General features: G+C 66.0%; 240 protein-coding genes, 4 tRNA genes and 3 pseudogenes (1 of these 247 only partly in view). 137 read left to right on the top strand and 110 right to left on the bottom strand.

Translation table 11 applies throughout. The features are described from left to right. Positions 1 to 497: 497 nt before the first annotated feature. A complete protein-coding gene (locus tag BLS11_RS18960) occupies positions 498 to 944 on the top strand; it encodes a hypothetical protein (RefSeq protein ID WP_139172763.1) in 447 nt (148 codons plus the stop codon). A gap of 323 nt (positions 945 to 1,267) precedes the next feature. Here BLS11_RS18960 and BLS11_RS19675 read toward each other — a convergent pair whose 3' ends face one another. Beyond that, positions 1,268 to 1,420, bottom strand: coding sequence for a hypothetical protein (locus BLS11_RS19675; RefSeq protein ID WP_245698670.1), 153 nt, complete (start codon positions 1,418 to 1,420; stop codon positions 1,268 to 1,270). Positions 1,421 to 1,522: 102 nt separating this feature from the next. On the opposite strand from BLS11_RS19675, the gene BLS11_RS19670 reads away from it, so the two are divergent. Further along, complete coding sequence (locus tag BLS11_RS19670) at positions 1,523 to 1,870, top strand: hypothetical protein (RefSeq protein ID WP_245698668.1); 348 nt, start codon at positions 1,523 to 1,525, stop codon at positions 1,868 to 1,870. A 96-nt stretch (positions 1,871 to 1,966) separates the two neighbouring features. Here BLS11_RS19670 and BLS11_RS04050 read toward each other — a convergent pair whose 3' ends face one another. Together BLS11_RS04050 and BLS11_RS04045 are read right to left on the bottom strand one after the other, a co-directional pair. Further along, the gene (locus BLS11_RS04050) at positions 1,967 to 3,424 is read right to left on the bottom strand and encodes an AlbA family DNA-binding domain-containing protein (RefSeq protein WP_092533292.1); all 1,458 of its coding nucleotides are present in this window, start codon (positions 3,422 to 3,424) and stop codon (positions 1,967 to 1,969) included. Between the two features lie 371 nt (positions 3,425 to 3,795). Next, positions 3,796 to 5,484 (bottom strand): AlbA family DNA-binding domain-containing protein, encoded by a 1,689-nt coding sequence (locus BLS11_RS04045; RefSeq protein WP_139172762.1) that lies wholly within the window; start codon positions 5,482 to 5,484, stop codon positions 3,796 to 3,798. Positions 5,485 to 5,641: 157 nt separating this feature from the next. Here BLS11_RS04045 and BLS11_RS04040 point away from each other — a divergent pair, with 157 nt between their 5' ends. The 4 genes from BLS11_RS04040 to BLS11_RS04025 all read left to right on the top strand — a co-directional run bounded on the left by BLS11_RS04040 (position 5,642) and on the right by BLS11_RS04025 (position 9,760). Beyond that, positions 5,642 to 6,655, top strand: a complete 1,014-nt coding sequence (locus BLS11_RS04040; protein WP_092533287.1) for a Cdc6/Cdc18 family protein — start codon at positions 5,642 to 5,644, stop codon at positions 6,653 to 6,655. Positions 6,656 to 6,724: 69 nt separating this feature from the next. Beyond that, a complete protein-coding gene (locus BLS11_RS04035) occupies positions 6,725 to 7,405 on the top strand; it encodes a P-loop NTPase family protein (protein ID WP_114936177.1) in 681 nt (226 codons plus the stop codon). After that, complete coding sequence (locus tag BLS11_RS04030) at positions 7,392 to 7,664, top strand: DUF8156 family protein (RefSeq protein WP_092533281.1); 273 nt, start codon at positions 7,392 to 7,394, stop codon at positions 7,662 to 7,664. The genes BLS11_RS04035 and BLS11_RS04030 overlap by 14 nt, the downstream gene beginning before the upstream one ends. After that, on the top strand, positions 7,661 to 9,760 hold the full coding sequence (locus tag BLS11_RS04025) for a type B DNA-directed DNA polymerase (protein ID WP_092533278.1): 2,100 nt from the start codon (positions 7,661 to 7,663) through the stop codon (positions 9,758 to 9,760). The genes BLS11_RS04030 and BLS11_RS04025 overlap by 4 nt, the downstream gene beginning before the upstream one ends. A gap of 263 nt (positions 9,761 to 10,023) precedes the next feature. Here BLS11_RS04025 and BLS11_RS19985 read toward each other — a convergent pair whose 3' ends face one another. From BLS11_RS19985 to BLS11_RS03995, 6 genes are all read right to left on the bottom strand, one after another. After that, positions 10,024 to 10,371 (bottom strand): HNH endonuclease, encoded by a 348-nt coding sequence (locus BLS11_RS19985; protein ID WP_394327387.1) that lies wholly within the window; start codon positions 10,369 to 10,371, stop codon positions 10,024 to 10,026. Positions 10,372 to 11,273: 902 nt separating this feature from the next. Next, entirely contained in the window at positions 11,274 to 12,914 is a 1,641-nt protein-coding gene (locus BLS11_RS04015) for a DUF7845 domain-containing protein (protein WP_092533272.1), read from the bottom strand. A gap of 432 nt (positions 12,915 to 13,346) precedes the next feature. Further along, positions 13,347 to 13,421, bottom strand: a tRNA-Val gene (locus BLS11_RS04010). Positions 13,422 to 13,479: 58 nt separating this feature from the next. After that, complete coding sequence (locus BLS11_RS04005) at positions 13,480 to 13,746, bottom strand: DUF7553 family protein (RefSeq protein ID WP_092533269.1); 267 nt, start codon at positions 13,744 to 13,746, stop codon at positions 13,480 to 13,482. 111 nt (positions 13,747 to 13,857) lie between these two features. Further along, positions 13,858 to 14,391 (bottom strand): cob(I)yrinic acid a,c-diamide adenosyltransferase, encoded by a 534-nt coding sequence (locus BLS11_RS04000; protein WP_092533266.1) that lies wholly within the window; start codon positions 14,389 to 14,391, stop codon positions 13,858 to 13,860. Next, positions 14,388 to 14,633 carry a glutaredoxin family protein gene (locus BLS11_RS03995; RefSeq protein WP_092533263.1) on the bottom strand — a complete coding sequence of 82 codons (246 nt, stop codon included), beginning with the start codon at positions 14,631 to 14,633 and terminating at the stop codon, positions 14,388 to 14,390. Before BLS11_RS03995 ends, BLS11_RS04000 begins: the two co-directional genes overlap by 4 nt. Before the next feature lie 154 nt (positions 14,634 to 14,787). Between BLS11_RS03995 and BLS11_RS03990 the strand changes: the two genes are divergently transcribed. The 5 genes from BLS11_RS03990 (at position 14,788) to BLS11_RS19275 (ending at position 19,008) form a co-directional block, all read left to right on the top strand. Then, positions 14,788 to 15,246 carry an acyl-CoA thioesterase gene (locus BLS11_RS03990; protein ID WP_092533260.1) on the top strand — a complete coding sequence of 153 codons (459 nt, stop codon included), beginning with the start codon at positions 14,788 to 14,790 and terminating at the stop codon, positions 15,244 to 15,246. Positions 15,247 to 15,318: 72 nt separating this feature from the next. After that, a complete protein-coding gene (ddh, locus tag BLS11_RS03985; protein ID WP_092533257.1) occupies positions 15,319 to 16,233 on the top strand; it encodes a D-2-hydroxyacid dehydrogenase in 915 nt (304 codons plus the stop codon). Positions 16,234 to 16,386: 153 nt separating this feature from the next. Continuing rightward, complete coding sequence (locus tag BLS11_RS03980; protein WP_092533254.1) at positions 16,387 to 17,499, top strand: NAD(P)-dependent alcohol dehydrogenase; 1,113 nt, start codon at positions 16,387 to 16,389, stop codon at positions 17,497 to 17,499. Positions 17,500 to 17,732: 233 nt separating this feature from the next. Beyond that, positions 17,733 to 18,281: a hypothetical protein gene (locus BLS11_RS03975; RefSeq protein ID WP_139172761.1), complete on the top strand. Its 549-nt coding sequence runs from the start codon at positions 17,733 to 17,735 to the stop codon at positions 18,279 to 18,281. Positions 18,282 to 18,843: 562 nt separating this feature from the next. After that, positions 18,844 to 19,008 (top strand): DUF7838 family putative zinc beta-ribbon protein, encoded by a 165-nt coding sequence (locus tag BLS11_RS19275; RefSeq protein ID WP_175454369.1) that lies wholly within the window; start codon positions 18,844 to 18,846, stop codon positions 19,006 to 19,008. Between the two features lie 21 nt (positions 19,009 to 19,029). Here the strand turns inward: BLS11_RS19275 and gcvPB are convergent, their stop codons facing one another. Genes gcvPB through gcvT form a run of 4 tightly spaced genes read right to left on the bottom strand, consistent with a single transcriptional unit; the run spans position 19,030 to position 23,245 of the window. After that, entirely contained in the window at positions 19,030 to 20,457 is a 1,428-nt protein-coding gene (gene gcvPB / locus BLS11_RS03960; RefSeq protein WP_092533242.1) for an aminomethyl-transferring glycine dehydrogenase subunit GcvPB, read from the bottom strand. Continuing rightward, positions 20,457 to 21,779 (bottom strand): aminomethyl-transferring glycine dehydrogenase subunit GcvPA, encoded by a 1,323-nt coding sequence (gcvPA, locus tag BLS11_RS03955; RefSeq protein WP_092533239.1) that lies wholly within the window; start codon positions 21,777 to 21,779, stop codon positions 20,457 to 20,459. The genes gcvPB and gcvPA overlap by 1 nt, the downstream gene beginning before the upstream one ends. Further along, the gene (gene gcvH, locus BLS11_RS03950) at positions 21,776 to 22,156 is read right to left on the bottom strand and encodes a glycine cleavage system protein GcvH (RefSeq protein WP_092533236.1); all 381 of its coding nucleotides are present in this window, start codon (positions 22,154 to 22,156) and stop codon (positions 21,776 to 21,778) included. Before gcvH ends, gcvPA begins: the two co-directional genes overlap by 4 nt. After that, entirely contained in the window at positions 22,157 to 23,245 is a 1,089-nt protein-coding gene (gene gcvT / locus BLS11_RS03945; RefSeq protein ID WP_092533233.1) for a glycine cleavage system aminomethyltransferase GcvT, read from the bottom strand. A gap of 384 nt (positions 23,246 to 23,629) precedes the next feature. Here gcvT and BLS11_RS03940 point away from each other — a divergent pair, with 384 nt between their 5' ends. The 3 genes from BLS11_RS03940 (at position 23,630) to BLS11_RS03930 (ending at position 26,390) form a co-directional block, all read left to right on the top strand. After that, positions 23,630 to 24,316 (top strand): helix-turn-helix domain-containing protein, encoded by a 687-nt coding sequence (locus tag BLS11_RS03940; RefSeq protein ID WP_092533230.1) that lies wholly within the window; start codon positions 23,630 to 23,632, stop codon positions 24,314 to 24,316. 110 nt (positions 24,317 to 24,426) lie between these two features. Next, complete coding sequence (locus BLS11_RS03935; protein ID WP_175454368.1) at positions 24,427 to 25,476, top strand: ABC transporter ATP-binding protein; 1,050 nt, start codon at positions 24,427 to 24,429, stop codon at positions 25,474 to 25,476. After that, the gene (locus tag BLS11_RS03930) at positions 25,473 to 26,390 is read left to right on the top strand and encodes an ABC transporter permease (RefSeq protein ID WP_092533224.1); all 918 of its coding nucleotides are present in this window, start codon (positions 25,473 to 25,475) and stop codon (positions 26,388 to 26,390) included. Before BLS11_RS03935 ends, BLS11_RS03930 begins: the two co-directional genes overlap by 4 nt. A 249-nt stretch (positions 26,391 to 26,639) precedes the next feature. Here the strand turns inward: BLS11_RS03930 and ggt are convergent, their stop codons facing one another. Together ggt and BLS11_RS03920 are read right to left on the bottom strand one after the other, a co-directional pair. Continuing rightward, positions 26,640 to 28,544 (bottom strand): gamma-glutamyltransferase, encoded by a 1,905-nt coding sequence (gene ggt / locus BLS11_RS03925; protein ID WP_092533221.1) that lies wholly within the window; start codon positions 28,542 to 28,544, stop codon positions 26,640 to 26,642. A gap of 281 nt (positions 28,545 to 28,825) precedes the next feature. Next, a pseudogene (locus BLS11_RS03920) lies at positions 28,826 to 29,976 on the bottom strand (ABC transporter substrate-binding protein). 240 nt (positions 29,977 to 30,216) lie between these two features. On the opposite strand from BLS11_RS03920, the gene BLS11_RS03915 reads away from it, so the two are divergent. The 13 genes from BLS11_RS03915 to hmgB all read left to right on the top strand — a co-directional run bounded on the left by BLS11_RS03915 (position 30,217) and on the right by hmgB (position 41,813). Next, positions 30,217 to 30,567, top strand: coding sequence for a DUF7344 domain-containing protein (locus BLS11_RS03915; RefSeq protein WP_092533218.1), 351 nt, complete (start codon positions 30,217 to 30,219; stop codon positions 30,565 to 30,567). Between the two features lie 72 nt (positions 30,568 to 30,639). Beyond that, positions 30,640 to 31,284, top strand: a complete 645-nt coding sequence (locus tag BLS11_RS03910; RefSeq protein WP_092533215.1) for a helix-turn-helix domain-containing protein — start codon at positions 30,640 to 30,642, stop codon at positions 31,282 to 31,284. Positions 31,285 to 31,433: 149 nt separating this feature from the next. Further along, positions 31,434 to 31,691 (top strand): HalOD1 output domain-containing protein, encoded by a 258-nt coding sequence (locus BLS11_RS03905; protein WP_092533212.1) that lies wholly within the window; start codon positions 31,434 to 31,436, stop codon positions 31,689 to 31,691. Between the two features lie 197 nt (positions 31,692 to 31,888). Next, positions 31,889 to 32,083, top strand: coding sequence for a hypothetical protein (locus BLS11_RS03895; RefSeq protein WP_092533206.1), 195 nt, complete (start codon positions 31,889 to 31,891; stop codon positions 32,081 to 32,083). A 127-nt stretch (positions 32,084 to 32,210) separates the two neighbouring features. Continuing rightward, positions 32,211 to 32,894 (top strand): NUDIX hydrolase N-terminal domain-containing protein, encoded by a 684-nt coding sequence (locus BLS11_RS03890; protein WP_217628974.1) that lies wholly within the window; start codon positions 32,211 to 32,213, stop codon positions 32,892 to 32,894. 127 nt (positions 32,895 to 33,021) lie between these two features. Next, entirely contained in the window at positions 33,022 to 34,368 is a 1,347-nt protein-coding gene (locus BLS11_RS03885) for an FAD-dependent oxidoreductase (RefSeq protein WP_092533200.1), read from the top strand. A 306-nt stretch (positions 34,369 to 34,674) separates the two neighbouring features. Continuing rightward, a complete protein-coding gene (tuf, locus tag BLS11_RS03880) occupies positions 34,675 to 35,940 on the top strand; it encodes a translation elongation factor EF-1 subunit alpha (RefSeq protein ID WP_092533197.1) in 1,266 nt (421 codons plus the stop codon). 86 nt (positions 35,941 to 36,026) lie between these two features. Beyond that, positions 36,027 to 36,602 carry an NYN domain-containing protein gene (locus BLS11_RS03875; RefSeq protein WP_092533194.1) on the top strand — a complete coding sequence of 192 codons (576 nt, stop codon included), beginning with the start codon at positions 36,027 to 36,029 and terminating at the stop codon, positions 36,600 to 36,602. 70 nt (positions 36,603 to 36,672) lie between these two features. Beyond that, on the top strand, positions 36,673 to 37,521 hold the full coding sequence (locus BLS11_RS03870) for a TatD family hydrolase (protein WP_092533191.1): 849 nt from the start codon (positions 36,673 to 36,675) through the stop codon (positions 37,519 to 37,521). Between the two features lie 46 nt (positions 37,522 to 37,567). Beyond that, positions 37,568 to 38,167 carry a DUF2150 family protein gene (locus tag BLS11_RS03865; protein ID WP_092533188.1) on the top strand — a complete coding sequence of 200 codons (600 nt, stop codon included), beginning with the start codon at positions 37,568 to 37,570 and terminating at the stop codon, positions 38,165 to 38,167. A gap of 78 nt (positions 38,168 to 38,245) precedes the next feature. Next, entirely contained in the window at positions 38,246 to 39,829 is a 1,584-nt protein-coding gene (locus BLS11_RS03860; RefSeq protein ID WP_092533185.1) for a hypothetical protein, read from the top strand. Continuing rightward, positions 39,822 to 40,349 carry a type IV pilin domain-containing protein gene (locus BLS11_RS03855; RefSeq protein WP_092533182.1) on the top strand — a complete coding sequence of 176 codons (528 nt, stop codon included), beginning with the start codon at positions 39,822 to 39,824 and terminating at the stop codon, positions 40,347 to 40,349. Before BLS11_RS03860 ends, BLS11_RS03855 begins: the two co-directional genes overlap by 8 nt. A 126-nt stretch (positions 40,350 to 40,475) precedes the next feature. Then, a complete protein-coding gene (hmgB, locus tag BLS11_RS03850) occupies positions 40,476 to 41,813 on the top strand; it encodes a hydroxymethylglutaryl-CoA synthase (protein ID WP_092533179.1) in 1,338 nt (445 codons plus the stop codon). 34 nt (positions 41,814 to 41,847) lie between these two features. Here hmgB and BLS11_RS03845 read toward each other — a convergent pair whose 3' ends face one another. Genes BLS11_RS03845 through BLS11_RS03835 form a run of 3 tightly spaced genes read right to left on the bottom strand, consistent with a single transcriptional unit; the run spans position 41,848 to position 43,744 of the window. After that, positions 41,848 to 42,228 (bottom strand): ArsR/SmtB family transcription factor, encoded by a 381-nt coding sequence (locus BLS11_RS03845; RefSeq protein WP_092533176.1) that lies wholly within the window; start codon positions 42,226 to 42,228, stop codon positions 41,848 to 41,850. A gap of 8 nt (positions 42,229 to 42,236) precedes the next feature. Further along, entirely contained in the window at positions 42,237 to 42,998 is a 762-nt protein-coding gene (locus tag BLS11_RS03840; protein ID WP_139172760.1) for a hypothetical protein, read from the bottom strand. Positions 42,999 to 43,036: 38 nt separating this feature from the next. Next, on the bottom strand, positions 43,037 to 43,744 hold the full coding sequence (locus tag BLS11_RS03835; protein WP_092534478.1) for a helix-turn-helix domain-containing protein: 708 nt from the start codon (positions 43,742 to 43,744) through the stop codon (positions 43,037 to 43,039). A gap of 178 nt (positions 43,745 to 43,922) precedes the next feature. On the opposite strand from BLS11_RS03835, the gene BLS11_RS03830 reads away from it, so the two are divergent. After that, complete coding sequence (locus tag BLS11_RS03830; RefSeq protein ID WP_092533170.1) at positions 43,923 to 44,630, top strand: metal-dependent hydrolase; 708 nt, start codon at positions 43,923 to 43,925, stop codon at positions 44,628 to 44,630. A gap of 75 nt (positions 44,631 to 44,705) precedes the next feature. Here BLS11_RS03830 and BLS11_RS03825 read toward each other — a convergent pair whose 3' ends face one another. Beyond that, on the bottom strand, positions 44,706 to 45,404 hold the full coding sequence (locus BLS11_RS03825; protein ID WP_092533167.1) for a hypothetical protein: 699 nt from the start codon (positions 45,402 to 45,404) through the stop codon (positions 44,706 to 44,708). Between the two features lie 92 nt (positions 45,405 to 45,496). Between BLS11_RS03825 and BLS11_RS03820 the strand changes: the two genes are divergently transcribed. Further along, positions 45,497 to 46,075: a GNAT family N-acetyltransferase gene (locus BLS11_RS03820; protein ID WP_092533164.1), complete on the top strand. Its 579-nt coding sequence runs from the start codon at positions 45,497 to 45,499 to the stop codon at positions 46,073 to 46,075. 26 nt (positions 46,076 to 46,101) lie between these two features. Here BLS11_RS03820 and BLS11_RS03815 read toward each other — a convergent pair whose 3' ends face one another. Further along, on the bottom strand, positions 46,102 to 46,752 hold the full coding sequence (locus BLS11_RS03815) for a GNAT family N-acetyltransferase (protein ID WP_092534475.1): 651 nt from the start codon (positions 46,750 to 46,752) through the stop codon (positions 46,102 to 46,104). 167 nt (positions 46,753 to 46,919) lie between these two features. Here BLS11_RS03815 and BLS11_RS03810 point away from each other — a divergent pair, with 167 nt between their 5' ends. Then, the gene (locus BLS11_RS03810) at positions 46,920 to 48,116 is read left to right on the top strand and encodes an alpha/beta hydrolase family protein (protein WP_092533161.1); all 1,197 of its coding nucleotides are present in this window, start codon (positions 46,920 to 46,922) and stop codon (positions 48,114 to 48,116) included. 4 nt (positions 48,117 to 48,120) lie between these two features. Here BLS11_RS03810 and BLS11_RS03805 read toward each other — a convergent pair whose 3' ends face one another. Further along, complete coding sequence (locus tag BLS11_RS03805; protein WP_092533158.1) at positions 48,121 to 48,714, bottom strand: DUF2703 domain-containing protein; 594 nt, start codon at positions 48,712 to 48,714, stop codon at positions 48,121 to 48,123. 153 nt (positions 48,715 to 48,867) lie between these two features. Between BLS11_RS03805 and BLS11_RS03800 the strand changes: the two genes are divergently transcribed. The 3 genes from BLS11_RS03800 to BLS11_RS03785 all read left to right on the top strand — a co-directional run bounded on the left by BLS11_RS03800 (position 48,868) and on the right by BLS11_RS03785 (position 51,041). After that, on the top strand, positions 48,868 to 49,539 hold the full coding sequence (locus BLS11_RS03800; RefSeq protein WP_092533155.1) for an ABC transporter ATP-binding protein: 672 nt from the start codon (positions 48,868 to 48,870) through the stop codon (positions 49,537 to 49,539). After that, a complete protein-coding gene (locus BLS11_RS03795) occupies positions 49,536 to 50,366 on the top strand; it encodes an ABC transporter permease (protein ID WP_092533151.1) in 831 nt (276 codons plus the stop codon). Before BLS11_RS03800 ends, BLS11_RS03795 begins: the two co-directional genes overlap by 4 nt. 465 nt (positions 50,367 to 50,831) lie before the next feature. Beyond that, positions 50,832 to 51,041, top strand: coding sequence for a heavy-metal-associated domain-containing protein (locus BLS11_RS03785; protein ID WP_092533145.1), 210 nt, complete (start codon positions 50,832 to 50,834; stop codon positions 51,039 to 51,041). Positions 51,042 to 51,060: 19 nt separating this feature from the next. Here BLS11_RS03785 and BLS11_RS03780 read toward each other — a convergent pair whose 3' ends face one another. Beyond that, positions 51,061 to 53,364 (bottom strand): heavy metal translocating P-type ATPase, encoded by a 2,304-nt coding sequence (locus BLS11_RS03780; protein WP_092533142.1) that lies wholly within the window; start codon positions 53,362 to 53,364, stop codon positions 51,061 to 51,063. A gap of 46 nt (positions 53,365 to 53,410) precedes the next feature. Here BLS11_RS03780 and BLS11_RS19980 point away from each other — a divergent pair. Both BLS11_RS19980 and BLS11_RS03770 read left to right on the top strand, forming a co-directional pair. After that, positions 53,411 to 53,699 (top strand): annotated as a pseudogene (locus BLS11_RS19980) (transcriptional regulator); the annotation flags it as partial. A gap of 49 nt (positions 53,700 to 53,748) precedes the next feature. Next, a complete protein-coding gene (locus BLS11_RS03770) occupies positions 53,749 to 55,212 on the top strand; it encodes a replication factor C large subunit (RefSeq protein WP_092533139.1) in 1,464 nt (487 codons plus the stop codon). A gap of 102 nt (positions 55,213 to 55,314) precedes the next feature. Here BLS11_RS03770 and BLS11_RS03765 read toward each other — a convergent pair whose 3' ends face one another. The 5 genes from BLS11_RS03765 to BLS11_RS03745 form a co-directional block, all read right to left on the bottom strand. Next, positions 55,315 to 55,515 (bottom strand): DUF8106 domain-containing protein, encoded by a 201-nt coding sequence (locus tag BLS11_RS03765; protein WP_139172759.1) that lies wholly within the window; start codon positions 55,513 to 55,515, stop codon positions 55,315 to 55,317. Positions 55,516 to 55,601: 86 nt separating this feature from the next. After that, the gene (locus tag BLS11_RS03760) at positions 55,602 to 56,336 is read right to left on the bottom strand and encodes an amino acid ABC transporter ATP-binding protein (protein WP_092533133.1); all 735 of its coding nucleotides are present in this window, start codon (positions 56,334 to 56,336) and stop codon (positions 55,602 to 55,604) included. After that, on the bottom strand, positions 56,333 to 57,166 hold the full coding sequence (locus BLS11_RS03755; protein WP_092533130.1) for an amino acid ABC transporter permease: 834 nt from the start codon (positions 57,164 to 57,166) through the stop codon (positions 56,333 to 56,335). Before BLS11_RS03755 ends, BLS11_RS03760 begins: the two co-directional genes overlap by 4 nt. 47 nt (positions 57,167 to 57,213) lie before the next feature. After that, entirely contained in the window at positions 57,214 to 58,125 is a 912-nt protein-coding gene (locus BLS11_RS03750; protein WP_092533127.1) for a basic amino acid ABC transporter substrate-binding protein, read from the bottom strand. A gap of 156 nt (positions 58,126 to 58,281) precedes the next feature. Then, a complete protein-coding gene (locus tag BLS11_RS03745; protein ID WP_092533122.1) occupies positions 58,282 to 59,112 on the bottom strand; it encodes a COX15/CtaA family protein in 831 nt (276 codons plus the stop codon). A gap of 149 nt (positions 59,113 to 59,261) precedes the next feature. Here BLS11_RS03745 and BLS11_RS03740 point away from each other — a divergent pair, with 149 nt between their 5' ends. Together BLS11_RS03740 and BLS11_RS03735 are read left to right on the top strand one after the other, a co-directional pair. Next, a complete protein-coding gene (locus BLS11_RS03740; protein ID WP_092533117.1) occupies positions 59,262 to 60,389 on the top strand; it encodes a M24 family metallopeptidase in 1,128 nt (375 codons plus the stop codon). Between the two features lie 88 nt (positions 60,390 to 60,477). Continuing rightward, positions 60,478 to 62,724, top strand: a complete 2,247-nt coding sequence (locus BLS11_RS03735; protein WP_092533114.1) for an NADP-dependent malic enzyme — start codon at positions 60,478 to 60,480, stop codon at positions 62,722 to 62,724. Between the two features lie 460 nt (positions 62,725 to 63,184). On the opposite strand, the gene BLS11_RS03730 is transcribed toward BLS11_RS03735, so the two are convergent. Then, the gene (locus BLS11_RS03730) at positions 63,185 to 63,484 is read right to left on the bottom strand and encodes a DUF308 domain-containing protein (RefSeq protein WP_092533111.1); all 300 of its coding nucleotides are present in this window, start codon (positions 63,482 to 63,484) and stop codon (positions 63,185 to 63,187) included. A gap of 106 nt (positions 63,485 to 63,590) precedes the next feature. Here BLS11_RS03730 and BLS11_RS03725 point away from each other — a divergent pair, with 106 nt between their 5' ends. Then, positions 63,591 to 63,797, top strand: coding sequence for a hypothetical protein (locus BLS11_RS03725; RefSeq protein ID WP_092533108.1), 207 nt, complete (start codon positions 63,591 to 63,593; stop codon positions 63,795 to 63,797). Here BLS11_RS03725 and BLS11_RS03720 read toward each other — a convergent pair. Both BLS11_RS03720 and BLS11_RS03715 read right to left on the bottom strand, forming a co-directional pair. Then, entirely contained in the window at positions 63,782 to 64,528 is a 747-nt protein-coding gene (locus BLS11_RS03720) for a twin-arginine translocase subunit TatC (protein ID WP_092533105.1), read from the bottom strand. The two genes, BLS11_RS03725 and BLS11_RS03720, sit on opposite strands and share 16 nt — an antisense overlap. A gap of 45 nt (positions 64,529 to 64,573) precedes the next feature. Then, entirely contained in the window at positions 64,574 to 65,209 is a 636-nt protein-coding gene (locus tag BLS11_RS03715; RefSeq protein ID WP_092533102.1) for a ribonuclease H family protein, read from the bottom strand. Between the two features lie 236 nt (positions 65,210 to 65,445). On the opposite strand from BLS11_RS03715, the gene BLS11_RS03710 reads away from it, so the two are divergent. Further along, positions 65,446 to 66,393, top strand: a complete 948-nt coding sequence (locus tag BLS11_RS03710) for a DMT family transporter (protein WP_092533099.1) — start codon at positions 65,446 to 65,448, stop codon at positions 66,391 to 66,393. A 23-nt stretch (positions 66,394 to 66,416) separates the two neighbouring features. On the opposite strand, the gene BLS11_RS03705 is transcribed toward BLS11_RS03710, so the two are convergent. The 3 genes from BLS11_RS03705 to BLS11_RS03695 all read right to left on the bottom strand — a co-directional run bounded on the left by BLS11_RS03705 (position 66,417) and on the right by BLS11_RS03695 (position 68,442). Continuing rightward, positions 66,417 to 66,707: a DUF8072 family protein gene (locus BLS11_RS03705; protein WP_092533096.1), complete on the bottom strand. Its 291-nt coding sequence runs from the start codon at positions 66,705 to 66,707 to the stop codon at positions 66,417 to 66,419. A gap of 30 nt (positions 66,708 to 66,737) precedes the next feature. Beyond that, positions 66,738 to 67,352 carry a (d)CMP kinase gene (gene cmk, locus BLS11_RS03700; protein WP_092533094.1) on the bottom strand — a complete coding sequence of 205 codons (615 nt, stop codon included), beginning with the start codon at positions 67,350 to 67,352 and terminating at the stop codon, positions 66,738 to 66,740. Positions 67,353 to 67,419: 67 nt separating this feature from the next. Then, on the bottom strand, positions 67,420 to 68,442 hold the full coding sequence (locus BLS11_RS03695) for an asparaginase (RefSeq protein ID WP_092533091.1): 1,023 nt from the start codon (positions 68,440 to 68,442) through the stop codon (positions 67,420 to 67,422). Between the two features lie 310 nt (positions 68,443 to 68,752). Here BLS11_RS03695 and BLS11_RS03690 point away from each other — a divergent pair, with 310 nt between their 5' ends. From BLS11_RS03690 to BLS11_RS03675, 4 genes are all read left to right on the top strand, one after another. Then, positions 68,753 to 69,019, top strand: coding sequence for a DUF8028 family protein (locus BLS11_RS03690; protein ID WP_092533088.1), 267 nt, complete (start codon positions 68,753 to 68,755; stop codon positions 69,017 to 69,019). A 41-nt stretch (positions 69,020 to 69,060) separates the two neighbouring features. Beyond that, entirely contained in the window at positions 69,061 to 70,038 is a 978-nt protein-coding gene (locus BLS11_RS03685; RefSeq protein WP_092533085.1) for an aldo/keto reductase, read from the top strand. A 125-nt stretch (positions 70,039 to 70,163) separates the two neighbouring features. Next, positions 70,164 to 70,745, top strand: a complete 582-nt coding sequence (locus BLS11_RS03680) for a DUF1684 domain-containing protein (RefSeq protein ID WP_092533082.1) — start codon at positions 70,164 to 70,166, stop codon at positions 70,743 to 70,745. A gap of 50 nt (positions 70,746 to 70,795) precedes the next feature. Further along, complete coding sequence (locus BLS11_RS03675; protein ID WP_092533079.1) at positions 70,796 to 70,984, top strand: DUF8178 family membrane protein; 189 nt, start codon at positions 70,796 to 70,798, stop codon at positions 70,982 to 70,984. Between the two features lie 132 nt (positions 70,985 to 71,116). Here the strand turns inward: BLS11_RS03675 and BLS11_RS03670 are convergent, their stop codons facing one another. Further along, positions 71,117 to 71,611 (bottom strand): type IV pilin domain-containing protein, encoded by a 495-nt coding sequence (locus tag BLS11_RS03670; RefSeq protein WP_092533076.1) that lies wholly within the window; start codon positions 71,609 to 71,611, stop codon positions 71,117 to 71,119. A 3-nt stretch (positions 71,612 to 71,614) separates the two neighbouring features. Beyond that, positions 71,615 to 72,034, bottom strand: coding sequence for a type IV pilin domain-containing protein (locus BLS11_RS03665; protein WP_092533073.1), 420 nt, complete (start codon positions 72,032 to 72,034; stop codon positions 71,615 to 71,617). 798 nt (positions 72,035 to 72,832) lie between these two features. Between BLS11_RS03665 and BLS11_RS19975 the strand changes: the two are divergent. Both BLS11_RS19975 and BLS11_RS03660 read left to right on the top strand, forming a co-directional pair. Then, positions 72,833 to 72,928: pseudogene (locus BLS11_RS19975) on the top strand (surface glycoprotein); the annotation flags it as partial. Positions 72,929 to 73,099: 171 nt separating this feature from the next. Further along, positions 73,100 to 75,664 (top strand): DUF7827 domain-containing protein, encoded by a 2,565-nt coding sequence (locus BLS11_RS03660; RefSeq protein ID WP_175454330.1) that lies wholly within the window; start codon positions 73,100 to 73,102, stop codon positions 75,662 to 75,664. A gap of 309 nt (positions 75,665 to 75,973) precedes the next feature. Here BLS11_RS03660 and BLS11_RS19265 read toward each other — a convergent pair. Further along, positions 75,974 to 76,126, bottom strand: a tRNA-Met gene (locus BLS11_RS19265). 128 nt (positions 76,127 to 76,254) lie between these two features. Here BLS11_RS19265 and BLS11_RS03655 point away from each other — a divergent pair. Then, positions 76,255 to 77,487, top strand: coding sequence for a DUF7115 domain-containing protein (locus BLS11_RS03655; protein ID WP_092533067.1), 1,233 nt, complete (start codon positions 76,255 to 76,257; stop codon positions 77,485 to 77,487). A 30-nt stretch (positions 77,488 to 77,517) separates the two neighbouring features. On the opposite strand, the gene BLS11_RS03650 is transcribed toward BLS11_RS03655, so the two are convergent. Then, the gene (locus tag BLS11_RS03650) at positions 77,518 to 77,880 is read right to left on the bottom strand and encodes a DUF5830 family protein (protein WP_092534472.1); all 363 of its coding nucleotides are present in this window, start codon (positions 77,878 to 77,880) and stop codon (positions 77,518 to 77,520) included. A 327-nt stretch (positions 77,881 to 78,207) separates the two neighbouring features. Here BLS11_RS03650 and BLS11_RS03645 point away from each other — a divergent pair, with 327 nt between their 5' ends. Next, positions 78,208 to 78,867 carry a TVP38/TMEM64 family protein gene (locus tag BLS11_RS03645; protein ID WP_092533064.1) on the top strand — a complete coding sequence of 220 codons (660 nt, stop codon included), beginning with the start codon at positions 78,208 to 78,210 and terminating at the stop codon, positions 78,865 to 78,867. A gap of 29 nt (positions 78,868 to 78,896) precedes the next feature. Here the strand turns inward: BLS11_RS03645 and gpmI are convergent, their stop codons facing one another. Next, a complete protein-coding gene (gene gpmI / locus BLS11_RS03640; protein WP_092533061.1) occupies positions 78,897 to 80,414 on the bottom strand; it encodes a 2,3-bisphosphoglycerate-independent phosphoglycerate mutase in 1,518 nt (505 codons plus the stop codon). Positions 80,415 to 80,603: 189 nt separating this feature from the next. Here gpmI and BLS11_RS03635 point away from each other — a divergent pair, with 189 nt between their 5' ends. Next, a complete protein-coding gene (locus tag BLS11_RS03635) occupies positions 80,604 to 81,299 on the top strand; it encodes a DUF1405 domain-containing protein (protein WP_092533058.1) in 696 nt (231 codons plus the stop codon). Positions 81,300 to 81,429: 130 nt separating this feature from the next. Further along, positions 81,430 to 82,098, top strand: a complete 669-nt coding sequence (locus tag BLS11_RS03630) for an ArsR/SmtB family transcription factor (RefSeq protein ID WP_092533055.1) — start codon at positions 81,430 to 81,432, stop codon at positions 82,096 to 82,098. Positions 82,099 to 82,102: 4 nt separating this feature from the next. Here BLS11_RS03630 and BLS11_RS03625 read toward each other — a convergent pair whose 3' ends face one another. After that, complete coding sequence (locus BLS11_RS03625; RefSeq protein WP_092533052.1) at positions 82,103 to 82,624, bottom strand: hypothetical protein; 522 nt, start codon at positions 82,622 to 82,624, stop codon at positions 82,103 to 82,105. 101 nt (positions 82,625 to 82,725) lie between these two features. On the opposite strand from BLS11_RS03625, the gene gatD reads away from it, so the two are divergent. Together gatD and BLS11_RS03615 are read left to right on the top strand one after the other, a co-directional pair. Then, positions 82,726 to 83,982 carry a Glu-tRNA(Gln) amidotransferase subunit GatD gene (gene gatD / locus BLS11_RS03620; protein WP_092533049.1) on the top strand — a complete coding sequence of 419 codons (1,257 nt, stop codon included), beginning with the start codon at positions 82,726 to 82,728 and terminating at the stop codon, positions 83,980 to 83,982. Positions 83,983 to 83,991: 9 nt separating this feature from the next. Continuing rightward, entirely contained in the window at positions 83,992 to 84,969 is a 978-nt protein-coding gene (locus tag BLS11_RS03615) for a GNAT family N-acetyltransferase (RefSeq protein ID WP_092533046.1), read from the top strand. A 30-nt stretch (positions 84,970 to 84,999) separates the two neighbouring features. On the opposite strand, the gene BLS11_RS03610 is transcribed toward BLS11_RS03615, so the two are convergent. Further along, the gene (locus BLS11_RS03610) at positions 85,000 to 86,013 is read right to left on the bottom strand and encodes a PAS domain-containing protein (protein ID WP_092533043.1); all 1,014 of its coding nucleotides are present in this window, start codon (positions 86,011 to 86,013) and stop codon (positions 85,000 to 85,002) included. Between the two features lie 130 nt (positions 86,014 to 86,143). Beyond that, on the bottom strand, positions 86,144 to 87,217 hold the full coding sequence (gene carA, locus BLS11_RS03605) for a glutamine-hydrolyzing carbamoyl-phosphate synthase small subunit (protein WP_092533040.1): 1,074 nt from the start codon (positions 87,215 to 87,217) through the stop codon (positions 86,144 to 86,146). A 97-nt stretch (positions 87,218 to 87,314) separates the two neighbouring features. On the opposite strand from carA, the gene BLS11_RS03600 reads away from it, so the two are divergent. Continuing rightward, on the top strand, positions 87,315 to 87,737 hold the full coding sequence (locus BLS11_RS03600; protein WP_092533037.1) for an Lrp/AsnC family transcriptional regulator: 423 nt from the start codon (positions 87,315 to 87,317) through the stop codon (positions 87,735 to 87,737). Between the two features lie 20 nt (positions 87,738 to 87,757). On the opposite strand, the gene BLS11_RS03595 is transcribed toward BLS11_RS03600, so the two are convergent. Then, on the bottom strand, positions 87,758 to 88,414 hold the full coding sequence (locus BLS11_RS03595; protein ID WP_092533034.1) for a PHP domain-containing protein: 657 nt from the start codon (positions 88,412 to 88,414) through the stop codon (positions 87,758 to 87,760). 52 nt (positions 88,415 to 88,466) lie between these two features. Between BLS11_RS03595 and BLS11_RS03590 the strand changes: the two genes are divergently transcribed. The 5 genes from BLS11_RS03590 to BLS11_RS03570 all read left to right on the top strand — a co-directional run bounded on the left by BLS11_RS03590 (position 88,467) and on the right by BLS11_RS03570 (position 92,235). Further along, positions 88,467 to 89,411 carry a diacylglycerol/lipid kinase family protein gene (locus BLS11_RS03590; RefSeq protein ID WP_092533031.1) on the top strand — a complete coding sequence of 315 codons (945 nt, stop codon included), beginning with the start codon at positions 88,467 to 88,469 and terminating at the stop codon, positions 89,409 to 89,411. A 53-nt stretch (positions 89,412 to 89,464) separates the two neighbouring features. Continuing rightward, the gene (locus BLS11_RS03585; RefSeq protein WP_092533028.1) at positions 89,465 to 90,052 is read left to right on the top strand and encodes an NUDIX hydrolase; all 588 of its coding nucleotides are present in this window, start codon (positions 89,465 to 89,467) and stop codon (positions 90,050 to 90,052) included. Further along, complete coding sequence (locus BLS11_RS03580) at positions 90,053 to 90,484, top strand: desampylase (RefSeq protein ID WP_092533025.1); 432 nt, start codon at positions 90,053 to 90,055, stop codon at positions 90,482 to 90,484. Positions 90,485 to 90,539: 55 nt separating this feature from the next. Then, positions 90,540 to 91,247, top strand: a complete 708-nt coding sequence (locus tag BLS11_RS03575) for an SDR family NAD(P)-dependent oxidoreductase (RefSeq protein WP_092533021.1) — start codon at positions 90,540 to 90,542, stop codon at positions 91,245 to 91,247. 85 nt (positions 91,248 to 91,332) lie between these two features. Then, the gene (locus BLS11_RS03570; protein ID WP_092533018.1) at positions 91,333 to 92,235 is read left to right on the top strand and encodes a glycosyltransferase; all 903 of its coding nucleotides are present in this window, start codon (positions 91,333 to 91,335) and stop codon (positions 92,233 to 92,235) included. 6 nt (positions 92,236 to 92,241) lie between these two features. On the opposite strand, the gene BLS11_RS03565 is transcribed toward BLS11_RS03570, so the two are convergent. The 4 genes from BLS11_RS03565 to BLS11_RS03550 form a co-directional block, all read right to left on the bottom strand. Then, positions 92,242 to 93,261, bottom strand: a complete 1,020-nt coding sequence (locus BLS11_RS03565; protein WP_092533015.1) for an AIR synthase family protein — start codon at positions 93,259 to 93,261, stop codon at positions 92,242 to 92,244. 315 nt (positions 93,262 to 93,576) lie between these two features. Continuing rightward, entirely contained in the window at positions 93,577 to 94,491 is a 915-nt protein-coding gene (locus BLS11_RS03560; RefSeq protein ID WP_092533012.1) for an alpha/beta fold hydrolase, read from the bottom strand. Positions 94,492 to 94,555: 64 nt separating this feature from the next. Next, positions 94,556 to 94,999: a DUF7975 family protein gene (locus BLS11_RS03555; RefSeq protein ID WP_092533009.1), complete on the bottom strand. Its 444-nt coding sequence runs from the start codon at positions 94,997 to 94,999 to the stop codon at positions 94,556 to 94,558. Between the two features lie 63 nt (positions 95,000 to 95,062). Further along, positions 95,063 to 96,067 carry a YeiH family protein gene (locus BLS11_RS03550; protein WP_092533006.1) on the bottom strand — a complete coding sequence of 335 codons (1,005 nt, stop codon included), beginning with the start codon at positions 96,065 to 96,067 and terminating at the stop codon, positions 95,063 to 95,065. Positions 96,068 to 96,292: 225 nt separating this feature from the next. Here BLS11_RS03550 and BLS11_RS03545 point away from each other — a divergent pair, with 225 nt between their 5' ends. From BLS11_RS03545 to BLS11_RS03515, 7 genes are all read left to right on the top strand, one after another. Continuing rightward, a complete protein-coding gene (locus BLS11_RS03545; RefSeq protein ID WP_092533003.1) occupies positions 96,293 to 96,922 on the top strand; it encodes an adenylate kinase in 630 nt (209 codons plus the stop codon). Between the two features lie 313 nt (positions 96,923 to 97,235). Continuing rightward, complete coding sequence (gene gdhB, locus BLS11_RS03540; protein ID WP_092533001.1) at positions 97,236 to 98,543, top strand: glutamate dehydrogenase GdhB; 1,308 nt, start codon at positions 97,236 to 97,238, stop codon at positions 98,541 to 98,543. 100 nt (positions 98,544 to 98,643) lie between these two features. Continuing rightward, entirely contained in the window at positions 98,644 to 99,576 is a 933-nt protein-coding gene (locus tag BLS11_RS03535; RefSeq protein WP_092532998.1) for a DUF106 domain-containing protein, read from the top strand. Positions 99,577 to 99,664: 88 nt separating this feature from the next. Continuing rightward, a complete protein-coding gene (gene cmk / locus BLS11_RS03530; RefSeq protein ID WP_092532995.1) occupies positions 99,665 to 100,243 on the top strand; it encodes a (d)CMP kinase in 579 nt (192 codons plus the stop codon). A gap of 4 nt (positions 100,244 to 100,247) precedes the next feature. Further along, positions 100,248 to 101,120, top strand: a complete 873-nt coding sequence (locus BLS11_RS03525; RefSeq protein ID WP_092532992.1) for an RNA-guided pseudouridylation complex pseudouridine synthase subunit Cbf5 — start codon at positions 100,248 to 100,250, stop codon at positions 101,118 to 101,120. Positions 101,121 to 101,198: 78 nt separating this feature from the next. Next, a complete protein-coding gene (locus tag BLS11_RS03520; protein ID WP_092532988.1) occupies positions 101,199 to 102,290 on the top strand; it encodes a succinylglutamate desuccinylase/aspartoacylase family protein in 1,092 nt (363 codons plus the stop codon). A gap of 85 nt (positions 102,291 to 102,375) precedes the next feature. Next, positions 102,376 to 102,446: transfer RNA gene (locus BLS11_RS03515), tRNA-Pro, on the top strand. A gap of 244 nt (positions 102,447 to 102,690) precedes the next feature. Here BLS11_RS03515 and BLS11_RS03510 read toward each other — a convergent pair. From BLS11_RS03510 to BLS11_RS03485, 5 genes are all read right to left on the bottom strand, one after another. After that, on the bottom strand, positions 102,691 to 102,894 hold the full coding sequence (locus tag BLS11_RS03510) for a DUF8119 family protein (RefSeq protein WP_092532985.1): 204 nt from the start codon (positions 102,892 to 102,894) through the stop codon (positions 102,691 to 102,693). A 64-nt stretch (positions 102,895 to 102,958) separates the two neighbouring features. Beyond that, entirely contained in the window at positions 102,959 to 103,429 is a 471-nt protein-coding gene (locus tag BLS11_RS03505) for a universal stress protein (protein ID WP_092532982.1), read from the bottom strand. A 2-nt stretch (positions 103,430 to 103,431) separates the two neighbouring features. Next, positions 103,432 to 105,126 (bottom strand): sodium:solute symporter family transporter, encoded by a 1,695-nt coding sequence (locus BLS11_RS03500; protein WP_092532979.1) that lies wholly within the window; start codon positions 105,124 to 105,126, stop codon positions 103,432 to 103,434. Continuing rightward, entirely contained in the window at positions 105,123 to 105,572 is a 450-nt protein-coding gene (locus tag BLS11_RS03495; RefSeq protein WP_092532976.1) for a DUF4212 domain-containing protein, read from the bottom strand. Before BLS11_RS03495 ends, BLS11_RS03500 begins: the two co-directional genes overlap by 4 nt. A gap of 476 nt (positions 105,573 to 106,048) precedes the next feature. Further along, complete coding sequence (locus tag BLS11_RS03485) at positions 106,049 to 106,717, bottom strand: helix-turn-helix domain-containing protein (RefSeq protein ID WP_092532970.1); 669 nt, start codon at positions 106,715 to 106,717, stop codon at positions 106,049 to 106,051. Positions 106,718 to 106,923: 206 nt separating this feature from the next. Between BLS11_RS03485 and BLS11_RS03480 the strand changes: the two genes are divergently transcribed. Next, positions 106,924 to 107,163 (top strand): hypothetical protein, encoded by a 240-nt coding sequence (locus tag BLS11_RS03480; RefSeq protein WP_092532967.1) that lies wholly within the window; start codon positions 106,924 to 106,926, stop codon positions 107,161 to 107,163. A 108-nt stretch (positions 107,164 to 107,271) separates the two neighbouring features. Here BLS11_RS03480 and otsB read toward each other — a convergent pair whose 3' ends face one another. From otsB to ilvD, 4 genes are all read right to left on the bottom strand, one after another. Next, positions 107,272 to 108,102 carry a trehalose-phosphatase gene (gene otsB / locus BLS11_RS03475; protein ID WP_175454367.1) on the bottom strand — a complete coding sequence of 277 codons (831 nt, stop codon included), beginning with the start codon at positions 108,100 to 108,102 and terminating at the stop codon, positions 107,272 to 107,274. Continuing rightward, complete coding sequence (locus BLS11_RS03470; RefSeq protein ID WP_092532964.1) at positions 108,095 to 109,642, bottom strand: alpha,alpha-trehalose-phosphate synthase (UDP-forming); 1,548 nt, start codon at positions 109,640 to 109,642, stop codon at positions 108,095 to 108,097. Before BLS11_RS03470 ends, otsB begins: the two co-directional genes overlap by 8 nt. A 142-nt stretch (positions 109,643 to 109,784) precedes the next feature. After that, positions 109,785 to 110,120 (bottom strand): DUF5789 family protein, encoded by a 336-nt coding sequence (locus BLS11_RS03465; RefSeq protein WP_092532961.1) that lies wholly within the window; start codon positions 110,118 to 110,120, stop codon positions 109,785 to 109,787. 278 nt (positions 110,121 to 110,398) lie between these two features. After that, the gene (gene ilvD / locus BLS11_RS03460) at positions 110,399 to 112,153 is read right to left on the bottom strand and encodes a dihydroxy-acid dehydratase (RefSeq protein WP_092532958.1); all 1,755 of its coding nucleotides are present in this window, start codon (positions 112,151 to 112,153) and stop codon (positions 110,399 to 110,401) included. A 142-nt stretch (positions 112,154 to 112,295) separates the two neighbouring features. Here ilvD and BLS11_RS03455 point away from each other — a divergent pair, with 142 nt between their 5' ends. Next, the gene (locus tag BLS11_RS03455; protein WP_092532955.1) at positions 112,296 to 113,792 is read left to right on the top strand and encodes an alpha-amylase domain-containing protein; all 1,497 of its coding nucleotides are present in this window, start codon (positions 112,296 to 112,298) and stop codon (positions 113,790 to 113,792) included. A gap of 18 nt (positions 113,793 to 113,810) precedes the next feature. On the opposite strand, the gene BLS11_RS03450 is transcribed toward BLS11_RS03455, so the two are convergent. After that, a complete protein-coding gene (locus BLS11_RS03450; protein ID WP_092532952.1) occupies positions 113,811 to 114,425 on the bottom strand; it encodes a MogA/MoaB family molybdenum cofactor biosynthesis protein in 615 nt (204 codons plus the stop codon). Positions 114,426 to 114,505: 80 nt separating this feature from the next. Between BLS11_RS03450 and BLS11_RS03445 the strand changes: the two genes are divergently transcribed. The 3 genes from BLS11_RS03445 (at position 114,506) to BLS11_RS03435 (ending at position 116,262) form a co-directional block, all read left to right on the top strand. After that, entirely contained in the window at positions 114,506 to 115,546 is a 1,041-nt protein-coding gene (locus BLS11_RS03445) for a zinc-binding dehydrogenase (RefSeq protein WP_092532949.1), read from the top strand. Beyond that, the gene (locus tag BLS11_RS03440) at positions 115,536 to 115,829 is read left to right on the top strand and encodes a DUF7977 family protein (protein WP_092532946.1); all 294 of its coding nucleotides are present in this window, start codon (positions 115,536 to 115,538) and stop codon (positions 115,827 to 115,829) included. The genes BLS11_RS03445 and BLS11_RS03440 overlap by 11 nt, the downstream gene beginning before the upstream one ends. An 82-nt stretch (positions 115,830 to 115,911) precedes the next feature. Next, positions 115,912 to 116,262 carry a DUF5802 family protein gene (locus tag BLS11_RS03435; RefSeq protein ID WP_092532944.1) on the top strand — a complete coding sequence of 117 codons (351 nt, stop codon included), beginning with the start codon at positions 115,912 to 115,914 and terminating at the stop codon, positions 116,260 to 116,262. Between the two features lie 49 nt (positions 116,263 to 116,311). Here BLS11_RS03435 and gdhB (BLS11_RS03430) read toward each other — a convergent pair whose 3' ends face one another. Both gdhB (BLS11_RS03430) and BLS11_RS18955 read right to left on the bottom strand, forming a co-directional pair. Beyond that, positions 116,312 to 117,607: a glutamate dehydrogenase GdhB gene (gene gdhB, locus BLS11_RS03430; RefSeq protein ID WP_092532942.1), complete on the bottom strand. Its 1,296-nt coding sequence runs from the start codon at positions 117,605 to 117,607 to the stop codon at positions 116,312 to 116,314. 22 nt (positions 117,608 to 117,629) lie between these two features. Next, on the bottom strand, positions 117,630 to 117,785 hold the full coding sequence (locus BLS11_RS18955; protein WP_114936175.1) for a rubrerythrin-like domain-containing protein: 156 nt from the start codon (positions 117,783 to 117,785) through the stop codon (positions 117,630 to 117,632). A gap of 234 nt (positions 117,786 to 118,019) precedes the next feature. Here BLS11_RS18955 and BLS11_RS03425 point away from each other — a divergent pair, with 234 nt between their 5' ends. The 3 genes from BLS11_RS03425 to BLS11_RS03415 are packed head-to-tail and all read left to right on the top strand — an operon-like array spanning position 118,020 to position 121,077. Further along, positions 118,020 to 118,928 (top strand): Vms1/Ankzf1 family peptidyl-tRNA hydrolase, encoded by a 909-nt coding sequence (locus BLS11_RS03425; protein WP_092532939.1) that lies wholly within the window; start codon positions 118,020 to 118,022, stop codon positions 118,926 to 118,928. 52 nt (positions 118,929 to 118,980) lie between these two features. Further along, a complete protein-coding gene (locus tag BLS11_RS03420) occupies positions 118,981 to 120,033 on the top strand; it encodes an N-acetyltransferase DgcN family protein (RefSeq protein WP_092532936.1) in 1,053 nt (350 codons plus the stop codon). Continuing rightward, positions 120,034 to 121,077, top strand: a complete 1,044-nt coding sequence (locus BLS11_RS03415) for a dipeptide epimerase (protein ID WP_092532933.1) — start codon at positions 120,034 to 120,036, stop codon at positions 121,075 to 121,077. It begins immediately after the preceding gene. Positions 121,078 to 121,107: 30 nt separating this feature from the next. Here the strand turns inward: BLS11_RS03415 and BLS11_RS03410 are convergent, their stop codons facing one another. The 3 genes from BLS11_RS03410 to BLS11_RS03400 are packed head-to-tail and all read right to left on the bottom strand — an operon-like array spanning position 121,108 to position 124,700. Next, complete coding sequence (locus BLS11_RS03410; RefSeq protein WP_092532930.1) at positions 121,108 to 122,679, bottom strand: glutamate-cysteine ligase family protein; 1,572 nt, start codon at positions 122,677 to 122,679, stop codon at positions 121,108 to 121,110. A 50-nt stretch (positions 122,680 to 122,729) separates the two neighbouring features. Beyond that, positions 122,730 to 123,794, bottom strand: a complete 1,065-nt coding sequence (locus BLS11_RS03405) for a DUF7972 family membrane protein (RefSeq protein WP_092532927.1) — start codon at positions 123,792 to 123,794, stop codon at positions 122,730 to 122,732. 57 nt (positions 123,795 to 123,851) lie between these two features. Continuing rightward, complete coding sequence (locus BLS11_RS03400) at positions 123,852 to 124,700, bottom strand: PspA/IM30 family protein (RefSeq protein WP_092532924.1); 849 nt, start codon at positions 124,698 to 124,700, stop codon at positions 123,852 to 123,854. A 52-nt stretch (positions 124,701 to 124,752) separates the two neighbouring features. Here BLS11_RS03400 and BLS11_RS03395 point away from each other — a divergent pair, with 52 nt between their 5' ends. Beyond that, positions 124,753 to 125,415 carry an alpha/beta hydrolase gene (locus tag BLS11_RS03395; RefSeq protein ID WP_092532921.1) on the top strand — a complete coding sequence of 221 codons (663 nt, stop codon included), beginning with the start codon at positions 124,753 to 124,755 and terminating at the stop codon, positions 125,413 to 125,415. Here the strand turns inward: BLS11_RS03395 and BLS11_RS03390 are convergent. Further along, a complete protein-coding gene (locus BLS11_RS03390) occupies positions 125,394 to 125,810 on the bottom strand; it encodes a hypothetical protein (protein WP_092532918.1) in 417 nt (138 codons plus the stop codon). The two genes, BLS11_RS03395 and BLS11_RS03390, sit on opposite strands and share 22 nt — an antisense overlap. A gap of 89 nt (positions 125,811 to 125,899) precedes the next feature. Here BLS11_RS03390 and BLS11_RS03385 point away from each other — a divergent pair, with 89 nt between their 5' ends. Beyond that, positions 125,900 to 126,244, top strand: coding sequence for an EthD family reductase (locus BLS11_RS03385; protein ID WP_139172758.1), 345 nt, complete (start codon positions 125,900 to 125,902; stop codon positions 126,242 to 126,244). 15 nt (positions 126,245 to 126,259) lie between these two features. Here BLS11_RS03385 and BLS11_RS03380 read toward each other — a convergent pair whose 3' ends face one another. From BLS11_RS03380 to pyrG, 10 genes are all read right to left on the bottom strand, one after another. Further along, positions 126,260 to 126,589: a transcription factor S gene (locus BLS11_RS03380; RefSeq protein WP_092532912.1), complete on the bottom strand. Its 330-nt coding sequence runs from the start codon at positions 126,587 to 126,589 to the stop codon at positions 126,260 to 126,262. Positions 126,590 to 126,654: 65 nt separating this feature from the next. Beyond that, positions 126,655 to 127,074, bottom strand: coding sequence for a DUF8135 domain-containing protein (locus tag BLS11_RS03375; protein ID WP_175454366.1), 420 nt, complete (start codon positions 127,072 to 127,074; stop codon positions 126,655 to 126,657). Between the two features lie 3 nt (positions 127,075 to 127,077). After that, on the bottom strand, positions 127,078 to 127,887 hold the full coding sequence (locus BLS11_RS19260) for a CopG family transcriptional regulator (RefSeq protein ID WP_175454365.1): 810 nt from the start codon (positions 127,885 to 127,887) through the stop codon (positions 127,078 to 127,080). A gap of 49 nt (positions 127,888 to 127,936) precedes the next feature. Further along, positions 127,937 to 128,773, bottom strand: a complete 837-nt coding sequence (locus tag BLS11_RS03370; RefSeq protein ID WP_092532909.1) for an RAD55 family ATPase — start codon at positions 128,771 to 128,773, stop codon at positions 127,937 to 127,939. A gap of 24 nt (positions 128,774 to 128,797) precedes the next feature. Next, positions 128,798 to 129,796 (bottom strand): beta-ribofuranosylaminobenzene 5'-phosphate synthase family protein, encoded by a 999-nt coding sequence (locus tag BLS11_RS03365; protein WP_092532906.1) that lies wholly within the window; start codon positions 129,794 to 129,796, stop codon positions 128,798 to 128,800. 125 nt (positions 129,797 to 129,921) lie between these two features. After that, entirely contained in the window at positions 129,922 to 130,254 is a 333-nt protein-coding gene (locus BLS11_RS03360; RefSeq protein WP_092532903.1) for a cupin domain-containing protein, read from the bottom strand. 54 nt (positions 130,255 to 130,308) lie between these two features. Continuing rightward, entirely contained in the window at positions 130,309 to 131,451 is a 1,143-nt protein-coding gene (locus BLS11_RS03355) for a site-2 protease family protein (RefSeq protein ID WP_092532899.1), read from the bottom strand. Between the two features lie 812 nt (positions 131,452 to 132,263). After that, positions 132,264 to 132,587, bottom strand: a complete 324-nt coding sequence (locus tag BLS11_RS03350; protein ID WP_092532896.1) for a DUF7126 family protein — start codon at positions 132,585 to 132,587, stop codon at positions 132,264 to 132,266. Continuing rightward, complete coding sequence (gene guaA, locus BLS11_RS03345) at positions 132,584 to 133,501, bottom strand: glutamine-hydrolyzing GMP synthase (RefSeq protein WP_092532893.1); 918 nt, start codon at positions 133,499 to 133,501, stop codon at positions 132,584 to 132,586. The genes BLS11_RS03350 and guaA overlap by 4 nt, the downstream gene beginning before the upstream one ends. Continuing rightward, on the bottom strand, positions 133,501 to 135,162 hold the full coding sequence (pyrG, locus tag BLS11_RS03340; protein WP_092532890.1) for a glutamine hydrolyzing CTP synthase: 1,662 nt from the start codon (positions 135,160 to 135,162) through the stop codon (positions 133,501 to 133,503). Before pyrG ends, guaA begins: the two co-directional genes overlap by 1 nt. 150 nt (positions 135,163 to 135,312) lie before the next feature. On the opposite strand from pyrG, the gene BLS11_RS03335 reads away from it, so the two are divergent. Then, positions 135,313 to 136,083, top strand: a complete 771-nt coding sequence (locus BLS11_RS03335; protein ID WP_092534466.1) for a PHP domain-containing protein — start codon at positions 135,313 to 135,315, stop codon at positions 136,081 to 136,083. Positions 136,084 to 136,132: 49 nt separating this feature from the next. On the opposite strand, the gene BLS11_RS03330 is transcribed toward BLS11_RS03335, so the two are convergent. After that, positions 136,133 to 137,257 (bottom strand): saccharopine dehydrogenase family protein, encoded by a 1,125-nt coding sequence (locus tag BLS11_RS03330; RefSeq protein WP_092532887.1) that lies wholly within the window; start codon positions 137,255 to 137,257, stop codon positions 136,133 to 136,135. A gap of 125 nt (positions 137,258 to 137,382) precedes the next feature. Here BLS11_RS03330 and BLS11_RS03325 point away from each other — a divergent pair, with 125 nt between their 5' ends. Next, positions 137,383 to 138,183: an aldo/keto reductase gene (locus tag BLS11_RS03325; protein WP_092532885.1), complete on the top strand. Its 801-nt coding sequence runs from the start codon at positions 137,383 to 137,385 to the stop codon at positions 138,181 to 138,183. A 334-nt stretch (positions 138,184 to 138,517) separates the two neighbouring features. On the opposite strand, the gene ppc is transcribed toward BLS11_RS03325, so the two are convergent. Then, a complete protein-coding gene (gene ppc, locus BLS11_RS03320; protein WP_092532882.1) occupies positions 138,518 to 141,214 on the bottom strand; it encodes a phosphoenolpyruvate carboxylase in 2,697 nt (898 codons plus the stop codon). A 241-nt stretch (positions 141,215 to 141,455) separates the two neighbouring features. On the opposite strand from ppc, the gene BLS11_RS03315 reads away from it, so the two are divergent. Beyond that, positions 141,456 to 142,301: a cytochrome B gene (locus BLS11_RS03315; protein WP_092532879.1), complete on the top strand. Its 846-nt coding sequence runs from the start codon at positions 141,456 to 141,458 to the stop codon at positions 142,299 to 142,301. Between the two features lie 113 nt (positions 142,302 to 142,414). Then, positions 142,415 to 143,986 (top strand): succinic semialdehyde dehydrogenase, encoded by a 1,572-nt coding sequence (locus BLS11_RS03310; RefSeq protein WP_092532876.1) that lies wholly within the window; start codon positions 142,415 to 142,417, stop codon positions 143,984 to 143,986. On the opposite strand, the gene BLS11_RS03305 is transcribed toward BLS11_RS03310, so the two are convergent. From BLS11_RS03305 to BLS11_RS03295, 3 genes are all read right to left on the bottom strand, one after another. Next, positions 143,973 to 144,236, bottom strand: a complete 264-nt coding sequence (locus tag BLS11_RS03305) for a ubiquitin-like small modifier protein 1 (protein WP_175454383.1) — start codon at positions 144,234 to 144,236, stop codon at positions 143,973 to 143,975. The two genes, BLS11_RS03310 and BLS11_RS03305, sit on opposite strands and share 14 nt — an antisense overlap. Before the next feature lie 94 nt (positions 144,237 to 144,330). Continuing rightward, a complete protein-coding gene (locus BLS11_RS03300; protein WP_245698662.1) occupies positions 144,331 to 145,542 on the bottom strand; it encodes a TrkA C-terminal domain-containing protein in 1,212 nt (403 codons plus the stop codon). After that, the gene (locus BLS11_RS03295) at positions 145,539 to 146,789 is read right to left on the bottom strand and encodes a potassium channel family protein (RefSeq protein WP_092532870.1); all 1,251 of its coding nucleotides are present in this window, start codon (positions 146,787 to 146,789) and stop codon (positions 145,539 to 145,541) included. Before BLS11_RS03295 ends, BLS11_RS03300 begins: the two co-directional genes overlap by 4 nt. Before the next feature lie 102 nt (positions 146,790 to 146,891). Between BLS11_RS03295 and BLS11_RS03290 the strand changes: the two genes are divergently transcribed. Continuing rightward, positions 146,892 to 148,103, top strand: a complete 1,212-nt coding sequence (locus BLS11_RS03290) for an NAD-binding protein (RefSeq protein ID WP_092532866.1) — start codon at positions 146,892 to 146,894, stop codon at positions 148,101 to 148,103. A 21-nt stretch (positions 148,104 to 148,124) separates the two neighbouring features. Here the strand turns inward: BLS11_RS03290 and BLS11_RS03285 are convergent, their stop codons facing one another. The 5 genes from BLS11_RS03285 to BLS11_RS03265 all read right to left on the bottom strand — a co-directional run bounded on the left by BLS11_RS03285 (position 148,125) and on the right by BLS11_RS03265 (position 153,311). Further along, positions 148,125 to 149,585: a universal stress protein gene (locus tag BLS11_RS03285; RefSeq protein ID WP_092532863.1), complete on the bottom strand. Its 1,461-nt coding sequence runs from the start codon at positions 149,583 to 149,585 to the stop codon at positions 148,125 to 148,127. Further along, positions 149,586 to 150,314, bottom strand: coding sequence for a nucleoside phosphorylase (locus BLS11_RS03280; protein ID WP_092532860.1), 729 nt, complete (start codon positions 150,312 to 150,314; stop codon positions 149,586 to 149,588). It lies immediately after the preceding gene. A gap of 610 nt (positions 150,315 to 150,924) precedes the next feature. Beyond that, positions 150,925 to 151,437 (bottom strand): hypothetical protein, encoded by a 513-nt coding sequence (locus tag BLS11_RS03275; protein ID WP_092532857.1) that lies wholly within the window; start codon positions 151,435 to 151,437, stop codon positions 150,925 to 150,927. A gap of 61 nt (positions 151,438 to 151,498) precedes the next feature. Next, a complete protein-coding gene (locus tag BLS11_RS03270; protein WP_092532855.1) occupies positions 151,499 to 152,362 on the bottom strand; it encodes an ATP-dependent ribose-1-phosphate kinase in 864 nt (287 codons plus the stop codon). 115 nt (positions 152,363 to 152,477) lie between these two features. Further along, entirely contained in the window at positions 152,478 to 153,311 is an 834-nt protein-coding gene (locus BLS11_RS03265) for a DUF63 family protein (protein ID WP_092532852.1), read from the bottom strand. 58 nt (positions 153,312 to 153,369) lie between these two features. Here BLS11_RS03265 and BLS11_RS03260 point away from each other — a divergent pair, with 58 nt between their 5' ends. Beyond that, a complete protein-coding gene (locus BLS11_RS03260; protein ID WP_092532849.1) occupies positions 153,370 to 153,603 on the top strand; it encodes a hypothetical protein in 234 nt (77 codons plus the stop codon). Between the two features lie 629 nt (positions 153,604 to 154,232). Then, positions 154,233 to 154,871, top strand: coding sequence for a deoxyribose-phosphate aldolase (gene deoC, locus BLS11_RS03255; RefSeq protein ID WP_092532846.1), 639 nt, complete (start codon positions 154,233 to 154,235; stop codon positions 154,869 to 154,871). A 16-nt stretch (positions 154,872 to 154,887) separates the two neighbouring features. Here deoC and BLS11_RS03250 read toward each other — a convergent pair whose 3' ends face one another. Together BLS11_RS03250 and BLS11_RS03245 are read right to left on the bottom strand one after the other, a co-directional pair. Further along, positions 154,888 to 156,126, bottom strand: coding sequence for a PQQ-binding-like beta-propeller repeat protein (locus BLS11_RS03250; protein WP_175454364.1), 1,239 nt, complete (start codon positions 156,124 to 156,126; stop codon positions 154,888 to 154,890). A 52-nt stretch (positions 156,127 to 156,178) separates the two neighbouring features. Then, entirely contained in the window at positions 156,179 to 156,826 is a 648-nt protein-coding gene (locus BLS11_RS03245) for a PQQ-binding-like beta-propeller repeat protein (protein ID WP_139172757.1), read from the bottom strand. A 114-nt stretch (positions 156,827 to 156,940) separates the two neighbouring features. Here BLS11_RS03245 and BLS11_RS03240 point away from each other — a divergent pair, with 114 nt between their 5' ends. Further along, complete coding sequence (locus BLS11_RS03240) at positions 156,941 to 158,194, top strand: tRNA (N(6)-L-threonylcarbamoyladenosine(37)-C(2))-methylthiotransferase (protein WP_092534460.1); 1,254 nt, start codon at positions 156,941 to 156,943, stop codon at positions 158,192 to 158,194. Between the two features lie 16 nt (positions 158,195 to 158,210). Here BLS11_RS03240 and BLS11_RS03235 read toward each other — a convergent pair whose 3' ends face one another. From BLS11_RS03235 to BLS11_RS03225, 3 genes are all read right to left on the bottom strand, one after another. Next, a complete protein-coding gene (locus tag BLS11_RS03235) occupies positions 158,211 to 158,975 on the bottom strand; it encodes a ZIP family metal transporter (RefSeq protein ID WP_092532837.1) in 765 nt (254 codons plus the stop codon). A gap of 104 nt (positions 158,976 to 159,079) precedes the next feature. Next, the gene (locus tag BLS11_RS03230; RefSeq protein ID WP_092532834.1) at positions 159,080 to 160,024 is read right to left on the bottom strand and encodes a zinc-binding dehydrogenase; all 945 of its coding nucleotides are present in this window, start codon (positions 160,022 to 160,024) and stop codon (positions 159,080 to 159,082) included. A gap of 134 nt (positions 160,025 to 160,158) precedes the next feature. Further along, entirely contained in the window at positions 160,159 to 160,566 is a 408-nt protein-coding gene (locus BLS11_RS03225) for a GNAT family N-acetyltransferase (protein ID WP_092534458.1), read from the bottom strand. A gap of 96 nt (positions 160,567 to 160,662) precedes the next feature. Here BLS11_RS03225 and BLS11_RS03220 point away from each other — a divergent pair, with 96 nt between their 5' ends. From BLS11_RS03220 to BLS11_RS03205, 4 genes are all read left to right on the top strand, one after another. Further along, a complete protein-coding gene (locus tag BLS11_RS03220) occupies positions 160,663 to 161,265 on the top strand; it encodes a S26 family signal peptidase (protein ID WP_092532831.1) in 603 nt (200 codons plus the stop codon). 61 nt (positions 161,266 to 161,326) lie between these two features. Continuing rightward, on the top strand, positions 161,327 to 161,821 hold the full coding sequence (locus tag BLS11_RS03215; RefSeq protein ID WP_092532828.1) for an Lrp/AsnC family transcriptional regulator: 495 nt from the start codon (positions 161,327 to 161,329) through the stop codon (positions 161,819 to 161,821). Between the two features lie 175 nt (positions 161,822 to 161,996). Beyond that, positions 161,997 to 162,374, top strand: coding sequence for a DUF7344 domain-containing protein (locus tag BLS11_RS03210; RefSeq protein WP_139172756.1), 378 nt, complete (start codon positions 161,997 to 161,999; stop codon positions 162,372 to 162,374). Positions 162,375 to 162,376: 2 nt separating this feature from the next. Then, positions 162,377 to 162,592: a hypothetical protein gene (locus BLS11_RS03205; protein ID WP_092532822.1), complete on the top strand. Its 216-nt coding sequence runs from the start codon at positions 162,377 to 162,379 to the stop codon at positions 162,590 to 162,592. Between the two features lie 43 nt (positions 162,593 to 162,635). On the opposite strand, the gene BLS11_RS03200 is transcribed toward BLS11_RS03205, so the two are convergent. Together BLS11_RS03200 and BLS11_RS03195 are read right to left on the bottom strand one after the other, a co-directional pair. Then, a complete protein-coding gene (locus BLS11_RS03200; protein WP_175454363.1) occupies positions 162,636 to 163,616 on the bottom strand; it encodes a cation diffusion facilitator family transporter in 981 nt (326 codons plus the stop codon). A 66-nt stretch (positions 163,617 to 163,682) separates the two neighbouring features. Next, complete coding sequence (locus tag BLS11_RS03195) at positions 163,683 to 164,279, bottom strand: HIT family protein (RefSeq protein ID WP_092532819.1); 597 nt, start codon at positions 164,277 to 164,279, stop codon at positions 163,683 to 163,685. A 104-nt stretch (positions 164,280 to 164,383) separates the two neighbouring features. Between BLS11_RS03195 and BLS11_RS03190 the strand changes: the two genes are divergently transcribed. Beyond that, a complete protein-coding gene (locus BLS11_RS03190; RefSeq protein ID WP_092532815.1) occupies positions 164,384 to 164,581 on the top strand; it encodes a DUF7835 family putative zinc beta-ribbon protein in 198 nt (65 codons plus the stop codon). A 25-nt stretch (positions 164,582 to 164,606) separates the two neighbouring features. Here the strand turns inward: BLS11_RS03190 and map are convergent, their stop codons facing one another. Next, entirely contained in the window at positions 164,607 to 165,497 is an 891-nt protein-coding gene (gene map, locus BLS11_RS03185; RefSeq protein ID WP_092532812.1) for a type II methionyl aminopeptidase, read from the bottom strand. Positions 165,498 to 165,678: 181 nt separating this feature from the next. On the opposite strand from map, the gene BLS11_RS03180 reads away from it, so the two are divergent. Beyond that, positions 165,679 to 166,377 carry a metallophosphoesterase family protein gene (locus BLS11_RS03180; RefSeq protein ID WP_092532809.1) on the top strand — a complete coding sequence of 233 codons (699 nt, stop codon included), beginning with the start codon at positions 165,679 to 165,681 and terminating at the stop codon, positions 166,375 to 166,377. A 37-nt stretch (positions 166,378 to 166,414) separates the two neighbouring features. Here BLS11_RS03180 and BLS11_RS03175 read toward each other — a convergent pair whose 3' ends face one another. Continuing rightward, entirely contained in the window at positions 166,415 to 167,077 is a 663-nt protein-coding gene (locus BLS11_RS03175; RefSeq protein ID WP_092532806.1) for a metallophosphoesterase family protein, read from the bottom strand. A 70-nt stretch (positions 167,078 to 167,147) separates the two neighbouring features. Next, on the bottom strand, positions 167,148 to 167,963 hold the full coding sequence (locus BLS11_RS03170) for a hypothetical protein (protein WP_092532803.1): 816 nt from the start codon (positions 167,961 to 167,963) through the stop codon (positions 167,148 to 167,150). Positions 167,964 to 168,234: 271 nt separating this feature from the next. Here BLS11_RS03170 and BLS11_RS19255 point away from each other — a divergent pair, with 271 nt between their 5' ends. Continuing rightward, positions 168,235 to 168,390 (top strand): DUF7535 family protein, encoded by a 156-nt coding sequence (locus tag BLS11_RS19255; RefSeq protein WP_175454362.1) that lies wholly within the window; start codon positions 168,235 to 168,237, stop codon positions 168,388 to 168,390. A 7-nt stretch (positions 168,391 to 168,397) separates the two neighbouring features. Here BLS11_RS19255 and BLS11_RS03165 read toward each other — a convergent pair whose 3' ends face one another. The 3 genes from BLS11_RS03165 to BLS11_RS03155 are packed head-to-tail and all read right to left on the bottom strand — an operon-like array spanning position 168,398 to position 171,272. Beyond that, entirely contained in the window at positions 168,398 to 169,198 is an 801-nt protein-coding gene (locus BLS11_RS03165; protein ID WP_092532800.1) for a hypothetical protein, read from the bottom strand. 5 nt (positions 169,199 to 169,203) lie between these two features. Further along, positions 169,204 to 170,673, bottom strand: coding sequence for an MATE family efflux transporter (locus BLS11_RS03160; RefSeq protein WP_092532797.1), 1,470 nt, complete (start codon positions 170,671 to 170,673; stop codon positions 169,204 to 169,206). Beyond that, entirely contained in the window at positions 170,673 to 171,272 is a 600-nt protein-coding gene (locus BLS11_RS03155; RefSeq protein WP_092532794.1) for a TetR/AcrR family transcriptional regulator, read from the bottom strand. Before BLS11_RS03155 ends, BLS11_RS03160 begins: the two co-directional genes overlap by 1 nt. 184 nt (positions 171,273 to 171,456) lie before the next feature. On the opposite strand from BLS11_RS03155, the gene BLS11_RS03150 reads away from it, so the two are divergent. Continuing rightward, positions 171,457 to 172,068 carry a TetR/AcrR family transcriptional regulator gene (locus BLS11_RS03150; RefSeq protein ID WP_092532790.1) on the top strand — a complete coding sequence of 204 codons (612 nt, stop codon included), beginning with the start codon at positions 171,457 to 171,459 and terminating at the stop codon, positions 172,066 to 172,068. Positions 172,069 to 172,104: 36 nt separating this feature from the next. Here BLS11_RS03150 and BLS11_RS03145 read toward each other — a convergent pair whose 3' ends face one another. The 3 genes from BLS11_RS03145 to BLS11_RS03135 all read right to left on the bottom strand — a co-directional run bounded on the left by BLS11_RS03145 (position 172,105) and on the right by BLS11_RS03135 (position 174,304). Further along, a complete protein-coding gene (locus BLS11_RS03145; protein ID WP_092532787.1) occupies positions 172,105 to 172,554 on the bottom strand; it encodes a DUF7575 domain-containing protein in 450 nt (149 codons plus the stop codon). Positions 172,555 to 172,697: 143 nt separating this feature from the next. After that, the gene (locus BLS11_RS03140; RefSeq protein WP_092532784.1) at positions 172,698 to 173,366 is read right to left on the bottom strand and encodes an alpha/beta hydrolase; all 669 of its coding nucleotides are present in this window, start codon (positions 173,364 to 173,366) and stop codon (positions 172,698 to 172,700) included. Next, a complete protein-coding gene (locus BLS11_RS03135) occupies positions 173,366 to 174,304 on the bottom strand; it encodes a ring-cleaving dioxygenase (RefSeq protein ID WP_092532781.1) in 939 nt (312 codons plus the stop codon). Before BLS11_RS03135 ends, BLS11_RS03140 begins: the two co-directional genes overlap by 1 nt. Before the next feature lie 95 nt (positions 174,305 to 174,399). On the opposite strand from BLS11_RS03135, the gene BLS11_RS03130 reads away from it, so the two are divergent. Continuing rightward, on the top strand, positions 174,400 to 174,840 hold the full coding sequence (locus BLS11_RS03130; RefSeq protein WP_394327375.1) for a winged helix-turn-helix transcriptional regulator: 441 nt from the start codon (positions 174,400 to 174,402) through the stop codon (positions 174,838 to 174,840). Between the two features lie 19 nt (positions 174,841 to 174,859). Here the strand turns inward: BLS11_RS03130 and BLS11_RS03125 are convergent, their stop codons facing one another. Beyond that, the gene (locus tag BLS11_RS03125; protein ID WP_092532775.1) at positions 174,860 to 175,492 is read right to left on the bottom strand and encodes a DsbA family oxidoreductase; all 633 of its coding nucleotides are present in this window, start codon (positions 175,490 to 175,492) and stop codon (positions 174,860 to 174,862) included. A 156-nt stretch (positions 175,493 to 175,648) separates the two neighbouring features. On the opposite strand from BLS11_RS03125, the gene BLS11_RS03120 reads away from it, so the two are divergent. Beyond that, complete coding sequence (locus tag BLS11_RS03120) at positions 175,649 to 175,831, top strand: hypothetical protein (protein WP_092532772.1); 183 nt, start codon at positions 175,649 to 175,651, stop codon at positions 175,829 to 175,831. 65 nt (positions 175,832 to 175,896) lie between these two features. Here the strand turns inward: BLS11_RS03120 and BLS11_RS03115 are convergent, their stop codons facing one another. Next, positions 175,897 to 176,832: an oxidoreductase gene (locus BLS11_RS03115; protein WP_092532769.1), complete on the bottom strand. Its 936-nt coding sequence runs from the start codon at positions 176,830 to 176,832 to the stop codon at positions 175,897 to 175,899. A 60-nt stretch (positions 176,833 to 176,892) separates the two neighbouring features. Next, positions 176,893 to 177,780, bottom strand: coding sequence for an isoaspartyl peptidase/L-asparaginase (locus tag BLS11_RS03110; protein ID WP_092532767.1), 888 nt, complete (start codon positions 177,778 to 177,780; stop codon positions 176,893 to 176,895). A gap of 134 nt (positions 177,781 to 177,914) precedes the next feature. Between BLS11_RS03110 and BLS11_RS03105 the strand changes: the two genes are divergently transcribed. Both BLS11_RS03105 and icd read left to right on the top strand, forming a co-directional pair. Then, positions 177,915 to 178,622 carry an MBL fold metallo-hydrolase gene (locus BLS11_RS03105; RefSeq protein ID WP_092532764.1) on the top strand — a complete coding sequence of 236 codons (708 nt, stop codon included), beginning with the start codon at positions 177,915 to 177,917 and terminating at the stop codon, positions 178,620 to 178,622. Between the two features lie 208 nt (positions 178,623 to 178,830). Further along, entirely contained in the window at positions 178,831 to 180,093 is a 1,263-nt protein-coding gene (gene icd / locus BLS11_RS03095) for an isocitrate dehydrogenase (NADP(+)) (RefSeq protein ID WP_092532758.1), read from the top strand. 72 nt (positions 180,094 to 180,165) lie between these two features. Here the strand turns inward: icd and BLS11_RS03090 are convergent, their stop codons facing one another. Beyond that, positions 180,166 to 180,528 carry a cupin domain-containing protein gene (locus BLS11_RS03090; protein ID WP_092532755.1) on the bottom strand — a complete coding sequence of 121 codons (363 nt, stop codon included), beginning with the start codon at positions 180,526 to 180,528 and terminating at the stop codon, positions 180,166 to 180,168. 94 nt (positions 180,529 to 180,622) lie between these two features. Between BLS11_RS03090 and BLS11_RS03085 the strand changes: the two genes are divergently transcribed. Next, positions 180,623 to 181,156, top strand: a complete 534-nt coding sequence (locus tag BLS11_RS03085; protein WP_092532752.1) for a DUF5817 domain-containing protein — start codon at positions 180,623 to 180,625, stop codon at positions 181,154 to 181,156. A gap of 9 nt (positions 181,157 to 181,165) precedes the next feature. Here the strand turns inward: BLS11_RS03085 and BLS11_RS03080 are convergent, their stop codons facing one another. Continuing rightward, positions 181,166 to 181,393 carry a hypothetical protein gene (locus BLS11_RS03080; protein ID WP_139172755.1) on the bottom strand — a complete coding sequence of 76 codons (228 nt, stop codon included), beginning with the start codon at positions 181,391 to 181,393 and terminating at the stop codon, positions 181,166 to 181,168. A gap of 155 nt (positions 181,394 to 181,548) precedes the next feature. Between BLS11_RS03080 and BLS11_RS03075 the strand changes: the two genes are divergently transcribed. Next, complete coding sequence (locus tag BLS11_RS03075; protein ID WP_092532746.1) at positions 181,549 to 181,908, top strand: hypothetical protein; 360 nt, start codon at positions 181,549 to 181,551, stop codon at positions 181,906 to 181,908. A 66-nt stretch (positions 181,909 to 181,974) separates the two neighbouring features. Continuing rightward, positions 181,975 to 182,496, top strand: a complete 522-nt coding sequence (locus BLS11_RS03070) for an SHOCT domain-containing protein (protein ID WP_092532743.1) — start codon at positions 181,975 to 181,977, stop codon at positions 182,494 to 182,496. A 6-nt stretch (positions 182,497 to 182,502) separates the two neighbouring features. On the opposite strand, the gene hmgA is transcribed toward BLS11_RS03070, so the two are convergent. After that, the gene (gene hmgA / locus BLS11_RS03065; RefSeq protein ID WP_092532739.1) at positions 182,503 to 183,738 is read right to left on the bottom strand and encodes a hydroxymethylglutaryl-CoA reductase (NADPH); all 1,236 of its coding nucleotides are present in this window, start codon (positions 183,736 to 183,738) and stop codon (positions 182,503 to 182,505) included. 134 nt (positions 183,739 to 183,872) lie between these two features. On the opposite strand from hmgA, the gene BLS11_RS03060 reads away from it, so the two are divergent. From BLS11_RS03060 to pyrF, 3 genes are read left to right on the top strand one after another with little or no spacing between them, the layout of a single operon-like run. Next, a complete protein-coding gene (locus BLS11_RS03060) occupies positions 183,873 to 184,280 on the top strand; it encodes a hypothetical protein (RefSeq protein WP_092532736.1) in 408 nt (135 codons plus the stop codon). A 51-nt stretch (positions 184,281 to 184,331) separates the two neighbouring features. Next, entirely contained in the window at positions 184,332 to 185,894 is a 1,563-nt protein-coding gene (locus tag BLS11_RS03055; protein ID WP_092532733.1) for an amidohydrolase, read from the top strand. Between the two features lie 32 nt (positions 185,895 to 185,926). Further along, positions 185,927 to 186,742 (top strand): orotidine-5'-phosphate decarboxylase, encoded by an 816-nt coding sequence (gene pyrF, locus BLS11_RS03050; RefSeq protein ID WP_092532730.1) that lies wholly within the window; start codon positions 185,927 to 185,929, stop codon positions 186,740 to 186,742. A gap of 27 nt (positions 186,743 to 186,769) precedes the next feature. Here the strand turns inward: pyrF and BLS11_RS03045 are convergent, their stop codons facing one another. Continuing rightward, positions 186,770 to 186,967 carry a hypothetical protein gene (locus BLS11_RS03045; RefSeq protein WP_092532727.1) on the bottom strand — a complete coding sequence of 66 codons (198 nt, stop codon included), beginning with the start codon at positions 186,965 to 186,967 and terminating at the stop codon, positions 186,770 to 186,772. Positions 186,968 to 187,047: 80 nt separating this feature from the next. Here BLS11_RS03045 and BLS11_RS03040 point away from each other — a divergent pair, with 80 nt between their 5' ends. From BLS11_RS03040 to BLS11_RS03025, 4 genes are all read left to right on the top strand, one after another. Further along, positions 187,048 to 187,575 carry a J domain-containing protein gene (locus BLS11_RS03040; RefSeq protein WP_092532724.1) on the top strand — a complete coding sequence of 176 codons (528 nt, stop codon included), beginning with the start codon at positions 187,048 to 187,050 and terminating at the stop codon, positions 187,573 to 187,575. 206 nt (positions 187,576 to 187,781) lie between these two features. Continuing rightward, on the top strand, positions 187,782 to 189,398 hold the full coding sequence (locus tag BLS11_RS03035) for a GTPBP1 family GTP-binding protein (protein WP_092532721.1): 1,617 nt from the start codon (positions 187,782 to 187,784) through the stop codon (positions 189,396 to 189,398). Between the two features lie 79 nt (positions 189,399 to 189,477). Then, positions 189,478 to 190,455, top strand: coding sequence for a DUF7662 domain-containing protein (locus BLS11_RS03030; RefSeq protein ID WP_092532718.1), 978 nt, complete (start codon positions 189,478 to 189,480; stop codon positions 190,453 to 190,455). Positions 190,456 to 190,579: 124 nt separating this feature from the next. Beyond that, positions 190,580 to 191,869 (top strand): M48 family metallopeptidase, encoded by a 1,290-nt coding sequence (locus BLS11_RS03025; protein ID WP_092532715.1) that lies wholly within the window; start codon positions 190,580 to 190,582, stop codon positions 191,867 to 191,869. Between the two features lie 60 nt (positions 191,870 to 191,929). Here the strand turns inward: BLS11_RS03025 and BLS11_RS18950 are convergent, their stop codons facing one another. The 4 genes from BLS11_RS18950 to BLS11_RS03010 all read right to left on the bottom strand — a co-directional run bounded on the left by BLS11_RS18950 (position 191,930) and on the right by BLS11_RS03010 (position 194,239). Further along, the gene (locus tag BLS11_RS18950; RefSeq protein ID WP_139172754.1) at positions 191,930 to 192,322 is read right to left on the bottom strand and encodes a hypothetical protein; all 393 of its coding nucleotides are present in this window, start codon (positions 192,320 to 192,322) and stop codon (positions 191,930 to 191,932) included. 97 nt (positions 192,323 to 192,419) lie between these two features. Continuing rightward, on the bottom strand, positions 192,420 to 192,908 hold the full coding sequence (locus tag BLS11_RS03020) for a double winged helix-containing putative transcriptional regulator (protein ID WP_092532712.1): 489 nt from the start codon (positions 192,906 to 192,908) through the stop codon (positions 192,420 to 192,422). Beyond that, positions 192,905 to 193,852, bottom strand: a complete 948-nt coding sequence (gene mch, locus BLS11_RS03015) for a methenyltetrahydromethanopterin cyclohydrolase (protein WP_092532709.1) — start codon at positions 193,850 to 193,852, stop codon at positions 192,905 to 192,907. Before mch ends, BLS11_RS03020 begins: the two co-directional genes overlap by 4 nt. Before the next feature lie 69 nt (positions 193,853 to 193,921). After that, on the bottom strand, positions 193,922 to 194,239 hold the full coding sequence (locus BLS11_RS03010; RefSeq protein ID WP_092532706.1) for an MTH1187 family thiamine-binding protein: 318 nt from the start codon (positions 194,237 to 194,239) through the stop codon (positions 193,922 to 193,924). Between the two features lie 135 nt (positions 194,240 to 194,374). Between BLS11_RS03010 and BLS11_RS03005 the strand changes: the two genes are divergently transcribed. From BLS11_RS03005 to BLS11_RS02985, 5 genes are all read left to right on the top strand, one after another. Beyond that, positions 194,375 to 195,463: a YhjD/YihY/BrkB family envelope integrity protein gene (locus BLS11_RS03005; RefSeq protein WP_092532703.1), complete on the top strand. Its 1,089-nt coding sequence runs from the start codon at positions 194,375 to 194,377 to the stop codon at positions 195,461 to 195,463. A gap of 99 nt (positions 195,464 to 195,562) precedes the next feature. Then, complete coding sequence (locus BLS11_RS03000) at positions 195,563 to 195,874, top strand: DUF7130 family rubredoxin-like protein (RefSeq protein WP_092532700.1); 312 nt, start codon at positions 195,563 to 195,565, stop codon at positions 195,872 to 195,874. 43 nt (positions 195,875 to 195,917) lie between these two features. Then, positions 195,918 to 196,193, top strand: coding sequence for a hypothetical protein (locus BLS11_RS02995; protein ID WP_175454361.1), 276 nt, complete (start codon positions 195,918 to 195,920; stop codon positions 196,191 to 196,193). A gap of 217 nt (positions 196,194 to 196,410) precedes the next feature. Further along, positions 196,411 to 197,430, top strand: coding sequence for a sensor histidine kinase (locus BLS11_RS02990; RefSeq protein ID WP_175454360.1), 1,020 nt, complete (start codon positions 196,411 to 196,413; stop codon positions 197,428 to 197,430). A gap of 59 nt (positions 197,431 to 197,489) precedes the next feature. Then, a complete protein-coding gene (locus BLS11_RS02985) occupies positions 197,490 to 198,773 on the top strand; it encodes an L-lactate MFS transporter (protein WP_092532694.1) in 1,284 nt (427 codons plus the stop codon). 274 nt (positions 198,774 to 199,047) lie between these two features. Here the strand turns inward: BLS11_RS02985 and BLS11_RS02980 are convergent. After that, positions 199,048 to 199,118: transfer RNA gene (locus BLS11_RS02980), tRNA-Gly, on the bottom strand. 221 nt (positions 199,119 to 199,339) lie between these two features. Between BLS11_RS02980 and BLS11_RS02975 the strand changes: the two genes are divergently transcribed. From BLS11_RS02975 to BLS11_RS02835, 28 genes are all read left to right on the top strand, one after another. Beyond that, entirely contained in the window at positions 199,340 to 200,176 is an 837-nt protein-coding gene (locus BLS11_RS02975; RefSeq protein ID WP_092532691.1) for a putative RNA uridine N3 methyltransferase, read from the top strand. Between the two features lie 4 nt (positions 200,177 to 200,180). After that, complete coding sequence (locus tag BLS11_RS02970; protein WP_092532688.1) at positions 200,181 to 201,197, top strand: 50S ribosomal protein L3; 1,017 nt, start codon at positions 200,181 to 200,183, stop codon at positions 201,195 to 201,197. Between the two features lie 3 nt (positions 201,198 to 201,200). Continuing rightward, the gene (gene rpl4p / locus BLS11_RS02965) at positions 201,201 to 201,947 is read left to right on the top strand and encodes a 50S ribosomal protein L4 (protein WP_092532685.1); all 747 of its coding nucleotides are present in this window, start codon (positions 201,201 to 201,203) and stop codon (positions 201,945 to 201,947) included. Beyond that, positions 201,944 to 202,195, top strand: coding sequence for a 50S ribosomal protein L23 (locus BLS11_RS02960; RefSeq protein ID WP_092532682.1), 252 nt, complete (start codon positions 201,944 to 201,946; stop codon positions 202,193 to 202,195). The genes rpl4p and BLS11_RS02960 overlap by 4 nt, the downstream gene beginning before the upstream one ends. Positions 202,196 to 202,197: 2 nt before the next feature. Beyond that, on the top strand, positions 202,198 to 202,926 hold the full coding sequence (locus BLS11_RS02955) for a 50S ribosomal protein L2 (RefSeq protein ID WP_092532679.1): 729 nt from the start codon (positions 202,198 to 202,200) through the stop codon (positions 202,924 to 202,926). Positions 202,927 to 202,929: 3 nt separating this feature from the next. Further along, positions 202,930 to 203,355 carry a 30S ribosomal protein S19 gene (locus BLS11_RS02950; protein WP_092532676.1) on the top strand — a complete coding sequence of 142 codons (426 nt, stop codon included), beginning with the start codon at positions 202,930 to 202,932 and terminating at the stop codon, positions 203,353 to 203,355. 3 nt (positions 203,356 to 203,358) lie between these two features. Beyond that, positions 203,359 to 203,820: a 50S ribosomal protein L22 gene (locus BLS11_RS02945; RefSeq protein ID WP_092532673.1), complete on the top strand. Its 462-nt coding sequence runs from the start codon at positions 203,359 to 203,361 to the stop codon at positions 203,818 to 203,820. Beyond that, positions 203,820 to 204,755, top strand: coding sequence for a 30S ribosomal protein S3 (locus BLS11_RS02940; protein ID WP_092532670.1), 936 nt, complete (start codon positions 203,820 to 203,822; stop codon positions 204,753 to 204,755). The genes BLS11_RS02945 and BLS11_RS02940 overlap by 1 nt, the downstream gene beginning before the upstream one ends. A gap of 3 nt (positions 204,756 to 204,758) precedes the next feature. Further along, positions 204,759 to 204,974 carry a 50S ribosomal protein L29 gene (rpmC, locus tag BLS11_RS02935; protein WP_092532667.1) on the top strand — a complete coding sequence of 72 codons (216 nt, stop codon included), beginning with the start codon at positions 204,759 to 204,761 and terminating at the stop codon, positions 204,972 to 204,974. 7 nt (positions 204,975 to 204,981) lie between these two features. Then, a complete protein-coding gene (locus BLS11_RS02930; RefSeq protein ID WP_092532664.1) occupies positions 204,982 to 205,446 on the top strand; it encodes a ribonuclease P protein component 1 in 465 nt (154 codons plus the stop codon). Then, a complete protein-coding gene (locus BLS11_RS02925) occupies positions 205,437 to 205,763 on the top strand; it encodes a 30S ribosomal protein S17 (RefSeq protein ID WP_092532661.1) in 327 nt (108 codons plus the stop codon). Before BLS11_RS02930 ends, BLS11_RS02925 begins: the two co-directional genes overlap by 10 nt. Next, on the top strand, positions 205,763 to 206,161 hold the full coding sequence (locus tag BLS11_RS02920; RefSeq protein WP_092532658.1) for a 50S ribosomal protein L14: 399 nt from the start codon (positions 205,763 to 205,765) through the stop codon (positions 206,159 to 206,161). The genes BLS11_RS02925 and BLS11_RS02920 overlap by 1 nt, the downstream gene beginning before the upstream one ends. Before the next feature lie 3 nt (positions 206,162 to 206,164). Then, a complete protein-coding gene (gene rplX / locus BLS11_RS02915) occupies positions 206,165 to 206,524 on the top strand; it encodes a 50S ribosomal protein L24 (protein WP_092532655.1) in 360 nt (119 codons plus the stop codon). Then, the gene (locus tag BLS11_RS02910; RefSeq protein ID WP_092532652.1) at positions 206,521 to 207,237 is read left to right on the top strand and encodes a 30S ribosomal protein S4e; all 717 of its coding nucleotides are present in this window, start codon (positions 206,521 to 206,523) and stop codon (positions 207,235 to 207,237) included. Before rplX ends, BLS11_RS02910 begins: the two co-directional genes overlap by 4 nt. Beyond that, positions 207,234 to 207,755, top strand: a complete 522-nt coding sequence (locus tag BLS11_RS02905; protein ID WP_092532649.1) for a 50S ribosomal protein L5 — start codon at positions 207,234 to 207,236, stop codon at positions 207,753 to 207,755. The genes BLS11_RS02910 and BLS11_RS02905 overlap by 4 nt, the downstream gene beginning before the upstream one ends. Then, positions 207,752 to 207,928, top strand: coding sequence for a 30S ribosomal protein S14 (locus tag BLS11_RS02900; RefSeq protein ID WP_092532646.1), 177 nt, complete (start codon positions 207,752 to 207,754; stop codon positions 207,926 to 207,928). Before BLS11_RS02905 ends, BLS11_RS02900 begins: the two co-directional genes overlap by 4 nt. Positions 207,929 to 207,931: 3 nt before the next feature. Continuing rightward, positions 207,932 to 208,324: a 30S ribosomal protein S8 gene (locus BLS11_RS02895; protein ID WP_092532643.1), complete on the top strand. Its 393-nt coding sequence runs from the start codon at positions 207,932 to 207,934 to the stop codon at positions 208,322 to 208,324. A gap of 4 nt (positions 208,325 to 208,328) precedes the next feature. Next, on the top strand, positions 208,329 to 208,865 hold the full coding sequence (locus tag BLS11_RS02890; RefSeq protein ID WP_092532640.1) for a 50S ribosomal protein L6: 537 nt from the start codon (positions 208,329 to 208,331) through the stop codon (positions 208,863 to 208,865). Further along, positions 208,866 to 209,573, top strand: coding sequence for a 50S ribosomal protein L32e (locus BLS11_RS02885; protein WP_092532637.1), 708 nt, complete (start codon positions 208,866 to 208,868; stop codon positions 209,571 to 209,573). Further along, the gene (locus BLS11_RS02880) at positions 209,570 to 210,022 is read left to right on the top strand and encodes a 50S ribosomal protein L19e (protein ID WP_092532634.1); all 453 of its coding nucleotides are present in this window, start codon (positions 209,570 to 209,572) and stop codon (positions 210,020 to 210,022) included. Before BLS11_RS02885 ends, BLS11_RS02880 begins: the two co-directional genes overlap by 4 nt. 2 nt (positions 210,023 to 210,024) lie before the next feature. Next, positions 210,025 to 210,579 carry a 50S ribosomal protein L18 gene (locus tag BLS11_RS02875; protein ID WP_092532631.1) on the top strand — a complete coding sequence of 185 codons (555 nt, stop codon included), beginning with the start codon at positions 210,025 to 210,027 and terminating at the stop codon, positions 210,577 to 210,579. Continuing rightward, complete coding sequence (locus BLS11_RS02870) at positions 210,576 to 211,223, top strand: 30S ribosomal protein S5 (protein WP_092532628.1); 648 nt, start codon at positions 210,576 to 210,578, stop codon at positions 211,221 to 211,223. The genes BLS11_RS02875 and BLS11_RS02870 overlap by 4 nt, the downstream gene beginning before the upstream one ends. Further along, complete coding sequence (locus tag BLS11_RS02865; RefSeq protein WP_092532625.1) at positions 211,223 to 211,687, top strand: 50S ribosomal protein L30; 465 nt, start codon at positions 211,223 to 211,225, stop codon at positions 211,685 to 211,687. The genes BLS11_RS02870 and BLS11_RS02865 overlap by 1 nt, the downstream gene beginning before the upstream one ends. Beyond that, on the top strand, positions 211,684 to 212,190 hold the full coding sequence (locus BLS11_RS02860; protein ID WP_092532622.1) for an uL15m family ribosomal protein: 507 nt from the start codon (positions 211,684 to 211,686) through the stop codon (positions 212,188 to 212,190). Before BLS11_RS02865 ends, BLS11_RS02860 begins: the two co-directional genes overlap by 4 nt. A 1-nt stretch (position 212,191) precedes the next feature. Beyond that, complete coding sequence (gene secY / locus BLS11_RS02855; RefSeq protein WP_092532619.1) at positions 212,192 to 213,658, top strand: preprotein translocase subunit SecY; 1,467 nt, start codon at positions 212,192 to 212,194, stop codon at positions 213,656 to 213,658. 258 nt (positions 213,659 to 213,916) lie between these two features. Continuing rightward, positions 213,917 to 214,372, top strand: coding sequence for a hypothetical protein (locus BLS11_RS18945; RefSeq protein ID WP_139172753.1), 456 nt, complete (start codon positions 213,917 to 213,919; stop codon positions 214,370 to 214,372). 587 nt (positions 214,373 to 214,959) lie between these two features. Then, positions 214,960 to 215,790, top strand: a complete 831-nt coding sequence (locus BLS11_RS18940; protein ID WP_139172752.1) for a hypothetical protein — start codon at positions 214,960 to 214,962, stop codon at positions 215,788 to 215,790. A 583-nt stretch (positions 215,791 to 216,373) separates the two neighbouring features. After that, a protein-coding gene (locus BLS11_RS02835) for an MEDS domain-containing protein (protein ID WP_092532607.1) crosses the window boundary here: on the top strand, positions 216,374 to 217,793 show its start. It continues 1,763 nt past the right edge of the window; only the first 1,420 of its 3,183 coding nucleotides appear in the window; the start codon lies at positions 216,374 to 216,376; the stop codon falls past the right edge of the window.

Here is a 217,793-nt window from a genome sequence, read left to right as displayed (position 1 = left end):
TGTCCGCCGACTATCCTGGGGATCACGTTGGCGGTGTAGTCTCCTCACCTAGACGGCTCGCGGTTGTCTGAGACCACTGCAGCATCGTCGGTGTCGCGGACTCATGCAAGGGCATCGACTCCAGCGGCCGAACCAGCGACTCACGTACTCGCGCAACTAAATCGCAGACAGTTCCTGATCGCCAGTGGCATCGCCTCCGTCGGCGCTGGCGCGTTGTACGCGTCGCACCCAACGGTAGCACTGCACGTGCTACTTCGCAGTTAGTTCAGCGCCGAGAAGACGAAACAAACTGCATGACAGTATCAGGAGTCAACCTAGTTGGAACCGCTGCTTCCGAGAATGGCCCACTCTCGGATATCGTGCTGCCGAAATCACTGTCTCCTGACAGGCACTGGCAAGCATGCTGAATACCGGGCGCATATCGGTCACAGAATTCGCTCAGCTTCGGAGTAACATACAGAGAACAGATTTATCAAATATGCTCAAAAGTGTACGGCATGAGCACTCGGCAGATTACTGGTGAAATAGAGATCCGACAATCAATGGATGAATTGCGTAGAAACAATATGTACCCAGATATTCGACAACTCGCTATCGATTTGGGAGAAGCATCAGATTATGACGAACGTTTAGATGTTTTCGACCGTAACGGGTGGGATAAAAACCATATTGCATATATTCGAAGTAGCAAGCCACGATTCCATGGATACAATAATCGGGTGGCTGCTGAATATATTGGCAGCAAGAACCGAGCCCGAGTTCGGTCGGACATTCTTTGTTTAGAGAGTTATTCTAGAGATGATATGATTGACGCTGCTGTTATAGTAACTACGCGGGAGTCAGATGCAAATTTATCATGGCTTGATCAAGATCTAAATGACGGAATTTTAAATGACTATATATTTGACGTACCCCTATATATTATTGAAACCCGATCGATGTGATATCCACTTAACTAAATAATCACTCTTAATATTGACACAGACGCGCACTTACCAAACAGCTGTTTTACAATCAAGAGTGTGAAACGGATAGTAACCACCTGCTGAATACATCCTCTTTATTCCGGAGGACGGTAATGACAGTAACAAGAGTCAAAGTTGGTTGAACCGATGCTTCCGAGAATAACCTATTCTCGTAACCATCTGCTCCTTGATCCTGCCAAGTAGCGGGTTTACTCTCCATATCGGAGTCTCCGAACGGGCTAAGGTTCCGAGATTCGTAGCTACCTCTGTTTACCGGAAGTATGCAAGCTCGACCCTATCCTTCAAAGTCTGGTCGCCGACTCTGGCTGTCCCGGATCGAACAGCAACAGCTCCTCGACCTCGTCGACGAAGACTATCCTCGACGACGTATCGCTCTCGATCTCGCTCTTACTGGACTCCGGAGTGACGAAGTCCGAAACGTAGAGCCACGTCACTTCGAACGTCTCGATGGTAGCGACGATAAGTGGCGCCTCGTCATCCCCGACGGAAAGACCGGAACGCGCTCAACGCCAGTCGCTCGAGACCTCCGTGAGCGCGTGAAGTACCTAAAGTCGGCTGCTCGCCTCCGCGCCGACGAACCCATCATCGATGTCTCGACTAGGTCGCTCCGCGATTGGATTAGCGAGGCGCGGGAGGAACTCGCGGACGATCTTGGGGATGATCGATGGCACGACCTGGGAATGCACGACCTCCGGCGAACGTGGGCGACGGACACGTTCTATTCGCTCGCCTTTGAGGGTGTTCCGATCGCCGAGGAACTGACGATGGCATGGGGTGGCTGGGCAATGACGGACTCGGGACGCGAGACGTTCCGGCGGAACTACCTCGGGCCAGTCCCGGATCACGTCACCTCCCGAGCAATGGACCACCTACCGCTTCAATGAATAAAGGGAGAAAGGCACACCTTGTGCATCTAGGGGCGTTCTCTGGCATTGCATGACTCGGTGAGGTTGAATCCTGTTCTCTATGGCATCAGAGCTTCAGAGATTGAATTCAGATTTAATAGAGATCTCATCGGTGTCCAGGGCTCGCGTCGAAACGTCAACGAGGACAGTTGGATGGGTTCCGGAGACCTGGGTATAAGAAAGATAATTTAGTGAAAATCGCTCATCGTCATCAAGATATCCCCCAGAGACAAGTGAAGGAAGTCTTTCAACTGATGATATACCGTGCATCAACCATTCTGGAACTGGAGACTCTGCAGCCTCCTGAACCTCTTCTGGCCAATCGTATAGCGGATTATCTGTGATTAGATGGTTGTACGTTAATCCCTCATGCTCACCGATTTCCACAGGCACGGGATTATTTAGCGGTCCTAATCCATGTCCGTTAAGATGTATAAACCGTAAACCGTGCTGATGGTTGTAGTTTGGAGGTAAACTCGCATTCTCCGTAAGGAAGTCTCGTAAAGGCGAATCTTCAATCGGAATATCCGGTAGAATGAATCCGATATTTCCTCGAAGGAACGACGATGTTTCTTTTTGTAGTTCAAACCAGAAAATACCAACATCAGTTGACGTATACCCTGCAAGGACAGGGCCGTAATCCCATCCTTTTCTCGTATACTCCTCAAGGGTGTCCTGGATTTCAGCGATCCGTGAGAGATCCTCGCGGAGCCCGTTAATCGTCATCCCCATCAATTGCATATCTGCTATTCGGAACGTATAGCCTAGACTACGTCCCAAGTCTGCATTCAGACATTCATCGGCACTCTGAAGAAGAGAGATGATCTCACCGTATGAACCATGGGAGGAGACGTTAGTCTCTAGATGGTAACTGACTGATTTTCCCATTCTGTCTCCCATAACTGCATGCCCACAAACAGCTGTGTAGTTAGGATCAACTCGAGTGATAGCCCTCTCCAGAATTGTATCTGGATATTCCCGATCAAGATCTACTGGAGGGGTATAGTTTGCGTGGATAATTTGCTCAATCTTCGACTTATATGCAGAAGATTGCCGCTGTTTCCTCTTCTTGTAGAACTCTGATATCTCACCTGATGACATCTCTCGCATCCCATCTTCTTCACGGATAAAGACCCGCCACTCGCCTTCATAATCGAATTTAATTAGCTCGACAGTAGCCTTATCAATGTCAATTCGAAGTAAATTATTCCCCATATGTTCCTCGAATTTGATCTCCCAAAGGTCAGTAAGAGCAGGACTAGCATAGTTTTGGGCGATGTGGGTTAGCTCCTGTCGTATCTCACGATCAACTGAGACGTCCTGTAATCTAATATCGTCCCCTTCACGTCTTACTCCAATTATTACAGTCCCACCACCCCCGTTCGCAATAGCAGAGAGGACGCGAACCAGTTTCTTCTTTTGGCCCTTTGTATTCAAAATCTCAAGCGATTTGAATTCGAGATCTGAACTCTCTGCACCAGGACTTTTTCCAAAAATCTCTAGCAGGTCTTGTGTAGTTTCTCGTCGCTTCATTAGATAGGCCTCTGTGTTGAGGAATATAGAACCTCTGTAAGATTAGATTTGGTCTTGGATGTAACAACAGGTGTATAGCGCACGTCTCACCAACTTGTGTCTCTTCTCGAATAGGCCGTGGCCAAGTCGATGAGATGATTCGTAGTGATCTCTGACCGTACTTCTGTTCAACCCTCCCAATATAATGAACGCAATGTTCGATTCTATTCACAAAAACGAACATTCAGTCGATTGGCGCGAGGCATTGTTTATATGGTATCCATGGTCCGAACTGCGCAAAGTATGAACTCGAACATTCAGAAACTCCATTTTGATTGAGGACCTCTGTCGGGAGCCTCTAAACCGGGAGACGATAGCTGACAGTTGGTGTATTACCCAAACCGCCGTTTTAACTCCTGATACGTGAGCTTCCGAACGTTGGTCCCATTCCGGAAGTAGTAGGTGAAATTACAGGCAACGGGCTCATCTGCTTCGGGGATATCGACGATGACAATCGGTTCCCCTTCATAGGTGATTGGATAGAGATCGGCACTAAGCGGCGGTTCCATCATGTCCCACAGTATCCCCGAAATCTTGTTTTCGACTTCTTCTTGGTTCTCGACCCCCCGTACCGTTCCCTCGTCATCAACACCGAAGATCAGCACACCCCCTTTGTAGTTTGCAAGTGCTGCAATCTCCTTTCCGACTTCGATCATCGAGTCGAGAAATTCCTCTTTGAATTCCGTTCGAGTCCCCTCATCACCAGCAATGATCCGATCGAGACGCCGGTTATCGAATTCAAGCTCTTCTGATTGTGTGTACCGATCGTGAGACACCTGTTGCTCCTCCAAATACGTCCGGAGAACGTCCTCTGGAACTTCGAGCTCCTTTACTTCAATTACCTCTTGGTCAGTCAGTTGTTCAAGGAGCTCCTCCACGAGCTTGTACTGCCTTCCTCCAAATCCGGAGTAGTCGGTCGCTACCCGGACAAAAACAGCCCAGCCATGCAGGCTGCCCGTGTTGTCGAACGCCCAGCCGGCGTGTTCGACAGCATAGGAGTAGTTGTAGCCCGGCTCGTCGGGATGTTTCAGTCTCCGTATCTGGATCGGCTCGTCCGTATCAAGCTGATCGCGAATCGATTGGAGGCCTCGTAACACGAGAATGAAGCCTGCACTTCCAGACCCAACGAATACCTCGTCACCCCTATATGTGTCCTCCCAAAGAAAGATCCGATCGAGCGACTTCTCAATCCCGACTGCCGGATCAGGTGCGCCTTTTAGCAAATGGTCGACTTCGGTGGATGAGTCGGGTATATCGACTTCATAGGAGGCAGAATTGGAGTCAACGCGGTCTTCGATGGGCTGGAGAATCGTATCCCGTACCTCTCCGTACGTACGGTTTAATTCTCTCCAGTCGTCAGCGTCAAAGAGTGCCTCCTGCACCGTCAATAGCTCTGTCTCGTTCAAGGCCAGCTCCGCATAGAGCCAGCAGAGCGCCGCTGTATAACTCTCAAAATTGGCATCAAGCTCCGCTTGAGTGTAACGCCTATCAAGCCAGCCGTGTTGGTATGCCTCCGGGTAACCTCGGTTGGCATCGTTGACGGCAGGGAGAACTATTTTGATTGCCTGGTAGTCAAAGTATTCAGAGAGATCAAGTGTTGTCTTCGTTCGACCGTACTTCTCGAAGAGTTCATTGAACGGCTTGATGACATCGCTCCTAAGTGAAGCAAGCTCCCTATTGAGATACTCTCGATTGTGGGCACGGTATAGGCGCCGGTCGAACTCATTGAGATGTTTGAGTAGATGTGAAGCCTCACAATTGGCTTCCAACGAATCAATATCTGCTATCGACGATTCTGCACGGAAATATTCAAACGAAGACTCAATGTCCAGGCATTTCCTGTGAATGTTCAGCTCCTCCTGAAAAGTCCGGAAGAGTGCTCTGACCAAGATTTTGTATCCTTTAATGTGATCCTGGTCGTCACCCTCGAAGTTTTGAGTCACCCAAGATTCGAACTCGTCTAACCGAGTCACCTCATCAAGGGCGTGATGGGCACCAATTAATCGAGTAACCTTCTCCACGGTATTCAAAAGGGGGAAACGGACAGATAATGAAGTTGTCTCTATACATAAGAGATTCTTCTGTCCAGGATGGATGGCGGGAACAGCCTAGTATCGGAACTAACGGAAACCACACAATTCCGTTTATCTGTATTGCCGAGAAAACACCCGCCCAGCCATGATTACAGATGCTCGCGTCCTCCAACCGGAATTCACACCGAAGGAGGTTGAGCATCGAAACCAGGAGGTGAACGTCCTCTCGAACGCCCTCAAGCCCATTATGCACAAAGAGCCAGGCGAGACATCCCTGCTTCTCGGTCCATCGGGTGCAGGAAAGACGTGTATCGCCCGGTTTACGACCGAACGCCTTCGGGAGAACGTCCTCAACATCAACTCGCAGTACATCAACTGCTGGCAAGACTACACGCGATTCCGAGTCCTCTACCGCGTCCTGGACGGTATCGGAAAGACGGTCGACATCCACCGGCGGTCGACCCCGACAGATGAACTCCTGAATCGCCTCCGGAACTACGACGGTCCCCACTACGTCGTCATCCTTGACGAAGTCGACCAGCTCGAAGATAAGAGCGTCCTCTACGATCTATACGAAACGCGGGGCATCACGGCGATTCTTATCACGAATCGCGAGGAAGACCTATTCTCATATCTCGATGACCGACTAAGTAGCCGTTTCCAGAGTTGCGTCCGCATCAACTTCGACAAGTACCATCTCGATGAACTGGTTTCGATACTGGAGGCGCGAACCCGGTGGGGGTTAACGGAAGACGCTATCGGAAAGCCTCAATTGGCGCTTATCGCTGATGCCGCAGCAGGGGACGCACGCATTGCTATCGGAATACTTCGCAACGCTGCCCGGCAAGCACAACAGGCTGGGCAGGATCACATCACGAGCAATATCGTCGAGGATGCAGTCCCCGACGGACGGGCCGAGGTTCGTCGCAAGGCGGTCGAGAAATTACGGCAGCATCAGCGCGTCCTCTTCGAGATTCTGGAGGAAGAAGGGGAGACGAATCCGGGCGAACTCTACGACGAGTACTGCCGGCGCGTCGACAACCCGAAGACGAAGCGGACGGTCCGAAACTACTTGCAAAAGATGGAGCATTACCGCCTCGTCGTTGCCGACGGAGAGAAGCGCGCCCGGACGTACCGCCCTCGAACGGACCTCTCCTAACCCGATATCGGAAACAACGGAAACGACCCCGCGTCGCCTATTGACAGGGGTGATAGACTGTATAACGTGATGACGCGTCGAACGATACCAGAACTACCGACTCTCGACACAGGCGTGACGCTCCTCGAAATGGAAGACCGAGCATCGGGTGCGCTGCATTCGCTCGTCCTTGACCATATCCTATTAGAGAGCGGGTCGGCCGTTTGGATCGATTCGCGTGGAAACGGCACGACTCAGCCTATGGCCGAACTCGCGCCGAGCATGCGCGTTCTCAACCGAGTGCATATTGCGCGGGCGTTCACTCCGTGGCAGCACTACAGTCTGATCGATGATATCCCCGCTGAACTTCCTGACGACGTCGAACTCGTAGTCCTTCCTGATGTTGACGCGTTCTATCGTGCTGACGACCTCGGATCCCAGGAGGCCGACCAGATGCTAACGGCGGCACTTCGTCGCGTCGTCCGACTGGCCGTGGACTACGACCTCCCCGTACTGGTTACACGGACGACCGACGACGCCTTTTCGGAACCCGTCGCGGACGTGTCGACAACGGTCCTCCAATGTGAGCAGACAGCCTTCGGCCCGCGATTCAGCGGTGACGAGTTCGAGACACTAGTCTATCCGGTCGAGGATGGCCTCGTGCAGACGACGTTCGCGTTCTGGCGGCGTGTCCTCTCATCCCGCCATGCTGTCTTCGACGAGATCGAGACGCCGGCCCCGATGGAGGTGCAGATCGGTGGGCCGAACTAACCCGACGTTCCGAGACACGATTCGCGCTGTCGAAGACGACTGGAGCGACTTCCGGAGGGCGCTCCGTCGCCGTGACCAACCGCATTTCGACCGCCTGTTCGACCACGTGCGTGCCCACGCTGACGCGGCGGGCTACCTGAATCATCGCACCCCCGAGATACCGATGATCGTCTCGATCGTCCTGGAACAGGAACGCCGAATTGACGAACTTGAAGCTCACGTTGACCAAGACGATGTGGGCGACCAGAGCACCCGATGACCTACAAGATCGACTACCGAGATGGCACAGTACTCGAATGGTCGCTCACCGACGACGGAACGACGGTGACACGCAACGACTCGTACACGCCGACGATATACGTCTCCGTCCACGGTGGCGACCTCACAGAAGCCGCAGCATACCTTCGCAACCACCCTCAAGTTGAGGCGACGCAGCAGGTCGAAGAACAGGTTGGCTTTCGGCACGACCCGACGACGGTCTTGCGCGTCGATGTCGCGGACCTCGATGCTGTGACGAACGTCGCCAACGAGGTCAGAGGGTGGGGATCACCCGGCGACTACCGCCTCTACAACGTCGACTTCTCCCGAGAGTACCGATACTGTCTGGAGGCGGGCGTCGACCCGACGCCAACGCAGCGACCCTCGGTTCTCCGTCTCGCCGTAGACGAAGCCGAACTCGCCTCACCCCCGATAACGGAGATAAAAGTCGGAGATAAACTACTGTCGGGCGTCCCGGATGACGTGCTGACGGGGGTACGCGAGCAGATTCAGGAAGACGACCCTGATGTCCTGCAAGTATCGTCGAGTGAGCTGATACCCCGGCTGTTCGAACAGGCCGACCAGTACGATATCTCGGAGTTCGCACTCGGGAGGCTCCCCGGCTATCAGACGCTCGCCGGCGAGTCTACGTACGAGAGTTACGGACAGGTCGGTCACTCGCCTGCCCGCTACAATGTCCCGGGTCGGGTCATCATCGACGAGTCGAATACGTTCTTTTGGGACCAGACGAACTTGGACGGCTGTCTCGACCTCGTCTCTCGGTCGCACAAGCCGCTCCAAGAGTTGGCGTGGTCCTCGATCGGCAACGTTCTGACGGCCATCCAAATACGAGAGGCACGGTCTCGCGGCGTGCTCGTCCCGTGGCACTCGTGGCGGCACGAGCAGTTCAAGACGATGCGACAACTCCATGCGGCCGACCGAGGTGGGTTCACGTTCACTCCGGAGGTTGGGTTGCACGAGGATGTCCACGAACTGGACTTCTCCTCGCTCTTCCCGAATATCATCGTCACTCGAAACGTGAGCCCAGACAAGATTCGGTGTGACTGTCACGCCGACCGCGACGATGTCCCCGGACTGGGGTACTCCATCTGTGACGAACGAGGGTATCTCCCCGACGTTCTCGAACCGCTCATCGCCGATCGTGATGCTATCAAGGAGGAACTAGAGGACACTAAGGACCCCGACCGGCAGGCCGCCCTCGAAGGCCAGTCGAACGCCATCAAGTGGATACTCGTCTCGTGTTTCGGGTATCAGGGATTCTCCAACGCGAAGTTCGGCCGAATCGAGTGCCACGAGGCGATCAACGCCTTCGCGCGCGAAATCCTTCTCGATAGCAAGGCCGTCTTCGAGGCGAACGGGTGGCGTGTCGTCCACGGAATTGTCGACAGCATCTGGGTAACCCCCGTCGACGGCGCGGAACAGACGCCGCTTGACGAACTTGCAGCCCAGATCACTGAGGACGTGGGAATCCGCTTAGAGTACGAGGCCGAGTACGACTGGATTGCATTTGTTCCCCGTGCGGATTCCGACGCCGGTGCCCTCACGAAGTACTTCGGAAAGGTAGCCGGTGTTGATGAGTATAAGTATCGAGGTATCGAGTGCCGTCAACGAAGTACACCGACGTACATCGAGGATGCACAGCGGGAACTCATCGAGGCCCTAGACGAAACCCGCGACCCGGAAGCGGTGTGTGAGCGACTCCGCACGATGATCGATCGCCTCGAACGTGGGGCCATTGACCCGACGCGACTGGTCGTGAACAATCGTGTCTCGAAGTCGCTTGACGAGTACACGCAGAACACCCGGAACGTCGCCGCCTTGAAACGCGCCGACGGAAAGGGACTCACCCGACGCCCAGGCCAGAACGTGTCGTACGTCGTCGTCGACGACGAGAAGTCGTCTCGAGACCGTGTCGTCCTCAAGAGCGAAGAGCCCTCGGAGTACGACGGGCCGTTCTACCGCGATCAACTGATACAGGCAGCAGAAAGCATCCTATCGCCGATTGGATGGCACGAACGACGGATTGAGCGCTATCTGAGTTCACACACCGAGTGTAGTTTAGAGTCGTTCAGTTGAGGGTGATTAGGCTACGAGCAGCTCACTCCCTGAGGATCTGGACGAGTCTAAGTACCTTCTTTTACATCTATTCCTCAACCAACTCCCATCTGGGAATCATCTATCCTTGTGACCTTGTTATCATACGATGAGCGTACCGCATCAGTATGGGCTCCCAGGGACAACTAACTCCCGCTCGGAATCTAGATGTGTGGGTGGACGTAGATTGATGCTTTATCTGAGAAATATCGGTGTGGCCGAAGGCCAACTGCGGGTGCGTCTTCCTATCTACTCTGCTTACCGAAGGGCATCCGTTCCCTATCCTCTATGAGCGGTTCGTCAACGAACCGCCCAATGTCCCCTAAGGGGATATACCAGAATCGCCCTTCCTCATTGAAGCGTACCCAGTCGATCGTCTTCCACAGATGGCGGTAGGCCTCGAACTCAACGGAATCCATTTGACCATTGCTGTACCATCTAACCACGGGAGCCATCGCCTTGCCGTGCGCGGCATCGTGACACTGTCTGCAAAGCGCGACCAGATTCGAGAATCGATCTGATCCTCCCTGTCCACGAGGCACGATGTGGTGGACATCGAGGGTAGCATCAGTTCTCGGAATACGACAGTTCATGCACTGCTCTTGGTCGCGCTCAAGCACGCTTCGGCGGATGGCTTCCCAATCGCGTTCTTCCATTATGATTTTCTCACTCTCCTGGTAGGTCGTGCCGCACTCTGCTATTGCGCTGGATGGGTGTTATAAATGAAAGGCGCGGATTTTACAATCTGTAAAACCCTCTCTAATAGGTAATGGAGCTCACAGATGAGGAGCGCGAACACATTGAGCGGCATTTCACGGGTTCTCCCCCAGAGAGGTATTGGTACGACATCGATCGGACTATCGATTGGGAAGATGGCGAATTGACAGTCGCTGTTTTCCGGTTCAGTAAGGGGAGGGGAGGTGGCTTTGCTTGGGTTCGAACGCCTACTGGCGAAATGCGTTGTTTTGCTGATCAACACTTGCTTTTTCGCCGTAGTAGGCAACGTGCTCGGTTATTTGCAGAGCTTTGGTCACGGGTAGGTAAGTTCGACACCGTCTCTAAATCAAACTTCGTTCCCGTCTCTATTGCAGCTCTTGGAAAGCCCGCAATTGCTGCCTATCTACGTTCTATTCACTACTTGAGTGATGCAGAAATCGCTAATAATCTTGACATCAGTAAGTCTACTGTCCGACAGTATCTTTCTCACTTCCAGGAAGGGCGTCGGTGACTTCGTCATTCTCTTGCCCCCTCCTTTTCTCGTGCATCACTTAGAAATCGCCGCGGTGCGAGGGTATTTTCGGAGTCTGTCCCTCTTAGGGACACTCCCTAAGGGGATGTTCGCACCTAATGCGAACGACCCGAGTGGCTGCAGGCTCTTAGGACTCGAAAGAGACGACGACGACGAAAATCGAGTTCCAATAGAAACCGAGGTTCGGACGAGTTGTATATAAAAGAACGTCAGCCAGACGAGTGTTGCCACTCAGCCGTCACCGCGCTACCAGGTGATTTCTCGCCCCACAGTACCGTCGTCTCGGTTTCGTCCGATGATCTCCTTTGCGACGAACTCCAGCTCGGCGAAGACGCGCGGGTTACGCCCAGCACGCTTCCATGCGAGAAGTCCCTCCTCAAGGACTTCGTCGATGGTAGGTACTCCGTGCGACTTCAACTCCGACAGGACGGTGTCGAAGCGAATCTTCCCCTCACCGTCACCGATGTTCTCGAACGACGCCCCGTACCTCGACATCCAGCGTTGGATGGCGGAGTCGGCAGATGAACGCGTCTCAACGTTCGCGAGCCGCGCGACTGCGCCGATGCCGTCCTCGATGGAGGACTCGATTCGTTCGACGATGGCGGTGATCTCCTGACGGATCTTCTCCGAGAAGAACCGAACGAGCCCGTTTTCGTTCACGACCGCCTCGCCGATCTCCTCCAGAGCGCGGTAGACTTGAGAGACGGAGTATCCCGTCTCGTCTGCGACGTCCTTGTAGTGAGCTTCACCACCATCGGTGGCGAGCATCTCCATCACCGACCGTGCACTCGGAGAGATGTCCTGAAGTACCGTTATCACGAGATTCTCCTGTTCGGCCTCCAGTCGAGGCGTCGGGTCACCAAAGTGACCAATGGAGCGGTCGGACTTCTCAACCTGGAAGTGATAGTCCTCGACGAACGCAGTCGGATCGGCGTCGACTGGAATGCCCGCCCACCGAAGGACGTTGATCAACGTCTCCTCGAGTTCGCGGAGTAACTGCTTACGGTCACGCCACTTCACAGCAGAACCACCAGAACGGTACTCTCCAGTAATTCCCTCCGTTGTGTTGAGCGACTTGTGGAACGCAACGCCGAACTTCGGTGAGGAGAGTGGGTCGTCTCGACTCTCCTTCGAGCGGACGTACTTTGGGTGATAGCACTTCAGACGCTTCCCGAGCGAGTGATCGTCGACGAGTTTCGACGACGAGAACGGGTCAAGGGCGAATGCGTGGCGCTTGCCGACGACGTTGGTATTGTCGCCCTTGTAGATGAACTGTGAGTCCTTCTCCTCTGCGAGGAGGTGCATAATCCGATAGAAGATGCCCGTCGAACGGGTGAGCTTCTTCGCGTACTCACGCATGAGGCGGACGTACAGTTCGGTCGTGACGATGTTCGAGTCTCCTCGGGGGCGACCGAAGTATCGTCGAGAGAAGTCCGTCTCTGCTTCGTCAGCGAACGCTTGGAGCGTGGACTGCAGGACGAAGAGGTACTCGTCGTACGTGAGGTTCGAGCCCTGCACGTGGGCCTGAACGCCTTCGCCACCGCACCAAGGGCGTTTCATCTCGTCACCGTCGGGCTTCTTCTGGTCGTCCCACCGAGGCGAGAAGACGAAATCAGCCTTCTGCTCGTCCGGGCCTTCTGCGTGGATCTTGTACTCGTACGCTTTCTCCGACTCGATCGGGTCAGAGTCGCGGGGTGCAATTCCCGTCTCGGGGTTGTAGTTGATCCGAGCGGTCCACACTTCGTCTCCAATCTCGAAGGTGATCTTCCGGTAACCGTCGAACTCGCCAATACAGAGATTCGAGAGCGCCCAGTACGGCGAGAGACCGTTGTCGGTGAACCACAGGAACATGTCGACCTCGTGGAAGTGAGGTGCGATGTGGCTCACGCGTCACTACCTCCGAGGTTGGGCTCGAGATCCCAGTCTGCGGGTTGTTCAGTCGGGGGACTCGTTGACCACCTACCTGAAATCAGCTCTCGTCCTACGTAACGCTCAAATCGGTGGGACGGGTCGTCACACACGCCCGACCACCCCCATTGTGGTTGGTCGGTGTACTCCGGTTCTCCGGAGTCTTGCGCCGATGAGGGTCCAAGCCTTGGAACAGTAGACGGCCCTCCCGGCTCTCCTTCGCGTCACGGCTGACACCTCCCGTCCTTGAGTGCCGGACAGGATTGGTCATCGTCGAGAACGTAGCACCCGCAGTAGTCGCAAACGGGAGGCTCCAACTCGACCGTCCGACTCACCGCGACCACCTCTCAGAAATCAGATAGAACGGGTGAGAACGGTCCGCACGCTCACGGTGTAATCGCCTTAAGAGGATGGGTTGGGGCGGATTCGAACCGCCGGCCTGCTCCGTGTGAAGGAGCCGTCATAACCGGGCTAGACCACCAACCCGCGCACAAAATCGTATCCCGGGGCGAGACTTAAACGTTCTTCTTCGGGGCGATTCGGCTTACTCCGCGGACCCGCCGCGGTAGCGTCGGATACCGCTCTGGGCGCGGCGCATGGCCTTCTTCCCGCCGACTTCGACGCGTCGCGGCGCCCGGCGGCGGAGTTCGGCTTGCAGACGCTCCCGTCCGGACGGGGGCACCTCCTCCTCGCGCCCGAGCATCTTGCGAACGCGGCGTTCGACCGGTTCGGCTTCCTCTCGAATGCCCACGGAGAGGTGTTCGCCCGCGCGTCGGAGGTAGTACCAAGCGTCTTCGAAGTGCTTGTTCATATCTGACCGTAGGCAAGCAACAGATAAAAGGATTGTGTCGGTCGAGACAATGTTCTATCGAGGGTAGCGGAGCGCTATCGGGCGATGGACGGAAGAACGGAGGCGTGGTGTTCAGTACGTCGGGGCGTCCTCGCGGACGCCGTCGCGCTTGTTCACGAGGCGCGCGAGGGTGAACAGGGCGTCCGAGAGGCGGTTCAGGTAGGCGACGGTCTGCTCGTTCACCGGTTCCTCCGACGCCAGTTCGACGGTTCGGCGCTCCGCCCTGCGCGTCACCGCGCGCGCGTGGTGGAGTTTCGACCCGGCGTCGCTCCCACTCGGGAGGATGAAGGAGTTCAGTTGGTCCAGTTCCTCGTCGGCCTCGTCGATGAACGACTCCAGTTCCTCGACGTGGTCCGCCGTGGTGACCGGGTCGTCCTCGTCGGGGTCCGGGTTCGCGAGGTCCGCCTGCACGACGTGGAGGTGGTTCTGGACGCGTTCGAGTTTCTCGTCCACGTCGTCGTACCCCGTGGGGCGGACAGTTCCGATCAGCGCGTTCGCCTCGTCCACCGTCCCGTAGGCTTCGATGCGGGCGCTGGTCTTCGACACCCGGGACATGTCCCGGAGGTCGGTCATCCCCTCGTCGCCGCGGCCGGTGTATATCTTCATGTGGCCGCCAACGTCTCCTCGACGTACCGGAGGATGTTGTCGCTCTCGTTCATCGTCACGCCGCGTTCCTCGTCGACGAGTACCGGAACGGAGCGCTGACCGCTGACGCGCTTGACCTCGTTCCGTTCGGAGTGGAGCGCTTCGACCCACTCCGTCTCGTACTCGACGCCGCCGTCTTCGAGGGCGTCGTGGACCTTCTCGCAGTACGGGCACCCGTCGAGAGCGTACAGCGTGATGCTCATACCCGGCCGTTCGGGTCGCGGGGGCAAAGAGATTTGGCCGGCGGCGAGTCGAATCGGACCGGCGACGACCGCTCCGCCGAATCCCTCACAATCGACAGACAACGATACGACCGCATGACAGAAGCGTTATTCGGGGCGTCTCGGTAGCGAGTGTATGGTCGATCTGGAGGAGACGTACATCGAGAACCGGGTGCTGGTCCAACCTGACGACACGAACAACTACGACATGGCTCACGGGGGCAACGTCATGAAGTGGATGGACGAGGTGGGAGCGATGTCCGCGATGCGGTTCTCGGGGGAGACGTGCGTCACCGCCCGCATGGAGGGCGTCGACTTCCACCGACCGATTCCGCGCGGGGACACCGCACTCATCGAAGCGTACGTCTACGACTCCGGGACGACCAGCGTCAAGGTCCGTCTCCGCGTCTTCCGGGAGGACCCCCTCACGGGCGAGACGGAACTGACGACGGAGTCGTACTTCGTCTACGTCGCCATCGACGAGGACGGCGACCCGACGGAGGTGCCGAACCTGAGCGTCTCCTCCGAGCGGTCCCGGGAACTCCGCGAAGAAGCCCTGTCCGACGAACGAGAGGACGCCGCCCGGACGGCCTGAGACGGCGGCGCGTCCTCCGACGCTCTCGCCGCGTCACGAACCGTTTTTGTCCGTCCGGTGGAACTGGCCCCCATGCCTACGCGAGTCGCCATCCACTCGTCCGTCGAGCGAATCTTCCCGGCGGAGAAGTTGCGGTCGCTCCTCTCGGAGTACGATGCCGAGGTGAGCGACGACGTGGCCGGGTTCGACGCCGTCGTCTCGTTCGGTCACGAACCGGAGTTTCTGGAAGCCGACCTCGATTGGATTCACTGCGTCCGCGCCGGGTACGACGAATTTCCGCTCGACGCCCTCCGCGAACGCGGGATACGGCTGACGAACAGCACCGGCCTCCACGGCGACTCGGTCGGCGAGACTGCGCTGGGGTTCATGCTCCAGTTCGCGCGCCGCCTCCACCGCTACCGGAGCGACCAAGCCGACAAGGCGTGGGACCCGCCGGCGTGGGACGAGGCGTTCACCCTGAACGGCGAGTCCGTCTGCGTCGTCGGCCTCGGAACGCTCGGTCTGGGCGTCGCCCGCCGCGCGGACGCCCTCGGGATGGACGTCACCGGCGTCCGTCGGACGCCGACGCCCGTCGAACACGTCTCGGAGGTGTACACCCCCGACGCGTTGGTCGAGGCGATATCGGACGCGCGGTTCGTCGCCCTCACCGTCCCGTTGACCGACGAGACGGAGGGACTCCTCGGCGCGGCCGAATTCGACGCGATGCGGGAGGACGCCTACCTCGTCAACGTCGCCCGCGGCGGCGTCGTCGACCAGTCGGCCCTCGTCTCCGCCCTCCGGTCGGGCGACATCGCCGGCGCGGGCCTCGACGTGTTCGAGGAGGAACCCCTCCCGACGGACTCCCCGTTGTGGGAGATGGAGAACGTCGTCGTCACCCCGCACGCCGCCGCCGCGACGGTCGATTACGCCGACCGAATCGCGGCGCTCGTCCGCGAGAACGTCCGCCGGCGCGAGGCGGGCGACTCCCTGACCAACCTCGTCGTCTGAGGGAGGACCCGAAGGCGGGACGGCGACGGCCGAACGTGAGTAGGCGGGACGACGCTCGACCCGTGCTCGCGGTTCGCGGAGCGCTCTCGCGACGGACGAGTCCGTCCGTCGACCAAAATTCTAACCGAGAGCATACTGAAGGTTGATTGACACATGGAGATCGAAGCCGCGGTAGTCGAAGAAGAGGGGGGACCGTTCGACATCGAGACCGTAGAACTGGACGACCCGCAGGCGAACGAAGTCGTCGTCCGCGTCGTCGGGGCCGGCGTCTGCCACACGGACATGATCGTCCGCGACCAGTGGTATCCGACGCCGCTTCCGGCGGTCCTCGGGCACGAAGGCTCCGGCGTCGTCGAAGAGGTGGGAGCGAACGTCGCGTCGGTCGAACCGGGCGACCGCGTCGTCATGAGTTTCGACGCCGACGGACGCTGCCCCAGTTGCCGAGACGGACACCCCGCGTACTGCGAGCACTTCTACGAATACAACTTCGGCGGCGCGCGACCGGAGGACGGTACGTCCCCGATTTCGCGCGACGGCGAGGAGATAAGCGGCCGATTCTTCGGCCAGTCGTCGTTCGCCACCCACGCCGTCGCCACCGAGCGAAACGTCGTCCCCGTCGAAGACGACGTTCCCTTGGAACTGCTGGGGCCGTTGGGGTGCGGCATCCAAACCGGTGCGGGAGCGGTCATCAACTCGCTGGACCCGCAGGCGGGGTCGTCCATCGTCGTCTTCGGCGCGGGGTCGGTCGGTCTCTCGGCGGTCATGGCCGCGGATATCAAGGGCTGTACCGACGTCGTCGTCGTCGAACTCCGGGAGAACCGCCTCGAAAAGGCGGCCGCCCTCGGTGCGACCGAGACGGTGAACCCCGACGACGTAGACGACGTCGTCGAAACGGTCCGACAGGTGACCGACGGGGGAGTCGAGTACGCCCTCGAAACGACCGGCGTCACCGACGTCGCCGAACAGGCCGTCGAGACGCTCACCCAACGCGGGACGCTCGGAATCGCCGGTGCGCCGCCGTTGGGTGCCGAAGCGAGTTTCGACGTGAACGACCTCATCCTCAACGGTCGCTCCGTCACCGGAATCGTCGAGGGCGACTCCTCGCCGCGGGAGTTCATCCCGGACCTCGTCGAGTTGTACCGACAGGGGAAGTTCCCCTTCGACGAACTCGTGACGTACTACGACTTCGAGGAGATAGAGCAGGCCGTCGAAGACTCCGAGAACGGCGACGCCATCAAGCCGGTTCTCCGGGTCAGCGAACCGTAACGGAGGCGTCTCGGTACGCTCCGGGACGTTCGTCGTCGCGTTCTTCGGTACGGTCGGAGCGAGCTACCTCGGGACGAAGCTGGCCGTTCGCTCGTACCACGAAGGTATAGAACCGAATCCGTTCGAGTTCGCACCCGGCGTCGAGGACAGACGGAGAGACGACTGAGAGTGCGCTCCGTGTCCACGACGTGGCAGTAGAAAAGCACTTATCGAGAGTGCGTATTCACTGAGTGATGAGCCCTCCAGTATCCCGCCGCGAGGTGCTGGCCGTCAGTTCCATCGCCGGTATCGGCTGCCTCGCCGGCTGTCACGGGTGGACGAGTTCTGTGGCCCTTAGTAGGTCGGACGAGAGCGAAACCGACGAGGGCGACGACTCCCTCGGACTCGTCTACTCGAAGAGTCGTACATCGTTCCCGAGTGAGGGGGAGACTCACAGCGGGTGGGTTCACATCGTGAGCGACGGCGAGTCCGCGGATTTGACGTTCGACGTGAGGCTCTGTAGCGAGTTGGGAGACGTCGAACCTGAGTTGACCCGTTCTGTCGCGAACGAGTTCGTCTTGAGATTCACCGTTACGTCCGGATTCAGTAGCGAAACGTCGTCCGGCGGAAAGACCGGGGAATCGCGATGCGGTTCCGTCACTCACCTCGTCGGCGGAGCAGACGTACCGAGCGACTGGGAAACGCTCACCGTCGCGGTGAACGACGTCGAAATCCAGACGATCGAGCGGTCGGGAACGATGCCGGAACTTCGACCGCTTCCGGACCCAGTGCGCCCTCGATAGCGTCGACAAACAGCGTCAGAGCCGCCCTGCCGAGACCTGCTCGACTCTGCACACCCTCAGCGGATGGCTTCGATGCGAACCCCAACCAGAGATACATAGAGGAAGTAAGTACTTGCAGTGCGAGGACGGTGTTGGTGTATGACCACATCCTCGCTCGGCCCCGCCGATAAAGCGACTCGGACGGCCGGAGTGATGCGCCAACTTCTAGGTACGATCGTACTGTGGGGACTCTTCTGGTTCGTTTTAACGGCGAGGCTCCAGCCCCGATTCTCCGGGACTCTCAGCTACCTCCACGTTACGAGTCCACTCGCCCTCAGTGTCGGTAGCGTCTTCCTCTGGAGAGCCTTTCTTGCGTACAGAGAATCCGGCCGGTAACTTCGCTCGCTCTCCTGATCGGCCATTTCGAGCCAGCCTATACCGTAGACAGAGCACGCGCCGAACTCGTCCTCCGAGGTTGTATACGAAGCACCCTTTCATTCCGTATCGCAAAATGCGATATACGCTCCGGGAGGTCACCGTTCGAATCAGTATCTTCAACTTGGCGCGTCGCGGAACGTGCGATATGAGTCTCGAGATGGAGTACGACTGCCCCGAGTGCGACAACAGCCAGTTCTGGCGGACGGCCTACACGGAGCTTCACCTCGGAGAGAAGACGAAGTGGCGCTGTAGCGAGTGCGGCTACGGCTTCATCAACATCAACGACGGCATCTCCACCGCGGACGCGTAAGCCGCGAAAAAGTCGGGTTCTCTACTCTTCTTCGGCGTCGAGCGCGTGCCACGAGAGTCGCGGGTTCCGCGCGGCGCTGGCTTGGTCGATGCGGCGCGCCGCCGTCCGCGAGGGCGCGTCTTCGAGTTCCTCCTCGGAGTCGGCGAGCGATTCGTTGAACGCGCGCGCCAAGTCGTCCAGGGAGTCGCGGTTCTCGACTTCGGTCGGTTCGGTCAGCATCGCCTCGGGGACGAACTCGGGCCACTTCGTCGTCGGCGGGTGGACGCCGTAGTCGAGCATCCGCTTGGCCACGTCCGCGGCGTCTCTCTCGCCCGCCGTCGCGGCGAACTCGTGGTGGAACGGGCCGTACGGCACCTCCAAGTCCACCTGCTCTGCGAGGTAGTTCGCGTTGAGGACGGCCTTCGCGCTGGCGTCCGCCAACCCCTCGTCGCCGAGACGAGCGATGTAGGCGTACGCCTTCACGAGAACCAGCCAGTTGCCCGCGTAGCCGTGCACCTTGCCGACCGACCGCTCGGGTTCGTACAGTTCGTACGACCCGCCGCGTTCGCGGACGTGCGGACTCGGGAGGAACTCCGCCAGTTCCTCGACGACGCCGACCGGTCCCGCGCCGGGGCCGCCGCCGCCGTGCGGCGTCGCGAACGTCTTGTGGACGTTGTAGTGCATGATGTCGAACCCCATGTCGCCCGGGCGCCCCCGTCCCAACAGGGCGTTGAGGTTCGCGCCGTCGTAGTAGAGCAGTCCACCGGCGTCGTGGACCATCTCCGCGATTTCGACGATGTCTCGCTCGAACAGTCCCACCGTGTTCGGGTTGGTGAGCATCAGCGCGGCGGTGTCCTCGGAGACGGCGGCGTCGAGGGCCTCCACGTCCACGCGGCCGTCCTCCCCGGAGGGGAGTTCGACCACGTCGTACCCCGCCATCGCGGCGGTGGCGAAGTTCGTCCCGTGCGCGGAGGCGGGGACGATGACCTCGCTCCGGTCGTTGCCGTTGGCCTCGTGGTACGCTTTCGCGACGAGGATGCCCGCGAACTCGCCTGCCGCACCCGCGGGCGGTTGGAGCGTCACGGCGTCCATGCCGCCGATTCGACCGAGGTAGTCCTGTAAGTCGGACAGGAGTTCGAGCGTTCCCTGCGAACTCCGGGCCGACCGGTCGGGGTGAATCGCCGCGTTCGGGTCGGCGGCCACGTCCTCGGTGAACGAGGGGTTGTACTTCATCGTGCACGACCCCAAGGGGTACGGCCCCGTCTCGACGCTCCAGTTCATCTGCGAGAGGCGCGTGTAGTGGCGGGCCAGTTCGGGTTCGGACAGTTCGGGCAGTTCCACCGAGTCGCGCGTCAGGTCGTCGGGGAGGGGCGAGTCCTCCTCGTCTATCTCGACGCGCGTCGAGTTCTTCTCCGAGAGGAGCGGTTCGTACACGTCCTCGCGGGCGTAGCGTGCTTGGTCGAAATCCATCAGAGAACCTCCTCGAACGCCGAAACGAGGGCGTCCGTCTTCGAGGCGTTCAGGTCGGTGACGCAGACTTGCAGGCGGTGCTCGCCGACGACGTGGACGGCGAACCCCTCCGCTTCGAGGTCCGAGGCGATGGCCTTCGCGGGTTGGTCCACGTGGACGACGAACTCGCGGAAGTGGTGTCCGTCGTGGACGGGCGCGCGAACGCCCTTCAGGCCGTCTAACTCGGCGGCCAGCGACTCGGCGTCGGTGACGCACCGCTTCGCGAGGTCAACGAGGCCCGACGGGCCGAGGTACGCGGCGTGCATCGCCGTCCGCAGGGCCACCCACGCCTGATTCGTACAGATGTTCGAGGTGGCCCGCTCCTTGCGAATGTGCTGTTCGCGCGTCTGCAGCGTCAGGGTGTACGCGCGCTTATCTGCGGCGTCTTCGCTCGCGCCGACGAGGCGGCCCGGCACCTGCCGGAGGAACTCCTCGCGGGTGGCGAACAGGCCGAGTCCCATGCCGTAACTCGTCGGCATGCCGAGGGCGTCCGCCTCGCCGACGACCACGTCGGCGCCGACGGACGCGGGTTCTTCCAGCAGTGCGAGGGCCACGATATCCGTCCCGAGACAGAACAGCGCACCGCTGTCGTCGGAGATATCGCCGATCTCTGCGAGGCGCGGTTCGATGCTCCCGCGGACCGTCGGATTCTCGGCGTACACCATCGCAACGTCCTCGTCCACCTGCGCTTCGAGGGCGTCGATATCGACGGTGCCGTCGTCCATCGGGTACGTCTCGACGTCGAGGTCGGTTCCGGCGACGTAGTTGTCGAGGACGCGGCGTTTGCCCTCGCGGAGAATCTCGGGGACGAGGACGCGTTCGCCGGAGACGCGGCGGGCGCGCCCGGCGAGTCGCGCCGCCTCCGCGAGTGCGGTGGCGTCGTCGTACATCGAGCAGTTGGCCACCGGCAGGCCCGTCAGTTCGACGAGCATCGACTGGTATTCGAAGAGGACCTGCAGGAACCCCTGCGTTATCTCCGGTTGGTACTGCGTGTAGGAGGTGAGAAACTCCGACCGCCGCGAGAGATCGTCCACGAGGGACGGAACGTAGTGGGAGTGGTGGCCGCGGCCGAGGAACTCCGTCAGGTCGTCGTTCTTCGCCAGCGTGGTCGCTATCTCCCGTCGAACGTCACGCTCGCGGCGAGCCTCGATGCCGAACTCGCCGTCGAAGCGGACCGCCTCCGGGATGTCGAAGAGGTCCTCCTCGCTCTCTGCGCCGACGGCGGCGAGCATCTCCTTCGTCTCCGCGTCCGTGTGCGGCGCGTAGGGGCTTCCCCGCGTCATTCGGTCTGCTCGCGGTACTCCTCGGGCGAGAGCAACTCGTCGAACCCTTCCCCCTCGGTCACCTCGACCTTCAGCATCCACCCGTCGCCGTACGGGTCGTCGTTGACGTACTCGGGGTGGTCGAACAGGTCGTCGTTGACCTCCACGACGGTGCCCGAGACGGGCGAATACAGGTCGGAGACGGCTTTGATGCTCTCGACGACGCCGAACTCCTCGCCCCGCGCGACGTCGTCGCCCTCGTCGGGTAGTTCGACGTAGACGACGTCGCCCAGTTCGTCCTGCGCGAAGTCGGTGATGCCGACGGTCGCGGTATCGCCGTCGGTGGTCGCGTACTCGTGCGATTCAAGGTACTTTCTGTCTTCGGGAACTTCGAACATTTACTTATCCTCCAGGAAAGGTGGTGTGACGGTTTTCGCGCGCTTCTCTTCGCCGCGGACGACGACGCCGACCTTCGACCCGGGGGTCGCGCGTTCGACCGGAACGTATCCGAGGGCGATGGACTCGCCCAGCGTCGGACTCATCGTCCCGGAGGTGACGCGACCGATTACGTCGCCGTCCCCGTCGGTCACGTCGTACCCGTGGCGGGCGATGCCGCGGTCCAACAGCTTCACGCCGACGAACTTCTCCTCGACGCCCTCCGCCTCGACGCGTTCGAGGGCGTCTCTCCCGACGAACTCCGTGTCGAGTTTCACCGTGAAGCCGACGCCCGCCTCGTAGGGGTTCCGCGGTTCCTCCTCGGGGTCGAAATCCTGCCCCGAGAGGAGAAAGCCCATCTCGATGCGGAGGGTGTCGCGGGCCCCGAGGCCGCAGGGCTGGCAGTCGAACGCCTCCCAGACGGTCTCGGCGTCCTCCCACGGGCAGAGTATCTCGAACCCGTCTTCGCCCGTGTAGCCGGTTCGGGCGACCCACGACCGGACGCCCGCGACGTCGGCGTAGGCGGCCTCGAACTTCGAGAGGTCGGAGACGCCCCCGTCGGCCGCCTCCACCACGAGGCCCGGCGCGTCCGGGCCTTGGACGGCGAACATCGCCCACTCGTCGGTGACGTTGCGGACGGTCGCGTCGAGGTCCCACTCGTCGCGGTACTCCGTCCACCGCCCGTACATCTCCTCGTCGTGGCCCGCGTTCGGGACGAAGAGGTACGTCTCCTCCTCGGGGAGGCGGTAGACCACGGTGTCGTCGAGAATCGTCCCCTCGTCGTCGGTTATCATCGCGTACTGCGAGTCGCCCGGCGAGAGGTTCGTCACGTCGTTCGTCGTCAGCCGTTGCATCAGCGTCGTCGCGTCGGGGCCGGACACCTCTAACTCCCCCATGTGGGAGACGTCGAAGATGCCCGCCGACTCGCGAACCGACGCGTGTTCGTCTCTGATAGAGTCGAACTCCACCGGCATGTCCCACCCGCCGAACTCCGTGAACTTCGCGTCGCGCGCGGCGTGTACCTCGCGTAACGGCGGTTTGCGAAGGGCCATGGTATCAGGTTGGCACGCGACAAGTAATGCTTTGGTATGCCGGAGGCGGGACTCTCCGCCGGGCTGACAGTGTGGGTAAACTGAATAACGCGATATGAAATCCCCATCCTGCTGTTGCGGAGGTACCTCTCCGATGTACAGGCGTCACGGCGAAGAAGAGTGAAAGAAGGGCTATCGAGGATAAGCGGGATGTCGTGGTAGCGGGCGATGTCCACGCCGACCGCGGCGGCCTCCCGAACCGCGTCGCGGATGTCGGCGAGGCGGCCTTCCCACGCGCGGTAGAGTATGAAAACACGTCGCAAACCGTCGGCAGTAGTCGAGTGGGAGACGGTTATCTGGCCACCATTCCAAGTTGTATATCTGTAGTAGCGAGTGTTGAGAGACATGGGCCTCATCGCCGAATACGAGATCACTTGCGAGCATCTCCCGCTCGTGACGGTTGCAGGAGACGTTCCAGAAGCGACGCTGGATGTCGAACTCCAGCCCAATCACGGCAATCGTCCGCCGTTTATCGTTCACGCGACGCATGAAACGCCCGCGTTGATCGAGCGAGCCTTCGAATCGTCGTCGTTCGTGGCGGAGTACACTCTGGTCGGACAGGCAGGCGAAACGTCTCGGTACCAGGTCTTGCCAGCTCTCGGGATGGACGCCCAACTCGGCGAACAGATCGAGGATCTCTCGAAGCTCCGCGCGCTCGCCACCACCGACTCCATCATCGAGCAGATCCGCGTCACGCCGACCGGCTGGATTCAATCCGGGTGGTTCACCGACAGGACAGTGTTGGACGAGTTTCGTACGTTCTGGCAGCGAAACGGTGAATTCTCCCTCCGGCGACTCACTTACGATGGGGAAGCCGAAAAAGCGGGAGACGGACTCACCGACCACCAGCGTGAGGCGCTCCGGATCGCCTACGAGATGGGCTACTTCGACATTCCGCGAACGGCGACGCTCGACGAGGTAGCCACCGAACTCGGGATCACCGCGTCGTCGGTCTCCGAGCGTCTCCGTCGGGCACAGACCTACCTCATCGAGACGACTGTTGCCTCCACGTGGCCACCGCTACCCGAGTGAGACCACCGGTTCTTCGACGGGGTATATAAACTGCCGCACGAATGAGAGACAGTCTTAGCGGGCAACTCTCCGAAGTATGAAATCCCGCTATGGAGTCGCAACCTCCCCGAATGCAGGCCGATAACTCGTGCCAGTCGAACGAAGAGCAACTCGCAATTAATGCGACCGACGTACACGTTACATACGAAGATGGTACGGAAGCCGTCTGCGGTGTCAACCTCGCTGTCGAGAAAGGCGAGTTCTTCGGCTTTCTGGGCCCGAACGGTGCCGGAAAGACGACCACTATCAAGACCCTCGTGACACTGCTCCGTCCGAATCAGGGTTCGGTGAGTATCAACGGATACGACGTCGAAACGGAGCCACAGGCAGTGTCCGAATCCATCGGCTACATGGCTCAAGAGACCAGCGTCGACGAGGAACTCACCGCGCGTGAGAACATTCGGTTCGCTTGTGAGGTGTACGGTGTCCCCGACTCAGAGCAAGATAAACGTATCGAGAGACTGCTCGATTTAGTCGGTCTCACAGACGTTGCCGACGAGCGAGCGGAGAACTACTCCGGCGGGATGAAAAAGCGACTGGACGCTGCCACCGTTCTCGTGCATCGACCGCCGCTGGTGTTCCTCGACGAACCGACGACCGGTCTCGACCCCGAAGCCAGAATGCGCCTTTGGAACTACTTCGAGCGACTCAACGAACGCGGAACGACGGTGTTTCTCACGACACAGTATCTCGAAGAAGTGGACCGGCTGTGTGACCGCCTGTCCGTGATTCAGGACGGTAAAATCGTCGCAACTGACACCCCGAGGGCGCTCAAATCGGCTGTCGGCGGCGATATTCTCGATCTGACGCTGGCGGACTCGTCCGAACAGGCGACTGAACGTGCAATAGAAGTAGTGCGTGAATCGGATGCCCTCGACACCGCGACTATCGAAACAACGGACGATGGATTCACCATCACAGCCGAAGGCGCTCGGGAGGCTGTGAGTAAACTCTTCGTCGCGCTGCACGAGGCTGACGTTGTCGTCACGGGATTCGATGTCCGGTCGCCCACGCTCGACGACGTGTTCCTTGCGCTCACCGGTGAGAGTCCGGAGGCATCTAACCGAGATGGGACGAACGAACGGAGCGCTACTGTCTCCGGACGGGGGACGACCGAATGAGCAACATCACCGACGAGGGCGATGTCGCGGGAAGCGACATCGCGCAAAAAGCTCCAGGGAACGGTTTCGCGGCGGACGTGCAGATCAGCGTCAAGCGGTGGCTCGTCAAGACGTCCCGGAACCCCTTCGTGACGTTCTCATCGCTGATCCAGCCGGTCATCTTCTTCGTGCTGATGGCCGAAGTCCTCGGCGCTGTTGTCGGCGGCGCACTCGCTCAGACGCTCGGTAGTGGCGTCGACTACATTACGTACCTCACCCCGGCTATCGTGATTCAGTCCGCGCTCGCTGCGGCTGCGGTCTCCGGTATCGGATTAGTCGACGACATGGACACGGGAATGTTCGAGAAACTCCTCGCTTCACCGATGGACCGGGGTGCAATGTTCCTCGGCAAAGTCCTGTCAGAGGTGGTCCGAATTGCCGCCCAGACCGCGATTATCCTGTTGCTTGGCTACGTGATGCTGTACCTTCAGTCAGGCGCGTCGGTCGGGAGCTACCTTCGGACGGGGGTGCTGGGTTTCGTTGGCGTCGTAGCGATTGCGGTGATATTCGGTGGCGCGTTCATGGCGTTCTCGAACATCGTCGCGCTCGTAACGCACGATCAAGAGGCGACGACCATGATCGCCAACCTTCTGACGTTCCCGCTGTTGTTCGTCTCTAGCGCGTTTGTCCCGCTCGAGGTTCTTCCGGGATGGATCCAGTCGGTTGCGGTGGTCAATCCTATCACCTACGGCGTCGACGGTGTCCGAGCGTTCATGCTCGGCCAGAATGTGATGACGGTGTTGAACGTGACGGCCTTCTCGGGCCCCTGGAATACGGTGATTCCTGCTGTCGCCGTTCTCGTCGGTTTCAACGTCGTTCTCGGCGGGATTGCCGTCCACTTGCTCAACGGCGCTTCCAAAGCCAAAGTCCAGTGAATACAGTCATTTCCCCTCCTCTCAACTGCGGAATCTCGTTGGAATACAAAAGCGACGACCGAGGTGGACGCTGAGGCGATAGAATCCTTTCTGTTAGCGGTTGTGGAGGTCGAAGACGACGTGACGGAGACGGCGCTCGACGGTTCCGGCGATACCTGAGGTTCCGTCTCGATCGCTCGGTAGAGAGAGTGTGCTCGCCGGACGAAGCGGAATACCCCCACCGCGAAAAGTCCGAGTCGCCGACGCCGCCTACGGCGACTTTGCGCACCCGTTCCGGCGCTTGTCCGCGACGCCGACGTACTCGCCGTCGTCCTCGATGCGGATGGACTGCGCGTTACCGATGGTCTCGACGACGGAGACGTCGTGGCCGGCGGCGTTCAGTTCGTCGACGACGCCGTCGGGGACGCCGCCCTCGGCTTGGACCCACGTACCCGTGGCGGAGTAGACGCGCGGTTCCGCGACGGCCTCGTCGATGTCCATACCGAACTCCGCGACGTTGAGGAGAATCTGGGAGACGGTGTGGATGATGGACCACCCGCCGGGGGACCCGACCGTCAGGAAGGGGTCGCCGTCGCGCGTGACTATCGTCGGACTCGTACTGCTGAGGGGGCGCTTCTCGGGTTGAACCTCGTTCGGTCCGCCGGGTTCGGAGTCGAAGTCGGTGAGTTCGTTGTTGAGCATGAACCCCCGTCCGGGGACCATGATTCCCGACCCGAACAACTGCTCGATGGTGCTGGTCCACGAGACCAAGTTGCCGTCGGCGTCGGCCGTCGTGAAGTGCGTCGTCTGCCCGGACGGTTCCTCGGTGCCGGTCTTCTTCCCCTTGTTTCCGGAGGCGTTGCTGACGTTCTGGGCCTCCTCGACGTCTCTGGGACTCGTGTAGTACTGCCCGCCGGGTTGGTACGCGAACGGGTCGCCGGGTTCGCGCGTCGCCGCCGTCGCCTTCTTCGGGTCGATGATCTTTCGCCGTTCGTCGAGGTACTCCTCGTCGAGGAACCCCTGCCACGGGATGTCAACGAACTCCTCGTCGCCCAAGTACTCGTTTCGGTCGGCGAACGCGAGTTGGAACGCCTCTATCATCCGGTGGTAGACGTCGAACGACCGGCGGTCGTACTGCGCGAGGTCGAACGGTTCCAACAGCGAGAGAATCTGCCCGATGACGTACCCGCCGGAGGTCGGAGAGCGCATCGTCCGGACGGTGATGTCGTGCGCGTCGCCCTCGTAGGTGACGTGGACGGGGCGCGTAATCTCGACGTTGTACCGGCCGAGGTCGTCGACGGTCATGTTCCCGCCCGTCTTTCGGTACCGCGCCGCGCCTTGGACGGTCTCGGCGATGTCCTCCGCGATTTCGCCCTTGTAGAACGGGCCGATGCCCTCGTCGCGGATGGTGCGGAGAGTGTCGGCGAGGTCGGGTTGGGCGAGTTCGTCGCCCTCTTGGAGGGGGTCGCCGCCCGGCGCGAACACCTCCTTTGCGGTCGACGTGAACGACCCTTCCTCGACGTTGGCCGCGATCGAGTCCGCGAGGAACTCGTCGACGGTGACCGTCTCTCCGTCCGGCGCGGCCAGTTCGACGGCCGGTTCGATGAGTTCGCCGAGTTCCTTCGTTCCGAACCGCTTTACGGCCACGTCGGCGGCTTTCAGCGTTCCGGGGACGCCGACCGCCTTCCCGTTCGTGTGACGCTCTAAGAAGGGAACCTCCTCGCCCTGTTCGTTCAGGAACATGTCGGGCTGGGCCCCGAGGGGCGCACGCTCCCGGTTGTCGATGGCGATTATCTCGTCCTCCTCGGCGCTGTAGACGAGCATGAACCCGCCGCCGCCGATTCCCGAGGAGTGGGGCTGGACGACGTTGAGGGCGAACTGGACGGCGACCGCCGCGTCGACGGCGTTCCCGCCGTCCTTCAGAACCTCGACGCCCGCGTTCGTCGCCTGCCGGTGGACGCTCGAAACCATCCCGCCGCCTCCCTTCGCGACGGAGTTCGACTTCCCGCCGGTCGTTCCCACGGCGGTACCGGCCCCGGCCGGGAGCACGCCCGCCCCCAGTGCGACGCCCGAACCCCGCAGGAACGCCCGCTTCGTCGCCGTGAACCGCGCCGCCGTCTCGTCTGTCTCCGCGTCGTTCGATTCGTCCGCCGGACTCTCGTCGGATCGGTCCATGGCCCGTACCCTCGGCCAATTGTCATTAATATACCTCACAGTCCTCTGCGGTGGGAACTCCGTTCACGCGCAGAGTCCGACGACGGATTTATTGGGGAATTCGGAGCAGTCGAACGGCGACGGAGCTAAATCTGCCGAATCGGACGACAGTCTCTATTTCTACTATTTCCGGGCACGACATCCTCTCCGCGACGATCGTACGCTCGATTACGAGGGTCAGTTCCAATTTTTATATGAGTGTTCGCCCGCGACGCGGCGCTCTCAAGTCGACGCCGCGCCGGTCAGAACTCCCCGTTGACGATATCCGCGACTCGCTGTCGGTCGAACAGTCGCTCGTCGCCGAACTCCTCGGGGTAAAGGCCCTGCGCGGCCCGTTCGAGTTGGAACAGGTGGATGATCGGCCCCTGGTACGTGAGGCCGCCGTAGACGACGCGGTCGTTCTGCACCGCCGTGAGTTCGCTCGCCACGTCGTGGTTCCGGAGGTGCGAGGCGATGTTCTGCTCGAAGTACTCGTCGGTAATCTCGCCTTGGAGCCTGATGGCGAGGGCGTCGGGGTCTATCTCCAGAAGCGCCTCGTAGTCGATTGTGCCGCCGCCCGCCTGCGCGTCCGTGACGTCGTTCTCCGCGAGGGCGTCGCCGACGTTCAGGTCGTTCCACTGTTTCGATTGGGTGCCGTCGCCGACGAGGTACGGGTAGAACGACTCGGGCGGAACCTCGGCGGGGTAAAGCACCGCGATGTCGGGCGTCTCCTCGGGAAGCCGACTTTGGACGTCCGCGAGAACCTCGTCGTGGAGGGAGACGAACGCCTCGTAACGCTCCCGTTCCCGGAACACCGCCGCGACTTTCTCGAACGCCTCGTACAGCGTGTAGTCGGCGTAATCGTGCCACTCGTATACGCGCGAGAAGACGGTGTTCCCGAAGAACGGACCGACGTTCTCCGCGATTTCGTCGACGTCCTCCCGACTCCACCCGAGGCGGTTCACCATGAAGTTCGGGTCGGTGAGGTGGACGTCGGCGCCGAGTTCGTAGTACACCTCCTTGCCGGTGCCGTCCTGCCACAGTTGCGTGAGTTCGCTCTTGTCGACGGAGACGCCGGGGAGTTCCTCGTACAGGTGGGCGCCGTACCGGGCGCGGACGCCGACGGCGGCGAGGCCGTCGGCCCGCCCCAGTGCGACGCCCATGTCCGCGTAATCGCCGGTGTACGGAACCCACGTTTCGGGGACGGACTCGAACTCGACGGTGCCGACCGGTTCCATCGTCACCGAGTACGAGTCGTCCGCGGCCGTCGTCCCGTCTCGGCCGGCGTTTCGGACGGGTCGGCCCCGTTACCGCCGGTACACCCCGCGAGTAGGCCGCCACCGACGAGTGCGCCGCCGTACTTCACGTAGTCGCGCCGCGTCACCGTCTCGCGTCCGCGAGATTCAGGCCCCATACGATTTAGGCCAGCCTAAACGAACAAAGTCGTTTCGATTGTTAGGCCGGCCGAAAAAACCGACGCTGCCGGGCGAAAACGGTTCGTACCGGGCGCTCCGTCGGTCTCAGAGGTGGGGCGGAAGCCTCGAAACGGTCGCCGAGCGGCGGTGACGTGGTCGTTCTGGCGGTTCCGATTTCCCCGACTCCCTAAACAGTTTGGGCTCGCGCTCATTATCCTAGTACTACTACTACCGTGTAGATGAGCACCGAACCTACGTGGGGGCCTTCGACCTTCGTCGATTGCTCTACCGACTCTCTCTTCGACGTGCTGGCGGACGCTCGGCGGCGGTACGCGCTCGCGTACCTCCGCGAGAACGACGGGGAGGCGTCCTTCGACGAACTGGCGGACGCGGTTGCGACGCGGGAACGCGCCGAACGACCCGCCGCCGCCTCGGAGGACGTCGCTCTCTCGCTTCACCACCGTCACCTGCCGAAGCTCGAACAGGTCGGACTGACGGAGCGAACGGCGGACGTCGTCTCCCTGACCGAACGCGGCGGCTCCGCGCTCGAAACGTTACCCGGTGCCGCGGCCGACCCCGCCGACGACTGAAAACGTGCATGACTCAGCCCTCCACCACGGGAACGCGCTTCCGCAGAACGACCCCACCACAGCATAGATTCGATGACGATAGCAGAAGTTCACGTATCGCACCCGGACTTCGTGCTCGGACGCACGATAGAGGCCATGACGGAGGTGGAGATTCGACCGGAGACGCAGCCCGTTCAAGCGGGGGACGCGCTCGTGTTGTTCTTCAGCGTCGAGGGGAACTTCGAGGGGTTCGAGGAGGTGTTGGCCGCGGACCACACCGTGACCGACCCGCGCCTCGTCGCGGAACTGGAGGACCGGCGCATCTACCGGGTGCAGTTGACCGACCGGGCGAAGCTCGTCACGTACAAGCTGGCCGAACTCGGCATCTACCTGTCCGAGATTGCCCACGACGACGGGGGCTGGAGGTTCCGCGCACTCCTGCCCGATTTGGACTCGCTCACCGCGTTCCGGGAGTACTGCAAGGCGGAGAACATCACCTTCCGGGTGAAGGCGATGTACCAGAACGACCAAGCCGCGACGCGGGGCGGGTTCGGCCTGACGGACGGCCAGCGAGAGGCGCTGTTGCTGGCGTTCGACAGGGGGTACTTCAGCGACCCGCGCGAGATAACCCTGCAGGAACTCGCCGAGGAGATGGGTATCTCCTCGACCGCCTGCGGGAGACGCCTCAGACGGGCGTCGGAGCAGTTGATCGAGTCGACCGTGGTGTCCGAGAGATGACATAATTCGGTCGCGAGTTAGTTTTGCGGCCGGAGAGCGGCGGCACTATATAAATACGCAGGTGATGAACGCAATCTCTCAACCGCCTTCACTACTTCTACAGTAACATGGGTAACGGATTAGCCGTCAATGAGTCAGACGGGTATGCGATGGTGGAATTCGACGCTGAGGAGCCTGAATCGGTAATCGTCGGTATCGTCGATGCAGTTTCGGACGTGGTCGGCACGGACCCGGTCGAAATCGAACCGCTGTACTCCGTCGTCGATCCGGACGCCCTCTCGAGTCTCCTCCAAGCGCCGAGCGGCGGGCAGCCGCGACAGGGAGACGTCAGAGTGACTTTCGAGATGGCGGGTCTCGAAGTGACGGTGTGGAGTTACGGTCGTATCCACGTCTCGGAGCAGCAGTGAGCGGTACGAGCGAGAACAACGCGGGGAGTGCAAACGTCGTGAACAACGAGAACCAATCAACCGAGCAGATAGTGCGAGAAACGTACACAGAATACAAGAGCGGCTCCGGGACCATCGCCATGATAACGGACCCGGAGAACGACAGGGCGTGGATACAGTCTACTCACACCGTATCCGTCGACCGGTAACCGAAACCCATGACCGAAGAAAGCGGTGTGACGACCGCCGGGGGGTTCACGGACGAACTGCGGAGCCTATTGGCGGAGGCGCACCGAAACGGCGTCGATATCGAAGGGGGATGGTTGGTGCAATCGCCCTCGGAGGAGATGCCGGACTGGGACATCGAGATTTGGCAGGTCGAACACACCGACGAGGGGACGGACGAATCCTGACCGTCCCAAGGCACCGTCGCCTCGGTTCGAGGCGGCGATGAAACGGGGGAGACACTGTGACCAACTTTCGATACGAACCTCGACGCGAACAGACGAATCTAAATCCGTCCGTCGGAAACGACGGGTCGTGCAACGGGGACTCCGCAGAGAACCGGACGAGGCGAACGGAACCGAGAAGGGGGGTATCGCCATCCTCGAACTGTTAGACGAACTCCGCGTCATCGCCCAGAACGGGCTCGAATACAACGACGGGGCGGAGGACGCGTACGACCGACAGCGGTACGAACGCGTCCTCGAACTCGTCAGCGACTACTACGGGCGCGCCCTCGACGTACCGCCGTCGGCCGTCCGCGAATCGCTCCGCGAGGAGTTGGGCCACGTCTCGGCGAAAGTGGGGGCCGTCGCCGTGGTCGAAGACGACGAGGGGCGCGTTCTCGCGATGGAACGCGCGAACAACGGCCGGTGGGCGCTCCCCGGCGGGTACGTGGACCCCAACGAGTCCGCGGAGGAGGCCGCCGTCCGGGAGGTTCGCGAGGAGACGGGCCTCGACGTGGAACCGGTCGAACTCGTCGACGTCTACTCCGTCGGGCCGGGGGAGGGGAACAACCCCCACTCCATCGTCAACGTCGTCTACCGGTGCCGCGTCCGCGGCGGCGAACTCCGCCTCTCCCACGAGGGGACGGACCTCGCCTACCGCGACCCGACCCGACTGCCCGCCGACGCGTGGCACGAACAGAACCGTCGCTACGCCGTCGACGCGGTCGAATCCTCGGACGCCGCCGCGTCGGCCGGTTCCGACGCGAAGCGGTAAGCCGCGGACGACAACCGTTTTTATCTCCGGAAGGTAGCGGCGACGCTCGCAGTCGAACATCGGCACCGAAAAGTAGTCGAATTCCGACCGGTCGGGTAGAGCGGTCGGACGCGAGAGTGCTCAAATAATGATAGACGAATACGACCTCGTTATCGTCGGCGGAGGAATAAGCGGAGCGTCGTTGCTCTATACGGTCTCGAAGTTCACCGATATCGAGCGAGTCGCGCTACTCGAGAAGGAAGACGAGATAGCGGCGATAAACTCGCACAACACGAACAACTCCCAAACGCTGCACTTCGGGGACATCGAGACGAACTACACCTTACGGAAGGCCGAGGAGGTCAAGGAAGGCGCGGAGATGCTGGCGGGGTATCTGGAGAACGAAGACCCCGACCGCGAGATGCACAGCAAGCGGAGCAAGATGGTGCTCGCCGTCGGCGACGACGAGGTGCCGAAACTCCGGCGGAGATACGACGACGAGGGGTTCGGCGACCTGTTCCCGAAACTCAGCGCCATCGGCAGGGAGGAGATCGCCGAAATAGAGCCGAAAGTCGTCGAGGGCCGGGACCCGAACACGGAGATGCTCGCCCTGCAGACGCCCGACGGGTACGTCGTCGACTACGGGAAGACGGCGAGGTCGTTCGTGGAGAACGCCGCGGAGGAAGACGGCGTCGACGTCTTCACCGGAACGGAGGTCCAGAACATCGAGAAGAACCGCGAGGGGTTCACCGTCGAAACCGACGCGCGAGACTTCGAGGCCGACGTCACCGTCGTCGCGGCGGGGTCACACAGCCTCCAGATAGCAAAGCGGATGGGCTACGGCGAGCACAAGTCCCTGCTCCCGGTCGCTGGGAGCTTCTTCCTCGCGGAGGGCGAGTACCTGAACGGCAAGGTGTACACGCTCCAGATGAAGAAACTGCCGTTCGCGGCGGTCCACGGCGACGCCGACGTCCACGACGCCAACGTCACCCGGTTCGGGCCGACGGCGAAGGTGGTGCCGACGCTCGAACGGGGCCGGTTCTCCACCGTGGGCGACTTCCTCGACGTGTTCGGTCTGAGCCTCGACTCGTTCCTGAGTTACGCCAACATCCTCTCGGACCGGGTGCTGTTCCCGTACGTCGTCAGAAACCTCCTGTACGACCTCCCCGAGGTGGGGCCGCGGGCGTTCCTGCCGCACGTCCAGAAGGTGGTTCCGAGCATCGAACTGGACGACATCGAGCGAGCGAAGGGGTACGGCGGCGTCCGACCGCAGATAGTCGATACGAAGGCCAAGACGCTCGATATGGGCGAAGCCAAGATTACCGGCGACGATATCATCTTCAACATCACGCCCTCGCCGGGCGCGTCCACCTGCGTGAAAAACGCCATGCGCGACACGAAGCAGTTGATGGACTTCTTCGACGGCGACTACGAGTTCGACGAGGACGCCTTCCGGGAGGAGACGATTCGTAACTTCCCCCGCGCCGAGACGTAACGACCCCGCAGTAACCGTTTTTAGCGAGGAGTCGAATCGTTCCGATACGCGCCACGGTCGTCGCGAGTAGATTTATTATCGTCGAAGCCGGATTAGTACGTATGATTGTAGTAAGTACCTCCGAGGAAGCGGAGCGAACCGACTCGCAAGTCCGCCGCACGGCGACGTTCGCCGAGATGGAGCGCACGATGCGCTCCGAATCGTTCTGAAACGCCGGACCGTAGTCGCCCCGGCCGCTCTCCCCGAGAAACCGTTTTCTCCAGTGACGACGTACTTCGTCCTAAGGCCACACCCGGCCCTCCCACTATGAGCGACAAACCGCACCAGAACCTCGCCATCATCGGACACGTCGACCACGGGAAGTCCACGCTCGTGGGCCGACTCCTGTTCGAGACGGGGAGCGTCCCTGAACACATCATCGAGCAGTACCGCGACGAGGCGGAGTCGAAGGGTAAGTCGGGTTTCGAGTTCGCGTACGTGATGGACAACCTCGCCGAAGAGCGAGAACGCGGCGTCACCATCGACATCGCCCACCAGCGGTTCGACACGGAGAAGTACTACTTCACCATCGTGGACACGCCCGGCCACCGCGACTTCGTGAAGAACATGATCACGGGCGCGTCGCAGGCGGACCACGCCGTCCTCGTCGTCGCCGCCGACGACGGCGTCGCGCCGCAGACGCGCGAACACGTCTTCCTCGCCCGGACGCTGGGCATCGAGACGCTCATCGTCGCCGTCAACAAGATGGACGTCGTCGACTACAGCGAAGACGCGTACGAGGAGGTCAAAGAGGAGGTTCGGACGCTCCTCGAACAGGTTCGCTTCGGCACCGACGACGCGAGTTTCATCCCCATCTCGGCGTTCGAGGGCGACAACGTCGCCGAGAAGTCCGAGAACACCTCGTGGTTCGACGGGCCGACCATCCTCGAATCGCTGAACGGCCTCCCGGAACCGTCGCCGCCGACGGACGCGCCGCTTCGACTGCCGATTCAGGACGTCTACACCATCTCCGGCATCGGGACGGTTCCCGTCGGACGCGTCGAGACGGGGATGCTCCGGACGGGCGACAGCGTCTCGTTTCAACCCTCGGACGTCTCCGGCGAGGTGAAGACGGTGGAGATGCACCACGAGGAAGTCGAGGAGGCCGGCCCCGGCGACAACGTCGGCTTCAACGTGCGCGGCATCGGGAAGAACGACATCCGGCGCGGCGACGTGGCCGGCCCGGCGGAGGAACCGCCGACGGTAGCCGAGACGTTCCAAGCCCAAATCGTCGTCATGCAGCACCCCTCGGTCATCACGGCCGGGTACACGCCGGTCATCCACGCGCACACCGCGCAGGTGGCCTGCACCTTCGAATCGCTCGACAAGAAACTCGACCCCAAATCCGGCGAAGTCGCCGAGGAGAACCCCGACTTCGTCAAGGCGGGCGACGCCGCGGTGGTGACGCTCCGCCCGCAGAAACCGCTGGTCGTCGAACCCTCCTCGGAGATAGCGGAACTCGGCTCCTTCGCCATCCGCGACATGGGACAGACCATCGCGGCGGGGAAAGTCCTCTCCGTGAACGAGCGGTAAGCGAACCCCCACTTTTTCGACGCGTCGCGGAGCCGAGAGCGGACGCGAACCGGGGAGCATTTGTTCGCCACCGGGAGAAAGTGGGTATGGACGCGTTCACCCCCTTTTTCGCGGACGACGACGCCGCGGGCGGGGCGACAAGCGAGGCGGACGATAGACCGCGCGTCGCCCTGTTCGTCGACGGCCCCAACGTGTTGCGCGACGAGTTCGACGTGGACTTAGACGACGTTCGGGAGGCGGCGGCGACGGTCGGTCGCCCGACGGCGCGGCGACTGTATCTGGACGAACACGCGACGCCGGGGCTGATTCAGGCCGCTGAGGCCCGCGGCTTCGAAGTCGTCGTCACCAGCGGCGACGTGGACGTTCGCCTCGCGGTGGACATGACGCGGTTCGCAGTCGAGGGTCGCGCCGACGTGGTCGCCATCGCCTCCCGGGACACAGACTTCAAGCCCGCGATAGAGACGGCGAACGCCTACGGCCTGCGGACGCTGGCGATATCTCCCGGCGAGTACGGTCGCTCCGACGCCCTCCGGAACGCGGCGTCCGACAGCATCACCCTCGGCGGGGACGTGCCGGACGCGGGCGAGGAACCCGAGGACGACGGTCCGCGCCTCGTCGGGTACGACAGGAACGACGACGGCGACGGCGGCGACGAGTCGTAACCGGGCGACGGCGGCGCTCGCGCGGTCGGAAAGCGTACGGTCTTTTGCGCCGGCGGCCGACGACCCGCACATGGAAGACCTCGGGACGCCGGTGCTCGACAACCACCTGCACCTCGACCCGGCGAACGGACGCGGGATAGACGCCGTCCGCGACTTCCGCCGCCTCGGCGGGACGCACCTCCTCGTCGTCAACAAACCGTCGTGGCACCTCGGCGTCGAGGCGGACGAAGGCGAGGATTTCCGCGCCGTCTTCGAGGAGACGCTCTCGACGGTCGCCGACGCGGACGCCGAACTCCCCGGGCGCGCGTGGCCCGTCCTCGGCGTCCACCCCGGGCTGATTACGCGCCTCACCGACGAGCGAGGGTTTTCGCCCGCGGAGGCGCGCGACCTGATGTGCGCGGGGTTGGATGCGGCCGCCGAGTACGTCCGAGGGGGCGAGGCACTGGCGCTGAAGTCCGGCCGCCCGCACTACGAGGTGTCCGACGCGGTGTGGGACGCCTCCAACGACGTGCTGAAACACGCGCTGTCGCTCGGCGCGGAACTGGACTGCGCCGTGCAGTTGCACACCGAAGCGACCGACGACCTGACCGACGTCGCGGAGTGGGCCGAAGAACGGGGGATGGACCCCGAGAACGTGGTGAAACACTACGCCGGTGGAACGCTCGCGGGGCCGACGCCCAGCGTGATGAGCGAGAAGGACCGCCTGCGGACCGCCGCCGAGGAGGGCGCACCGTTCCTGATGGAGACGGACTTCGTGGACGACCCGGACCGGCCGGGCGCGGTGATGGGGCCGAAGACCGTCCCGCGCCGCGTCCGGTGGATGCTGGAGGAGGGCTTCGAGGCCGCCGTCGAGAACGCACACGTCGAAACGCCGCGGCGCGTGTACGGGGTTGACACTCGGGAAACACTCTCGCGGTGAGCGTGCATAGGAAAGGCCTTTGAGTCCCGGAAGGGATGGTGGATACATGACCGAGGCAGAGGAGACCTACTACACGAGAGAACGCTGGCAGAACTGGCTCACTCGAGTCGAGGAAGAGACGCTCGACCCCGAAAACGAGGACTCTGCGCGGTTACTCTTGAATCTCCAAGACGACGCGGCTATCGCCGTCGCGAAGATCGTCTCCGCCTACGAGGAGGGCGAACTCGACGAGGACACCGCACTCGAAGAGCTCGAACGCGTCCGCGACATCGTTCTGCAGGAGCCCGACTTCGAAATCGAGGACGACGAGGAACGGCAGGACAAGCTGATGCTCATCGACGGCGTCCAGACCAGCCTCGTCTGCGTCTTCTACGCCGCCGAGGAGTACATCGCCGCCGGCCCCGCCGAGGAGGCACCGCTCTCGGAGTACGTCGAGGCGGCCGCCGCGGCCGAGGAGGAGGAGGACTTAGACGCCGCGCTGGGCTACCTCGTGCAGGCGGGCACGCGAATCATCGAGGGCGACGAACTCGACATGGCCATCGTGGACGAACTCGAGTACGGCCTCGTCTCCGAGTGGGTCAACGGGCTCGACAGCCTTCAGAGCGCGCTCAGCGACCCGGAAGTCGTCGAAGAGGACGAGGAGTAGCGGGCGTTCGGCGGGGGCGATGCGTCTCCTCTGCCCGCGGGCGGCACGCTTTTACCTGACTGTCACGCAATCCGACGTATGCGTTTCCGGGACGACGAGAGAGCGGTCACCGTCCAGATAGGGGCGGTGCTACTGCTGGGGTTCGTCGTCGTGTCGATGTCGATGTATCAGGCGGCCGTCGTCCCGGACGAGAACAGGCAGGTGGAGTTCCGCCACAACGAACGCGTCCAAGGCGACATGCAGGAGGTTCGGAACGCCGTCCTCCGGACCGCCGCCACCGACGGTTCGACTCCCGTCTCGGTCGAACTCGGGGCGCGGTACCCCGCGCGCGCGGTGTTCGTCAACCCCGGGCCGCCGGGCGGAACCCTCTCTACGTCGTCGCTCGGAAATCTGACCGTCAGACACGCCGTCGCCGACGACGCCGCGACGACTCCGAGCGACTTCGAAGAGACCAGAGACTTCTGGGACGGGTCCGACCGCAACTACACGACGCGGGCGTTGACGTACCGGCCGCAGTACGCGCAGTACGGGGAGGCCCCCGAGACGACGTACGAGAACGGCCTCGTGTACAACCGGTTCGACTCCGGGAACGTCGCCCTGACGGACCAGTCCGTCGTCTCGGGGCGGCGCATCTCCTTGGTCGCGCTCTCGGGGAACCTCTCGCGCGGCGGTACCGGGACGCTCTCGGTGAACCCGCGTCCGGTGAGCGTCTCGACGCGCACCGTCTCGGTGTCCGCCGAGAGCGAAGCGGAGAACGTCTCCGTCGTCGTCCCCACCCGCCTCGGCGACGACACGTGGGAGCGACTCCTCCGCGACGCCGGGCAGTTCGACGGCGCGGGCGACGAGTCCAACCGGCGGTACGTCCACGCGGTGAACGCCGGGCCGAGGCCCGACACCGTCGAAATCGTCTTCGAGCGGAACGCGACGTATCAACTGAAACTGTCGCGCGTCGGCGTCGGCACCGACGTCGAGGGGACCGAACCGGCGTACGCCACCAGCGTCCGGGACGTCGAGTCGCCGTTCGTCAACCGGTCGTACCCGTTCGAGGTGGAGGTCCGCGACAAGTACAACAACCCGGTTCCGGCCGTCGTCGACGCCGGTGCCACCCGGACGAACATCCCCGACGGCGTCGCCGTAGAGGACGGCCGGTTCAGGTACCGCTACGCGCCGAACACGACGGGCGAGGAGTCGGTGAACGTGACGTACGGGGACACGTCCGTTCCGGAACACGACGTTTCTGGCGGGGCGTTCGACGGGAGTCGACCGGAGAACGTCCAGTACGACGTGCGAGTGCAGTCGGCGGGCGGCGGGGGCGACGGCGGCGGAACCGGCGGAGGAGACGACGGCGACACGTCGGCGATTACCATCACCCGATTCAACGTCAACGACAACAGCAACCCCGCCCACGTCCGGGCCAGCGCACAGGTCACCGCCGAGGACGCAGACGGGGACGACGACATCCGCCGAGTCACCGTCGAACTCGTGGACGGAACGGGGGCGGTCCTCGACTCCACCTCGCGGGAGTACGGCGGCGTGTCGAGTGCCACCCACAACGCGAACTTCGACGAGAAACGAACCGCCGGGCCGTACGTCGTCCGCGTCACGGTAATCGACTCCGACAGTCCGCCGAACGAGGAAGTCGAGGAGAAGCGCGTTGGCTGACGCGAGACCCGGTTCGGCGGGCGGACGGCGGGCCGGGAGGGAGAACGCCCCGTGCGACGACCGGGGACAGGTCGAATCCGTCGGGAGCGTCCTCCTTCTCGGCGTCGTCGTCGTCTGTCTGGCGACGTTCGGCGCGTTCTACCTCGCCGAGGGGTCGGGCGTCGGCGGGGACGAGGGCGCGGACACCGCAGTCGTCGTCGACGCGTCGGCCGAACGCCTCTCGGTCGCGCACAACGGCGGGGAGTCGATTCCGGTAGACGCCGTCGGGGTACTCGTCAGAGACGGGTCCGGCGAGTCCTCGCACGCGATGAACGTCTCGGCGGTGCGCGGCGACGGCGACGGACGCTTCGAGGGCGGCGAGTCGTGGCGTCTCGAGTGGACTCGGTCGGCGGGCGAGGAGGTGACCGTCCTCGTCGTGAACGACCGGAGCGGGAGCGTCCTCTATCGGGAGACGGTGACGGTGTCGGCGGCCGGCGAACCGACGAACGCCGCGCGCGGCGACGGCGGAGACGGCCGGTGACGGCGAACCGCGGGCGACCCCCCGTCGGACCCGTACTCCCTCGTCTCGCCCGCCACGCGGCCCGATTCGACGACTGACGTAACGCTCATCGACAAACCCATATGTACGGAATCGGAACGTGTCTGCATGACAGCCGTCGGCATCGACGCCATCGAGATACGGACGGGGAAACTCAAACTCGACCTCGCGAACACGTTCGCGCCGAAGAAGGGCGAGGACCCCGAGAAGTACACGAAGGGTATCGGCCTGAAGCACTCGTCGTTCCCGGACGTGTACGAGGACATCGTGACGATGGGGGCGAACGCGGCGAAGGACCTGATGGACCGGAAGGGACTCGTCCCGGACGACATCGGGCGCATCGACGTGGCGACGGAGTCGGCGTTCGACAACTCCAAGCCCGTCTCGACGTACATCGCGGGCTGCCTCGAACAGGTGTACGACGGGGACTTCCACCACGCGAACAAGGGCGAACGGAAGTTCGCCTGCCTCGCGGGGACCCAGAGCATCGACGACGCGTACAACTGGATTCGCGCCGGGCGCAACCGCGGACGCTCCGCCTTGGTCATCGCGACGGACACCGCCCTCTACGAACGCGGCGACCCGGGCGAGGCGACGCAGGGCGCGGGCGCGGTGGCGATGCTCATCTCCGAGGACCCGAACGTGGTCGAACTCTCGACGGAACAGGGCTACGGGAGCGCAGACGAGACGGACTTCCTGAAGCCGAACCAGCAGTTCCCGAGCGTCGACGGCAAGCGGTCGGTGCAGGTGTACCTCGCACGCATGCGCGAAGCGTTGGAGGACTACGAGTCCGTCGCGGGCGACACCCACCCCGACGACTTCGAGTACATCCCGTTCCACACGCCGTTCCCGGGGATGGTCCGGAAGGCGGCGCTCCTCGGCTACCGGCACATGACCCGCGGGACGGACGTCGAGGACGCCTTGGAGTCCGAAATCGGGCGGCAACCGCGCGAGGCGGACTTCGACTCGTGGGACGCGTACGAGGACGCCATCCGCGACTACATGGACGACCTGAAGGAGACGGACCGGTACCGCGAGTGGTACGGCCACGCCATCGAACCCACCATCGACATCTCCAGTCAGGTGGGCAACTGGTACACCGGGTCGGTCCACATCGCGCGCCTCTCGGCGCTTCGAAGCGCCGCCCGCGAGGGCGAGTCCCTCGCCGGCAAGCGGATGCTCGTCGGGTCGTACGGGTCGGGCGCGCAGGCGGAGATTCACGCCGAGACGGTGCGCGAGGGCTGGAAGGACGAAGTCGGCGCCATCGACGTCGAGGACCAACTCGGCAGTCGCTACGACGTCACCTACGACGAGTACGAACTCGTCCACGACGTCCACAACCACGACAAGGAGGTGGACGTCGAGGAGTTCACCCAACCCGACGGCGAGTTCGTGTTCACCGGGTGGGGCCGCATGAACGAACGGCGCTACGAGTACATCGAGTAGCGCCGTTCGTTCCGAACGGCCGGGCCGACGGGCCTCAGCGGGTGTCGGTGTCGCCCACGTCCCCGACGCCGCCCGTCGCACTCCGCCGCGACACCGATTCGCCGTCGCCCGCGACGGTTCGTCGCAACTGGATATCGACGGTGAAGCCGCCGTCTTCGACGCCGAACCGGAGTTCTTCGAGGCGGCACTCGTACGCCGAGTAGTGGTTGCCGTCGGCGTCGTACTGTATCTTCTCGGCCACCATGTCGTACGATTCGAGGGCGTCGAGTCGTCGGTAGACCGTCGGTTGCGACACGTCGCAGCGCCGCGTGAGTTCCTCGGCCGACAGGGCGTCCTCACTCGTGAGGACGAGAATCTTCCGCGCGAGTTCGTTCCCCAAGAGGTCGAACGCGCTGTCGGCGTCCCAGCCGGTCATGGACCCCGTTATGCCACCTCCCCTGAAGAACCCTCTGGTGAGCGTGAACTCTCCCGAGGAGCATCGAGGATGGGGACGACCGACCCCGAGACGGACACCGCCCCGTCGGCGACGGAGAAAGAGAGCGTCGTCACGACGTGCCCGTCGTGGGTCCCGACTGCGTCTCGAATCGCGTCCTCGCCGTCGGGCAGACACGTCGGCGCGTCGGGCGCGGTGTACATCGAGTACGTCTCCGAGAACGTATCGCCCGGTTCCAGCGTCTTCCGCACGAGGATACTCTGTACCGCGGTGACGCCTTCCGCGCGCCAACAGCCCGACTCGTTCGGTTCCGAAGGCGTCTCGACGAGTCCGACTTCGCCGTCGGGGACGATTCGAAGCGCGTCGCCGCGGCCGGACGTGTTCGCTACGCCTCCGCCGCCGGAGAACATCAGCGTCGGCCCGAAATCGAGGGTCAGCGCGTGTCGGCCCGCGTTTCGGAGCGTCGCCTCGAATCGCGCCGGGGAGTCGGCGGACGACTGCGACAGCACCGACGCCTCGAAGTCGAGTCCCGAGGCGACGACCGAATCGGGAAGCGGCGTCTCCGTCGGCGTCGTCCCGGCCGTCGTCGAGTCTTCGGTCGGCGTCGAACCCGACGAGTCGGTCGGCGTGCCGTTCAGACACCCGGCCACAGAGAGCGACGAAGCGACCCCGGCGACGCCTGCGAGGACGCGTCTCCGGGCGATTCGGCGGCGAGAACTCGGAGCGCGAGAGGGCGGCGTTTCGGAGGACACGCCCGCGGGTTCCGCGGTGGTCGGTAAGTGCTTTCCCGCTACGGGAGTTTCCGCAGGTCTTCGAGCGTGTCGTCCAAATCCCGGTTCGAAATCGCCAGCGAGAAGCCGTCGATGGTGGCGAGGGCGGGCGCGTGTTCCCACAGGTCCTCCTCGTCGAGTCCGTGGAGGACGACAGCGTGCGGCGTCGGGTTGACGACGCGCATGGCGACGAGGGGCGACTCGCCGCGGCTGACGCCCGTGAATATCAGCGCGCGACTCGTCGATTGGCCGTAGAGGCGGTAGAACTCTTCCGAGGAGAGGCGGGTGATGGCCTCGATGCTGTTTATCACCGTGTGACCGCTTATCTGGTCGTGGTCGCCGCGGACGAGTTCTTTCGCGTCCATCGCCTCGTAGAGGCGTTCCAGCGGCATCGACGTGGGGTACTCCCTCAGGTCTTGGACGATGTCGCTCTCGAACCCCGCGGAGATGACGCGGGCGTACTGCCGGATGCGTTCGCCGCCCCTGGACTCGTCGATGTCGAGGAGGGCCTCGACCATCCGCCTGACGACGCCGATGCCGGGGCTCTCGCGCCGACCGCTCTCGTAGTCGGAGATGACCGACGAGGAGACGTCGAGTTGTCCCGCAAGCGCCGTCTGGGAGATGTCGAAGTCGGTGCGCCACTTTCGGAGCGTCGCGCCGGGGTCGTCGCTCAGCGTTATCTCGCCCGCGATGCGCCGGGCCAGTTCGTCCCGCGGAACGGTCGTCACCGTCTCTCGCCCCCGCGCGGTCGTTCGCGCCGTGCCATATCGGTCGAACATCGGTCGGACGGCCGCAAAAGGATACCGAAAGTAGGGTTCGACGAACGACGATTCCCCGCGAGACGCGGGGCGGAGTCCGCCCCGCCCGAGACGAACATTCAAGGCGAAACCCGCGTCAGTCTCTCCCATGCCATCGACGCTCGTCCACGTCGCAGTCGGGGGACTCCTCGGGGCCGGACTCCACGGGGCGGGGTTCGACCGGCGCGCCGCCGCCGTCGTCTTCGTCGCCGCCGCCTTCCCGGACGTAGACACCTTCTTCGGGTTCGTCCTCCCCGGCGCGCACCGAGCGCTCTTCCACACGTTCCTCCTCCCGGCCGCCCTCGTCGCCGCCGTCGCCTACGACACCCGCGTTCGCTCCGTCTCGCGCCTCCGGACGCGGTTCGGCCCCCGCGGCGTCCGACTGGCGTGGGTGGGCATCGTCACCCTCGTCGGCGGGGGCATCCTCCCGGACCTGTTCACAAACGGCGTCAACGCGTTCTACCCGCTTCACGACGCGTTCTACACGGTGAACGGGCAGTTCTACCTGTCGAACCGGCAGGGAGTCGTCCAGACGTTCGTGGACCTCTCGCCTTCGGAACCGGCGTCGCGGACGACGGGGAACTTCCACTACAGCACCGGCGCGGACCCATCCCCCGGCGCGGACCCGGAGAACGTCGAGCGAATCTTCCCGATCGCGATGTCCGGCACGCGACTGATGCTCCTCGTTCTCTCGGCGTTCGTCGTCGGCGCGCGCCTGCGGGAGAACGAGCGTTCGGCGGAGGAGGAGGCGGTGGCGGGGACGGCGGACGCCGAGACGGACGCGACGCCCGCCGCGAGTCAGGACTCGGCGCGGTAGACGCGACGCTCCGCGAAGACGGTCGAAACGGGCGTAGAAAGGCGATCGACCCGTCCGTCTCGGACGTTCCGCCGTTCAGAGGTGTCGCTGGCGTTCGTCGTCGTCCCACTCGGCGGCGAGCGATTCGGCGTGCGACTTCAGTGCCAGCAGTTTGCGCCGTTGGGCGAGGAAGTGCGTCGGGAACGCCACGAGGTGCGCGAAGGGTGCCAGAATCTTGGGCCCGTAACTCACGCGGACGCGGACGACGAGACGGGTCCGACCCGGCGACGGTTCCGTCAGTCGGAACGCCCAACTCGTCCGCCAGAACCACCGCGAGGACTTCCCCGGTTCGGACTCGCGGCGGCCGAAGACGTCGGTCAGCGACGCGAGGACGAGCGACCGGCCGGGGTCCAGCATGCTCACGACGAACCCGTCGTCTCGGCTGGGAAGCGCCGGCACCGCGTCGCCGACGGTCGGTCGGCGGAACTCCGAGAGGCGCGACCCCTCGTCGCCGTCGCCGTCGTATCGCAGGTCCTCTTCGGAGAGTTCCGTCCGTTCGGCGGCCATCCGGACGAGCCACGGCCACACCGCTTCCTTCGGCGCGTTCACCGTCACAGCGTGCGTTCGTACGAAATTAGCGTCGTCGACGACGTCGTCGCCGGGAAGCGGGTCGTGCATCTCTGCGGGGGTCGCCAGCCATCGGCGGTGCCACGCGCGGAGCCACGACTGAACGGTGACGGCTCCGAGCACTCCGAGGACGAGTCGCTTCGCCCGTCTATCGAACGGAAGGTCCATGCGAGAGGTACAATCACGTACTCCTATATTAACATGGTGCTGATGAGCGGGGCGTGCTAGCGTTCATTGTGGACGATTCGAATCGTACACACATGAGCGAGACGCCAGCCGTGACGATTCGTCCGTACGAGAGCGACGACGCCGCCGGACTCTGGGACAGAAAGCGCGAGTTCGAACTCGGAATCGGGTCGGAGACGGGCGACGAGGGGACACTGACGATGTACGAGGAGAAACTGACCGCCGACTACCGCGCGCGGTGGCTTCACTGGGTCGAACGCTGCGTCGAGGAGGACCCCGACAGCGTGACCGTCGCCGTCGTCGAGGGCGATGCGGGTGACGGCGACGACACCGGCGACGCCGACGCCGAGGTAGACGCCGATGCGGGCGACAACGACGAGTACGAAGTCGTCGGCTACTCGTTCGTCCTGCCGGAGTCGCTGTCGTTCGTCTGGGACGCCGCCGTCCTCAACGAGATCTTCGTCCTGCCGGAGTACCGCGGGACGGGCGTCGCCGACGACCTGATGGAGGCGGCACTCGACTGCGCGAAGGACCAAGACCTCCCCTTAGACCGGATGGTGCTCGACGTGGACCGGCAGAACGAACGGGCGCAGTCGTTCTACGAGCGGTACGGCTTCGAACACTGGGGCGAGATGATAGCCCGCGAACTGTAGCGAGGACGCGTCCCCGACGTCCCGCCTCAGTCGCCGTCGAGGGAGTCGAAGAACCGAACCGACGCCGACGACCGTTCGGCGTCGGACCCGCACCACTCCTCTCGCGAGACGGAGTAGCGGGCCTCGTCGCGGACCGACCCGTCGGCGAACGCCAGTCCGTGACGGACGACGCCCTCGAACCGGCCGCCGGCGGATTCGACGTACTTCTCGACCGCCCGCCGGGAACGGTCGTTCTCCGCGGCCGCGCCGACGGCGACGAGGCCGAAGTCGAGTCGTTCGAAGGCGAGGCGCATCAGGGCGCGGGCGCGTTCGCCGGAGTACCCGCGGCCCCAGAACCGCTTTCTGAGCCAGACGCCGAGTTCCGCGCTGTCTCGGTCCCACTCGCAGTTCAGCCCGCACATGCCCGCGAACTCTCCGGCCCCCTCTTCGCCCTCGCGGAGGCGAATCACGTAGTCGGCGTTCTCGCCGTCTCGGAACTGCTTCTCGCACCGTTCGAGGAACTCCGCCGTCTCCTTCGGGTTCTCGTGCGGCGACCACGGCGCGTGTTCGGTCACGTCCTCGATGCCGTCGTCCGACGAGACGACTCCGTAGAGTTCGCGGACGCCGATCGCCTCGTGACCGACGCGTTCGAGTCGGAGGCGACTCGTCTCGACGGCGGCGGGAAAGAGGTCGCTCACCGGACCGGCCCTCTCGGAGTGCCCGCCGGATCCGACGGGCGCGGAGCGTTCGTGTGCGCAATTCGACACATACCCCGACGAAGGGCGGACGCCGAAAAAAGCGTTCCTCGTGCGCGGTGCGAGATAGCACGGAACGCGCTTTTCACCGCGCGTCGCCTACCGGCCGTATGCGAGTCCACTTCTCCGGGAAGGCGTTCGACTACCAGACGCTCCGGGCGATGTCGTACACGTCGTTCGGCGGCGCGGAGATAGGGGAGGTGCTGACGACGGCGGAGCGAATCGGGAAGCGGGACACCGAGTCGTGGCACGAGGAGTGGCGTCGGACCGCCGAACGCGTCGAGGGACTGGCCGAGGAGGCGGCCGAGACGGGGCGGGAGCGAACCGCCCGGAGGGCGTACTTCCGGGCGCACACGTACTTCCGGACGGCGGAGTTCTTCCTCGCCGCCGACGACGCCCGGCGACGCCGGACGTACGAACGCAGTCGGGAGGCGTTCCGGGCCGCCGCCGAACGCCTCGATTCGCCGGCGACGCGCGTCGAGATTCCGTACGAGGACACTCGCCTGCCGGGCTACCTGTTCGTCCCGGGGGAGGGAGGCGCCCCCCGCCCCACCGTCGTCTGCCTCGGCGGATTCGACTCCGTGGCGGAGGAGTTGTACTTCCTCTGCGGCGTCCCGGAGGCGTTGGCGCGCGGGTACGCCGTCCTCCTGTTCGACGGGCCGGGACAGGGCGCGCCCCTCCGCGAGGAGGGACTGACGGCGCGCCCCGACTGGGAACACGTCGTCGGCCCGGCGGTGGACCGCGCGGCGGAACTCCCGTCGGTGGACGGGGGGCGAATCGGACTTCTCGGGGCCAGTTTCGGCGGGTACTACGCCCCGCGGGCGGCGGCGTTCGACGACAGGGTCGCGGCACTCGTCGCGTTCGACCACATGCACGACCTGTACCGCGCCTCGGAGTACGACGCGCCGCGACTCGCGCGGGCGATGCGCCTCGCCCCGGACGCGGCGGTGAACGCTCTCGCGTCCCTCGGCGGGCGAGTCAGCCTCGAGTCGCGGTGGCTGATGGAGAACTCCAAGTGGGTGTTCGGCGTCGACTCCGCCGCGGAACTCCAGCGGACGTTACCGGAGTACTCGCTTTCGGGCGCGGCCGACCGAATCGACTGCCCGACACTCGTCCTCGCGGGCGAGGACGACCATTTCGTCCCCCTCGGACTCGCAGAGGAGTTCGCGGACGAACTGACCTGCCCGACGACGGTTCGCGTCTTCCGGACCGAGGAAGGGGCCGCCGAACACTGTCAGGTCGGCAACCTGACGCTCGCGTCCGACGTGATATACGACTGGTTGGACGAGACGCTGGCGGCGGGGTGAGCGGTCAGCAACACGAGTTTCGTCGCTCCTCTGCGGCGTCCGCCCCGAAGAAGGTCCGGAGGTTCTCCGGCAGTCGGAAGGACGCCTCGGGTCGTGCGGGCGCGCCCCCGCGGACTGCCGCGCGCAGAATCGCCTCCAGTAGCAGTCCGACGGGGGCCGACTCGCGTTCCTCGCCGCGGTACGACCAGATCCGACAGCCGATTCCGCCCTCGCCGCAGGCGTCGCCGCAGTCGCACAACTCGCCGCAGGAGTCGCACTCGCTCTCCTCGTAGTCGGGTTGGACGTCCCGGCCGTCGACGCGGACGGTCGGGGAGGTTTCGAGTCGGGCGCGGCGCGCGTCCGCCTCGTTCGCGACGTGGACGTACCGGAGGGCGATATCGACGCCGAGTTCGGCGAGGGGGGCCGCCGCGGCGTCTACGGCCTCCCGCAGGGACGCCTCGGTGTCGCCGCACCGGTCGCAGCGCTCGCGGTCCAGAAACAGGAACTCGACGGTCACCGTGCGGTTCGGGTACGACCCGGGCGTCACCGTTTCGACGGAGACGTTCGGGTGGGAGGAGTGGTTCGACATTCCGAGTTCGTCTACGGGGCGGACGTCCATATATCGGGCAGTACGAGGACGCAAACGTAGTTTCTCGGCGGAAACCGATTCGGAATCTGTCGGCGGTCGGCGGTCAGTGGTCGGTCGGTCCGAATCACGGCGCGAACCACCGGACGACTCTAAACGGGAAGACGCCGAACGGTGAGGTAACCGATGCCGCCGAAACTCGAATCCCGAAATCTCTCCCGCGAGGCCGACGGCGAACGCATCGTTGACGGCGTCTCGCTCTCCGTCGAGGAGGGCGACGTCCTCGGAGTGGTCGGTCCGTCGGGGGCCGGGAAGTCGTCGTTCCTGCGGTTGCTCAACCGACTGGACGAACCCACGGGCGGAACCGTGTTTCTCGACGGGGCGGACTACCGGACGATTCCGCCCCGCGAACTCCGGCGTCGCGTCGGATACGTCCCTCAGCGACCGGCCCTCCGGGGCGGGACCGTCCGCGAGAACGTCACGGTCGGTCCGAGACTTCGCGGGGAGTCCGTGGACGAAGCCGACGTCGCGCGCGTCCTCGGGCGCGTCGGCCTGCGGGGGTACGAGGACCGCACCACCGACGACCTCTCCGGCGGGGAGGCCCAACGCGTCGCGATAGCCCGAACGATACTCAACGACCCGGAGGCCCTCCTCCTCGACGAACCGACCGCCAGCCTCGACGCCGCCTCCGAGGCCAAGGTCGAGTCCCTCTTGGAGGAACTCGTCGGGGAGTCGAACACGACGGCGGTGCTCGTGACCCACGACCGTTCGCAGGCCGGACGACTCGCCGACCGAGTTGCCGTCTTCGCGGACGGCCGCGTCGAAACCGTCGGTCCGACGAAGGGGATCCTCTCGTGACGCTCCTCGACCGATTCCTCGAACCGGTCGTCGTGCGGGGACTCGTCCAAGTGGCCGCCGCGTCCGCACTGGCGGCCGTCGTCCTCGGCCTCTCGTACCTCCGGAGCCTCGACCTCGAATCCGAACTCGGGTGGGCGTTCGTGCGCGGGTTCGTGCAGGTCATCGCGATGGGGGCGTTCATCGGCGTCCTGTTCTCCGTCCCGTTGGCGTGGAGCGGCGGCGTCCTCCTCGCCATGATGGCCATCGCCGCGTGGATATCGAAGGACCGCGGTGGGGGCGTCCCCGGCGTTCTGCGGGTGTCGTTCGTCGCGGTTCTGTTCGGTTCCGGCCTCGTCATCGTCGCGATGCTCGCGGCGGGGGCCATCGACGCGACGGTTCGGAACCTCATCCCCGTCGGCGGGATGATAATCGCGAACGCGATGAAGACGAACTCGCTGGCCCTCGACCGATTCAAGGGGGAGGTTCGGTCGAACCGGGCGGAGATAGAGGCGGTGCTCGCACTCGGCGTCCCCCCCGAGAAGGTGATATCCGAGTACGTGACGACCAGCGTCCGGGCGTCGCTCATCCCGATGGTGGACTCGCTGAAGAGTCTCGGACTCGTCTACATCCCGGGGATGATGTCGGGGATGATTCTGGCGGGCGCGAACCCGATTTACGCGGCGGAGTACCAGTTCGTCATCATGGGGATGCTGTTCGCGGCGGGCGGCCTCACGAGCATGGCGAGCACGCTCCTCGTCGGGAAGTACGCGTTCACGGAGGCGGAGCAACTGAAACCGTTCGAGGAACCCACCGACGGAGGGATACGGACGCTTCTAAACCGCGGGTGAACGACGTAGGCCCCGAGCGTATCGGCCTCTTCGGCTTCAGTTAGGGCGCGAAGACGGCTTCGCCGCCTTAGTCGAAAAGCCCGAACGGTTCCGCTGGGCCGCCTCGCTGAACGGATTCCTCCCGGGGGCCGACGACGCGGACACACTCTCTCGCACGCGAGAGAAGTCGGCGTTCGTCGGCGTCGGTGAGAACGATTCGGTCATCGGACCCCAGTACGGCGAGGAGAGCGACGCCCGACTCGACGACGCCGGACTCGACGTGACGTTTCGCTCCTACCCGGTCGGCCACCGCGTCGCCGACGCGGTGGGGGGAGACGTGGCCGAGTAGCTCGGCCCGCGGCGGTAGTCGCTCGAACCGACCGCCGTCTCGGCGCTCGGAGTGCGAAAACGCGCCCGTAACCGACCGATGCGTGCCGATACGGCTCCCGTCGTAAGGCTCATCCTCTCGAAACCCGTCGACCGGCTATGGTACAACGTCGCAGTATCGACGTTTCCGGGATGTCCTGTAACGGGTGCGAACGCAACGTCGAGAACGCACTGAAGAACATCGACGGCGTGCGCCGCGTCGAAGCGGACCACGAGGCGGGTACGGTCGAAATCGTCGTAGAGGACGACGTGACTGACGACGACCTCGGACCCGTCATCCACGGCGCAGGCTACGAAGTCGTCGCTTGAGTCGCCTCGCGTCCGCCTTCTACGCGTCCGTATCGACCGGAGGGACGTTGGATTCGGCCGCGAAGTCCGTTGTGGGACGCTCGCCCCGAAGCAACTGCCCCGCGAAACTGTTCGCGAGAACGACCGAGACGGACAGAACCATCGCGATCATCGCGAACACCGGGTGGACGAGGCCCGTCGTCGCGGCGGCCACGCCGATACCGTTGAACGAGAACGCGGCGATGAGATTCTGCTTCGTCTTCCGATAACTGCTCTTTCCGATCTCGTAGGCGTCCACCGCGCCGCCGAGTCGGTCACCCATCAACACGATGTCCGCCGACTCGATAGCGATGTCAGTCCCCGCGCCGATGGCGATGCCGATGTCGGCCTGCGTCAGTGCGGGCGCGTCGTTGATGCCGTCGCCGACCATCGCGACGCGTTCACCGTCGTCCTGCAGTCGCCGTATCTCGTCGCGCTTCTCGTCGGGAAGCACGTCGGCCATCACCCGGTCGATGCCCACCGCTTCCGCCACCGCGTCGGCGGTTCGCTGGTTGTCGCCGGTGATCATGACAGGCGCGATGCCGACCCGCTTCATTCGCTCGACTGTCTCGGCGGCGTCGTCTTTCACGGGGTCGCCGATGGCGACGAGACCGACGACCGATCCGTTCACGGCCACGCAAACGACGGTGTAGCCTCGGCCCCGGAGTCGGTCGATATCGCCCCGTGCGGCCGTCGTATCGGCTCCCTCTTCGGCGACCCACTCGGGTTTCCCGACGAGAATCCGCTCCTCGCCGACCCCCGCGCGAACGCCTTTGCCGGTCACGCTGTCGAACTCGTCGGGGTCGGGGAACTCGACGCCGCGTTCGGCCGCGCAATCGAGGACGGCGTCCGCGAGGGGATGTTCGCTGAACGCCTCCGCGGCGGCCGCGCGGCGTATCACGTCGGACGCCGCGCACTCGACGGCGACCACCTCCTCGACCGCGGGTTCGCCCTTCGTTACAGTGCCCGTCTTGTCGAGGACGACGGTGTCCACGTCTCGGAAAATCTGGAAGGCGTCGCCGCTTCGCATCAGAATGCCCCGATTCGCTGCGATGCCGCCGCCTCGAACGAGTGCGAGCGGTGTCGCCATTCCGAGCGCGCACGGATATCCGAGGACGAGTACGGCCAACGCCGCGAACGCTCCGCGTTGGACGTTCGGGCCGGTCCCGAACGGCCCGCCCGACCAGACGGCGGGGACGAGCACCCAAAACAGGAAGGAGGCGACGGCTACGGTGAGAACGCCGGGGACGAAGTACTTCAGCACGCGGTCCGCTAACTGGACGACCCCGGGTTTCATCGCCCTCGCCTCCTCTATCTGCCGCGTAACCCGAGTCAGGAACGCGTCGTCACCGGTCGCGGTCACTTCCACGAGGAGCGTCCCGGTGTCGTTGACGCTTCCGCCGATTACCTCGTCGCCCGGCGCTTTGTCCACCGGAACGGACTCGCCCGTCGCGACGCTTTCGTCCACGGCGCTTTCGCCGTCGAGTACGGTGCCGTCCACAGGGATGCTCTCTCCGGGTTTGACGCGGACGCGGTCGCCCGTCTCCAGTTCGGTCACCTCCACTTCCTCCGCGTCACTGTCTGCGCGGGGCGCGCCCGACTCCTCTCCGCCGCGGACGCGCCGGGCGGTGTCCGGTCGGAGGTCGAGAAGTCCCTGAACGGCCCGCGACGCCCGCGTCCGGACGATGAGGCTGGTGTACTCAGAGAGGATGTGATACGCCGTGATGAACACCGAGACGGCGAAGAAGTGGACCGTCGGGAACCCGGGGAAGACGAACAGCCCGAGGACCCCCCCGATCAGACCGGCGAACGCGCCGGCTTCGAGGAGAACGTGCTGGTTGAAGATGCGGCGTCGAAGGCTGTTGTAGGCCTTCGCGGCGATGTAGCGTCCGGGGCCGAACATCGTCCCCACTGCGAGACTCAGCGTCGCGAGGTCCATCCACAGCGCCCCCGACTCGAACGTCCCGCGGACGAGAATCATGAACAGCATCAGCCCGACGGTCACGAGGGCCGCCGCGCCCGCGAGCGTCAGTCGCCGGGCGGCCTCTTCGACTTCTCTCTGCTGTTCCTCGAACCGTTTCTGCTTGTCCGGGTCGCGGATAGTGTAGCCGAGGTCACGGAGCGTGTCCTTCAGTTCGACCTCGCCCAGCGCGCCGCTATCGTACCGGACTCGAACCTCTTCGTGAGCGAGGCTGACGTTCACCTCCTCGACGCCCTCCGTCCGTTCGTACGCCTTGCGGATGCTCTCGGCGCAGAACGAACACGACATCCCGCCGATGTCGTACTGGGCGTCCGCGGGACTCATCGGTGCCCGCCCTTGGATCCAAGCGGTGAAAGCCGCTGTGATAAATCACGAGGAACTGACGCGACGGGGCGAGGAGAAGGTCGAGGCTACCGTTCGCCACCACGTCATCGTCCTGAAGGACGCCGGTCCGGTCGGAATCGCTCGGCTCGAAGACGCTGGCGGCGGGACGCTCGAGCACGACGAATCGAACACGCGGGTGTTCGCGTATGACGCCGTGCGAGTACTGCGAGACCCAACACTACGAGGCGTTCGTCGTGCGCGAACTGGTCAACCGGGCTCCGACGGACGTGAGCGAGGACGGGGCGTTCGCCGAACTGAACGTCGATTCGTCGTAGGCGACCGGCCTCCGCAACCACTAAACGCGCCTCGCGCTTTCTGTCGATAATGAGCGACTGGACGGAGAAGTACCGCCCCTCGACGTTGGCGGAGGTCCGCGGGAACAACAAGGCCCGCGACGCGTTCGAGGAGTGGGCGAAGACGTGGGACGACCACCGGGAGGCCGTCGTCCTCCACGGCGCGCCCGGCGTCGGCAAGACGTCCGCGGCGCACGCACTCGCCAACGACATGGGGTGGGAGTCTGTCGAACTGAACGCTTCGGACCAGCGGACGGCGGACGTCATCGAGCGATTCGCCGGTCGCGCCGCGATGAACACGACGCTCGCGGGGTCGAGTTCCGGCGACTCGACGGGCACGGACGAGGGTCGCCAACTCGTCATCTTGGACGAGGCGGACAACATCCACGGTAACTACGACAGGGGCGGCGCGGGGGCCATCACCAAACTCGTCAAGAAGTCGAACCAGCCCATCGTCCTCATCGCGAACGAGTACTACGACATGTCGAACGGGTTGCGGAACGCCGCCCAGGAGATAGAGTTCCGCGACGTGTCCTCGCGGTCCATCGTCCCCGTCCTCCGGGACATCCTCCGCAAGGAGGGCATCGAGTTCGACTCCGAGGCCCTCGACCACCTCGCGGAAGTGAACAAGGGCGACCTCCGGTCGGCCATCAACGACCTGCAGGCGGCCGCCGACGGGAAGGAGCGTCTGACAGTCGAGGACGTGGTGACCGGGTCCCGAGACAAGGCGGTCGGCCTCTTCGAGTTCCTCGACGCCGTCCTCAAGGAGGACTCGGCCCGCGACGCCCTCCAGTCGGCGTACTCGGTGGACGAGACGCCGGACGACCTCACGAAGTGGGTCGAGGACAAGGTGTCAATCGTCTACGAACCCGACGAACTCGCCCGCGCCTACGAGTTCCTCGCCAACGCCGACGTGTGGTTGGGGCGCGTCCGGGCGTCGCAGGAGTACTCCTACTGGCGGTACGCGACGGACAACCTCGCCGCCGGCGTCGCCGCCTCGCGGGACCGAACCCGCGGCGGGTGGACGCGGTACGGCGGCGCGCCCTACCGTTCGACGCGGAACAAGACCCGCGACGACGTGGTGCGGAAGATAGCCGAATCCGGCGGGTTCAGCATGGCCGCCGCGCGGCGCGACGTGTTGCCGTTCCTCTCGGCGATGACCCACCACTGCAAGCCGCGGGAGTTGACCGTGGCGATGGCCGCCCACTACGACCTCGACGAGTCGGCCGTCTCCTACGTCACCGGAAGCGGCGAGACGACGAACAAGGTCCAGTCCATCGTCGAAGACGCCCGAGAACTCCGCGACGAGGCCATCGAGGACCACGCGGGCGACGCCTTCTCCGGCGGCGTTCCGGACCGAGACGACGACTCGGCGGACGACGCCGACGAGGGCGACGACGCGACGGACGACGTACTCGACAGGGACGCGTCCGACGGCGACGAAGACGAGGCGGCCGACGAGGACGACGGACAGTTCAGCCTGACGGACTTCTGAGCGGCACGTTTTCTCCCGCCCGACGCGGCGCGTCGCCGACGCGGGTCGGTATCGTACGTTCGCTTCTCGCGGCGTCGAAAAACTAGGTCGGAGGTTCGGCGGTCACGCGAGCGCGCGCGGACGGGTCGTGAGGGTGGTTCCGCAGTTCGGACAGTCGAGCGTTTCGACGTCGTCGCCGTGGTTCCACTCCCACCGGTCGGGCGAGGCGATTCGACCGCAGTCGGGGCAGAAGAGCACGCCCTTTCGGGCTGTTCGGCGCTCTTCGTCGCCGGCCGCGTTCGGGTTTCGTTCCATTGCACTCATGTGGCGAATTACGTGCTCAGAGGGGATAGCGGTGGCGTCTGCGCCGAAAAAACGATGAAGGATAGGGAGCCGACCGGTCCGCTCGGTTACAGGAGTTTCGAGAGGAACCGCTTGCCGCGGTCGGTCTCGGGGTTCTCGAAGAACTGCGTCGGTTCGCCCGTCTCGACGATTTTCCCGTCGGCCATGAGGACGATTCGGTCGCCCACCTGGCGGGCGAAGCCCATCTCGTGGGTGACGACCATCATCGTCATCCCCTCCTCGGCGAGAGAGCGCATGACGCCGAGCACTTCGCCGACGAGTTCGGGGTCGAGTGCGCTCGTCACCTCGTCGAACAGCATGACGCGCGGGTCCATCGCGAGGGCGCGTGCGATGGCGACGCGTTGTTGCTGCCCGCCGGAGAGTTGGTTCGGGTAGGAGTTCGCTTGGTCCGCGAGTCCCACCCGGTCTAAGAGCGACTCCGCGCGTTCCCGCGCCTCCGCCTCGCTCACGCCGCGGACTTTCTCCGGCGCGAGCGTGACGTTCTCGATGGCCGTCTTGTGCGGGAACAGGTTGAACGACTGGAACACCATCCCGATGCGCTGGCGGAGTCGGTTGATGTCCGCGTCCGGGTCGGAGATGGACTGACCGTCCAGGCGAATCTCGCCGCCCTGTATCTCTTCGAGTCGGTTCGCGCAGCGAAGCAGCGTGGACTTCCCCGACCCCGAGGGGCCGACGACCACGCACACCTCGCCGTCCTCGACGTCCAAGGAGACGTCCTTGAGGACGTGCGTCTCGCCGAAGAACTTGTCCACGCCGTCGAACTCCAGCAGGGGCGCGCTCATCGGCGCTCACCTCCCCAGTCGGAGCGGTCTTCGAGGTAGGTCACGAGTTTGCCCATCGGAATCGTGATGGAGAGGTACGCGACGGCGACGAGGAGCAACGGCGTCCACGGGTCGAACGTCGCGCTGTTTACGTCGCGGAACTGCTGCATCAGTTCGGGGATGGCGATGACGGTCAGAAGGGAGGTGTCCTTCACGAGGATGACCTGGTCGTTCCCGACGGCGGCGAGGGCGTTGCGCCACGCCTGCGGGATGACGACTTCGCGCATCGCCTGCACGTAGCCCATCCCGAGCGAACGCGCCGCCTCCATCTGCCCGTCCGGGACGGCGTTGATGCCGCCGCGAACCGCCTCGCCGACGTACGCCGCGTGGTTGAGGGTGAGCGCGATGACGGCCGTCGGAATCCCCCAGTTCGAGAAGGGGAACGACCCCGGCCACAGCGCGGGGATGCCGAAGTAGATGACGAATATCTGGAACAGGAGCGGCGTCCCCCGGAAGAACTGGACGTACGCCCCCGAGATGCCGTTCGTGATTCTGGTCTTCGAGACGCGCGCGAGTCCGACGAACACGCCGGAGGACACCGAGAGGATGCTCGACGTGACGACGATGCCGAGCACCAGGAAGTACGCGTCGATGAACTGCGGCAGAATCGTCCCGATCAGGCCGAAGTCCACCTGCGTCGTGAGGATGTAGAGGACGAGAAGGACGACGCCGAGTGCGAACAGACTCGCCAGTCCGGCCCCGAGGTACTTCAGCGTCGTGTCGTCGAAGTACGCCGGCCCCCCTCTGCCCCCTTCCGCGTCGGACGCGGCGCCCGAGTATGAATCAGCCATTGTTGGTTCAGATTGCGTCGTGCGGTGTTAAAGAGAAGGGTAGAGGCTCAGCCTTGGAAGTACTGCGAGTAGATCTCGTCGTACTTGCCGCTCTCTCTGATGGCGGCGAGGGCCTCGTTGACCTTCTTGCGGAACTCGTCGTCGTCCTTGCGGAAGGCGATACCGTACTCCTCGACGGTCAGCGTGAGGTACGGCGGGGCGTCCTTGCCTTGCTCGGCGGCCTCACCCTCGCCTTCGAGGAAGCGGACCTTCCCCTCGCCCTTTCCGTTGACGAACTCGGCGTTGACCGTGTTGTCGTTGACGACGGCGTCGACCTGTCCGTTCATGAGCGCTTGGAACGCCCCCGGAATCTGGTCGAACTTCTTGAGGGTCAGGTCGCCGCCGAACTCCTCTTTGAGTCCCTCGGCGGCGCTGGCGCCGGTCGTCCCCTTCTGGACGCCGACGTTCTTCCCCTTGAGGTCCTCCTTCGAGGTGATGTCGCTGTCCTTCCGGACGATGACCGTCTGGTACGCCGTGAAGTAGGGGTCCGAGAAGTCCACCTTCTTCGCGCGTTCCTCGTTGATGGTCATCGCGGACATGATGATGCGGAAGTTGTTGTTGTTCAGCGAGGGGATGATGGAGTCGAAACTCGTCGGCTTGAACTCGTAGCCGATGCCGAGTTCGCCCTCGAAGATGGCCTTGGCGATGTCCACGTCGAACCCGGTCAGTTCGCCGGACGTGGTCTCGTACTCGAACGGGCGGTACGGGATGTCCGACCCGATGACGACCGTCTCGGGGAGCGATTCGGACTCGCCCGTCGTCGTCTCTTCGCCCGCCGTCGTTTCGGCGCCCGTCGTCTCCTCGCCGGCCCCTTCGGTCGTTTCACCTTCGCCGCCTCCGCTACCGCCGCCGGTACAACCGGCCAGAAGCGTGCCGACGACGGCACCGGTACCGGTCTTGAGATACGTACGTCTATCCATGACAGTGTTCGGTAACCGACCGAGGTATAACACCCCTTCGATTCTGAAAACTCGGAACCCGAACAAGAGCGACGTTCGGTGATTCGTACGTTTCAGAATACGCGAGAAACTTGGATAATTACGCAACTTGTCGCCGCGACGGCGACGTTCGCTGCCTCAGTCGCTTCCGCCGGGGACGCCGCGGACGCGCCCCGCCCGCGTCCGGTCGTAGAGAAGCCACGCCGCCGCGGCGGCGAGGCCGAACGCGATGGCCGTGCCCGCGAGCGAAACGTACTCTAGCCCGCCGCCGTACACCTGCCGCCCGAGGACGAGCAACGAGACGGTGAGGACGGCCGCGGCACCGGTCGTCAGTCGGAGACGGGAACGAAGGCCGTCCTCGACGGCGTCGGCGGTCCAGACGGTGGCGGCGAGGAGGGCGGCGTACGCCGCGAGACCGACCCCGTAGTACACCGCTTGGACGTTCGCGCCGAACGGGACGAACGCGTGCGGCGTCGCGACCACCATGACGAGGAGGCCCGCCGCGGCGACGGTGACGGCCGTCCGGACTCTGGTCGGGTCGGCCGTCTCGAACGCCCACGCGGCGGCGAGGGCGACGCCGGTGAAGATTATCGAGGCGGTGAGGAAGTGGGCCGTCAGAATCACCCACTGGTAGGTCGTGACGGTCAGCGCCCCGAGGATTATCTGCGAGGGCAAGAGGATAGTCGAGACGGCGAGCGAGACGCGAATCCGCCGGGCGGCCCCCTCGCGCCACGCCAGAAGCGTCGTCCCGAGGACGAGGAAGCCGGTCACCATCGCGACGAGGCGGTGGAACCACTCGATGAAACTGCTCCAGTTGGCCGGGAACAGGCCGAGGAAGCCGTCGCAGAACGGCCACCGACCGGCGCAGGTGAGTCCGGCCCCGGCGGCCGCCGTGTACACCCCGAGCACCATCAGTATCCCCGTGAGGACGAACGAAGCGGCCACGAGACGGCGAAGGCGGGTGTTCATACCGCCAGTTCCGTGTCGCGGACACTTGAATCGCTCTACCTTTCGCCGGGCGAACTATTTCGGCGACCCCCGCCACACCGACGCGGAGACGACGGCGACGACCCCGTCGCACCGACACGTTTGAAGGCCCGGCGTCGAAACGCCAACGCATGACCGACGACGACCCCGAACGGGTCGAGATGCACCTCACCGACCGCCGCGAACGCCTCGACGAGTACCTCGACCGGGAGGGACTCGACGCCGTCTGGTTCGCCCGGCCGAACTCCTTCTCGTGGCTCACGGGCGGGAGCAACGTCGTGGACCACCACGCGGACGTCGGCGTCGCCGCCGCCGGGTACGACCGAGACGAGGGGTGGCGCGTCGTCACCGACAACATCGAAGCCGACCGTCTCCGGGACGAGGAACTCCCCGCCGCGTTCGACGTCGAGTCCGCGGCGTGGTACGAATCGTCGCTCTCGGAGGCCGTCGCCGAACGCACGGAGGGCCGCGCCGCCGCGGACTTCGACGTGCCGGGGTTCGACGCCCTCGACGCGACGGAACTGCGACAACCGCTCTCTAAGACCGACGCGGAACGCTACCGCGAACTCGGCCGGGACGTGGCGTCGGCCGTCGAACGGGTCGCCCGCGAGATAGAACCCGGCGACACCGAACACGAAGTCGCCGCGGGCCTCCGCATCTCGCTCGCCACCCGGAACGCCAACGCGCCCGTCGTCCTCGTCGGCGGGGCCGAACGAGCGCAGTCGTACCGCCACTACACGCCGACGTTCGCGGAACTCGGCGACTACGCCCTCCTGTCGGTGACGGCCGAACGCGGCGGCCTCTACGCCAGCACCACCCGAACCGTCGCGTTCGACCCGCCCTCGTGGCTACAAGACCGCCACGAGAAATCGATGCGCGTGGAGGCGACGGCCCTCGGCGCGACGCGGGAGGCGGCCCGAGAGGGCGGCACCGCCGCGGACGTGTTCGACGCCATCGCCGCCGCCTACGAGGACGCCGGCGAACCCGGCGAGTGGCGGAACCACCACCAAGGCGGGGCGGCCGGATTCGCCGGACGGGAGTGGTTCGCCTCCCCGAACGAGGACCGGCCGGTCCACGCGCCGATGGCGTACGCCTACAACCCGACCGTGCGGGGCGCAAAGTCCGAGGACACGGTTCTCGTGACCGAAGACAGCACAGAACTGCTGACCGAGACGGGCGAGTGGCCCACGCGGACCGTCGAGTCGGCTGACGGCGAGTTCTCCGTCGAACGCCACGCGATTCTCGCCCCCGAGGAGTAACTCGGTTTCGAGTTTATTTTCGTCGTCTGTCGAAATGGAGTTCGACAGTACGGTACATTTTTGACGCCTCCCGCGGTGGCCCTAATGCATGGGACTCGACGACGACGCGCGGGAGTATCACCGCGAGGACCCGCCGGGGAAGATAGAGATTTCGACGACCAAGCCGACGAACACCCAACGCGACCTGAGTCTCGCGTACTCGCCGGGTGTCGCCGCGCCGTGTCGCGACATCGACGAGGACCCCGAGAAGGCGTACGAGTACACCGCCAAGGGCAACCTCGTCGGCGTCGTCTCCAACGGGTCGGCGGTGCTCGGACTCGGCGACATCGGCGCGCAGGCGTCGAAGCCCGTCATGGAGGGGAAGGGCGTCCTCTTCAAGCGGTTCGCCGACATCGACGTGTTCGACATCGAACTCGACCTCAGCGAGGTAGACGAGTTCGTCGACGCCACCGCGGCGATGGAACCGACGTTCGGCGGCATCAACTTGGAGGACATCAAGGCCCCCGAGTGCTTCGAGATAGAGGAGCAACTCCGCGAACGGGTGTCGATTCCGGTGTTCCACGACGACCAACACGGGACGGCCATCATCTCCGGGGCGGCACTCATCAACGCCGCCGACATCGTGGAGAAAGACATCGAGGACCTCCAGATAGTCTTCTCGGGGGCGGGCGCGTCCGCCATCGCCAGCGCGCGGTTCTACGTCTCCCTCGGCGCGCGAAAGGAGAACATCGTGATGTGCGACTCCGACGGCGTCATCACGACGGACCGCGACGACGTCAACGAGTACAAGCGGGAGTTCGCAAACGACGTCGAGGCGGACACACTCGCGGAGGCGATGGAGGGAGCGGACGTGTTCGTCGGTCTCTCCGTCGGCGGCATCGTCTCGCAGGACATGGTGCGGTCGATGGCGGAGGACCCCATCATCTTCGCGATGGCGAACCCGGACCCCGAAATCGGCTACGAGGAGGCCAAGGAGGCCAGAGACGACACGGTCATCATGGCGACGGGTCGCTCGGACTACCCGAATCAGGTGAACAACGTGCTCGGGTTCCCGTTCATCTTCCGCGGCGCGTTGGACGCGCGCGCGACGGAGATAAACGAGGAGATGAAGCGCGCGGCGGCGCACGCTCTCGCCGACTTGGCTAAGCAGGACGTACCGGACGCCGTCGTGAAGGCCTACGGCGACCAACCGCTTCAGTTCGGCCCCGACTACGTCATCCCGAAACCGCTCGACCCCCGGGTCCTGTTCAAAGTCGCGCCCGCCGTCGCGCGGGCGGCGATAAACAGCGGGTCCGCGCGGACCGACCTCGACATGCAGGCGTACGAGGAACGTCTGGAGGCGCGCCTCGGGAAGTCCCGCGAGATGATGCGCGTCGTCCTCAACAAGGCCAAATCCGACCCCAAGCGCGTCGCCCTCGCGGAGGGCACAGACGAGAAGATGGTGCGGGCGGCGTACCAGATGCAGGATCAAGGTATCGCGGAACCAATCCTCGTCGGCGACGAGGACAGCATCACCGCCATCGCCACGGACCTCGGTCTGGACTTCGACCCGAACGTCGTGGACCCCAAGAGCGGCGACTGGGACCACTACGCCGACCGCCTGTACGAACTCCGGCGGCGCAAGGGCCTGACGAAGAACGAGGCCAACGAGTGGATCCGCAACGACACCAACTACTTCGCCAGCGTGATGGTCGAGGAGGGCGACGCCGACGCGATGCTCACCGGCCTGACGCACCACTACCCCTCGGCGCTTCGCCCGCCGTTGCAGGTCATCGGCACCGCGCCGGAGGCGAACTACGCGGCCGGGGTGTACCTCTTGACGTTCAAGAACCGCGTCATCTTCTGCGCCGACACGACGGTGAACCTCGACCCCGACGCGGAGACGTTGGCCGAGGTGACGAAGCACACCGCCGACCTCGCCCGCCGGTTCAACGTCGAACCGCGCGCGGCGATGCTGTCGTACTCGAACTTCGGGAGCGTCACCAACGAGGGGACGAAGAAACCGCGCGACGCGGTGAAACTCATGCACGACGACCCCGAGGTGGACTTCCAGGTGGACGGCGAGATGCAGGCCGACACCGCCGTCGTCGAGGACATCCTCGAAGGGACCTACGAGTTCTCGGACCTCGAAGACCCGGCGAACGTCCTCGTGTTCCCGAACCTCGAAGCGGGCAACATCGGCTACAAACTCCTCCAACGCCTCGGCGGCGCGGAGGCCATCGGCCCGATGCTCGTCGGCATGGACAAGCCCGTCCACGTCCTCCAACGCGGCGACGAGGTGAAGGACATCGTCAACCTCGGCGCCGTCGCCGTGGTGGACGCCCAGAACGAGTAGTCGGAGCGTAACTGACCGACCGACTTTTTCGTCCGTCGGTGACGCGAGACTCCGTTGTAAAGTCGCTCGTACGACGGTTTCTTCATCCGGAGTATACCCGAAACAGCCGACACAGACGGGGCCGCGAATCGTTCAAGGCGAAGCGTCGCTAAGTGACGGCATGGAATCCATAGAGCGCTATGGGTTGATCGCCTGTAGTATCGGATCGGTTGGCGTCGCCTCTCTGCTTTACAGAGGCACGCCACTGCTTTCACTCCAAGATGTCAGTAATGTCGGTTACTATCCTGCAGTATTGGGGTACGTATTTTACGCCCTCGTTTTCGGGGTCGGACTCGTCTTGGTCGCTTGGCACCGGAAGACCGCACAGTCTGTGTAGAGAAAGAGAACGAAGGGAAGCAGACGCCCACAGGCGCGCTCTACTCCGCAATCTCTACTCGGAGCATCTCTCGGGAAAAGGTGGTTATGCGAACCGTTCGACGCCCCACAGCAGTATCCCGGCGACGATGAGGACGACTCCGGCCATGGAGGTTACCGGTTCCGGGAAGACGAACAGGATGACGCCCGCGAGGATGAGCAACGCGGCCGTTCCCGCGCCTGGGCTATCGGCGTCGGTGACGCGTTCGCCCCCGCGGGACCGGTTGGTCATTCTCGGCTGTCCCTCCTCGTTCGTGGCGTACGTCTCGTCACTCGCCGTCGAGTCGGGCGGCGTGTGCGCGTTGTTCGACCGGTCGTCCGGCGTACGGCCTCCGTCGGTTCCCATACGCGACGTACCGGCGAGACGCGGGTAACCCTTGGGGCGGGACGGCCGCACCCGTCGCATTCGTGTCACGTAGTGGCCTTATCCCGCCGTACGTGCTAGAGAGGCTATGGCGAAGATAGCCTACGAAGACCCGGAGGACCCGGACGGGAGAGCCGAGGTGAACGTCGACGCCGACCAGATATCCGAATCCGGAAAGGTCCACGGCGTTCGCCTCAGACTCGACGACGGCCGTTACCTGCACATCCCCTCCGCCCGCGTCTACTGGATAGAGATGCGAGAGGAGGAAGGGAAGGTAGACTACTCCTCGCCGTAGCGACCGACCGTCGGCGAGTCCGCGAACTCCAACCACGCGACGCCGACGCCGAGTCCCGCGAACAGGGGCGCGGCGTAGAGGACGAACGTGGTGGGCGTCGGCGGCGCGTGCGTCGCCGAGAAGACGAGGAACGGAACCGCCGCGAACGTCCGGTGGCGGGCGGTGGTGAGGCGCGGGAGCAGACCCGCCCGAACCGCCCCGACCAAGAGGGCCGGGAACGCCGCCGCCACGCCGAGGGTGACGGGGAAGAACAGGCCGAGTTCCGTCACCCAGTACGGACCGACGGCGGCGTCGATATCGACGAGGCTGTCGGCGAACAACTCGAACATCGCCGGGAGGACGAGCGTTCTGCCGGCGGCGGTGCCCGCGACGAACCCGACTGCGGCGACGGCGAGGGGTCTCCGGGCGCGGGAGAACTCGACCGCCTCGTGGCGGACGAGATGCGGTGCGACGAAAAGCGCCGCGGCGACGACGCCGACGAGGATAGCGATTTCGACGGCGAGGCGGTTGTACTCGACCTGTTGGGCGAGCGGCGACACTTCGACCGGTCCGAACGCCGCCGGGAGAAGCGTCTGGAGGTCGAACCCCGTCAGGACGAACACCGCCGTGACGGCGATGGTCGTGAGGGCGAAGACGGCGACGAGTCTCTGAGCGCGTGCGTGGACGACCGCACCGAGAGTCGTGCGCCACGAGACGGTTCCCGAGGGCGCGCGAGTGGCTTCAGACGGCACGAGAACGGACTAGAGAAGGGGTATTGTCAATCTTCTCTTTCGCCGTCAGTCGCTCGCGCGACTCTCGAACCGCGACGGCGGGGGGAACTGCGGGTCGTCGGCCTCGGCCGTCTCGCCCGATAGCGGTTCGGGGAGGACGCACCTGTCGGCCTTGTAGTTGACGTGCGCGTACTCGCCGGGCGCGTTGGCGAGGGGGTGGGCCGGGTTCTCCCGCCCGTCGATGCGCGCCGCACGGAGTTCGCCGAATCCGGCGATGCGGGCGCGAATCCCGCGCCAGTGGTGCTCGCTCCCGCGGGGGACCGACCGCGGGTGCCCCGCCTTCCACTCGGGGTCGGCGGCGAGCACCTCGGTGTTCACGTTCTCGGCGAGGTCGTCGTGGTCCACGAGGACGCCGACGCGGGCGTTCGGCGGCGCTCTCGCCGCGAGTACGTCGAGTCCGAGGTGGAGCGCTCGGTACTCTGCGACGTTGTTGTCGGGGGCCGCATCGGTCGATGCGATGCGGGCCACCCTCGTTCCGTCGCGCGCCTCTATGACGACCCCGAGGCCGCCGCCGTCGGGACGATAAGACCCGTCGGTGGCGACGTAGAAGTGGCGATGATGTGTGCGCGGGGGATGCGCGATGTGCGGGGTCGGAGAGTCGTCGAACAGGTCGCGGAGTGTTGACCGGCCGTGAACGGCCATACCCTTCGTAGCCGGTCAGGCGACTTAAGCATATCCCGGATTCGCCCCCTCCGATCGGAACGCATACGCCGAAACCGCTCGATAGCGTACGTATGCCTACTGTGGCACGGGATGTCATGACGAGACGAGGAACATCAACTGACTGCCGGTGATTGACGAGGGAAACTGGGGTGGAACTACAGTCCGGAGATGGTTCGAAGCGAAACTTTCAGGCTCCGAGACGACGCAGAACCGATGTGACACGGTACAGAAACGCCATCCTGTTCTTCCTCCTCGCGGCGGCGTGGGGCGCGGCGTTCATGGCCATCAAGGCGGGGTTGAAGTACATCCCGCCGGTCCTGTTCGCGGCGATCCGTTACGACATCGCGGGCGTCCTGATGTTAGCGTACGCCGCCTACGCGACGGACCACCCGCTACCGCGGGGACGCGACGAGTGGACCGTCGTCGCCGTCGGTTCGACGCTTCTCATCGCGGGGTACCACGCGCTTCTGTTCGTCGGGGAACTCGACCCGGCGGTGACGAGCGCCGCCGCCGCCGTCATCGTCAGCCTGAGTCCCCTGCTGACGACGGGGTTCGCGCGGGCGTTCCTCCCGGACGAACGCCTGACGCTCCTCGGCGTCGTCGGCATGGTGCTCGGACTCGTCGGCGTCGTCGTCCTCTCGAACCCGGACCCGAACAACCTGCTCGCGGGGGGCGCAGTCGCCAAGTTACTCATCTTCGCCGCCGCGGCCTGCTTCGCCCTCGGGTCGGTTCTCACGCGCCGCATCGACTCGGCGATGCCCATCGAGACGATGGAAGCGTGGTCGATGGTCGGCGGTGCGCTCCTCATGCACGCGATTAGCGCCGGCCTCGGCGAGTCGTTCGGCGACGTCGTCTGGTCGTTCGAGGCGTTCGCCGCCCTCGGCTACCTCTCCGTCGTGGCGAGTGCGCTCGGGTTCCTCGTCTACTTCGACCTGTTGGACCGCCTCGGTCCCATCGAGATAAACCTCGTCTCCTACGTCGCGCCGGTGTTCGCGGCGCTCGCGGGGTGGGCGTTCCTCGGCGAACTGCCGACGGTCCACACGCTCGTCGGGTTCGTCGTCATCTTCGGCGGGTTCGCGCTGCTGAAGCGAAACGCCATCCGCGCGGAACTGCCGCGCCTCCGCCGTCGCCTCGGCGGGTCGGAGTCCAGAACGAGGGAGTAATCGCCGCTCGACCGGCCGCTCTCTCAGTTCTCGGCTGCGTCGGCGCGCGCCGCCTCCGTCACCTCGCCGACCATCGACCACTCGCCGTCGTCGGGTCCCTTCCGGCCGAGGATGACGGACTCGTTGTCCTCGGTCGTTATCAGTCGGTAGTCGGCACGGTCGTCGACGCGTTCGCCCTCGGCCTGAAACTCCAGTTGGAAGAACTCCGTGCTGTGCATGCGGTAAATCGCCGACGTGCCGTCGGAAAGCGTCAGGCGGACGGGCTTCGGCGAGACGTTGTGGATTCGCTTCGCGACCGGGTTGAGGTCGGCCATACCACCGCGGAGGCGGCGACGCCCAAAAAGTTACACGTCGACGTCGTCGGTGTGGAACGCGCCCTCGTCGGTCTCGGGGTCGTACTCCTCGACGGCCGCGAGGACTACCTCTAAGAGCGCCTCGGGACTCCACCGGGCCGTGTTGAGCGTCAGGTCGTAGAACGACTGGTCGGAGACGTCGATGCCGTAGTACGACTCGTAGCGCCCCGCCTCGCTCACCTCGCGGACGCGCATCTCGGCTTCCATCTCCTCGCGGTCCCGCGTCCTGTCGACGCGGACTTCCTCCGGCGCGTCGAGCCAGATTCTGAGGTCGGCGCGGTTGCCCGCGAGCCACCCTGCGAGGCGAGATTCGAGGATGAACGCCTTGTTCGCCGCGCCCCACTTCTCGGCTATCGTCCGGAGGCGGCGGTCCAAGGCGCGGTCTATCTCGTCGGACTCGTCCGTCTTCGCGATGAGTTGCGAGAGGCTCATGTCGCGCTCCTCGGCCAGCGTCCGGAAGATGTCGCCGCCCGAGACGAATCCGCAGTCGAGCGCAGTCGAGAGCCCCTCGCACAGCGTCGTCGCGCCGCATCCCGGCGGACCGGAGACGGTGATAAAGAGGTTGCTGTCGACCCGGCGGTCTGTCAGGGCGTCTGCCTCGGACATGGTGTTCGACACTATTTCCGGGGGACCAAAAACCCGCGGTGAACGGTCTCGGGGGCTCCCGGGCGGGTTACTCGAAGGCGGCGGCGACGTCGTCAGCCACGGTTCGGCGGGCCGACGAACGTCGCTCGTCGGCGTCGTCCCGTCCGTCCACGGCGGCCAACGTGAGAACGAGTTTTACCCGGGTCTTCGCCGTCGAGAGGTCGCCCGCGTAGGCGATTCCGTGCTCGCGGAGCGTCACGCCCCCGCCGCCGGTTCCGTAGACGGCTTCGGTCGGCCCGGCGTGACACCGCGTCGAGACGACGACCGGCACCGAGTCGAGTGCGTCGCGGATGGCGTCGCCGAGTCCGCTCGTGGTGTTCCCGAGTCCCGTCCCCTCGACGACGACGCCGTCGGCCCCCGCCTCGACCGCCCGGGTGAGCCACCGGCCGTCCACGCCGGTCCCCGAGTGGACGACGGGTACGTCGACGGCGTCCGCCTCGGAGAGGGCGTCGCGCGGGAGCGACGTCTCGGAGGCGGCCGAACCGGGGTCGCGGTGAACGCGGACGGACCGTCTCGTGAACGACGCGACGGGTCCCTTTCCGGGCGCTCGGAAGGTGTTGAGCGCGTTCGTGTGCGTCTTCACCGCGTCGCGGGCCGCGAGGAGTTCGCCGTCGAAGGCGACGTACACGCCGCCGTCGAACCGGTCGTCCGCCGCCGCGCGCACCGCCGTCAGGAGGTTCGAAGGGGCGTCGGAACCGGGTTCATCGAACCGGCGCTGAGAGCCGGTGACGACGACCGGAACGTCGAGTTCCGTGACGAGGTCCAGCGCGTACGCCGTGTCCGCCAGCGTGTCCGTCCCGTGGGTGACGACGACGCCGTCGGCCCCCTCGGAAACCGCTTCGACGGCCGCGTCCGCCGCCCGCCCGACGACGCCGAAGTCCATGTCGAATCCGGGTCGAGAGCCCACGTCGGTCACGCGGAGGTCCGCGTGCGTCGACACCTCCGGAACGGCCTCCACGAGTTCGTCCCCCGCCTTCGCCGGGGCCGCCCCGTCTTCGCTCGGTTCGCTCGCGATAGTGCCGCCGCAACTGACGACGTGTACCTGTGGCATCGTATCGTCTCTGCACTCTCTGCCAGGTCGATTACGTCTTTCGTCATCCGTGCGAGGCGCTTCGACGACGCGCCCGCCGAGACAATATCTCGGCGCTCACCCCCCGGAACGAAATACTGTCACGATATACCGCTCGTTAATCGTGAAGACGCGTCGAGAGGCCCCTATGAAACGTCTCGACTCCACTCGATGGGTTTGGAAAAGTTAGGTTTTCGTGAGTTTCACTAAGGAACGATTGTAAACGAGTCTTAACACTCGGTCGGCTATATGTTCCCGGACGTGCTGTAATCGAGTAGGTGTGTCCCAACGTATGTCGAACTCTTCGGCCCCCGCCCACGACGAACGCGTCGGCGTTCTCGGCAAACTCATCGAAACGTCGCCGTCTACGCTCCAGACCGGTCTCGAAATAATCGGTGCGCCGATTCGATTTCTGGCGTTCTGGCTGGCCGTCACGCTCCCGTTTCTGTATCTCCCCCTCTTGGTCAGCGGACTGCGAGGCGAACAGGTCACGGTGTTCGGAACGTTGCTCGCGTTGAACGTCGCCGCTCTCGTCGTCGGTCACGGTCACGCGCGCTGAGAATCGCGGCGTTTTAGCCGCCGACGCTCCTTTCTGCGACCATGTCTCTCGATACGGTGTCTCTCGGACGGACCGGAACGTCGGTTTCGGAACTCGCCTTCGGAACGTGGCGGTTCGGGCGGGCGGACGACGAGGGGAACGTCGAAGTCGGGCGCGAACGGGCCCACGAACTGCTCGACGCCTACGCCGCCGCCGGCGGCAACTTCATCGACACCGCCGACATGTACGGCGAAGGGCGAAGCGAGACGTACATCGGCGAGTGGTTGGCTGAACGCGACAGAGAGGAGTTCGTCGTCGCGTCGAAGATTTACTGGCCGACCCGCGAGGACGCCAACGGAAGCGGTCTGAACCGCAAGCACCTCCGCCGCCAGACGGACCGCATCCTCGACCGACTCGGAACCGACTACGTGGACGTGTTGTACACCCACCGCTGGGACGACGAGACGCCCGTCGAGGAGTTCATGCGCACCCTCGATTCGTTCGTCCGCGACGGGAAGGTGAACTACCTCGGCACTTCGACGCTCGAACCGAACGCGTGGAAGGTGGTGAAGGCGAACGAACTCGCGGACAGGCGTGGGTACGAGCCGTTCTCGCTGGCGCAACCGCGGTACAACGCAGTCAACCGGGAGATAGAGGGCAACTACCTCGAAATGTGCGCCGACTACGACATCGGCGTCGTCCCGTGGTCCCCCCTCGCGGGCGGCTTTCTCACCGGGAAGTACACCCGCGGGGAGGAACCGCCAGCGGACTCCCGCGCGGCGACCGACCAGCAGTTCGTCGATTCCTACCTCACCGAGGAGAACTTCGACGCCTTAGACGCCGTGGAAGCCGTCGCCGCGGAAGTCGATGCGACGCCGGGGCAGGTCAGTCTCGCGTGGTTACTCCACCACGAGCAAGTGACCGCACCCATCGTCGGCGCGCGGACGACCGACCAACTCGAAGAGAACCTCGCCGCGGCGGACATCTCGCTGACGACCGAACAGTTCGACCGGCTGACCGCCGCGAAGCGCGACGACTGAGGCCTCGTCCCAGACTTCCTTCTGTCCGTCTTCGCGTCACCCGCGCACGCCTCCCGCACACCCCGCACGTATCCGCGCCCGCCGGAATCGTCAGGTGTACCAGTCCGCGCGCCGTACCGGACGCTATGAGCGAGGACGCAGACGCCGCGACGGACGCGCCGGCCGAGTACGTCGAGGAACTCCGGGAGAAGCGCGCCGAGAAGGACGAGTTCTTCGGCTCGCACCCGCAGTCGCCCATCCCGCCGGAACTGCGCGAGGAGTTCGACGGACTCGACTACTTCGACCCGGACCCGGCGTACCGCGTCTCCGCGACGGCGCGCGTCCACGGCGACCCCGAACCGGTGACGATGGAGACGACGGCCGGAAACGAGGTGCGGTACCTCCGCGTCGTCACGTTCGAGTTCTCCCTCCGCGGCGAGAACCTCGAACTCCACGGCTACCGACAGGAGACGAGCGAGGACCGGACGCTGTTCGTCCCCTTCCGCGACAAGACGACGGGACAGCAGACGTACGAGAACGGCCGGTACATCGAACTCCACCCCGAGGGCGAACTGATGGACGGCCGAGAGGTCGTGGTGGACTTCAACGTCGCCTACAACCCGTTCTGCGCGTTCAGCGAGACGTTCGCCTGTCCGCTTCCGCCGGAGGAGAACTGGCTCGACGTGGCGGTGGAGGCGGGCGAACGGACGTGGTCGCCCCACGCCTGAGGACGCCGAAAAGCGCAACACCCATATTCGACGCGTCTCACGTGACGGGTATGGGACTGTTCAGCAGCAAGAAGAGCATCGTCGGGGTCGTCCTGATGGTCGTCGGGGTCCTCGGGTTCCTCCCGGGCGTACTCTCGGGGACGCCGCCCGTGGCGTCGTACGTTCTCGTGTTGGCCACGGCGCTTCTCACCCTCGGAACGTACCTCGTCGGAACGTCCGGAAGCGGACGACCGGTCTGAATCGTCGATTCGTTTTTCGTACACGGTCTCTCGGTAGAATTCCGTCGAGAGCCGTCTGTAACGTTCCAATCGAGTACCGCTGAACGCCGTCGCTACGGGGTTTTGCGATCGAAGAAATGGTTGGTTAGCGAGTTAGTTGTCCGGTGCCGTCCACTTGGACAGCGTCGCGGAGGAGTCGCCGGTTTCGGAGGCCCAGACGACGCGGAACTCTTCACCGTTCAGGTCACTAGCGTTGCCTGCATAGAGAGTACTACCTGCACTGATAGTATCACTAGCACCGTATGCGTCACTGTCAACGAAGGACCGAGAGGTAGCCGCACTTCCACCGCCAGCACCAAGGTTGCTCTTGTCCGTGGCGATGTCAACGGCTTTGCTAGCCGTCAGATTGAGGCGGGCTGCCTTGATGGAGTCACCCGTTTCGTGAGTGATGGTCACGTTATCGTTGGACCCGTTCTCGAAGTCGAACGCGAACGACGCCTGCGGAGCGGTCTGCGAGACGCTTCCGCCGAGGTTCAGGACGAACGTCCCGATAACGGCCGCGAGGATGACCGTGATTGCCACCATCAGAATAACGCCGATCACGGGTGACACGGCGTTATCGTCGGAGAGGAGTTCGGTGATCTTCATGGATTAGTTCGGTGCAGTCGTCTTACTCAGCGTAGCAGAGGTCTCCTCGTTCTCAGAGGTCCAGACAACACGAATCGTTTCGCCTGCCCAAGCGCCGCCGTTACTGAGTTCGATGGAGTCCCCAGCACCGATGGAATCCGAGTACGCACCCGCCCAGTCTGCACCACTTTCACTGCTCAGGCCTTTCGTATCAAGGCGCGCAGCCTCGATCGAGTCGCCCGTCTCGTGCGTGATTGTGACGTTGTTGGCGCTGAAGTCGAATCCGAAACTCGCCTGCGGACTCGTCTCCGAGACGCTTCCGCCGAGGTTCAGTACGAATGTGCCGATAACTGCTGCGAGGATGACCGTGATAGCCACCATCAGGATGACCCCGATGACGGGGCTAACGGCCGAGTCGTCCGTGAATAGCTGTTTTAGCTTCATGATTTGTGTTCGGACGACACCCCAAGGCGACAGCGGACGGTCGTGCCTTCCCCCGGGAGTCGATGTCGGGCGAACCCGACCGCCTACCGGGGCCGTCCCCGGCGAGTGCGACTCCCGTCCCACCCCCTGTCGTGGTGTGTCCAATCTCTCCCTCACACTACTCTGATATAAAGTTAAAGGAGAAGTTAACCAAACTGTGATATAGTTGATTACTACTTAATACAGGGTTTAAATACCGTTTAAGGCCCCTATGTCGCCCGTTCTGCCGGAGCGCGCGCGAAACGGCGCTACTGTATGAGAACAGACAACATACGCGGACCGATTCGTCGGACGCCGGGACAGGTTTGCGGAGGACGTTCCGACATAGGACGACTATCGCGTGCGCGTGACGTGACGAGGATCGACGTACGCGGAAGGGACCTACGACTCCGCGTTTCGTTCCGGCGTCGAAAACGGAGACTGAACGCCACGCCACGCGCGCTTGCGTGGCGTTCTCACGTACCCGCTCTCGCGGGCCGCCCTACCCAAGGCGGCGTGTACACGCATCTAACGGGTACTCGTCCTACTGTCAAATTTTTAACGCCCGTAAGTTTATCATGGTTCTTGTTCAGGACATTTGAATCATCGGGATTGTGTTAGTACACAAAGTATTTACCACACAGACGTGTGCTGTTCTGATGTACCCCTGCCCATGGTGACATCCGTGAGTAACTCCATCCGAGTCCGGTGACCCGGGCGCCGAGTGGGAAATCAGGCTGGACGAAAGCAGGTGTCGCCGACAAGGAAAACCCCCTAACTATGACAAGCAAGACAGACAAGTTCCGCGCAGTATTCCTCGCAGCGCTGATGGTGCTCTCCGTCTTTGCGGGCACCGTCGCGCTCTCTGGGTCTGCGGCTGCTGTCGACTCTACTGGGAGTGCAACCGTCTCTCCGAGTACAGTCGAGGAAGGCTCGACCCAGACCCATACCTTCGAGGTAACGTTCGACAACTATAGCACAGACAACTCTACGGATACCTTCTCCGCTAGCGCACCCGCTAACCTCAACGTTAGTTCGGTCGACAACGTGAACGCTAGCGCGGGCGGTACCGACCTCAACGTCACGTCCAACTCGGACGGAACGTGGACCATCGAGGACGACGGTAGCGTCAACGCTAGCAACGCGACGATCACCGTCTCCGGTGAGGTTACGGCGACCGCTGAATCCGTGAGCTCCGACGTCACGGACTCGTTCGACTTCAACTTCACCGACTCCGCCGCCGCGGACGGCTCGGCTAGCGCCAACGTCACCGTCCAGAACGCCGGCAGCGGTAGCCAGGCGGGTTCGCCCGACCTCCTCTCTGCGACTCACTACGACACTGACGCGTCCAGCGGCGTGCAGGACACCGTCGTGGAAGTCTCCTTCAACGAGGAGATCCAGAACGCGTCCGAAATGACGCTCTACGTCGAAGATGAGGCCGTCGGCCTGTCCGACTCTGCGTTCACGCAGACGACCGACGGTCGCGTCCTCATCGACACCGGAAGCGACCTGAACACCGGCGACGTTACCCTCAACGTCCCTGACTCGGTCACGGACACGGAGGGTAACCCCGTCCGAGCGAGCGACCTCGACGACGACAACAACGTCAGCGTCACGGTCGCGACCGTCTCGATCAATTCGGACACCGGCGTCTCTAACCCCGCGAACGTCTACCAGGGCGAGAACGTCGCGGTCCTCGGTAACGGCACGAACACCAACGTCGAAGTCGAAGGCGACGACTCGAACTACGCCTTCAGCGGTTCGACCGGCGCAAACAGCGAGGTCTTCGTGTTCAACACGACGAACCGCGAAATCGACCAGTACAACTTCTCGATCGGTCAGGGAAGCCCGAACGCGGCCATCGAAGTCCGCGACCTCGGCTTCAACATGACTATCGACGACCAGAACGTCACCACCGAGGACAGCATCGAAGGGACGATCACCGCCAACGCGGGTAACCGCCCCATCGAAGTCTCGCTCCTCGACAGTGACGGCGACGAAGTCGAAGAAATCGGTGCCACCCTCAGCGGTCAGGGTGAGTACAACTTCGAGTTCGACCTGAACGACGTCGACACGGGCGACTACACCGTCGAAGCCCGCGACAACAACTCCGGCGTCACCGACAGCTCCTCGACGATCAACGTCGCGGAGGCCGGTGAAGGCCAGGCCAACTTCGAGAACAGCATCATCACCGACGCACGCGGTGACGTTGTCGGGATGAACATCACGATGAGCAACTCCGACTACGCGACCGTCACCATCGGTAGCGAAGACGTCGGCTTCGTCTCCAACGTCACCGTCGAAGACGGTAACGACGACGGCGTCGTCAGGCTCTACTTCAACACGTGGGCAGCCCAGAACGGCGAGACTGACGATGCCAGCGACGTCTACTCGGTCGAGTCCGACGACGACGAAATCACGAGCTCGTCCATCGGCACGGGCGTCGAATCGCTGCTCGACAACGGCGAGTACGACCTCGAGGTCCGCTCGGGTCAGGACGCCAGCGTCAGTTCGCAGAACGTCGCGACGCTCGTCCTCGAACAGCGCGAAACGCGCAGTCTGAACACGTGGACGGCCCCCTCGGGTGAGAGCTTCTCCGACAAGGAAGAGCTCTACGAGGCGGCTCAGAACAACAACCTCACCCAGGCCCAGGACATCGCCTTCGGCGACCGCGTCGTCCAGCAGGTGAACGCCTCCGGTCTGGAAGGCGTCCTCGAAGCGCAGGACAGCGACGAAGTGGGTAGCCAGTTCTACGGTGCGACCCAGTTCAACTACTCGGTCGAGCAGACCGAAGCTGGTGCGAACCGCGAACCGTTCCAGCTCGCGCTCAACAACTCGAACTCCAACGTCATCGCTGACAGCCAGAACGACACCTACTACATCACGTACAACCCGTCCCAGGTGACGGCGTACGTCGATGAGAACGAGGACGGTCAGTTCAACGCCAGCGAGGACACCGTCGTCAACGACCGTCTCGACGACGAGGAAGCCCTCACGGGCAACTTCACCGTCCTCGAGGACGGCCTCGCTGACGAAGAGCAGTCGGTCGAATCCGACTACCAGTTCAGCACCGCTGAGTACAACATGGACGAACCCGTCAACGTGACGGCGACGTCGAACCAGACGATAGAGGGTACGACGACCCTCGCACCCGGTACGGAGCTCCAACTGCGTGTCCGCAGCAGCGACGACACGAGCCCGAGCTTCCTGAAGACGTCGACCGTCTACGTGACGGAGAACCGGACGTTCAGCGGAACGTTCGACTTCAGCGAGCAGAGCGCCAACGACACGTTCACCGTCACGGTCAGCAGCAACCACCCCGAGGCGGACAACCTCGAGGTCGACGGTAACGTCGTCGAAGGCGGCGCAGAGCAGAACCAGACCGAAACCGGCACCGCAGGTACGGAGACCGAGACCACGGTGACCGAGACCACGACGGCCGGCGGTCAGACGACCACGGCCGCGACGACCACGGCCGGCGGCGAGACGACCACGGCCGAGGGCGGTAACGGTGGCGGCGGAGAGACGGGCACCGGTACGCCCGGCTTCGGCATCGCCGTCGCTGTTGTCGCACTCCTCGCCGCGGCGCTGCTCGCAGTCCGCCGCGACTAACGACCGCTAACTACCGGAGTTCCCTCCGGCCTTCGACGTTCCTTTCTTTTGGCGTCTCGACCGAGGAGCGACGGCTCTCTCCGTCGCCGTCGGGCGAGCGTGAGGCGAGTACGGAAGCGCCGCTATCGGATCGAGTGATCGGCGACCGTCGGCCGACGACCGGGACCGACGACGTAGTACTACGCGCATCCTGCAGGGCCGAACGCGTCACTCAACGGCGAAGACGAAGCGAGAAATCGACGGACGCGAACGGACGAGAGACGGATCGCTCGAAGCAGTAGTTCTCGGAGGAAACGGTGGCTTCGGAAGTGCCCGGGGCGGGCTCCGAACCCGCGATCTCCGCATGACTCAGGTTCGAGGCTCGGCGGGCCCCGATTGCACGCGGAAGCTTCCAAGGCGTTACCGCACCGAATCTCAGAAACCCTATGAGTGCGGCGCTATGTCCAGCTAAGCCACCCGGGCTCACTCTCTCGTTGTGCGATGAGTATCTTTAAGCTTCTCATCCGTCCTCGCCGGAGGGCGTGTCAGCACATATCACTCTCCCGCGAATCACCCGCGGATTTATCAATAGGCACGGGGACAACGAATCTATGAGTCAACCGCAGATCGTCCAGTCCGCCCTCGGCGGGGAGGCCGTCGTCACCCGTCTCGGTCTCGGCGGTGAAGACGAACTGTACGCGACGCCGACGCGGACGCTCGTCTACAGGGCCGAAGGCCTCCTCTCGGACGAGTCCGTCGAGGAGTACCCGCACGATGCAGAGCGAGTGACGGTATCGGAAGGCCGTCGGAAGTCCAAGGTGACCCTCGAGTACGGTCTCGACGGGTCGGAGACGTTCGCCTTGCCGTCGAAGTATCTCGACAGGGCCCTCCACCCCCTCGTGGAGGGCGTCCTGAAGGCGAACGGCATCCTGAAAGAGGAGGAGTCGGTGGAACGACTGTTCAGGTTCAGCGAACTCACGTTGGTCGTCGCGGGCACGCGCGTCGTCAGACACATCGGGAGCAGCCTCTGGGACGAAGATTACGAGGAGTACCGCTACGAGGACGTGACCGACCTCACCTTCGAGGACGGGAGCGTCGCCACCTCCGTCGTCATGACCGTCGGCGACCGCCAGGAGCGGTTCAAGACGCCGAACGAGGACGCCCGCGCGGTCCGAGAGGCCCTCGAATCGACGCTTTTGGACTACTGGGGCGTCGCCTCGCTCGAGGAACTCCGCGCCGCGAACGAACCCGAAGACGAGGAACCCGCCGAAACCGACGAAGTGTCGTTCGGAGACGGTCCGGACCCGTTGAGCGCGAACCCCGCGGAACTCTCGGACGAACCGAAGAACGCCACGCGAGACGCCGAATCCGAGACGGAGACCGAATCGGAGTCGTCGCACGCCGCCGGACAGCAGACGGCGGAGGTTCGGACCGAGGAACCGGGGACGGCCGAGTCGCAAGCGGCGGAGACGACGACGGCCGACGCCGACGCGACGAACGAACAGACGGCGGAAGCGTCCGCCGAGGCGTCCGCGGGAGCGAACGCCGCGCCGTCCGCCGGTCGGAGTGCGTCGGAGACCGAATCGGCGTCCGACGAGCGCTCGGAACCGAGCGCCGCGGACGCCCGCCCGGAAGAGGGCGACGCGCGAAAGGCGAAGGAGGGAGCGAACGCCGACGCGGGGTTCGAGAACTCCGGGTTCGAGTCGGCGGGCCCCGTCGCCGAGGACGCCCTCGCCGACGAGGTGGCGGCGCTTCGGGAGACGGTCGAAGCGCAGGGCGAGGAGATTCGCCGCCAGCAGGAACTCATAGAGCAACTCATCGAAGAACTGCGGCGCGGCAGGTAGACGCACCGGGCGTCTGCGGTTCTCTCGTCGTTACTCGCGGCCGAGGACTTTCCGGATGCAGGAGGAGCCGAACGGCCCGAGTTCGCCGGTTTCGAAGCGGACGAAGTGCCCCGTCGAGATGCTCGCGCCGCAGCGACGGCAGTCGAACTCCCCCTCGCGTCGGACGACCTGTTCTTCGAACCTGACGTACGTTCCGCCGCGGCGCGTCCGTATCGTGCCGCCCTCGCGGTCGATTACCCCCCGGAGTTCGGCGGCGTCCAAGATGTCCCGCGTGAGCGTCGGGTTCGTCGTCACCGTCTCGATTCGGTCCACCACGTCCGAGAGCGGAAGTTCGTCCGCCTCGACGTGCGCCAACAGCTCTACGGCGAGTTCGACGCGTTCCTCGGCGTCCATCTCCCGAACGTCGGCGTCGACCGGGTCGCTCCCCTCGGAGCGCGTTCTTCCGCCGGGCGAACGCCCGTCCGCGTCGCTCTCGGGGTCTGCCTCGGCGTCTGCGCTCGGATCGTCTCCGCCGCCGAACGCGGAGAGGTCGGCTTGCGCGTCGGACTCGTCGTCGGGCACGGCTACGCCTCCACCTGCGCGGTGCGAGACCAAAAACGCAGCGTGCTTCGGTCGCCTCGCGGAGTGACGACGCCGACGATTTCAGACTCCGGTCGCGACGGACGCCGGTGCTCGGCCGAGGCACAAGGCGTATATCGAGTCGTGAGCGAAGGGGAGACGATGCGACGACTCCGCTTCGGCGCGCGAATCGGCGTCGGTGCCGCGTTGGCCGCGGTCGTAGTGGCCGCCGCGGTCACCTCGCCGGACGCCTTCCTCTCGCACCTCGCGTGGGCGAGCGCCGACCCCGCGCGGTTCGCCGCCGTCGCCGTCTGTCTGGCGCTCGTCCGACCGCTTCTCGCGTGGCCGACGACGCTTCTGGCCGTCGTCGTCGGGTACGTCGTCGGCGTCGGCGGCGTCCCCTTTGCGCTCGCGCTCATCGTCCTGACGAGCGTTCCGCCGTTCCTCTTCGCGAGGCGGTTCGGCCGCGGCGGCAGGGTCGCGGCCGCCGGCGAGGCGTTCGTCGAGCGAACCGGCGACGTTCGGAGCGTCGTCGCCAGCAGACTCCTCCCCGCGCCCTCGGACGTCGTCTCCGTCGCCGCGGGCGTCTCCGGCGTCCGCCTCGGCGCGTTCGTCGTCGGCACGGCCGTCGGAGAGACGCCGTGGGCCGTCGCGGGCGTCCTCGCGGGCGCGTCGGCCGAGACGCTCGCCGCGGGCGACGTGGCCGGCGCTATCGACCTCCGACTCGGCGTCGCGGCGGCCCTCGCGGCGGCGATGCTCGTGGCCCCGACGCTCTACGAGTGGTACGACGAACGGCGGCGGAGCCGAAAAGACGCGGCCTGAGGCGGGCGAAGAGCGCCCGAACGCTATCGTTATTCGAGGAGCGACTCGCCCGTCATCGTCTCGGGCTGGTCGATATCCATCAGTTCGAGCATCGTCGGCGCGAGGTCACAGAGCGACCCGCCGGAGCGAACGCGCCGTCCGCCGTCGGTGCCGTCTGGCGCGAGGTAGACGAACGGAACCGGGTTCGTCGTGTGCGCGGTGAAGGGACTCTCCGCCGTCCCCATGTCGTCGGCGTTGCCGTGGTCGGCGGTGACGAGCGTGTGTCCGCCCGCGCGTTGGACGGCGGCCGCGAGGCGGCCCAACTGCCTATCGACCGCTTCGACGGCGGCGACGGCGGCGTCGAAGTCGCCGGTGTGACCGACCATGTCGGGGTTCGCGTAGTTGAGAACGAGTGCGTCGGGGTCCTCGGAGTCGATGATGTCTACCGCGGTGTCCGTGACCTCCTCGGCGTTCATCTCCGGTTGCATGTCGTACGTCGGCACGTCCGGACTCTCGACGATGCGTCGAATCTCGCCGTCGAACTTCACTTCGCGGCCGCCGTTGAGGAAGTAGGTGACGTGGGCGTACTTCTCGGACTCGGCGAGGCGGAGTTGGGTCTTGCCCTCCCGCGAGAGCACCTCTCCGAGCGTGTCTTTCGGGTCCTCCGGCGGGTACGCCACGGGGAAGGTGAACGTCTCGTCGTACTCGGTCATCGTCGCGAGGTGGATGTCCGGCGGGTCGGGGTCGAACGACCAGTCCTCCGGGCGGAGGTTCGCGAGCAGGCTGACCATCTGCCGGGCGCGGTCCGGGCGGAAGTTGAAGAAGAAGACGGCGTCGCCGTCTTCCAGCGCCGGTTGGCCGGATATCAGCGTCGGTTCGACGAACTCGTCGGTCTCCGTTCGCTCGTAGGACTCTTTGACCGCCTCGACGGCGCTTTCGGCCTCGTGTTCGGCCTCGCGGTGGACGATGGCGTCGTACGCCTTCTTCGTCCGCTCCCAGTTTTGGTCGCGGTCCATCGCGAAGTACCGCCCGGAGACGGTGGCCACCTCGCCCGTGCCGTTCTTCTCGACGACGGACTCCAACTCTCGGAGGTAGCCCTCGCCGCTGTGGGGGTCGGTGTCGCGCCCGTCGGTGAAGGCGTGCGTGACGGCTTCGACGCCCCGGTCTGCGGCGAGTCCGATGAGGGCGTGGAGGTGTTGCTGTTGGGAGTGGACGCCGCCGGCGCTGACCAGTCCCATGAAGTGGATGCGTCCGCCCGTCTCCTCGACGTGGTCGAGTGCGCCCGCGATGACGTCGTTCTCGCGGAAACTCCCGTCGTCGATGGAGTCGTTGATGCGGGTGTACGCCTGCTTGACGACGCGGCCCGCGCCGATGTTGAGGTGGCCGACTTCGCTGTTGCCCATCTGGCCCTCGGGCAGTCCGACGCGGCGGCCCGAGACGTCGAGCGTCCCGTACGCGCCGGTGTCGGCGTACCGGTCGAAGTTCGGCGTCTCGGCCTCCTTCACCGCGTCGCGATGGTCGTGGTCTCCGAGGCCCCAACCGTCGAGGATGACGAGCGCAGCTTGCATAGTCGGACGGTGGGCGGCGAGCGGTAACTACTCTTCGTTTCATGGGGTCGCCGGACTGACGGAACGTTCTCGGCGTCCCTGGCGCTCGGGTCCGAACGCTCGCCCGACGCCTCGGTGCGACGCGGCGAGTCGGCGAGTCGCCGCGCCGACGCGACACCTTCTTTCGCGCGCCGGGCGTTCCTGGGAGCGATGGCCGACGACGAGACGACGGCGACGGCGGCGCGGGCGAACCGACTCCGACGTCCGTTCCCGGTGCGGTGGGTACAGTACTACCTCGGCAACGGCGCGAGCCTCGGGTGGCTTCTCGTCGTCAACGCCGCCGCGTTCTTCGTCGGCGTCAGCTTCTACGTCCACTCCGAGCCCTCCTTGGCCGACGTGAGTTCGATGCTCTACCCCCTGTTCGGCGACTCGCCGACGGCGCTTGCGCTCGCGACGCTCTCGTTGGCGACGCTGCTTCCGCGCGTCGGAAAGCCCGTCACCGACGCGCCGAACAACCGCGTCCTCGCCGTCCTCCACACGCTGGCGTTCGTCTGGCTGGTGAAGTACGGCGTCTGGACCGCCGTCGCGTTGAACCTCCGTTTGGACCTCTACTTCGGGTTCTCGCCGGACCTGCTGTGGGACTACTGGGGCATCATGCTCACCCACCTGCTGTTTCTGGCGGAGGCGGCGCTGATACCGTACTACGGGCGGACGACCCGCGAGGCACTCGTCGTCGCTCTCGTCCTCGCACTCGTCAACGACGTGTACGACTACGGGTTCGGCTTCTACCCGCCGTTGAAGTACGAACCCGGCCTCTTCCTCGCCGGTATCACCGTCGCTCTGTCCTTTGCGGTGGTCGGACTCGCCGCGCGGACGTTCGACCGACTCGAGGAGTCGGCCGAGTAGCGGCGGTCCGTCGTTCGGACGGGCGACGAGTTCGACCGCCGCGAGTCGAGGGACGGCGACGGAGTGCGAACCGGTCGCACTCCCGGCGGGGGGAGTCAGCCTTTTCCGTGCTCACGATTTACCTACGGTTATGGATTCCGCGGTACTCCTCGACCTTCTCGGGAACGAGAACCGCCGGCGTATTCTCCGGCTTCTCGCCCACAAACCGTGCTACGTCACGGAGATCAGCGAGTACCTCGGCGTCAGTCCGAAGGCGGTCATAGACCACCTCCGCAAACTGGAGGATGCCGGTCTCATCGAGTCTCGAACCGACGACCAGCGTCGGAAGTACTTCCACATCTCTCGGAACCTCCGTCTCGAAGTCCACGTCTCCCCGTACGGGTTCGGCGCGAAGTCGGCCTACCCCGCCAGTCCCAGCCTCGACATGACGGGGCGGTGTCCGCACGTCTCGTTCGACATCCCGCAGGACGACGCGGAGGAAGCCGACGACGTGGCCGACTTGGCCCGCGAAGTCGGGCGACTGGAGGAGTTAGAGAACGAACTGTCGCTCGCTCAGCGGTGGGTCCACGGGCGGATGACGGACGTGCTGGACCGGCTGAGCGACAGAATCGGCTCCGACGGGGAGAGTCGGTTCTACGCGGAAGTGTTAGCGGCGGTGGCGGGCGGGGCCCGAACCGTCCGGAGCATCGCCAAGGAGGTCAACGCCGCTCCCGAGTCGGTCGAACGGTCGCTCGAACACCTCGCCGAGCGCGGATTGGTCGCGCGCGACGAGGACGGGTGGGCCGTCTCCTCGGGGTAGACGCTCAGATATCCTGGGTTAGCCCGTTTCGCAGGTCGCGTCCGAAGTAGTGTCCGGCCAGCGACGCCAACAGGCCCGCGCCCGCGCCGATTCCGGCGACGGCGACGCCGTACTCGGCGAGGAAATCGACGGCGAACGGGGCGACCACGGAGGTGAGCGTCGAGAGGACGAACGCCAGTCCGGACGCGAGTGCGCCCGCGAGGCCGACTTCGAGGTAGCGCCGCCGGGACGCCAACAGGCCGACGGCGAACCCCACGGCGAACAGGCCGAGGAACCGGCCGACGAACCCGATGATCGGAATCGCCCCGCCGACGAACAGGCCCGCCAGCGAGAGACCGAGGACGGCGACGAACGACTTCGGCGAGAACACCCGCCCGAGTCGGCTTTCGCTCCCGCCGGAGTCGGTCCGGCGCGCCGCGGCGGCGTCGTCCTCGCCCGAGTCGGTGCCGAACCCGTCGAGACCGAAGTCGGAGGCGGAGACGGAGGTGGAGGGGGCGGTCGACTCCGTCTCGTCACTTCGTTGCATAGTGGACGTGGGACGGCCCGCAACATGGCTCTTGTGCCGCGTCGGTTCCGACCCGACGCCGAAAAGGTGGTTTCAAGTCTCGCCCGGCGGTACGTCGCGGTATGAACGCAGGGGACCGCGTCCGCGTCGAACGCGCGGGCGTCACGAACGAGGGCGTGTTGATGCCGTCGTCGACGCCGGACCACCTCGTCGTCAAACTCGACGGCGGGTACAACGTCGGCATCGACCGCGACGACGCCGACGTGGAGGTACTGGAGACGGACGTCTACGACGTCGAGGACGCACAGACGGACGACTCCTCGGCCTCCGAAATCGAGTTCGACGACGACCTGCCGACCGTCTCTCTCATCTCCACCGGCGGCACCATCGCCTCCACGGTGGACTACCGGACCGGCGCGGTGACCGCGCAGTTCGACGCCGAAGACGTGCTTCGGGCCGTCCCGGACCTCGCGGGGCGGGCGAACTACCGGGGCCGCGTCGTCGCCAACATCCTCTCTGAGAACGCGACGCCGGACGTGTGGCGTGACCTCGCGGAGGCGGTCCGCGAGGAGATAGAAGCGGGCGCGGACGGCGTCGTCGTCATGCACGGCACCGACACGATGCAGTTCAGCGCCTCGGCGCTCTCCTTCATGCTCGATACGCCCGTCCCGGTCGTCTTCACGGGCAGTCAGCGCTCGGCGGATCGCCCCTCCTCGGACAACGTGATGAACGCCGTCTGCGCCGTCGAGGCCGCCAAATCCGACTGCGCGGAGGTGCTCGTCTGCATGCACGCAACCGAGAGCGACGACGTCTGCGCGCTTCACCGCGGCACGCGCGTGCGCAAGAACCACACCTCCCGACGCGACGCGTTCGAGACGGTCGGCGCGGAACCGTTGGGCGAGGTGGACTACGAGTCCGAGGAGGTCCGGTTCCGCCGGGAGTACGCCGAACGCGGAGAGGCGGACCTGTCGCTGTCGCCGGAACTCGACGGCGACGTGGACCTGCTGAAGTTCACGCCCGGCATGGACGTCGACCGCTACGGCGAGTTCCTGAAGGACTCGGAGTTGGACGGACTCGTCATCGAGGGGACGGGACTCGGCCACGTCCACACGGACTTCATCCCGGTCATCGCGGACCTCGTGGACGACGGCGTCGTCGTCGCCATGACGAGTCAGTGCCTCCGGGGCCGCGTCTGCGACCGGGTGTACGACACCGGACGGGACCTGTTGGACGCCGGCGTCGTCGAGGCGGGCGACACCCTCCCCGGAACGGCGAAGGTGAAACTGATGTGGGCGCTCTCGAACCTCGAGGACCCCGCGGAGGCGATGACTCGTTCCCTCGCGGGCGAACTCCAGCAACGCTCCGTGCCGTGGGAGTGAGACGCTGAGATGACGGCCGGTCCCCGCTACGAGTACGAGGACGAGGCGGGCGAGACGGTTCTCGTCCGACCCGCCCGCGAGGAGGATTACGACGCCGTCGCGGCGTTCACGAGCGACACGTGGGGCGACCGCGGCGTGGACGACTACATCGGCGACGTCTACCCCGACTGGATAGCCGACGACGACGGCGAGACGCGGCAGACGTTCGTCGTCGATGCGGGCGCGGACGCCCCGACGACGGACCTCGGTGGCATCGTGCAGGTGACGACGCTCTCGGGGTACGAGGCGTGGGCGCAGGGGATGCGCGTCAACCCCGACTACCGGGGGCGCGGACTGGCGAAGCGTCTGAGCGACGCGACGTTCAGATTCGCCCGCGAGGCGGGCGCGTCCGTGATTCGGAACATGATCTTCTCGTGGAACGTTCCCAGCCTCGGCCTCACGCGCGATACGGGGTACGACCCCGGCATCGAGTTCCGGTGGGTCCACCCCGACCCGGACGCGGACGCGGCGGCCGACCTGCGAATCGAGGCGGGCGGGGACGCGGACCCCGACGCGGCGTGGTCGTTCTGGACAGGCAGCGACGTTCGGACGGACCTGAAGGGCCTCGTCTTGGACCCCGATGAGACGTGGGCGCTCTCTTCGCTGACGCGGGCGCGACTCCGCGACGCCGCCGACGACGGCCGCCTGTTCGTCGTCCGCGAGGGCGGCACCCGCGGGTTCGCCTACCGGAACCGAACGTACGATAGGGAGAACGACGACGGCGAGACGGAGACGTGGGCGGAGTACGCCGTGGGCGCGTGGGCGCGCGACGACGCCGAGGCCGCCCGCGCCGTCGTCGCCGCCGTCTCCCGCGACGCCGCCGCGGCGGGCGCGGACCGCACGCGCGTCCTCGTCCCCGAGGGGCCGCGGTGGGTGACCGACGCCGCCGTCGCCCGCGCGGACCTCGCGGAGCAACCGACGTTCGTGATGGAAGCGGACCTGACGTAGGGCGGCGTCGTCGCCCGCTTTCGACCGCCGCTACACCCACGTCACGCCGGACACCGTGACGCAGGTCCCGCCCATGTCCGACTCGCCGACCTTCACGTCCCACCCGTGAATCCCGGCGACGCGGGCGACGGTGGCGAGACTGTACGTCTCACCCTCTAACTCCGAGGTGGCCGAGTCGAACATCGTCTCGTACTGGTGGGCCACGTCCGTCCCGTCGTCCGAGACGTAGAACCCCTCCGCCGCCGTCCCGACGCGAACGCGGACCGCGTCGCCCGCGCGGACGACGGCCGTCGCGAGGAGGTTCTCCAGGAGGTACGAGAGCAGTTCCCGGTCCGCGAGGAACGCCCGCGAATCGACGACGAGAAACGAGGCGTCCCCCGGTTCGACGCGGTGCCACACCGACTCGGCGACGTCCCGGAGTTCGACCGATTCGAACTCCAAGGAGGGTGCGTTCTCCGCGAGGACGGTACCCGTTTGGACGATGGCGTCGATCTGGTGGAGGATCTGCGCGAGTCGCCAGGCCTCGTCCCCGCCGGACTCGGCGAGCATCTCGGACGCGCGGACGGCGGCCGAAAGCGGCGGCCGGATGTCCTCCGAGAGGACGCCCGCGATGCTCACCAACTGCCGGTTCCGCTCCTCCAACCGGAGTTCGGCCAGTTTCCGGTCCGTGATGTCGAGGTGCATCAAAAGCGCGTACCGGTCTCCGTCCTCTCCCTCGAACGGGACCGCGCGCAGGAGAAACCACCGCCGTTCCGTCGGGGAGTGACACGGATAGTCGAGTCTGAAGCCGTCGCTCTCCCCGTCGAGGACGTCTCGTATCCCGTCGGCCACGCGGCCCGCCTCCTCGGACTCGTCGCGGAACTCCTCACAGACCGCGAGGTAGTTCACGTCGCGGAAGTCGTCGGGTCCGTCGTACCCGTTGTCCTCCGCGAACTGCCGCCACGCGCGGTTCGTGTAGACGATGTCGCCGCGCGAATCCACGATTGCCACCTCCGTCGGCAAGTCGTCGAAGCCCCGTTCGGGAAGGGAGAGCGCGGATGCCATACCGGTCGTTGGTCGTGCTAGGCAATCACAATGACGGTGGTGGGGGTACGTTCGACGCTACCGCATCGGGTGAGAAAGCGAGTGGTGTCGGACGGGGTGTCCGTCCGCCGGAGTGCGTCAGGTGAGGTGGTCAGTCGGAGGACGACGCGACGGCGGTCTGTTGCTTCGCGTCGGTCATCGCCAACACGTCGTCGAAGAAGTCGAGCGAGTCGTTCGGGCCGGGGTGGGCCTCGGGGTGGTACTGACGGGTGATGACGTTCAGGTCGTCGTTTTCGAGTCCCTCGGCGGTGCCGTCGTTGACGTTGACCTGCGTCACGTCGAGGTCGCCGGGTTCGTCGACGGTGTAGCCGTGGTTCTGCGTCGTCATCACGACTTTCCCGGAGTCGAGGTCGCGGACCGGTTGGTTGACGCCGCGGTGGCCGAAGTCCATCTTCTCGGTGGTGCCGCCGAGTGCGCGGGCGACGACCTGTTGGCCGAGGCAGATGCCCGCGAGGGGAATCTCGCCGACGAACTCCTCGACGAGTTCCTGCGCCTGCGTGAAGTTCGCGGGGTCGCCGGGACCGTTCGAGATGAACAGGACGTCCGGCGACAGTTCCTCGACGTCTTCGACCGTCGCGTCGTACGGGAGGACGGTCACGTCGGCGCCGCGTTCGAGGAGCGAATCGACGATAGAGCCCTTCGCGCCGCAGTCGACGAGGGCGACGTGGGCGTCGCCGCCGGCGCGGTAAGTCACCGCTTCGGGCGTGCTGACCTGCGCGCCGATGTCGACGTGTTCGCTCATCCCCTTGCACTTCGCGAGTTCCTCTTTGGCGTCTTCGGGCGTCACGTCGTCGCCGACGGCGATACCGCACTTCATCGCGCCCTCCTCGCGGATGGCCGTCACGAGTTCGCGCGTGTCGATGTGGTCGATGGCGGGGACGGACTGGTCGCCCAACCACTCGACTATCTCGTCGGTGAACTCGCGAGCGATTGCGGCCCGCGGGTGGACGCGGTCCGATTCGAATCGTTCGTCTCGGACGCCGTAGTTTCCGATCAACGGGTACGAGAACGTGAGGACCTGTTCCTCGTACGAGGGGTCGGTCAGGCTCTCTTCGTATCCCGTGTACGCGGTCGTGAACACCAGTTCGCCACGTGTGTATCCCGGAACGCGACCGCGCGCTTCTATGACGCGGCCGTCTTCCAGGGCCAGGTAGGCGTCCGACATTACGAGAAACACATGGATTCCGGGGGCATAAGTGTTGCTTTCGTAGCCAAGTTACGAAATTCGTAATGTGTAAGTCTCGCGGGAGACGACGACGTACATGGACGACCTCGACCGTCGAATCCTCGACATCCTCCGACGGGACGCCCGAACGCCGTACACGGAAATCGCAGAGCAGGTCGGAACCTCCGAGGGGACCGTTCGCAACCGCGTCGAACGCCTCATCGAGGACGGCGTCATCGAACGGTTCACCGTCGCCACCCACACGGGCAACATCAAGGCGATGATAGAGGTGTCCGTCGCGGTGGACGTCGACACCACCGCCGTCTCCGAACGGATGGCGGAGTGGGACGAGGTGGACTTCGTCTGGCAGGTGTCGGGCGAGGAGGACATCGTCCTCGTCGTGGACGCGGCGGACACCCGCGCGGTGAACGAACTCATCACGCAGGCGCGGGAACTCGCGGAGGTAAAGAGCACGAAGACGCGACTCATCCTCGACGAACGCCTCGGACAGACCCCGTAACGGGACGGAGACGCCGACGCTCAGCGGCGACGCATCGTCGCCTTCCGCCGGTGGACCTCGTTGTACACCTTATCGAGCAGTGCGTGGCCCCGCCCGAGTTTCACGACCGCTTCGACGTCCCCCTCCCGAACCGCGTCGGCCACCGCCTCGGGCGTCGGCGCGTCGGCGTCGACGCGGGTGTACGCGCGCCCCACCTCGAACGGGAAGTGCGCGTCGCTCCCCCCGACGAGGGGCAGTTCGAGTCGCTCCGCCAGTTCCCGCGTCTGTCTGATGTGTTCGGGGTTCTTCCCGTTCAGTTCGATGGCGTCGAACGGGGCGTCCGATTCGAGGAGCGTCCCGTTGCGGTACGGGTGCGCCAAGATGGCCGCACAGCCCCTCTCGTGGGCGAGTTCGACCGCCGCCTCCGGTTCGAGTTCGCCGGGCGTCGTCCGACTCGGCGGGTTCGGGCCGACGACGACGAGGTGGCCGAGCGTCGTCGATATCTCGACGCCCGGGACCGTCGGGAACCGCCGGTCCGCGGAGTACGCGTAGTCGTGGTTCGTCACCGCGACGGCGTCCAACTCGCGCCACTTCGCCGCCGCGGTCAACAGGTCCAAGCCGAGAGCGTCGTACCACGTCGGGCGGCCCGGACGGGCGTGGAAGAAGCGAGTGTGCGCGTGAAGGTCTACGGCCAGCACGTCTCCTCGGTCGGGCCGCCAACGCTTTGTTCTTCTGCCGTAAGAGCGACCCGTGAGCAGACGCGTGCTCGTCCGGAACCCGGAGAGCGGAGACGGACGGCAGAGCGAACGCGCCCGCGACATCGCCGAGTCCCGCGGTTACGACGTTCGAAACAGCACCAGCGGCGACGACGCGCGGACTCTCGCGCGCGAGGCCGCCGCCGAGGGCGCGGCGACGATCGTCGCCTGCGGCGGCGACGGAACGCTGAACGCGGTCGTCCGCGGCGTGGACGAGGCCGGCAAACTCGACGACGTGCGCCTCGGCGTCGTCCCCGCGGGGACGGGCAACGACTTCGCGGACAACGTCGGCATCCGCGGCGTCGACCACGCCTTCGAGGTGGTGGAATCCGGCGAGGAACGCCGAATCGACATCGGGAGCGTCCGGTGGACCGACGGGTCGTCCGACGCCGACGCGGGCGCGCCCGACCTCTTTTTGAACTCCTGCGTCTGCGGACTCACCGCGGAGGCGAGTGCCCGCACCACGCCCGTGGCGAAGCGTCGCTTCGGCGTTCTCGCGTACGTCCTCTCGACGCTCCAACGCACCCGGTCGTTCGAGGGGTTGGAGTTGGACGTGCGCGCGGGGGCCGACCGGGAACCCGCGTGGTCCGGGCAGGCGTTGATGCTTCTGGTCGGTAACGGGCGACGGTTCCCCGGCGAGGGGATGCAACAGGCGAACATGGAGGACGGCCTCCTGAACGTCGTCGTCGTCGAACACGCGCCGGCGCTGAACTACCTCAGATCCGGCGCGGCGGACGCCCTCCTGCGCCGCGACGCCTCCCACCTGACGTGCCTGAAGGTGCCGCACCTCGTCGTGGACGCGGCGACGCCCCGGCAGTTCAGCCTCGACGGCGAGATGGTCGAGGAACGCCACCTCGTCGCGGACTGCAGGCCGGGCGCGATGCGGTTCGCCGTCGGCGAGACGTACGACCCGTCGCCGCCGGACCCCGGCGCGGAGTGAGGACGCCGACGCGCATCGAAGGGTCCTTGACCCACCTTACCGATTGACGGACTATGAGCGCAGACGAGGGCGGGAACGCCGCCGACTCCCCCGAGGAACTTCACGCGAACGCCGAGCAGGACGTCATCGCCGTCGATTCCGACGACAACGAGGTCGACCTCGTGAACCGACTGGAGGCGCACACCGGCGACGGGATTCGCCACCGCGCGTTCACCTGTCTCGTCTTCGACGAGGAGGGGCGACTACTCTTGGCGCAACGCGCGCCCGACAAGCGCCTGTGGGACACCTGCTGGGACGGCACCGTCGCCTCCCACCCCGTGCAGGGACAGACGCAGGTGGAGGCCACGGAACAGCGTCTCGAAGAGGAACTCGGCATCACGCCCGACCAGTACGGCGACCTGCGCGTGACCGACCGCTTCGAGTACAAGCGTTACTACGAGAACGCCGGACTGGAGTGGGAGGTGTGCGCCGTCCTGAAGGTGACGCTCGAAGACACCTCCTTGGACCCCGACGAAGACGAGATTGCGGGGATGCTCTGGGTGGACTACGAACACCTCCACGATCACCCCGAGTGGTACCGCCAACTCCGCCTCTGCCCGTGGTTCGAAATCGCCATGCGCCGCGACTTCGAAGAGGAGTAAGTGACCGCGAGGACCCTCGCCCTCCGAGAGGGCGTCCGAGGCACTATTCTCGCGCACGCGCGCGAGGGCGCGAACTCCGACCCGCCGAGGGAGGTGTGCGGCGTCCTCGCGGGACGGCGCACCGACGACCCGAGCGACGACGCCACCGTAGAGAGCGTCCGGCGCGTCCCGAACGTCGCGGCGAACCCCCGCGTCGAGTACGAACTCGACCCCGAGGAGACGCTTCGAACGATAGAGGCGGTCGAATCCGAGGGGCGGGACGTCGTCGGCTTCTACCACAGTCACCCCGAATCGGACCCCGTGCCCAGCGAAACCGACAAACGGCGGGCGACGTGGACGGGGTACGTCTACCTCATCTGCGCCCCGGACGGCCGGATGCGCGCCCACCGGTGGACGGGCGCGGCGTTCGAGCGTCTGCGAATCGAGGCGTGAGCCGCCTCGCCCGAGAGCGCAACCCCCTTCCCGCGCCGCCGCGTCGAATCGGGCGATGAGCGACGACGGACCCGAGTTATACGACTCGTTGGACGGACAGGTCGCCCTCGTGACGGGGGCGAACCGCGGCCTCGGACGAGAGATAGCCGAGCAACTGTACGACCTCGGCGCGACGGTGTTCGCGGCGACGCGCAGCATCACCCACGACGTGCCCGACGAGTGGGAACACCTCCTCGTGGACGTGACCCAAGAGGGCGAGATATCCGACGCCGCGGACGACATCTTCGCGGCGGCGGGTCGCCTCGACATCGTCGTCAACAACGCCGGAGTCGGCGAGTTCGACAACGACATCGTCTCCGAGTCGGCGAAGGACATCGACCGGACGCTCGCTACGAACCTCCGCGGGCCGATGCTCGTCTGCAAGCACACCGTCCCCCTCCTGCTTCAGACCGACGGCGGACGCGTCGTCAACGTCTCCTCGGGGATGGGTGCGCTCACCGAGTCCCAGTCCGGCGGGTCGCCCGCCTACCGCGTCTCGAAGACGGGGCTGAACGGCCTCACCGCCTACCTCCACGGCGAGTACGCCGAGGACGGCCTCATCGCCAACTCCGTCTGTCCCGGGTACGTCCGCACGGACATGGGCGGCGAGGACGCCGACCGGTCGGTGACGAAGGGCGCGGAGACGCCCGTCTGGCTCTCCCGGTTCAAGCCCGAGAGTCCGGCCGGCAAGTTCTGGCGCGACAAACAGGTCATCGACTGGTAGCGACGGACTGCGGCGGTACCGCTCGAAACGTCCGTTTCCGAGGTCGGTCGCGTGGTTTTATGGGTCCGCTCGGTTACGTGTCTCCATGGCGAGTGTCATCCTGCCGTCAAATAGGTGGACCGACGGGGCGGCGGACGTGGCCGCCGACGTTCGCGAGGACGACGAACTGCTCGTGGTTTGTGACTCCGAGAACGCCTCCGTCGTCTCCGACGCCCCCGACGAGGTAACGGTTCTCGTCGCCGGCGACCCCGAGGGGTGCGCCGGGAAGGCGAACGCCCTCGCCTACGGGATGGAACGGGCGACCCACGACGTGGTGGTCTGGACCGACGACGACGTGTCCCGCGATTCGGGGTGGCGCGACAGACTCGTGTCGATGGCGCGCAACCGCGGCGCGGCCACCGAGGTGCCCGTCTACGTCGGCGGGGGTATCTGGCCCCTCCTCGAACCCGCGTTCGTCCTGCTCGGCTCCCTCGGCCTCGTCGAAGGCGGTTTCGTCTGGGGCGGCGGCGTCGCCTTCGACCGGACGGAGATAGACGAGGACGCCCTCCGTTCGGACCTCCGGCGCACCGTCGGCGACGATAGCGTCCTGAGCACCTACCTCGACGACCCGTGGGCGGACGAGGACCACCCGCGGGAGGTTCCCGTCTCCGGCGCGCCCGGCGACGTGTACGACCGCATCGCGCGGTTCGCCAAGGCGGCGTACTTCTTCGACCGCGCGGGGACGAGCGTCCTCCTCGCGGCGAGTTTCGTCGCCGCCGCCCTGTTCGCTCTCTTTCCGGTCTTCGGCGTCGTCGCCGCGACGACGCTCGCGGCGGCGGGGTACGCCAAACTCGGCGTCCGGCGCGCGTCCGTCGTCCTCGCGTACCCGTCCGTTCTCTGTCTCCCCGTCGCGCTTCTCGCCGGCATCCTCGCGCCCCGATTCGAGTGGGGCGGGCGGCGCTACGAGTGGCGCGACGCGTTCGACGTTCGCGTGGTGGACGACGAGTAGGGGACGCTACTCGCCGTCGGCCCGCCGCGCCAACTCGTCGTACGCCTCCCACGAGGGGTCCACGTCCGGGTGGTCGATTCGCTCGCCGTCCGCGTAGACGCCGGACCCTTCCGAGACGCGCCCGGCGACGCCGACGGGCGTGCCCTCGGCTTCTAACGCGGAGACGATGGCGTCGGTGTCCTCCGGAGCGACGGTCAGGACGAGCGTTCCGCCCGTCGTCGCGGCCCACGGGTCGATGCCGAGGTACTCGCACGTCTCGCGGACGCCCGGGCGCACCGGAACCTCCTCCAAGGAGACGTCGAAGCGGACGCACGCGCCGTCTGCGACTTCGTTCAACGCGCCGAAGACGCCGCACTCGGTGGCGTCGTGCATCGCGTGCACCTCGCCCGCCGCGGACGCGGTCATCGCGTCCCTGACGCACTCGGCCTCGTCGAGCCGAGATTGGGCGGCTTCGAGCGTCTCGGCCGGGAGGTCGAACTGGTCGGGGTAGAGGTTCGTGAGCAGACCCGTCGCCTCCACCGCGGGACCCTTGGTGACGAGGACGTCGTCGCCGACGCGCGCGCCGTCCGGGCGAACCACGTCCGAGGGGTCGCCGACGCCGAGTGCCGTCGCGCCGCCGACCCACGGGAACGAACACCCCGCGTAGCGGGCGGTGTGACCCGTGACGACGCTCACGCCCAACTCTTCGGCCTCCTCGTGCATCGACCGCCAGACGGCGGCGAACTCCTCGTCGGACATCTCCGGGGGGAGCGTAAAGGAGATCGCGAGGTGGGAGGGCGCGAGGCCGGAGACGGCAACGTCCGCGAGGACGAAATCGAGGGCGAAGCGACCGGCCCGGTCGAAGCCGAGGCCCGGGAGGAGAGAGACGGGGTCGGTGGCGATGGAGACGGCGTACTCGCCGAGTTCGAGCAGTCCGAAATCCACGCCGTGCGTCGGTCCGATAGCCACGTCGTCGCGGTCGGCGCCGAGGTTCGGGTAGATGTACTCGTCGAAGAACGCTCTGTCCACCTTGCCCAAATCGGTCATGCGAGTGGGTCGCCGGCCAACGGTTTCAACGTGCCGCTACCCGGCGGAGAGGTCGGTTCCGAGCGGTCGCTCGGAAGGGAGAAAACGGCCCGGGCCCGCGGTGCGGGACCGCGACCGGCTCATGAAGGACGCGGGGGCGGGAGTAGAATCGGGGTCATCCAGTCCCGGTTTCGTACAGGGCCATGCCCCGCGTCGATTACTGCTTTATCGTCGGGGCTTAAGAATGTCGCTAAGTTAACTCGGTGGCGATATATAGCGGTACAGCGCCGTTCCGACGGTGCTCTCGGCGGTTCCTCTCTCCGTCGTTGAGGGGCCTCACGCGCGCGCTTTCTCGAAGTGTTTCGTCAGTTCGTTGCGGACGCGGACGGGTTCCTCGTGGTGAAGCCAGTGCGTCGCGTCGTCTAAGACGACGAGGTGTTCGGTGTCGCAGTACTGCACGCTGTCCAGCGCGAGCGACCGGGAGAGGAAGTCGTCTTTCGCTCCCCAGAGGACGAGCGTCGGGCAGTCGCACCGGTCCGTCGCCGGACGGGGGTTCGCCCGGACGACGGCGCGGTACCAGTTCACCATCGACCGGTACGCGCCCGGGCGGCGCCACGCGGCGCGGTAGCAGTCGAAGTCCGCCGCGTTGAACGTCCCGGGTTCGCTCGTCCGCCGCATCAGGTCCGAGAGGAGGCGGTAGTCCGTCGCAGACGCGACGGCCTCGGGGAGCCTCGGGAGTTGGAAGAAGAGGACGTACCAACTCCGGAGTCGCTGCTCCCAGTCGTGGTAGATGGCCCGCCGGAAGGCGGTGGGATGGGGGATGTTCAGCGCCGACAGCGTCCGGACGCGTTCGGGGTGGTGGAGTCCGACCCACCACGCGAGAAAGCCGCCCCAGTCGTGGCCGACGACGTGCGCGTCGGGCGCGTCGAGTGCGTCGAGGAGTCCGAGCACGTCGCCCGCGAGTTCGTCGGGGGCGTACGAAGACACCGACTCGGGCTTGTCGCTGAGGTGGTAGCCGCGCAAGTCGGGGACGACGACGCGGTACCCCTCGTGTGCGAGCGGTTCGACGTGTTCCTTCCACGCGTACCAGAACTCGGGGAAGCCGTGCATGAGGACGACCGGAGCGCCGTCCTCCGGCCCGGCGAGGACGACGTGGAGGCGCACGTCGCCGACGTCCACCATCCTCGATTCGGCGTCGACGCCGACTTTCTCGGGCGTGACGCCGTCCGCGGGAACGTCCGTCGATGACATACCGTCGGTTCGCGCGCGTTCGGCAAATAACCTGTCGGCGGTTCGACCTGAGTCCGGAGGCGGCTCAGACCGCGGCGACCCACGCGCGGTAGTCCTCGTCGCGGCCGTACACCGCTTGGAACGTCCGGTCTACGAACGCCGCGAGGCGGTTTGCGTCGGACCGCGCGGTGATGCGGACGTTCGTCCCCTCCGCGGCGTCGGGCGACTCCATCCGGTCGATGCGGAGCTCGGGGAACTCGTCCAACAGCGACTTCAGGCGGTCGAGTTCCTCGTCGGTCACGTCCACGTTGAACGTCTGGTCGGCGAACTGCACCCACGGCGCGGGCTCGTCCTCGCCGTCACCAGACTGCGTCTGGCGGGCTGACGAGCCCTGCTCGTCAACGTCTGAGTTCTCCTCGTGGTCGACTTCGAACGTCACGAACGCGCTGGCGCGTTCGCGGTGGGCGGCGAACGCCTCGGCGAACAGTTTCCGTCGCTCGCGGGGTTCGTCGGCGTCGAATCGCGTCATACCGAACCGTTCGTCGCCGTCGGTAGAAAAACGGCGGGGAAGGCGTTCGTCCCGGCGCGTCGGTCAGAGAAGCGTCGTCACGGCGAGCAAGGCGACGGCGGAGACGACGGCGAGGGCGACGGAGAGCACGGCGACGGGCGCGAGGCCCGCCTCGCGCATCGCTTCGAGTCGCACGTCGAGTCCCAGACCGGCGAACGCGAGTGCGAACAGGGCGTCGCTCGTCGCATCTATCGTCGCGAGCGTCTCCGGGGAGAGGAGGCCGGCGTTCGCAGCGAGGGCGACGAAGGCGAACCCCGCGAGGAAGTTCGGCACGCCGTCGAGAAGCGACGCCGCGCCGGACTCCGCCGAGCGGTCGGCGTACCGGAACGCGTACCAGAGGGCGACGACGCCCAAGAGGGCGTTCCGGGCGAGTTTCGTCACCGTCGCCCACTGTCCGGCGGCCGGCGAGTGGGCGAACCCCGCGGCGGTGACCGGACCGGTGCTGTACATGCTCAATCCGGCCCAGACGCCGAACTGCCGCGGCGAGAGGGCCAACAGGTCGCCCATGACGGGGAACAGAAGGAGCGTCACCGCGTCGAAGAGGAGGATGGCGGCGACGACGTGCGCGAGTGACTCCCCGTCGGCGTCGATGGTGCCCGCGATGGCCGTCGCGGCGGAGACGCCGCAGACGCTCGCGCCCGCCGCGAGGAGCGAGGCCGTCTTGCGCTTGAGGTCGAACACGCGCCGCCCGAGGAACTCGACGAGAGCCACCCCGCCGACGACGGCGGCGACGGCGAGAGCGAGGACGACGGGGCCGGTGGCGACGAGGTCCGAGAAGGCGATTCGCGCCCCGAGGAGGACGATGCCGGTTTCGAGGAGCAGTCCGCGGTAGCGGACGCCGGCGTCCGCAATCCGGGGGACGCCGACGGTGTTGGCGACGACGGCACCGAATCCGACGGCGAGGAGGAGCGCGTTCAGACCGGACACCGCCCCGGCGACGAGGCGGGCGAGGCCGGCCAAGGCGACGAGGAGGAGGAGGCCCGGGACGGCGGCTTCGGCCCCTCGGACGGCCCGCGAAACCGCGCTCACGAGTGGGCGCGGGGCCGCGCGCCGACGGGAGACGCGCCGAGAGGCGGCGCGGCGGCGGGACCGGGGGCGTTCGTCGGCGTCGCGTTCATCTGTCGGTGCCGTCCACGCGGGGAACACTGAATGTGTTGATTCCGCGCCTCGGTTCCGCCTGGCGGCGGCGTCGGACCCGTCGAAAGGACGGACGCTTTCTTCAACGTTATACGGGCGGGCTTGGATGGGGTTCGTATGGGCAAGCACATTCTCCTGTTAGGAGCCCCCGGTGCCGGCAAAGGGACGCAGAGCAAGCGGCTCGCCGAAGAGTTCGGCCTCGAACACGTGACGACGGGCGACGCACTCCGGGCGAACAAGGACATGGACATAAGCGACATGGACACCGAGTACGACACGCCTCGGGAGTACATGGACGCGGGCGAACTCGTCCCCGACGAGGTGGTCAACGAGATAGTGAAGGAGGCGCTCTCGAACGCCGACGGCTACGTCCTCGACGGCTACCCGCGGAACCTCGACCAAGCCGAGTACCTCACGGAGATTACCGACCTCGACGCGGCCGTCTACCTCGACGTGAGCGAGGAGGAACTCGTCCGGCGACTCACCGGCCGCCGCCTCGACCCCGAGACGGGCGACATCTACCACACCGAGTTCAACATGCCCGACGACGAGGCGGTCCGCGAACGCCTCGTCCAACGCGACGACGACACAGAGGAGACGGTTCGGGAACGCCTCAGCGTCTACGAGGAGAACACCGAACCCGTCGTCGAACACTACCGCGACGAGGGCGTCCTCGTCGAAGTGGACGGCGAACAGACGCCCGACGACGTGTTCGAGGACGTGGCCGACGTCGTCGAGTCGGCGTAGTCCGACGCGCCACACCGTTTCTACTCTTTCCTCGCCCGCCGCCAGCGACGGCTTCGACGACGACTCGGTCGATAGTCGAGGCGCCGCCCGTCGTGTCACTCGTGAACACCAGACGTGAAAATCGCCGAGACGGTCACGGTTAAAAGAATAGGTTTATCCTAATATTCCTATTACTCTTGGTACGGGCCGAGACGGCCCGGGATACCCATGACGCTGTGGAAATGCGGTCCCGCGAAGACGGCAGGACAGTCCCCGGACGAACGGTTCGGAAATCGTCGCGAGACGGTCAGTCGCGGTACACGGACACGATACTATGGGAACCAGTACTGAGCCATCGGCGGACGAGACGGACGCGCCGGACGCGGCCACAGAGGAGACGGAGGAGTCGGCCGTCGAGACGGCCCGGAAACAACTCGACCGGGCGGCGACGCGCCTCGACATCGACCCGAACGTCGTCGAACGCCTCCGTCACCCCCGGACGGTCCACGAAGTCAAACTCCCGGTCGAACGCGACGACGGGACGCTGGAGGTGTTCACGGGCTACCGCGCCCAACACGACAGCGTCCGCGGCCCGTACAAGGGCGGACTCCGCTACCACCCGGCCGTGACGCGCGACGAGTGCGTCGGCCTCTCGATGTGGATGACGTGGAAGTGCGCCGTGATGGACCTCCCGTTCGGCGGGGCGAAGGGCGGCGTCGTCGTGGATCCGAAGTCGCTCTCCGCCGAGGAGAAGGAGCGTCTCACCCGTCGGTTCGCGCAGGAACTCCGCGACGTGGTCGGCCCGCACACCGACATCCCCGCGCCGGACATGGGGACGGACGCCCAGACGATGTCGTGGTTCATGGACGCCTACTCGATGCAGGAGGGCGAGACGGTTCCCGGCGTCGTCACGGGTAAGCCGCCGGTCATCGGCGGGAGCGAGGGGCGTGACGGCGCGCCCGGCCGAAGCGTCGCCATCGTCACCCGCGAAGCCGTCGAGTACTACGGCTGGGACCTCTCGGAGGTCACCGTCGCCGTCCAAGGGTTCGGGAGCGTCGGCGCGAACGCCGCGCGCCTGTTGGACGACTGGGGCGCGAACGTCGTCGCCGTCTCCGACGTCAACGGCGCGATATACGACCCCGACGGACTCGACACCCGCGACGTTCCGACCCACGAGGAGGAGCCGGAAGCGGTGATGACGTACGACGCGCCGCAGAAACTCTCGAACGACGAGATTCTGGAACTCGACGTCGACGTGCTGATTCCGGCGGCCGTCGGCAACGTCGTCACCGCCGACAACGCCGGGCGAGTGGACGCCGAGTTAGTCGTCGAAGGCGCCAACGGCCCGACGACGTTCGCCGGCGACGAGATACTCGAAGAGCGCGGGATTCCGGTCGTCCCCGACATCCTCGCGAACGCCGGCGGCGTCACCGTCTCGTACTTCGAGTGGTTACAAGACATCAATCGGCGGGCGTGGTCGCTCGAACGCGTCCACGAGGAACTCGAAAGCGAGATGACCGACGCGTGGGAGGCGGTCCGAGCCGAGTTCGAAGGCGGCGCGCGGACGTGGCGCGAAGCGGCGTACGCCGTCGCCCTCCGGCGGGTCGCGGCCGCCCACGAGGCGCGGGGCATCTGGCCCTAACGTCCCCTCGCGTCCCCCTCGTTCGGGCCCAGTCACGCCCCCTCATCCGCCCGCAACGAGAGTAAAAGGTTCATAACCGGTGATGACTAATTCACCCGTAATGGCAAGAACCGAATCGAAGGTGCGCGACCTCGTCTCCACCGACCCGGAGATGCGCACGGCCGTCGAGACCGTCCTCGAACGGTCGGAGGCCGGAGAGGTCAAGTGGGTCGACGTGAAGGGCGACCTCACGAGCGGTCAGTGGGGCCGCCTCATCGAGAAGGGCGTCCTCGTCGACGGCGACGAGGGGTTCCGCCTCGCCGACCCGGAGGGGGCCCGCGAGGGTCTGGAAGCGGCCGCCGGTAACGGAGCGTCCTCGGCGTCCACGTCGTCCTCGTCGTCCGCCGCCGACATCGACACGGGCGACTCCTCGTGGTCCACGTACGACAAGATGGCCGGCGTGGTGACCGTCGGCCTGTTCCTCGGCTACTCGTGGAAGCCGCTCCGCGACGTGATCGGTTCGACGATGAACGTCGCGCTCGGCCCGCTTCACGAGGTGCTGCCGTTCTACGCCGTCGTGATGGTGCTGGCTCTCGCGACCGGTCTCTACTCGACGCTGCTTCAGGCGAACCTCATGGACATGGAGAAGATGGGGGCCTACCAAGAGCGGATGAAGGACATCCAAGAGCGTCAGAAGAAGGCCAAGGAGAACGGCAACGACGAGGAACTCGAACGCATCCAACAGGAGCAGATGGAGGCGATGGGCGACCAACTCGGGATGTTCAAAGAGCAGTTCCGCCCCATGGTCTGGATCATGTTCCTCACCATCCCGGTGTTCCTGTGGATGTACTGGGCCATCGGCGTCGGCGGCGGGTCGGAGGCGCACGTCGCGCTCAACAATCTCGTCCTGCCGCTTCGGGGCGAAGTCGCGTGGACCGAGTCGGTGCTCGGCCCGATTCAGGCGTGGATCGTCTGGTACTTCCTCTGCTCGATGGGCTTCACCCAGATTATCCGCAAGAGCCTCGACATCGACATGTCGCCGTCGGCGTCCTGAGGCGACGCGGCGTTCCGACGCCTCGGTACCGCCTCTCACTCCGCGGTGCAAAGACAACCTCTTTTAGAGCGTCCCACGGAGGATGAGTATGTTGCTGACCGTCTCCGGCCCCGCGGGAAGCGGGAAGAGTACGACCGCGGCTGGACTGGCCGAGGCGCTCGACCTCGAACACATCAGCGGCGGCGACATCTTCCGCGAACTCGCCGCCGAACGGGGGTACAGCGCCGTCGAGTTCAACAAGCTCGCAGAGGAGGACGACCAGATCGACCGCGACCTCGACAGACGCCTCTACACCATCGCGACGGAGCGAGACGACGTGGTGCTCGAATCCCGCCTCGCGGGGTGGCTCGCGGGCGAGCACGCCGACCTGCGCTTCTGGCTCGACGCGCCGATAGCCGTCCGCGCCGCGCGCATCGCCGACCGCGAGGACAAGAGCGTCGAACTCGCGCGCGAGGAGACGGAGGCGCGCGAACGGAGCGAGGCCCTGCGGTACGAGGAGTACTACAACATCCCCATCCGCGACCTCTCCATCTACGACATGGTGCTGAACACCGCCCGGTGGGGTCCCGACGAGGTGCTCGACATCATGGGCGGTGCGGTCGAGTCGTACCGCTCGGAGGCGGACGAGGGGCAGTACGCCGTCGACGGCGTCAACTACGACTTCTAACAGTATGTCCGACCTGCGCGGCCCACCCTCCGACCGGAGCGCCGACGAACTCCGCTCGTTCGGCGTCGTCAACCTCGACAAGCCGCCCGGCCCCTCGGCGCACCAAGTCGCCGGGTGGGTGCGCGACATGGTCGGCACCGACCGGGCGGCCCACGCCGGAACGCTCGACCCGAAGGTGACCGGCTGTCTGCCGGTCTTGCTGGGCGACGCGACGCGCATGGCGCAGGTGTTCTTGGAGGGGACCAAGGAGTACGTCGCCGTCCTCGAACTTCACGGCCCGGCACCGTCGGACTTCGAGGCCGTCGTCGCCGAGTTCGAAGGCGAGATATACCAGAAGCCGCCGCGGAAGAGCGCCGTCACCCGCCGCCTCCGGACGCGGGAGATACACGCGGTGGACGTCCTTGAGGTGCGAGACCGGCAGGCGCTCCTCCGGATCGACTGCGAGAGCGGGACGTACGTCCGGAAACTCTGCCACGACATCGGCCTCGCGGCGGGGACGGGCGCGCACATGGGCCACCTCCGGCGCACCGCGACGGACCCCTTCGACGACACCGACCTCTCGACGATGCACGACCTCTCCGACGCACTCGCCTTCGCCGAGGAGGGCGAGGAATCGTTCCTCCGGGACGTCGTCGCGCCCGCCGAACGCGCCCTGCGGCACCTCCCGCGGGTCACCGTCGCCCCCTCCGCGGCCGAGCAAGTCGCGGAGGGCGCGCCCGTCTACGCGCCGGGCGTCATAGACTCCGAGGACGCGAGTCGCGGCGATTTGCTCGCGTGTTACACGCCGAACGACGCCGTCGTCTGCCTCGGCCGCCTCGTCGGCGACCCGGACGCCGACTCCGGCGAAGTCGTCTCCTTGGAACGCGTCCTCGTCTGAGGCGACGGCCGCGCCGCGGCGGTCCGGTACGACGGCCGAACCATCCCCGCTTTTCCCCGCCCGGCGAGAGGTTCGACTATGCAACTCGGAACGGTGCAGTCCGAACCCGGCGAGGTGGTCTCCGGGTGGGTCGAGGCGACGGACCTCCCGACGGGCGGGGCGGAGCGACTCCCCCTCGTCGTCGCCGAGGGAGTCGACGACGGCCCGACGCTGTGGATGACCGGCGGCGTCCACGGCGACGAGGCGACGGGCGTCGCGGCGGTGCAGGACGCGATTGGCTCGCTCCCGGTCGAACGACTCGCCGGAACCGTCGCCGCCGTCCCCGTCGTCAACCCGGCGGGCTTGCGGCAGAACCGCAGGCGGTCGTACTACGGCGACGACGACCCGAACCGGTACTTCCCCGACCCGGAGTCCGCCTCGACGCGCCCGCCGGGGGTACAGGAGCGAATCGACGAGCGACTGTACGAGGCGTTCGCGGAGTCGGCGGACGCCCTCGTCGACGTCCACACCGCCGAAATCGGGTCGATGCCGTTCGTCATCCGCGACCGGGTGCTGTACGGGTCGCGCCGCGACGAGTCGGCGGCGGAGGCGTTGGCCGAGGACCTCTCGCGCCTCGTCGAGGCGTTCGGCCTCCCCGTCCTCACGGAGTTCCCCGCCGAGGAGTACGTCGAACAGGGACTCCAACGCTCGACGGCCGGCGCGGCCCTGAACGCCGCCGGCATCCCCGCGTTCACCGTCGAACTCGGCGGGCACAGCGTCGTCGACGAGGACGCCCGCCGGGCGGGCGTGGCGGGCATCTACGCCGCGATGGTCGAACTCGGGATGCTGACGGAACGCCCCGACGGCGTGGGCGAACCGGGCGCGGGCGTCCCCGACGCGCCGGTCGAGTATCCGGTCCGTCGGACCGTCCACCCCCGCACCGAGACGGCGGGACTCGTCCGCCACCGCGTCGCGCCGGGCGACGTGGTCGAATCCGGCGATGTCGTCGCGGAGGTGACGACGCCGCAGGGCGACGTTCTCGACACCGTCACCTCGGAACACGACGGGTACGTTATCGCCCGCCGCGAGGGACTCGCGGCCTACGAGGGCGACCCCGTGTTGAGCATGGCCGTCCGCGACGAGGGTGACCTGGTCGCCCCGCGAGACGGTGACGACGGCGACGAGGAGTGACTCGGACCGACGTGGCACTCGGTGACTGCGCCGAGTCGAAGCGAAGCACTTAACGGTTCGAACCGCCTTCCTCAGAATGCACCCTGGGACCGTGGGGTAGTGGTATCCTCTGCCGATGGGGTCGGTAGGACCTGAGTTCGACTCTCAGCGGTCCCACTCCACCTTTTTACTTCGTCGGGTCGCGCGTAGCGCGACCGCTCCTCGCAAAAAGCTGGACCAAAAAGGGCCGCGAGGCTCGCATTCGCTCGCCTCGCGGTACAACTACATTGCAACGACGAGCGAATAGCGAGTCACTACGCCGTAGTATCGGATGTGCGCCGGTGAGGGCGTCTGGCGACGAAAAGAACCGCGAGGGCTCGCTTCGCCTCGCGGTACGACTACGTTCTCACGCGTACCGCTACTACTGCTGTTCCCGCGCCATCTTCAGCGACCAGAAGAACCCGAAGTAGGCGGGGATACCGGCGGCCATGAACAGGTAGTAGGCCCACTGCGGCCCGGTCACGAAGTCGAAGAAGACGGAGACGCCGGTCACCCAGACGACGGCGAACGCTAAGTCGGCCAGCATGCCCGACCCGTGTTCGCGCAGGGTGTCTGCGATGCTCATGGGCGGTCACCGCCGTTCGGATGGGAATCGTGATTCATGGCGTCTCAAATATCGGCGGGGGGCCTTACAGGTCCGCCTTTTCGTCGTCCCTATCGACGACGAGGACGGGCAGTCGCGTCCGGCGCAGGACTTTCTCGGCGACGCTGCCGAGGACGACGCGGGAGAGTCCCGACCGGCCGTGAGAGCCCATCACCACGAGGTCGATGTCGTTCTCGTCGATGAACTTCCGGATGGCCCGGGTGGGTTCGCCGGTGGTGACGTGCTCCTCGACTGCGACGTCGCGTTCGGCGGCGGCGTCGGCGACGTACCCCGTCGCCTCCTTGGCGTCCGCTTTCACCTCCGGCATCTCGTCGAGGTTGCCGCGTCGGATTCGGTTCACCTGCTCGGTGCCGAGCGAGTAGCTCGCGGCGTCCACGTCGATGACGTAGAGCGCGTGAATCGTCGCGCCGTACTTCGAGGCGAGGTCGACCGCTTGTTCGACGGCCTGCTGGGCCGTCTCGCTACCGTCCGTGGGGACGAGTATGTGCTCGTACATCGTTAGTCGTCCGCGGGGGTTTCGCTACCGCCGCCGCCGACCACGTCTTCGGCGGTCTGTTGCTGGCCCATGGGTTCGGGGCTGTGACACTGCCTGACCATGCGCTTTGTCTCCATCGGCGGCTCCGTCGTCACGTAGGAGACGGCGATGGTGACGACGAAGACGACGGGTACGGCCACGAGGGCGGACCCGATGGCCGGCACCCACTGGGCGAGTGCCGGCGAGATGACGCCGTCGGCGTTGGCCGCGCCGGCGAACAGGCCGTAACTCGGCAGCACCTCGTTGACCATCGGAATGAACCAGATGACGAGTCCGGTCGTCATGCCGGCGAGCGCGCCCTCGCGGTTCGTGTTCTCCCACCAGAGGCCGAGGAAGAACATCGGGAACAGCACGGCACCCGCAAGCGAGAACGCGTAGGAGACGAGGGCGGCGATGGGTGCCGCCGGGTCGAGTGCGGCCAGCGTCGTGAACACGCCGAGGGCGACGATGCTCAGGCGGCCGACGAGGATCTGCTGCCGTTGGGTCGCGTCCTCGTTGATGATGTTGACGTAGATGTCGTGGGCGATGGCCGAGGAACCGGCGATGAACAGACCGGCGGTCGTCGCGATGGCGGCGGCGATGCCGCCCGCCGCGACGAGGCCGACGAACCACGTCGGCAGGTTCGCGAGTTGCGCCGCCAGCACGACGATGACGTCGCCGGCGGCGCTGGTCATGCCGGGGTCGCCGTACACCGGACCGATGTTCTCCGCGTAGAGGTCTGTCCCGAACGCGGCGAACGCGGGCGAACTCAGGTACAGGAGCAGGATGAAGCCGAGCCCCCACACCGTGGACCAGCGGGCGGTTCGCTCGCTCTCGACGGTGTAGAACCGGACCAGCACGTGCGGGAGTCCGCAGGTGCCGACGACGAGCGAGAACGCCGTCGCGACCCACAGGTAGTAGCTCTGGTTGACGAACGGTTCGCTGAACTCGCGGCCGAGTTGGCTGATGAGCGTGCCGTACTCTATCTGCGGCAGCACCGTCGAGTACCCCTGCGTGAAGCCGACGACGTACAGGCCCGCGAGGAACGCGACGATGAGGATGACGTACTGGACGGCCATGTTCTTCGTCGCGCCCAGCATGCCCGAGAGCGTCAGGTAGCCGACGGTGATGGCCATCATGGCGACGACCATCGACTGGTAGCCGCTGAGACCCGGGATGCCGATGTCGCCGAAGATGTACAGGCCGACCAGACCCATCCCGCGGGCTTGGCCGATGGCGTAGACGAACCCGATGAGGAACGTCGTCACCGCGGCGATGGCGCGGGCGCTATCGGAGTTGAAGCGGTCGCCGACGAAGTCCGGGGCGGTGTACTTCCCGAACCGGCGCATCTGCGCGGCCATGAAGATGAGCAGGATGAAGTAGCCCGTGGACCAGCCGACGATGAACGACAGCCCGTAGAACCCGGAGGTGGCGATGAGCGCCGCCATCCCGAGGTACGACGCCGCCGACATCCAGTTGGCACCGATGGCCATCCCGTTTTCGACGTTGCCGATGGACCGCCCGGCGACCCACATGCCCTCGGTGTCGGCGACTTTGAACACGTAGCCGATGACGAGGAACAGCAGTAGCATCCCCGTGACGAGGATGGCCGGGAGGAGTTTGAACGAGACGTTGAGTCCCTCCGGTAGCAGTCCGCTCTGGAGTAGAACCTCCATCATTCGGTCACCCCTCCGTCAGCGGTCGCTCCCTCCGGGCCGCCGCCGCGGTCCTCCGTGACGGTCTGGTGGGAGATGCCGTACTTCTCGTCTAAGGCGTCGCGCTTCCGGGCGTACCAGAACGCGAGGATGAGAGCGCCGGACGGCGCTCCGACCGCGACGAGGAAGTAGTGCAACGGGAAGCCGATGACCGGAAGCGTCGTCGTCATCACGTCCGGTGCGACGGCGGTCAGCGTCACCGGACCGAAGACGATGAGGGCCCAGATGACGAATCCGGTCCGAATAATCCGCAAGTGGTCCCGCATGAACGGGGTACTCGGCCGGAGGAGGTTCACCTCCCGGTTGAGATAGTCGATGTTTCGGTGGTCGCGGGCCGCTTGCGTGGCCACGCCACCGTCCGTCTCGACGTTCGCTTCGTCCGCAGGTGAGTGAGTGTCGTTGTCTGTCATAGTGTATCTCCGAAACGGTCGTGTCTGTGGTTCGATTTTGGAAAACCGTATCCTCGGTCAGCCGCCTCCGACCGGACGCCGAACGTCGGCGTCGAGTTCGGAGGTCCGGGGCACACCGATACTGTCCGATCGCCCGCCGTCGACGGCGGCTACCGGGTGGCAGCGCACGACCCCCGCCGCCGACGCCTCCGGTAGGTGAGGCCGAGGGGCGGCCGTCACCGTCGGGTCGGCGGCGAGCGCATCCTCCGATTCTCCTCGGTCGGACACGGTACATCTGAACACTCCCGAAACTATAATAATTATTCACAAAGAGGCATAATAGCCAGTTCCGAAGGTCATATTACTCACCTCGTTCATCGGCCGGGAGAGGCTCCGTGCGGCAAGAATTGAGACGGCGGTCGATCCGAACGGTACGCACCGCGGTCGTGTCAGCGGCCTGTCCCCCGGCGGCGTCGTCCCCGTTCGCGGCCGCCGACTCACTCGACGTCGGGGTCGTCGATGAGAAGCGTCGAGCGGATGAGGTTCTCCTGCCCCCGGCGGAGTCGTTCCGAGAGGGACTGGTGAGTGATGCCGAGCATCTCCCCGAGTTCCTCGGCGGTGACGCCGCGCGGAACTTGGAAGTAGCCGTGTTCGGCGGCGGTCGTCAGCGCGTCGAACTGCTCCTCGGAGAGGCCGAACCGCCCCGCGCGAGCGCTCTCGTTCATGTCGTACACCTTCTCGACTTCGAAGGAGAGGCCGTGCTCGCTACAGAAGTCGTACGTCGCCGACAGCGAATCCCGTTCGGGGAACATGATGCGGAGGCGCCAGTTCCCGCCCCGTCCGTGGGCGTCGAGGATGGTCCCCTCCTCTTCGAGGAGGATGTGGATGACGAGGCGGATGTGAGCGACCCACGACATCCGGTAGAGCCGTTCGTCTCCGAGGTTGGCGAGAACCTCCAACTCGGCGACGCTGGAGTCCTCCCGTAGGGCGTCTTCGACGGCGTCGAGGTTACTCCCCCGCGCCCACATGAACGGCATCGCGGAGTCGGAGTCCCGAGCGACGAGTCGTTCGATGTCGAACTCGACGTCGGGGTACCGCTCGAACGTATCGCTGAGGGCGAACTCCGAGGACGGGATGCGCACGACGGCTATCGTGCTCGTTGACACACTCTGCTAGGCATCTCTCAACTGTAAATCACTTGTGGCGGCCCGCTCCCCGACCATAGGCGAAACTTGACTCTCACCCCGCCTTATGTCCTGATTTCCGCACCCTCCCGATTCGAAAAACGTGACAGAGTTCGACACTGTTGGTGAAGAGAGTTTGAATCTGCAGGCAGACGTATCAATGGTCGGGCGAGTGTCGTGTCGGGTGTATGCAAGTAGAAGTGACCGACTCCGAGGAAGGCAAAGACGTGGTGAACGAGCGCGGAGACAAGATCGGCATCGTGTCCGAGGTGCGCCACGGCACGGCCTACGTCGAACCCGACCCGGGCATCACCGACGAGATAAAGGCGAAACTCGGGTGGGGAGACGTGGACGACGACAACTACCCGCTTCAGGAGGCGCGCGTCCGCGAGATCACCGGCGACGAGATTCGACTGCAGGAACTGTAGCCCGCACGGGCCGTCGAACGAACCGACGGCGAGCATTTTTCGCCGACGCGAAGCGAGGCGCGCCGGTTCCTCGACGCTCGACCCGAATCGAGGAGCGACGGCCGTCGGTTACCGCTCCGGCGAACTCGCCCGCGTCGCGAGCCACTCTAGAAGCGACGGCACCTGCTCGTGGTTTTCGATGCGGTAGTCGGCGTCCGTGTCGGGTCTGTCGCCGACGAGGATGCCGATGCCGGACGGCTGGACCGCGCGGAAGGCGTCCTCGTCGGTGGTGTCGTCGCCGACGTACATCGTCCGCCACCCGTCGGGGGCGCGTTCGTCGAGTCGGTCCACCACGCGCCCTTTGTCCCAGTCCACGTCGGGGCGAATCTCCCGAATCTGCTTGCCCGAGACGACGTGGATGTCCTCCTCGGAGTCGGCGGCGAGTTCCTCGACGGCGGCGACGACTTCCTCGACGTACTCCTCGGGCGTCTGCCGGAAGTGGACGCTCGCGGTGACGCCCTTCTCCTCGACGAAACTCCCCGGAACGTGGTCTATCTCCGAGCGAATCTCGGCGCAGAGGTCCTCTATCTCGGATCGGGCGGTCACCGCGTCCGGGTGGACTTCCTTCTCGCCGTCGATTCGCATCTCCAGTCCGTGGTTGCCGGCGTAGTCGATGCCGTCGATTCCGACCCGTTCGACCACGTCGGCGAGTTCCCGTCCGCTGATGACCGTCACCTCGATTCGGGGGTGGTCGACGAGTTCCTCGACCGCCTTCCGGGAGTCGGGGTAGATCTCAGTCTCCTCGGGGTCCGCGCCGATGGGCGCGAGCGTTCCGTCGAAGTCGAGTCCGAGCGTCAGTCCCTCGGCGTCGTCCAACCACTCGCCGACCTCCGTCGTCCGCGACCGAAACAGGGGGGTCTCGCCGCTCTCGTTCGGCGAGGCACCGACGTCCTCACTCACCGTCCGACCCTCCCGTTCCGGCGGTCTGCATCTCCGCAATCGTCTCGAAGACGGAGTGCATCCACCGCGACACGTCGGCGTCTTCGACGCGGTTCCGCAGTTCGCGCATTCGCTCGCGGCGTTCGCTGGCGGGCATGCGCAACGCGTCGTCGATGGCGGACGCGAACTCGTCGGTGTTCTGCGGGCGGACGGTCACCGTCCACTCGCCCATGTAGTCGTGTGCGCCCGTCTGGTCGCTGAGGAGGAGGACGGCGTCGTCGTCGTCTCCCTGCGCGGCGACGTACTCCTGTGCGACCAAGTTCATGCCGTCCCGAAGGGGGCTGACGAGGGCGATGTCGCCGTGTCTGTACGCACCGTACAGCGCCTCGTCGGAGAGGTGCGCGGTCGTGTACACTATCGGCTCCCACTCGTCGGTGCCGAAGCGCTCGTTTATCCGCGCCGCCTCCTCCTCTACCTCCGTCTGGATGTCCATGTACTCCTCTATCTCCGACCGACTCTTCGAGCCGATCTGCACGTGGGTGAGCGCCCCCCGCCACTCGGGGGAGTCCTCCCACAGTCGTTCGAGGGCCTCGAACCGTTCGGGGATGCCCTTGGTGTAGTCCAAGCGGTCGACGCCCACGCTGACTCGCTTCTCGTCGAGGTGGTGTTCGTCCGCGAACTCGCTCCAGAACGACTCGGCCGCCTCCGACTTCGCGCCCGTTCGGATGGTGTCCACCGAGACGCCCAAGGGGAACGCCTTGATGGTCGTCGTCTTCCCGCGGAAGGTGATTTCGGCGGCGTCCCTGTCGACGTCCGCGTCGGGCAGCGTCTGCTCTACGCACTCCATGAAGTTCTCCCCGTACCGCGGGACGTGGAAGCCCAAGAGGTCGTTCCCGAGGAGGCCGGCGATTATCTCCTCGCCGTGCGGGCACGCCCGGAACATGTCCCATCCGGGCCACGGGATGTGCCAGAAGTGCGCGAGAAACGCGCCGTCGGGGACCCGCGATTCGAGCATCCGCGGCGCGAGGCTCAGGTGGTAATCCTGGAACCAGACGATGGTCGATTCGCCGACGTGTCTCGCCACGTTGTCGACGAACTGGTCGTTCACCGCCTCGTAGTTCTGCCAGTACGCCGCCTCGGAGTGGACGTTCATCAGCATCGAGTGGCAGACGGGCCAGAGGACCCGGTTGCTGAATCCGAGGTAGTAGTTCTCGACTTGCTCGTCGGAGAGCCACACCCGGTTGAGCGTGTACGTGCCTTCCTCCTCGTCGGGCGGGACGGTCACGTGGCCTTCGTCGTCGACGACGTCTCTGTCGGCACTCCCGTCGCCCCACGCTATCCACGTCCCGTTTCGCTCTCGCATCGCCGCGTCTAGCGCCGATGTCAGTCCCCCCGTGGGGCGACTGACGTTTATTCCGCCCTCGTCGTCGTATTCGTGCCGGTACGGCTGCCGGTTGGAGACGACGACGACGTCGTCCGTCGTCTGCGTACTCCGTCCGTCTCTCTCGGAGGCCGACGCTCGCCGATTCGACAGCGAGGACGACACGTCTGAGACGTTCATTCATAAATATAATGCGCTGCTTCTCGGCTAATCGTTCGGCCTGCAGGTGCCAGCATATGTGGCGCCTCGGACTCTCTATACGCCATTTAGGCCTTTTGGCAAGAACGTCTTCGAAGAAAAAACGAGGTGCGGACGCGAGCGGTTAGAACGACTGGTTCGAGCCGTCCTGCGGGTCGTCGTCCAACGCTCTGTCGCTGTATCGCTGTCGTCCGACCGCCTCGCTCCCGACCATGTTGAGGATGGACTGCTGAACGTCGTTCGCCGACTGGAACTCCTCGTCGCCTTGCTGGCCGAGTACCTCCTGGACCGTCTTCGTGCCGTCTGCGATGTTCAGTTCGTGGTCGCCGTACTTGTCCACGACTTGCTCTTTGCTCATCGGGTACTCCTCCGCGTCGAGTTCGTCCGCCAGCGACCCGAACTCGACTCCCATCTGTTGATCCTGCGCGTCCTCGTTGCTCTCGGTGTCGTCGTTGCTCATGGCATCGGAACTTCAGGGCCTGTTCATCAACTAGTTGTGCCTGCCAATGCCGGGTACGTCGGACGTCGGACCGCCGTCCTGCGATGAAGACCCGTCTCCCGTTTCGAGGATACTTCTCCGTCTCCGGGACGTTTACGCGGAGCGAGCTTGCATATGTAGGCTCCAGACGGTGTTTACCTGAGGGTGAAAGGAACCCTTTTTGCGGTTCGAATTCGCCCTTCACCGTCGTCAGAACGCCTCGCGTCTCGTGAACGAAAAAGACGAAAACGGAGACTAACTCAGTCCTGTCGCTTCGCGCCGGGGTTCGTCACCGCGCCGTTCGCCGCCGACCCGAAGTCGTTGCCGTACTTGGCGAGGACGCCGGAGGTGTAGTTCGGCGGGTGGGGTTCCCACTCCTCCTTTCGCTCTGCGAGTTCTTCCTCGGAGAGGTCGACGGAGAGTTCGCGGTTCGGGATGTCGACGGTCACCTCGTCGCCGTCCTCCAACAGGGCGATGGGTCCGCCCATCGCCGCCTCGGGCGCGACGTGGCCGACCATCGGACCGCGAGTCGCCCCGGAGAACCGACCGTCGGTGAGAAGCGCCACGTCGTCCTCGTGGCCCTGTCCGACGACGGCGGCGGTGACGCCGAGCATCTCGCGCATGCCGGGGCCGCCCTGCGGGCCCTCGTTGCGGATGGCGATGACGTCGCCGGACTCGATGTGGCCCTCTTGGACGTACGCCATCGCGTCCTCTTCGCCCTCGAAGACGCGCACCGGGCCGGAGTGGTGGAACTTGTCGTCGCCCGTCACTTTCAGCACCGCGCCGTCGGGCGCGAGGTTGCCCTTCAGAATCTTGATGGCGCCCTCCTCCTGATACGGGTCGTCGACGGGGTAGATGAAGTCGCCGCCGACGTCGTCGTCGTCGGGCAGGTCCAGTTGTTCGAGTTCCTCCTCGATGGTGCGACCGGTGACGGTCATCGCGTCGCCGTGGAACAGGCCGGCGTCGAGGAGACGGCGGATGACGACGGGGACGCCGCCCTCCTCGTGGAGATCCTTCATCACCTTCGTCCCGCCGGGTTCGAGGTTCGCTATCTTCGGCGTGCGCCGGGATATCTCGTCGAACTCGTCGATTCCGAGGTCGATTCCGGCCTCGGCGGCGAGTGCGAGCAAGTGGAGGACGGCGTTCGTCGACCCGCCGACGGCCACCTGCAGGGCGATGGCGTTCTCGAAGGACTTCTTCGAGAGGACGTCGGAGGGGCGGATATCGTTCTCGACGGCGTTGAGGACGGCCTCGCCGGACCGGCGGGCCACGTCGTAGCGTTCCTCGGACTCGGCGGGCGCACTCGCCGTTCCGAGGGGTGCCATCCCGAGGGCTTCGCTGATGGACGCCATCGTGTTGGCGGTGAACATCCCGCCGCAAGAGCCCGCGCCGGGGCAGGCGTTGCGCTCCAAGTCGTCGAGTTCGTCGGCGCTCATGTCGCCCTCGGCGTACGTGCCGACGCCCTCGAAGACGCTCTGGACGGTCACCTCCCGGCCCTCGTGTTCGCCGGGCATGATGGACCCCCCGTAGAGGAACACGGAGGGAAGGTCCGTCCGGATGGACGCCATCATCATCCCCGGAAGGTTCTTGTCGCACCCGGCGACGGTGACGAGGGCGTCCATCCGTTCGCCGAAGGCGACGAGTTCGACGGAGTCTGCGATGACCTCTCGGGAGATGAGGGAGGCTTTCATCCCCTCGGTCCCCATCGAGATGGCGTCCGAGATGGTGATGGTGCCGAACTCGATGGGCATCCCGCCGGCGTCCTCGACGCCCTCGATGGCGGCGTCGGCGACGTCGTCTAAGTGGACGTTACACGGGGTGATGTCCGCGGCGGGGTTGGCGATGCCGACCATCGGCGACCCCAAGTCCTCGTCGTCGAACCCCATCGCGCGGAACATCGCGCGGTGCGGGGCGCGGTCCGCACCCTCCGTGACCTCCGAACTCTGTAAGTTCGGATCCTTCCCGTGAGAGAACGGCTCCTCCTCCTCGTCCTCCCGTGAGGCTTGTTTACTCATATCCCGTCGTTGCTTCCCGACCGGCTTAAAAGACACCGAACCGCAACCGTTTTCGCGAGTCGGTTCACCGGCGCCGCGAGCGTTCATTCAGCATTATCGTCCATTAGGTATATCCGTGAAGTAATAGTACGTAACTCGTGCTATGGTAACTCATAGTACACGTTCGGACGAGACGACGGAGAGACGGCGGCGACGCGCGTCGGAACGAGAGGCCGCGCGCCGCGCGGCCCGAAACGGCGACGCGCACGTCTCGGAGGACAGCCCATCGAACGCCGACGCCGACGGGACGGCGCGGGCGGCCGCCGTCGGCGGCGGGCGGTCGGCGGAGACGACCGAGGGAGGGGGCGAGTCCGACGACGAGACGGGTCGGTCGGCGCTGACGCGGCGGACGTTCCTCGGAGCGCTCTCGGCGACCGGACTCGCGGCGTCTATTCGCGCGTTCGCGGGACGGAGCGCGGCCGCCTCGGGCGAACCGGCTCACTTTCAGTACTTCCACGAGACGTGGCCGACCATCACGGAGAACCTCTCGACGGTGGCCGACCGGGGGTACGACGCGGTGTGGATTCAGGCGCCGCAGCGAAGCGACATCTCGTGGTCGGAGCAGAACGGCCGGAACGACCCGCCGTTGGGGTACCAGCCGGTCGATTTCACCACGTTCGACAGCGAGTTCGGCACGGAGGCGGACCTCCGGAATCTGGTGGACGAGGCGCACGCACAGGGGTTGGAGGTGTACGTCGACTGCGTGATGAACCACATGGCGACGGGCCACGACTACGAGTTCCCGCGCTTCTCCTACGACGACTTCCACCACGACGTGGGGAGCATCGACGACTGGAACGACGACCACCAGGTCGAACACGGCGAACTCCTCGGCCTACCCGACCTCGCGCAGTACGAGTCGTCCACCTCGTCGTACGTCCGGAGCGAACTGATGGCCTACATGGAGAAGATAGCCGCGACGGGCGCGGACGGGTACCGCTTCGACGCGGTCAAGCACGTCGAAGAGAAGTACTGGCGCGACCACGCGAACCCGAAGGCCGACGAACTCGGGATGGCCCGCATCGGCGAGGTGTACAGCGGGAGCCTCGACTACGTGCAGACGTACGTCGATACGGGCATGGACGCCTTCGACTACCCGCTGTACTTCGTCCTCGAATCGGTGTTCGAGGAGGGCGACATGAGCCGACTGCAGGGCGCCGGGTTGGTCGCCCAAGACCCGTGGCACGCCCACCCGTTCGTGCAGAACCACGACGAGGGCGCGCCGTCGCAGTACCACCTCGCTCACGCCTTCGTCCTCACGACGGAGGGCGTCCCGATGGTGTACAACCTCTATCCGACCGAGATACTCGACGACAGCGCCATCAACAACATGGTGTGGGTCCGCGAGAACCTCTGCGGCGGCGAGTTGCGCTGGCGGCACGCGTCGTCGAATCTCGCAGTCTACGAACGGGCCAACAACCTCCTCGTCGGCATCAACAACGACCCGAACGGGTCCCACACTCAGCGCGTCTCCACCTCGTGGACGAACCAGACGCTCAACGACTACAGCGGCAACGCGGGCGACGTGACGACCGACGGAAACGGGGACGTGGACGTGACCGTCCCCGCGGAGTCGTGGGTGTTCTACGCGCCGCCCTGACCGTACGGCCGCGGCGGGTCACTCCTCGTCGTCGCGGGAGGCCAGTCCGACGAGGTGCGACACCTCGGGGACGATGATCTCCTCGGTGCCGAGGCGCACGGCGTTCTCGCTTCCGGGCAGACAGAAGATGAGGACTCCGCGGGAGACGCCCGCGGCGGCGCAGGTCCCGACGACGCGCGTGCCTATCTCCTCGTACGACAGTCGGCGGAACAGTTCGCCGAACCCCGGCAGTCGCTTCCTGAGAACGTCGTCCACCGCTTCGACGGTCACGTCGTCGGGCGTCACGCCCGTGCCGCCGGTGGTGACGACGACGTCTACGTCCTCCCGGTCTACGAGGTTGTCCACGGTCGCCTGTATCCCGTCGAAGTCGTCGTCGACGAGTTGGCGCGTGACCACCTCGTGGCCCGCCTCGTCGAACGCCTCGACGATGGCGTCGCCCGCCGGGTCGTCGTCGAGCGAACGCGTCGAGGAGATGGTGACGACGCCGACGCCGACGGTTTCGACGTCGTGTTCGTGGTGGTGGTCGTGTTCGTGGTCGTCGTGATCGTGTTCGTCGTGGTGTTCGTCTCCGTCGCGGTCGTCTTGATGGGCGGCGGCCTCGTGGTCGGCGTCCATCTGTGGTCCGTCGCTCATACGCGGACGTTCGGACGGGACGGGGGAAAATCGTGCGGACGGAGCGCGGTATTTAGTGGTTCCCGCCCGACACGACCCGTATGCAGGCAGTCCAATTCGCGGAGCACGGCGACCGAGACGTCATCGAGTACGGCGAGTTCCCCGACCCCGAACCGGGCCGCGGCGAGGTGGTCGTGGACGTGAAGGCGGCGGCGCTGAACCACCTCGACGTCTGGACGCGGCGCGGACTGCCCGGCCTCGACTTGGAGATGCCGCACGTGCCCGGCAGCGACATGGCCGGCGTCGTGGACGAACTCGGCGAGGGCGTGACGCGCTTCGAGGAGGGGGACAGGGTAGCCCTCGTCGCGGGCGTCGCCGACGGCGACGACGAGTTCTCCCGGCACGGCGACCCGACGCTGGCACCGGACTTCCGCATCATCGGCGAGCACGTGCGCGGCGTTCACTCGGAGTACGCCGCCGTCCCCGCGGAGAACCTCGTCCCCGTCCCCGAGGGCGTCAGGTGGGAAACCGCCGGGTCGGCGTCGCTCGTGTTCCAGACGGCGTGGCGCATGCTGGTTGACCGCGCCGACGTGGACCCCGGCGAGAAAGTGCTCGTCCACGGCGCCTCGGGCGGCGTCGGCCACGCCGCGGTCCAAATCGCCGACTACGCGGGCGCGGAGGTGTTCGCCACCGCCTCCACCGACGAGAAACTGGAGTACGCCGAAGAGTGCGGCGCGGACCACCTCATCAACTACGAAGAGGAGGAGTTCGCGGGGCGCATCCGCGAGATAACCGACAAGCGCGGCGTGGACGTCGTCGTGGACCACATCGGCGAGGCGACGTACGAGGACTCGCTGAAGAGTCTGCGGAAGGGCGGCCGCCTCGTCACCTGCGGCGCGACGACCGGCGGGAACCCCGGCGCGGGCCTGAACCGCATCTTCTGGAACCAACTGCAGGTCATCGGCTCGACGATGGCGACGCCCGGACAGGCCGACGACGCCCTCGAACGCGTCTGGGACGGCACCTTCGAACCGCGCATCCGCGAGGTGCTTCCCATGAGCGAGACGGCGCGCGCACACGAGATGATAGAGAACCGTGAGGGCTTTGGCAAGGTGGTCGTAATCCCCGATAGTGAACTCTGACGAAGACGGGGGCTACGTCCACCGTCCGGACGGCGAACCCGTAACGGACGAGCCCGAACCCTCGGGATTCGGGCGAACCGGCTGGGGACTCGTGGTCGTGCTAGTGTTCTGTACGCTCGTCGTCCCCGGACTCATCTACCTGCGCCCGACGTTCCTCGGGTCGTTCGGCGTCCCGTACATCGTGGCGTTGCTCGTCCTCCCGTTGCTTCCCGCCGTCGTCCTCGGCCTCACCGCCGTCTGGTCTATGACCGGCGCGACGAACGGCGACCGCGGCGACGACTGATCGCGTCTTCGCTTTTTGCGGTCCGACATAAGCGTTGGCGACAAGTCTTATATCTGTCCGTGGGTGAGAAGGTCACGCACAGATGTTCGAGCAATTTTCGAGCGGCTACTACCTCGGCCGGTTGTACGTCGAACCGTACGACGGTGAGGTGCCCGCCATCCACCGGACGGACCACGAGAGAGTCAACGAGGAGTTGTACGCCGACGAGGGTGTAACACCGCTAGACGCGCCCCTCGTCATGAAGTTAGAGCGGACGCACATCCCCGTCCTCGGGGACGAGTCCGTACCGTCGGGAACGCTCGCCGTCCCGAGTTCGTTCGCCGACGAGGGCCTGCCGGACGACCGCGACGTCCTCCTCGCGAAGCGAGAACGCGCGGCCGAACTGCTCCGGTACTCGGGCTACAAGTTCGGCGACGACGCCGCCGTGGCGTAGCACGCTCACGACCCGTTCTTTTCACGACTTCGGGACGGATAGCGGACGCTTACGGCCAGAGTCCGCGGCTCTCGTGTGCCTCGGCTATCCGCGAGAGGGCGACGACGTACGCGCCGTCGCGCCACGTAACGTCGCGTTCTTCGACCTCCCGCCGGACGGCGTTCCACGCGGCGAGCATCTCCTCTTCGAGTTCCTCGTTCACCCTGTCGCGCGACCACGAGCGACGGTTGATGTCCTGGAGCCACTCGAAGTAACTCACCGTCACGCCGCCGGCGTTCGCGAGGATGTCGGGCACGACGGGGACGTCCCGTTCGGCGAGAATCGAGTCCGCGACGAACGTTATCGGTCCGTTCGCGCCCTCGACGATCATGTCCGCATCGACGTCCCCGGCGTTGTCCTCGGTGATGACGTTCCCGATGGCCGCCGGAATCAGGAGGTCCACGTCGAGTTCCAGGATCTCCTCGTTGCCGATGGTCTCGTCGGCGTAGGTCGTCACCGCCTCCGGTTCCTCGTTGTGGGAGGGAATCGCGCGCGTGTCGAGTCCGTCGGGGTCGTAGGCCGCGCCGTTGACGTCGCTGACGGCGACGACGGACGCCCCCCAATCGTCGAGCAACCGGGCGGCGTTCGCGCCGACGCTTCCGAACCCCTGCACGGCCACCGTCGTCTCCGCTATCGGGTAGTCGTAGTAGTCGAGTAACTTTCGGGCGATGATGGCGACGCTCCGTCCGGGCGCTTCTTCTCGGCCCTTACTGCCGCCGATGACGGGCGGTTTCCCCGTCACAACGCCGGGTATCGTCTCGGCCTCCTGAACGCTGTACGCGTCCATAATCCACGCCATCGTCTGCGCGTCGGTGCCCATGTCCGGCGCCGGGATGTCCGTCATGGGGCCGATGACGTTCCGCAGTTCGTTGGTGAAGCGGCGGGTCAACCGCTCGGTTTCGTCGTCGCTCAACTCCTTCGGGTTGACGACGACGCCGCCTTTCGCACCGCCGAAGGGGATGTCGACGACCGCGCACTTCCACGTCATCCACATCGCCAACCCGATGCACTCCTCGCGACCGACGTGGGGGTGGAAGCGCAGACCGCCCTTGAACGGCCCTCGCACGCTGTCGTGTTGCGCGCGGTACCCTCGGAACATCTCGACGGTGCCGTCGTCCCGTTCGAGCGGAACCGTCACTTCGTGGACCGACGCGGGGTGGTTGAGTCGTTCGACGATGTTCGGGTCGACGTCGAGGTACGATGCGGCTTGGTTGAGTTGGTGTCGCGCGGTGTCCAGCGCGGTTTCCGGCGGCGTTTCTACGGATTGGCGAGTACGTTCGTCTGCCGACGGGGTGTCTTGAGACATTGGGAAAGCGTTAGAGAAGGGATTATTCGAGCGATTTCGCCCGGTTCTGGAAGTCGCCGCCGCACTCCGGGCACTCGCCCGGATGGGTCTCGGATTCGACGATAGCGCCGCATTCGAGACACTCGTACTTGGAGGAGTGATCCGCCGTATCGTCTTCGACGTCTTGCCCGTGAGGCATACGTGGACGTGGATGTGCCAGATGTAAGTATTAATCGTAATAGTAATATTAGGGACATATGTTTCCCCTAGAGGGAGCGGGAGCGATTCGAACTGTCGGTCCCGCTCTTCGAGTTCGTGTTTGTTTCCGCACGTGAACGACGGGAGTCCGCGACGCCGCGGGTGGACGCTCTCTCCTGCCGTCGTGCGGCGAGTCTAAGCAACGCTGAAGTGCCCCCAGTTCGCGCGTCGAAGCATGCTGGACGAGTTGCTGGGGCGGGCGGAACTGAAAGAGCGAATCGAGGAGTTGCAGGAGGAGAAACGACACCTCGAACGCCGCGCCGAGGCCGAGGAGGAACGGCGGAGCGAAGCCGTCCGCGAACGACAGGAGGCCGAACGGGAACTGAACCGCCTCGAAACGCAGGTCGAGGAACTGGAACACCGTGTCGAGCGACTCTCCGAAGACGACGAGGCCGAAGTAGAGTTCCGCGGCACCGAGGACCTGCGCGGCGACAGACTGGAGGAGGTGCTCTCCCGCCTCGTTTCGGTCGCCACCGGCCCCGAGGGTGCGCTCTCGGCGATGGTCGAGGAACACCCGCCGGAGTCGGTGGAGGAGGCACTCGGCGAACGGGCGGCCCTCGTCCGCCGCGCCGCGCCGTGTCTCGTCTACACCGACGACGCCGGAGTCGTCTCCGCCGTCCTCGAACCGCCGACGCCGCCCGCCGCGTTCGACGAGTGGGGGTCGTCGTTCCGAATCGAGCGGTCGTGGTTCCGACCGGAGGGAACCGTCCGCGTCGCCCTCGTACGCTCGGACCTGTTCGCACTCGGGCGCTTCGACGGCGAGGAGGTCACCCTCGAAGACGACGTGGAGTCCGACGTGATGAACGCCCACTCCAAGGGCGGGTTCTCGCAGGCGCGGTTCGAACGGCGGCGCGACGAACAGGTGTCGAACCACCTCGAGCGCTCGAAGGAGGTGCTTCGGGCGCACGCGGCGGACGGCGACGGCGAGAGCGATACGCTGGTCGTCCTCGGGGAGCGAACCGTCCTCGGGGAGTTCGAGGAACTGGCCGACCACCGCGCGACGGTGGACGCCTCCGGCGAACCGGAGGAAGCGCTCCGGGAGGCCGTCCGGGAGTTCTGGACCACCCGCCTGTCGCGCCTCTGAGTCGCCGCGGAACCACCGGAGATTAAGCCCGCCCTTCGCGTCAGGGGTTACCATGAGTACCGCACGGACCGGCGACGACCGGACTCGGGTCGTCGTCCTCGCGCACGAGAAGTTCCCCGAACGGGCGAAGACGGCCACGGGCGTCCTCAAGTACGCCGACTACGACGTGGTGGCGGTCCTCGACAGAGACAACCCGGGCACCTCGGCGTCGGACCACCGCCGGGACCTGCCGGACGTTCCGGTCGTCGCCTCGATGGACGACGCGCCCGAGGCCGACGCCCTGCTTATCGGCATCTCCCCCATCGGCGGCGCGTTCGACGAGACGTGGCGCGACGACGTGCGCACCGCAATCGAAGGCGGGTGCGACGTCATCGCGGGCCTGCACTACTTTCTCACGGAGGACGAGGAGTTCGCCGAACTCGCCGACGAACACGGCGTCGAACTGAACGACGTGCGGAAGCCCCACGACGACCTGACGGTCGCGGAGGGTCGCTCCGCCGACGTGGACGCCGACGTGGTTCTCACCGTCGGCACCGACTGCTCGGTGGGGAAGATGACCGTCTCCTTGGAACTCGTCGAGGCGGCGCGCGAACGCGGCATCGACGCCGGGTTCATTCCGACGGGGCAGACGGGTATCATGATAGCGGGGTGGGGCAATCCCATCGACCGGGTGGTCAGCGACTTCACCGCCGGTGCGGTCGAGGAGATGATTCTGGAAGTCGGCGACGACTACGACGTGCTGTTCGTCGAGGGACAGGGGAGCATCACCCACCCCGCCTACTCCGCGGTCACCTGCGGCATCCTCCACGGCGCGATGGCCGACGCGATGGTCCTCTGTCACGTCGATGGGCGCGAGGCCATCCACGGCTACGAGGAGTTCGAGATACCGCCCGTCTCCGAGTACGTGGACCTCTACGAGAACCTCGCCGCGCCCGTCCACGAGGGGTCCGTCGTCGCCGGCGCGTTGAACACCTCCCGCGTCGAGGGCGACGACGCCGCCCGCGAGGCCGTCGAGTCGTACTCCGAATCGCTCGGCGCGCCCGCGACGGACCCGGTGCGCTTCGACGCCGACGAGATTCTGGACGCGGTGCTGGAGGAGACGTAGATGACGCTGACGACGGAGTTCGAGCGGGTGTCGTACCCGCTGGCCGACGAGTTCACCATCGCCCGCGGGACGCAGACGGACGCGGAGAACGTCGTCGTCCGCGTCACCGACGACGGCGGGATGACGGGCGTCGGCGCGGCGGCCCCCTCCGCGCACTACGGCGAGACGGCCGACACCGTCGAAGCGGTCCTGCCGGACCTCCTGCGCGAAGTCGAGTCCGTCGGCGACGCCCACGCGACGGCGCGAATCGAACGCCGGATGGAAGAGGCGGTCGGCGGGAACCCGGCGGCCCGCGCCGCGGTCAGCATCGCCCTCCACGACTTGGCCGCAAAGCGCCTCGGCCTCCCCCTCTACCGGCACTGGGGACTGGACGCCGACGACTGTCCGCCCACCTCCTTCACCATCGGATTAGACGAGACTGAGCGAATCGAAGAGAAGACGGAGGCGGCCGTCGAGGCGGGCTACCCGGTCTTGAAGGTGAAACTCGGCACCGACCGCGACGAGGAGATAGTCGAGGCGGTGCGGGAGAGCGCGCCCGACGCGACGATTCGCGTGGACGCAAACGAGGGATGGACGCCACGCGAGGCGGTCCGGAAGTCCGAGATGCTCGCGGAGTACGGCGTCGAGTTCGTCGAACAACCCGTCCCCGCGGAGAACCCCGAGGGGCTGAAGTTCGTCTACGAACGGAGCGCGCTCCCGATAGCGGCCGACGAGTCCTGCGTGACGCTCGAAGACGTGCCCGCCGTCGCAGACAGGACGGACATCGTGAACCTGAAACTGATGAAGTGCGGCGGCCTCTCGGAGGCGAGGCGGATGGTCCACGCCGCCCGCGCGCACGGACTTGAGGTGATGCTCGGCTGTATGGTGGAGTCGAACGCCGCTATCGCCGCCGCCTGCCACCTCGCGCCCCTCTTGGACTACGCCGACTTGGACGGCGCACTCCTCCTCGACGAAGACGACTACGAGGGCGTCCCCATCGAGGACGGCGAGATTCTCCTCGACGGGTTGAACCGGAGCGGAACCGGCGCGCGGCGGAGCGACTGACCGCCTCGCCGGACGCCCGCCGCACCGCGGTTACGCTCGGTCCCACGTCGCGAACGCCCGTCCGGTCGCCGCCTGCTCGACGTACTCTCGCTGCATCGCGCGGACGGCGTCCGGGAGGCTCTCGCCCGCGTCCAGTCGTTCGCGGACGCGGGCGCGCTTCCACGCGCTCGGCGAGGTGTGCGTCGCGCTCTGTCGCGCCTCTATCGGCGAGAGGAGCCACTCGGCCGTCTCGTCTTCGACGCCCATCTCGCGCAGGCCGTGTCGCGCGAGCGAGAACAGTTCGTCGCGGACGACGGGCGCGGCGTCCATCCGGTCGCCGTGACTGCCGACCCACTCCAAGTCGGCGTCGGGCCCGTCCGCGACGGCGGCGTAGAAGGAGTCGCGGGCGTCCGCCCACGGGAGGTGCTCGACGGGGTGGTCGGCGACGACGATTCCGTGAACGAGTCCGACGACCAACGCCTGCAGGCCGACGGCGTCGCGGACGGTCGGTTGCGTCGGGAGGGGCCTGTACTCGATTCGGACCGACGCGTCGTCGTTTTCGGGGGCCGTGGCGTCCCCGCCGTCGCCGCGGGGCACGTCGCCGCCGAAGACGGGGCGAACCCACCGCCAGAACGTGCCGCGCTTGGTGACGAACTCCGGGACCGAGGAGGCGTAGGAGTCGTCCCCGTCGGCGTCCGCATCCGCGTCCGCGTCGCCCGTCTCCGAGAGGACGGGCGCGAGCGTCTCGTCCTCGACGATTCGGTCGATTACGTCCGCCACGCCGCCGTAGTCCTCGGGGACGCGGCACTTCTCGACGCCGGCGACGTTCACGGAGCGTTCGAAGACGGGGACGCGGCACTCGTGGGGCGTCTCCGCGAGAACCGCCTCGGGGTCGAGTCCCTCGTAGCGGTCGGCCGGGAGGAACGGCGAGTTCGTCGCCAACGACAGCACCGGCCCCATCGTCCGCGTGGCGACGTTGAGGTATCGGGGCAGGTCCGCCGCCGTCGGAATCTGCAGGTGCGGCTGAATCGACGTGGTGAGCGACTCCACGAGGATGGACCGGGCGTCGGCGAGTCCGGGCAGGCCGATGGGGATGCGACCCCCGGCGCGCGCCCGAACCGCCTCGTCGATGGCGACGTAGCGCGCAATCGGGCGCATGTTCTCCGCGAGAAACACGCCGTCCGTCTCCGTTCCGGCGTCGAGGTACGCCTCGGTGCCCTCCGCGGGCGGCACCGTCCACATCCCGTCGAGGACGAGTTCCCGGTCGGCCTCCCGAAGCGCCGCGCGGGCGTCGTCGAGCGCGGTTTCGAGCGTCGTCGCCTGCCGCCGGAAGCCGGTTCCGGCCGCGGCGTCGGGGTGGGTGTGCGCTTCGACGTTGTGGACGCCGAGTTCCCGACTGCAGTTCGGGGCGTCGAACGCCGCCTCCGGGACGGGCGCAAGCCGTCCGTCGGCGTCGACGGCGTACGCCTCCAGTTCGAGGCCGACGGAGAAGTTGCGGTTGTCGAGGCGGCCCGAACGGACGTCTTCGAGGACGTCCTCGGCCTGCGCTTCGACGCGTCGCTGAAACTCCTCGCGCGTCTCGGCCGCCGCGGCGCGCCGAACCGCCTCGGTCAGTTCGTTCATCCCCTAACTGTCAGCCCTCCGTCCGATTGAGGTTTGCGGCGCGACGCCGCTCAGTCGAGGTCCTCGCTTCGACTCCCCGACCGGAGGATGAACGGCCCGATAGAGAGCGTCCGCTTGGCCGCCGTCGCGATGCGGAGGACGAACGATATCAGTATCGTGAAGGGGAAGACGGCGACGGCGACGGCCGCGGCGGTGATCCAGAGCACGTTGTCCACGCCGAACACCGTCCCCGTGACGGTACCGGGGTCGTCGAGATAGAGGATGGCCGCCGTCGACACGAGGAGCGACGGAACCGCAGAGTACATCATCGCCCGCGAGAGGTTGATGAGTTCCCACTGGAAGTACAGCGTCTTGAAGTGCTCTCTGGCCGGGCCGAAGTAGGTCAACACGTTCACCAGTTCGTCGAACGCCGCCGAGACGTCGTCGGACAGTTCGTCCGGTTCGTTGCGGAGGCGTCGCGCCTGGTATATCTTCCACGAGTAGTTGAAATCGAGCGCGGCCAGCAGAACGTCGAACGTCCCGAACTGGCTCCCCTCCAGTTCGTCGGCCACCTCCGAGGCGTTCCCGCGCACCGCCTCGACGTAGTCGTCGAGACGCGCTCGGTACTCCCCGTCCCGACGGAAGTCGTTCGTCGAGACGACCTCTCCGAGCGTCTCTGCGCGATTCGAGACTGCGAGGACGAGAGCTCTGAGGAACGCCGACGGTTCCGGTGGGGCCGCGGTGACGTTCAGGTCCTCCTCGACGTCGCGGCGGAACTCCATCGCCCCGGACATCCGTTGCCGCTGGTCGCCCAGCGGACCGAGTTCCTGCGAGAGGACGAGCGAGTTGATGGCGATGACGAGCGTCACGCCGGTGATGGTCGCCGTCAGGAGGGCTTGAAACACCGTCTCGATGGGGTCCGACGCCGCTATCGCCGTCCGAAGCGGCACGGGGTCGACGGCGCCGAGGACGACGAGCGACGCGAACAGGAAAACGAGGGGGACGACGGCGACGACCCATCGGTTCGCGTCCAAAAGCAGCCACAGCTTCACCCGGTTCCCGCTTCCCCGTTCCCGCATCGTGTCGCTCGGTTCGCCCCCGCCCGACCCGGCGTCGTTCTCCTCGTCGAAAACCATCGTCGTGACGGGCGTTCGCCGACGCGCAGTAAAGTCGTCGTGGCCGCCCCGCGGGCCTTATGCGTCGTCTTCGTTCTTCAGCTCCTCCAACTCGGCCTCGACCTCTTCGTCGGCGACGTCCACGTCCGCGGCGTCTACGTCCACGTCAGCGTCCGCGGCCTCCGCGTCGGCCGTCTCGCCGTCTTCGCTCTCGGTCTCCGGCGCGGAGCCTTTGCCCATGTCGGCCTTCAACGTCTCCAGCTCCGTGTCGACCTCTCTGGAGGAGCGCCCTGATTCGAGTTCCCGGTCGATGGGATCCTTGTCGGAGAGGGCGTCGTCGAACGCGCCCGTGTCGGCGAGTTCGTCCATCGCGGCCGACCGCGCCTCCATCTCGTCGGTCCGGTCCTCGGCGCGTTCGAGGGCGCGACCCACGTCGGCCATCTCGTCGCCGACGCCGGACATCGCCTCGGAGACGCGCGTGGAGGCCTCCGCCGCGTCGTAGCGGGCCTTCATCGTCTCCTTCTTCGTGCGGAACTCCTCGATGCGGTTCTGCAGTTGGTTCTTCTTCTCGACGAGGTTGTCCTGCGTCTCTTGGAGGTTCGCGATTTGGGTCTCCAAGTCCTCTATCTGGTTCATCTTCGACTGCTTCTTCTCCAACGCCTGCCGCGCGAGGTCGTCGCGGTCCTGATTGACCGCCTCGCGCGCCTGTTCGTTGTGTTTCTCGACGTTCTCCTCGAGGCGGCGCTTCTGAATCTCCAGTCGCTTCTTCTGGGTCGTCAGGTCGGCGATACCCTGCTTGACCTGCTGGAGTTCGTCCCGCATCTTCTCGTAGGAGTAGTCCAACGTCTCTCCCGGGTCTTCGGTCCGATTGAGGAGGGCGTTGATCTTCGACCGAATGACGTACGACGTGCGCGAGAGGATTCCCATACCCCCTTTTTGGTCACGCCGGGCTTAAAACCTCACGCGAGAGAGAGGTCGTATGACCGAGACGGTTCTCGTTCCGGGGGGTCGAGACGTCCGGGCGTCGCTCGACGAAGCGGAGGACGGGAACGCGACGGCGTGCGTCGTCGCCTGCCCGCCGCATCCCCGACAGAGCGGACACCGCGGCGACGACAGACTCGTCGCCGTCGGCGACGAACTGACCGACCGCGGCGTCGACTGCCTCCGCTTCGACTACGGCGCGTGGGACGAGGGGTACGGCGAGACGGCGGACGCGGGGAACGCCGTCGCGTGGGCGGCGGACCGCTACGACCGCGTGGGTCTGTTCGGGTTCAGTTTCGGCGCGACGGTGGCGCTTCTGACCGCCGCGGAGGGCGCGCCGACGGACGATGACGAGCAAAGCTCGTCAGGCCGACAGACGCCGTCTGTCGATGCCGTCTCCGCACTCGCGCCGACGGCCCGCCTCGCCGACGACTTAGACGCCGTCGCGTCGTTCGACGACGTTCCCGTCCCCGTCCAAGTGCTGTACGGGACGCGCGACGACACCGTCGAGTGGGAACCCGTGGTCGAACGCGCCCGCGAGACGCACCAGTCGGTCGTCGAGTTCAGCGCGGACCACTTCTTTATCGGACAGGCCGGGAAAGTCGCGGTTCGGGTGGCCGACTTCCTCCTCTCGTTCCTTCAGGCGGCGGACTCGCGGTAACCGACGCGAACCCAGACGACGACGGCGGTGAGTCCCGCGACGACGACGAACGTCCAGAACGCCGCCCACACCGCGCCGCCGGCGTTCTCGAAGACGACGCCGACTGCGACGCCGACGGCCACGGCGACGGCGAAGGGGACGAGGAACGGGAGGTCGGTCCACTTTCCGCCCGCGTTGTAGTACTCGACGGCGTACGCCCAGAGCATGCCGACGGTGAGTTGGAAGCCGAGGACCCAAAGCAGGCCGTTGAACGCCGCGAGAGCGACCGCCGAGGGCGAAATCGGCTCCGTCAGGGTCGAGAGCGTCCGCGCCGTGCCGGCGAGGAACGCGGCGAACATCAGGCCGTGCCACGGGCGGAGGCGTTCGCGGAGGGCGAGTCGTCGGTGGAGGGACATACTCGACACCTTCGCGGGGTGCCACAAGATGCTGTCGCCGAGAGCGTCAGCCTCGCCGACCGGTCCGTACCTTCACGGACCACTGTTCCGTGGTACCAAACGTCATGGTGTGTAAGATGGTGATTCTGGCCCGGCGGCGCGAGGACATGTCCCACGAGGAGTGCATCGAGTACATGGAGGAGGAACACGCCCCGCTCGTCCAGGAGTTGCCCGGACTCCGCAAGTACCAGAGTTCGGTCCCGTTGAACCCGGACGAGGCGGGATTCGACGAGATGGCGCAGTTGTGGTTCGACTCCCCCGAGGAGATGAACGACGCCTTCGAGTCGGAGGCCGGACGGCGGGTGCAGGAGGACGCGGAGAACTTCCTCGACGCCGACAGCGCACTCATGATACCCGTCGCCGACGAGACGGTTCGGGTGAACGAACTCGACTGACCGTCGGCGTTCGGGTCAGTTGTACCCGCGCCACCGGTGGCCGCACTCCTTGCATTTGAAGAATCGCGTCGGCGGTTCGTCGGCCGACCCGGTCTGTTTGATGGTGTACCACGCCTCGCCGTGGCCGCACTGGTCGCAGGTCACGTCGGTGGCGGTGGGTTTGCCCTCGAAGTTCGCGCCTTCCTCGGTTTCGATGAGTTCGTCGCCGCTCTGTTCTTCGGTGGAGACGAACTGTTCGGCGAGTTCTCGGTCCTGTTCGGCGGTGGACCCGCAGTCGTCGTTCGTACAGACCATCTCGCCGTCTCGGTTGACCATCATCGAACCGCAGTCGTCGCAGAACTGCATGCGGGAGCCTTCTCGCTTCGGCGTGAAAGGCGTCTCGGACGCGCCGCACGACGGCGTCCGGTCGACTACTCGCCGCCTTCGACCATCGGGCAGTCCCGCACGCGGAAGGTATCCGAGTCTACGACTTCGACTATCTCGGTCCCTTCGCGGTCGCACCCCAGTTCCGGGGGGTCCGAGAGGTGCGGACACTGCTCGCAGAACTCCGCCTTCGGGACGAGGTGGTCGGCGTAGCCGGGAACGTCCTCGCGCACCTCCTCGATCGACTCCTCCGCGCCCGCGCCGACGTGCGTCGCCTCGGCGGCCGCGGCGTCGGCGAGACTCGCCCACAACGCTTCCTCGTCCACCTCGCCGACGCTCATCTCGTCGAACAGGGCGTCCGCGTCGTCGTCGGACTCCTCGCGGCGACGCCGTTCGCTCACGCGGTCCGCGAGGTCGGAAAGCGGGGCCGCGTCGTCCGGTCGAGGGTCGGCGTCGTCGTCGGCCACCGGTCAGGCCCCCTCGTCGAACAGTTCCTCGGCCGTCCTCTCGCCCGCCTCCGGTCGTTGGAGGGCGGGTCGGTCGCCCGTCGAGAGCGTCGCGGTGCCGAGAAAGCCCCGTTTCGGCTCGACGCCGTCGAACGTGGCCGTACACTGCGGGCAGTACGGGCCGTCGAGGAGGCCGAGGCTGACCGTCGTCCCGCAGTTCTCGCAGGACGCCTCCTCGACGCCCGCGCGGTTCGCCTCGCGCTTGAGTTCGGCTCCCGCGGCGCGTTCCGCGCGGGAGCGCTCTAACTCGTCGGCGCGGCGTCTGAGCGACACCACGGCGGACGCGAGGGTGTCGAGTTTCGACTCCGCCTCGTCGGTCGTCTCGGTGAGGTACTCGAGTATCTCCTCGTAGTTCTCGAACCCCTCGGCCACCCGGTCGTCCACCGCCTCGAACTCCTCGCTCAGGGTCTCGACCCGCCCGGACAGGTCCGGATGGTCGTGGTCGGCGGGGGCCTTCCGGTCGGTTTCGCGCTTTACTTGGACGACTCGCTCCCGAACGTCGGTGAGTTTCTCGTCGAACTCCGCGTCGAGTTCCTCGAGGCGGGCCGCGAGTGCGTCGGCGTCCGGGCCGCCGTTCGATTCGCCGTCGGTCGGTCCGTCGGCGTCGCTCCCGGCCGCTACGTCCGAAAGCGAGTCGTGATTCTCGTCCACGAGGCGGTACGCCGCGACCGCACGCGAGACGACGTCGTTCCGAGTCGTGCCGAGTTCCTCCGCCTTCTCGTCGAGCCAAAGCGCGAGTTCGTCGGGTAACGACTCCGCCTTCTCCCCTCCCATTCGTGCGAACGTTACGTCGTCCTAACTTAAGTATTGCCGGCGGTGACTGTCACCGAATCTTTCGTACGTCCGTCACGTCGAACCCGCTCTCGTGTATCTCCGTCTCGAACCGGACGATGTTCTCCTCTTCGAGGCGCGAGAGGACGCCGCGGAACTCCTGGACGACGAGGGTGCGCGCGCGCTTCGACCCGCCGGTCTCCCACTCGAACTGGAGCGTCCCGTCGGCCGCGTCGACGAGGTGGCCGAGTTCCGTCCGTTCGAGCGTCTGCCGACTGGCGAGAGCGAGGACGAGGCCGCCCCACTCGTGGGACGCCTTCCCCAGACCGCGCATCAGCATCGCCACGTCCGACCACTCCACCTCGTCGGAGACCGAGGAGACGAGGTCCGTCACGGAGTCGATGACGACGAGGTTGTTCGGCGCGTTCTCGCTGAGGACGCCGCCGAGGGCGGTCAGCACCGAGTCGCGGTTGTGCGACTCGCCGAGGTCCTGCAGCGTCGTCGCCTCGCCCATGTACCACTCCCGGGGGATTGGACTCAGTTGGAAGTACTCCGGGCCGAGGTCGTGAAACCGGACGTGCTCGACCGCGGCGTCGAGGAACTCGTCTTCCAGAACGTACGCCATCTCCCGGCGAATCGCCGCTTCGCCGTCGGTGAAAGAGAGGTAGTGTATCTCCGGCGGAACGGCCGCGTCGTCGTGAAGCGACCCGTAGTGGAGGTCGAACAGTTCCTCGTCGGCGTGCGCGAGGGCGTTCATCGCCGCACTCGTGTACGCGAACTCCCGCGCGCCCGCGCCGGGTTCGCCGACGAGGAGGACGACCGTTCCCGGCGGCGCCCCGCCGCCGATTATCGAATCGAGACGGGACACCCCGAAGGGGATGCTGTCCATGCTCCGTCGTCTCGGTCCCCTCCGTTAACCGTTTCGGGGCGCTTCGCCCGCCCGTTCGACGCGCGCGCCGACGTTGCGACCGGCGACGATTCGAACCTCGCCGCCGACGCCCGCGGCGTCGAGGGCCGCCCGACCGGCCTCCCGCGCCTCCTCGGCGCGCGCGGCGTCGGTGACGCCGTACACCGCCGGTCCCCACGACGACTGCCCCGCGCCGTACACCGCGGGATGCTCCGAGAGCGTCGCCACCAGTTCGCCGACCGGCGGCCGGTAGACGCCGCCCTGTTCGTCGGCGTACCACGACCCGTTCAACCGCCCGATTTCCGCGACCGCCTCGCCGAATCGGTCGGCGTTTTCGGCGGCGACGGCCGGGAGGAGGCGACGACTCACCACGCCCGCGATGCGGTCCGACACCGAGGGGTCGGCGCGTTCCACCACCGCGCGCATGCTGTCGTCCTCCTCGTCGCCGCTTCGTCCGGGGTCGGCGTCCGGGACGAGGAGGAGGAAGCGCCACTCCTCGGGCACGTCGTGTCGGACCGCCACCGGCGGCACCGTCCAGTCGCCGTCCGCCGGCCGCGAGGTCGTAAAGCGCGCCGTCGGGTGCCCCGCGTCCACGAGGAACCCGCCGCCCTCGAAGGCGGCGACGCCGACGCCCGACCGGCCGCCCCGCCCGAGGTTCGGCGCGGCCGCCCGCACGTCGCTCTCTGCACCGTTCGCCCGCGCCACCGCCTCGAAGACGGCCAACGCGAGTTGCGTGCCGCTTCCGAGGCCGGCGTGCCGCGGGAGGGCGGACTCGACGTCGACGCGCGCGCCCGGAACGCCGAGGAGGTCCGCGGCGCGTTCGGCGTACTCGCGGGCGTCCGCCCGGTCGCAGACGACGTCGCCCGCGGGTTCGGCGGTCACCGTCGTCTCCGGGTCCGAGAGGGCGACGCCGAGTCCGCCGTAGAGGCGTTCGTGCGCGAGGCTCAGGTTGACGAACCCGAAGTGGAGGCGGGCCCCGGCGGTGACGCGGACGCGGTCGCTCATCGGCGGCAGTTCCGGACGGTGGCGTATGTCGGTTTCGACGGTGGCAAGCCGAGAGCGGTCGATAACGTGGACCTAACCGCCCGCTAACGGGTCCCTACGCCGCCCTCTTCCGCCGGTATCGCCGCCTACGGAAGCGGACAGAGACTCGCGGTGAAGACGGCCGTCTCCTCGGTCTCGTTTCGCGCGCCGTGGGAGACGCCCCTGTCGTGGCGGACGACGCCGGGCGCTTCGACCGCCTCTGTCTCGTCCCCGCGGACGACGGTCACCTCGCCGCGGAGGACGTGGAAGACGTTCGTGCTGTCTTCGTGTTCGTGCGGGTCGAGCGTCGCGCCCGGTCCGAGGGCGAACGCCTTCACCAACACGTCGTCGGTGACGACCAACTCGGCGGTCGCGACCTCACCTCGGTCGGGGTCAAGATTCGATTCGGCGGCGGCGAGTGCGTCGAACTCCTCGGACATGCTCGAAGCGAGGGCCGCCGGAAGGATAAATCCGGATGCGGGTCGCGAAGGAAGTCAGAACGCGGTCGGTCGGCCCTCGGACGGGGCGCGGCGACGGAGTTGCACCGCGCGGGCGTAGTCCGCCTGCGAGACGACGCCGACGACTCGGTCGCCCTCGGTCACGAGCGCGTGGCCCCCCTTCGCCCCGGAGAGTTCGGCCAACGCCTCGAAGGCGTCCGCCGCCGCGTCGACTCTCGGGACGGGGTCCGGGAGGGCGGCCGAGACGGGCGCGTCGTCGTCGAGTTTGCGCCGTCGGAGGTCCTCGATGGAGACGTAGCCCGCGATATCGCCGCCGTCGGCGAGTGCGAACCCGGTCCGTCGCTCCGCGAACAAGCGGTCGGTGAACGCGCCGACGGTCGTCTCGGCTGGGACCGTCGGCGGGTCGCGCGCCATCAGATCAGCGACGGTCATCCCGTCGAGTAGGTCGTCGAGGGCGACGGCGCGAGACTCGCCGGTGGCCGCGCCGTAGACGAAAAAGGCCATCAGGAACAGGACGGGGCTGAACCAGAGGACGCCCGCGAGGGCGAACAGGAAGGCGAACCCGACGCCGATGCGCGCCGCGGTTCGCGTCGCCACGGCGTACGGTCGTCGCCGCGCGAGCAACGCCCGGAGGACGCGCCCGCCGTCCATCGGGAACGCGGGAAGCATGTTGAACACCGCGAGGGTGACGTTGGTGACGGCCAACCACCCGACGACGAAGACGACGACGCCGGACGGAAGCGGAAGGAACCGGACGGCGAGGTAACACGCCGCGGCGGTGAGGACGCTCACTATCGGCCCGGCGACGGCGATCCAAAACTCGCGGTCCCACTCGCGGGGGACCGACCGGAGACTCGCCACGCCGCCGAATATCCACAGCGTGATGGACTCGATGTCGATGCCGTACCGGCGCGCGACGTACGAGTGGCCGAGTTCGTGGAGGAGGACGCTGACGAACAGACCGACCGCGGCCGCCGCGCCGATGACCCACGGCGTCGCGCCCGCCCGGAGGGCCGCGACGTCCAACTGCCCCGGGGCGAACCCCTCGACGATCGTCGCGTACGTCTCTATCTGCGCTCCGCTACCGATGAGCCACGCCAAAACCGGGAGAAACAGGAGCAACGAGGCGTTGATGCGGATGGGTATCCCCCACACGCGTCCGACGGTGAAACTTCTCATTGTCGAGGATAGGGAATTGCGGGGAATAAAACCACGACGTTCGGTCGGAATCGGAGAACGTCAGTTGAAACGGCGGGTTCGGCGCGACGCCGAACGTGAGCTATCTGTTCGTCCCGTCGGACGGACGCGGCGTCCGGTCCGGTGGAGAGTCGTTGCGACGACGAGACGTCTCCGGGAGGCGACGGGTGGGTGCCTCTGGTTGTTCGGGTCGCATCGGCGGTCGGTGCCGCCGGATGCGGGGAGCGATCAGGGGTACGGTCGAACGTACCGTCGTCCGAGGCGGAACCGAACCGCACTCGGCGGAGCGTCTTCGTCGTCGCGTGGGTGGCCGCGCGGCGACGGGATGGGAACCCGGACGGGAGTTGGGGTGGGTGGGTGGGTGAGTCGGGGTTCCGCCGTCGCCTCGGCGGCGTCGGTGCGCGACGGACGCGCCCTCGCGTCCGCCGCGGGTGGTGGGGCTAGTGGGTCTGACGCGGGACGTCGGTGGAACGCCCCGATGGCACGGGTAGACGCCACGACCTGCGATGAGCGTCTGACACCTCATCGCGTTCTCGACTACGGGAGACACCCACTTCAACCGTGACGACCGTGAACCCGGTTTCAGCCGTTTCAGCCCCGTAACAGCGGATAAATTCGGATTAATTCGGCTAAACTGTCGGTCGAACCGGCGGAGAGCGGGGGCGAACGCGGCGTCGGTCGTCGGTCGGTCGAGTCCGGGCGGGTCGAGAAAAGTCGGTCGAGAGCGCGGGTCGGTCGAGAGAGTCGGTCGAAAAAAGTCGGTCGGGGTCGGCGCGCCGGAATCGGACGGTCGCTTACGCGCCGACTAGTTCTTCGGCGACGACTTCGGTCGAGAGGAGGTCCGGGTCGATAGCGAGGTCCGTCTGTCCGCGGACGAACTCCGGGAGGGAGTCGCGGGAGTACGTGACGACCCGGACGTTCGGGTTCTCCTCTTTCGCCACCGGAATCGCGGAGGCGTCGTCCATATCCGTGAGGACGAGCACGTCCGCCGTGTCGATTCCCGCCGCGACGAGCGATTCTCGGGTCGCCATCCCCTCGATGCGAGTGAGGTCCGCGCCGAGGTCCACGAGGGCGTCGCCGAGTCTGTCTGCGTCTTCACCTGCGATGAGCACGGTCATTCGTACTCGATGGTGGCCGGAGGCTTGTGCGTTACGTCGTAGACGACGCGCGCGACGTTCTCGTTCTCGCCCGTGATGCGCGATTGGATGCGCTGGAGCGTCTCCCACGGGAGTTCCTGCGCCCGCGCGGTCATGCCGTCGCGCGATTCGACGGAGCGAACGGCGACGATCCAGCCGTGGACGCGGTTGTCGCCCTTCACGCCGGTGCCCTTCCCGATGACGGCGCCGAACGCCTGCCAGGGGTCGTGCTCTTCGAGTTCCTCCTCGACGACGTGACACGCCGCGCGGGCGACTTCGACTTTCTCCTTCGTGACTTCGCCGATGACGCGGACGGCCAGTCCCGGGCCGGGAAACGGCATCCGCTCGGAGATTATCTCCTCTAACCCGAGTTCGCGGGCCACCTCGCGCACCTCGTCTTTGTACAGGTCGCGGACGGGTTCGACGATGCCCTCGAAGTCGACGACGTCGGGGAGGCCGCCGACGTTGTGGTGGGACTTGATGTTCCCCTCGCTCTCGATTCGGTCGGGGTAGATGGTCCCCTGCACGAGGTACTCCGCGTCGGACTCCTTGGCCTCGCGTTCGAACTCGCGGATGAACTGCTCGCCGATGACCTTCCGCTTCTCCTCGGGGTCGGTGACGCCTTCGAGTGCGCCGAGGAATCGGTCTTCGGCCTCCACGATTCGGAGGCTGTCCATGTAGCTGAAGGTGTCGCGAATCTGCTCCGTCTCGCCCTCGCGCATCAGACCGGTGTCGACGTAGACGGGGGTGAGTTGGTCGCCGATGGCCTCGTAGGCGAGTGCCGCGGCGACGGAGGAGTCGACGCCGCCCGAGAGGGCGATGACGGCGTGTTCCTCGCCGACGGCCTCGCGAATCTCCGCGACGGCGTCCTCGATGAAGGATTCGGCGTCGACCATCAGGCCTCCACCTCCTCGTCGCGGGCGAGGTCACGCGCGTCCAAGTCGCCGAGAACGGCGTCGAGGAAGCCGACGAACGGCGGGCTGGCTCGGTCGGGGCGCGAGCGGAACTCGGGGTGGAACTGCGTCCCGAGGAAGTACGGGTGGTCGTCGCGTTCGAGGATCTCCATGCGGTTGGCCGCGCGCCCGGAGAACGAAAGCGCCCCGGATTCGAGTCGGTCGATGTACTCGGGGTTGACCTCGTAACGGTGGCGGTGCCGTTCGGTGCAGGCGGTGCCGCCGTAGACGTGTTCGGCCAAGGAACCGGGTTCGATGTCCGTCTCGTGCGCGCCGAGGCGCATCGTCCCGCCCATCTCGTCGAGTTCGTACTGTTCGGGCAGGAGGTCGATGACCGGGTGGTCCGTGTCGGGGTCCAGTTCCGCCGAGTGCGCGCCTTCGAGGCCGAGGACGTTGCGAGCGTGTTCGATGACGGCCATCTGGAACCCGAGACAGAGGCCGAGGAACGGCACGTCGTTCTCGCGGCAGTAGCGGATGGCCTCTATCTTGCCCGCGGTGCCGCGGGTGCCGAACCCGCCGGGGACGACGACGCCGTCGGCCCCCTTCAGGCGGTTCGTGTGCTTGTCGAGCATCTCGTCGGAGTCCACCCACAGCACGTTCACGTCGGTGCGGCGTTCGATGCCGGCGTGCTTCAGCGCCTCGTGGACCGACATGTATGCGTCTTCGAGGTCGTACTTCCCGACGAGGGCGATGTCCACCGATTCCGTGCGGTCCCGCGTGACGAGTTCGCGCCAGCGGTTGTCGCGTTCGCCCTTCGGGAGGGCCTCCGCTTCCAGGTTCAGACGCTCCATGACGTACTCGTCTAACCCCTCCTCTTCGACCATCAGGGGGACGTGGTAGATGTCCTCGACGTCCGGGTTCGAGAACACCGCGTCCGTCGGCACGTCGCAGAACAGCGCTATCTTCTCCTTCGTGCCGGGGTCGAGTTTGTCCGGGGAGCGACCGACGAGGATGTCGGGTTGCAGACCCGTACTGCGGAGTTCTTTCACGGAGTGCTGCGTCGGCTTCGTCTTCTGCTCGCCGTTCTTCGAGTAGGGGACGAGCGTGACGTGCGTAAAGAGGATGTCGCCTTCGTCTTCCTCGTGTGCGAACTGGCGGAGGGCTTCGAGGTAGGGCATGCCCTCGATGTCGCCGACGGTGCCGCCGACTTCGACGATGCAGACGTCCGTCCCCTCGGCCGCCTCGCGGATGCGGCGCTTGATGTCGTCGGTGATGTGCGGGATAATCTGGACCGTCTTGCCCAGATAGTCGCCGGAGCGCTCCTTCTGGATGACGTGCTGGTACGTCTTCCCCGTGGTGACGTTGTGGTCCGAGGTCATGTCCGTCCCGAGGAACCGTTCGTAGTTCCCCAAGTCGAGGTCGACCTCGCCGCCGTCTTTCAGCACGTACACTTCGCCGTGCTGGTAGGGGTTCATCGTCCCCGCGTCCACGTTCAGGTACGGGTCCACCTTCACGGCGGTCACGTCGAACCCGGCGTTCGAGAGCAACCGGCCCGTACTCGCGGCTGTGATACCCTTTCCGAGCCCGGACATCACACCTCCCGTTACGAAAATGAACTTCCGACCCAGCGACGGGTCGTACCCGGTTTCGGGTTCCTTCGGCATACCGAGTGTGTGCCAGCGCGACTCAAAACCGTTTCGGACGGACGACTGCGTGCCACTGAGGTGCACGTCCGTTCGAACCGAGCGCGTCGCGCGAAACGTTCGCACGGCGGCGGAAGTTACTATCCGGACGAACCCGTACCCCGCGGTAACGTGTACGACTACCACGTCCACTCGAACTACTCCGACGGCGACTTCCTCCCGTCGATGCTCCGGGCCGCGGAGGCGGCCGGACTGGCGGGTGTCGGCATCGCGGATCACTGCGTCGTCGTCCCGGACGAGAAGATACGGCGCTTCCGAGACGCCTACGGGTTCACCCTCGACCAGACGTACCCGCGGCGGCGACGCGCCATCGAGAACCTGCGCGACCGGTACGAAATCGAGGTGTACGACGCCGCTGAGATGGACTACGAACCGAGCGCGGAGACGGAGATTCGGGAGTTCCTCGACGAGGCGGAGTTCGACTACACGGTGGGGAGCGTCCACGCCCTCGACGGGACGAACGTGCACTACGAGGAGCACTTCGCCGAGATGTCGGCGGCGGACCGCCGCGACGCCGTCGAGCGATACTTCGAGAAGGTGGTCGCCCTCGCGGAGTCGGAGTTGTTCGAGGTGGCCGCCCACCTCGATTTGGTCGAGCGCAACACGGCGCTTCGCGGCCTCGCCACCGAGGAACAGTACGAACGCGTCGCGCGGGCGTTCGCCGACTCCCGGACGGTGCCGGAGATAAACGCCGGGCGCGTCCTCGACGACTACGGCGAGTTCCACCCGACGCCGGGCCTCCTCTCGGCCCTCCGAGCGGAGGGCGTCGAGTTCGTCCTCGGAACCGACGCGCACGCGCCCGACGAGGTGGTCGCCCGCGCCGACGCTCTCCGGGAGTTCGTCCGGTCCGAGGGCATCTCGCCCGTCGAACTCGACCTGTAGTCGGCGTCGCCCGCGTCTCCGTGTCTGCGCCGCGCAGTTCGGTCTCTTCTTACGTCGTCCGTGTCGTCGCCTCGTCGTCCGCCTCGGGTCCGCCGACGCGTTCGACCACCTCGTCGCCGTCGAGGTCGACGCGTTCCGTGCCGGGGACCTCTAAGATCAGGTCCGGGCCGAACGCCGAGGCGGGCGTCTGGTACCCGGTCGGGGCCTCGCCCGAGAGGACCTTCTCCGTGCAGAGCAGCGACGTTTCGACGGTCAGGCGGTACGTCTCCGGCGTTCGGAGTCTGGAGACGAGGCGGTTCCCCGGCGACCGGGCCTCGCCCCAAAGGAGCGCGTACCCCTCCTCGCGGGTCCGTTCGTCCGGCCCCTCGACGTACCGGTCGACGAGGCGGTGGAGGAGATACTGGACCGGCGCGGCGTCGAGGACGCCGCCGAGGTACTTCGTCGCGGCGAGGAGGCGACGGCCCTCCGGGGGCACCGCGGCGTACACCTCGACGTTCGAGATGCCGGTGGAGACGTGGGCCGTCGAGACGTCGCCCCACGGGATAGTGACCGCGCGCTTTAGACCCTCGCCGAAGTCGATGGCGCGGGTCTTGTGTCCGACCGGCACCCAGCGCAGGTCGCCGTCCTCGCGCACCGCGCCGCCGTCGCCGATGCCGGAGAGAACCGTCTTCAGCGTCCCCTTCGAGATGGTCCCCGAGGCGTCGAGGCCGAGGGCGAGATGCGTCGCCTCCGGGAGTCGTCGCTTCAGGTGGGCGGCCAGACAGTCGGTCGGAACCACGTCGAACCCGACGCCCGGGAGGAGGGTGACGCCCGCCTCCTCGGCCTCGTCGCCCCGGCGCTTGATTCGCTCGAAGACCGAGAGTTCGCCGGTGATATCGAGGTAGTGCGTCCCCTCGTCGATGCAGGCGTCGACCATCGGGTCCGCCGTCTTCTCGAACGGTCCCGCGCAGTTGAGTACGGCGTCGACGTCGTCGACGAACGTCGACGCCTCGCGCACGTCGAACGTCCGGTGCGGGAGGCCGAACTCCGACGCCGTCGCCTCGACTTTCTCCGGGTCGCGTCCGGCGAGAATCGGTTCGAAGCCGCGTTCGACCGCCGCCTCGGCGACGAGGCGGCCGGTGTACCCGTACGCGCCGTACAGGAGGAAGGTAGCGTCCGTATCGGGGTCTGACATCGCCCTCCAGTTGTCCCGTCACGCGATTAGTTGTGTCGGTTCCGTTACAGGTGTTTCTCCGGCGATTTCCCCCATCGCTCTGCCGGGACCGCAGTAGTTGAACGACTGGTGTCCGACGTACCGGTATGGAGATTCCAGACCTCGGTCTCGGAACGTACAAGATGGAAGAGACGGACGAGTGCGCGACGGCGGTGGAGACGGCGACAGCCGTCGGCTACCGCCACATCGACACCGCGCAGATGTACCACAACGAGGCGGCCGTCGGCGACGGTATCATGCGCGCGGACGTGGACCGCGAGGACCTGTTCGTCGCCTCGAAGATAGAGCCGGAATCGCTCGCGTACGACGACGTCGTCGAATCGACGCGGCAGAGCGCGCAGAAACTCGGCGCCGACAGCATCGACCTGATGTACGTCCACTGGCCGACGGGCGCCTACGACCCCGAGGAGACGCTTCCGGCCCTCGACGAACTCGTCGAGGAGGGCGTAATCGAACGCGTCGGCCTGAGCAACTTCCGACCGGACCAACTCGAAGACGCCATCGACCGACTGGACGCCCCCGTCTACGCCCACCAGGTGGAGATGCACCCGATGCTCCCGCAGGAGGAACTCCACGAACTCGCCGTCGAACACGACCACCAACTCGTGGCGTACTGCCCCATCGCCCGGAATCAGGTCGCGGACGTGCCCGAGATTCGAGAGGTCGCCGAGAAACACGACGCCACGGCCGCGCAGGTGTCGCTGGCGTGGTTGACGCAGAAGGAGAACGTCACCGCCATCCCGAAGGCCGCCTCCGAGGACCACATCCGGCAGAACTACGCCGCACTCGACATCGAACTCGACGACGAGGACGTGGCGGCGATAGACGGAATCGACGAGCGACACCGCATCGTCGATCCCGACGACGCGCCGTGGAACCAGAACTGAACCGAATCCGGGGTGTCGCGAACGCGATATTTTCGGCCGAACGTTCCCGAAAACCGGTAAGACGGGCTGACGTTCCGGCCACCTTTTAAAAAGATATAGTATCCGTCACGTTCGAACAACGGGTATGGCAGTGGCCGCAGTATCGTGCCCGCACTGCGGACAGGTGATAGAGGCGGAGTTCCCTCCCGAAGGTGACTTGGGGGGCGTCCGCCGAAGACTGAAGTCTCGTTTCCGTCTGACCCGAAACACCTGCCCGAAGTGCGAGCGCCAGTACGACATCAGACAGCGCTGAATCGAGCCCTACCCACCGCCCGAGAACCGGGCGGCTCTCCGTTTATCCGGTGTTCTTCATCCCGGCGGCGATGCCTTTGACGGTCAGCCGCAGGGTCTGTTCCTCCATCTCGGTGCGGTGCGACTGCGCCATGAGATGCGTCTGGAGCAGGTTCAGCGGGTCAACGTAGGGGTTCCGCCGGCTGAGGCTCTCCTTTAACCACTGGCGCTTCAGGAGCGAGTCGCGCCCGCTCACGTCGAGGACGATATCGCGCGCGCGTTCGTACTCGTCTTCGAGGCGCGGGAAGAACGTCTCCCGGAGCGACGGTTCCGCGAGTTCGGCGTACTCGCGGGCGACGTCGAAGTCGGTCCGGGCGAGCGCTTGGGAGGCGTTGTCGAGCGTCGTCTGGAAGAACGGCCACTCGTCGTACATCTCCCGGAGCGTCGCCACGTCGCCGCCTTCGTCGAGGTACGCCTGCATGCCCGTCCCGAGGGCGTACCAACCGGGGAGGATGCACCGCGACTGCGTCCACGAGAACACCCACGGGATGGCGCGGAGGTCCTCGACGGTGCGTTCGGCGTCGGAGCGAGAGGCGGGGCGGGAGCCGAGGTTCAGTTCTTCGATGACCGTGATGGGCGTCGCCTGCTCGAAGTAGGAGACGAAGCCGTCGGATTCGAGCAGGTCGTAGTACTCCTGTCTCGCCGCCGCGGCCATCGTGTCCATCGCGTCTATCCACTCCTCGGGTACGTCCTCCTGGGGTTCGCGGATGGCCTGGAACCGGGCGCGCACCTGCGCGTTCAGCATCTGTTCGAGGTTACGCTCGGCGATGCGGGGGTTGGCGTACTTCTCGGCGATGGCCTCGCCCTGCTCGGTGAACTTTATCTGGCCCGTCACCGTCTCGTTCGGGAGTGCGAGCATCGCCTCGTTCATCGGACCGCCGCCGCGGGAGATAGAGCCGCCGCGGCCGTGGAACAGGCGCATCTTCACGTCGAAGTCCTCGCAGATGTCCGCGAGGCGGCGCTGGTTCTTGTAGAGGTCCCAGTTGGCCGCGAGGAAGCCGTTCTCCTTGTTGGAGTCGGAGTAGCCCAGCATTATCTCCTGGACGTTGTTCCGCGCGGCGAGCACCTGTTCGTAGGCGGGGTTCTCGTAGAGGGTGCCCATGATGCGGCGCGCGCCGTTGAGCGCCGACTCGGTTTCGAGCAGGGGAACGATGTCGAGTCCGCAGTGGTCCGGGAGGGAGACGACGCCCGCTTGGTCCGCGAGGAACAGCACTTCGAGGACGTGACTCGGCTCCTCGGTCATCGAGATGGCGTACGTGTCTATCGCGCCGACGCCGAACTCTCGCTGCCACTCGCCGAGTTTCTGGAAGCGCCGGAGGACGCGCCGGGCGGTGTCCGACACGTCGCCGGGTTCGTCGAGGTCGATGGTCGGCTCCGACTGGAGGACGGCGTCCGTCAGAATCTCGACGCGTTCCTCCTCGTCTCGGTTCTCGTAGTCGATACCCTCGTTCGCGAGGGCCTCGTGGACCGCCTCGGTGTGGTTCTCGCGGTGGTCGCGCAGGTCCAGACTCGCGAGCGTGAAGCCGAACGTGTCCACCTGCCGCATGAGCGGTCGGATGTACTCGTCGGCGACTATCTCCGCGCCGTTGTTCCGGAGGCTCTGGTCGATCACCTCCAAGTCTTCGAGGAGTTCGTGGTGGTCGGCGTACCCGTTCGGACGAACGTCCTCGATGCGGCGGAGGCGTTCGCGCATGAGCTTCAGCTTCTGGCGGTACGGTTCGTCGGGGTAGCGCTCCTCCGTCTCGACGGCGACGCCCGGCAGACGCTCCCTGTCTGCGGCCAGCGACCGCTGGAAGTCGACGCCGGTGTCGATTCGGTCGCCGTCCTGACTGAGCACGCCCGAGAGGCGCTTCAGCGCGGTCTGGTACTTCTCGAGGACGACGGCGCGTTGGCGTTCGAGGGTGTCCGTCGTCACCTCGGGCGTCACGAACGGGTTGCCGTCGCGGTCGGAGCCCGCCCACGACCGGAACTCGAACAGCTTCGGCACCTCCACGTCGGGGTACTCGTCGCCGATGACGTCCTCGAGTTCGGCGTACACCTCGCCGACCACGTCGAAGAGGATGTTTTCGAGGTACCACTGGACGTTTCGGGCCTCGTCCTGCGGTTCCGGCCGACGCTGTCGGACCTGCGACGTCTGCCAGAGGCTCGTCACCTCGGCGTCGACGCGCCGCCACTCCTGTTCGTGTTCTTGGTCGGTGAGGCGGCGTTCGTCGAGCTCTTCGAGGTCCTGCGCGATGGAGCGGAGCTTCGCCTTCACCGTCTTCCGGCGCGCCTCCGTCGGGTGCGCGGTGAACGTCGGTTCGATGAGGACGTCGTTGAGGACGCGCTGGACCGTCTCGGAGTCGGCGTCGCCCTCGACGAGCGCCTCGACGGTGGCGAGGAGTCCGTCGTTGAGCGACCCCTCTTGGGAACTCTCGCGAATCGTGCGGACGCGCTCGCGTTCCTCCGCGAGGTTGATGAGTTCGAAGTAGGTGGTAAACGCCCGGGCGACGACGCTCTCGCCCTCGGGGTCGAGGGCCTCGAGCGTGCGGTGGAGCGACTCCCGCGAGTCGAGTTCGCCGTTTCGGTAGTCGATGGCCGCCGTCCGAAGGTCCTCTACGGTCTCGAACGACGCCGTCGACGTCTGCTCCTCCAAGACGTCCCCGAGGAGGCTCCCCAACTCTCGGACGTCCTGCCTGACGTCTCTGGTATGCAGTTCCATGACTCTGTGTATTCAGTCGGCGTGGTAAAAGCCCCCGAATCGTGTCGAAATTTTGCCCCCTCGTCCGGAAAATGATGAATATTGAACAGTTTTTACACGGACTATTGGGCAGAACGACGAACGGCCGTTCGACCGGGACGCCCGCGCGCGGCCGGCCGGTGGTACGGCCCTCGAACGGCGTCGCTATCGCCTCGAACGGGGGTTTCGTCACCCTTTTTACCGGCGGCACGAACTGTCCGATATGAGCGAGAGCGACAAGTATCCCGAAGACTCGGGACGCCGTCGGTTCGTGAAAGGGGTCGTCGGAGGGGCGGCCCTCGCGGGCGTCGGCGCGACAGGGGCAACCGCCATCAACAGCGCGACTTCCTCCACGGGTGCCGGCGGCGGGACCACGGAGGCGTACGCCATCGAGAACGTCGCGGGTCCCGCGCCGCGCGGGATGCCGCAGATACCCATCGAAATCGACGACGAGGGGTATCTGAAAGGCGTCTGGCCGGAGGTCAAAACCGTCGAGGAGAACGGGGTTTCCGTCCAAGTGGCGGAGACGGAGAACTACAAGGGAACCGGCGTCACCTACTCCTCGGAGTGGTTCCAGTACTGCGGCGTCGAGTCCTACGCGGGCCTCCAACCCGACTACGACAGCGACAACTACTTCGTCGTCGGTTCGAACCCCGGCTACGAGTGGATGTCGGACCTCTCGCAGGGCGACCGACTCAACGTCAGCATGTTCGACGACTACCAAGATTGGGGCAACGGCATCGGTCAGGCCGGCCTCGGAAAGCCCGCGACGGGAACGTGGCGCTCTCAGGACGCCGAGGACACCATCCCGATCCAGGTCATCCGCTCCGAGAAGATAAAGCAGATGGCGGAGAACGACCCGTGGATCAAAGCGTCCACCCAAGACGGATTCATGGCGTGGCTGAACAAGTGTACGCACTTCTGCTGCGTCCCCGGCTACAAGCAGACCGAAGACGCCGCCAAGTTCGACGCCGCGGACGACGTGTACTGTCAGTGTCACCAGTCCGTCTACGACCCCTTCAGCATCGTCCAGACGCTGTTCGTCGCCCGTCCGCGTCCGGAGTCGTAAGGTCGCCCGCACGGACACGAACCGCGTTCGCGCGGCGTAGGTAGTCCGCAGTCTCTCGTTCTCGCTTCGTTCGTTCCACGTCCGTTATATGACGCGCCGGCGAACGTCGGCCCGTGACTTCCTCCACCCCCTCCTCGGCCCGCCGTTCGCGCCTCGACGCACTCGCCTCGCGCGTCGAGACGACCGACGACCGACCGACGCTCGCAGTCGAGTCGCCGTACGACGCGCGGACGCTCGGGTCGGTTCCCACCTGCACGCCCGCCGACGTGGAGTCGGCGTTCGCCCGCGCCCGCGAGGCGCAGGCGGAGTGGGCGGACCGCCCCCTCGACGAGCGAATCGCGGTGTTCGACCGCTTCCACGACCGCCTCCTCGACGCGAAGTCCGACGTGTTGGACCTCGCGCAGGCCGAGACGGGGAAGTCGAGACTCGACGCCCACGAGGAACTCGTCGACGTCGCCGCCACCGCCCGCTACTACGCGAACAACGCCGCCGAGTACCTCGCGAGTCGGCGGCGACGCGGCGCGATTCCCCTACTGACGCGGGTGGTCGAACACCGTCACCCCGTCGGCGTCGTCGGCGTCATATCGCCGTGGAACTACCCCATCACGCTCGCCGTCTCCGACGCGATTCCCGCCCTGGTGGCGGGGAACGCCGCGGTGCTGAAACCAGACGAGGGGACGCCGTTCACCGCCCTCCGCCTCGCCGAACTGCTCGTCGAGTCCGGACTGCCCGCCGACCTCCTCCCCGTGGTGACGGGTCGCGGCCCGGACCTCGGCGAGGCGTTGGTCGCGGAGGCCGACCACGTCTGCTTCACGGGCAGCACCGAGGTGGGTCGCACCGTCGCCGAGAACGCCGGACGACAGCTCACGGACTGTTCGCTCGAACTCGGCGGGAAGAACCCGCTCTTGGTCCTCGCCGACGCGGACGTCGACGCCGCCGCCCGCGGTGCCGCCCGCGGGTGCTTCGCGAACGCGGGGCAACTCTGCATCTCGGCCGAACGGGTGTACGTCGATTCGTCGGTTCGAGACGCGTTCCTCGACGCGTTCGTCCGCGAGACGCGGCGGTTGTCGCTCGGGGCGAGCTACGACTACGACGCGGACGTGGGCTCTCTCGCCTCCGAGGCGCAACTGGAGAAGGTGGAGTCGCACGTCGAGGACGCGAGAGAGAAGGGCGCGACGGTGCTGACGGGGGGACGCCGCCGCACCGACGCGGGGCCGTACTTCTACGATCCGACCGTCCTGACGGACGTGACGCCGGAGATGACGCTCTCCGGCGAGGAGACGTTCGGTCCCGTCGCCGCCGTCTACGAGGCGTCGGGCATCGCCGACGCCGTCGAACGCGCAAACGAGGGACCGTACGGCCTGACCGCGAGCGTCTGGGCCGAGGACACGACGCGGGCCGAACAGGCCGCCGCCCGAATCGAGGCGGGGTCGGTGAGCATCAACGACGCCTACGCGGCGGCGTGGGCGTCGCTGGACGCGCCGATGGGCGGCGTGGGCGACTCCGGCCTCGGCCGCAGACACGGCGAGGAGGGGATGGTCCGGTTCACCGAACCTCAAACCGTCGCCACGCAACACGGCGGACCCATCGTCCGGCCCGAGGGCGTGTCGAGACGCCTCTGGGTCGGGCTGATGGAGGCGAACGTCCGCGTCTCGAAGTGGCTCTCTTCGTTCACCCGCCGCTGACCGGCGGGAACAGCGCCAACTCGTCGCCGTCGGCGACCGGTTCGGAGAACTCCGCGGCGCTCCCGTTCCGCAGGAGGTTCACGTGCTCTTTTAGGTCCCCGTCCTCGTCGAGAACTCGGTCGCCGAGGGCCTCTCTGTCTTCGAGGAGTGCGTCGAGGGCGTCGCGCACCGTGGCGTCCGAGGAGACGCGAACGTCCGTCGTTCGGCCGCCCGCCGCCTCCGCGAGGTCCGCGAACATCTTCCAGCGCACCGTAGTCATGGTAGTACCTCTCCGGGGCGGGAAAATGAGGGTTGCGCCCGCGGCCGAACGGCGGGGTCGCAGTCCGGCGTCGCGAAGGCGTCGGTCAGTCGTCCGCCGCGGGGGCGTCCGCCTCCGCCGCCGCGGCCCGGCGGGAGACGCGCCGAATCGTCTCCGGTCGGGCGACGACGTAGACCACGTCGCCCGGTCCGAGTTCCCGAGAGCGCGACGGAATCGCCTCGACGGTTCCGTCGGCGGGTTTGACGGCGACGACGGTGGCGTCGGTCTCTCTGAGCGTCAGTCCGTCGAGTTCGCTCCCCGCCTCGACGGTGACGGACTCCATCGTCTCGTCGGCGGCGCGGAGGAGCGACCCGAACTCGTGTTCCGCGCCGGGTTCGTTCGGGAGCGTGATGATGCGGTACGACTCCTCGGGGTCCAACTCGGCGGCCTCGTCCTCGTCTAAGACGACGGTGGCCACGTCGCCCGCGGCGACGCGGAGTTCCGCCGTCGCCGCGCGTTCTGGTTCCCCCCCGGGGCCGACGCGCCACAGTTGGACGGCGTCGCCCGCACTCGCCCCCGCGCCGGGGTCCGCGCGGACCGCGACCGCCGCCGTCCCCGGCGCGAGCGTCGGCCCGATGCCCGCGGCGCGGCGGCCGACGGCGAGGTAGGTGACTGCGCCGTCCTTCGCCAACTCCACGTCCACGTGTCCGACGCCGTAGTCCGTCTTCAGACGCTCCGTGACCCGTTCGACCAGTTCGCCGTCGCGGAGGCGGCGGGGGAACAGCAGCGTCTTGCCCGCCATCGCCTCCTTGCGGTCCTCGGTGACGGGTTCGTAGCCGTCGATGTCGCCGATGTCGTCGGCCGAGTCGGGGAGTCGGATGCCGCGGACGCGACCGACCGTGCGGACGAGTCGGCCCACCTCCGCGTCGATTTCGCGCGCGCCGGCGACGGCGAACACGTCGGTGGCGATGCGGTCGCCTATCGCGAGTCCCGTCGGGGCGACGAGGACGGCCAGACCGAGTGCGGCCACGTTCATCAGCATCGTCGTCGGTTCGAACACCGCGGCCGCGGACGCCGCCGGGTCCGTCGCGGCCCTGAACAGGCCGACCGCTTGGCGCGGGACGGCGACGGCGGACCCCGCGAACATCGCGGTTATCCACGCGGGGATGCGCTCTTTGGTGTACCAGCGGTAGACAACCGCTACCGCGGCGGCGGCGACCATGGCGAGCAACCCGAGGCCGAGTACCTCGCCGACGAGGAGTCCCAGTTCCGCGTCGATGCCGAAGTCTTCGAGGCCGAGTCGCGAGAGGACGCTCACGCGACCACCTCCGCGAACGCGTCGAGGTCGGTGGCGCTTCCGACGGCTATCAGGTCGTCGCCCGCCTCGATTCGGTGCTCGCCGCGGGGGGCCAACGACCACCTCCCGTCGCTTCTGACGGCGAGTACCGCCACGGAGAACTGGTCGCGGACGGTCGCCTCCCCGAGCGTCGATCCGTCCAACGCCCCGCCCTCGCGCACGGTGAGTCGGCGGAAGCGCTTGCCCGCGCGGCGGAGCAGGTTGACGAGTTCGAACTCCCGGCGGACGCCGCGGGAGCGAACGACGAACCGGTCCACGTCGGCGGAGACGAGGCGCGTGGCGGCCCGCCGGTCCACCGCCAGCGTCGCGCGGCACTCGCCGCCCGCGGCGGTCGGAACCGCCTCCGGCGCGGGGGCCTCGGCGTCGGCGTCGGAGTCACCGTCGCTTCCGCCGTCAGTGAGGGCCGCGTCGTCGCTCGATTTCGGGTCGGACTTCTTCGCTTCGCCGTCCACGACGCCGAGCACCGTCGCGTCGAACTCGTCGCCGTCGGCGACCACCGTCACCTCGTCGCCCCGGCCGACGCCCGTCGGGACGAGTGCGGTCACCGACACCGCCCGCTTTCCGGTGGCGAGTCGCTTCGAGAGCCCGCTCATCGGCGGCGCGGCGGCGACCGTCGCCCGCGCCCGTTCGTCGAGCGCCACGGACACGTCCGCGAGGTCGAACTCCGTTCGGAGGCGGTCCGCAAAGCGCGTCTCCAGTTCGTCGAGGGGGAGGTCGGCGGGGAACGTCCACTCGCCGGTCGAAATCTCCTCTCGGAGTTCCGGCGAGAGCGGTGGGTACCCCTCCACGTCGGAGACGTCGCCGGCGACGGTGACGCGGACCTGTCCGTGGTTCCCGACCAACTCCACGACGTCCGCCGAGAGCGTTCGCGCGCTGAACCGCCCGAAGGAGAGCCTGCGCGGCAGGTTCGCTCCCATCTTGTCTCCCTGCGCGTGCGCGTACAGCGTCGCCATCAACACGACGAGGAGGGCGACGGTGAGTCGGACTTGGTTCTCGGAGGCGGTGAGAGAGGGGTCCGCGAGGGCCAACAGGCCGCCGTTGAGGCCGGCGATGGCGACGCCGAGACCCACGACGGCCAGACCGGGGATGGTGATGCCCGTGAAGTACTTGAAACCGAACCCAAGCGCCCACGCGATGAGGGCCGGGACGAACCCCGTGAGCACCCCGAGATAGAGTCCGTAGAGCAGTTCGATGGGGAGTGACGCCATACGACGTACGAATTCCCCGAACTGATTACTGTTTCCGTATCCGCGGCGCGCCGGACGCCGCGGTCCGAGGGCCTTTATAGCGGGGGGCGGTCACGAAGGGACATGGCACCCGAATGGGCGGGCAAGTACGCGCAGTGGGTCGGTACCCGCGCGTCGTTTCTCTCGACGTTGCTCGTCGGGATTCTGGCCGTCGTCACCGGCCTCGCCAACATCGGCGCGGGGTTCGCCGGCAGCGTCGTCGTCTTCGGCGTCACCGTCCCCGGCGTCGTCCGCCAGATCACGGCGTTCACCGGGACCATCACCGGGTTTCTGCTCCTCTTGAGCGCGTTCGGCCTCCGCCGCGGACTGCGCGCTGCGCTGTACGCCGTCCTCGCACTCGTCCCGATAACGGTGGCGCAGTCGGTGTTGCAGTCCACCAACCGCTCGATTCCGCTGTTGACGCTCTCCGTCGTCACGTTCGTCCTCGTGCTCCTCAACCGGAAGTCGTTCGACCGCGATTTGGACGTGACGACGACGCAAGTCGCGGCGCTGAGCGCCCTCGCCGGGTCGCAGGCGTACGGCACCATCGGGACGTTCACCCTCCGGGAGGACCACTTCAACGGCGTCAACAACCTGCTGGACGCGTTCTACTTCTCGCTCGTCACGGGCAGCACCGTCGGCTACGGCGACATCACGCCCAGTACGGCCGTCGGCGAACTGTTCACGCTGTCGATGCTCGTGCTCACCGTCTCGTCGTTCGCGGCGGTGGCGGGCGTCGTCCTCTCTCCGCTCATCGAAACGCGACTGTCGAAAGCACTCGGACGCATGACCGAACAACAGCTCGAACTCCTCGAAAACCACGTCCTCGTCCTCGGCCACGGGGACCTGACGGAACCGATACTCGAAGAACTCTCCGGCCAGCGCACCGTCGTCGTCGTGACGCCGAACGAGGAACGCGCGCGCCGCCTCTCCGAACGGGGCTACACCGCCCACACGGGCGACCCGAGCGACGAGCAGACCCAACGGACAGCGCGGATCGAGTCGGCGGCGGCCGTCGTCACGGCGACGAACAACGACGCCGAGGACGCCCTCGCCATCCTGACGGCGCGGGAACTCAACCCCGACGTGACCATCGTCGCGGCGGTGACCCAACGCGAGAACGCGGACAAACTGAAGCGCGCCGGCGCGGACACCGTCATCAGCCCGATATCGCTCGGGGCGCACTTCCTCGCGGAGTCCGCACTCGGCGGCGAGAACGTCGAGGAACTCGAACGGCGCCTGCTGGGCGGCGACGCCTCCGCGGACGCCGCCGACGGCGGGTCGAATTCGGAGTGACTGCGGGCGAGCGGTCCGGTCTCACGGGTTGCCGCGGTTGAACACGGCCACGTCGCAGTCGGCTTCGTGGATGCGCCGGAAGGTGGGCGGCGAGACGAACCGCGACGCCGCCGACCGTTCGTGACTCGACCCGATGACCAACAGGTCGTACCCGGAGGCGTTTGCGCGGACGAACGACGACACGTCCGACCGCGACACCCGCGTCTCGATCGGTCCCTCCACCGTCTCGACGACGTTCGCGAGGCGACTCTCCGCGGCGCGACGCTCCACCTCGTTCGAGATGCAGGTCGTGACGCTGACGATGCCGGTCCGGCGCGCGAGCCTCGTCGCGAAGTCTATCATCGCGTGGGCCGTATCGCCCGGCCGCGCGACGAGGACGAGGATGCGCCGCCACCGCCGCGTCTCGGTCGTAGAGCGGAACGCGACGGTGTCCAACGGGCCGCGGAAGACGCCGCGGACGTAGTTCGAGAGCACCCCGCGCTCTTCCTCGTACGGCGTCACCACGAGGTCGCAGTTGGCGTTCTCGGCGGTTTCGAGCGTCGTCGGAATCGGCTCGCCGGCCGCCACCACGACTTCGCAGGGGACGCCGACGCGCGTCCGTATCTCGGAGGCGCACGACTCCAGTCGCTCTATCGCCTCGTCGGCCTCCCGCGACCGGAGGTCCTCCTCGGCCGTCGGTCCGGCGGCGTCTAACTCCTCTCCCTCCCCGCCGTCCGCCTCGGCCGAACCGCCCCCCTCGGCGACGCGTTCCGGCGGCACGATATCGAGGAGGACGACCTTTCCGGCCTCGTGGGCGGCGGCGAGGCGCGCGCCGAACATCGCCGTCGCTCGGGCCGTCTCGCCCCGCATCGGCACCAACACGTGGTCGTCGCCGCGGACCGTCTCGTAGAGGTACCGGGCGCGTCTCTCGTAGAACCGCGACCGCCAGACGACGAAGACGAGGGCGACGATGGACGCAGACAGGAAGATGCTCACCACGTACTCCGCGGGGTCTACCTCCCTCGCGACGAGGGTGAGAAGCGCCGTCGAGAACGCCGACGGCACCTCCACGTCGGCGGCCCACGTCACGACGCCGGTGAACAACACGGCGAGAGCGGCGCTCTCGGGGTGGACGAGCGTCCCGTTCGTCGGCCCGTAGAGCAGTTGCCCCACCTCGAAGGCGGCCAGACCGCAGAGCGCCCCCGCGGTGAGGCCGGCGACGAACTTCTTCGGGTCCGCGTACCGGCCCTCGGGGTCCGAAAACAGGGTGTACGTCCCCGAAGCGAGGGGCGGAAACAGGAGGTAGTAGAACCGCGGGACGACGTTCGAGAGGTAGGTGACGAACGCGATGAGGAGGGGGACGACGAGGACGACGATGAGGTGAAGCAGGTTGTTCGTGTTCTGTAGCCACCGCCGGAACTCCGACGCCTCTCGTCTCTCGAACCGCCGCAGTCGCCCGACGAGGAGCGACAACCGCGAGAGGAGGTGCCGGAGTCGGCCCATCTACGCGAGCGTCGTCACCGCGTCGAGCGTGAGCGAGATGGCCCGTTCGACGTTGTTCTTCGCCTTCTCGGGCAGTTCCTCGTCGGAGTCCGCACCCTTCTGCGTCCCCTCGACGAGGTTACCGTCCACCGTGCAGATGGCCCCGGCGCGCATGCCCTTGCGGCGCGCGAGGGCGAACACCGTCGCCGCCTCCATCTCGACTGCGAGCAGGTTCGCGTCCTCCCAGTCCTCGACGAACTCCTCGGACTCGTTGTAGAACGCGTCGTCGGAGACGATGGGGCCGACGTGGACGTCCTCGTCGTTCGCCTCGGCGGACTCGACGAGAGACGTGAGAACCTCGTAGTCCGGCACGGCCGGGTAGACGGCGGACTCGTAGCGCTTGGAGGTGCCCTCCTCCTTCGCCGCGCCCGTCGCCACAATCATGTCGCCGACTTCGATGCCCGTCTGAAGCGCGCCGATGGTGCCGACGCGAATCACGGTGTCGACGCCGACGCGCGACAGTTCCTCGACGGCGATTGCCGCGGACGGACAGCCGATACCCGTCGAACAGATGGTGAGCGGGATGCCCTCGTACGTCGCGTTCACTACCTTGTACTCGCGGTTCGAGGAGACTTCCTCCACGTCCTCACACTGGGCGGCGATTCGGTCCACACGCCCCGGGTCGCCCGGGACGAGTGCGATGTCGTTTACGTCTCCCTCCGACACGAGCAGATGGGGCTGTTTTGCCATACTGGCGTCGTCTCGTGTCTGCGTCAAAAGCGCCGCGGTACGAGACTCGCGGGCGCAGTTTCGGGGGACGGCGGCCGGGTTGTCGGCGCGGTGCACGCTCGACCGGCGAGACTGGTACGTTAGGCGGAGTTTAACCGAGTCTAACGTGTGGTCGGGAGCGATTACCGGTTCGTACGTTGCAGGTAACTAACTGGGTTCCCCCCGGAGGTGTACGTGGCCGTCGGGCACTGTCCGCGGCCGCCGGACGATGGAGTCGGCGGTGGAACGCCCCCCTCGTTTCACCCCTCGTCGCTCCGCAGAACGGTGCGGCGGTTTCCGTCGGTGCGGCGAGTGCGCCTCGGACTGCGGTCGGCAACGGGTCTTCCCCCGACCCATCCCCCACCCCCACGTCCCCTTCCCGTCTCTGTGGTCCGGGCCGCGTTCCGCGGATGGGCGCGACGGCACACCCGTCCCCCTCTCGAACATGGACGCTCCGTGTTGCGGCCTCGGTCGCGTGCCGCAACTCCCCCGAAATTCCCCCCTTCTCCGGCCCCTCGTTCGTGACGCTCGGCGGTTCGAACCGAGAGTTCGGACCGTGTCGGTTCGGACCATCACATTCGGACCGCAGCGTTCAGACCACGGCCGTCAGAAACGGCGCGACGAGGACGAACCCCGCGCCGAAGACGAGCGACGACCGGAGCCACTGGCCGCAGACGGCCGTCGAGCGCTCCTCGTATATCGACCGCCCGGCGCGCGGGAGGACGACGTGCGCGAAGAACGAGTAGATGAACAGGACGACGACGACGGCGGCGACGACGTGCGGGACGACGCCGACGCGGCCCACGACCGGTCCCACGGGGAGCAAGAGCGCCAACACCAGATAGAGAAGCGCGTACAGCGCCCCGGCCAGAACGCCGACCGCGTGGTGGACGACGTTCGCGCCGAGGAATCCCACGTCCTCCGGCGAGACGCGCAGGAGGACGGCGGCGGCGACGTACGCGGGGGTGAACCCCTCCTCCTGTTGGACCATCGCGACGTCCATGGCGAACGACGCCACGAGGCCCGCGAGCGCACACAGAGCGACGAAGAGCGGTGCCTCGCCGGGGTCGAACAGGCCGACGACGGCGAGGGCGACGGGCTGCATTCGTCAGAACGACGCGACGGCGGCAGATAAGGGCACGGTTCCGTTCCGGCCGCTTTCGCCCTCAGTCGCCGAGGAACGAGCGGACCTTCTCGCGGGAGAGGCTCCCCTGCGAACCGGGGCAAGAGGAGAGTATCGCGCCGCAGGCGTTCGCCACCGCGAGGGCGCGTTCGAAGTCCGCGCCGTCTGTCAACGCCGAGAGGAACCCCGCGGCGAAGGCGTCGCCCGCGCCGGTGGTGTCCACCGCGTCGATGGGGTAGCCCGGGTGGGCGGTTCTGTCGTCGTCGTGGCGCACCTCCGCGCCGTCGGGGCCGTGTTTGAGAACGAGCGTCTGGTCGGCCAACTCGAAGGCGTCCAACGCGAGTGCGGCCTCGCGGTCGTTGAGAAACAGGTAATCGACGGTCGAGATGGCCGTCGAGTAGGCTCGCTCGCCGATGCGCCGTCCGGGGTCGAAGCTCACGGTGAGTCCGGCGTCCTGCGCCCGTCTCGCCAGTTCGGTCGCCGTCTCCGGTCGTTGGCTCGTGAGGTGGAGGTGGTCCGCGCGTTCCAGCGCCGTCGGTGGCAGGTCGTCGGCGTCGAACGCCTCGTTCGCGCCGGCACAGCCGAGAACCATCACCTCGCCGCTCGGTTCGACGACGATGTACTTCGTCGCCGTCTCGCCGTCCGGAACGGTGACGACGTGCTCGCAGTCGACGCCCGCGGAAGCGAGTTCCTCGCGGGCGGTCCGGCCGTGGTCGTCGTCGCCGACGCTCCCCAGAAGCGACGCCTCCTCGTCGAGTTCGACGAGTCCGCGGGCGACGTTGGAGGCGCTTCCGCCGCCCGACGCCGCCCGGGACTCGACGGACGCCTCGCCGTCGGGTTCGGGGAGGGTATCGACGCGAAACAGCACGTCCCAGTTCACGTGACCGGCGCAGACGATGCGGGACATCTGACGAGGGGTCGCCCGCCGCGCCTAAAAACGCTCGCGTCAGTGGAAGCGACGCGGACCGACCGTCACCTCGCGCGTCCGCGCCCGCGGCGGGAGTCGTCGGCCCGCCGAGGACTCAGGCGACGGTGAAGAGAAGCAGGTTGTGCGCGCCGGGGCCGAGGCCCACCGCCGCGACGAACCCGAGGAGGAGGAACCCCTCTGTCGGGTCCTCCCGCACGTAGTCGGCGAACAGGGAGACGACGCCGCAGACGACGGCGAGTTTCACGAGGACGAACAGCCACCCGCCGCCGAGGTAGGGGTCCGTCGGGAGTCCGTGGGCGAACTCGATGATGAACCGCGAGAGCGGCGTTCGCTCGCCGAAGCCCAGCAGGTCAACCCCGACGGCGGTGGAGACGGCGTCGAGGGCGTGCCCGAAGACGGCGAGGCCGCCGACCGCCCCCGTCGCCGCCGCGGGCGGGTACGCGCGGACGAGAACCGCCCACGCGGCGGCGGCGACGACGGTGGAGGCGACCAGCCCGATACCGGGAACCGCGGGCGAGAGCGTCCCGCGCGACGCGCCGACGAGGAGGACCGCCGCGGACGCCGCGAGGGCGAGAACCGCGCCGACGCCGCCGAGGACGCGGGCCGCGGAGTCGGTGCCGTCCGCCTCGCCCTCGCCGCCGAGGCGCGCGTCGGTGGCCACCCACGTCGCCACGCCGAGGATCGCCACCGTGACGTAGACGGCGGGCGTGCCCGCGAGGGGGCGGACGACGCCGGGGAGCGAATCGAGGACGTAGAGGACGTGCAGCGCCGACCCCAGAACCATCCACGGCGCGAACGCGAGGATGCGGCCGGGCGTCACCGCCGGGCGTCGGCGGTACGCCTCGCGTCCGACCTCCGCCGCCGCGACGAACAAGAGAGCGAGGTACGTCGGCGGCGGGAGCGAGAACCCTTCCGGAAGTATCGCCATGGCGGGAGGGGCGCGGGGGCGGCGTGAAAGCCTTACGGAAGGTCGTCGACGGTGTCGTATGGTCTCCGACAGCGACGGCCCCTCGACCGAAGTCGAATCCGGCCTCCCCGAGTTCTCTCCGGGGTGGGCGATACTGTTCATGCTCCTCGGGAGTCTGGCGACGCTTATCTCCCTCGTCGCCGTCGGCGCGCTATCGGCCGAGTTCGTGCAGTCGGCGGTGGTTCCGTTGGGCGCGTTCGCCGTCGGCGTCTCGGTCGTCTGGTGGGTGCTGGAAACCTATCAAAATCGGTAGCGAGCGTATCGGTAGTTGGTTGTACAGTTCTTTTATTCGGTTCTCGCCCTGAAACGGAGACTGCTAATTCGCTAAGTAGGAGTACGTATTTATCGATGCTCGGGTCTACTATCCGGCGACCCGTTCACGAACGCGACGGTCGATTCTCCAGGCTACTCCTGCACTCAGTACGGTCATAGCTGCCCCGAACGTTGCGAGCGGAGCGTGTCCGCTCAGTGCGAGTGGAACTCCGATACCGAGGAGACCAAACTGAATCGCCGTTCGCTTCTTCCCATTACGATACGCGGATTGGCTCGTCCAAAGGGAGAAAATGCCGGCGAGTATGCCGAGTAGGAAACTGGTCTGGAGGTTCAGGCCGCCGATCGTCGTTCTCGGAATCTGGGAGATAATAACAGCCCAAATGAGGCTCCCGATGAGGATGACTGCTAAACGGCGGACTGGCATCCATCTCTTACATCTAATCCGATTTCAATAAGCCTCCCGGAGGGGAACGTGAGGTGGCTCCTCTGTACGTATTGGCTGTTTCAGGCTAGGTTCTGAATAGAGAAACCGTACTACGAACGACTGGTAATCGAACGAGGCCCCGGCGAGTCGGCGCGTTTTTGACCCGCCGCGTCGTCGCCTCGCGCATGGACCGAACGGAGTTCGCCGCCCGCATCGACCACACCGTCCTCGGCCCCGAGACGACGCTCGACGACGTGAAACGAGTGTTGGACGAGGCAGACGAGTACGGGATGAACGCCTGCATCCCGCCGTGTTACGTCGCCGAGGCCGACGAGTACGCGCCGGACGTGACGCTCGCGACGGTCATCGGCTTCCCGCACGGCCAGCATTCGACGGCCGCCAAGCACGAGGAAGCGGTCGACGCGTGGCGGGCGGGCGCGGACGAACTCGACGTGGTCGTCAACGTCGGGCGACTCAAAGCCGGCGAGGACGACGCCGTGAGGGAGGACATCGCGGAAGTCGTCGCCGCCGTCCCCATCCCCGTGAAGGTCATCATCGAGACGGCCCTCCTGACCGACGAGGAGAAACACCGCGCCTGCGAGGCGGCCGTCGAGGCGGACGCCGACTTCGTGAAGACGTCCACGGGGTTCGCGGACGGCGGCGCGACGGTCGAAGACGTGGAACTGATGGCCGAGTACCTCCCCGTGAAAGCCAGCGGCGGCGTCGGGTCCTACGAGGAGGCGACGGCGATGTTCGACGCCGGCGCGGAGCGAATCGGCGCGTCCTCGGGCGTCGAACTCGTCTCCGGGCACCCCGACGCCTGACGCACCGTTCGAGAACTCACTCCAGCGCGTAGATGCGCGGCTCCGCGCCCTCGGTTCGCTCGCTCTTTCCGCCCTTCGCCGCGAAAAATAACGCGCCGTCGGCGACGGTGACGCCGTGTTCGACGTACCCCTCCACCGGGAACGTCCACCGTTTCGCGCCGAATCGGACGTCCCCGAGGCCGTATCCGCCGTCGAGGTTCACGGCGACCACGTCGTCGCCCGCGAGGTACCCCACCGACCCGGACGCGGCGGGCGGCGCGCCGAAGTCGCCCTCTATCTCCCAGCGCACCTCGCCCGTCCGGTAGTGCAGACCCCTCGCCCGCGAGAGGTCCGTCCCGACGACGATGCCGTCCGCGAGTGCGAGTGCGCCGTGCGCCGTCGGGCCGTCCGCGGCGTGCCATCTCGTCCGACCGGCGTGGAGACTGCCCGAGAGGTGATAGACGCCGCCGCCGAACGTCCCGGCGTAGACGCTACTCGACCCCTCGACGGCGAGGGCCTCTATCGCCCCGCCGAGTTTCCGCCGCCAGAGGCCGTTCCCGTCGTAGTCGGAGAAACTGTACACCTCGCCGCCGGTCGTTCCCGCGTAGAGCGTAGACGGCGAGTATGCGAGTCTCGACACCTCGCCGAACACCTCGACGGTCCACCGTTCCTCGCCCGTCTCGGGGGCGAGAGCGGCGACCAGTCCCCCCTGCGTGCCGGCGGCGATGCCGTCGTCGACGGGGACCGCGGGCGCGTGGACGTCCGCCTCACCGGGGTTCCACCGCCAGCGTTCCTCGCCGGAGGCGGCGTCGAGGGCGAGGAGTCCGCGCCGGTCCGTCGTTCCGACGTACACCGTACCGTCCACGACGGCGGGCGAGGTGAACTGCGGGGACCCGTAGTTGGCGTCCGTGTCCTCTCGCGTGCCGACGCGCCACTTCTCTTCGCCCGAGGCGGTGTCGAGGGCACGGAGGCTGTCGGCGAGGGGGACGTACGCCGTGTCGCCGACGACGGCGATGCGGCCGGTGGGCCACCCGCCCTCGACGTCCCATCGGACGGACGGTTTCTCCCGCGGACCGACGGGATTGGGGTTGTAACTCGTCGCCTGCGCGTCGAAGTGCGGGAGGGGCCAATCGGTCGTCGCGTCGTCGGGCACCTGTCCGCCGTCTCCTAGGTCGCCGTCGAGTTCTTCGACGCTGTCGAAGCACCCGGCGAGGGAGGCGGTGGTCGCCGCGCCGACGGCCGCGAGGAAGCGCCGTCTGGACGTGTTGGAGGGCATCAGCCGAGAACGTGAGCGAGCAGACATATACTTTCTCAACGGAGACAGTCAGTCACGCAGATTCGAAGGCGACGAGTGCGCTGCCGCCGTCGTCCGCGGAGACGGAGGCGACGAGCAACCCCTCCCCGCCGGAGACGTGCAGCACACCGTCGCTACCTCGGTAAGCGAACCGACGCGCGCCGACTCGGAAGGGACCGACCGACACCCGGCCGCGCAGCCGCGTCGCGGTGAGTCTCTCCCCGCCGGTGTAAACCGTCTCGCCGACGACGACGGGGTTCGTGTCGCCGGTCCCGGTTTCGAGGGTCCACCGTCGTTGCCCGCCCGCGGCGTCGAGTGCCACCGTTCCTCGGCCGGCGTCCTCGTCCGGGTCCGGGGACCACAACACGTCGCCCGATTCGGCGTCGACGGCGACGACGGTGGTCATGACGGGGGCGTACACCGCGCCGTCGGCGATGGCCGCCTGTGCCGACAGGCGTTCGCCCCGGAGTCGCCACCGCTCTGCGACGCCGCCGGTCGGTGCAGTACCGTCGGGCGCGTAGTTCGTGTTCGCGGCGTCGTGGCCGAACGACCGCCACGAGGGGTCGTCGCCGGCCTCCACCGCCGCTTCGTTACTGCCGTTCGAGAGACAGCCGGAAACCGCACACAGAGACAGCGCACCGCACACGCGGAGTACGTCTCGTCTGGAAACCGTGGAGGGCATCTGACTCGTATCACCACGGCCGAAGTGTATCTCTTCTGTAACGTTCGCCGTTCGCGGCCGTCGGGCCGTACCGTCGCGCTTTTGGCCGCCGAACCGATATCTCACGACGACCGAATGGCCCGATATCACATCGAGACGTACGGCTGCACCTCGAACCGCGGCGAGAGCCGCGCCATCGAGAGCGCGCTCCGCGACGCGGGCCACTACCGCGTTGACGGACCCGAGGAGGCCGACGTCGCCATCATGAACACCTGTACGGTCGTGGAGAAGACGGAGCGGAACATGCTCCGCCGGGCCAAAGAACTGGAGGAGGAGACGGCCGACCTCATCATCACCGGCTGTATGGCGCTCGCGCAGGGCGAGGAGTTCCGCGAGGAGGACGTCGACGCCCAGATTCTCCACTGGGACGACGTGCCCACCGCCGTCACGAACGGCGAGTGTCCGACGCCCGGCCCCGGCGTCGAACCCGTCTTAGACGGCGTCGTCGGCATCCTCCCCATCGCCCGGGGCTGTATGTCGAACTGCTCGTACTGCATCACGAAGTTCGCCACCGGGCGCGTGGACTCGCCGTCCGTCGAGGAGAACGTCGAGAAGGCCCGCGCCCTCGTCCACGCCGGCGCGAAGGAGATTCGCATCACCGGCCAAGATACGGGCGTCTACGGCTGGGACGACGGCGACCGGAAGTTGCCCGAACTGCTGGACCGCATCTGCTCGGAGATAGACGGCGACTTCCGCGTCCGACTCGGCATGGCGAACCCCGGCGGCATCCACGGCATCCACGAGGAACTCGTCGAGGTGTTCGCCGAACACGAGGAGCTGTACAACTTCATCCACCTGCCCGTCCAGTCCGGTTCGGACACGGTATTAGAGGACATGCGCCGCCAGCACCGCGTGGAGAAGTTCGTCGAGATAGTCGAGACGTTCGACCGGGAGTTGGAGTACTGGACGCTCTCGACGGACTTCATCGTCGGCTTCCCCACCGAGACGGACGCCGACCACGCCCAGAGCATGGCCCTGTTCAAAGAAGTCCGCCCGGAGAAGGTGAACATCACGCGCTTCTCGAAGCGCCCCGGCACCGACGCCGCCGAGATGAAGGGCCTCGGCGGGACGGTGAAGAAGGAGCGCTCGAAGGAGATGTCCGAGTTGAAGATGGACGTCGTCGCGGAGGCGTACGAGGAGATGGTCGGCGAGACGCACCGCGTGATGGCCGTCGAGGAGGGCACCGGCGACTCCGTGAAGTGCCGCGACGAGGCGTACCGCCAGATTATCGTCCAGAACGCCTCCGACCACGGCGTCGAACCCGGCGACTTCCTCGACGTGGAAGTGACGAGTCACCAGACCGTCTACGCGTTCGGCGACCCCGTCTGAGCGGGTCGGTTCCCGTTCAGAGGAGGAACGTCCCGAGGAAGCCGAGGGCCGTCGCCAGCGTGATGGACGGCCCCGCCTGTTCGTACGCGTCGGGGTAGATTTCGCCCGCCAGCGACGCCAGAATCGCGCCGCCGGCGAACGCTCGGACGCCCCCGAGCCAGAACTTCGGCAGGGGCGGGATGAACCAGTAGCCGAGCAGCACCGACCCGCCGACGACGAGTGCCGTGACGGCCCACGCCGCGAACGTCTTCCCCTCGCCGCGGTTCTCGGACATGTTCATACCCGACATCATCGACTGCGACCCGTTGGTGACGACCAACGCGAACAGGAACGCCATCGCGCCCGAGACGTTGCCGACGAGGAGCGACCCCATCGCCGCGTTCTCGGGGACGCCGTCGGTAGTGACGCTGGCCCACAGCCCCCACCCCTGCTCTTCGGACTCGTCGTTCGACACCCGGTCGATGAGGATGTCGAGTCCGCCGAACGTGCCGACGCCGAGGAGGAAGAAGCCCGATGCGGTCCACTTACCGATGTTCTCCACCGCCGGGTCGTACAGTTCGAACGCCAACGAGACGACGAGCGACCCGCCGCCGACGGCGAGGAGTATCGCCTGCCACCGTTCGTTCGGCTCTGCCCAGACGCCGACGGCCGACCCGACGACGAGCGAGACGGCCGAAAAGACGGCGTAGAACCACGGATTGGAGAGCAACCCCCCGAGCAGGTTCCCCGAGTTCGATGCCTGAGCGACGGTTGCCCCGGTGAGAACGTGAGGTACTGCCACGAGTAAATGTAGTTGGAGTGACTTTTATCCGTTTTTGCCGCCGAGGTGACCGCTCGGTCGTCCGCCACGTCACCGGACGCAGTTCGACGGAGAGACGGGACGCGTTACGACCCCTCTACGTCGAGGACCACCTTCCCGGTTAGACCGCCCTCCTCGACCATCTCGTGGGCCTCGGCCACGTCTTCCAACGGGAGCACCGAGTCGATGACCGGTTCGAGTTGGCCGCGTTCGGCGAGGCGGCGCAGGCCGTCGAGGTAGTGGCGGGCGCGTTCCAGAAAGAGGAGGTGGACGGTGAAGTTCTTCTGGTAGGCCGCACCCCAATCGCCCTCCGGTTCGAGGATGGTTATCATCCGGCCGTGCGGACGCGTGACCCCGGCGCTCTCGGCCAACGTGCCGCCGCCGACGGTGGTGAACACCACGTCCGCGGGGTCGTCGAACTCGGAGTCCATCACCTCGGTGAAGTCCTCGTTGTAGTCGATGGCCCGGGCCGCGCCGAGTTCCTCCGTCTGGTCGACCGTCTTCGGACTCGCCGTCGCGACGACCTGTGCACCCGCGGCGTCGGCGATTTGGACCGCGTGCGCCCCGACGCCGCCCGCGCCGTGGATCAGCACCGTCTCGCCCGCGCCCACGTCGCCGCGGGTGACCATCGCCTCCCACGCCGTCCCGCCCGCGAGGGGAAGCGCCGCCGCCTCGGTGTGCGAGAGGGTCTCCGGTTTCCGGGCGACGATGGACTCGTCTGCGGTGTGGTACTCCGCGTAACTGCCCTGTTCCCCGAATATCTCCGGCGTGTAGAACACCTCGTCGCCGGGTTCGAAGTCGGTGACGGACTCGCCCACCTCCTCGACGACGCCGGAGACGTCGTAGCCGATGACCGTCGGCGGCGAGATGCCGGCCCACGACCCGGCCTGCCGAATCTTCGTGTCCACCGGGTTGACCGACGAGGCGTGCACCTCGACGAGAACCTCCGTCGGGTCCGGCGACGGTTTCTCCACGTCGCGCCGTTCGAAGACGTCGGTGCCGCCGAAGTCCGTGATGACCATCGCGTCCATACCCGGAAGGAGGGTCGGGACTCGGGTAAGCGGTGGGGCCACAGGTCGAGAAGCGGCGAAAGACGGGATTACCGAACGGTAGCCGGTCGAATCGGCGAGGAGTCGGCGTCGCGGTCGGTCGGTGGCGTCCGCGCTCACTCCGTCCGGCGGAACATCCCGCGGGAGGCGGGTGCGGTCGGTTCGAAGCCCCACCGCTCGTAGAAGCCGTCCACGTCGGCGAAGAGGTTCACGTAGGCGTTCGGCGGCGCTTCGCGGTCGACGTACGCGACGAGTTCGTCCATCATCGCCGTGCCGAGGCCCCGCCCTTGGTGGGCCGGTCGGACCGCCATGTCCGCGATTTGGTAGACGGTCCCTCCATCGCCGACGATGCGGGCCATCCCGACCGTCTCGCCGTCGCGGCGGACGCTGACGCCGAACACCGTGTTCGGCAAGCCCGCCCGCGCGCCCTCGACGCTCCGGGGGGCCATCCCCGCCGCCTCGCGGAGTTCGCAGAACGTCTCGGGGTCGGGGAGTTCGCGGACCAGTTCGTAGGCGTCGTCCATGTTCCCGCGGACGTTCGGAGGCGAGAAGTGAATTGTCATCTCTGGCGACCGACGAAACCGCCAACGCTTTTCCGTTCGACCGCAGACACCAGTTCGATGGACGACACGCCCGGTCCGGACGTTCCCGTCTACGTCCGCGATTTCCTCCAGACGGTCGCCGCGGTGCTTCTCGTCGGTCTCCTCCTGTTCGGAGCGACCGGCGTGTGGCCGCCCATGGTCGCAGTCGAGAGCCCGAGCATGGAACCGCACATGACGAAGGGTGACCTCGTCGTGGTGACGGACGCCGACCGCTTCGCCGCCCCCGCCGCCGACGAACACGGCGTCGTCACGTTCGAGTCCTCGCGAGGGTACGCTCGGTTCGCGGAACCGGGTGACGTCGTCGTCTACGACGCGCCGCAGATTCCGGGGTCGCCGATAATCCACCGGGCGCGCTTCCACGTGTCGGCCGGCGAAAACTGGTACGACAGGGCGAACCCCGACTACATCCCCGCGGGTGCCGACGACTGCGAAGAACTGGTGAACTGCCCGGCCCCGCACGACGGGTACATCACGAAGGGCGACAACAACGGGATGTACGACCAAGTGAGCGATATCGCCGACGAGGCCGGACCGGTCCGCGCGGAGTGGGTCGTCGCCAAGGCGCAGGTCCGCGTCCCCTACCTCGGGTACATCCGCCTCCTCCTCTCGGGGAAGGCCTGACGCTCGCACCCCCCGCGACGCGCCGGGAACCCCTATTAGCGTGGCACCCGACTACTTCCGTATGGTCGAGCTCGACAACGTGGACAGAGGGATTCTGCACGAACTCCAACTCGACGCGCGGAACAGGACGGCCCAAGAGATAGCCGACAAGGTGGACGTCTCCGCCAGCACCGTTCGGAACCGGATCAAGGAACTCGAATCCGACGGGATCATCGAAGGCTACCACCCGAAAATCGACTACGAGAGGGCGAACCTCCCGCTTCAGATACTCTTCGTCTGTTCGGCCCCGCCGACCGAACGCTCGGAGTTGGTCGAACAGATACTCAACGTCCGCGGCGTCGTGGACGTCCGGGAGACGCTGACCGGTCGTCGGAACCTGTTCGTCGAAGCCGTCGGGGTCAACACTTCCGACACCGTCCGCATGACCGACGCGATGCACGAGATGGGACTCTCCATCGAGAGTTCGGAACTGCTCCGCCAGCGACGGGTGCAACCGTTCAACCACTTCTTCTTCACCGACCCCTACAGCAACGGGCAGAACGACGAGGAGAAGTGAGCGTTCACGCCCGTTCGCTCCGGTTTCGGAAAACGCACTTTCCGGTGTGAATTCTGTGATTGCCACACGAGTGGCTGTGAAAAACGCAAAACGAATCGCCGCGAACTGCTATATTTACAACATTCAACGCGGGCGTAAAATAATGCTTATCCGGGGTGAGACCCTCGGGTCAGACGTGACTCACGAACTCTCGGAGAGGGACCCATCGGAGTTCGATGCGGACGGCGACCGGTTAGACGAACTTTTCGACGTTCTCTCCCATCGGCACCGCCGATTCGTTCTGGATACCCTCCTGACCGCTGCGTTGCCGGTACCGGTGAAGGAACTGACGACCGACCTCGTAGAGTGGGAGGCGAACCGGCCCGTCTCCGGCCGTTCGGGCGACGAGAGGGACGGAATCGAAATCTCCCTCGTCCACAACCACCTCCCGAAGATGGCAGACGCGGGGTTCGTCAGGTACGACGCCGCCGACCGGACGGTGACGCTCGCGGACCGCACCGACGAGGTGCGGCCCTACCTACAGGCGGTAGTGGCCGACGGAGGTGACGACTGACCGTGAACTTCGTCGCCGAGTACGTCCGCTCCGTCGGCGGATGGTTCCGGGGCACCGACGCGGAGGAATCGAGAGACGACGCGGAGGCGACACCGGCGGAGGGACCGCGGGCGTCGCTGTTCCAGTGTTCGGACTGCGGGTCGGTGTACGTCGCTACCGACAAAGAGACGTGTTCGACCTGTAACGAGGCCGTCGAGCAGATTCCGTCGACGGTGTAGCCCCGTCACGGGGTGCATCCTCGCGTCCGCGCGAAGCGACCCGCTACTTCTCCGTCGGCGAGGACCCCGGCCGACGGGCGTTCGTCTGCGCCTCCTCCGTCGCCGTCCGGAACCGCGCGAGTCTGTCGGCCTCCTCGTCGTCCTTCCACTCGCCGAGTTCCTTGGGGTCCACGTGGACGAACACGTCGTCGACGTCGGGCATCTCCCGAATCGAGGAGACCACCTCCGACTCGATGTCGTGGGCCTCGAAGAGGGTCATGTCGCCCTCGACTTCGATGTGGAGGCTCACGTCTATCTCCGGGCCGACGTAGTGCGCCACCACGTCGTGGGCGCCGCGGACTTCGGGGTGTTCGAGGGCGCGGCCGAGAATCTCCGCGCGCAACTCCTCCGGCGGCGCCGCGCCGACGAGGTAGTTCAGGTTGTCGCGGACGATTTCGTACCCGGTGTAGAGGATGCCCAGAGAGACGACGCCGGCGGCGATCGGGTCGAGGACGGGCAGGCCGACGCTCGCGCCGACGACGCCCGCGAGGGCCGCCCCGGCGGTGAGGATGTCGTTTCGGTTGTCCTTCGCCGTGGCGACGATGGCCGGCGACCGGCGGTCCTCGCCGACGGAGAGGCAGTAGCGGTAGAGGCCGTACTTCACGGCGGCGGTGGCGAGGAGAACGCCGATGCCGGCCAGACCGGCGCTCCGCCCGTACGTACCGTTCAGAACGGTCGTGACGGCGTTCCAGAGGACGCCCGCGCCCGCCGCGAAGACGCCGAGGGCGACGAAGAGGGCGACGAACGGTTCGATTCGCTCGTGTCCGTGCGGGTGTTCGAAGTCGGGCGGTTGGGTGGTGAGGTACAACCCGGCGACGACGATGACGCTGTAGGCGGCGTCGGCGAGACTGTTGACCGCCTCGGACCCGACGGCGAGACTTCCCGTCGCCCACCAGACGGCCCCCTTCGCGAGTACGAGAGCGAGGTTGACCGCTAACACGACGAGTCCGACCCGCCGAATCACGTCCTTCCGGGTCCCCTCCATCGGTGGGGAGTATTCGCCGGAGGACAAAGGCGCTTCGGACGGACCGCCGCCCCCGATTCTCGCCGGTCACTCCGCCGCCGTCTCGAACGAGAGGCGAACCGCGGCGTCCGGCGCGGCGTCCGCCGTCGCGTCGCCTTCCTCCGTCGCACCGTCACCCCCGTCCGCGGCGTCGAGGCCGGCGAACGCCTCGTGGAGGCGGTCGTACGTGTCGTCGAGGGCTTCTACCAGCACCTTCGTGTCCCCGACGACGGGCATGAAGTTGGTGTCGCCGTTCCACCGCGGGACGACGTGAGTGTGGAGGTGGTCGTCGATGGACCCGCCCGACGCGCCGCCGCCGAGGTTCTCGCCGACGTTGGCGGCGTCGGGACCTATCGCGGCGTCGAACGCCTCTAACGTCGCCGCCTTCAGTTTCGCGTGGTCAAGCAGTTCCGCGTCGGTCAGGTCGCCCCACTCGCCGGTGTGGCGGTAGGGGATGACCATCGCGTGGCCGGGGTTGTACGGGTAGTTGTTCAGAATGACGAACGCGTGGTCGCTTCGCGCGACGACGCGACTCTCCCTGTCGTCGTCCCGTTCGGGGAGGACGCAGAACGGACACCCCTCCGAGTCCTCGTCGTCGTCCCGTTCGACCCACTCGATGCGCCACGGTGCGAACAACTGCTCCATGGACGACCCGTGGAAACGCGTCCGCTTAGTGTCGGCGGAAACGCGACTGTGACGCTCGTTGACTCGTGACTAGGTTCATGCCGCGTCCCGACGTACTGTCGGCGATGGCAGTCGGTCCCGACCCGTCCGTACGAACCGAACCGTGCGACCACTGCGGCCGGGAGACGCCTCACCGGGTTCGGGTGGAACTGCGCACGGAGAACGGTGACTCCGAACGCGCCGTGTACTCCCGCGAACCGTACCGAATCTCCGTCTGCGCGACGTGCGGCGCGGAGGAAGTGACGCGGATGAACAACGCGTGACCGACGGAGAGAGCGTCCGAGAGCGTTACTCGGTGAGAATCTCGCAGCCGTCTTCCGTGACGACGACGGTGTGTTCCGCCTGACTCACGAGTTTTCCGTCGTCCTCCTTGAGGACGGGGTAGCCGTGGAGGATGCCCTGTTGTTCGAGGCGGCGGATGGCCATCTCCGCGCGCGGGGTGTCTATCCACCGCGAGGCGAAGGGGAGCGTCTTGTACTCCTCGGTCACCTCTTCGAGGACCTGCCGGGCCGAACGGTTCCGCACCGACCGGTCGCGTTCGAGGCTGTAAATCTCCTCTTTGGACCCCTCGCCCACCTTGCCGCGGCCGTCGGTGGCGAACGGTTCGATGGCCACCACGTCGCCGACTTCGAGTTCGACGCCGCGTTCGGTGCCGCGGTTCGGGATGTTCGGCCCGGTGTGGGCGTCCCACTGGGCGACGCCGTGTCCCGAGAGGTTGAGAACCGGCGTGTACCCGTACCCGCGGATGACGTCCTCTATCTCCGCGCCGACTTCGCCCGTCTCAGCGCCGGGTTCGACGGCGTCCAACGCCGCGTCGAGGGCTTCCTCGGCCGCCTCGACCAGTTCGTCGTTGCCCGAGAGGTCCACCGTCACCGCGGCGTCGGCGATGTACCCGTCCACGTGGACGCCGCAGTCGAGACACACCATGTCCTCGCCGAACTCGGTGTCGTCGTCGCGGGCGGGACTCGCGTGGGACGCCTCCTCGTTGACGCTGATGTTCGCGGGGAAGGCGCATCCGTCGGCGAGTTCGTTGATCCGGTTCTCGGCGAACTCCGCGACTTCGAGGTGTTTGACGCCGGGTTCGACCTTCTCGGCCGCCTCGTCTAACACCTGTCGCAGAACGCGCCCCGCCTCGCGGTACTTCTCGACCGTCTCGTCGTCGAGGGGTCCGATACTCATGCCCGCGCCTTCGCGTGACCGTCTGAAAGAGGTTGCGGACGCCGCGCCGTCCGGTGGTCGGCGTGGTAGCGAGGGACGGAGGCGACCGTCCGGCGCACGACCGGCGCTGATGTCTATATACGACACCCCCAACATATTAGCAACCGTTTATAGGCGTCCGGACGTGCTCTGAGAGAGTCAGATGGCCGAACCTACCTTCGACGAGTCCGTGTCGCACCGCCGCGTCGATATCGACCGGTGGGACGAGGTGTACGTCGTCGGCGACGTACACGGGTGCCGGGCGGAACTCGAACGCCTCCTCGATACCCTCGGCGTGACCGCCGACGACCTCGTGGTGTTCGTCGGCGACTTAGTTCGGAAGGGACCGGACAGCGCGGGCGTCGTCTCCCTCGTCCGCGAGTCGGAGAACATGCTGACGGTCCGCGGGAACAACGAGGAGAAACTCATCCGGGGGGACAAACAGCTCCCCGAACTGAGCGACGAGCAGATGGCGTGGATTCGGGACCTCCCGGTGGCCATCTCGTGGGAGGGGACGCTCGTCGTCCACGGCGGCGTGGACCCGCGGACGAACCTCGTGGACCACACCGTAGAGGAGTTAGAGAACAACCGGTCGCTGTCGGACGGCAGTTACGAACGGCCGTTCTGGTGGGAGGAGTACGCCGGTCCCGACCGGGTGTTCTTCGGCCACACGGTGCTCGCGGAACCGGTCGTCCGCGAGTACGCCGTCGGCCTCGACACCGGGTGCGTCTACGGCGGCGAACTCACCGCCTACGACTGGCGGAACGACGAGTTCGTCGCCGTCGAGGCCGAGGAGACGGTCGAAGAGCGGAGCGACTCGAAGATAGTCTCGCCCCGGACCGCCACCTCGCACTCCGACTGACCGCCGCCCGCGTTCGGCCCGCGCCGGGGCGTCGGACTCACGCCTCGGCGTCGCCCGCGCCGTCGGGACGGGGGTGGCGTTCGAGTTCGAGCGTCTCGGGGTCGAGCGTGTAGTAGGCCTCCCAGACGGGGTCGAGGCTGACGACGCGCGTTCCTTCGACTGTCGCCTCGGCGTGGCGGTGGTGATGACCGACCAGACAGAGGTCCGGTTCGACCGAGCGCAGTATCTCGTCGACCGCGGCGCACCCGGGGTCGCGCCCCCCGCCGACGCGGAGGACGCCGTGCGGCGCCTCGTGGGAGAGGAACACGTCCACGTCCGACAGCGACTTCGCGCGTTCGACCTCCGATCGGACGAAGTGCCGCCGCCGCCCGCCGGTCAGTTCCTCGCGCGAGGCGTCGTACCTCGTCGGCGCGTAGTTACCCGAGAGGCCCGCCACTCGGAGTCCGGCCACGTCGGCGGCGGTACTGGCGAGGAGGGTCGGTCGCTCCGCGTCCGTCAGGGTCGAATCGCCGCGCCGGAGGGCGTCCACCACGTCGAAGTCCTCGTTGTTCCCCGCGACGAACCACGTCGGCGCGGGCAAGTCGTAGTGCAGGAGGTCCCCGACCTGCAGGGCGGCGTCGGGGTCCGTCTCGCGGTAGGCAGAGAGGAGCGACTCCCTCCGTTCCGGGTCGTCGGCGTGGGCGTCACCGAGAACGAGCATCGCGTCGTCGTACCGTCGCCGTCCCCTTATTGGTGGGTGACGGATTGCCACCTCTCACCCCGGCCTCGCCTCAGAGGAGCACTTCCCCGTCGCGGAGTAGTTCCCGTTCCGTCCGTCTCGCCTCCGCGCCCTCTTCGACGAGGGTCGGCATCTCGACCGGTTCCGAGAACCGGTCCGGGTCGGGTTCGACGCGCTTCAGCATCGACGTGAACACCGTTCCCTTCCGCCCCCCGGCGGAGACGATGCCGCCGTACTTCCGCTCCTCGAACGACGATTCGTCGGGGTGGGGGAACTCCTCGCGAGTTATCCGCGATATCTCGCGGAGGTACTCGGCCGCCTGCCGTTGGGTGAAGTTGCTCTCCTCGTGGTACGTCTCGGCGTACTCGTCTTCGAGTCGTTCCGAGAGGTGTTCCGGCGACTCGTAGTGGACCGACTCCGTCGTCGTGTATCCGCTGGCGAACCGGATGTTTATCGTGAAACTGTCCGGATACCGCAGGATAATCGGGAAGAACAGCGCGTCCGTGACGGTCGTTCGCTGTTGCATCCGCCAGAGGGCTTCGAAGTAGTACGACGCCACCGCGCCGACCCGGTCGTCGCGTTCGCCCCGGTTGTACGCCATCGCAACCTCCCTGTAGTCGTCGCCCGCGGTCCGTCGGAGGCGGTGTCTGAAACTCTCGGCCAGTCGGTCGAGTTCCTCCTCGTAGGCGGTCAACAGCGGAATGTCGGGGTCCGCGAGCATCTCCGCCTTCCGCTCTTGGGCGTCAGCGACCCGCATCATGTTCTCGTGGAACAGTCGTTCTGCGTCCTCGTCGGGGAGGGGTGTCCTGACCGCCCGGCGGTGGAGCACTCGCGCATCGCCGTTGAATCGCTCCCCCTGCATCTTCATAGAACACTCCTCGGACGCCGAGAGGTATTAACTGATGGGTTGAGCGTCGCCGAGCGTCCTCCCCGAGCGTACCGTCATAGCGGTACCCGAGTCGTTCGAGTTGACGCGCCTCGTCGCCGGACGCCGTCGCCGTCTCCCGAACCTCTCGTCTGACTTTTCCGTCAGCGCCCTACTGCCCCCTACCGGGTTAGATTCGCGTTTATCGGCCGGACGCTACCCCAGTTACTTACTAGTCAGTTAGTTTTTGTCGGACGAGCACGTACGACCGAACATGACGAGAGCAGTACGTCGCCCCCGAACCGACTTCACGAACGTCGAGATGAGCACGTTCGGATACCTCATCTTCGGGATAACGGTAGTCGTCATGCTTCCGCTCCTGCCCGTTCTGTTGCTCCTGTGGGTCGGAGAGAAGTTGTCCGCGCGGTAATCGGCGTCTACCCGTCGGGCGTCCGCCGGTCGCCTCCGGCGAGCGTCCGAGGAGCCCTCACGTCGGCGGGAGCGGAGAGTTCCTCCAGCGCCTCTCGCGCCTCGTTCCGCCGTCGATTCGCGTACTCCCGGAGTTCCGCCTCGTCCACGGCGGGCGGTACGACCTCGAACGTGCCGGGGTCCGAATCGAGCACCCTCTCGATGCGCCGCGCGGTGCTGAACCCGCGTCCGACCCGCGCGAAGGCGTCGCGGCGAGCGTCGTCCGCGCCGGCCAGCGTCGCTCCGACGGCGGCGGCCCCCGCGCCGACGCTCCCGACCGTCTTCTCGAAGAACGGGGGGAGGTCGGGATCCGACGGGGCCGGTCGGCCGTAGGCGGCGACGAACGCGTCGGTGACCGAATCGAGGACGTCCGCGAACGCGTCGGCGCAGTCGGCGATGTCGGGGTGAGCGACCGAACGGAGAAGCGAGTGCGCCGAGGTCCGGAGGTAGTCTCCGGCCAGCAGGGTCGCCGTCTCGTCCCGGGTGAGAGAGTGCGCCTTCGCGTCGGTGAGTTGGACCAACAGTTCGCTCCGGAGGCGACAGTATCCGTAGAGGAGTTCGGTCGCCGCCGCCGCGGGGTACGCCGTCTCGGGGTCGGGGTCGCCGACCAGCGAGTCGTACGACCACGCGACGAGTCGCCCGTACCACCTGTCGGTCGGTCCCTCCATCGTCTCCCGGACGGCCGGTAACCCCTGCTCGTCGGCGGCGCTCAGAACCGCTTCGAGTCGCGCGTCGATTTCGCTCCGTCGGACCGTCGGCGAGTCGTCCATCGCGGTCAGTCGCCTCCGGTCGGGGTTTCGACCGCGGACTCGTCGAGGTCCACCTTCGACTCGGTGAGGTCGCTCTCGCGCCACGTGCCGCGGCGGTACCACGCGTAGGCGATTGCCGCCCCCGCGACGTTCGATACCGCAAAGGACAGCCAGATTCCCGTCTCCCCGAGGGGACCGGCGGCGACCCACGCGACGGGGAACCGGACGACGCCGAGCATCAACACGGAGATAGCCGCCGCGGTGAGCGTCTTCCCGGCCCCGCGGAGGCTCCCGGTGTACGCCCGCATGAGGCCGATGAACCCGAACGTCAGCGCGACGTAGCGGAGGAACTGCGCGGCGATGTCGACGACTTCGGGGTCCGTGGTGAACAGGTCCGCGATGGGCGCCGCGGCGAACCAGACGATGACTCCGGCGACGGAGAGTATCCCGAAGAGCACCGTCGCCGCGAGTCCGGCCGCCCGTTCGGCGCGGTCCGGCTTTCCCGCGCCCATGTTCTGTCCGGTCATCGTCTCGACGCCGCGAGCGACGGCTATCGCGGGGAGGAAGACGACCGAGAACACTCGCGTCCCGATGCCGTACGCGGCCACGACCGTGTCCGGAAAGAGCGCGACGATGAACAGAAGCAGGTTCATCGACAGCGCTCGCCCCGTCCCCTCGATGGACGCGGGCAGGCCGATGCGGACGAGGCGTCGGAGGTACGAGAGGTTCGGAACCGCGTCCCGAAGGTGAATCTGCACCCCGCGGTTTCCGCGGAACATTATCGCGAGGCCGACGAGCAGGGCCAACGCGCGCGAGAACACCGTCGCGATGGCCGCACCCTCGATGCCGAGTTCGGGAAACGCGACCGTACCCACGAGGGGGGCGTCCCGAACGACCGTCCACCCGAAGATGAGGAACGGGTCGATGACGATGTTCAGCACGACCGACCCGAACATCACGAGCATCGGCGTGATTGTGTCGCCGTACCCCCGCATGAGGGCGACGAAGACGGCGAACCCGAACATGAACGTGAGGCCGAGCGAGATGACCTCCATGTAGCTCGTCGCCATCGGCAACACGTCCGCCGACGCGCCCATGACGCCGAGGAACTCGCCGACGAAGAAGTAGCCGACGCCGCCCAAGATGACCGACGCGGCGACGGCGAACGTCATCGTCTGCGAGGCGGCGTACTCCGCCTCCCGTTCCTCGCCCGCGCCCGTGTACTGGGCGACGAGGACGCTGCCGGCGACCGATATCCCCATCCCGAGCGAGATGAGGAGAAACACCATCGGGAACGCGAAGCTGATGGCCGCCAGCGCGTCGGTGCTGTACTGCCCGAGCCAGAACGTGTCCGCGAGGTTGTACGCCGTCTGAAAGAGGTTCGTGACGACGATGGGCATCGACAGGAAGAACAGCGGTTTCCCGATGCCGCCCGCGGTGAGGTCGACCTCCTCGGGTCCTTTGAACAGGGACCCGACGCGGCGTCGAAGTCCCATCAGTTCGAACCCTCCGCGGCCGCCGCCACGAGGAGATGCGTGTCGGCGTAGCGAGTCATCGTCTCGTAGAGTCGGTCGGTCGGATAGCCGACGGCGACGCGACGCGTCTGTGCGCCCGTGATAGTCGTCGCGAGAAACTCGGCCGCGGTGGCCGGGTCGACGCGTTCGCGGAAGTCGCCGGATTCGACGCCCGCGGCGATTATCTCCCGCAGGCGTTCGAAGAGGTACTCGTCGAATCGGGCGAGGTTCGCTTGAATCGCTTCGTCGTACGGCGCTTGCGCTTTCACTTCGAGCATCGCGGTCCGGAACTCCTCGCCGGGGGTGGCAGCCTCGTCGGCGAGGACCGCCTCGAACAGCGAGAACAACCGTTCGCGCGGAGTTTCACCCGCCACGGACGCGAGGTGCGCCGTGTATCGCTCGTAGAGGTACTCCAGAAACTCGGTGAAGAGGTTCTCCTTGCTGTCGTAGTAGTAGTGGACCAGCGCCTTGCTTCGGTCCGCCTCGGCGGCGATGTCCTCGACCGTGAGGTCGGCGTATCCGCGTCGGCAGAGCGACCGGTACGTTGCCTCCAGTATCTCCGTCGCTGGGTCGTCGTCCATATCGGTTAGTACGATCACTTACTGACTAGTTAGTCAAAAGCCTTTGGTGATGCGGATGGCAGATACGAATTGGATATATTGGCCGATTTAGCGACGGATATGGACTGAGTGGACGGTACGTTATCCCGGCGTTCGGCGCTCGGGGTCAAAACCGTTATCCGACTATAGGTGGACCCTGCAGGTAATGGCCGACCCATCGGAGCGTTCCTTCTCGGACCCGAACGAGGAGATCATGAGCGCGACCCACCGAGCACTTCAGAAACACGGCTACGCGGACCTGACGATAAAGCGAATCGCCGAGGAGTACGGCAAATCGACCGCCGCGATTCACTACTACTACGACACGAAGGAGGAGCTTCTCGCCGCCTTTCTGGACTACCTGCTCGAACGGTTCGTGGCGTCGGTGCGCGACGTCGAGACGACCGACCCCGAAGAGCGGTTGGAGTTACTGCTCGACAGACTCCTCGCGAACCCAGAGGAGCACCGGGACCTCTCCGTCGCGATGTTGGAGATGCGGAGCCAAGCGCCGCACAACGAGACGTTCGACGAGCGGTTCCGACAGAACGACGAGTACCTCCGGTACATGCTCAAGGCGGTCATCAACCACGGTATCGACGAAGGCACGTTCGAGGACGTCGACGCGGACCACGTGACCCGCGCGCTGATGACTATCGTGGATGGCGCTCGCACGCGAGCGGTAGTGTTAGACGAGACGGAGGCGCTCGAAGCCGCGAGACGGACCGCCGACGAGTACGTCGACGCGATACTGATGGGGAACCGAGACGCCCGAGAGTGAGAGGCGCGCCGGCGTTCGACGCTCGGGTTCGGTCGGCTACTCCTTTTGCCGCGTTCTGCGGCCGCGTTCGTCGCTCCGTTCCGCGATGACGGCCTCGAAGTCGTCGAGTTCCGCCGTGCACCAGTGACAGAAGTCGAGCTCCGAATCGAGCTCCTTGCCGCAGTTCGGACAGCTGTTGAGTCGCCCGTCCGGGGTGACGGTTAGCCGAACGGCGGCGTTCTGGATGCGGGCGAGGAGGTACGCGTCGGCGATGCTGAGGCCCCCCGCGATGAGGAGGGGGGTGAGCTCCGCGACGTCGACGGCGTCCCCGGCCGCGAGCGCGCTCAACGCCGCCTGATCGACGAACAGGACGCTGACGGCGAACAGGACGGCCACCCATCCGAACGCGCGCCGCCACCGCCGCAGGTACACGTGACCGAGTCCCGTTGCGAGCGCTCCGAGCAGTGCTGCGAGCCACGGTCGCTTCCGCGAGACGGACTGGCTCATGTGGATTACTAACCAGTTAGTCAGTTATAAGTCTTCTTGGACGAGCGTCGCGGTCCGTTCGCCCGCGGAGAGCGGTGGCGTTCGAAGACGGAGAAGGAGAGAGAAGACGCGAGAAAAGAGAGAACGAGAGCGGAGCGAACGGGTTACGCGTCCAGTACGCCCGCGACGAGTTCGCGGACGTGTTCTATCTCGTCGGGGAAGATGCCGTGGCCGAGTCCCTCGTACAGTTCGTACGTCACGTCGGCGTCCATCCGTTCGAGGGTTTCGACCGTCTCCTCGGCGCGTTCGAGGGGGATGTGCGGGTCGTCGTCGCTCACGCCGAGGAAGACGGGCGTGCCGTCGAGACTGCCGTCGTAGTCGCGGGGCGTCCCCTCCGGGCCGATGAGGCCGCCCGCGAGGACGCCGAGTCCGCCGTAGCGACGCGCGTTGCGGGCGACGTACTCGGAGGAGAGACACGCCCCCTGCGAGAAGCCGACGACGAGGGTCTTCTCGGCGGGGATTCCGGCGTCTTCGACCATCTCGACGGCGCTATCGACGTGCCCGAGTGCGGAGGTGAGGTGCGGTTCGTTCGCGTCTATCGGCGCGAGGAACCTGTTGGGGTACCACGTTCCTCGCTGGGCCTGCGGGGCGACGTGGGCGAGTCCCTCGCGGTGGAACTCCTCCGCGAACTGGAGCATCCCCCGCGCCGTCGCGCCGCGCCCGTGGACGAGGACGACGGCGGCGTCCGCCGAATCGAGCGATTCGCCGGCCGTCCGAATCGGTTGGTCGCCGTGGGGGTCCGCCGCGGACCCGCCCGCGTTTCCGTCCGCCATCAGTTCCTCACCTCCTCGACTTCCGGTTCCAGAGACGGCAGTCGGGATTCGAGTCTGTCCCGGTCGTCCTCCAACCACGGCGGCAGTTTCAGCGACGATCCGAGTTCCTCGACGGACTCGTCGCGGGTGAACCCCGGGCCGTCGGTGGCTATCTCGAAGAGGACGCCGCCGGGGTCGCGGAAGTAGATAGACTGGAAGTACTGGCGGTCCTTCTGCGGCGTGACGTTCTGCCCGGCGTTCGACAGTTCCTCGCGCCACTGCAGTTGCTGTTCTTCGTCTTCCGCACGGAAGGCGACGTGGTGGACGGTGCCGACGCCGGGCCGCCCGCGCGGACTCTCGCGTTCGAGGAGGTCCACGACGTTCGCCCGGTCGCCCGCCGCGCGGTACCGGACGCGTTCGCCCTCCGCCGCCTCCTTCTCGAAGCCGAGGAGTTCGAGGACGCGGCCCGTGGACTCCGGCGCGGCCGACTGGAGCGTCACGCCGTGGAAGCCTCGAACGGCGTTCTCGGCCGGTACGGGGCCGTCCGCCCACGGTTCGATGTCCGTCTCACCCTCGACCAGTTCGAGGGGTTGCCCGTCTTCGTCCTCGAAGGCTACGACGCCCGCCCCGAAGCGTTCGGTCGGTTCCGCCGCCGACACGCCGTGTTCGGCGAAGCGGTCGGTCCAGTAGTCGAGACTCCCCTCGGGGACGACGAAGGCGGTTGCGACGGCCTGCCCGCGCCCGGGGCGGCCCGGCCGACCCTCCCCGAACGGGAAGAAGGTCAAGGCGGTGCCCGGCGACCCCGTCTCGTCCCCGTAGTAGAGGTGGTACGTCGACGTATCGTCGAAGTTGACCGTCCGCTTCACGAGGCGAAGTCCGAGGACGTCCGCGTAGAAGCGGACGTTCTCCCGCGGGTCGCCCGAAACGGCGGTCACGTGGTGGATTCCGTCTGTTTGCATGGTGAGCGTAACGGACCGGCTCTCTGCCGGTTTCCTTACGTTACCAGGTAAGGAACCGAAACCATATAGACGTTCCCGGACGAACGCGTCACCAGGTGACACTAGTGTCCCCGGAAATTCAGCAGTCAAACGAGGAGGCGTGCGTGGTCGTCGAATCGCTCGAACAGATCGGGTCCCAGTGGCGACTCATCGTCTTGCACGACCTCCAGGACGGGGAGAAGCGGTTCAACGAACTGAAGCGCTCGACGGACGCGAGTTCGCGGACCCTCTCGCGCGTCCTCGACGACCTGCAGGAACTCGGCTTCGTGAACCGACGGTTGGAGGAGGACGCGCCCGTGGCGACGTTCTACTCGCTCACGCCGAAGGGTCGGTCGCTCTGTCCGGTGTTCGACGAGATAGAGGCGTGGGCGGACGAGTGGTTACACTCCCCGCCCGCGGGTGAGGACCCGGCTGACGCCGCGGAGACGAACGCCGAGACGGACGAAGACGACGCGGAGAGCGAGTCCGCGCCGAAGGCGAAGGCCGAAGCCGAGTAATCCGAACCGAACGGTCCGATTACGTTCCCTCGACGAGTCGGCGCAGTTGCTCCGGCGGCACCGCACCGCGCGCGCCGTACCCGTCGTACGCGAACGTCGGCACGCCCGTCACGCCCTGTTGTTGGGCCTCGGTGAACCGCTGACGGACCTCCTCTCTGAGGTTCTCGTCGTCGAGAGCGGAGCGGACCTCCTCGGCGTCGATGCCGGCGTCTTCTGCGAGTTCGACCAGCACGTCCTCGTCGCCGATGTCCTCGCCGTCCTGCCAGAGCGCTTCGTAAATCGACGTGTCGAAGTCGAGCCACGTCTCGTAGGGGTAGTGCTCTTTGACGTAGTACGAGACCACCTGCGCGGACAGGGAGTCGACGTCTTTGACTAGCTCTTGGACCATCTCGGCGTCGTACTTCTCCGCGAGTTGGCGGACGTTCTGTTTGGCCTGCTCGAAGTACTCCTCGTCTTTGCCGTCGTCTACGGAGTGGTCGATGGTGCCGTCGGGATTGCGCTTCTGACTCCGCAGGTCGAAGGGGTGCCAGTCGATCTCCAGTTCCTCCTCGCGGGAGTCTTGGTACTGCGCTAAGGACTGCCGCCCGAGGTAGCAGAACGGACAGACGTAGTCGGCGTAGACGGTGATTCGATCGGACTGCTGTTGACTCATGCTGTTCCCTTAGACGAAACGACGCAAGACACTTCTTCGGATGTGCGGACGCCCCGGGAAACCGGTCGAGATGGTCCCCGCGACGCGGGAAGCGTTTCGGCCGTTTTCGCACGGAATGGTTAGATACTTTATCTTTCCCGCGAGAGAGGTCGGCGGATGGGAAAGGCAGAAACAGAGTCCTCGCTTTGGCGAGACGTGACGGTTTTCGGAACGGCGTTCGTACTCGCGCATTTGATCGGTGGCGTTTTCGCCGGAGTGGGCGTCGTGGCCAATCTCGTCGCGGTGGGCGTCGCTCTCCTCGCATCAGTGGCGGCCGTGATAATCGTCCGGCGACGGTGAATGCGGTGTTCTTCTGCGAGGGACATCGAGCGCTCCGTGACGAGAACCGAACGACGCCGACGGCCTCAGATGTCGAACGCGACGCCCGTGCGCTCCTCGGAGAGTTCCCAGAGGCGGCGGGCGTCCGCTTCGTCGTGCGATAGGTCGCTCGACTCGTTCTCGCCGGGGTAACCGCGCATGTTCCTGAACCCGGTCGGACCGACGTAGTCGCCGCCCGTTACGTCGTCGGCGGTGGCGGCGTACAGCATCGGAAGCGCACCCGTCTCGGCGCTCTGGGCGACGAGGGCGTTCGCGGCGCGCATCGCCGCGAGTCGGAGTCTCGACCCCGCCATCTCCGGGCCGCGTCGCTGGAGGTTCGTCGCGGCGTAGCCGGGGTGACAGCCGACGCTCGTCACGTCGTCGATACCCGCGTCGCCGAGTCGTCGCTGTAACTCGTAGGCGAAAAGCAGATTCGCGAGTTTACTCTGGGCGTACGCCTCCCACTTGTCGTACTCCTCTTCGCCGTCTACGTCGTCGAAGTCCATCTCCCCGTTCTCGTGGAGGCCGCTGGACTGCGTGACGACGCGCGACTCGCCCGGCGACTCCCGGAGGGCGTCGAACAGGAGGCCCGTGAGCGCGAAGTGGCCGAGGTGGTTGACGCCGAACTGCATCTCGTACCCCTGTTCCGTCTCGCGTCGGGGGATGGCCATCACGCCCGCGTTGTTGCAGAGGATATCGAGCGACCCGAACTCCTCGTCGAACGTCTCGGCGAACGCGCGCACCGAATCCAGGTCCGCGAGGTCCAGTTTCCCGAGGGTCAACGACGCGCCGGGAACCGCTTCCCGCACGTCCACCATCGCATCGCGCCCGCGTTCGCGACTCCGGCAGGCCATCACGACGTGTGCGCCCTTTCGAGCGAACGCCTTCGTCGCCTCGAATCCGAGTCCGCTGTTCGCGCCCGTGACGACGACTCGCCTGCCGGAGAGGTCCGGCATCCGCTCCGCTGTCCAATCGTCTGACATGTACGAGCGTACGGCTCGAAGCCGCTAAAGGGACGTGGAAGCGGCCACCGGGGCGCGGGGCTACTTCTCCGCGACGCTGGTCTGCATGCCCTCGGAGTTGAACGCCCGCCCGACCCCCTCGTCGTCTAAGACGATGACGCCCGCCTCGGAGCCGGTGAGTTCGCCGAACTCGTCGATGGCCGTCTCGGCGGCCGTCTGGGCGTCGAGTCCGCGTTCGAGGTGTCGCACCGCGCGCCGCGAGAGCGTCGTCTTGGCGATGTCTTCGCCCGCGCCCGTCGCAGACGCCCCGCCCGCGGCGGCAGCGTAGAAGCCCGACCCGATTTGGGGCACGTCGCCGACGCGCCCCGCGAGGGCGAACCACCGGCCGCCGGTGGAGGTGGCGGCGGCGAACGTCTCGCCGTCCGAGGCGACGACCCCGACGGTGTCGTGGTCCGAGAGGTCCGACTCGTCCGTCGGGTCTGCCGTCGTCTCGCCGAACCGGGCGTCCAACCACGCCAGGTGGTCCCGCGTCGAACCCGCCGGCGGGTCGGCGTCGTCCCACCGCGCTCGCGTCTCCTCGGTGAACAGGTCGCAGTCCGTCTCGACGCCGAAGTCGGACGCGAGGTCCACCGCCGGGTCGCCCGCGACGAGGACGTGCGGCGTCTCCTCCATCACCGCGCGGGCGACGGAGACGGCGTGTTCGACGCCCGCCATCCCCGCGGCGGCACCCGCATCCCGGTCACTGGTCATCAGGCCCGCGTCGGTTCTGACGACGCCGTCCGACTGGACCGCGCCGCCGACGCCCGCGTTGAACGCGGGGTCCGTCTCCAGCACTCTGACGGCCGCCTCGACCGCATCGACCGGCGTCTCGGACGCCGCGCCCGTCTCCGCCGCCTCGTCGAGCGTCGCCTGTCGCGGTTCGGGTTCGTCCGGCACGCCGCCTGCGCCGCCGTGGACGATTACTCGCATACGCGACGCTCGGACCGCCCCGAGAAAAGTCGTGCCGATATCGCCCGCCGTCGAGGGGACGAGAGCCGGGACTCGTCGGAGTGACGTGACAACTGAACGAAAGAAACATCGACCGGGGGAGCGAGCGTCCGCCCATGAAGGTGTACGACCGGTCGTCGTCTGCGGGTCTCGAACGGATAGACGAGTGGGACGGCGGCGTCGGGTGGTTTTCCCACCCCGAGGAGGCGGGCCGGCGAGCCTCCCACGCCGTTCGGGGGTCGAACGGCGGCGTCTGGCTGTTGGACCCGATCGACGCGCCCGGCGCGGACGAACTCGTGGGCGAACTCGGGGAGGTGGTCGGCGTCGCCGTCTGTTCGAACTGGCACGCCCGCGACGCCGGCGTCTTCGCCCGGCGACACGACGTTCCCGTCTACCTCCCGCGGTGGATGGACCGAGTCGAGGACCGCACGGACGCCGAAATCCGTCGGTACGACCGCGAGTTGGGCGACTCCGGGTTCCGAATCTCCCGCCTCGACCCGCTTCCGGGGTGGCGGGAAGCGGTCGCGTACCGCGAGTCGGACGGCACTCTCTACGTGCCGGACGTGATGAGTTCGACCAAGGGAACGCCCGTCGGCGAGGAGCGAATCGGCCTCTTTCTCACCGCCCGCCTCACCCCGCCCCGAGAGACGTTCGCCGAGTTCGACCCCGAGCGAATCGTCTTCGGGCACGGAACCGGCTGTTTCGAGGACGCCTCGGCCGCACTCGACACCGCCCTCGACGGCGCGCGGCGGCGGTTCCCGCGGGCGCTTCTCCAAAGCGGCCCCGAACAGTTGCTCGGCCTCGTCGGTGCGATTCGGGACTGAGGGTCGAATCGGCGGGCGGGAGGCGGCGCGGGCGGCCCCCGACGAGGACGTTCGGAGCACCGCGGAGACGACACCGTTCGAGATTCGACTCGACGGCTCGAAGGGGCGACGGCCGGCCTCGCCGCGTCCGGCCGTCCGGTACCGTCTCCCGCCGTTCGCGCCGATAACGGTAGCACTTTAGGCCCGGTCTGGAAATAGGGGATTGTTCATGAGCTACGATAAAATCGAGGCCCCCGAAGCAGGCGAGAAGATTACGCTCGCCGACGAGGAGACCGGTGAGCTGGAGGTTCCGGAGAACCCCATCATCCCCATTATCCACGGCGACGGTATCGGCACGGACGTCGGTCCCGCCGCGCAGAAGGTGCTCGAGGCGGCCGCCGAGGCGACGGGTCGCTCCGTCGAGTGGCTCCGCGTATACGCCGGCGAGTCCGCACGGGAGAAGTACGACGAGAACCTCCCCGAGGACACGGTACAGGCCATCAAGGACCACCGAATCGCCATCAAGGGCCCGCTCACGACGCCCGTCGGTTCCGGCTTCCGGTCGCTCAACGTCGCGCTCCGCCAGAAGCTCGACCTCTACGCGAACGTCCGCCCGACGTACCACATCGACGGCGTCCCCTCGCCCGTCAAGGACCCCGCCGCGATGGACATGGTGTTCTTCCGGGAGAACACCGAGGACGTCTACGCCGGCATCGAGTGGGAGGCCGGCACAGACGACGTCCAGCAGGTCAAGGAGTTCCTCTCCGAGGAGATGGACGCCGGCGACAAGCTGCACGACGGCCCCATCGGCATCGGCGTCAAGCCCATCACGGAGTTCGGCACGAAGCGTCTCGTCCGCCAGTCCATCGAGTACGCCCTCGAAAACGACCGCGACTCGGTCACCCTCGTCCACAAGGGTAACATCATGAAGTTCACCGAGGGCGCGTTCCGCGACTGGGGCTACGAGCTCGCCGAAGAGGAGTTCGGCGACGTCACCATCACCGAGGACGAACTCTGGGAGGAGTACGACGGCGAGAAGCCGGAGGACAAGCTCGTCATCAAGGACCGCATCGCGGACAACATGCTCCAGCAGCTCCTCACCCGGACGGACCAGTACGACGTCATCGCCACGATGAACCTCAACGGCGACTACATGTCCGACGCCGCGGGCGCCCAAATCGGCGGGCTCGGCATCGCGCCGGGCGCGAACTTCGGCGACGGCCTCTGTCTCGCCGAACCCGTCCACGGGTCCGCGCCGAAGTACGCGGGCGAGGACAAGGTGAACCCGACGGCGATGATCCTCTCGGGTCGCCTCATGTTCGAGTACATGGGTTGGAAGGACGCCGGACAGCTCATCCGCGACGCCGTCGAGGAGACCATCTCCTCGGGCGACGTGACGTACGACCTCGAACGCCAGATCGAAGGCGGCAACAAGCTCGCCACCAGCGAGTTCGCCGACAAGGTCGTCGAGAACATCGAAAAGCTGTCGTAAGCGAACCCGTCCGATTCGACTCTCCTCTTTTTTATCCGACCCGACGGCGCGGACGCCGAAGGGACGCGACCACTACTCGTCGCCGGAGTCGCCCCAGTCGGCCGCGGTTCGCGGCGGACTGAATATATCGACCCCTTCGGCGGGCGCGTCGCCGCGGTTCTCGGCGGCGTGGGGTTCCTCGGACTCGAAGGCGAAGGAGTCGCCCTCGCCGACGACCACCTCCTCCGGGTCGTCCTCGTCGCCGACGAGGAAGACCAACTCGCCGGCGGTGACGTACCCCACCTGCTCCTGTTCGTGACTGTGTCTCGGCACCGTCGCCCCGGCCCCGATTCGGAACCGCTGAACGTTCAGGCGCGAGGCTCCCGCGAGCATCGTGAGTTCGACGTCCGGCACGGCTTCGACCGACTCGGCGTCGTCTGCGGAGACGCGTTCCATGCGAGAGGGCCGCACCCGCGGACCATAAACGTCCGGCCGGGCGGTGCCGCGGGCGCGAAGCAACATTCAAACCCGAAGACGAGGTAGCGGGGGTATGTACGCCGTCGTCGGGTGCAACGAGTGCGGGAACATGTGGCTCCTGTCGGACCCTCGCACGCAGGAGTCCGCGAACTGCCCCCGGTGCGGGAAGACCCACCGGGCGAAGAAACTCCGCCGGTTCGCCGAGGAGGAAGACAGGCAGGCGGCCCGACAGGCGCGGGCGGCCCTCTTGGCGAAGAAGCGCGGCGACAGCGAGGCGTTCGCGGAGACGGCGCACGTCGCCGACATGGAGCGACTCGTCGAGGAGTCGGGCATCGACGACAGGGAGTACCTCGAAGGATCGGGCCTCGACGCCGACGCCGTGGACGAGGCGGGCGAACGCGCGTCGAAGGGGTCCCAGACCGGGTCGTCGAACCGACTCGACGTGGTGCGAGACGCCCTCCGGGAGGGCGACCGGCCGACGGAGGAGGAGGTGGCCGCCTACGCCGAAGAGCGCGGTATCGACGGCGAGACGGCGCGGGACGTGCTCGAACGCCTCGTGCGGCGCGGCGACGCCTCCGAGTCGCGCGGGCGGTACCGACTGCTCTGAGTCGGGCACTCAGAGGAAGCCGAGGAGCTTCAACGCGGTCAGAAACGAGACGACCGCGCCGAGCGCCACCTTCAGGAGGCGCAGGAGGCGCGTGGCGGTTCTGACCGCGGAGTCGTCGGCGTCGGCGTCCCCGTCGGACGAAGCGTCGGAACCGGCGCCGCGAGAGGCGGTCTCGGGGGGTGACGGGCGACCCTCGGTGGCCGTCTCGGACGCCGGTGCGGAGATTCGTTCGGACATGGGCGAGGGGGTCGCACCCGTCGCGGGGGGACGCGAGCGGATGCGCATCGAACGACGGCCCGATACGGGGTAAAAGCGAGCCAACGGTGCGCGGCGGAAGTGAAAGTGAAACCGAGAGCGAAACGTTTTGCTCCCCCCGCCGCCGAGAGGCCGGTATGAGCGACGCCCGCGCCGCCGCCCGCGCCGGACGAACCGTCCGCGGAGCGGTGCTCTCGCTGTTTCTCGTCGGCGCAATCGCCGCAGTGGCGGGCGGGCGACTCGTCGCCGCGGGCGGAGCGTTCCTCGCGGGCTACACCGTTCTCGCCGCCGCGGCCGTCGTCCACGGACAGCGTCGGCGGGGCCTCGGCCTCTCTCTGACCGGCGTCGGATGGCTTCTGACCGCCGTCGGCGCGTCGGTCGGCCCCGCGACGGCGGCCGGAACGCGGACGCTCGCCGTCGGCGTCGGCTTGCTGTTCGTCGGCACCGTCGCCCTCCTGCGACCGTTGGAGCGACTCGGCATCGGCGCGTCGGCGTGAAGCGGGGGCGCGGAGACGGCCGAACGTCCAGTAATCTACATTATCCACGAGCCGGGACGTTCGAGTATGCGAGAGTTGGTCCACCGACACGTTCCGTCAGACCCCTCCACTCGGACGGCGTACGCCGTCGGGAGCGCACTCCTCGGCGTCCCCCTCGTCTTCGAGGGGGGAAGCAGGCTGCTGGTCGGCACCCCCCTGCGCGGGTTGCCGATTTGGGGGCTCGGGTTCCTCCCGGAGGACCTCTACGTCGGCAACCCCGTCGCGTTCGTCTTCCTCCTCCTCGGCGTCGCGTTCTGCCTCGCGTCGTACCACCTCGCCCGCGGCGTCGCCGAACAGGCCGAGGCGGCCCCGCCGGAGGCGGACCCGACGAGAGACGCCCGAGAGGCGGCCGCGGACGACGACCCGGTGAGCGAGTTGCGGGCGCGGTACGCCCGCGGCGAACTCGACGACGAGGAGTTCGACCGGCGCGTCGAGCGACTGTTGGAGGTGGAGGACGCGACGGCCGGCGACGAGGGAACCCCCGGAACGGGAACCGACGCCGCGGCGTCGGAGGACCGAAAAACGAGAGAGCGACTCGGCGAACTGTAGCGGGTCTCAGCGCCCCAAGTCCGAGTGAGCGCTGGAGAGGTGCCGCGAGGCGAGAGCCGAGAGGAGAGAGAGTTCACCGGCCAAGGAACCGACCGCGATGCACTCCGCGAGGGCGTCCGCGTTCGACCCCGGCGGGTCGCCGCCGCCGCGGAGTCCGAGCACGTCCAGTCCCTCGGCCTGCGTCGGCAGTTTCGTCCCGCCGCCGACGGTGCCGACTTCGAGGCTGGCCAAGGAGACGGAGACGTACAGGTCCCCGTCCCGGACTTCGGCGGTGGTGATGGCGTTTGCGCCCTCGACGACCTGCGCTTCGTCCTGCCCCGTCGCGAGGAACATCGCGGCGACGACGTTGGCGACGTGGGCGTTGAAGCCGAGACTCGCCGCCTTCGCCGACCCGACGAGGTTCTTCCGCGTGTTCAGTTCGGCGACTGCCTCCGGCGTCGTGTGGAGTCGGCTCTCGACCACCTCGCGCGGAACCTTCACGTCGGCGGTGACGGTCCGTCCGCGGCCCTCGACGGCGTTGATGGCGGCCGGTTTCTTGTCGGAACAGAGGTTCCCCGAGAGGGCGACGAGTTCGGCCGCCGTCTCCTCTTCGACGACGGCGCAGGCCTCCTCGGTGGCGATGGTGGCCATGTTCATCCCCATCGCGTCCTTGGTGTCGTAGCGGAACCGCAGGTAGACGGAGTTGCCGACGACGTACGGCGTCACCTCCTCCAGTTCGCCGTGACTCGTCGTCGATTCGGCCGCCTCGGCCAACGCGCTTCGGTTATCGCGCACCCACTCGACGAGGGCTTCCGCCTCCACCACGTCCTCGACGCGGAAGACGGGCGCGCGGGTCATCCCCGACTTGAGGACGCGCGCCGCCGCGCCGCCCGCGGCGGAGATGACGGAACACCCGCGGTTGACGCTCGCCAAGAGAGCGCCTTCCGTCGTCGCAAGCGGGAGGTATCGCTCGCCCTGTAGCGCCCCGCCGTTCACGTGGACGGGACCGGCGACGCCGAGGGGAACCTGCACCGCGCCGACCATGTTCTCGATGTTCGCGTCCGCCGCCTCGGCGGGGAAGCCGTAGTCCCCGACGGCGTCGAGTGACGCGCCGGAGTCCTCCTCGACGAGGAGGCGACGGGCCGCCGCCGCCGTATCCGCGTCGGCGTGGTCCTCTAACTCGTGCAGTCGCAGTTCGCCGTCGCGGACGCGTTCCGCGAGCGTCGCCGCGTCCCCGGACCCGGAATCCGTCTCGTCGGTCATGTCCCCTCGTTTCCCGGCGGCCGCCCTAACAGTTACCCATTCTGCGTCCCCCGCCCGCGGCCCGTCGAACGGACCCCGGCGGGGCCAAACGTGATTTCCCTCCCGCGAACCAAATTTGTCGCCGAGAGGCCACCATGGACGACACAAACTCAACGGGAATCGAACTGAGCAAGGGCGAAGCGCGGGAAGTGATCAACGCGCTCTCGGAGTACGAGACGAGAGCGACCGGACGGCGCGAGGAGGAACGGGTCCTCAACGTCGAGAGCCTCCTCCAACGGGAGTTCGACTTCGACGAGGGCCAGACCGGCGGCGGCGGTGACCGCAACATCTCCGACGTGTTCTCGAACATCTTCGACGACGACGGCGGAACCCACGAGATTCAGCTCTCTCGGACGGAGGCGACCGAGATAGTCCGCGCGCTCGACGATTTCGACGGACAGGAGAGCCGAGGAGAGACGGAGACGGTCACGAACGTCCGCGACCGGTTCGTGCGGACGTTCGACGTGGACGACGTGGACGACGAACGCTCCGCCGGCCGGTAGCGGCCGCCGACCATCCCAACCGTTTTGCCCGCGGCCGTCGCCACCTCGAACATGACAGACGCCGCGGACCTCGTCCTCCTCGACGGGGAGGTCCATACCCTTTCGGACGCCGACGAGACGCACGAGGCGGCGGCCGTCCGCGACGGGCGAATCGTCCGCCTCGGCAGTTCCTACGACATCTCGTTCCTCGTCGGCACCGAGACGGAGACGGTCGAACTCGGCGGGCGCGTCGTCCTGCCCGGGTTCGTCGACGCTCACACCCACCTCCCGATGGTCGGGCGCGCCCTCGTCCACGCCGACCTCTCGGGGGCGTCCGGACCGGAGGAGTGCGTCGAACGACTCCGCGCGCGGGCCGCGGAGACGGACGACGAGTGGATTCTGGGCTTCGGCTACGACGAGAGTACGTGGGACGACGACCGCTACCTCACCCGTGACGACTTGGACGCCGTCTCCGCGGACCGACCGGTGGCGGCCTTCCGCGAGGACATGCACGTCGCGTCGGTCAACGGCGTCGTCCTCGACAGGCACGCGGCGGAGATGCCCGACGGCGACGTGCGACGCGAGGGCGGCGACCTGACGGGCGTCCTCGTCGAGGAGGCGGCGGACGTGCTGTACGGGGAGATAGAACCCGACGAGGCGGAGATGGAGCGACTCGTCCGGGCCGCGCAGGCGCACGCGAACGAACGCGGCGTGACCGGCATCCACGACATGGTTCGGAAGTCCAACGCGCCCGCGGTGTACCGCGAGTTGGACCGCGACGGCGAGTTGACCCTGCGCGTGCGCCTCAACTACTGGTCGGACCACCTCGACTCCCTCGTGGACCTCGGCCTGAAGACGAACCACGGCGACGGGATGGTCCGCGTCGGGGCAGTCAAGACGTTCACCGACGGCAGTTTCGGCGGACGGACGGCGAAACTCACCGAACCGTACGACGACGCGCCGGAGGAGACGGGCCAGTGGGTCGTCGCCCCCGGGGAACTGGAGGCCATCGTCGAACGCGCGGACGAGGCGGGGTTGCAGATGTCCGCCCACGCCATCGGCGACGCCGCCGTGAACGCGGTCCTCGACGCCTACGAGGCGTGCGACGATCCCGAAGCGTCGAGACACCGCGTCGAACACGCGGAACTGACCGACGACGAGACGGTCGAACGCTTCGCCGAACTCGGCGTCGTCGCCTCCGTCCAGCCGAACTTCCTGAAGTGGGCGCGGGAGGGCGGCCTATACGAGTCCCGACTCGGCGAGAGGCGGACGGAGACGAACCGCTACGCGGCGTTGCGCGACGCGGGCGTCCCCCTCGCGTTCGGGAGCGACTGCATGCCGTTGGACCCCCTCCTCGGCGTCCACCACGCGGTGAACGCGCCCGACGAGGACCAACGACTCGGCGTGACGGAGGCCCTCCGGGCGTACACCTCGGGTGCGGCGTACGCGGGATTCGACGAGGATCGCCTCGGAACCGTCGAACCCGGGAAGGCGGCGGACCTCGTCGTCCTGGAGGAGTCGCCGTGGGAGCATCCGAACACCCTCCGCGACATCGACGTGGCGGCCACCGTCGTCGGCGGGCGCGTCGTCTACGACGGCCTCCGCGACTCGACCGGCGACGCGAGCGAAGAGTAAACCCCTTGTCGGCGCGGCGCACAGCAACGTCGATGCCGCAGTCGTTCTTCGACCGCCTCCGCGACCGTATCGACCGGGTCGACAGCGTCGTCTCCGTCGGCTTGGACCCCGACCGCTCCCGAATCCCCGACCACCTCAAGGAGAAAGACCTCCCGCGGTGGGCGTTCAACCGGCGCATCATCGACGAGACGCACGAACACGCCGCCTGCTACAAGCCGAACGCCGCGTTCTACGAGGACGCCGAGGGGTGGCGGTCGCTCCGGGAGACCATCGCCTACGCCCACGGGAAGGACGTGCCCGTCCTACTGGACGCGAAACGCGCCGACATCGGCAACACGACGCGGAAGTACGCGGCGTTGCTGGACGAGGCGGACGCCATCACCGTCAACCCGTACATGGGGCGGGACTCGCTGCAACCGTTCCTCGACAGATCGGAGAAGGGCGTCTTCATCCTCTGTCGCACGTCGAACCCCGGCGGGTCGGACTTACAGGACCTCGAACTGTCGAGCGGAGAGGCCGTCTACGAACGCGTCGCCGCCCTCGCGGACCTGTGGAACGAACACGGGAACGTCGGCCTCGTCGTCGGCGCGACGGCCCCCGAGGAACTGGAGTCGCTTCGAGAACAGGTGCCCGACCTGCCGTTCCTCGTCCCCGGCATCGGCGCGCAGGGCGGCGACGCGGAGGCCGCCGTCGAGTACGGACTCGCCGACGGCGTCGGCCTCGTGAACTCCTCGCGGGGCATCATCTTCGCGGGCGAGGACGCCGGGGAGTCGTTCGCGAAGGCGTCCGGGCAGGCGGCCCGGAAACTGAAGATGCGGCTGAACCGACACCGCGAGGCGGCGGAGTAGCGGCGCAGTTTCGGACGCTCGGCCGTCTCAGTCGCTCACGCCGCCGCCGGGGCCGTCGTCGTACCCCGGACTCACGTCGTCTTCTCCTTGGACCGACGAGAGGCAGGACTCGCACATCCGGTGCTCGGAGTCGAAGTCCTGATCACACACCTGCGCGCCGCATCGCGGGCAGACGTTGGTGGCCGGGCGCGACTCGCATATCTCGCACAGGCTGGAACGGCTCATATCGAGGGGATGGACTCGCAGAACTTGAGTCCGGGGGCCGTCGGCGAGACGCTTACGGTCCTGCGCTTCGAACGGAGAGCGTGGACAGAGACCGGCTTCTCATCGGCCTCGCCGCGGTGTTCGCAGGTCTCACTACGCTCTTCGTCGTCCTCGCACTCGCGTACCAACTGTTTCTCTTCGCCGTCGCGGTGCCGTTCGGCGTCGCCACCTACTTCCTGTGGTACCACGCCAGCGGTCGCCTCGAAGCGCGAACGCGGACGCGGGCGCGTCAGCGAACGGCGGGGGAACGCCGGGCCAACGACGCGTCCAGGGGTCCCGGCGGGTTCGAGGGGTTCGGACCGGGACGCCGGGCGGCGAGTGCGGGCGGAACCGCCGACGGCGGGCGGCGGACGGGCGGCGGCCGGCAGAGGACCGTCGGCCCCCGTCCCTCGAACGAACCGTCGGAGGCGGAGGCGTACCGGACGCTCGGACTCGACGCCGACGCCACGGACGACGAGGTAAAGCGGGCCTACCGAAACCGGGTGAAGGAAGTCCACCCGGACACCGACTCGGGCGACGAGGAGACGTTCAAGCGCGTCAACCGCGCGTACGAACGACTCAGCGATTGACGGGCGGCGGCCGACCGGGTTCGGGCGGCCCCGGAGTTTTCGACGGGTTCGGCGACGGACTCCGTTCGACAGACAGGTTCGTGGCAGATACTGTCTTCCCCGGCTAAATTCGGTGCAGAAGAGGGTCCGAAAGCCCAATATTCTATTGTGACATGGGTAACCAAGTCACGGAAAGGGTTTTAGCGGATGGTTACCTACCCGCGGCTATGAGCGCGGACCGGGCCGTTCTCGAAGAGGCCCTAGAGCGCGGAGAAGAGGAGGGCGGAAGCATCGAGTTCAAGGAACGGCTCTCCCGGGACGTCCACCTCTCGGACGGCCGGATGGAGAGTCTGGCCGCCCAACTCCGACACCGCGTCCTGTCCGGCGACGGTAAAGCGACGTACGTGGTCGGCGTCACGGACGACGGCGGCATCGCGGGCATCAGTCCCGCGGCGTTCTCCGAATCGATGGACGTCCTCTCCTTGCTGGCCGAGGAGGCCGGCGCGCACATCGACGACGTGGAGACGTGGGGCGTCGGAGACGATAGCGCCGAACGCGGACTCGTCGGCGTCGCCACCGTCTGCGAGGGTGCCGTCCTCGATACGGACGACGACCACATCGTCGTCGGCACCGCCGGACACGTAGACCACGGAAAATCGACGCTCGTGGGCTCTCTCGTCACCGGGCAGGCCGACGACGGACAGGGAAGCACCCGCGGCTTCCTCGACGTGCAACCGCACGAAGTCGAACGCGGCCTGTCGGCGGACCTCTCGTACGCCGTCTACGGGTTCGGCGACGACGGCCCCGTCCACATGGACAACCCCCACCGGAAGTCCGACCGCGCGAGAGTCGTCCAAGAGGCCGACCGACTCGTCTCCTTCGTCGATACGGTGGGCCACGAACCGTGGCTCCGGACGACGATTCGCGGCCTCGTCGGCCAGCGACTCGACTACGGCTTGTTGGTCGTCGCCGCCGACGACGGGCCGACGAAGACGACGCGCGAACACCTCGGCATCCTGTTGGCGATGGAACTGCCGACGCTGGTCGCCATCACCAAGGCCGACGCCGTCTCGGAGGAACGCGCCCTCGAAGTCGAACGGGAGGTCGAACGCCTCCTGCGCGACGTGGGTCGGACGCCGCTTCTCGTCGAGCGCTACGGCGTCGAGAGCGCGATAGAGGAGATAAGCGACTCCGTCGTCCCCATCGTCCGTACGAGCGCGGTGACGATGGAGGGTATCGACGCGCTCAACGACCTGTTCGAGGGCCTGCCGAAGACCGTCTCGGAGGCGCGCGAGGACTTCCGGATGTACATCGACCGGTCGTACTCCGTGACGGGCGTCGGCGCCGTCGCCTCGGGCACGGTCAACTCCGGCAGCGTCGAGGCGGGCGACGAACTCCTCGTCGGCCCGATGCCGGACGGGTCGTTCCGCGAGGTGGAGGTTCGCTCCATCGAGATGCACTACCACCGGGTCGACCGGGCGAAGGCGGGGCGAATCGTCGGCATCGCTCTCAAGGGCATCAAGGAGTCGGAGTTAGAGCGCGGGATGGTGCTGCTCCCGGCGGACGCGAACCCGAGTCCGGTCCGGTCGTTCGAGGCGGAAGTGATGGTGCTGAACCACCCGACGCGCATCCGCGACGGCTACGAACCGGTCGTCCACTTGGAGACGCTGAGCGAGGCCGTCGTCTTCCACCCCGAGGGCGGGCAGTTGCTCCCCGGCGACACCGGCACCGCCACGGTGGAGTTCAAGTTCCGCCCGTATCTGGTCGAGGAGGGCCAACGCTTCGTCTTCCGCGAGGGGCGGTCGAAGGGCGTCGGCACCGTCACGGAAGTCAACCGCGAGTGACCGCGGCGGGTCGGCGCGAGCCGCCGAATTCGTTCTCGTTCGAGTGAACGTTTTTGTAGGTGCCGCAGAGAGGCGACGCATGGAAGTCTGCGGGTACGAGTTCGAGACGGTCAGCCGTCTCGACCCCGACCGAACCGACGACGGCGTCGTCGCAGTCCAGACGCCGCAACGCGAGTACGAAGCGTCCGACGAACGCGCGGTCCACAGCGACGGCTGGGGGCCGTTCTGTCGGTTCGAGGTGAGAGACCCCCGAGCGTCGCGTCCCGGCGTCTACCTCGTCACCGTCGACGACGAGGCGGTGTACGTCGGCGAGGCGGCCGACGTGGCCGACCGCTTCTCGTCTGGGTACGGCGACGTCTCGCCGGCCGACTGCTACGAGGGCGGCGCCGAGCGGGTCTGTCGAGTGAACACGAACGTGTTCCACGCCGCCCGCGCGGGGAAGGACGTGCACGTCCACCTCCACTCGACGGCCGACTTCGAGGGGACCGACGAGGAGAACGGGGCGCTCCGCCGCATCATCCGCGGGGACCTCCTCTCGGCGTTCGACGCGGCGTGGAACCGCGAGGACGGCGAGGCGGCGGTGGAGGCCGCAGTCGCCAACGCGGCGGAAGCGACGGCGGACGCGGCGTCCGCCGCCTCGAATCGGAGAGAATCGGGCGACGTGACGACGAACGGCCCGGCGACGGACGACGCGGCGACGGACGACGCGACGACGAACCGCGCCGCCGGGTCGGACGCGGCGGGGACGGTCCGTCGAGGGTCGCCGCCGAGCGGGAAGTACGGACCGCTGTACGACTACCTCGCGGACCACGAACTCGACCGCGTCCGACTCTCCTTCGCGGAGTTGGAAGTCGTCCTCGGCGCGCCCGTGCCCGACTCCGCGCGGAACTGGCGGCAGTGGTGGACGAACAGCGAGGAGTCCCACCCCCACGCCCGAAGTTGGCTCCGGGCGGGGTACGAGGTGGCGTCGCTGTCGCTCCCGGACGAACTCGTCGTCTTCGAGCGACTCCCCCGCGGACGCGGGTCCGGACCGACGGAGACGGTCGGCGACGACTGAGTCGGGGAACGACTGCGTCGGGCGGCGGCCGAACCGGTGGGTCGTCGCATCTCCCGGCGTCTCCCCGACGCACGTCGCGTCTCCGCGGCGCTTACGTTCCTCCGGACCCCACTACGGGAGTGAGATGGTATCGCAACTCGCGCTGGCACTGGCCGCACTGCTGGCGGGTACGGAACTGCTGTTCACGGCGCTCGATTACCTGAACCTGACGTACGGCGCTCGCGCGGTGCGCACCGCAGAAGAGTGGGTGCGGGACGAACTCGGCGTCGATGACACGGACCGCCTCCTCGCATACCAACGGGCGAAGACGGTCCTCTCGCGCGCGCAGTCGTGGGTGAGCCTGCTGGTTCTGTTGGCCGTCCTCCTCTCGGGGGCGTTCGCCGACGCGGTGGTCGCACTGACGGAGACGGGCCTCCCGCCCGTCGCGCAGGGGGTGGTTCTCGTCGTCGCCGCCGCCGTCGGGAGTCGGGTGCTCGCCGCGCCGTTCGACGCGTGGAAGACGTTCCGAATCGAGGAGCGCTTCGGCTTCAACAACCAGACGGTCGGCCTGTGGCTTCGGGACCTCGCCCTCGGAGTCGTCCTCTCGGGGGCGTTCGCCGCCGTCGTCGCCGGTATCGTCCTCGGGGCCGTCGAACTGCTTCCGACCCTCTGGCCCGTCGCCGGGTGGGCGGCCGTCGTCGGCCTCTCGTTGGCGATGCTCGTTATCTACCCGCGGTTCGTCGCGCCGCTTTTCAACGACTTCGAACCCGTCGAGGCCGGAGCGCTCAGAGACGCCGTCGAGGACGTGTTCGACCGCGCCGGGTTCGACTGCGAGCAGGTGTACGAGATGGACGCCAGTCGCCGGTCGTCGCACTCGAACGCCTACTTCGTCGGGTTCGGGCGGACGAAGCGCGTCGTCCTGTTCGACACGCTCATCGAACAGATGGACCGCCGGGCGATGCAGGCGGTGTTAGCGCACGAACTCGCCCACTGGAAGCGCGCGCACATCTGGAAGCAACTCGGCCTCTCGGCCGTCCGGATGGCCGTCGTCTTCGCGTTCCTCGGGTGGGTCACGTCCTCGGAGTGGGCGTACGCGGCGTTCTCGCTCCCCGAGGTGACGTACGCTGGGCTGGTCGTCGGCGTCCTCTTCGCCGGGCCGGTTCTCTCGCTCACGTCGCCGCTGACGAACCGCCTCTCCTTGGCGCACGAACGCGAGGCGGACGACTTCGCCGCCGACGTGATGGGCGACCCGGAACCCCTCTCGGAGGCGTTGGCGACGCTGGCGGGCGAGAACCTCAGCAACCCCTTCCCGCACCCGGCGTACGCCGCGTTCCACATGTCCCACCCGCCGATTCCGGAGCGCATCCGGCGACTCCGGGAGCGTCACGGCGAGGAGTCGAGCGGTGACGTACCGTCCGCGCCGACCGGCGCGTGAGATAGCCGCTTACGCGGACCCTTGATGAACTGAGCACTTACTGAGCCCGTTTTAACCGATTTACTTGCTATCAGACTCCGCCTGCTTTAGCATCTGTTTCACTTTCTCGTACTCTTCAAAGCTACCTACGGGCTGTTTTCCTCTTACAGCTTTGAACGCCGCCGGATTGGAAACGGTACTTTTTGTCCCTTTGGCAGGGAATTCGGCTGTTCGATCTCCGTACGTTAATCGAACCGTCACCTCGTCACCGGGGTATATCTCAGGTGCATCAGGGTTGCTGATGGAGCTGTTTATGATCACCCCCGGATTTCCGCCGCTCATGTTCTTTCCGCCAACTAGCCCACACGTAACACGGCCTCCAGCAAGTCGGTAAATCTGATCCTCGCCGAGGCGGATTCTCACAGTCAGACCGCCTTTGCTTATTTCAGCCTCTGCTTCTGGGGTTACCGACATGATTCGTTTGATGGTCCGCTAACACATCTAATTTCGGCACGGCCTTCTGAGAGTACCCACTTGGACCAGCTTACCTATCCGCCTTCTTTCCCCTAGCTCACTCCGTCAACACGTACCCACCGTCCTGCTTCTCGGCCACACCCAACAGGACGAACCACTCAAGCATCGTCTCCACCCTGTCGCGCCATATCGTCCGCCACTCGTTGGGGTTCTTGTGGTGCTCCCAGACGGGCACCCGCCCTTCGAACGCCGCGAACGCCTCGTCTACGGTCGTCGGGTCCGAAGAGAGCATCGAGCGCACGTCTTCGGCCCCGAAGATTCGCTCGCGGAAGGCGCGCCGGAGGTGGTCGGGCGTCGGGTCGGTCCGGCGACGGACGAAACTCCCCTCCGGCGTCTGCTCGGCGAGTTCGAGGGCGCGCAGGAAGGTGAGCCACGTCCGCGCCACGTCGCGACTCGGGAAGTCGAGGCGGCGCATCAGACGCTCACAGCAGTCGTCCTCCGACCCGGGGACGAGTGGGACGGCGCGTTGGGCCTCGGCGACCCGGTCCAGAGAGGCCGGGGGTTCGGGGACGAGTTTGAACTTCACGACGTCCGCAGGTCGAACGACTCCGCGAGGAGGTCCTCGTCCGTCTCGCCGAAGGCGTACGTCGGCCCGTTGACCACGTCTATCGTGACCTTCGCGGGCGCGAACACCTCGGCGGGAACCTCGTAGAAGTCCCAGCCCGCGTCGTCGAATATCTGCTCGAACGGCTTGCCGTACTCGTCGCGGGCGGTGGAGGGCACTTGGTCGAACTCGTCGAACTCCTCGGCGACGGTGAGGTGGACTTCGCCGCCGTACGCGAGGGCGTCGTTCGTCCGGCCCATCGCGACGCCCTCGTCGTAACTGACGGGCGCCAGCGGTGCCGACCCGAACGCCGAGAGGACGTTCGTCGGGTCGTAGCCGAGTTCGAAGAGGCGGAAGACGGCCATCTCGGCCGCACGGGCGGCGGTGGTGACGCTCCCGACGGTAGAGCCGGAGGCGAACGTCGGCAGGAAGACGCCGCTGGGTTCGACGCCGGCCGTCTCCGCGACGTGTTCTGCCACTTGGTCGCCCGGCAGGTCGATGGCCTCGACGGCCAACACGGTCAGGTCGAACTCGTCGAAGTAGCCGACCGCCCGGAACTCGTCTTCCTCGCCGACGAGGGCGCGGGCGGGACCGGAGCCGAGTCCGTCGAACTCGGGGTCCTCGAAGGTGAGTTCCCATCCGGCCTTCTGCGAGCAGAGCACCGCGACGTCGGGGTGGTCCGTCTGGAGTTCGACGTGCGGCATCGGCGTCCCGGCCACCTCGTCCATCCGCGTCTGGACCGTCGCCAGCCCCGCCGTCTGTATCTCCGCGAGGAGGAGTCCCGCCTCGACGCCGCCCTCGGCGTCCACCCCGAAGTCGAGCACCGTCGCCCCCGAATCGAGTTCGTAGGGGACGACGCGGAGTTCGTCGGCGAAGTCGATGGCCTCGTCGATCAACTCGACGGCCATGCGATTGATGGATTCCATGGCCGGTGGTTCGTCGTCACGTCCTAAAGGAGTTGGTAGTTCGCGTCGGAGGGGGGCCGACGGCGACGATTACTCGTCTCTGTCCTTCCTCGCCGGGCGGCCGAGGTGTTCCTCGACGGCCGCGACTTTGTCCGCGGCGCTCTGGTCCGAGGCGCGCTTGTCGTCTATCTTCAGGAACGTGCTCACCCTGTCGGCGTCGACGGCTTTGTGGGCCGCGGCGACGGCGTCGAGCAGGGTGTCCACGTCGTCGGCCTCTATCACCGTCCCCATCGGGTTCGTCTCGTAGGAGACGTCGAACTCGTCTAAGGCGGCGACGGCCTCCGCCACTTGGTCGGACATGCTCCCTTCGACGACCGGTGCCACGCTCAGCATCGCGATGACTGTCATACGCGAACCCACACGTGCGCGGGCCTTGAGACTAGGTCCGATTCGGTCCGGTGGGGGGTCCGCTCCGGTCGGGTCCACTCGCGGGCGACGGCGGACCGCCGTCGGCTTTTGGTACCGGACGCGGGAAACACCGGTATGGTGAGGGAACCGGGCGGCGGGCGCGTCTCGCGCGCCGTCGCCGTCGCGCGCGCGATCGTCCACGAGACGCGGGCGGAGAAGTTACCGTTCATGGCCGGAAGCATCGCGTACCACGCGTTCGTCTCGCTGCTTCCGCTGTTCGTGCTGTTGCTCGTCGTCGTCTCCGCCGTCGGGGACCAGAGCCTCTACGAGAGCGTCGTCGCCGCCGCGGGGGCCGTCCTCACCGAGGGCGCGCGCGACGAGTTCGTCTCCGAACTCACCGACGCCGCGCGTTCGACGAGCGTGTCGCTCTTCGGCGGCATCGTCCTCCTGTGGGGGACGCTCCGCATCTTCCGCGGCCTCGACACCGCCTTCTCCAGCATCTACGAGTCGGGGGCCGAGAACTCGTTTCTCGACCAACTCGCCGACGGACTCCTCGTCCTCTTCTCCTTCGGGGCGGCCGTCCTCGTCGGCAGTACGGTCGGCGACGCCGTCGCGGGCGTCGTGGCCGGCGCCGGGCCGTTCGAGTGGGTTCTCGCGCGCCTGTTCGGTATCCTCGGACTCGCGCTGGCGTTCTACCCGATGTACTACGTGTTTCCGGACGCGGACGTGGGCGTCCTCGAAGTGCTCCCCGGAACGCTCGTCGCCGCCGTCGGCCTCGCGGCGTTCGAGTCGCTGTTTCGCGTCTACCTCGCCGTTTCGACCACCGCGCCGAACAGTAGCGCCATCACGGGCGTCCTCGTCTTCCTGACGTGGCTCTACTTCAGCGGCTTCGTCATCCTCCTCGGCGCAGTCGTCAACGCCGTCCTCTCGAACCGGAGTCACGACGTGAACATCGAACCCGCGTTCGGGGGCGTCGCCCCCGTCGGAAACGACGGCGTCCACGCCTCGCGCCGCGAACTCGTCGCCGCCGTCCGACGACTCGACGAACTCCTCGACGGCGGGGACGCCGTCGTCGTCACCGCGGACGGGGAGTCCATCGAACTGCCGCCGCCCGACGGCGTCGCCGTCGATACGGAGACGTCGTCCGTCCTCCCCGGCGGTCCGGTGGGCGTCGAACTCCGGTGGTACCCCGCCGACGGGGAGAACGACTCCGAGGAGGCGTGACGGACGCGCCGGTGGGGACCGACGCGCGACGGAGACAATCAAATTTTACTGACCTAAGAGATACACTGACTTTATAGTCTGGGGACGCGTACAGGAGGCATGAGTTCCCGAACCTCCTCGCAACGACACCCGCCGCGCCGCCGCCCCCGCGCCCGCGTGGACCCCAAACCCAGCATCGACGCGGGGCCCGCGACGGCCGCGAACGCCCGCGCCCGTTCTCGTTCCCGTACCCGAACCGCCCGCCCGACTCCGGACGCGACGCCCCGCGACGCCGCGAGAGGGGGCGACGGGGCGTTCCTCGTCTGGTACTGCGCCGAATGCGGGGCCGTCGGGTCGGTGGCGTCGTTCCCGCCGTCCTGTCCCGACTGCTCCGCGGGGCGGGGGTCGCTCTCCTACTGGCCCGAGAACTGACTCGACGCTCTCCTTTTTGAGGTTCGCGTCCGTCGCATCGGGTATGTACCGCTCTCACCCGGTCCGGCGCATGTGCGAGGACCCGATGCCCGACGAGACGGCGTCGCTGGTCGTCGAACTCGACGAGGAGTCCGACGTCACGCGTTCCGCGGTAGCGGACGCCGTCTCGGACGTCGGCGGGTCCGTCGAGGACGAACTCCGCTTCGGGTCTCTGCTCGTCACCCTCCCCGAGGAGGGCGTCGAAAGGCTCTGTTCGATGGACGGACTCGCCCGCGTCGAGACGGCGAACACGTTGGGCCTCGGTATCGGCGAGGAGTAACTCGCGTCGCCCCGAGAGCTGTCGCGCCGACGACGTGACAATCGGACCACCGTTATCATTATAATATCTCGTTTCCTTACCAGAGTTGGTAATGCAAAACGACCGGGTGCCGCACGTCGTGATGGGGCTCGGTCTTCTTCTGAGCGTAGTTCTCAGCGCTGAAATTTCCGCAACGTTCGTCTTTTCGTATTCGATATCCCTCGAATACATCATCGGCGTGGTAACAAGCCTCCCGTTCGTCGTCGGTCTGGTAGTCGGCGGGTACCAACTCGCTCGGTTGCCGTTGGACCGGGAACGATACGGCCGCGTCCTGCAGTGGTGTGTCGGCGGGATGGCCGTCTTCGGCCTCATCAACGTCGCCCTGATGGTGGCGATGCCGACAGACGACGCGGTTACTCTGGTCGGATGGATCCGGTGGGCCGTCAGTTTCGGCGCTGGCATCGGCTTTCTCATCGGGTACTACGAGGCGAAGGCGATACACCGCGAAGCCATCGCTCAACGCTCCGCCGTCCGGGCCGAGGAACTCGAACGACGCCGCGAACTCCTCGACTACCTCAACGCGTTGCTCCGCCACGAGGTGTTGAACACGGCGAACGTCATCGAGGGGTACGCGTCGCTTCTCGACGACGCCGCGGCCGACGAGACGACGCGCCAGTACGCGGGCGTCATCGAACGGCAGGCGACGGACCTCACGAGGGTCACGAAGGACGTTCGGCTACTGCTTCGGACCATAGAGGAGGAACCCACCCTCCGGCGGGTGAACCTCAGCGAAGTCCTGCACGACGAACTCCTCAAGGTTCAGGACCGCTACGAGGGCGTCGAAACGGAGGCGACGGTCCCCGACGATATCTACGTGATGGCGGACGACCTTCTCCGGCGAATCTTCTCGAATCTGCTCGCCAACGCCGTCGAACACAACGACGTCCGACCGCCGCGAGTCACCGTAACCGCGACGGCCACCGCCGAGACGGTAACCGTGCGTGTGGCCGACAACGGCCCCGGCGTCCCCGAATCGGAACGCGACGCCCTCTTCGAGAGTACGACGGGTCGGACCGACCACGGCATCGGACTCACCATCATCGGCCGGTTGGCCGACCGCTACGGGGCGAACGTCGAACTCACCGAGACCGGACCGGACGGGAGCGTGTTCAGCGTCGCGTTCCCGCGCCCCGACTCCGAGGCGGCCGAGTCTCGGACCGACTCCGCGGGCGAGTTGTCCGCGCTGTCGGCGCGATAAATCGTCCGCCCCTCCTGGGGGCCATGATGCTTATGATAATTCGTAATGGATGAGTGGGTATGTCACGCACCGAGTCCGGCAAGAATCGTTGGTTGATCGCCTTGTCGGCCGTTGCAATTCACCTCTCGATAGGGAGCATCTACGCGTACAGCATCTATCAGATTCCGCTACGAGACGCGGAGGGTTGGGCAACCTCCCAAGTCACGCTCGCGTTCTCGATAGCGATATTCGTCCTCGGGTTTACTGCCGCGTTCCTCGGCAAGTACGTCGAGAAGTACGGCCCGCGGAAAGCCGGCCTCTCCGCGGCCGTCCTGTACGGTCTCGGGATGGTCGGCTCGGGAGTCAGCGTTACGATCGGAAGCCTCCCGCTGTTTCTCGCCACGTTCGGCGTCATCGGCGGGATGGGACTCGGCCTCGGGTACATCTCGCCCATCGGGACGCTCGTCGAGTGGTTCCCCGACCGGCGAGGCATGGCGACCGGCCTCGCGGTCATGGGCTTCGGTGCCGGTGCGTTGCTCACGGGACCGCTCGGTAACTTCCTCATCCAGAACTACGGCGTCGCGACGACCTTCTTCGCGCTCGGTACGCTCTACTTCGCGCTGATGACGCTCGGCGCGAGTTACCTCGCGAAGCCCCCCGAGGGATGGCTCCCCGAGGACATGCAGGACGTGGAGGGCGCACACGAGAAGGCGACCGGGGCGCTCTCCGGCCTCGACGTCCTCACCGCGACGCAAGCGCGGACGACGCTGCGCTTCTGGTTGCTCTGGCTCATCATCTTCATCAACGTCACCGCGGGCATCATGCTCCTCGCGTTCGCGTCGCCGATGCTCCAGCAGATCGGCGGGGCGACCGCCACGACTGCCGCGTTCATCACCGGGTACATCGGCATCTTCAACGGCGGCGGTCGGATCTTCTGGTCCACCCTGTCGGACTACATCGGCCGGACCACCACGTACGCGGCGTTCATGGTCATCCAGATCGCCGCCTTCTTCGTGATGCCGCAGGTCGCCGGCGTCTGGCTTCTGGCGGGGCTGATGTTCCTCGTCATCACCTGCTACGGCGGCGGGTTCGCCTGCCTCCCGGCGTACCTCAGCGACCTCTTCGGCACCGACGAGGTCAGCGCGATTCACGGCTACGCGCTCACGGCGTGGAGCGTCGCCGGCGTCGCCGGCCCGCAGATCGCCTCGCTAGTCCTCGAAGCCACGGGTAACTACACGACGGCCCTGTACATCATCAACGCCCTCGTCGTCGTCGGCCTCGTCATCGTCGGCGTCCTCTACTGGCGGCTCAAAAGCCTCAGAAAGGCGGGTTCCCCCGAGGGTGCCGCTTCCACGACCGACTGACGACCGACGCGGCACCGTCCACACATTCGGACCCGAGGACGGAGTCCCAGCGAAAGAAGTCATCGGAGGCGGGATTTTTCGAGCGAAGCGCGGTGAACGTCGGCGAGACTCGGCGCTCGTCGAGTAGCGTTCGAGAGAAGTACGCTGGCTGGGAGTTGAACCACGGTCGCTCACGTCCGTTCGCTCCCTGATTCAAATCCCACCGACTCCGCACACAACCGCAAACAGAGGCGAGTGACACGGAGGTCACTCGCCGTGTGATTCTTGAGAGAAGTGCGCTGGCTGGGATTTGAACCCAGGTTGTGACCATGGCAAGGTCACGTGATACCACTACACTACCAGCGCGTGTCGCGGTCTTCGTCTGCATTAATCGGTAACGCCGGGTTGATAAATAAGACTTGCGAATCGGAAGACGACGTGGGTGCTGAACCCATGGTTTAACGACGCACGAAAGTCCCGCCGACGTGGGTGTCAAGCGCTCACAGCCCGGAGTACGATTCGCTAGTCTTTTAATCACGCTTCAGGTAGTGGGAGTACAGTCTAGACGTGACGATGAAGGGCTCGGTATGACACTCAGCGTACTCGTGCCGTCCTCCCTCGTCCGGGAAGCCGAGGACAAACGCGAGGCAACTCGCAAAATCGGCTACGTCGCCCGCGCGGCGACGGTGTTCCGGGCGGACAGGCTCGTCGTCTTCCCCGATACGGAAGGCGAACGACGCTGGGGGAGCGGGTTCGTCGAAACCGTGCTGCGGTACGCCGCCACGCCGCCGTACCTCCGAAAGGAGGTGTGGGGGCGGCGCGACGAACTGGAGTACGTCGGTGTCTTACCACCCCTGCGCGTCGCGTCTACGACCGGCTCCGAATCAGACGATTCGGGGTCGTTACAACAGGGAATCGTGACCGAGGTCGGACCTGACGGTCGCGTTCGGGTCAATTGCGGAATGCAACACCCGGTCTCCCTCTACACCCCGTCGGATATGGAGGTGCGAGAGGGGGAGCGCGTCGCCATCAGGATCTCTTCGCGAGAACCGGTCCGTGCGCGGATCGTCGACGAACCCCTCCCGGGTTTCGACGTGTCCCGCATGGGCCTCGAAGAAGCGCTCGACCGCCCCGACGCGGGCGTCGCCATCGCGACGTCTCGCTTCGGGGAGCCGTTGACGGTCGGAAGGCTGGCGGACCTCTCGTCCCGCATCGAGCGGGACGGAGCGACCGTCGTCTTCGGATCGCCCGGGCGAGGGCTTCCGGAAATCCTCGGCGTCGACGCCGAGGAGGTGTCAGTCGAACCCTCCGACGGTCCGGGGTTCGACCTCTGGCTCAATACGATTCCGCGACAGGGCAGCCAAGTGGTGCGAACCGAAGAAGCGATGTTCGCGTCGCTGGCTCCCCTGACTCTCACGGAGTGAAAACATGCCACAACCAAGCAGACCACGAAAGGGTTCGATGGGCTACAGCCCGCGCAAGCGTGTGGATTCCGAAATCCCGCGCATCCGCTCGTGGCCCGACGACGACGGGTCGCCGGGTCTCCAGGGCTTCGCCGGCTACAAAGCCGGTATGACCCAAGTGATGATGGTCAACGACGAGTCCAACTCCCCCCGCGAAGGGATGGAGGAGGCCGTTCCGGTGACCGTCGTCGAGACCCCACCCATGCGCGCGGTGGCCCTTCGAGCCTACGAACAGACGGCGTACGGAATGCAACCGGTGACCGAGGTGTGGGCGTCCGAGTTCGACGACGAACTCGACCGCGTCCTCGACCTCCCGAACGAGGACTCCTTCGAGGAGGACGCAGACGAACTTCGCTCGGCCGTCGAGGCCGGCGACATCGACGACCTGCGTCTCATCGTCCACACGGTCCCCGGCCCGATGAACAACGTCCCCAAGAAGAAGCCCGACGTCATGGAGAACCGCATCGGCGGTGGCTCCGTGCAGGAACGGCTGGACTTCGGTCTCGACCTCCTCGAAGACGGAGGCGAGCACGCGATGTCCGACGTGTTCCGCGCGGGCGAGTACATGGACGTCGCAGGCGTCACGAAGGGGAAGGGCACCCAGGGCCCCGTCAAGCGCTGGGGCGTCCAGAAGCGGAAGGGCAAACACGCCCGTCAGGGCTGGCGGCGCCGTATCGGTAACCTCGGCCCGTGGAACCCCTCCCGCGTCCGCTCGACGGTCCCCCAGCAGGGGCAGACCGGCTACCACCAGCGGACGGAACTCAACAAGCGCCTCATCGACATCGGTGAGGGCAACGAGGCGTCCGTGGACGGCGGCTTCGTCAACTACGGCGAAGTCGACGGCCCGTACGCCTTGGTGAAGGGTTCGCTGCCGGGCCCGAACAAGCGCCTCCTGCGCTTCCGCCCGGCCGTCCGACCGAACGACCAACCGCGCCTCGACCCCGAGGTGCGCTACGTCTCCACGGCATCGAACCAGGGATAACCAATGAAGGCAACAATTCGCGACCTGAACGGCGACGAGTCGGGCACGCTCGATCTCCCCGAGGTCTTCGAGACGAACTACCGTCCGGACCTCATCAAGCGTGCAGTCATCGCCGCGCAGGCAAACCGAAAGCAGGCGTACGGCTCCGACCCCTACGCCGGGATGCGGACTCCCGCCGAGTCCATGGGTAGCGGTCGCGGCATGTCCCACGACCCGCGCCAGAACGGCGTCGCCCGACGCGTCCCGCACGCTGTCTCCGGCCGCAAGGCGCACCCGCCGAAGGCCGAGAAGGACCAGGGGAAGGACATCAACAAGAAGGAGCGGAAACTCGCCGTCCGGTCGGCGCTGGCCGCCACGACGGACCCCGAACTCGTCTCCGAGCGAGGACACCGGTTCGACGACGACGTCGAACTCCCCCTCGTCGTCTCCGACGAGTTCGAGGACCTCGTGAAGACGAAGGAGGTCGTCTCCTTCCTCGAATCGGTCGGCGTCTACGCGGACGTCGAACGCTCCGAGGACAACAAGAAGGTCAAGGCCGGACAGGGCAAGGCACGCGGTCGCAAGTACACGCGACCGAAGTCCATCCTGTTCGTCACGAGCGAGGAGCCCTCGAAGGCGGCTCGGAACCTCGCCGGCGTCGACGTGGCGACGGCGTCCGACGTCAACGCCGAGGACCTCGCGCCCGGCACGCACGCCGGTCGCCTGACGGTCTTCACCGAGAGCGCAATCGAGGAGGTGGCCGACCGATGAGCGTCATTCGCCACCCCCTCGTCACTGAGAAGGCGATGAACGAGATGGACTTCGACAACAAGCTCCAGTTCATCGTCGACCTCGACGCCGCGAAGCCGGAGATCGTCGAGGAGATCGAATCGCGCTACGAAGTGTCCATCGAGAAAGTCAACACGCAGGTGACTCCGAAGGGCACGAAGAAGGCAACCGTTCGTCTGAGCGACGACGACGACGCGCAGGAAGTCGCCTCGCGAATCGGGGTGTTCTAACAATGGGACGACGAATTCAAGGCCAACGTCGCGGACGCGGCACGCCCACGTTCCGGGCTCCGTCGCACCGCTACAAGGCCGAACTATCGCACAAGAAGTCCGAAGAGGAGGATACAGTCTCCGGTACCATCGTCGACATCGAACACGACCCGGCCCGCAGCGCACCCGTTGCGGCCGTCGAGTTCGACGACGGCGACCAGCGACTCGTCCTCGCACCCGAGGGCATCGCGGTCGGCGACACGATCCAAGTCGGCGTCTCCGCCGAAATCAAGCCCGGCAACACGCTGCCGCTGGCCGAGATTCCGGAAGGGGTCCCGGTCTGCAACGTCGAGAGCCAAGTCGGCGACGGCGGCAAGTTCGCCCGCGCCTCGGGTACGAGCGCGCAGCTTCTCACCCACGACCGCCGCGTGGCGGTCGTGAAGCTGCCCTCGGGCGAGGTCAAGCGGCTGAACCCCGAGTGCCGCGCCACCATCGGCGTCGTCGCCGGTGGCGGCCGCACGGAGAAGCCGTTCGTGAAGGCCGGAAAGAAGCACCACAAGATGAAAGCGCGCGGCATCAAGTGGCCGCGGGTCCGCGGCGTCGCCATGAACGCGGTCGACCACCCGTTCGGTGGCGGCGGCCGCCAGCACCCCGGCCGCCCGAAGTCCGTCTCGCGCAACGCACCGCCGGGCCGGAAGGTCGGCGACATCGCCTCCAAGCGCACCGGTCGCGGCGGCAAAGGAGGCAACTAAACCATGAGTTCGGAATACCGTACCGGCCGTGAAGGTGAGGAGTTCACCTACCGCGGCTACACGCTCGACGAGCTGCAGGAGATGGAGCTCGAAGAGGTAGTGGAACTGCTTCCCGCACGTCAGCGGCGAACCATCAAGCGAGGACTCTCGCGCCAACACGAGAAGCTCCTCGAGGACGTCCGCGAAGCGGACCCTCAGGAGACGGCCGACTCGCCGCTCCGGACGCACCTCCGCGACATGCCCATCCTCCCGTCGTTCGTCGACAAGACGTTCGCGGTGTACAACGGGCAGTCGTTCGAGCGCGTCCAGATCGAACCCGAGATGATCGGGCACTACCTGGGCGAGTTCCAGCTGACCCGTAACTCGGTCGAGCACGGGCAGGCCGGTATCGGCGCGACCCGGTCCTCGAAGTTCGTACCGCTCAAATAACCCATGGGAATCAACTACAGCGTCAAGGCCGACCCGGACACCTCCGCCAAGGGGATGCTCCGCGACCGGCCGATAAGCCTCAAGCACAGCAAGGCCATCTCGCGTGCCATCAAGGGCATGACCGTCGAGGAGGCCGAGGAGTACCTCGAGGCCGTCATCGACGGCGAGCGCTCCGTCCCGTTCAAGCAGCACAACACCGGTGTCGGGCACCGCTCCGACATCGACGGCTGGGACGCCGGGCGCTACCCCGAGAAGGCCTCGAAGGCGTTCCTCGAACTCCTGCAGAACGTCGCGTCGAACGCCGACGAACAGGGGTTCGACGGACGCGCGATGGAGATCATGCACGTCGCGGCACACAAGGTGGGCGAACAGCAGGGTCGCAAGCCCCGCGCCTTCGGCCGGGCGGACCCGTTCAACACCACGCTCTGTGACGTCGAACTCATCATCGAGGAGGTCGAGGAATAATGGCTGACGAACACCAGTTCATCGAAGACGGACTCCAGCGGTCTCAGATAGACGAGTTCTTCGCGGACGAACTCGGCCGCGCCGGCTACGGCGGCATGGAGGTCGCGAAGACCCCGATGGGGACCCAGATCGTCCTCAAGGCCGAGAAGCCCGGGATGGTCATCGGGAAGGGCGGAAAGAACATCCGCAAGGTGACCAAGGAACTCGAGAACCGCTTCAACCTCGACGACCCGCAGATCGACGTCCAGGAGGTCGACGAACCCGACCTCAACGCGCGAATCGTCGCTGACCGCCTCGCCAACGCACTCGAACGCGGTTGGTACTTCCGGAAGGCGGGCCACACGACCATCGACCGCATCATGGACGCCGGCGCACTCGGCGCCGAAATCGTCCTCTCCGGGAAGGTCACGGGCGCACGCTCGCGCGTGGAGAAGTTCAACCGCGGCTACATCAAGCACAACGGCGAACCCGCCCAAGAGATCGTCGACGAGGGGCAGGGCGTCGCCGTGATGAAGCTCGGCACCATCGGCGTCACGGTCAAGATAATCCCGCCGGGAGCGGTCCTCCCGGACGACTTCGAGATCGACGAGGAAGCGGAGGTCGAACCGGTCGAACAGACCGCAGAGACCGAAGGCGTCGAGGAACTCCTCGAGGACGAACCCGAGGAGATCCCCGAAGTCGAACAGGAAGACGTCGAAGTGCCCGACGAGGAGCCCGAGGAGGTCATCGACGAGGAGATCGTCGAGGAAGTCGTCGAGCAGACCGAGGACGTCCCCGCCGAGGGCGACGAAGACGAGGAGTCCGCGGACTCCGACGAGGAGGAAGCGGAACTCGACGAACTCGACGAAGACGTCGAAGCGGAAGCGTCCGACCTCGTCGCCGAGATGGAAGAGGCCGACGAGGCCGACGAAGACGAAGAGGAAACGGAGGAGTAATCCATGGCGATACTCTACCCCGAAGAGATCCGAGACATGACTCCCGCCGAACGCGAGGCGGAAGTCGAGGACCTCGAAACGGAACTGCTGAACACGAAGGCCGTGCAGGCGGCCGGCGGCGCGCCGGAGAACCCCGGCCGCGTCAGCGAACTGAAGTCGACCATCGCGCGCATCAAGACGATTCAGCGCGAAGAGGGCGACTTCGAAGACGAGGAGTAACGAACCGATGGCACTGACACCCGAGACCCTCACGCGACACGAACTCAACGGCCTCCGCGTGGAGGTCGTAGACGCCGCGAACCCCGACTTGGTCGGGATAGCGGGGCGTATCGTCGTCGAGACGATGCGCACGCTACACGTCGATACCGGCTCTCGGGTCAGTCAGGTGCCGAAGCAGGGCGCGACCCTGCGGTTCGAGATTCCGTCCGCGACAGACCCCGATACGGGGTCCGTGCGCACAGATGAAGCCGCCGACGCCGACAAGGCGTCGGGGACCGCGTCCAAACTTCCCTCGGAAACTGCCGGCGGATTAGCCGGTCAGTCTGAGGGGCTCGCCGAGGACACCTCGGCGGCTTCTCGGAACCCGTCCGAGAATTGCGAGGGCGTGGCCTACGTTACGGTGGATGGCGCACGTCTGCTCTCACGACCCGCCTTGCGAACAGAGAAGGCAGGTGACTCAACATGGCGATAGGACTGAACGTAGAAGAACCGGAGGAGGCTTGCTCCGACGCGAACTGTCCGTTCCACGGAACGCTTTCCGTGCGAGGACAGACGCTCGAGGGTACGGTCGCCTCCACAGACATGGAGAAAACCGTCGTTGTGGAACGCGAATACGACGTTCGCGTCCCCAAGTACGACCGCTACATGAAGCGGCGTAGTCGAATTCCGGCCCACGCACCCCCGTGCATGGACCTCGAGGAAGGCGACACGGTACGTATCGCAGAAACCCGACCGCTTTCGAAGACCAAGGCTCACGTCGTGGTCGAGATCGTCGGAGGTGACGACTGATGGAAGCACTGAAGGCGGACGTCACGAAGGGCGTCGGTCGCGGTTCGCTCATCAACTGCGCCGACAACACCGGCGCTCGCGAACTGAAGGTCATCAGCGTGGCCGGCTACTCGGGTACGAAGAATCGACAGCCCAAAGCGGGCATCGGTAACAAGGTCACCGTCTCGGTGACCAAGGGGACGCCGGAGATGCGTCGCCAAGTGCTCGAAGCCGTCATCATCCGCCAGCGGAAGTCGATCCGTCGGCCCGACGGCACGCGCGTGAAGTTCGAGGACAACGCCGCCGTCATCATCGACGAGATGGAGGAGCCTCGCGGGACCGAGATCAAGGGTCCCATCGCGCGCGAAGTTGCCGAGCGCTTCGGAAGCATCGCGTCCACAGCGACGATGATCGTATAGACTATGACGAGACAACCAAGCAAACAGCGAAAACAGACGCAGAACGCGCCTCTGCACGAACGTCAGAAGCAGGTCCGCGCGACGCTGTCCGACGACCTCCGCGAGGAGTACGGACAGCGGAACGTCCGCGTCAACGTCGGCGACACGGTGGAAGTGCTCCGCGGCGACTACGCCGGAACGGAAGCCGAAGTCGTCGACGTCGACCTCAAAGACGCGGTCGTGCACGTCGAAGACGTGACCATCGCGAAGGCGGACGGCGAGGAAGTTCCCCGTCCGCTCGACTCGAGCAACCTTCGCGTCGTCGAACTGGACCTCGAAGACGAGCGTCGCGAGGCGCGTCTCAACGGAGAGGATAACGAATGACGCGACACCAGAAGCGACTGTCGGCCCCGAACTCGTGGCCGATCGAGCGCAAAGAGAACACGTTCACGGTCAAGGCCGGCGCCGGGCCGCACGGTGAGGACGGGGTTCCCCTCCTCATCCTGCTGCGCGACGTTCTCGGCTACGTGGACTCGAAGAAGGAAGCGCGCTACGCCCTCAACGAGGGCAACGTGCTCATCAACGGCGACACGGTCAGCGACGAACAGCGTCCCGTCGGGATGTTCGACATCGTCGCGTTCACCCAACGGGAGGAGTACTTCCGCGTCTTCCCCGAGCAGGGTGGCCGTCTCGCGCTCACGCCCATCGACGCCGAATCGGCGGACAGCCGCCTCGGCAAGATCGTTCGGAAGCAGAACGTCAAGGGCGGAGCGACGCAGATTACGCTCCACGACGGCGCGAACATCCGTCTCGAAGACGACGAGGAGGCCGCCGAGTACAGCACCGGCGACTCCCTCGTCGTCGACAACGAGACGAAGGACGTCGTCGCGCACTTCCCCTACGAGGAGGGCGCACTCGTGACGGCCGTCGACGGCACCCACTCCGGGGAAGTCGGCACCGTCTCCGAGATAATCGTCACGCCCGGAAGCGGCGACAACGCCGTCACCGTCGAGACGGAGGACGGCGAGTTCGAGACGGTCGAACAGTACGTCGTCGTCATCGACGAGAACTTCACCGACGGAGGTGACGACGAATGAGCGAGTCCGCCGAGTTCCACGAGATGCGCAAGCCGCAGATCGAGAAAGTCGTCGTCCACATGGGCGTCGGCGAAGGCGGGCGCGAACTCGCCAACGCGGAGGACATCTTAGAGGAGATCACGGGCCAAGAGTCCGTGCAGACGCTCGCATCGAGCGACGCGACGCCGTTCGGCGCGCGACGCGGTGACCCCATCGGAACGAAGGTCACCCTCCGCGGCGACGCGGCGGTCGAGTTCCTCGAGACGGCGCTTCCCCTCGCGGACGTCCGACGGAAGATGTTCGACGAGACGGGGAACTTCAGCTTCGGCGTCGAAGAGCACACCGAGTTCCCCTCCCAGGAGTACGACCCGCAGATCGGTATCTACGGGCTGGACGTGACGGTCAACCTCGTCCGCCCCGGATACCGCGTGAAGAAGCGTGACAAGGTCACGCGCTCGATTCCGAACGCGCACCGGATGACCGTCGAGGACGCCGTCGCGTTCGTCGAATCCGAATTCGACGTGGAGGTCACAGAATGAGCGAAAGCGAAACAGAACAGACGGGCGAGCACGCCGCGCGGCGGACTGGCCAAGAGAAGGAGTGCCGACGCTGCGGCCGCAAGCAGGGCCTCGTCGGCAAGTACGACATCTTCCTCTGTCGCCAGTGCTTCCGCGAGGTCGCTCGCAGCATGGGATTCAAGAAGTACCGATAGACTATGGCAGGAAATGACCCACTCGCGAACGCGCTCGCAGGCGTGAACAACGCCGAGAGCGTCGGGCATCTGTCCCACACGGTACAGCCCGCCTCCAACGTAATCGGCTCCGTGCTCGAGGTCTTCTACGACCGCGGGTACGTCGACGGCTTCGAGTTCGTCGACGACGGGAAAGCCGGTACGTTCGAGGTCGAACTGAAAGGCGCAATCAACGAATGTGGCGCCGTCAAGCCCCGCTACTCCGCGGGCGCGGACGAGTTCGAGAAGTGGGAGAAGCGGTTCCTCCCCGCCCGCGACTACGGGACGCTCATCGTCACGACGAGCCACGGCGTCATGAGCCACTACGAGGCCCGCGAACAGGGCATCGGTGGCCAAGTAATCGCCTACGTCTACTGAGACCATGAACAGAATCGAAATCGACATTCCGGACGACGTCTCGGCCGAGGTGAAGAACCTCGATCTCACCGTGGAGGGACCGAACGGCAGCGTCACGAAGACGCTTTGGTACCCCGACATCAGCGTCGGCGTCGATGACGGTCAGGTCGTCATCGAATCCGAAAACACCGACGCGAAGACGAACGCCACGGTAGGAACGTTCGAGAGCCACGTGACCAACATGCTCCACGGCGTCACCGAGGGGTGGGAGTACAAGATGGAAGTCTTCTACGCCCACTTCCCGATGCAGGTGAACGTGGAAGGGAGCGAGGTCGTCATCGAGAACTTCCTCGGCGAGAAGTCGCCGCGCCGCGCGAAGATTCGCGGCGCGACAGAAGTACAGGTCGACGGCGAAGAGATCACGCTGTCCGGCCCCTCGAAAGAGGACGTCGGACAGACCGCCGCAGACATCGAACAGCTCACGCGCGTGAAGGACAAAGACCAGCGCGTGTTCCAAGACGGTGTCTACATCACCGAGAAGCCACAGTTGGGTGGTGCCTAAATGTCCGCCGACGAAATTCAGGAACTCGAAGACATAAGCGGCGTCGGGCCCTCGAAGGCCGAGGCGCTCCGCGAAGCCGGCTACGAAACGATCGAAGACGTGAAGGCTGCGAGTCAGTCGGAACTCGCCGACGTCGAGGGCGTCGGTAACGCCCTCGCGGCCCGTATCAAGGCCGACGTCGGCGGACTCGAAGTCCAAGAAGAGACCGAAGCCGAAGTCGAAGACGAAGGCGAGGAGGAGGCCGAAGCCGAGGAGGACGTCGAGACGGAACTCCGTCCCCGCGGCCACGCCGACAAGACGCCCGAACTCGACGACGAGAAGGCGGCCGCGCTCGCACAGAAGCACCGCGAGGGCAAGCCCGCCTTCCGGCGACAGGACTACCACAAGAAGAAGCGGACGCCCGAGTCGTGGCGGAAGCCCCGCGGCGGCCTCTCGAAGCAGCGCCGCGGAATCAAGGGCAAGGGTCCGAAGGTCGAGGCGGGGTTCCGCTCGCCGAAGGCCGCCCGCGACCTGCACCCCTCCGGTTTCGAGGAGGTCCACGTGCACAACACGGACGACCTCGAAGGCGTCGACCCGGCCACCGAGGCCGTCCGCATCGCCTCCGGCGTCGGCGCTCGCAAGCGCGAGCGTATCGAGGAGGAGGCCGAGGAACGCGAGATTCGCGTCCTCAACCCCACCTACGTCGAAGTCGAGGTGAGTGAGGAATGACCGATCTGAAGGCACAGCGCCGGATGGCTGCCGACGTCTTGGACGTCGGTAAGAGCCGCATCTGGTTCGACCCCGAGGAACAGGCAGAGATAGCGGAGGCCATCACGCGCGAGGACATCCGCGAGCTCGTCGATCAAGGCACGATTCGCGTCGAAGACGCGAAGGGTAACTCCAAGGGTCGTGCCCGCGAGCGCGCGGAGAAGCGCGCCTACGGTCACCGCAAGGGCCCCGGCTCCCGCAAAGGGAAGTCCGGCGGCCGGAAGAACAGGAAAGACGAGTGGGTCAGTCGAATCCGCGCCCAGCGCCGTCGCCTGAAGGAGCTTCGGGACGACGGACCGCTGACGCCGACGCAGTACCGCACGCTGTACAACAAGGCGTCCGGTGGCGAGTTCGACAGCGTCGACCGACTCGAAGCGTACATTCGGAACAACTACGACGTGGAGATCTAACAATGGCGACAGGACCACGCTACAAGGTGCCGATGCGTCGCCGCCGCGAAGTTCGGACGGACTACCACCAGAGGTTGCGCCTGCTGAAATCGGGCAAGCCACGCCTCGTTGCTCGCGTGAGCAACAAGCACGTCAGGGCGCAGCTGATCTCGCCCGGTCCGGACGGCGACACGACGCACGCGGCCGCGAGCTCCGAGGACCTCGAAGAGTACGGCTGGGAAGCCCCCACGGGCAACATCCCCAGCGCGTACCTCACGGGGTACCTCGCGGGCCTGCGGGCGCGAGACGCCGGTCTCGAGGAAGCGGTCCTCGACATCGGCCTCAACACGGCTACCCCCGGCAACAAGGTATTCGCAGTACAGGAAGGTGCAATCGACGCGGGGCTCGAAATCCCCCACAACGAAGCGGTTCTCGCCGACTGGTCGCGTAACCGCGGCGAACACATCGCCGAGTACGCAGAACAGCTCGACGAACCGCTCTACAGCGGGGACTTCGACGCCACAGAACTGCCCGAGCACTTCGACGAGGTGCTCGCGCGACTACAGGAGGACGAATGAGCCAACGTAACGACAACGGCTGGGAGCCGCGCACGCGGCTCGGCCGCATGGTACAGAACGGAGACGTCACGTCCATGGACCAAGCGCTCGAGACGGGACTCCCGCTCAAGGAGTCCGAGATCGTCGACCAGCTCCTCCCCGGACTGGACGACGAGGTGCTCGACATCAACATGGTCCAGCGCATGACCGACTCCGGTCGGCGCGTGAAGTTCCGCTGCGTCGTCGCAGTCGGTAACCGCGACGGCTACCTCGGCTACGCCGAGGCGCGAGACGACCAGGTCGGATCGGCCATCCAGAAGGCCATCGGCGTGGCGAAGCTCAACATGATCAAAGTCGACCGCGGGTCGGGGTCGTGGGAAGACTCCGCGGGCGGCGTGAACTCGCTCACGCGGAAGGCCACCGGTAAGGCCGGCTCCGTGACGGTCGAGATCATGCCCGCTCCGCAGGGTCTCGGCCTCGCGGCCGCCGAGACGGTCCGCAACATCCTCGAACTGGCCGGCGTGCAGGACGCCTGGACCCGTTCGAACGGAAACACCCGTACGACGGTCAACCTCGCGAAGGCGACGTACAACGCGCTGCAGAACGCGTCGCAGTCCCGAGTGCCCCGTCGTGCGCGACGAGTTCAGCAGGAGGCGGACGAATAATGCAGGCTATCGTCCAACTCCGCGGCGACGTCAACATGAGCGACGCCGTCCGCGACACGCTGAAGATGCTGAACGTCCACAGCGTCAACCACTGTACGTTCGTTCCGGAGACGGAGACGTACCGCGGCATGATAACGAAGGTCAACGACTACGTCGCCCACGGTGAACCCACCGTGGACGCGGTCGAGACCGTGCTGCGAAAGCGCGCCGAGCCCGAGGAGGGCTCCGCCGACGTGGACGACGAGTGGGTCTCCGAGAACACCGACTACGACGACCTCTCGGCGCTCGCGCAGGCGCTCGTCGACGAGGAGACGACGCTCCGCGAGCAGGGAGTCTCGCCGGTGCTCCGGCTTCACCCGCCGCGCGGCGGCCACCGAGGCCAGAAGCACGTCACCAAGGAGGGTGGCCAACTCGGAAAGCACACCACAGAGCAGATAAACGAACTGCTGGAGGATATGCGATGACGTCCAAGAAACGACGCCAGCGCGGGTCTCGCACCCACGGCGGCGGCACGCACAAGAACCGGCGCGGTGCCGGTCACCGCGGCGGCCGCGGCCGCGCGGGACGCGCCAAACACGAGTTCCACAACTACGAACCGCTCGGGAAACACGGCTTCAAGCGCCCGGAAGACGCCCAAGACACCGTCGTCGAAGTGAAGGTCCAGAAGCTGGACGAGGACGCCGCACTGCTCGCGGCCGACGGCGTCGCGGAGCAAGACGGCGACGCGTACCATATCGACGCCCGCGACGTGGCCGAGGACGGCTACGAGGCGGACGTGGTGAAAGTGCTCGGCGGCGGACAGGTCCGACAGGAGCTGCACGTCGTCGCCGACGCGTTCACCGCCGGTGCGGTCGAACTCATCGAATCGGCCGACGGAAGCGCTGAGCTCTCCGAACGCGCCGAAAAAGCCGCCGAGGACGAAGTCGAAGAAGATAACAACACCGACGAGGAAGGCTCGGAAGAGTAACATGGGATGGAAGGAGGCCGCCGAACCGGTGCTGACGCGAATGCCCGCAGTCGCGCGTCCGGAGGGACACGTCCCGTTCCGCCGGAAGCTCGCGTGGACAGCTGGCATTCTCGTGATGTATTTTTTCCTCACGAACGTCACACTATTCGGACTGGACACGACATCATCGACCGACTTGTTCGGACAGTTCCGTAGTATCCTCGCTGGACAGCAGGGCTCGATACTGCAGTTAGGTATCGGTCCCATCGTCACGGCGAGCATCGTCCTGCAGCTGTTGGGTGGGGCCGACCTGCTAGGACTCGACACCGACGACCCGCGCGACCAAGTGCTCTATCAGGGCCTGCAGAAGCTGCTGGTCGTCGTGATGATCTGTCTGACCGGTCTGCCGATGGTGTTCGCGGGCGGATTCCTGCCCGCCGACCAGTCCATCGCACAGTCGCTGGGCATCGGCGTCGGGGGCGTGAAGACGCTCATCTTCGCTCAGATGTTCGTCGGCGGCATCCTCATCCTGTTCATGGACGAAATCGTGAGCAAGTGGGGGGTCGGGTCCGGCGTCGGACTGTTCATCATCGCAGGCGTGAGCCAACAGCTCGTCGCCGGGCTGTTCAGCTGGGAAGCCCTCGGCGGGAACTCCGGCTTCTTCCCGACGTGGGTCGGCATCCTCACGGGTGCGACCGACATCGGGTCGCCGCTCTCGCCGGGCGGTCTGTCCGACATCTTCCTCGGACAGGGCCAGCTGCTCGCGCTCATCACGACGGTGCTCATCTTCGCAATCGTCGTGTACGCGGAGAGCGTCCGCGTGGAGATACCCCTCTCGCACGCCCGCGTGAAGGGCGCCCGCGGTCGCTTCCCGGTGAAGCTCATCTACGCGAGCGTCCTGCCGATGATCCTCGTCCGCGCGCTTCAGGCGAACATCCAGTTCCTGGGTCAGTTCCTGAACAGCTCGTGGAGCGGGATGCCGGCGTGGCTCGGCGCGTACAACGGCGGACAGGTCACCGGCGGCCTGTTCTACTACCTCGCGCCCATCCAATCGCGGGCCGACTGGATGTGGTTCCTCGGGTTCACCTCCGCGGACCCCGCCCAGATCATCGTCCGCGTGCTCATCGACCTGACGTTCATGATCGTCGGCGGCGCGGTGTTCGCCATCTTCTGGGTCGAGACGACGGGGATGGGTCCGGAATCGACCGCAAAGCAGATCCAGAACTCCGGGATGCAGATTCCCGGCTTCCGACGCAACCCGCAGGTCATAGAGAAGGTGATGGAGCGGTACATCCCGCAGGTGACCGTCATCGGCGGCGCGCTCGTCGGTCTGCTCGCGGTCATGGCGAACATGCTGGGCACCATCGGCCAAGTCTCCGGTACGGGACTGCTGCTTACGGTCTCCATCACGTACAAGCTGTACGAGGAGATCGCAGAGGAGCAGCTCATGGAGATGCACCCGATGATGCGCCAGATGTTCGGCGATTAAGCAACACTAACGCAGCAATCCGGAGAACGTTTCCGGATTATCGTTTTCTTTTGCAGTAATTGACAGACCGAACAGAGTAGCCGTTTCAGCCGACGAAGTTTTTTAACTAGGCCTACAAATAGGTACCCACAGTCGCGAGGCGATCCTACCAATCCCATGCCCCATCAACCCCATCCCGTTCGCTCTGTGCCAGACCCAGAGCGTCCAATTGAACGAGAGGTCTACTCCCTCAATGGAACGGAGCTTCGGTCGAAGTCGGTGACGGACGAAGACATCGTTGGCTATCGATGGAACACAGAGACATCGATCGAGGACTTCTTGTTGGCGCACCACCCATCTAGCGATCGTCCAGCGCAGGTAGCCAGTCCCTTCAAGCCTGTCCGCCTGTTTGATGAACATGGAGTTCCTGTTGACCATTCAAAGATACGAACATTATTCAGGGACCTCATAGAAGATCGGACGGACGCTGAGCCACTTGGGACCGTCGAGCTTGTGAACGCAGACGACGTAATTCGGGTTCATTGGCTCAACACCCCTGATAGGGAGCTTCTCGGGGAACTCTCTGCCGACGGTCTGCATACGTTCGCTCTTGAAATCGACCGGAAGGCACACGATAGTTCCATCATCGCGTGGTATCTCGAAGTTGTCCCACCAGCGACGATCGAACCCATAGACCCCCAAGAGGTCTCGACTTATCTATTTGATAACGCTTGAAAACGTTGATACTTGTGGGAGTTGTCACTAAGAGTTATGATGGGCCAGCTGTCACAAGGGTATTCGGAGTGTTGGTGTGACAACTCGTCAGACGAGAACTCAACGCCACCGGGAAAGGGCATCCGGTTGAATCAGCTCTCGGGGTGGACATCGGGTGTCGCCTGCTGCACGCGAAAGGGCAAGCACACGAACTCCAAGTATAAGGGCGAGGGGACAACGATGGGGAACTGCGATGACCACTGTCAGACGATCAGCCCGGATGAAATAGAAGTCTGTGTGGAGGTAGCCTTCTGGGATCCAGGACGTCAGAAGGTATTCATTAACACAACTTCTCCGGGATGTCTGTCCGTCAGCCCACCGAATGACGACTTCATTCTCGATTCGTACGAGTACGGGCGTATAGTGTTCACAATACAGAACAACGGTAATTGCACCAATTCCAATAACCAAGAGCCTGTCCAGTTCAACGTGAGCTACAAAACGCCAGGTAGTAATAAGCCACCATTTTCGACAAAATGGACGTTGGATCCGTTCTTCAGCCACTAAGTCAGGGGACGACAGGTTCGTGTACTGGGAGTGATGGATGGGTGCTGTTCGCGATTCAACTGATACCTTTTGTCGTGCTGCTGGGATACCTCTCGCTAGAGGGGAGAAATATCCTGAGCGTCGACGGCCCAGCGGGAGATCATGCACCGACGGCTCTGCGAAGAATCATCCAGATTCATGGACTTCCATTCGAGGACCTCTACGAAGAACAGACTGCAGGCCCGGAGTCCCCCACTGACACCGAAGGTGAATCCCAGGAGACTCCAAATGGTGATAGTGACGCCGGTAGCGATGATGACGATAGGAATCAGACGGCTGACGGAGGCGAGGTGAGAGGTGGTGACGACGAGACAGGTGCTGGTGGTAGAGAGGGGAACGTGCCAACTCCGGTCGAACTCAACGATAGGGCAGTTGATGAGATTACAGGGAATAAGTCGGCGCAGAGGGAGGTCGTCCAAGTAGCCGTTACTGCTGCCGACCAGGTCCATTTGCCAGCGCAGTTTGTCGGTCTCGCCATAGCCGGTGGGGCACTTCTCGTTGGCGAGGTACTTCAGACCCCTGCCGATAGTCCGATGATGCTGGCTGGGATGACGTTATCTGCAACACGACAGGAGGTAGCTGGGCTAATCCTGATTTGTTATATTGGGTTCATGCTGCTCGCTGTCCCCCTTACCATGGCGGCGTTCCGTGAGGTTGACCCGAGCCGGTACTACCTAGCACGCATGAAGAGACAAAGAGATATATCAGACTCAGACGAACAGGAGGGTGACGACACCTTCATCCGTCGGTACCGAGAGAATGCGAGTGACCGACTAATGCCGCGGGTCCACGTCGTCACCCTCGTTCTTATTATCGTCGTTCACTTCATCTGAGCAGGGTTCTCTGACGAGGGAACAACTCTTCACCTCGACGGCGACTGCCTATAATTGGTCAGTCACTTCGGTTACTAAATTCACACCATCCACCATCGCTCCAACAATAGATGATCCCGCTGCGTACCCTCACGAGACCGAACATACTTACAGAAATTGAAGACAGTCCATGAACGTACGGAAATCGCTTATCCCGTTCAAGACTAGTATACAGCCCACCAAAGGAAGTGATACCGGCAATATAGTCCGGTTTATTAGAGATATGTTGAGGGCACACCTATCATGCGCCAGATGTTCGGCGACTAACCGCGACCGACGCGGACTACTTCGCGGGCAGCCCTCGCGAACCGATTTTCGTTTTTCTTCACCGAGGCGAGTTACGTCGCTCGATAACTGTGAGAACACGGACCGCGATGGCCTTTTGTCTACCCCTGTCCTCTGTTCGCTAAATGGATAGGGTTTCGATAGCGACCGCCGGGCCGGCAGACGAGCGGACGGGTCTCTTCTCAGCACCACGCGCACATCGTTTCGACACCTGCACTCAGTGGCTATCGCGTGACGGACGCGGCGAGGAGGGGGCTGGATGAGTAAGCACGCCTCCTCGAACGACCGGACGGGCGGGGCGGCGACCCTCGAGGTCGGACTCGAGGCGTTCCAGTCCAGCCCGGAGTTCGACGGCCCCGTCGAAGAGGTCGACGGCCACTACTGCAACGATCACTTCGCCCACGTTTACGAAACCCCCGAGGAGAAGTTCGCCGCCGCAGTCCCGTTCGTCCGCCACGGACTCGACCGCGGGGAACGAATCCTGTACGTCGTCGACGAGAGTACCGAACAGGAGGTGAAAGCGGTCCTCCGCGAGGGCGGTATCGACGTCGACGCCGCCGTCGACTCCGGCGCCCTGTCGTTTCCCACCGTCCAGGAGACGTACCTCCGGAACGGCGCGTTCGACGCCGACGAGATGATCGACTTCTACGCCGACACCGTCGACGAGGCCACCGAGGAGTACGCCGCCCTCAGAATCGTCGCCGAGATGACGTGGGTCCCGGAGAGCGACACGTCGATCGAGCGGTTCATGGAGTACGAGCAGAAGATAAACGAGTTGTTCGCCGAGACGGAGTCGCTGGCGATCTGTCAGTACAACCGCGACCGATTCTCGCCCGAAGCCATCCGGGACGTCGTCCGCTGTCACCCGCATCTCATCTACGACGGCGCGGTGTGTCACAACTTCTACTACACGCCGCCCGAGGAGTTCTTCGGCGAGGACGCGCTCTCTCGCGAGAACGACCGGATACTCCGGACGCTTCGGGACAGAGTCGCCGCGAAGGCGGAGATACAGGACCGCGAGCGGTTCCTCCGGACCTGCTACGAGATCACGGCCGACCCCGACCGCGGGTTCGATGAGAAGCTCCACGCGCTGTTCGAGGTGGGTTGTGAGCGGTTCGACATGGAAGTCGGCGGGCTGGCGAAGGTGGACTCGGACACCGACTTCTTCGAAGTCGAGGCGGTGAGCGGCGACCACGACCACCTCGTCCCCGGCGCGCGGGCGGACCTCTCGGAGACGTACTGTCGAATCGTGGCGAAAGACGGCCTCACCGACGCCGTGACTGACCCCGTCGACGCCGGTTTCGAGGGCAACCGCTGCTACCGGGAGTTCGGCGTGCGGTCGTACCTCGGCACCCACCTGGAGATGGACGGGGACGAGGACCGGACGTTCTGGTTCGTCTCGACCGAACCCCGCGACGACTCCGTCTCCGACGCGGAACGCACGTTCGTCCACCTCATGGGGCAGTGGGTGAAGTACGAACTCGAGCGTCGACGGCACGAGCGCGAACTCCGCGAGCGAACGGAGCACCTGAACGCGGTCATCGAGACGACGCCCGAATGCATCAAGACCGTCGCCCCCGACGGGACCCTGCTCCAGATGAACCCCGCCGGAGTGGAGATGGTGGAGGCGGACGCGAGCGCGGACGTGACCGGCGCGTGCGTCTACGACCTGATAGCGC

The organism is Halopelagius longus (genome assembly GCF_900100875.1).
In the GTDB taxonomy this organism is placed as follows: domain Archaea; phylum Halobacteriota; class Halobacteria; order Halobacteriales; family Haloferacaceae; genus Halopelagius; species Halopelagius longus.
This window is presented reverse-complemented; position numbering and strand designations above follow the sequence as displayed.

Bases quoted from the DNA above. Each gene is read 5' to 3' on its own strand.
- BLS11_RS18960 (WP_139172763.1), top strand. From the start codon at position 498: ATGAGCACTCGGCAGATTACTGGTGAAATAGAGATCCGACAATCAATG.
- BLS11_RS04050 (WP_092533292.1), bottom strand. From the start codon at position 3,424: ATGAAGCGACGAGAAACTACACAAGACCTGCTAGAGATTTTTGGAAAA.
- BLS11_RS04040 (WP_092533287.1), top strand. From the start codon at position 5,642: ATGATTACAGATGCTCGCGTCCTCCAACCGGAATTCACACCGAAGGAG.
- BLS11_RS04035 (WP_114936177.1), top strand. From the start codon at position 6,725: ATGACGCGTCGAACGATACCAGAACTACCGACTCTCGACACAGGCGTG.
- BLS11_RS04025 (WP_092533278.1), top strand. From the start codon at position 7,661: ATGACCTACAAGATCGACTACCGAGATGGCACAGTACTCGAATGGTCG.
- BLS11_RS19985 (WP_394327387.1), bottom strand. From the start codon at position 10,371: ATGAACTGTCGTATTCCGAGAACTGATGCTACCCTCGATGTCCACCAC.
- BLS11_RS04005 (WP_092533269.1), bottom strand. From the start codon at position 13,746: ATGAACAAGCACTTCGAAGACGCTTGGTACTACCTCCGACGCGCGGGC.
- BLS11_RS04000 (WP_092533266.1), bottom strand. From the start codon at position 14,391: ATGAAGATATACACCGGCCGCGGCGACGAGGGGATGACCGACCTCCGG.
- BLS11_RS03995 (WP_092533263.1), bottom strand. From the start codon at position 14,633: ATGAGCATCACGCTGTACGCTCTCGACGGGTGCCCGTACTGCGAGAAG.
- BLS11_RS03990 (WP_092533260.1), top strand. From the start codon at position 14,788: ATGGTCGATCTGGAGGAGACGTACATCGAGAACCGGGTGCTGGTCCAA.
- ddh (WP_092533257.1), top strand. From the start codon at position 15,319: ATGCCTACGCGAGTCGCCATCCACTCGTCCGTCGAGCGAATCTTCCCG.
- BLS11_RS03980 (WP_092533254.1), top strand. From the start codon at position 16,387: ATGGAGATCGAAGCCGCGGTAGTCGAAGAAGAGGGGGGACCGTTCGAC.
- BLS11_RS03975 (WP_139172761.1), top strand. From the start codon at position 17,733: ATGAGCCCTCCAGTATCCCGCCGCGAGGTGCTGGCCGTCAGTTCCATC.
- BLS11_RS19275 (WP_175454369.1), top strand. From the start codon at position 18,844: ATGAGTCTCGAGATGGAGTACGACTGCCCCGAGTGCGACAACAGCCAG.
- gcvPB (WP_092533242.1), bottom strand. From the start codon at position 20,457: ATGGATTTCGACCAAGCACGCTACGCCCGCGAGGACGTGTACGAACCG.
- gcvPA (WP_092533239.1), bottom strand. From the start codon at position 21,779: ATGACGCGGGGAAGCCCCTACGCGCCGCACACGGACGCGGAGACGAAG.
- gcvH (WP_092533236.1), bottom strand. From the start codon at position 22,156: ATGTTCGAAGTTCCCGAAGACAGAAAGTACCTTGAATCGCACGAGTAC.
- gcvT (WP_092533233.1), bottom strand. From the start codon at position 23,245: ATGGCCCTTCGCAAACCGCCGTTACGCGAGGTACACGCCGCGCGCGAC.
- BLS11_RS03940 (WP_092533230.1), top strand. From the start codon at position 23,630: ATGGGCCTCATCGCCGAATACGAGATCACTTGCGAGCATCTCCCGCTC.
- BLS11_RS03935 (WP_175454368.1), top strand. From the start codon at position 24,427: ATGCAGGCCGATAACTCGTGCCAGTCGAACGAAGAGCAACTCGCAATT.
- BLS11_RS03930 (WP_092533224.1), top strand. From the start codon at position 25,473: ATGAGCAACATCACCGACGAGGGCGATGTCGCGGGAAGCGACATCGCG.
- ggt (WP_092533221.1), bottom strand. From the start codon at position 28,544: ATGGACCGATCCGACGAGAGTCCGGCGGACGAATCGAACGACGCGGAG.
- BLS11_RS03915 (WP_092533218.1), top strand. From the start codon at position 30,217: ATGAGCACCGAACCTACGTGGGGGCCTTCGACCTTCGTCGATTGCTCT.
- BLS11_RS03910 (WP_092533215.1), top strand. From the start codon at position 30,640: ATGACGATAGCAGAAGTTCACGTATCGCACCCGGACTTCGTGCTCGGA.
- BLS11_RS03905 (WP_092533212.1), top strand. From the start codon at position 31,434: ATGGTGGAATTCGACGCTGAGGAGCCTGAATCGGTAATCGTCGGTATC.
- BLS11_RS03895 (WP_092533206.1), top strand. From the start codon at position 31,889: ATGACCGAAGAAAGCGGTGTGACGACCGCCGGGGGGTTCACGGACGAA.
- BLS11_RS03885 (WP_092533200.1), top strand. From the start codon at position 33,022: ATGATAGACGAATACGACCTCGTTATCGTCGGCGGAGGAATAAGCGGA.
- tuf (WP_092533197.1), top strand. From the start codon at position 34,675: ATGAGCGACAAACCGCACCAGAACCTCGCCATCATCGGACACGTCGAC.
- BLS11_RS03875 (WP_092533194.1), top strand. From the start codon at position 36,027: ATGGACGCGTTCACCCCCTTTTTCGCGGACGACGACGCCGCGGGCGGG.
- BLS11_RS03870 (WP_092533191.1), top strand. From the start codon at position 36,673: ATGGAAGACCTCGGGACGCCGGTGCTCGACAACCACCTGCACCTCGAC.
- BLS11_RS03865 (WP_092533188.1), top strand. From the start codon at position 37,568: ATGACCGAGGCAGAGGAGACCTACTACACGAGAGAACGCTGGCAGAAC.
- BLS11_RS03860 (WP_092533185.1), top strand. From the start codon at position 38,246: ATGCGTTTCCGGGACGACGAGAGAGCGGTCACCGTCCAGATAGGGGCG.
- hmgB (WP_092533179.1), top strand. From the start codon at position 40,476: ATGACAGCCGTCGGCATCGACGCCATCGAGATACGGACGGGGAAACTC.
- BLS11_RS03845 (WP_092533176.1), bottom strand. From the start codon at position 42,228: ATGACCGGCTGGGACGCCGACAGCGCGTTCGACCTCTTGGGGAACGAA.
- BLS11_RS03830 (WP_092533170.1), top strand. From the start codon at position 43,923: ATGCCATCGACGCTCGTCCACGTCGCAGTCGGGGGACTCCTCGGGGCC.
- BLS11_RS03825 (WP_092533167.1), bottom strand. From the start codon at position 45,404: ATGGACCTTCCGTTCGATAGACGGGCGAAGCGACTCGTCCTCGGAGTG.
- BLS11_RS03820 (WP_092533164.1), top strand. From the start codon at position 45,497: ATGAGCGAGACGCCAGCCGTGACGATTCGTCCGTACGAGAGCGACGAC.
- BLS11_RS03810 (WP_092533161.1), top strand. From the start codon at position 46,920: ATGCGAGTCCACTTCTCCGGGAAGGCGTTCGACTACCAGACGCTCCGG.
- BLS11_RS03805 (WP_092533158.1), bottom strand. From the start codon at position 48,714: ATGGACGTCCGCCCCGTAGACGAACTCGGAATGTCGAACCACTCCTCC.
- BLS11_RS03800 (WP_092533155.1), top strand. From the start codon at position 48,868: ATGCCGCCGAAACTCGAATCCCGAAATCTCTCCCGCGAGGCCGACGGC.
- BLS11_RS03785 (WP_092533145.1), top strand. From the start codon at position 50,832: ATGGTACAACGTCGCAGTATCGACGTTTCCGGGATGTCCTGTAACGGG.
- BLS11_RS03780 (WP_092533142.1), bottom strand. From the start codon at position 53,364: ATGAGTCCCGCGGACGCCCAGTACGACATCGGCGGGATGTCGTGTTCG.
- BLS11_RS03770 (WP_092533139.1), top strand. From the start codon at position 53,749: ATGAGCGACTGGACGGAGAAGTACCGCCCCTCGACGTTGGCGGAGGTC.
- BLS11_RS03765 (WP_139172759.1), bottom strand. From the start codon at position 55,515: ATGAGTGCAATGGAACGAAACCCGAACGCGGCCGGCGACGAAGAGCGC.
- BLS11_RS03760 (WP_092533133.1), bottom strand. From the start codon at position 56,336: ATGAGCGCGCCCCTGCTGGAGTTCGACGGCGTGGACAAGTTCTTCGGC.
- BLS11_RS03755 (WP_092533130.1), bottom strand. From the start codon at position 57,166: ATGGCTGATTCATACTCGGGCGCCGCGTCCGACGCGGAAGGGGGCAGA.
- BLS11_RS03750 (WP_092533127.1), bottom strand. From the start codon at position 58,125: ATGGATAGACGTACGTATCTCAAGACCGGTACCGGTGCCGTCGTCGGC.
- BLS11_RS03745 (WP_092533122.1), bottom strand. From the start codon at position 59,112: ATGAACACCCGCCTTCGCCGTCTCGTGGCCGCTTCGTTCGTCCTCACG.
- BLS11_RS03740 (WP_092533117.1), top strand. From the start codon at position 59,262: ATGACCGACGACGACCCCGAACGGGTCGAGATGCACCTCACCGACCGC.
- BLS11_RS03735 (WP_092533114.1), top strand. From the start codon at position 60,478: ATGGGACTCGACGACGACGCGCGGGAGTATCACCGCGAGGACCCGCCG.
- BLS11_RS03730 (WP_092533111.1), bottom strand. From the start codon at position 63,484: ATGGGAACCGACGGAGGCCGTACGCCGGACGACCGGTCGAACAACGCG.
- BLS11_RS03725 (WP_092533108.1), top strand. From the start codon at position 63,591: ATGGCGAAGATAGCCTACGAAGACCCGGAGGACCCGGACGGGAGAGCC.
- BLS11_RS03715 (WP_092533102.1), bottom strand. From the start codon at position 65,209: ATGGCCGTTCACGGCCGGTCAACACTCCGCGACCTGTTCGACGACTCT.
- BLS11_RS03705 (WP_092533096.1), bottom strand. From the start codon at position 66,707: ATGGCCGACCTCAACCCGGTCGCGAAGCGAATCCACAACGTCTCGCCG.
- cmk (WP_092533094.1), bottom strand. From the start codon at position 67,352: ATGTCCGAGGCAGACGCCCTGACAGACCGCCGGGTCGACAGCAACCTC.
- BLS11_RS03695 (WP_092533091.1), bottom strand. From the start codon at position 68,442: ATGCCACAGGTACACGTCGTCAGTTGCGGCGGCACTATCGCGAGCGAA.
- BLS11_RS03690 (WP_092533088.1), top strand. From the start codon at position 68,753: ATGTCGAACTCTTCGGCCCCCGCCCACGACGAACGCGTCGGCGTTCTC.
- BLS11_RS03685 (WP_092533085.1), top strand. From the start codon at position 69,061: ATGTCTCTCGATACGGTGTCTCTCGGACGGACCGGAACGTCGGTTTCG.
- BLS11_RS03680 (WP_092533082.1), top strand. From the start codon at position 70,164: ATGAGCGAGGACGCAGACGCCGCGACGGACGCGCCGGCCGAGTACGTC.
- BLS11_RS03675 (WP_092533079.1), top strand. From the start codon at position 70,796: ATGGGACTGTTCAGCAGCAAGAAGAGCATCGTCGGGGTCGTCCTGATG.
- BLS11_RS03670 (WP_092533076.1), bottom strand. From the start codon at position 71,611: ATGAAGATCACCGAACTCCTCTCCGACGATAACGCCGTGTCACCCGTG.
- BLS11_RS03665 (WP_092533073.1), bottom strand. From the start codon at position 72,034: ATGAAGCTAAAACAGCTATTCACGGACGACTCGGCCGTTAGCCCCGTC.
- BLS11_RS03655 (WP_092533067.1), top strand. From the start codon at position 76,255: ATGAGTCAACCGCAGATCGTCCAGTCCGCCCTCGGCGGGGAGGCCGTC.
- BLS11_RS03650 (WP_092534472.1), bottom strand. From the start codon at position 77,880: ATGGACGCCGAGGAACGCGTCGAACTCGCCGTAGAGCTGTTGGCGCAC.
- BLS11_RS03645 (WP_092533064.1), top strand. From the start codon at position 78,208: ATGCGACGACTCCGCTTCGGCGCGCGAATCGGCGTCGGTGCCGCGTTG.
- gpmI (WP_092533061.1), bottom strand. From the start codon at position 80,414: ATGCAAGCTGCGCTCGTCATCCTCGACGGTTGGGGCCTCGGAGACCAC.
- BLS11_RS03635 (WP_092533058.1), top strand. From the start codon at position 80,604: ATGGCCGACGACGAGACGACGGCGACGGCGGCGCGGGCGAACCGACTC.
- BLS11_RS03630 (WP_092533055.1), top strand. From the start codon at position 81,430: ATGGATTCCGCGGTACTCCTCGACCTTCTCGGGAACGAGAACCGCCGG.
- BLS11_RS03625 (WP_092533052.1), bottom strand. From the start codon at position 82,624: ATGCAACGAAGTGACGAGACGGAGTCGACCGCCCCCTCCACCTCCGTC.
- gatD (WP_092533049.1), top strand. From the start codon at position 82,726: ATGAACGCAGGGGACCGCGTCCGCGTCGAACGCGCGGGCGTCACGAAC.
- BLS11_RS03615 (WP_092533046.1), top strand. From the start codon at position 83,992: ATGACGGCCGGTCCCCGCTACGAGTACGAGGACGAGGCGGGCGAGACG.
- BLS11_RS03610 (WP_092533043.1), bottom strand. From the start codon at position 86,013: ATGGCATCCGCGCTCTCCCTTCCCGAACGGGGCTTCGACGACTTGCCG.
- carA (WP_092533040.1), bottom strand. From the start codon at position 87,217: ATGTCGGACGCCTACCTGGCCCTGGAAGACGGCCGCGTCATAGAAGCG.
- BLS11_RS03600 (WP_092533037.1), top strand. From the start codon at position 87,315: ATGGACGACCTCGACCGTCGAATCCTCGACATCCTCCGACGGGACGCC.
- BLS11_RS03585 (WP_092533028.1), top strand. From the start codon at position 89,465: ATGAGCGCAGACGAGGGCGGGAACGCCGCCGACTCCCCCGAGGAACTT.
- BLS11_RS03575 (WP_092533021.1), top strand. From the start codon at position 90,540: ATGAGCGACGACGGACCCGAGTTATACGACTCGTTGGACGGACAGGTC.
- BLS11_RS03570 (WP_092533018.1), top strand. From the start codon at position 91,333: ATGGCGAGTGTCATCCTGCCGTCAAATAGGTGGACCGACGGGGCGGCG.
- BLS11_RS03565 (WP_092533015.1), bottom strand. From the start codon at position 93,261: ATGACCGATTTGGGCAAGGTGGACAGAGCGTTCTTCGACGAGTACATC.
- BLS11_RS03560 (WP_092533012.1), bottom strand. From the start codon at position 94,491: ATGTCATCGACGGACGTTCCCGCGGACGGCGTCACGCCCGAGAAAGTC.
- BLS11_RS03555 (WP_092533009.1), bottom strand. From the start codon at position 94,999: ATGACGCGATTCGACGCCGACGAACCCCGCGAGCGACGGAAACTGTTC.
- BLS11_RS03545 (WP_092533003.1), top strand. From the start codon at position 96,293: ATGGGCAAGCACATTCTCCTGTTAGGAGCCCCCGGTGCCGGCAAAGGG.
- gdhB (WP_092533001.1), top strand. From the start codon at position 97,236: ATGGGAACCAGTACTGAGCCATCGGCGGACGAGACGGACGCGCCGGAC.
- BLS11_RS03535 (WP_092532998.1), top strand. From the start codon at position 98,644: ATGGCAAGAACCGAATCGAAGGTGCGCGACCTCGTCTCCACCGACCCG.
- cmk (WP_092532995.1), top strand. From the start codon at position 99,665: ATGTTGCTGACCGTCTCCGGCCCCGCGGGAAGCGGGAAGAGTACGACC.
- BLS11_RS03525 (WP_092532992.1), top strand. From the start codon at position 100,248: ATGTCCGACCTGCGCGGCCCACCCTCCGACCGGAGCGCCGACGAACTC.
- BLS11_RS03520 (WP_092532988.1), top strand. From the start codon at position 101,199: ATGCAACTCGGAACGGTGCAGTCCGAACCCGGCGAGGTGGTCTCCGGG.
- BLS11_RS03510 (WP_092532985.1), bottom strand. From the start codon at position 102,894: ATGAGCATCGCAGACACCCTGCGCGAACACGGGTCGGGCATGCTGGCC.
- BLS11_RS03505 (WP_092532982.1), bottom strand. From the start codon at position 103,429: ATGTACGAGCACATACTCGTCCCCACGGACGGTAGCGAGACGGCCCAG.
- BLS11_RS03500 (WP_092532979.1), bottom strand. From the start codon at position 105,126: ATGATGGAGGTTCTACTCCAGAGCGGACTGCTACCGGAGGGACTCAAC.
- BLS11_RS03495 (WP_092532976.1), bottom strand. From the start codon at position 105,572: ATGACAGACAACGACACTCACTCACCTGCGGACGAAGCGAACGTCGAG.
- BLS11_RS03480 (WP_092532967.1), top strand. From the start codon at position 106,924: ATGCAAGTAGAAGTGACCGACTCCGAGGAAGGCAAAGACGTGGTGAAC.
- BLS11_RS03470 (WP_092532964.1), bottom strand. From the start codon at position 109,642: ATGAACGTCTCAGACGTGTCGTCCTCGCTGTCGAATCGGCGAGCGTCG.
- BLS11_RS03465 (WP_092532961.1), bottom strand. From the start codon at position 110,120: ATGAGCAACGACGACACCGAGAGCAACGAGGACGCGCAGGATCAACAG.
- ilvD (WP_092532958.1), bottom strand. From the start codon at position 112,153: ATGAGTAAACAAGCCTCACGGGAGGACGAGGAGGAGGAGCCGTTCTCT.
- BLS11_RS03455 (WP_092532955.1), top strand. From the start codon at position 112,296: ATGGTAACTCATAGTACACGTTCGGACGAGACGACGGAGAGACGGCGG.
- BLS11_RS03450 (WP_092532952.1), bottom strand. From the start codon at position 114,425: ATGAGCGACGGACCACAGATGGACGCCGACCACGAGGCCGCCGCCCAT.
- BLS11_RS03445 (WP_092532949.1), top strand. From the start codon at position 114,506: ATGCAGGCAGTCCAATTCGCGGAGCACGGCGACCGAGACGTCATCGAG.
- BLS11_RS03435 (WP_092532944.1), top strand. From the start codon at position 115,912: ATGTTCGAGCAATTTTCGAGCGGCTACTACCTCGGCCGGTTGTACGTC.
- gdhB (WP_092532942.1), bottom strand. From the start codon at position 117,607: ATGTCTCAAGACACCCCGTCGGCAGACGAACGTACTCGCCAATCCGTA.
- BLS11_RS18955 (WP_114936175.1), bottom strand. From the start codon at position 117,785: ATGCCTCACGGGCAAGACGTCGAAGACGATACGGCGGATCACTCCTCC.
- BLS11_RS03425 (WP_092532939.1), top strand. From the start codon at position 118,020: ATGCTGGACGAGTTGCTGGGGCGGGCGGAACTGAAAGAGCGAATCGAG.
- BLS11_RS03420 (WP_092532936.1), top strand. From the start codon at position 118,981: ATGAGTACCGCACGGACCGGCGACGACCGGACTCGGGTCGTCGTCCTC.
- BLS11_RS03415 (WP_092532933.1), top strand. From the start codon at position 120,034: ATGACGCTGACGACGGAGTTCGAGCGGGTGTCGTACCCGCTGGCCGAC.
- BLS11_RS03410 (WP_092532930.1), bottom strand. From the start codon at position 122,679: ATGAACGAACTGACCGAGGCGGTTCGGCGCGCCGCGGCGGCCGAGACG.
- BLS11_RS03405 (WP_092532927.1), bottom strand. From the start codon at position 123,794: ATGGTTTTCGACGAGGAGAACGACGCCGGGTCGGGCGGGGGCGAACCG.
- BLS11_RS03400 (WP_092532924.1), bottom strand. From the start codon at position 124,700: ATGGGAATCCTCTCGCGCACGTCGTACGTCATTCGGTCGAAGATCAAC.
- BLS11_RS03395 (WP_092532921.1), top strand. From the start codon at position 124,753: ATGACCGAGACGGTTCTCGTTCCGGGGGGTCGAGACGTCCGGGCGTCG.
- BLS11_RS03390 (WP_092532918.1), bottom strand. From the start codon at position 125,810: ATGTCCCTCCACCGACGACTCGCCCTCCGCGAACGCCTCCGCCCGTGG.
- BLS11_RS03380 (WP_092532912.1), bottom strand. From the start codon at position 126,589: ATGCAGTTCTGCGACGACTGCGGTTCGATGATGGTCAACCGAGACGGC.
- BLS11_RS19260 (WP_175454365.1), bottom strand. From the start codon at position 127,887: ATGGGAGGGGAGAAGGCGGAGTCGTTACCCGACGAACTCGCGCTTTGG.
- BLS11_RS03370 (WP_092532909.1), bottom strand. From the start codon at position 128,773: ATGGACAGCATCCCCTTCGGGGTGTCCCGTCTCGATTCGATAATCGGC.
- BLS11_RS03365 (WP_092532906.1), bottom strand. From the start codon at position 129,796: ATGAGCGACCGCGTCCGCGTCACCGCCGGGGCCCGCCTCCACTTCGGG.
- BLS11_RS03360 (WP_092532903.1), bottom strand. From the start codon at position 130,254: ATGTCCGAGGAGTTCGACGCACTCGCCGCCGCCGAATCGAATCTTGAC.
- BLS11_RS03355 (WP_092532899.1), bottom strand. From the start codon at position 131,451: ATGAGAAGTTTCACCGTCGGACGCGTGTGGGGGATACCCATCCGCATC.
- BLS11_RS03350 (WP_092532896.1), bottom strand. From the start codon at position 132,587: ATGACCGTGCTCATCGCAGGTGAAGACGCAGACAGACTCGGCGACGCC.
- guaA (WP_092532893.1), bottom strand. From the start codon at position 133,501: ATGGTCGACGCCGAATCCTTCATCGAGGACGCCGTCGCGGAGATTCGC.
- pyrG (WP_092532890.1), bottom strand. From the start codon at position 135,162: ATGCCGAAGGAACCCGAAACCGGGTACGACCCGTCGCTGGGTCGGAAG.
- BLS11_RS03330 (WP_092532887.1), bottom strand. From the start codon at position 137,257: ATGTCAGACCCCGATACGGACGCTACCTTCCTCCTGTACGGCGCGTAC.
- BLS11_RS03325 (WP_092532885.1), top strand. From the start codon at position 137,383: ATGGAGATTCCAGACCTCGGTCTCGGAACGTACAAGATGGAAGAGACG.
- ppc (WP_092532882.1), bottom strand. From the start codon at position 141,214: ATGGAACTGCATACCAGAGACGTCAGGCAGGACGTCCGAGAGTTGGGG.
- BLS11_RS03315 (WP_092532879.1), top strand. From the start codon at position 141,456: ATGAGCGAGAGCGACAAGTATCCCGAAGACTCGGGACGCCGTCGGTTC.
- BLS11_RS03295 (WP_092532870.1), bottom strand. From the start codon at position 146,789: ATGGCGTCACTCCCCATCGAACTGCTCTACGGACTCTATCTCGGGGTG.
- BLS11_RS03290 (WP_092532866.1), top strand. From the start codon at position 146,892: ATGGCACCCGAATGGGCGGGCAAGTACGCGCAGTGGGTCGGTACCCGC.
- BLS11_RS03285 (WP_092532863.1), bottom strand. From the start codon at position 149,585: ATGGGCCGACTCCGGCACCTCCTCTCGCGGTTGTCGCTCCTCGTCGGG.
- BLS11_RS03280 (WP_092532860.1), bottom strand. From the start codon at position 150,314: ATGGCAAAACAGCCCCATCTGCTCGTGTCGGAGGGAGACGTAAACGAC.
- BLS11_RS03275 (WP_092532857.1), bottom strand. From the start codon at position 151,437: ATGCAGCCCGTCGCCCTCGCCGTCGTCGGCCTGTTCGACCCCGGCGAG.
- BLS11_RS03270 (WP_092532855.1), bottom strand. From the start codon at position 152,362: ATGTCCCGCATCGTCTGCGCCGGTCACGTGAACTGGGACGTGCTGTTT.
- BLS11_RS03265 (WP_092532852.1), bottom strand. From the start codon at position 153,311: ATGGCGATACTTCCGGAAGGGTTCTCGCTCCCGCCGCCGACGTACCTC.
- BLS11_RS03260 (WP_092532849.1), top strand. From the start codon at position 153,370: ATGGTCTCCGACAGCGACGGCCCCTCGACCGAAGTCGAATCCGGCCTC.
- deoC (WP_092532846.1), top strand. From the start codon at position 154,233: ATGGACCGAACGGAGTTCGCCGCCCGCATCGACCACACCGTCCTCGGC.
- BLS11_RS03250 (WP_175454364.1), bottom strand. From the start codon at position 156,126: ATGCCCTCCAACACGTCCAGACGGCGCTTCCTCGCGGCCGTCGGCGCG.
- BLS11_RS03245 (WP_139172757.1), bottom strand. From the start codon at position 156,826: ATGCCCTCCACGGTTTCCAGACGAGACGTACTCCGCGTGTGCGGTGCG.
- BLS11_RS03240 (WP_092534460.1), top strand. From the start codon at position 156,941: ATGGCCCGATATCACATCGAGACGTACGGCTGCACCTCGAACCGCGGC.
- BLS11_RS03230 (WP_092532834.1), bottom strand. From the start codon at position 160,024: ATGGACGCGATGGTCATCACGGACTTCGGCGGCACCGACGTCTTCGAA.
- BLS11_RS03225 (WP_092534458.1), bottom strand. From the start codon at position 160,566: ATGGACGACGCCTACGAACTGGTCCGCGAACTCCCCGACCCCGAGACG.
- BLS11_RS03220 (WP_092532831.1), top strand. From the start codon at position 160,663: ATGGACGACACGCCCGGTCCGGACGTTCCCGTCTACGTCCGCGATTTC.
- BLS11_RS03215 (WP_092532828.1), top strand. From the start codon at position 161,327: ATGGTCGAGCTCGACAACGTGGACAGAGGGATTCTGCACGAACTCCAA.
- BLS11_RS03200 (WP_175454363.1), bottom strand. From the start codon at position 163,616: ATGGAGGGGACCCGGAAGGACGTGATTCGGCGGGTCGGACTCGTCGTG.
- BLS11_RS03195 (WP_092532819.1), bottom strand. From the start codon at position 164,279: ATGGAGCAGTTGTTCGCACCGTGGCGCATCGAGTGGGTCGAACGGGAC.
- BLS11_RS03190 (WP_092532815.1), top strand. From the start codon at position 164,384: ATGGCAGTCGGTCCCGACCCGTCCGTACGAACCGAACCGTGCGACCAC.
- map (WP_092532812.1), bottom strand. From the start codon at position 165,497: ATGAGTATCGGACCCCTCGACGACGAGACGGTCGAGAAGTACCGCGAG.
- BLS11_RS03180 (WP_092532809.1), top strand. From the start codon at position 165,679: ATGGCCGAACCTACCTTCGACGAGTCCGTGTCGCACCGCCGCGTCGAT.
- BLS11_RS03175 (WP_092532806.1), bottom strand. From the start codon at position 167,077: ATGCTCGTTCTCGGTGACGCCCACGCCGACGACCCGGAACGGAGGGAG.
- BLS11_RS03170 (WP_092532803.1), bottom strand. From the start codon at position 167,963: ATGAAGATGCAGGGGGAGCGATTCAACGGCGATGCGCGAGTGCTCCAC.
- BLS11_RS19255 (WP_175454362.1), top strand. From the start codon at position 168,235: ATGACGAGAGCAGTACGTCGCCCCCGAACCGACTTCACGAACGTCGAG.
- BLS11_RS03165 (WP_092532800.1), bottom strand. From the start codon at position 169,198: ATGGACGACTCGCCGACGGTCCGACGGAGCGAAATCGACGCGCGACTC.
- BLS11_RS03160 (WP_092532797.1), bottom strand. From the start codon at position 170,673: ATGGGACTTCGACGCCGCGTCGGGTCCCTGTTCAAAGGACCCGAGGAG.
- BLS11_RS03155 (WP_092532794.1), bottom strand. From the start codon at position 171,272: ATGGACGACGACCCAGCGACGGAGATACTGGAGGCAACGTACCGGTCG.
- BLS11_RS03150 (WP_092532790.1), top strand. From the start codon at position 171,457: ATGGCCGACCCATCGGAGCGTTCCTTCTCGGACCCGAACGAGGAGATC.
- BLS11_RS03145 (WP_092532787.1), bottom strand. From the start codon at position 172,554: ATGAGCCAGTCCGTCTCGCGGAAGCGACCGTGGCTCGCAGCACTGCTC.
- BLS11_RS03140 (WP_092532784.1), bottom strand. From the start codon at position 173,366: ATGGCGGACGGAAACGCGGGCGGGTCCGCGGCGGACCCCCACGGCGAC.
- BLS11_RS03135 (WP_092532781.1), bottom strand. From the start codon at position 174,304: ATGCAAACAGACGGAATCCACCACGTGACCGCCGTTTCGGGCGACCCG.
- BLS11_RS03125 (WP_092532775.1), bottom strand. From the start codon at position 175,492: ATGAGTCAACAGCAGTCCGATCGAATCACCGTCTACGCCGACTACGTC.
- BLS11_RS03120 (WP_092532772.1), top strand. From the start codon at position 175,649: ATGGGAAAGGCAGAAACAGAGTCCTCGCTTTGGCGAGACGTGACGGTT.
- BLS11_RS03115 (WP_092532769.1), bottom strand. From the start codon at position 176,832: ATGTCAGACGATTGGACAGCGGAGCGGATGCCGGACCTCTCCGGCAGG.
- BLS11_RS03110 (WP_092532767.1), bottom strand. From the start codon at position 177,780: ATGCGAGTAATCGTCCACGGCGGCGCAGGCGGCGTGCCGGACGAACCC.
- BLS11_RS03105 (WP_092532764.1), top strand. From the start codon at position 177,915: ATGAAGGTGTACGACCGGTCGTCGTCTGCGGGTCTCGAACGGATAGAC.
- icd (WP_092532758.1), top strand. From the start codon at position 178,831: ATGAGCTACGATAAAATCGAGGCCCCCGAAGCAGGCGAGAAGATTACG.
- BLS11_RS03090 (WP_092532755.1), bottom strand. From the start codon at position 180,528: ATGGAACGCGTCTCCGCAGACGACGCCGAGTCGGTCGAAGCCGTGCCG.
- BLS11_RS03085 (WP_092532752.1), top strand. From the start codon at position 180,623: ATGTACGCCGTCGTCGGGTGCAACGAGTGCGGGAACATGTGGCTCCTG.
- BLS11_RS03080 (WP_139172755.1), bottom strand. From the start codon at position 181,393: ATGTCCGAACGAATCTCCGCACCGGCGTCCGAGACGGCCACCGAGGGT.
- BLS11_RS03075 (WP_092532746.1), top strand. From the start codon at position 181,549: ATGAGCGACGCCCGCGCCGCCGCCCGCGCCGGACGAACCGTCCGCGGA.
- BLS11_RS03070 (WP_092532743.1), top strand. From the start codon at position 181,975: ATGCGAGAGTTGGTCCACCGACACGTTCCGTCAGACCCCTCCACTCGG.
- hmgA (WP_092532739.1), bottom strand. From the start codon at position 183,738: ATGACCGACGAGACGGATTCCGGGTCCGGGGACGCGGCGACGCTCGCG.
- BLS11_RS03060 (WP_092532736.1), top strand. From the start codon at position 183,873: ATGGACGACACAAACTCAACGGGAATCGAACTGAGCAAGGGCGAAGCG.
- BLS11_RS03055 (WP_092532733.1), top strand. From the start codon at position 184,332: ATGACAGACGCCGCGGACCTCGTCCTCCTCGACGGGGAGGTCCATACC.
- pyrF (WP_092532730.1), top strand. From the start codon at position 185,927: ATGCCGCAGTCGTTCTTCGACCGCCTCCGCGACCGTATCGACCGGGTC.
- BLS11_RS03045 (WP_092532727.1), bottom strand. From the start codon at position 186,967: ATGAGCCGTTCCAGCCTGTGCGAGATATGCGAGTCGCGCCCGGCCACC.
- BLS11_RS03035 (WP_092532721.1), top strand. From the start codon at position 187,782: ATGAGCGCGGACCGGGCCGTTCTCGAAGAGGCCCTAGAGCGCGGAGAA.
- BLS11_RS03030 (WP_092532718.1), top strand. From the start codon at position 189,478: ATGGAAGTCTGCGGGTACGAGTTCGAGACGGTCAGCCGTCTCGACCCC.
- BLS11_RS03025 (WP_092532715.1), top strand. From the start codon at position 190,580: ATGGTATCGCAACTCGCGCTGGCACTGGCCGCACTGCTGGCGGGTACG.
- BLS11_RS18950 (WP_139172754.1), bottom strand. From the start codon at position 192,322: ATGTCGGTAACCCCAGAAGCAGAGGCTGAAATAAGCAAAGGCGGTCTG.
- mch (WP_092532709.1), bottom strand. From the start codon at position 193,852: ATGGAATCCATCAATCGCATGGCCGTCGAGTTGATCGACGAGGCCATC.
- BLS11_RS03010 (WP_092532706.1), bottom strand. From the start codon at position 194,239: ATGACAGTCATCGCGATGCTGAGCGTGGCACCGGTCGTCGAAGGGAGC.
- BLS11_RS03005 (WP_092532703.1), top strand. From the start codon at position 194,375: ATGGTGAGGGAACCGGGCGGCGGGCGCGTCTCGCGCGCCGTCGCCGTC.
- BLS11_RS03000 (WP_092532700.1), top strand. From the start codon at position 195,563: ATGAGTTCCCGAACCTCCTCGCAACGACACCCGCCGCGCCGCCGCCCC.
- BLS11_RS02995 (WP_175454361.1), top strand. From the start codon at position 195,918: ATGTACCGCTCTCACCCGGTCCGGCGCATGTGCGAGGACCCGATGCCC.
- BLS11_RS02985 (WP_092532694.1), top strand. From the start codon at position 197,490: ATGTCACGCACCGAGTCCGGCAAGAATCGTTGGTTGATCGCCTTGTCG.
- BLS11_RS02975 (WP_092532691.1), top strand. From the start codon at position 199,340: ATGACACTCAGCGTACTCGTGCCGTCCTCCCTCGTCCGGGAAGCCGAG.
- BLS11_RS02970 (WP_092532688.1), top strand. From the start codon at position 200,181: ATGCCACAACCAAGCAGACCACGAAAGGGTTCGATGGGCTACAGCCCG.
- rpl4p (WP_092532685.1), top strand. From the start codon at position 201,201: ATGAAGGCAACAATTCGCGACCTGAACGGCGACGAGTCGGGCACGCTC.
- BLS11_RS02960 (WP_092532682.1), top strand. From the start codon at position 201,944: ATGAGCGTCATTCGCCACCCCCTCGTCACTGAGAAGGCGATGAACGAG.
- BLS11_RS02955 (WP_092532679.1), top strand. From the start codon at position 202,198: ATGGGACGACGAATTCAAGGCCAACGTCGCGGACGCGGCACGCCCACG.
- BLS11_RS02950 (WP_092532676.1), top strand. From the start codon at position 202,930: ATGAGTTCGGAATACCGTACCGGCCGTGAAGGTGAGGAGTTCACCTAC.
- BLS11_RS02945 (WP_092532673.1), top strand. From the start codon at position 203,359: ATGGGAATCAACTACAGCGTCAAGGCCGACCCGGACACCTCCGCCAAG.
- BLS11_RS02940 (WP_092532670.1), top strand. From the start codon at position 203,820: ATGGCTGACGAACACCAGTTCATCGAAGACGGACTCCAGCGGTCTCAG.
- rpmC (WP_092532667.1), top strand. From the start codon at position 204,759: ATGGCGATACTCTACCCCGAAGAGATCCGAGACATGACTCCCGCCGAA.
- BLS11_RS02930 (WP_092532664.1), top strand. From the start codon at position 204,982: ATGGCACTGACACCCGAGACCCTCACGCGACACGAACTCAACGGCCTC.
- BLS11_RS02925 (WP_092532661.1), top strand. From the start codon at position 205,437: ATGGCGATAGGACTGAACGTAGAAGAACCGGAGGAGGCTTGCTCCGAC.
- BLS11_RS02920 (WP_092532658.1), top strand. From the start codon at position 205,763: ATGGAAGCACTGAAGGCGGACGTCACGAAGGGCGTCGGTCGCGGTTCG.
- rplX (WP_092532655.1), top strand. From the start codon at position 206,165: ATGACGAGACAACCAAGCAAACAGCGAAAACAGACGCAGAACGCGCCT.
- BLS11_RS02910 (WP_092532652.1), top strand. From the start codon at position 206,521: ATGACGCGACACCAGAAGCGACTGTCGGCCCCGAACTCGTGGCCGATC.
- BLS11_RS02905 (WP_092532649.1), top strand. From the start codon at position 207,234: ATGAGCGAGTCCGCCGAGTTCCACGAGATGCGCAAGCCGCAGATCGAG.
- BLS11_RS02900 (WP_092532646.1), top strand. From the start codon at position 207,752: ATGAGCGAAAGCGAAACAGAACAGACGGGCGAGCACGCCGCGCGGCGG.
- BLS11_RS02895 (WP_092532643.1), top strand. From the start codon at position 207,932: ATGGCAGGAAATGACCCACTCGCGAACGCGCTCGCAGGCGTGAACAAC.
- BLS11_RS02890 (WP_092532640.1), top strand. From the start codon at position 208,329: ATGAACAGAATCGAAATCGACATTCCGGACGACGTCTCGGCCGAGGTG.
- BLS11_RS02885 (WP_092532637.1), top strand. From the start codon at position 208,866: ATGTCCGCCGACGAAATTCAGGAACTCGAAGACATAAGCGGCGTCGGG.
- BLS11_RS02880 (WP_092532634.1), top strand. From the start codon at position 209,570: ATGACCGATCTGAAGGCACAGCGCCGGATGGCTGCCGACGTCTTGGAC.
- BLS11_RS02875 (WP_092532631.1), top strand. From the start codon at position 210,025: ATGGCGACAGGACCACGCTACAAGGTGCCGATGCGTCGCCGCCGCGAA.
- BLS11_RS02870 (WP_092532628.1), top strand. From the start codon at position 210,576: ATGAGCCAACGTAACGACAACGGCTGGGAGCCGCGCACGCGGCTCGGC.
- BLS11_RS02865 (WP_092532625.1), top strand. From the start codon at position 211,223: ATGCAGGCTATCGTCCAACTCCGCGGCGACGTCAACATGAGCGACGCC.
- BLS11_RS02860 (WP_092532622.1), top strand. From the start codon at position 211,684: ATGACGTCCAAGAAACGACGCCAGCGCGGGTCTCGCACCCACGGCGGC.
- secY (WP_092532619.1), top strand. From the start codon at position 212,192: ATGGGATGGAAGGAGGCCGCCGAACCGGTGCTGACGCGAATGCCCGCA.